The following is a 230,686-nucleotide window of genomic DNA, read 5'->3' as shown; positions in this document are numbered from 1 at the left end:
TGGCCCGACCGGGCGGAGGAGATGTCGTACGAGGCGGCGCAGCTCGCCGCGGCGGCGCGGGACCGGTTGCTGCGGCAGGGCCGGTCGTTCATTGCGGAGACGGTGTTCTCGCATCCGTCGAAGCTGGAGTTGATCGACCGCGCGCACGAGGTGGGGTTCACGGTGGTGCTGCACGTGATGCTGGTGCCCGAGGCGATGTCGGTGCTGCGTGTACAGCACCGGGTGGCCTCCGGTGGGCATGCGGTGCCCGAGGACAAGATCCGGGCGCGCTATCGGCGGTTGTGGCCGCTGGTGACCGAAGCGATCGGCCGCGCCGATCAGGCGTCGGTGTACGACACGGCGTCCGGGACCCCGGTGGTGGTGGCGCGGTTCGCCGGCGGGGTGCCGGTGGGTGCGGTGCGCTGGCCGGGATGGGCGCCGGCGGCGCTCACCGGGCTCGGCTGAGAGATCCGGGCCCGGTGAGCGGATGCGTCGAGGTCAGTTCCGGCGGTCCCCGTTGCGTCCGGCGACCTGCACCGCGACTCGTCCCCACCGGCGCAGCGCCGCGTCGCTCTCGGTCAGCCGCGCCGAGAGCACCGCGACGATCGTCTCCACCGCCCGGGCACTCACCATCTCGTGGTGATCGCAGTCGAGCCGGTACTGGTGGATCTCGCCGGCGATCACGTTGTGCCAGGCCGCCACCGCCGGGACCGGGGTCTCCGAGCGGGCCGCGGTGAAGAACAACGCGTCCCCGTCGAAGGTGTCCGGTTCGTGCCGCCGCGCGGCGCGGGCGGTGTCGGTCGACCCGGCGTGCAGCCGTTCGAGGTGGGCGGCGGTCAGGCCGGTGCCGCCCCCGAACGCCTCGTCGAGCACCGCGGCGGCGTGTTCGAAGCTCGGCTCACCGTCGTCGACGGGAAGCCCGAGATCGCGCAGCATGTCGCGGGTGCCGACGGCCGGGGACGCCCCGACCATCAGGTGGCTGTCGAGCAGGGCGAGGGTGTCGACGATCTCCCCGTCGCGGCGCAGTTCGACGGCGACGGCGTGCGCGACCACCCCGCCGAGCGACCAGCCCAGCAGGTGATATGGGCCGTGCGGCTGCACCCGGCGGATCTCCCGCACGTAGTGGCGGGCCAGCGCGGTGATGGTGTCGTGCCGCGGACCACCGGACAGGGCCGGCAACTGCAGACCGTAGACCGGCCGGTCGTCGTCGAGGCGGTGCGCGAGGGCGCTGTACGGCCAGGCCAGCCCCGCGGCGGGATGGATGCAGAACAGCGCGGTGCCGGTGCCGGGGCGCAGCGGCACGAGCACCCGGAACGCCTCGTCGATGCCGTTGCTCTCCTCGGACTCGCCGCTGCTCAGGTGTGCAGCGAGTTCTGCCGGGGTCGGATGGGTGAAGATCGACGCGATCGGCACCCGCCGCCCGAGTCGTTCCCCGAGCGCCGGTAGCAACCGGGTCGCCAGCAGCGAGGTGCCGCCGAGGTCGAAGAAGTCGTCGTCGACACCGACCCGGTCGAGGCCGAGATGCTCGGCGAACAGGTCGGTGACGAGCTTTTCGAGGTCGGTGCGCGGCGCCCGGTAGTCCCCGACCGGGGCGGTGAAATCCGGGGCGGGCAGCGCGGCGCGGTCGAGTTTGCCGGCCGGGGTGAGCGGGATGTCGTCGAGCACGGTGATCACCGCCGGCACCATGTGCGGCGGAAGATGCTGCGCGACGAACGTTTTCACCTCGGCGGCGGTGATGTCGGTATCGGGGGCGAGGCGGAGGTAGGACACCGGCACGGTCTGCCCGGACGGGGCGGTGTGGCCGAGGGTGTGGGCGAAGACCACCTGCGGGTGCGCGGTCAGCGTGGCGTCGATCTCGCCGAGTTCGACGCGGAAGCCGCGGATCTTGACCTGGAAGTCGGTGCGGCCGACGTAATCGAGGCGATGATCGGTGGTCCACCGCACCAGATCCCCCGTGCGGTACATCCGCTCCCCCGTGCCGGTGGGATCGGGCACGAATCGGGCGGCGGTCAGCGCGGGCCGGTCGTGGTAGCCGCGGGCCAGACCCGGCCCGGCGACATATAGTTCCCCGGCCACCCCGGCCGGGACGGGTTGCAGCCGCCCGTCGAGGACCAGGGCGTGGAAACCGCGGCTGGGGGTGCCGATGGTGACGGGTTCGCCGACGGTGAGCGGCTCGCCGAGGGAGGTCATGATCGTCGCCTCGGTGGGACCGTAGGCGTCGATCACCCGCCGCGACGGCGCCCAGCGTGCCACCAGCTCCGGTGGGAGTGCTTCGCCGGCGACGAGCAGGGTGTGCAGTTCGGGGACGGTGTGCGGGTCGAGCGAGGACAGCGCGGTGGGGGTGATGAAGGCGTGGCTGACCCGCTGTGCGCGCAGCACCGCGGCGAGCTCGTCGCCGCCGTAGACGTGCGGTGGCACGATCACCAGCGTCGCCGCGGCGCACAGCGCCATCATCTGCTCGAAGATCGACGCGTCGAAGCTCGGCGACGCCAGATGCGACACCCGGGCCGCGGCGGTGACCTGCAGACGGTCGCGTTCCTCCCGGGCGAGGGAGGCCAGGCCGCGGTGGGTGACCGCCACGCCCTTGGGGCGGCCGGTGGAGCCGGAAGTGTAGATCAGGTAGGCCGGTTGATCCGGGCGCAGCACCGTCGGCCGGTCCGCGTCGTCGATCGGTGTGACCGGCCCGGCGGTGAGGTCGAGGTCGTCGAGGACGAGCCAGTCCACCTCGTCGGGCAGCGCGTCGCGGTGCGCGGCGACGGTGATGCCGATGCGCGCGGCACTGTCGTCGAGCATGAAGGTGATGCGGTCGGCCGGATAGGTGGGGTCGACCGGCACGAATGCCGCGCCGCTGCGCACCGTCGCCCACACCGCGGTGACCGATTCGAGCGAGCGCGGGATCGCCAGGGCGATCACCTGTTCGGGTCCGGCGCCGCGGTCGAGCAGGCGCCGCGCGAGCCGGTGCGCGCGGGCGTCGAGTTCGCGGTAGGTGACCTGCCGGTCGTCGTCGACGACCGCGACCGCGTCCGGGGCGGTGGCAACGGCGGTGTCGAGCAGGTGCGGCCACAGCACCGCCGGTTCGGCCTGCGGTCCGATGGCGGGCACCAGCGCGGTGTGCTCTGCGGCGGTGAGCAGGTCGAGATCGCCGACGGGACGGTGCGGGTCGGCGGCGATCGCGTGCAGCAGCCGGGTGAACCGGTCGGCGAAGCCACGCACCGTCTCGGCGTCGAACAGGTCGGTGGCGTAGACGAAGGCGGCGTCGAGGCCACCTTCGGCGTTCTCCCCGATGAGCAGTTCGAGGTCGAAGTTGCACACCGTCGGGTCGAGGGCGACGCCCTGCACGCTCAGGTGCGGCAGTTCCACCGCGGGCAGTTCGGCGGTGTGGAATTCGATGGAGACCTGGAACAGCGGTGAGTGTGCGGTCGAGCGGGTCGGGGCGAGCGCGTCGACGACCCGGTCGAAGGGCAGGTCGGCGTGCGCGAAGGCATCGAGGTCGCTGTCGGTGACGGCGGTGAGCAGCTCGGTGAACGACGCGTGCGCGGGCACCGCGGTGCGCAGCACGACGGTGTTGACGAACATGCCCACCAGATCGTCGAGGGCGCGGTGTCCGCGACCGGCGACCGGCGAGCCGACGGCGATGTCGTCGCTGCCCGACAGGCGGGCGAGCAGCACCGCGAACGCCGCGTGCACGGTCATGAACACGGTGCTGTGCCGGACGGCGGCGAGCTGCTGCAGCCGGGCGAGCAGATCGGCGTCGACGGTGAAGCGGGTGATGTCGCCGCGGAAGGACTGCTGCGGCGGCCGGGGCCGGTCGGTGGGCAGCGGCAGCACCTCCGGCAGCCCCGCGAGGCGCTGCTGCCAGTAGGTGGTCTGGTCGGCGGCGAGGGTGCCGGGGTCGTCCGGGTCGCCGAGCCGGTCGAGTTGCCACAGGGTGTAGTCGGCGTACTGCACCGGCAGCGGTCCGAACGCCGGGGTCTCGCCGCGGCTGCGGGCGGCGTAGGCGATCATCAGGTCGCGGGCCAGCGGGCCGGTGGAGCCGCCGTCGGCGGCGATGTGGTGTACGACCAGCACGGCGAGATGGTCGTCGCGGCCGAAGGAGAACACCCGTGCCCGCACCGGGATGTCGACGGTGACGTCGAATCCGGCGCCGAGGAAGTCGGCGATGGCGGTGTGCACGGTGTCCTCCCCGGCGGGCACCACGTCCAGCGGCAGCGGGGCGTCGGCGGCGGCGAGGATCCGCTGGTGCGGCCCGGCCGCCGACGCCGGGTAGATGGTGCGCAGGCTCTCGTGCCGGGCCAGCACGTCGTGCAGGGCGGCGCCGAGCGCGGCCGGGGACAGATGCCCGGACAACCGGATCGCCAGGGGGATGTTGTAGGCGGCGGAGGTCGGATCGAACTGGTTGATGAACCACAGTCGTTGCTGCGCCGGGGAGAGGGGGATGTGCTCGGGGCGCGGTCCGGCGATCGGGCCGGAAATGGTGTCGGCGGTGGGTTCCTCGACCTCGGTGGTGGGCCGGTGGTCGAGGTGTGCGGCGAGCGCGGCGACGGTGGGGGCTTCGAACAGGGCGCGCACCGGCACGGGTCGGCCGAGCCGGTCGCCGAGGCGGGCGACGGCGCGGGTGGCGAGCAGTGAGTTACCGCCGAGGTCGAAGAAGTTGTCGTCGACGCCGAGTCGGTCGAGGCCGAGCACGTCGGCGAGTTCGTCGGCGACGAGCGACTCGAGCGGGTCGGTGGGTGCCGGACGGTCGCCGGTGCCGGCGGTCAGGTTCGGTGCGGGCAGGGCGGCGCGGTCGAGTTTACCGACGGGGGTCAGCGGGATCTCGTCGAGCACGCTGATGACGGTGGGCACCATGTGCGCCGGGAGATGCTCGGAGACATGGTATTTCACTGCGGCGTGGTCGATGTCGGCGCCGGGTGCGGGGTGCAGGTGGGCGACGAGGACCGTCTCTCCGCTCGGGGCGCGGTGCGCGACGGTGGCGGCGAATCCGACGGCCGGGTGGGCGGCGAGCACGGCGTCGATCTCGCCGAGTTCGACGCGGAAGCCGCGGATCTTGATCTGGAAGTCGCTGCGGCCGACGTATTCGATGCGCAGATCCCGCCGGTCGAGGTCACCGACCCAGCGCACCAGGTCCCCGGTGCGGTACATGCGTTCGCCGGGGGCGCCGTAGGGGTCGGCGACGAACCGGGCGGCGGTCAGCGCGGGCCGGGCGTGATAGCCGCGGGCCAGGCCCCAGCCGGCCAGATACAGCTCACCGACGGCACCGAACGGCACGGGTCGCAGCGCGGTGTCGAGGACGACGGCGTGCACCCCGCGCAGCGGACCGCCGAGGGTCAGTGGGTCGTCGACGCCCAGGGGGTCGCTGATCGCGGCCATGATGGTGGTCTCGGTGGGCCCGTAGGCGTCGACGAGACGCCGCCCGGGCGCCCAGGTGGCCTGCAGGTCCGCCGGCCACGCCTCCCCACCGACCGCGAGATCGGTGAGGTCGGTCGGATCCGCTGGGTCGAGGGAGGCGAGCGCGGCGGGGGTGATGAACCCGTGGGTGACCCGCTGCTCGCGCAGCAGCGCGCCGAGTTCGGCGCCGCCGACGATGTGCGGGGGCACGATCACCAGTTCGGCGCCGGACCCGAACGCCAGGAGGTATTCGAAGATCGACGCGTCGAAGCTCGGCGACGAGACGTGCATGACCCGCGCGCCGGGTCCGGCACCGAAGCGGCTGCGCTGGTCGCGGGCGAAGTTGTCCAGGCTGCGGTGGGTGGTGATCACACCTTTGGGGCGGCCGGTCGAGCCGGAGGTGTAGATCAGGTAGGCGGGATGATCGAGCCGCAGCGCGACGGGGCGGTCGGTGTCGTCGATCGTGGTGGTGTCCTCGCCCGCGGCGTCGCGGTCGAGGTCGTCGAGCAGCAGCCACGGCACCGTGTCCGGGAGCCGGTCGCGGTGTGCGGTGGTGGTCACACCGACGGTGGCGCCGCAGTCGTCGAGCATGAATGCGACGCGTTCGGCCGGATAGCGCGGGTCGACGGGCACGAACGCCGCCCCGGTCTTGGTGATCGCCCACATCGCGGTCACCGACTCGACGGAGCGGGCGATGCCGAGGGCGACGAAGGTCTCCGGTCCGGCGCCGCGGCGCAGCAGCACCCGCGCCAGCCGGGTGGAGCGTTCGTCGAGTTCGCGGTAGGTGAGCACCCGCTCCCCCTCGCGCAGGGCCGGCCGGTCCGGGTGTGCGGCGGCGGTCGCGGCGAGCAGTTGCGGCAGAGCGACGTCGCTGCCCCCGGCCGGGCCGTGCACCGGCAGCAGCGCGTCCTGCTCGGTGGCGGTGAGTGCCGGCAGCGCGGTGATCGGGGCGGCCGGGTCGCCGGTGAGTGCGTCGAGCACAGCGGTGATGCGCGCGGCGATCGCGGCGACGGCGTCGCGGTCGAAGACCTCCGGCAGGTATTTCATGCGCAGGTGCACCGCGGTGTCGGTGTGCACGACCACCGACAGCGGGTAGTGCGCGGCGTCGCGGCCGGTGATGTCGGCGACCCGCATGCCGCCGAGGTCGGTGTCGCGGTCGAGACCGGCGCGTTCGACCGGGTACGACTCGAAGACGGTGAGGGTGTCGAATCGCACGGCGGCCCCGAGGTGCCGGTCGAGGGTGCCCAGGTCGAGATGGTGGTGATCGAGCAGGGCGACCTGTTCGGCCTGCACCCGGTCGACGAGCGCACCGACGGTGTCGTCGGGCCGCACGGTGATGCGCACCGGGACGGTGTTGATGAACAACCCGACCATCGCCTCGATGCCGGGGATCTGCGGTGGCCGCCCGGAGACGGTCGCCCCGAACACCACATCGGTGCGGCCGGTGAGGGCGCCGAGCACCACACCCCAGGCGGTCTGCACGAGGGTGTTGACGGTGACGCCGCGGGCGGTGGCGGTGTCGTTCAGCCGCACCGACAGAGCGGTGTCCAGGTCGAGGTCGAGGTCCTCGGAGATCCCGGCGGTGGTGCCGGGGCGGTGCTGCGGGGCGAGCAGGGTCGGTTCGTCCACCCCCGCGAGGGCGCGGCGGTAGGCGTCGAGGGAGGCTTCCGGGTCGCGGTCTGCGAGCCAGGTGAGGTAGCTGCCGTAGTGCGGCGCCGGGGGCAGTGCCCGCTGGTCCGCGTCGGTGGCGTAGAGCATCAGCAGTTCCCGGATCAGCACCGGGGTGGACCAGCCGTCGAGCAACAGGTGGTGGTTCGTCAACGCCAGCAGGTGCCGGCCCGGGCCGGTGTGCACGACGGTCGCGCGCAGCAGCGGCGTGGTCTCGGTGTCGAAGCGGGTGCGTCGATCGAGGGCGAGCAGTTGCGCGGCGGCGTCGTCCGGGTCGGGGTCGTCGCTGGTGTCGGCGACGGTGAACGGCACCTCCACGTGGGTGGGGATGACCTGGACGTGTCCGTCGCCGGCGGCGGGGAACGCCGCGCGCAGCGCCGGATGCCGGTCGAGCAGCAGTTGCAGCGAGCGGCGCATCCGGCTCGCGTCGACCTCGCCGCGCAGGTCGAGGACGAGCTGCACGATGTAGGCGTCGGGGCGGTCCCCGGCGAGCAGGGCGTGGAAGAGCAGCCCGGTCTGCAGCGGCGCGGTCGGCCACACCGTGTCCAGGGGCCCGTAGCGTTGCTCGAGGCGTTCGATGACGTCCTGGTGCAGTCGCACCAGCGGCAGATCCGAGGGGGTCAGGCCACCGGCGTGCGGGCTGCGGGTGTGCCGGGTCAGTGCGGTGGCGGCGGTGGCGAAGTGGTGCGCGAGGGCGGTGACGTCGGTGTCGTCGAGCAGCCCGGCCGGGTACGACCAGTGCACCTCGAGTACCGGCCCGGTAGGGGTGTCGGTGGTGACGGCGTTGATGTCGAGCACCGCGGCGGCGGGCATGTCCGGGCTCTGTGCCCCGCCGTGGGGGAAGCCGTCGATGGGCAGCCAGGGGGTGTCGGTGTCGGTGACCCCGGCGGTGGGGCGGCCGAGATAGTTGAAGCTGACCTGCGGCGTCGGTGCGTTCGCGAGTTCGGTGGCGGTGTCGGGGTCGAGATAGCGCAGCAGCCCGAAGCCGGTGCCGTGGTCGGGGACGGCGGCGAGGTGTTCCTTGACGGTCTTGACGGCGCGACCGGCGGCCGGGCCGGCGGCGAGCGCGTCGTCGAGGTCGATGCCGGTCAGGTCCAGGCGCAGCGGGTGGATGGTGGTGAACCAGCCGACGGTGCCGGACAGGTCGGCGCCGGCGGCGGCATTGCTGTCGCGGCCGTGCCCTTCGAGGTTGAGCAGCAGCTGGGCCGGGTGGTGGCCGCGGTCGCGGCGCCACGCCGCCACCGCGAGGGCGAGTGCGGTGAGCAGGCCGTGGTCGACGGCGCCGTGGAAGGCGTTGGGCACGGCGGTGAGCAGCGCCTCGGTGACGGAGGTGGGCAGTTCGGTGGCGACGGTGATGACGGTGGCGTTGGTGTCGCGGACCGGATCGAAGGGGCGGTGCCCGAGCGGCGGGTTCGGTCCGTCGAGCATGGCGCGCCAGAAGTCGAGTTCGGTGCGGCGGGTGGGGGCGGCGTCACGCAGGGCGTGGGCCCAGCGGCGCACGCTGGTGCCGGTGTGGAGGGGCAGCAGCGCACCACTCGTGGCGCCGTCGGCCGCGGCGGCCGCCCACGCGGCGGCCAGGTCGGGGACGAGGATGCGCCAGGACACCCCGTCGACGGCGAGATGGTGGATGACGATGAGCAGTCGGCCGGCGCCGCTGGTGGCGTCGAACCACACCAGCTGCACCACCCGCCCGCTGTGCGGGTCGAGGCGGTCGGCGGCGGCGTCGAGTTCGGCGGCGGCCAGGGCGAAGAAGTCGTCGCTGTCCGCGGCGCTGGTCACCGGCACCCGGTGGATGACGGTGTCGACGTCGACGCTGCCCGGGGCGGGCACGTGCAGGACGTGTCCGCCGGGGACGTCCGGCACCGCGTGCAGGTGCACGCGCAGCATGTCGTGCCGGTCGAGGACCGCGGTAACGATCGCCCGCAGCGTCGCCGCGTCCAGGCCGGTGGGCAGGCGCAGCAGCAGCGCCTGCGAGTAGCGGCCGATGCTGCCGCCGCGGTCGAGCATCCAGTGCGCGATCGGCGGTAGCGGCATGTCCCCGACCCCACCGCCGGGTAGTTCCGCGAGGGTTTCGGTGGGGGTGGCGGTGCCGACGACGGCGGCGAGCGCGGCGGGGGTCTTGTGTTCGAACACTTCGCGCGGAGTCAGGTCCAGGCCGGCGGCCTTCGCGCGGGAGACCAGCTGGATGGACATGATCGAATCGCCGCCCAGGGCGAAGAACGAATCGTCCACCCCCACCGTCGGCAGACCGAGGACCTGCGCGAACAGTTCCACCAGCACCGTTTCGTGGCCGCGCGCGGGGGCGCGGGAGACGGTGGTGCGGGCGGCGAAGTCGGGGGCGGGCAGTGCGCGCCGGTCGAGTTTGCCGGTTGCGGTGACCGGCAGCGTGTCGAGCACCATCAGGGTGGACGGCAGCATGTACGCGGCGAGTTCCCCGGCGGCATGCTCGAGCACCACGTCGACGTCGAGGTCGTGGCCGGGTTCGGGTACCGCGTAGCCGACGAGCCGGTCGGTACCGGAGGTCGGGTCGGTGTGGACGACGACCACGGCGCGGCCGACACCGGGGGCGCGCAGCAGCGCCGCTTCGATCTCGCCGAGCTCGATGCGGAAACCGCGCAGCTGCACCTGGAAGTCGGCGCGGCCGAGATATTCGATCTCGCCGTCGCGGGTGCGGCGCGCCAGGTCCCCGGTGCGGTAGATCCGGTCGCCGGGGGCGCCGTGCGGGTCGGCGACGAACCGGGTGGCGGTCGGATCGGGGCGGTGCAGGTAGCCGCGGGAGAGCTGGGCGCCGGAGACGTACAGTTCGCCGATCACCCCGGTGGGCACCGGATGCAGCCGGTTGTCGAGGATGTGCAGGCGCAGCGACGGCAACGGTGGGCCGATCAGGCTTGCCGCGGCGGTGGCGGCGAGTTCGCGGGTGATGGTGCGGGCGGTGACGTGCACGGTGGTCTCGGTGATGCCGTACATGTTCACCAGCGTCGGGGCGGTGTCGTCGTGGCGCCGGTACCAGCGGTCGAGCTGCCCGAAGTCGAGGGCTTCCCCACCGAAGATCACCCGGCGCAGCGCCGGCAGGTCGGTGCCGGCGGCGCGGTCGGCGTCGATGAGCTGGTAGAAGGCCGTCGGGGTCTGGTTGAGCACGGTGACCCGTTCGCGGCGCAGCAGTGCCAGGAATTCCTGCGGGTTGCGGGCGGTGTGGTAGTCGACGACGACGAGCCGGCCACCGTGGGCGAGGGCGCCCCACAGTTCCCACACCGAGAAGTCGAAGGCGTAGGAGTGGAACAGTGTCCACACATCGGAGGCGTCGAAACCGAACATCTCGGTGGTGTCGGTGAGCAGGGTGACGACGGTGCGGTGCGGGACCATCACGCCCTTGGGGCGGCCGGTGGAGCCGGAGGTGTAGATGACGTACGCCGCCGCCTCCGGGTGCACGCGTGGCAATCCGTCACCGCCGCTGGGCATCTCGTCGAGGCGGGTGCGCACGGCCGGGTCGTGCAGGTCCACGATCGGCGGGGTGTGCGGGGGCAGAGCGGTGGCGTGGTCGGCGGTGGTGAGCAGGCACACCGGGGCCGCGTCGTCGAACATGTACGCGAGCCGGTCCGGGGGGAACGCCACGTCGATGGGCAGATAGGCGGCGCCGCTGTGCAATACGGCGAGCAGCGCGACGATCAGGTCGGTGCCGCGCGGCAGGGCGACGGCGACGAGCCGGTCGGGTCCGGCGCCGTGCTCGACGAGCAGCCGGGCCAGGCGCTGCACCCGGTCGGTGAGCTCGTCGTAGCGCAGCGTCCCGTCGGGGGCGGTGACCGCGATCGCCGCCGGGTCGAGTCCGGCGCCGCGGGCGTACAGATCGAGCAGCGACGCCGAGGCGGAGCCGAGCACGCTCGCCGTGGCCGGGCGCAGCGGCGCCGGGGCGGTGGGACGTTCGTCGTCGGTGAGCAGGTCGACGTCGCCGATGGGGCGGTGCGGGTCGGCGGTGACCGCGTCGAGCAGCCGCACCAGCCGCTGCGCGAAGGAAGCGACGGTGTCGGGATCGAACAGGTCGGTGGCGTAGGTGAACGCCGCGGGCATTCCGTCGCTCTCCCCTGTTCCGGTCGGGTCTGGATCCTGCAGGGTCAGTTGCAGGTCGAACTTGGCGACGGGCAGCTCCGGGTCGAGGGCGTCGACCTCGAGTTCGGGCAGCACCAGGTGGGCCCGTTCGGTGTTGCCGTATTCGAGCACCACCTGGAACAGCGGGGACCGGTCGGTCTCGCGGGCCGGGGCGAGCACGTCGACGAGGGTCTCGAAGGGCAGCTCGGTGTGCCCGAAGGCCGCGAGGTCGATCTCGCGGGTGCGGTGCAGGTGGTCGGTGAACGACAGCGCCCCGTCGACGGGGGTGCGCAACACCACGGTGTTGACGAACATGCCGACCAGGTCGTCGAGGGCGCGGTGGCCGCGACCGGCGACCGGGGAGCCGATGACGATGTCGGATGTGCCGGTCAGGCGGGCCAGCAGCGCCGCGAACGCTGCGTGCACGGCCATGAACACGGTGGTGTCGTGCTCGGCGGCCAGCGCCTCGAGGCGCCGCTGCACGTCGGCGGGCACGGTGAAGCGGTGCAGGGCGCCGTGGAAGCTGCGCTGGGTGGGGCGCGGCCGGTCGGTGGGCAGCGGCAGCAGTTCGGGGGCGTCGGCGAGGGTGTCGCGCCAGAACCGCAGCTGCGCGGCGGCGAGGGAGGTCGGGTCGTCCGGGTCGCCGAGCAGCCGGCGCTGCCACAGGGCGTAGTCGGCGTACTGCACCGGCAGCGGCGCCCGATCCGGGTCCGTCCCGCCGGTGCGGGCGGTGTAGGCGAGCATCAGGTCGCGGGCCAGCGGCGCCATCGACGAGCCGTCCGCGGCGATGTGGTGCACCACCACCGCCAGGACATGGGCGTGCTCGTTCAGGCGCCACAGCCGTAGCCGCACCGGCACCGCCGCGGCCACGTCGAAACCGGCACCGATGAAGTCGGCGAGGTCGGTGGGCAGGTCGTCGCCGGTGACCGGCCGCGCCGTGAGCGCCGGCAGCACCCGGTCGGTGTCGACGACGACCTGGCGCGGGCCCGGGCCTTGACCCCGGTTCTTGGACACGCTGAATCCAGCATCTGCTGGGGAAGCGAGATGATCTTCAGTCATGTCACGAAAGAACTACTCGGAGGAGTTCCGGCGCCAGGCGGTCGAGTTGTACGAGTCCACGCCGGGCGCGACGATCCGAGGTATCGCCGCTGACCTCGGGGTCGTGCGCGGCACCTTGACAGGCTGGATCGACCAGTACGGGACCGGCACCAAAACCCACGTCGACGGCACCCGGGTGCATACTCCGGCACGGCCTCATAGCCTGAGCTCCGGCACGGGTAGCGAATCGGAGACCGTCGAGCAGAAACTCGCCCGTCTCGAAGCCGAGAATGCCGCCCTACGAGCGGAAGCAACCAAGCTCACCACCGAACGCGAGATCCTTCGTAAGGCGGCCAAGTATTTCGCCGGGGAGACGAACTGGTGACCCGCTTCCAGTTCGTCGCCGACCACTCCGACACCTATCAGGTGAAGCGGTTGTGCGAGCTCGTCGAGCTCGAGCGTTCGTCCTACTACGCCTGGAAGTCCGCCGAGCCGGACAGGACCGCTCGCGCCGCGGCCGACGCGCAGCTGGCCGAACGAATCCGGGCGATCCATACCGAGGACAACACCTACGGAGCACCCAGGATCACCGCAGAACTCAACGATGGCGTCACCGTGAACGAGAGGGTCAACCACAAGCGGGTGGCCCGGGTGATGCGTCAGAACAGCATTGTCGGCTACCGCCGTCGACGACGGGTCACGACCACCGTCCCAGAACCTGCGGACCAGAAGGTGCCCGACCTGCTCGAGCGGGACTTCACCGCCCCTGCACCGAACTGTATCTACGTCGGCGACATTACATATTTACCGATCGAGGGCGGTGCCAACCTGTATCTGGCGACGGTGATCGATTGCTACTCCCGCAAACTCGCCGGCTGGGCGATCGCCGACCATATGCGCACCGACCTCGTCGCCGACGCTCTCCTTGCTGCTCATGGAGATCGTAATGGATTGTCCGGGTCTATCTTTCACTCCGATCACGGCGCGCAATACACCTCGAAGGATTTCGCTTCCCTCTGCGCCGACCTCGGCGTCACCCAGTCGATGGGTAAAGTCGGCACGAGCGCCGACAACAGTCTCGCCGAATCCTTCAACGCCGCCCTCAAACGAGAAGTCCTCCAGAACGCGAACGTCTGGTCGGACGAAGCCACGTGCCGGCGTCAGGTGTTCCGTTGGGTCACCCGCTACAACACCCGACGACGACATTCCTGGTGCGGACACCGGTCCCCGAACACCTACGAGACCCTCTACATCGCTACGCTGGCATCCGCGGCGTAATCCACCACCCGTGTCCATTTGCTGGGGGTAAGGCCCCCCTGTTCGTCGCCGGGATACCAGGTGCGCAGGCTCTCGTGCCGGTCGAGCACGTCGCGCACCGCTCCGGTCAGTGCCGCGACGTCGAGGCGGCCGGACAGGCGGATGGCGAGCGGAATGTTGTAGGCAGCGGAGGTGGTGTCGAACTGGTTGACGAACCACATGCGTTGCTGGGCCGGGGACAGCGGCAACCGTTCGGGCCGGTCGGCGGCGACCAGCGGCACCCGTCCGTGCCCACCGTGATCGTCGAGGATCCGCGCGGCGAGCGCCCGCACCGTGGGCGCCTCGAACAGGGCGCGGACCCCGGCGTCGGTGCCGAGCGCGGCGTTGAGGCGGGCGACGACGCGGGTGGCGATCAGCGAGTTGCCGCCGAGATCGAAGAAGTTGTCGTCGACGGAGACCTGCGGGTGCCCGAGGACCTCGGCGACGATCTCGGCGACGGTTGCCTCGAGGTCGGTGCTCGGGGGACGGTAGTCGCCGCCGAGCCGTGTCAGGTCCGGCACCGGCAGGGCGCGGCGGTCGAGTTTGCCGACCGGGGTCAGCGGCAGCTCGTCGAGCACCACCACCGCGGCGGGCACCATGTGACCGGGCAGCCGCGCCGCGGCCCAGGCGCGCAATGCCCGCGGATCGATCTGCGTGGCGGTGGTGTCGGTGGTGTCGGGCAGTATGTAGGACACGAGCACGGTGTCGCCGCTGGGTGCGGGGTGCCCGATGGTGTGGGCGAAGGCGATCGCGTCGTGGGCGGTGAGCGCGGCGTCGATCTCGCCGAGTTCGATGCGGAAGCCGCGCACCTTGACCTGGAAGTCGGAGCGGCCCAGATATTCGACGGTGCCGTCGTGCCGCCAGCGCACCACATCCCCGGTGCGGTACATGCGTTCGCCGGGGGTGCCGTAGGGGTCGGCGACGAACCGGGCGGCCGTGAGGTCGGGGCGGCGATGGTAGCCGCGGGCCACGCCCGGCCCGGCGATGTACAGCTCGCCGGCCACCCCGACGGGGACGGGCCGCAGCCGGTCGTCGAGGACGGTCTGGTGGAAGCCGACGGCGGGGCCGCCGATGGTGACGGTGTGACCGGGCCGCAGCTGCGGGCTGACGCTGGTCTCGATGGTGGCCTCGGACGGGCCGTAGCCGTTGAACATGCGCCGTCCCGGCGCCCAGCGCGCCACCAGTTCCGGTGGGCAGGCCTCGCCGGCGACGACGAGGACCTCGAGGTCGTCGAGTCCGGTGGGGTCGAGGGACGCGAGCGCGGTGGGGGTGATGAAGGCGTGGGTGACCTTCTCCTCGCGCAGCAGCCGGGCGAGTTCGTCGCCGCCGTAGATGTCCGGCGGCACGATCACCAGGGTGGCGCCGGCGCAGAACGCCTTGGTGAACTCGAAGATCGACGCGTCGAAGCTCGGCGACGCCAGGTGCGAGACGCGAGCCTGGTGGGTGATGGTGAAGTGGCTGCGCACCTCGGCGTTGAGGTTGGTCATGCCGCGGTGGGTGACCACCACGCCCTTGGGGCGGCCGGTGGAGCCGGAGGTGTAGATCAGGTAGGCCGGGTGGTCGAAGTGCAGCGCGGCGGTGCGGTCGGCGTCGGTGATGGGTGCGTCGCTCGTCGCGGCGATCCGGGCGGCGACGGCGTCGTCGTCGAGCACCAGCCACGGCACCTGCACCGGCAGCGCGTCGCGGTGCGCGGCGGTGGTGATGCCGAGGGCGGCAGCGCTGTCGGTGAGCATGTAGCTCACCCGCTCCGGTGGGTAGGCGGGGTCGACGGGCACGAACGCCGCGCCGGTCTTGGTGACCGCCCACACCACCGCGACCGATTCGAGCGAGCGGGTCAGCGCGAGCGCGACGACGGTTTCCGGGCCGATCCGGTGCTCGTCGACGAGCAGCCGCGCCACGCGGGTGGACCAGGCGTCGAGTTCGGCGTAGGTGATCTGCCGGTCGGCGAAGCGCAGGGCGACCGCGTCGGGCAGGATCGCGGCGATCGAGGTGAGCAGTTCCGGCCACAGTTGCGGTGAGACCGGTGGCAGTCCCCGCGCCGGGGTCAGGTCGGCCAGTTCCCGGTCGGTGACGATGTCGATGTTGCCGACCGCGATGTCGGGGGTGTCGGTGATCGCCTCGACGATGCGCACGAACCGGTCGGCGAACGAGGCGACGGTGGCGGGGTCGAACAGGTCGGTGGCGTAGGTGAACGACGCGCGGATGCCGGCGGGGCCGTCGGCGTCGGTGGTCTCGGCGATGGACAGCTGCAGGTCGAACAGCGCCAGCATCGGGTCGAGGTCGATCACCCGCACCGACAGGTCGGGCAGTTCGATCTCGGGGCGTTCGGTGTCCTGGAATTCGAGCAGCACCTGGAACAGCGGGGTGTAGGCGGTCGAGCGGGGCGGGTCGAGGACCTCGACGAGCCGCTCGAACGGCACCTCGGTGTGCCCGAAGGCGGTCAGGTCGCCGGTGCGGATGCGGTCGAGCAGCGCGGTGAACGGCTCGTCGTCGTCGACCCGGGCGCGCAGCACCACGGTGTTGACGAACATGCCGACCAGGTCGTCGAGGGCGCGGTGGCCGCGCCCGGCGACGGGGGTGCCGACGACGATGTCGTCGCTGCCGGACAGGCGGGCGAGCAGCACCGTCAGTGCGGCGTGCACCAGCATGAACACCGACGCGTCGTGGGCGCGGGCGATGTCGAGCAGCCGGCGGTGCGCGGCGGCGTCGAGGGTGAACGGGATGCGGGCGCCGCGCCGCGACGGCTGCACCGGGCGGGGCCGATCCAAGGGCAGTTCGAGCAGTTCGGGGGCGCCGGTGAGGGTTGCGCGCCAGAAGCGGAGCTGTTCGGCGGCCAGGGAGGTCGGGTCGGTGTCGTCGCCGAGCACCCGGTGCTGCCAGAGGGTGTAGTCGACGTACTGCACCGGCAGTGGGGTCCACGGCGGGGTCTGCCCGGCGTGGCGGGCGCTGTAGGCGGCGATGACGTCGCGGGCCAGCGGCCCCATGGAGAAACCGTCGGCGGCGATGTGGTGGGCGACGAGCACGAGCACGTGCTCGTCCTCGGCCAGGGCGAGCACCCGGATGCGGGTGGGGATCTCGGTGGCCACATCGAATCCGGCCGCGAGGATCGGGGTGAGCTCGCTGTCGAGGTCGGTGCCGTCGTCGACGGTGAGCATCACCAGATCGGGGACGGCGGCGCCGGTGGGCACCACGACCTGCACGGGCCCGTCGTCGGTGAGCGGATAGCGGGTGCGCAGCGATTCGTGCCGGGCGACGACGTCGCCGATGGCGTGCTGCAGCGCCGCCTGATCGAGCCTGCCGCTCAAGCGCAGCGCGACGGCGATGTTGTAGGCCGGGGAGGTGGTGTCGAACTGGTTGATGAACCACATCCGCTGCTGCGCCGGGGACAGCGGGACCGGGTCGGGGCGCGGCCCGGCCACCGGGGCGCCGCGCCCGGCGCCGGTGCGGTCGGGCTGGTCGAGATGCGCGGCGAGATCGGCGACGACCGGATGATCGAAGATCTCCCGGATGCCGAGCTCACCGCCGGTGTCCGCGGCGAGCCGGGCGGCGGCGCGCATCGCGAGCAGGGAGGTGCCGCCGAGGTCGAGGAAATGGTCGTCGGCGCCGACCCGGTCGACGCCGAGCAGGTCGGCGAAGACGGTGGCGACGAGCTGTTCGGTGGGGGTGCGCGGCGCCCGGTAGCCACCGGCGGCGGTCGGTGCCGGCGGAGCGGGCAGCGCGTTGCGGTCGAGTTTGCCGTTGGGGCCGACCGGCAGCGCGTCGAGGACGACGAGGGCGGCGGGCACCATGTAATCCGGCAGGTGCGCGGCGAGATCGGCGGTGACCGCGGCGGTGTCGATGCTGCGCCCCGGGGTGGGCACGAGATAGCCGGTGAGCCGGTCGTCGGCGCCGTGGTGGACGAGCACCACCGCCTGCCCGATCTCCTCGCGGGCGCGCAACACCTGCTCGATCTCCCCGAGCTCGATGCGCAGACCGCGGATCTTGACCTGGAAGTCGGTGCGCCCCAAGTACATCAGGGCACCGTCGGCGCGGCGGGTGGCCAGATCCCCGGTGCGGTACATCCGCTCCCCCGGCGCCCCGAACGGGTCGGCGACGAACCGGTCGGCGCTCAGGCCCGGGCGGTCGAGATAGCCGCGGGCGAGTTGGAGCCCGGCCAGATACAACTCGCCGGCGGCGCCGGCGGGCACCGGATGCAGCCGCGCGTCGAGCACGTAGGCGCGGGTGTTCCACACCGGGCGCCCGATCGGCACCGACCCGGCACCGGTGTCGGTGGTGGTCCAGGCGGTGACGTCCACCGCGGCCTCGGTGGGCCCGTACAGATTGTGCAGGGCGGTGTGCGGCAGCGCCTCCCGCAGCGCGGCGGCGGTCTCGGCGGGCAGCGCCTCCCCCGACGCGAACACGTGCCGCAGCGCGAGCGGCTCCCGGCCGCGGCCGTGCAGGGCGTCGACGAACACCGCGAGCATCGACGGCACGAAATGCGCCACGGTGACCCGCTCCTCGGCGAACAGCCGCAGCAGGTAACCGGGATCGCGGTGCCCGCCGGGGGCGGCGACGGCCAGCCGCGCCCCGACCTGCAGCGGCCAGAAGAACTCCCACACCGACACGTCGAAGGTGGCGGGGGTCTTCTGCACCACCGTGTCGTCGGCGGTCAGCGGATAGGTGTGCTGCATCCAGCGCAACCGGTTGGCGATCGCGGCGTGCGGCACCGCCACCCCCTTGGGGCGGCCGGTGGAGCCGGAGGTGAAGATCACGTAGGCCAGATGCGCGCCGGTCGGCTCCGGTCGATCCGCCGAGGTGAGGGCCGCCGGGGATTCGTCGGCGAGGTCGAGGCGGTCGATGCGCAGCACCTCGGCGCCGGTGTCGGGCAGGGCGTCGGCGACATCGCTGGTGGTGAGCACCGCGCGCGGGGCGGCGGTGTCGAGGACGTAGCGCAGCCGCTCGGCGGGATGCTCCGGATCCAGCGGCAGGTAGGCGGCACCGCTCTTGACGATCGCGTACATGCCGACGAGCAGATCCAGCGACCGCGGCGCGGCGAGGGCGATCACCCGGTCCGGTCCGGCGCCGGCGCGCAGCAACCGCCGCGCGAGTCGGTTGGTGACCGCGTCGAATTCGGCGTAGCCGAGGGTGTGGCCGTCGACGGTGACGGCCGGGGCGTGCGGGGTCGCGGCGACCTGCGCGGCGAACAGTTCCCCGAGGGTGGTGGCGGGTCCGGTGTCGGCGGTGGTTGCGTTCCACGTGTCGAGGACGGTGCGGCGTTCGTCGGCGGTGAGCAGCTCCACGTCGCCGACCGGCACCGCCGGATCCGCGGTGACCGTCTCGAGCAGCCCCACGAGGCGCTGCCCGATCGCGGCGGCGGTGGCGGGATCGAACAGGTCGGTGGCGTAGGACAGCGCGCCGCGCAGTGCGTGGGTGCGGCCGTCGCCGTCGGCGACCGCGCCGAGCTGCAGATGCAGGTCGAATTTGGTGGTGTGCGTGTCGATTTCGGCGATGTCGACGTACAGGCCGGGCAGGGACAGGTGCGCGCCGGTGGTGTCGGAGAAGGCGAGCATCACCTGGAACAGCGGCGAGTAGGCCGCCGAGCGTGCGGGCACCACGGCGTCGACGAGCCGGTCGAACGGCAGGTCGGTGTGCGCGAAGGCCGCCAGGTCGGTGTCGCGCACCGCGGCGAGGAAGTCTGCGAAGGACAGGTCGGCGGGTACGGCGGTGCGCAGCGCGACGGTGTTGACGAACATGCCGACCAGGTCGTCGAGGTGGCGGTGGCTGCGCCCGGCGACGGGGGTGCCGACGACGATGTCGTCGCCGCCGGACAGGCGGGCCAGCAGCACCGCCAGGGCGGCGTGCACGACCATGAACTCGGTGGCGGTGTGGGCGTGGGCGAGCTGCCGGATCCGCCCGTACAGGTCCGGGGCGATCTCGACGTCGACGCTCGCGCCGCGGAAGGACTGCTGCGGTGGGCGCGGCCGGTCGGTGGGCAGCGCCAGCAGGTCGGGGGCGCCGGTGAGGATCTCGCGCCAGTACTCGAGTTGCCGGGCGGCGCGGGAGGTCGGGTCGTCGACGTCGCCGAGCAGATCCGCGAACCACAGGGTGTAGTCGGCGTACTGCAGCGGCAGCGGCGCCCAGTCCGGGGCGGTGCCCGCGGCGCGGGCGGCGTAGGCGGTGACCAGATCCCTGGACAGCGGTGCCAGCGACGCGCCGTCGGCGGCGATGTGGTGCACCACCACGGCGAGCACGTGCTCGTCGCCGGCGACGCGGAACAGCCGCATCCGCAGCGGCAGGTCGACGGTGACGTCGAAACCGGCCGCGACCACCGCCGCGACGTCCGCGTCGAGATCGTCCGTGACCGTGGGGGTCAGATCCAGGGCGAGCGCGTCGACGGGCAGCACCTGCTGGATCGGCCCGGCCGGGGTGGCCGGGTAGACGGTGCGCAGCGCCTCGTGCCGGTCGAGCACATCGCGGGTCGCCGCGACCAGCGCCGCGTGGTCGAGGGCGCCGCGCAGCCGCAGCGCGATCGGGATGTTGTAGGCGGCCGAGGACGGGTCGAGCTGGTCGACGAACCACAGGCGTTGCTGGGCGGCGGAGACCGGGATGCGGTCCGGGCGCGGCAGCACCGGCGCCGGGGCGGGCCGGTCGACGTCGTCACCGGCGGGCAGGTTCGCCGCCAGCGCCCGCACGGTGGGGGCCTCGAACAGCGACCGCACCCCCAGATCGGTGCCGAAGGCGTCGTTGATGCGGGAGATCACCCGGGTGGCGACCAGCGAGTTGCCGCCGAGCTCGAAGAAGCTGTCGTCGGCGCCGACCTCGGCGACGCCGAGCTGGTCGGCGAAGATCGCGGCCAGCGCGGTCTCGGTGGGCGACATCGCCGCCGCCCCACCGGCGCCGGCGAAGACCGGTTCGGGCAGTGCCGTGCGGTCGAGTTTGCCGACGGCGGTCAGCGGGATCTCGTCGAGCACCATGATCGCGGCGGGCACCATGTGGGCGGGCAGCCGCGCCGCGAGCGCCGCGGCCAGCTGCTCCGGGTCGAGGGTGCAGCCGGCGTCGGGCAGCACATAGGACACGAGCATCTGTTCCCCGGAGGGCGCGGCGCGGCCCAGGGTGACGGCGAAGGCGACGTCGGGGCGGTCGCTGAGGGCGGCGTCGATCTCGCCGAGTTCGATGCGGAACCCGCGGATCTTGACCTGGAAGTCGGAGCGGCCGAGATATTCGACGGTCACCGAGCGGGCGGGACGGTGCGGGTCGCGGATGCGCCAGCGGGTGACGTCACCGGTGCGGTACATGCGCGAGCCGGGAGGGCCGAAGGGGTCGGCGACGAAACGGGTGGCGGTCAGGCCCGGCCGGTCGTGATAGCCGCGGGTGACGCCCGGCCCGGCGATGTACAGCTCCCCGGCGATCCCGACCGGCACCGGGTGCAACCGGCCGTCGAGGATCAGCTCGTCGATACCGCACACCGGGTGGCCGATGGTGACGGTCTCCCCCGGCACCAGCATGTCGGTGATATTGCAGACGATGGTGGTCTCGGTGGGCCCGTACGCGTTGTACATCCGGCGGCCGGGTGCCCAGCGCGCCACCAGTTCCGGTGGGCACGCCTCGCCCGCGACGGTGACCGCCTCGCATTCGACGCCGGTCGGGTCCACCGACGCCAGCGCGGCCGGGGTGGAGAACAGGTGGGTGACCTGTTCGCGGCGCAGCAGCGCCGCCAGTTCGTCGCCGCCGTAGATGTGGGCGGGCACCACCACGAGGGTCGCGCCGATAGCGAAGGCGGTCATGTACTCGAAGATCGACGCGTCGAAGCTCGGCGAGGAGAAGTGCGAGACCCGGGCCGCCGGGGGTGGGGCCAGGCGGGTGTGCAGGGTCGCCGACAGGTTCGCCAGGCCGCGGTGCGGCACCACCACACCCTTGGGGCGGCCGGTGGAGCCGGAGGTGTAGATCAGGTAGGCGGGATGGTCGAACAGCAGGGTGGCCGGCCGGTCGTCGTCGGTGATCGGCTCATCGCTCGCCTGCGCGATCCGCGCGTCGAGATCCGGATCGAGGACGAGCCAGGGCACCGTGTCGGGCAGCTCGTCGCGGTGCGCGGCGGTGGTCAGGCCCAGGATCGCCCCGGAGTCGGTGAGCATGTACTCGATGCGTTCGGCCGGATACTTCGGGTCGACGGGCACGAAGGCGGCCCCGGACTTGGCGATCGCCCAGATCACCGCCACCGATTCGAGGGAGCGGGTGATGCCGACCGCGACGAAGGTCTCCGGTCCGGCGCCGGCGTCGATGAGGACGCGGGCGAGCCGGTTGGACCAGGCGTCGAGTTCGCCGTAGGTCATGCGCCGGTCCTCGCACACCACCGCCTCGGTGTCCGGCACCACCGCGGCGACCGCGCACAGGATCTCCGGCAGGGTCTGCGCGGAGCGGGCCGGGTCGCCGTGCGCCGGGACCAGACCGGCGACCTCGTCGCTGCCGACGAACGGCAGATCCCCGATGGGCAGGTGCGGGTCGGTGAGCACCGCGGTCAGGGCGCGGCCGAGTCGCCGGCCGGTGGTGGTGGCGGTGTGCGCGTCCACCCGGTCGGGCCGGTAGCCGGTGCGGACCTGCAGGGCGGTGCCGGTGGTGTCGATCGTCACGCGTAGCACCGCGTCCGCGGGGGCGGAGGTCGGGTCGTCGAGGGTGAGCACCACCGGGCAGGCGGGGGCGAGGCCGGCGAGCACGGCCGGGTCGACCTCGGCGTGGGCGGCGAGATCGGCGCCGAGGGTGCGCACGCGCCGCACCAGTTCGGCGAAGGGCTCGGCCGGGTCCAGCTCGACGCGCAGCGGCAGCACCCGCCCGTCGCGGGCCACGCCGACGAGGACGTCGTCGTGACCGGTGAGCCGGGCGATGAGCGCCGCCGTGGCGGCGTGCAGCACGGCGGCGACGGTGGTGTCCGGGGCGTCGCCCTCGGTGGTGGCGAAACGCGCGGCGAGCGCCGCGGCCGTGACCGCCAGGCGGTCCTCGACGTCGGCGGGGGTGTCGTCGGCGGGGGCGGTGACGGGGCGGGGCAGTTCGAGGCGTTCGGCGGCGTCGGCGAGCTGCTGCCGCCAGAAACCGGCGTCGGCGGCGGCGCGGCGGCGCTGCTCGCCCAGGGTCACGCTGGCCGGATGGATCACGGCGACCGCGCGGTCGGGGGCGCTGCGCAGGAAATCGTCGAGCAGTTCGACGAACCGGTCGTGGTGGGCACGGAGTTCGTCCTCGTCGTAGCGGTGCGGGTTGCCGCGGAAGTCGAGGAAGGTCCGGGCCGGGTCGCCGCTCTGATAGATGTTGACCAGCAGGTCCTCGACGGGACCGGAGGTCATGATGTGGAACTCGCCGCGGATGTCGCCGAGCACGATCTCCTGCCGGAACAGCATGACGTTGACCATCGGCCCGGCATAGCGGTACGGGTCGCCGGCGGCGCCGGTCTCGCGGCGGATGTCCTCGAGGCTGAATCGCTGGTGGCGCAGCGCCCCGGTGAGTTCGAGCTGCACCCGCCGCACCAGGTCGGTGCGGGTGTCGTCCGGTTCGAGAAAGATGTGCAGCGGCGCGGTGTTGACGAGCATGCCGCCGGAGCGGCGGGCCATGGCGGTGGTGCGGGCGAAGACCGGCAGGTTGATCATCACGTCGTCGCGGCCGGTCATCCGCGCCAGATAGCACGCGAACGCCGCGATGACCGCCGCCGTCGACGACAGTCCCGGTTCGTCGTCGACCGCGGTCAGCGCGTCGACGAGGTCGTCGGGGAGGGTGTGGCTCGACAGCAGCGACACCGCCGCGGTGGGGGCGTCGCGTTGCGCCAGAGTCGAGCCGTCCTCGAGTCCGGCGACCCGCTCGATCCAGTAGTCGCGGTCGGTGCGGTAGCGCTCGGAGGTGCGGTACTCGCGGTCCCAGTCGTACAGGGCGCGCAGGTCGGCGGCTTTCGACGGTTCCGGCTCGCGGCCGTCGATCTCCGCGGTGTAGAGGGCGGCGATGCGGTTGACCATGGTCATCGCCGCGAATCCGTCGAGGGCGACGTGGTGGATGCGGGCGTACCAGAGGAACCGGTCGTCGGCGACCTGCAGGATCGTCATGTTCACCAGCAGGTCGTTCGCCAGGTCCACCGGGGTGGCGTAGTCGGCGGTCATCCACTCGTGCGCCGCGGCCATCGGGTCGGGTTCGCCGCGGAAGTCGAGCAGCGGGATCCCGTTGCGGTCCTCGACGGTGGGGTCGACGTACTGGACGGGTTCACCGTCGACGTCGACGACCCGCAGATAGGCGGACCGGAACTCGGCACCGGCGCGATATCCGCAGCGACGCAGCAGATCCAGGTCCGGGGCGCCGCGCAGATCCACATACTGCGCGATGCACACGGGTACCTCGGGTGCGAGCTGCTGCGCGAACCAGATGGCCCGTTGCGCGGACGACAGTGGGAAAGCGCCGGCCGGTATCTGCGGACGACGGTGTCGCAGCGACATGTCCCCTCCGAAAGCGATGTTGTTGGCCGTGATCGGCGTGTGTCCCCCGACATCGCGTGCAGGGGCCGACCCCGGTGCCGCTGGGCGTGCGGCGCCGCGATCGGACCCCCGTTCGATCGTGTGATCCCGTGTGACCGGGACCACACAACAAGCTAGACCACCTGTGCGACCGGTACGACCGGATTGCGGCGACGACCGCCCCACCACCCGTCGATGCGCCCCGGAGGCCGTGCCCGTGCCGCGACAGGACCGGTACGGAACCGCGAGTGACCTCGGAAATCGTTCCCGTGCAGGGGATCAGTCGCGTTTCGATAACGTTTTCCCGACGGCCGGGAGGAATGCCCTGTTCGTGACCGGAGTGACGAATGAGGTCGGCGTCCAAGCAGGATCGGGCTCGCCGGAAACGCCCCGAAACCGGACAGCTCTCCTTATTCTCGAAGCGGCCGTCACCTTCGTGCCCCCGTGCCGCGACCCGTGCGTGATCGGATCGCGACCGGATCGTCTCGTCCCGCCCGCTCGACCCGATTCGAAGGAGCCCGAGATGTTGCGTCGCCGATCCGCCCCGCTCGTCACCGCCCTGCTCGCCGCGGCCCTGCTCGCGGCCCCCGCCCAGGCCGCCGCCGACACCGCCCCGCCGGGGGTGCCGCTCGATCAGCTGCGCGCGGAGGTCGCCGACTCCCCCGAGACCCTCGCCGCGCTCGAGCGGCTCGTCGCCGACTCCGGCTCGGCGGATCCGTTCGCGCCGCCACCGAAGAACATCCCGCAGCCGTTCTCGTCACCCGCACCGACCGTCGGTCCGGGCTGCGGCGGCGGTTTCGTGCCGTTCGCGATGACCACCGCGTGGGTGCATCCCGGCCCGCACGGTCAGGTGCCGTTCGGGTCGATCGAGGTGATCGTCGAACCCACCGCCGGTGCGCCGGTGACCGCCTCGGACCTGAAATTCGTGTGGATCAACATGGAGAACATCCGGGCCGGGGTCGCCACCCTCGACAACAACGGCGGCGGATTGCAGTCCACAGTGATCGACAGCGGTCCCGGCGCGGTGCTCGGCGCCCTGTTCGGCTCGCTGCAGTACGCCAACGGTGCGTTCTGCCAGGTGATCTACACCATGGGTGGCTTCTTCGCCTGAGCTCGCGCTCCCCGATCGGGGCGGTCAACGCAGTCGTTCGGCGTCGCGGGCCAGATCGAGCAGCTCCGCGCACAGGGCGGTCAGCTCGTCGGCCGCGGCGCCCTCGGCGACCGCGGTGGCGACGTCCTCGGCGGCGCAGCGCGCCCGGAACGCGCGGTCGGCGAGTGCCTCGACCTCGCCGGCGGTGAGCACCACCGAATCCTCGGGCAGTCCGGCGCGGCGGGCGCTGCTGCGCTGCTCGTAGGCGCGTTGCCGACACGACTGGCGGCAGTAGCGGCGTCGCCGCCCGGTGCCGATCTCCGGTACCGGGCGCCCGCACCACAGGCACGTGCTCGCTCGGGTGTCACGTCCGGTCACGAGCGTCACTGTACTGCCCACCTGCACCCCCGGCGGGGCGGCGGGAACCCCGGACGCACGGGCCGGTGCGGGCACCGTGCGCGGCGGTGCGGCGGGTCGGTAGACTGGTCCCTCGGCTCCTCGGTGGGCCGCGGGAACGGAATCGGCTCCGCAGACGTTGAGCACAGTGGACGTCGAGCCCGGTGTCGATGCCGCACGGCATCGACACCCGGGCGGAGCACACAAGGAAGGACACCACCATGGCAGATCGTGTACTGCGAGGCAGCCGACTCGGGGCGGTGAGCTACGAAACCGACCGCGACCACGATCTGGCGCCGCGGCGAATCGCGCGCTACCGCTGCGACAACGGCGAGGAATACGACGTGCCGTTCGCGGACGACGCGGAGATCCCCGGCACCTGGATCTGCAAGAACGGCCTCGAGGGCACCCTGGTCGAGGGCGCCGCACCGGAGCCGAAGAAGGTCAAGCCGCCGCGCACCCACTGGGACATGCTGCTCGAGCGTCGCTCCGTCGAGGAACTCGAGGACCTGCTCAAGGAGCGCCTGGACCTGCTCAAGGCCAAGCGCCGCGGCGCCTGACACCCGCGCCGCCGAACACGTACGTGTGCCGCCCCGGACGATCGTCCGGGGCGGCACACGTCGTTACGGACCCCGCAAGCGCAGCCCGACGGGACGGTGGTTCCGCGAATTCGATTGCGGCCCCGCCACGAATCGATCAATCGTCGATATCGGCCGGACGGTGCGTGCAATCATGATCGCACGCCGATCGATCATGATCGGCACGCCCGATCCACGACCTTCGCGCCGGTGCTCCGGCGGGTCGCTTGCAAGGGGGTGAATGTCCGTGACCGACCGTCACCACACTGCGGCGGACGCGCCGTCGACACAGGCCGCCGCCGATTTGGCCGACCTGCGTGCCGAACTCGACGACATCGACCGGACCCTGCTCGACGGGATCCGCGCCCGCCTCGAGGTGTGCGGACGCGTCGCCGAACTCAAGCAACGCCACGGCCTCGACGTGCTGCAACCCGGCCGCATGGAGGTCGTGCACCGCCGCGCCCAGGACTACGCGCACCGGCACGGCCTGTCCGGCGACTTCGTGCGCTCGCTGTACACCCTGCTCATCGACGAGGCATGCCGGGTCGAGGACCGCATCGTCTCCGGCGGCGCCCCCGCGGACCGGGTCGGCTCCGGTCGCCGCGGCGACGGCACGAACTGAGGCCCGTCGTGTCCGCGCCCCGACCGATCCGCACGGTGTTGATCGACAACTACGACTCGTTCACCTACAACCTCTACGACCTGATCACCCGCGTCAACGGCATCCCGCCGCGGGTGCTCACCAACGATCGCAGCTTGGACGAGCTCGTCGCCGAACCGTTCGACAACATCGTCATCTCCCCCGGCCCGGGCCGACCCGACCGGGCCAGGGACTTCGGGATCAGCGCCCGCGCCCTCACCGACGCCGAAGTGCCGCTGCTCGGGGTGTGCCTGGGCCATCAAGGGCTGTGCCAGCTGTTCGGCAGCGCCGTGATCACCGCCCCCGAACCGGTGCACGGCCGCACCAGCCCGATCCTGCACGACGGCACCGGCCTGTTCGCCGGGCTGCCGTCGCCCTTCGAGGCGGTGCGCTACCACTCGCTGATCGCCGACCCCGTCCCCGACGAGCTCGTCGCCACCGCCCACACCCCGGACGGGTTGCTCATGGCCGTCGCGCACCGGCACCGGCCGCTGTGGGGGGTGCAGTTCCATCCCGAATCGATCGGCACCGCCCACGGCGCGCAACTGCTCGCCAACTTCCGCGACGCCACCCCGCCGCGCAGCCCGATCACCGTCACCGCCCCCGTCGATCCGGAACCGGTACCCGAACCGGCCCCGCGCTATCTGCTGGCCAGCCGCCGGTTGCCGCTGCACCCCGACCCGTCCGCGGTGTACGAGGCGCTCTTCGCCGCCGGCCCGCACGGCTTCTGGCTCGACGGCAGCGCCGCGCTGGATCCGCAGTCGCGGTTCACCGTCCTCGGCAACGGCGCCGGACCGCGCGCCGACTACCTGACCTACCGGGTCGGGGAGGGCATCGTGCGCGAACACCGCGCCGACGGCACCGTCGAGGAACACCGCCGACCCGTCTTCGACCATCTCACCGCTCGGCTCGCCGAGCGCCGCGTCGCCGCCCGCGACGACCTGCCGTTCGGGTTCGCGCTCGGCTATGTCGGCTATCTCGGCTACGAACTCAAGGCCGACGCCGGCGCGCAACTCGTGCACACCTCCCCCTACGCCGACGCCGCGCTGGTCTTCGCCGACCGGGCGGTGATCGTCGACCACGACGACCGTTGCTGCTATCTGCTCGCCCTGACCGAGGACACCGACGATCCCGAGACCCTCGCCTGGTTCGACGCGACCGCCGCGATCCTGTCGGCGCTGCCCGAACCGGTGACCGACGAGCAGATCCCGGTGCCGCTGATCGGCGCGGACGGTGGCCCGCAACTGCGGCTGCGGCACTCCCCGCAGCGCTATCTCGATCTGATCGCCCAGTGCCAGAACGAGATCCGCAGCGGCGAGACCTACGAGGTGTGTCTGACGAACACCGTCACCGTCGACGGCGGCATCGACCCGCTGAGCACCTACCGGGTGTTGCGCCGCATCAGTCCCACCCCCTACAGTGCGCTGCTCGACTTCCCCGAGGTCGCGGTGCTCAGCGCGTCCCCGGAACGGTTCTTGCGGATCGACGCCGACGGCACCGTCGAATCGAAACCGATCAAGGGCACCCGCCCGCGCGGCCGCACCCCCGGTGAGGACGCGGCGCTGCGGGACGGACTGCAGGCCAGCGAGAAGGACCGCTCCGAGAACCTGATGATCGTCGATCTGGTGCGCAATGACCTGTCGCGGGTGTGCGTGCCCGGCTCGGTGCACGTGCCGGCGCTGTTCGCGGTGGAAACCTATGCGGCGGTGCATCAGCTGGTGTCCACGGTGCGCGGCAGGCTGCGCCCGGACGTCTCGGCGGTGGACTGTGTGCGTGCTGCCTTCCCCGGCGGATCGATGACCGGTGCCCCGAAGCTGCGCACCATGGAGATCATCGACAAGCTCGAGGACGGCCCGCGCGGGGTGTACTCCGGGGCGATCGGGTATCTGTCGCCGACCGGCGCCGCCGACCTGTCGGTGGTCATCCGCACCCTCGTCGCCACCGCCCACGAGGTCACCTTCGGGATCGGCGGGGCGATCGTGGCGCTGTCCGATCCGGACGACGAACTCGACGAGACCCTCGTCAAGTCCGTGGTGATGCGCCGCTGCCTCGCCGCCGCCCGCGACACCACCCCGACCGACGGGGCCGGTGCCGTCGGCTCCGCGGCCGATCTCGTCGACGGGCCGCCGGTGCTGCCGGGGCGGGCCGGGCCGTGACCACGCCCGGCCGGGTGATCGTCGCCGGCGGATGCGGCGCCGTCGGCGCCCTGCTCACCGGCGCGCTGCGCGAGGCCGGCCGTCAGGTGCTCGTCGTCGACCCGGCCGCCGACCCGGCTGCACCCGGGATGCTGCGCGCCGATCTGACCGCCCCCGACACCCGCCTCGCCGCGGCACTCGACGGCGCCGACATCGTGGTCCTCGCCGTCCCCGACGTCGTCGCCGGTGCCGCCCTGCCGGTGCTCGCGCGGCTGCTGCCCCCGCACACCCTGCTGGTAGAGACCCTGTCGGTGAAGACCCCGATCGCCGCGGCGCTGCACACCTACCGGCCCGGCGCCCCCACGCTCGGCATCAACCCGATGTTCGCCCCCGACCTCGGATTGCCCGGCCGACCCGTGCTGACGGTGCGCCACCACGACGCACCGGTCGTGACCGAGTTCGTCGCGGCGCTGCGCGACTGGGGTGCCACCGTGGTCGAGACCACCGCCGACGAACACGACCGGATCACCGCCGCCGTGCAGGTGCTCACCCACGCCGCGATCCTCGCGTTCGGTATCGCCCTCGACCGGCTCGACGTGCCGGATGCCGCCGCGCGGGTTGCCGCGCCCCCGCACACCGTGCTGCGCGCGCTGCTCGCCCGCGTCTCCGGTGGCACCGCCGAGGTCTACCACGACATCCAGCTCACCAACCCGTACGCCGCCACCGCCCGCCGCGCCCTCGCCGGCGCGGTCGCCGATCTCGACGCCGCCACCGACGCCCTGCCCGACTTCGCGGCGCTGCTCGACCGAGCCCGCGCCGCGCTCGGCGACGGGCAACCCGCCGCCGCGCAGCTGTGCGGGCAGCTGTTCGCGGCACTGCCCCGCGATCCGGGCGCGGTCGGCGGTCCGAGCGAGGAAAGGAGCCGGACATGAACGAATCCGACATCCCCGGCCCGCAGCTGCGCGCGCCGGAACTCCCGCAGTACGACCCGTCCGATCCGGCGGAGAGCGCGGTGATCGCCGGGCTGACCCGCTCGTGGCCGCGCCGCGCCGCCGTCAAGAAACCCGAGGTCGACCTCGACGCGCTGTTCGAGGCGGACCGCGCCGACTATCCCGAGCAGATGCTGCCCTTCGCCGAGCATCCGCGTTATCTCGCGCTCGACGAACAACAACAGGCGCGGCTGCGGGCCTGGGCGTGGATCGCCTACAACAAGAGCGTCGTCGACATCGAACAGCACGTCGTCAACCCCGGCTTCGCGTTGATCACCGAGGACGCCTTCGGTATCGGCCCGTCCGACACGGTGGTCACCGGGGTGCTCCAGGCGATGGTCGACGAGCAGTACCACACCCTCATGCACCAGCAGGCCAACGTGCTCACCCGCCGCCGCCGCGGCTGGGCGCTGAAGGAGGCGGTGCTGCCGCCGTGCCCGACCGTGCGCGAGCATCGCGCCGCGGTCGCGCACGCCGAGACCCCGCGGGACGCGGCGCTGGTGCAGCTGGCGTTCACCACCGTCGCAGAGACTTCGATCAGCGCCTATCTGGCGTTGCTCACCACCGACCCGGAGCTGCAACCGGTCAACCGCGCGACGGTGGCGGTGCACCGCCGCGACGAGCTGTGCCACGCCTCCCTCGCGGGTGAACTGCTCACCGCGGTGCTCACCGAACTCGACGACACCGATCGGGTGCGGCTGCTCGACGCGCTCGGCACCGCGGTCGCGGCGTTCACCGGCTCCGACACCTCCACCTGGGCGGCGATCATCGCGCACGAGAACATCCCCGGCGGCGACGAGCTGGTCGCCGACACCATCGCCGTGACCGAGGGCCGGCCGGTGGTGCAGGACTGCAGCGCCATCCGCCGGCTGTGCGCGGGACTGGAGCTCGGGGAGGAACTCGACGCCCGATGGCCGTGGCCGCGCAGCGCCTAGCGCCTCGGCCGCACAGCGCCTGGTATCCCGGCCGCGCGGGCCGAGTCAGCGGCCCAGCAGTGCCCGCAACCGCGCGAGACGGCTGCGCAGCCCCCACACGGTGACCCGCACGAGGGCCTCCTGCACGATGTTGCCGTTCATCTTCGACTCGCCGATTTCCCGTTCGGTGAACGTGATGGGCACCTCGGCGACGGTGAATCCGGCCTGCAGGGTGCGCCACGCCAGATCGACCTGGAAGCAGTAGCCGTGCGAGGCGATCGCGTCGAGGTCGAGCTTCTCGAGCACCTCACGGCGGTAGGCGCGGTAGCCGCCGGTGATGTCCTGGATCGACACCCCCAGCGCGAGACGCGAGTAGATGTTGCCGCCGCGGGAGAGCACCTCGCGGTGCCACGGCCAGTTCACCACCGTGCCGCCGGGCACGTACCGGGAACCGAGCACCAGATCAGCGCCGGCGTCGACCTTCTCCAGCAGCAGGTGCAACTGCTCGGGGGCGTGGCTGCCGTCGGCGTCCATCTCCACGAGCACCGTGTAGTCGTGCTCGAGCCCCCACCGGAAACCGGCGATGTAGGCGGCACCGAGACCGTTCTTCTCGGTGCGGTGCAGCACCGCGATGCGCTCGTCGGCGGCGGCGAGGTCGTCGGCGAGGTCACCGGTGCCGTCGGGACTGCCGTCGTCGACGACGAGGACATGGGTGTGCGGCAGCGCAGCGTGCAGCCGCGTGATGATCCGACCGAGGTTCTCCCGCTCGTTGTAGGTCGGAATGATCACCAGGGTGCGGGCGCTGGGTGCGCTGTCGTTCCCGGCCGGCGTCGCCGCTGCCATCAGAGGTCCTCCTTGTCGAACCGGCCACCGGCCGGTGCTCCTGCTGCGCCGGTGCTGGTGCGAGCTGCCGCACCGGCCTTCTCCCGCCGTCCTCGCACCAGGACGAAACCGGCGGCGGCCACGGCCGCGGCGCAGAGCACAAGCTCCGGCGCCACTCCGAGCCGACTAGCCAGCGTAACGTCTGCGCGCACGGGCACCTGCGCCACCAGGGCATCGGGCACGAACAACGGTGTGCTCTGCTGCACCCGACCGGCCGGATCGACGATCGCGCTGACCCCGCTGGTCGCCGCGACGATCACGGCCCGGCCGTGCTCGACGGCCCGCACCCGCGACATCGCCAGCTGCTGATAGGTCATCTCGGTGTCGCCGAAGGTGGCGTTGTTCGTCGGCACCGCCAGCAGCTGCGCGCCGGCGTCGATCGAGTCGCGGAACGCCCGGTCGAAGGCCACCTCGTAGCAGGTCGCCACCCCGATGTCGATGCCGCCGGCGGTGATCATGCCGTCGCCGTCGCCGGGCACGAAATGGCCGGCGCGGTCGGCGTACTCGGAGAACAACCGGAAGAACGACCGCCACGGCAGGTACTCGCCGAACGGCTGGATGATCTTCTTGTCGTGCCGCTCCCCCGGACCGGTCTGCGCGTCCCACACGATCACCGAATTGGTGGTGGTCCGGTCGTCGTTGACGAGCACCGCCCCGACGAGGATCGGCGCGTCGATCGCGGCGGACGCGGCGGAGATGTCGCGTGCGGCATCGGCGTTGCGCAGCGGGTCGATATCGGAGGCGTTCTCCGGCCAGATCACCACATCCGGGGCCGGAGCCCGTCCGGCGGCGACGTCCTCGGCGAGGACGAGGGTGCGGGCGACATGATTGTCGAGCACCGCCTTGCGTTGGGCGTTGAAGTCCAGACCCAGGCGCGGCACACTGCCCTGGATCGCCGCGACCGTCACCGTCGACGAATCGTCGGTGGCGGTGCGCACCAGCGGCCACGCCGCCGCGGCGAGCAGCGGACCGAGCAGCGTCACCGCGACCGGCACCGTCCAGGCCCGCACGGGGCGGGGACGGCGGGAGGCGGTCAGGGCGAGGGCGGCGAGCCCGGCGCCGGTCGCGGCCACGGCGAACGACACCAGCGGGGCGCCGCCGACGACGGCGAGGGAGACGAACCCACCGTCGGGTTGGCCGAACGCCAGCCGACCCCACGGGAACCCGCCGAACGGGACGCTCGAGCGCAACCATTCGGTCAGGCTCCACGCCGCCGCGATCCACAACGGCGCGACCGGCAACGACCGCAGGTGCACCACCAGCGCCCCGAACAGGCCGACGAAGACCGCCTCGGCGGCGGCGAGCGCCAACCACGGCAACGGCCCGACATAGACGCCGATCCAGGGCAGCAGCGGCACCAGGAATCCGAGTCCGGCGAGATAGCCGTAGCCGAACCCGGCGCGTCGCCGCAGCGGTACTGCAGTCGATACACCGACCAGGAGCGCGATCCCGACGGGGGCGAGGAACCACAGCGGACGCGGCGGGAACGACGCGAACAGCACCACTCCCGCGACGACGGCCAGCAACGCGCGCAGCGCGACGACACGCACCGCCCGCACGGTGACCGTCGCGAGGGGCCGGCCGGTCACCGCGCGTACACGACCCGGCCGCGGTGCACACTGCGCACCAGCACCGGATCGGCGGTGCCCGGGGTGAGATCCGGCAGCGGCGCCACCCGCGACCGCGGATCCGTCGACCATCGCTGCACCGAATCCTTCGGGGCGCTGACCACCAGCTCCCCGACCTCCCAGATCGCATACGACGCCGGCGCACCCGGATCGAGGGTGCCGGCCAGACCGTCACGCACCCCACCAGCACGCCACGCCCCGCGGGTCGCGGCGGCGAACGCCGCCCGAGGCGAGATCCCGCTGCCCTCGGTGCGGTGGTGCACCGCCGCCCGCAGCATCGGCCACGGCCGCGGCGCCGTCACCGGCGCATCCGAGCCGAACGCCAACGCCAGCCCGGTCGCTGCCAGCGGCGCGAACGCGTTCAACGCCGCGGCGCGGTCGGCGCCGAGCCGCTGCGCGTACATCCCGTCCGCCCCGCCCCACAGGGCGTCGAAGCTCGGCTGCATGCTCGCGATCACCCCGTACCGCGACAACACCTCCGCCTGCGCGACCGTCAACGACTCGACGTGCTCGAGCCGATGCCCGCGCGCGGCGAGCGCCGGTCCCCCGACCTCCGCGGCGACCGCCTCGAAGGCCGCGACCGCGGCGGTGGTCGCCGCGTCACCGATGACGTGGAAACCGGCCTGAATGCCCGCCGAGGTGCACGCGCGCACGTGCGCGGTCAGCTCGTCCTCGGTCAGATAGCGGGTGCCGCAGCAGTCCGGCAGGTCGTCGTAGGGGCGGGCCAGCGCGGCGGTGTGCGAACCGATCGACCCGTCGACGAACAGATCCCCGCCCAGGGCATCGGCGCCGGTTTTCGCGAGCAGCTCCGCGGCTTCTTCGCCGGCGCGCACCGCCTGCCCCCAGTAGCCGCGCACCTGCACCGGATGGTCGGTGCCGAGCAGTTCGGTGAAGTCGTCGAGCCCGGAGATGTCGGGGCCGGCGCATTCGTGCACCGCGACGTAACCGTGCGCGGCGAAATCGTCGAGGGCCGCCAGTCGGGCGCGGGCACGCTGCGCGGCGGTCAGCCCGCGGCGGGCGGCGCCGCGCACCGCATGGTGCGCCGCGGCGGTCAGCGGCTGCTGCGGATCGAAACCGGCCAGCTCGTCGAGGGGTTCGGCGACGGCCCGCAACGCGCTCGACGCCGCCGCCGAATGCGCATCGATCCGGCCGAGATAGACGAGCCGGGCCGGGGCGGCGGCATCGAGGTCGGCGGTGGTCGGCGGGGTCGGGTCGGGCCAGCGGGTCTCGTCCCAGCCGTGCCCCCAGATCACCGCGTCGTCGTGCGCGTCGGCGTGCGCGCGGACCCGGCGCAGCGCGTCGTCGCGGTCGACGGCGTCGGTCAGGTCCAGCCCGGTCAGGGCCAGGCCGTGGCTGGTGGTGTGCACGTGGGTGTCGACGAAACCGGGAGCGACGAACGCGCCGTGCAGGTCGACGATCTCGGCGTCCGGGTGCAGGGCGCGGCCGGGCCGGTCCTGCCCGACCCACACGACCGTGCCGTCGGTGACGGCCATCGCGGTGGCATCGGGGGCGCTGGCGCTGTAGATGCGGCCGCCGACGAGAAGCTGGGTGTGCGGTGCAGGGCTCACGAGTGCCCAGTCTGCCCGTTACCGCTCCTCGTGGCGGCGCGGGGTCTCCACGATCTCCCCTTCGAGCACGGTGCCACGGTCGTCGACCTGCTCGGTCACCGGCGGACCACCGGTCAGGTGCGGGGCACCGCCGACGACACTGTGATCGACGACCTGCCCGTCGACCACCACCAGCCGCTGCGCGGAGAACCCGGCGGCGCGGGCCCGCCGCGCGACCAGCGTGCGCACCGCCGGACGCAGCGCGGCGCGGGACGGCAGCAACAGCAGCACCCCGAGCACGGTGCTGACGATGCCGGGAATCAGCACCAGGGCCGCGCCGGCGCCGATGAGCGCGCCGTCGGTGAGCACCCGCTCCGGGGAATTCGCGTGCGGTGCCCGGCCGCCGCGCAGCTCACCGAGGTTGCGCAGCGCGCGGCGACCCAGGGCGGCGAGCACGAGATAACCGGCGGCGCTGACACCGAGGAAGATCAACACGGTGGCCAGGGCTCCGAGGGTGGAGCCGAGCCAGGCCAGCACCGCGATCTCCGCCACGACGTAGAGCACGAACAACAACGGGTACACGGCGGGACTTCCTTCCGTCGGCGGTTTCTGTCCGGTCAACGAACGGGCCACCGGTTTTGCTCCCGCACCCGACCCGCGGATGCGGCGCGTGATCGAATGGCCGCCATGACTGCAGGTGACTGGGCGTTGCTGATGACCGCCGCGACCGCCGCCGGCTGGGTGGACGCGGTGGTCGGCGGCGGCGGGCTGATCCTGCTGCCCGCCCTGTTCCTCGTCGCCCCGCAATTGACGCCGCAGGCGGCGCTGGCGACGAACAAGCTCACCGCGATCTGCGGGACCGGCGCGGCGGTGCTGACCTTCGCGCGGCGCATCCCGCTGCGCTGGTCGCTGCTCGGCCCCGCCGCCCTGGTCGCCGCGCTGGCCGCGGCGGCGGGGGCGGCGGCGGTCTCGCTCATCGACCGGGAGGTGTTCATCCCGATCGTGATGGTCGTGCTCGTCGCGGTAGCGGTGTTCGTCACCGCCCGCCCGAAACTCGGCACCGGCAGCACCCGCCGCCCGTCCACGCTGCGGCTGGCCACCGTCGTGGTCACGGCCGCGGCGGTGATCGGCTTCTACGACGGGATCCTCGGGCCCGGCACCGGCACCTTCTTCATCATCGTGTTCGCGGCGATGCTCGGCAGCGAGTTCGTCACCTCGGCGGCGATGGCGAAGGTGCTCAACTTCGGCTCGAATCTCGGGGCGCTGGTCCTGTTCGCCGTCGGCGGGCACGTGTGGTGGGCGCTCGGGGCGGCGCTGGCGGTGTGCAATGTCGCCGGCTCGGTGCTCGGCTCCCGGATGGCGCTCGCCCGCGGCGCCGGGTTCGTGCGGGTGGTGTTGCTGGTCGTGGTGGTGGCCATGGTGATCCGGCTCGGCATCGAGCAGTTCGGCTGAACCACCCCGCGGGGCTCGGTGCGGCAACCCCGGCCCCGCACATCCCGGCGTTACGGTGGGCGGGTGAATGCGGTGGACGACGATTTCCTGGCCCTGCCGTTGCACGCGGCCGCCGACGCGGGCCTGTCGGTCGCGCGGGCGGCGGGCGCGAGTCACGCCGATGTGCGGGTGCATCGGATCCGGACCGGGACGAGCATCCTGCGCGACGGCGCGCTGCAGGCGGCGGTGGACGACAGCGACTGCGGGGTGGCGGTGCGGGTGCTGCTCGACGGCACCTGGGGATTCGCGTCGCATCCGGTGCCCGGCCCGGACGGCGCCGCCGACGCCGCGGCCCGCGCCGTCGCGGTCGCCCGCACCCTGCGCGCGTTGAACCGGGATCCGGTGCAGTGGGCCGACGAAGCGGTCCACCGGGACGCGGTGTGGGTCTCGCCGTACGAGATCGACCCGTTCACCGTCCCCGCCGCCGAGCGCATCGCGGTGCTCGAGGACCGTTCGCGGCGATTGCAGGACGCCGTCGGTGTCGACCACGTCGCCGCGAATCTGACCCTGGTCAAGGAGCAGACCTTCTACGCCGATCTCGCCGGGTCGACGATCACCCAGCAGCGGGTGCGGATCCACTCCGACCTCGACGCGACCCGCGTCGACCGTGCGGCCGGCACCTTCGAGTCGATGCGCACCCTGGCCCCGCCGACCGGTCGCGGCTGGGAATTCGTGGCCTCGGACCGGTGGTGGGACTGGAGCCGTGAGCTCGCCGAGCTGCCCGCCCAGCTCGCGGAGAAGGCGCAGGCCCCGTCGGTGATCCCGGGCCGCACCGATCTGGTGATCGACCCGACGAATCTGTGGCTGACGATCCACGAATCGGTCGGGCACGCCACCGAATACGACCGGGCCATCGGCTACGAGGCCGCCTACGCCGGCACCTCGTTCGCCACCCCCGACCTGCTCGGCAGCCTGCGCTACGGCAGCGACGTCATGCACGTCACCGCCGACCGCACCGAACCGCACGGCATGGCCACCGTCGGCTACGACGACGACGGAGTCGCCGCCCAGTCCTGGGATCTCGTGAAGGACGGGGTGTTCGTCGGCTACCAACTCGACCGGGCGTTCGCCCCGAGGCTCGGGGTGGCCCGCTCGAACGGCTGCGCCTACGCCGATTCGGCGCATCACGTGCCGATCCAGCGGATGGCGAACGTGTCGCTGCAACCCGATCCGAGCGTCGATCGCAGCACCGCCGATCTGATCGCCGGGGTCGACGACGGGCTGTACATCGTTGGTGATCGCAGCTGGTCGATCGACATGCAGCGGCACAACTTCCAGTTCACCGGGCAGCGGTTCTACCGGATCCGCGGCGGCCGGCTCGCCGGGCAGGTCCGCGATGTGGCCTATCAGGCGTCGACCACCGAGTTCTGGGGTGCCCTCGAGGCGGTCGGCGGCGCGTCGACCTGGCAGCTCGGCGGCGCGATGAACTGCGGCAAGGCGCAACCCGGGCAGGTCGCGTCCGTCTCGCACGGTTGCCCGTCGGTGCTGGTGCGCGGCGTGAACGTGCTCAACACGGTGCAGGAAGGTGGCCGATGATCCCCGGAGACCGACTCGTCGAAACCGCCCTGGCGACCTCCCCTGCCGACGAGACCATCGTGATGGTCACCGACAGTGCAGAGGCGTCGCTGCGGTGGGCCGGCAGTTCGATGACCACCAACGGCTCCGCCCGTGCCCGCGGCGCCACGATCCTCGCGATCCGCCGCACCCCTGACGGCGCACACTGCGGGGTGGTCAGCGCCCCGATCGTCGACGCCGACGACATCGGCGCGGTGGTTGCCGCGGCGTGGGCGGCCGCGCAGCAGGCCCCGGCGGCACCGGATGCGATGCCGTTGATCGACGGCGACGACACCGACCCGCAGTGGGGCGACGAGGCCGTCGGCACCGACGTCGAGGTCTTCGCCCCGCTCCTCGACGGGCTCGCCGCCGGCTTCGACGACACCGACGCCCTCTACGGATTCGCCCACCACCAATCCACGACGATGTGGCTGGGCACCTCCACCGGGGTGCGGCGCCGCTGGGTGCAACGCGACGGCTCGCTCGAGATCAACGGCAAACGCGGCGGCCTGACCGGGGCGAGCGCCTGGGTCGGCGCCGGCACCGTCGACTTCACCGACATCGCAATGGATCCGCTGCGTGCCGAACTGGCGCGGCGGCTGGACTGGGCCGGTACCCGCGTCGACCTGCCCGCCGGACGGTACGAGACGCTGCTGCCACCCTCGGTGGTCGCGGACCTGATGATCCCGCTGCTGTGGTCCCTCGACGGGCGCGGCGCCGAGGAAGGCCGGTCGGTGTGGGCTGGGCCCGGCGGAACCCGCCTCGGCGAGCAGATCGCCGCGCTGCCGGTGACGTTGACGTCCGATCCGGCCGCCCCGGGGCTCGGTTATGCGCCGTTCGTGGTCGCCACCGCCTCCACCGACAGCGTCTCGGTGTTCGACACCGGGATGAGCGCCTCGCGGGTCGACTGGCTCCGCGACGGCGCCCTGCACGCGCTGGCGTATCCGCGGGCCGCAGCCGCCGAATTCGGGGCCACCCCCACGGCGCCGGGTGAGAATCTGCTGCTCACCGGTGGCAGCACCGCCGATGTGGACGACATGATCGCCCGCACCGAACGCGGTCTGCTGCTGACCACCGTGTGGTACCTGCGGGAGGTCGATCCGGCGGTGCTGTTGCTGACCGGCCTGACCCGCGACGGGGTGTATCTCGTCGAGGACGGGCAGGTGCGGGCGGCGGTGAACAACTTCCGGTTCAACGAATCCCCGGTCGATCTGCTCGGCCGCGCCACCGAGATCGGCGCCACCGAACGCACCCTGCCGCGGGAGTGGAAAGACTGGTTCACCCGCACCGCGATGCCGCCGGTGCGCATCCCCGACTTCCACATGTCCTCGGTCAGCGCCGCCCACTGACCTCCGGTCCGGTCGGTGACGTCCACCGACCGGACCGGTAGGCGCTCAGAGCAGGTCGGTGAGTTCCTTGCCGATCTCCTCGGGGGTGACCGTCGGCTCGAAGCGGCGCACCACCGCACCCTGCGGGTCGACGAGGAACTTGGTGAAGTTCCACTTCACCTCGTCGGTGCCGATCGCCTCGGGGCGGGTCTTGCTCACGTGCTCGAACAGGAAACCGTGCTGCGGCCCGAAATCACCGGGAGCCTCGGCGCGCAGGTGCCGGTAGAGCGCGGCCCCGCAGGTGAGGCCGAGATCACCACGGACCCTACGGGATCGGACGACCCGGGCGGGGCTGCCGGTGCGGGGTCAGTCCAGGTCACGGACGTGCCGGGCGGGGCTGCCCAGATGCAGCGTGTGCGGGGCACAGTCCTTCGTCACCAGCGAGTTCGCGCCGATCACCACACCGGCGCCGATGCTCACGCCCGGCATGACCACCGCACCGGAGCCGATCCACGCGCCGTCGCCGATGGTCACCGGCTCCCCCGTCAGCGTCGACGCGCGCTGTTCCGCGGTGCCCATGCGGTGGCTGCTGGTGAGCACCCGCACGTGGTCGCCGAGGAACACCCGCTGCCCGAGGGTGATGTCGGCGACCGTGTCGAAATAGCAACCGTGGTTGACGAACGAGCCCGCGCCGAGGGTGAGCCGGCCGAGGCCCTGCACCACCACGCCGGTGTGGATCAGGCTCGGCGGTGCGGCGTCGACACCGGCGCGGCGCAACCACTTCCAGCGACTCGAACCGGAGATCAGCGGGTTGCTCGCGAGCGCCACCGCGATCGCCTGGGACCGGTAGGTGTGAGAGCGCGCCACGACGTCTACCGGCCTGCCGTGTCGTCGGCGGGATCGAGCGCACACGCCAACCCGACGGTGCCGGTGCGGCCACGGCGCACCACGCTCGCGCCGACGATGATCCGGCCGAGCAGTCCGTACTTGCGGGCGATCACCGACCGGGCGTGCGCCGAGCCGTCGGCGTCGAGCACCTCCCCCGTGCCGGGCACCGCCGCCGACTTCGGGTTGCCGCGCGCGTCGCAGATCGCCAGGGACACCCGCGGATCGCGGCGCAACCGCCGCACCTTGTAGGCGTCGGCGACCGTCCACACCAGCAGCCGGTTCCCGTCGGGCGCCGCCCACACCGGGGTGTCCACCGCGCTGCCGTCCTTGCGGTAGGTGGTCAGCAGCACGAACTTGGCGGCGGCGAGGTCCGCGAAGGTGGGGGTCGTCGACTCGGGCATGGCCACCACCCTACAAACCGCCCGGTCTCACGGCACCGCTCGTCCCGCCGGCGCCGCGTTCTACGCTGGCGGTCATGGCCGATACCGCTGTCGACGTGCACCTGCCCGCCGGGCATCTGACCTCCGCGCAGGTGCAGCTGCTCGCCGAACTCGCCCACACCCACGGCGGCGGCGAACTGCATCTGACCGCCCACGCCCAGCTGCAGGTGCGGGGTGACCACGCCGCGATCAGCGCGGCGCTCACCGCCGCCGGTCTCACCGTCGACGTGCCCACCCGCGCACGGCTTCTCGTCTCCCCGCTCAGCGGCCGCATCGGCGGACACCACGACCTGCGCGAACTCACCGCCGCGGTGCTTGCGCGCCTCGACGAGCGGCCGGTGCCGGCCGGCACCGTCCTCGGGCTCGACGACGGCACCGGCGACATCGTCGCCCTCGCCCCCACCGTCGCGGTCCTCGCCCGCCCCGACGGCCGCTTCGCGGTGATCCGCGACGGCGCCGACACCGGGGTGCGCGTCGACCCGCAGGACGCCGCCGAGGCGCTGCTCACCCCACCGACCGACCCCACCGGGGATCCGGAACCAGTGCCCGAGCGGCCGCGGCCACCGATCGGCTGGCTCGACCAGCCCGACGGGGCCGTCACCCTCGCCGGCGGGCTGCCCGGCGGGATCCTCCCCGCGCGCCTGGCGGAATTCCTCGCCGCCGTCGAACGTCCGGTGATCGTCACCCCGTGGCGGTCGGTGCTGCTGTGCGATCTCGACGAGTGGACCGCCGAACAGGTGGTGCGGGTGCTCGCCCCGATGGGGTTGATCTTCGACGCCGACTCCCCGCATCTGCGCTGAGCCGCCGCTGACCTGCACGAACGGGTGGACTTCGCGAACCGGACCGTCGCCCCCGATCCGGCCCGCCGACGGTTCGGCCGCGCCTATCGTGGACGGATGAGCGGTCCGACAGCGGAATCCGACAGCTATGACGTGATCGTCCTCGGTGCGGGCCCGGCCGGGGAGAACGCCGCCCAGTACGCCATCGCCGGCAGCGACCGCACCGCCGTGCTCGTCGAGCACGAACTCGTCGGCGGCGAGTGTTCCTACTGGGCATGCATGCCCAGTAAAGCTCTGCTGCGCCCCACCCAGGTGCTCGCCACCGCCCGCAACATGCCCGGCGTCGCCGACAAGATCAGCGCCCACGGCGTCGAGGTGCCGGCAGTGCTGGCCCGCCGCGACAGCTTCACCCACAACCGCGACGACAGTTCCCAGGTGGACTGGGCGAAGGGCGCGGGCATCGACGTCGTGCGCGGCCACGGCCGCCTCGACGGCGAACGCACCGTCACCGTCGCCGGCAGCGACGGGGAGCGTCGCCTGCAGGCCCGGCACGCCGTGGTCCTGGCCACCGGCACCGTCCCGTCGATCCCGGACCTGCCCGGGCTGCGCGACGCGTTGCCGTGGACCTCCCGCGATGCGACGAACCTGCTCGAGATCCCCCGCCGCGTGCTCGTCGTCGGCGGCGGTGTCGTCGCCTGCGAAACCGCCACCTGGCTGCGGCAACTCGGCGTCGAGGAACTCACCCTCGCGGTGCGCGGCGACCGCCTGTTGCCGCGCGTGGAGCCGTTCGCCGCCGAACGCGTCGCCACCCGCATGGCCCACAAGGGCCTGGATGTGCGCTACGGCACCGAGATCCGCTCGGTGCAGCGCCCCGATGTGAAGGACACCGGCGTCGGCTGCATCCACGGTGGTCCCGCCACCGTCGAACTGTCCGACGGCAGCGCCCTCGAGGTCGACGAGATCGTCGTCGCCGCCGGCCGCCACCCCGCCGTGGACGGACTCGGCCTCGACAGCGTCGGCCTGACCGACGGGAAGGTGACCGTCGCCGACGATCTCACCGTCGACGGGGTGAACGGGCAATGGCTGTACGCGGTCGGGGATATCGCCGGTCGCGCCGCACTGACCCACATGGGCAAATACCAGGCGCGGGTGTGCGGGGACGTCATCGCCGCCCGCGCCGAGAACCGTCCCACCGACGGGTCACGGTTCCGGGCGAGCGCCGACCACGGCCAGGTCCCGCAGGTGATCTTCACCGTCCCGGAGATCGCCGCGGTCGGCCGCACCGCCGAGCAGGCCCGCGCCGACGGACTCGACGTCGAGATCCTCGAGGCCGACATCGACGTCGCCGGTGCATCGCTGGCCCGCGACGACTACGCCGGGCACGCGGCGCTGGTCGTCGACCGGGCCACCGACACCCTCGTCGGCGCGACCTTCGTCGGCCAGGAGGTCGCCGAACTCGTCCACGCCGCCACCGTCGCCCTGGTGGGGAAGGTGCCGCTGGATGCGCTGTGGCATGCGGTGCCGTCCTATCCCACGATCAGCGAGATCTGGTTGCGGCTGCTCGAATCCCGCCGCAGCTGATCGTCTCTCGCGCGTGCAGTTGTCGTCGCGACACGCCGAACAGCGACGACGAGAACTGCACGCCGGCGGTCAGCGCGGCAGCCGCCGCCAGATCGCGCGCGGCAACAGCCGCATCCCGAAGAACACCGGCCGAAGCACCGCCGGCACCCACACCTCCCCGCGCCCGCGGTGCAGCGCCCGCACCGTCGCGTCGGCGACCTGCGGTGGGGTGCTCGACAACGGTGCCGGGCTCATACCCTCCGTCATCCGGCCGATCACGAAACCGGGGCGCACCAGCAGCAGCGAGATTCCGCTGCCGTGCAAGGCATCCGTCAGGCCGGACGCGAAACCGTCGAGGCCGGCCTTCGCGGAGCCGTAGACGTAGTTGGCGCGGCGCACCCGCCACCCGGCCACGGAGGAGAACACCACCAGCCGACCCGAGCCTTGGCCGCGCAGCCGCTGCGCCAGGTCGGTGAGCAACGCGACCTGCGCGAGATAGTCGGTGTGCACGATCGACACCGCATGCGCGGCATCGGTTTCCGCGCGGGCCTGGTCGCCGAGGATGCCGAAGGCCAGCACCGCCACATCGATCGGCCCGAAGGCGGCGATCCGGTCGAGCACCGCGGTGTGGGTGTCGAGAGCATCGGCGTCGAACTCGACCGGATGCACCGCCGTGGCACCCGCTGCCCGCACGGCGGCGCACTCGTCGGCCAGGTCGTCGGCGCGACGCGCGGCCAGGATCACGGTGCGGCCCGCCGCGAGTCGGGTGGCGACCTCGACGCCGATCTCGCTGCGTCCCCCGAAGATGACGACGGTTCCCTGCGCGGTGTGGTTCATGCGGCCCAGTGTCCCGGGTCGATCTCCGGGATGCAGTGTCGGGGTTCTACTGTCTGCGGGATGGACAGTGACCGCACCCCGAGTATCGACGTCTTCCTCGCCGATCTGAAGACCCGCCGCGACCTCGCGACCGGGCACGCCGCCGAGGAGGGTTTCCCGGAGTTGGCCACCGTCCTGCTCACCGTCGCCGAACTCGACCGGCTGCTGGGCATCGTCGAGGACTACGACACCGAGATCCTCACCTACGAGGTTCTCACCGGCGCGCAGACGAAGTTCGCCCGCAAGATCCGCGCCCGCAACGAGGCGCTGCGGCAGGCCGCCGCCGACCATCCCGGTCCGCTCGCCGACACGCTGCTCGCCCTGCTCGACGAGCGGTGAACCCGGCCGGGTCTCAGCCCGGCAGCACCGTCAATCCGTGCGGGCGCAGGTTCATCGACTCGCAGCCGTCCTCGGTGACGACGACGATGTCCTCGATCCGCGCACCCCACTCGCCGCGGAAGTAGATGCCCGGTTCGATGCTGAACGCCATGCCGGGCTGCAGGGTGTCGTCGTTGCCGGAGACGATGTACGGCTCCTCGTGCACCGACAGGCCGATTCCGTGCCCGGTGCGGTGCACGAACGCCTCCCCGTAGCCGGCGGCGGCAAGCAGGTTGCGGGCGGCGGCGTCGACGTCCTCGGCGCGCACGCCGGGCCGCACCGCATCCACTGCGGTCTGTTGTGCCTTCTCGAGCACCGCAATCTTCGTCGCGATCTCCGGGTCCGGTTCGCCGATGCTGTAGGTGCGGGTCGAATCCGAGTAGTAGCCAGGTTCGACGGGACCACCGATGTCGACGACGACGATGTCGCCGGATTCGATGACCCGCTCGGACACCTCGTGGTGCGGGTCGGCGCCGTGCGGGCCGGAACCGACGATGACGAACGCCGCCGCGGTGTGTCCCTCTTCGAGGATCGCGGCGGTGATGTCCGCGGCCACCTCGGCTTCGGTGCGTCCCGCGCGCAACCATTCACCCATGCGGGCGTGCACCCGGTCGATGGCGGCACCAGCGCGGCGCAACGCCTCGACCTCGTCGGTGTCCTTGACCATCCGCAGCTGCCGGATCACCGACGTCGCAAGCGCCGGGGCGTTGCCGAACCGGGCGGTCAGCGGCACCAGGTGCAGCGCCGGCATCGCCTCGGCCACCGCGAACGCCCCCGCCGTCGCGACGAGTTCGCGCACGAGCGCGTAGGGATCCTGACCGTCCACCCAGTCCCGCACCGGCAGACCGAGCTCACCGATCGCGGAGTCGTTCAGCGACGCCAACTCCAGCCGCGGCACCACCACGGTGGCGCCGGAGCCGTCGGTGGGGATCACCAGGCAGGTCAGGCGCTCGAACGACTCGGCGCGCGAACCGGTGAGATACCGCAGGTCCGGTCCGGGGGTGATGAGCAGCGCGTCGAAGCCGGCGGCGGCACCGAGTTCGGCGGCGCGGGCCAGGCGGGCCGCGTAACGGTCGGCGGGGAATCGGGGGGCGGCAGTGGTCATGTCTTCGAGCCTAGTGGCCGCGGCCGGATGGCAGGATGTGGTCCGTGACCGCACCGGAGAACCCCACGCCCGCACCGGACCCCACGCTGATGTTGCTCGACGGCGCGAGCCTGTGGTTCCGCGCCTTCCACGCCATCCCGGAGAAGGTCACCGCCCCCGACGGCAGCCCGGTCAACGCGGTGCGCGGCTTCGTGGACATGGTGGCCTCGCTGATCCGCACCCACCGCCCCACCCGGCTGGTGGTGTGCCTGGATCTGGACTGGCGGCCGGCCTTCCGTGTCGCGGCGATCCCCAGTTACAAGGCGCACCGGGTCGCCACCGGGTCGGACGGCACCGTCGAGGAGGTCCCACCCGCGCTGCTGCCGCAGGTGCCGGTGATCCTCGACGTGCTCGCCGCCGCCGGCATCGCCACCGGCGGGGCGGCCGGTTTCGAGGCCGACGACGTGCTCGGCACCCTCGCCGCCCGCGAGACCATCGACCGGGTGATCGTGGTCAGCGGCGACCGCGACCTGCTGCAGGTCGTCGCCGACAGTCCGGTGCCGGTGCGGGTGCTCTACGCCGGGCGCGGATTGGCCAAGGCCGAGTTGTTCGATCCGGCGTTGGTCGCCGAACGCTACGGGGTGCCCGGCGAGCGGGCCGGCGCCACCTACGCCGAACTCGCGGTGCTGCGCGGCGACCCGTCGGACGGACTGCCCGGCGTCAAGGGGGTCGGGGAGAAGACCGCCGCGTCGTTGCTGCAGCAGTACGGCTCCCTCGACGCGGTGCGCGCGGCCGCGGTCGACGAGTCGTCGTCGATGGCGAAGGGCATGCGGGTCAAACTCGCCGCTGCGGCGGACTATCTGGATGCGGCGCTGCCGGTGGTGCGGGTCGCCACCGACGCGGACGTGGACCTGTCCCGCTCGGACGTGTTGCCGGCGGCACCGGCCGCTCCGGAGCAGCTCACCGCGCTGGCACAGCGGTGGGGTCTGGAACGGCCGGTGTCCGCGCTGGTCGCGGCCCTGGCCGACCGATGACCGCTTCCGGTCAGTTGGGGCGGCCGACCTCGTAGGTGCCGTTGTCGTCGGTGACGGTGACGGTCACCTCCCGGAACTGGCCGTCCACGGTGACCGCGCAGGTGAAGCTGTGGCCGGCCTCGACCTTCTGATCGCTCGGGCACTGCACGTCGCCGACCTGCCCGGCCCCGTAGGACTCGGTGAGCACCTTCGCGATGCCCGCCTGGGTGGATTCGGTGTCGAGGACCTTCCCACCGAACATCGTCGTGGCGAGGATCCCGACGATGGCGAGCACCACGACGAGCCCGGCGCCGCCGAGGATCCACGGCAGCTTCGACTTGCCGTTCTGCTGAGGCGCGCCGCCGGGCTGCTGCCAGGTGTTCGCGGGCGCTCCCCAGGGCTGCGCCCCGGCGGGCTGCTGCCCACCCCACCCGGGGACGGGCTGCGTCGGTTGCTGACCGGGCGCGCCCCACGGCTGCTGTGCGCCCGCTTGCTGACCCCAGCCCGGTGCCTGTCCTGGTGCCTGCTGACCGGGTGCCGGCTGCCCCCAGCCGGGGGCGGTCGGCTGCGGGGCCGGACCCCAGCCCTGTTGCGGCGCACCGGTCGGCGCACCCCACGGATTCTGATGCCCGGCACCGGGCTGCGCGGGAGTCTGCTGCCCGGCGGGCGGCGCCCACCCGGGCTGCGGAGCGTTCCCGCCCGCACCGGTGTCGGGTTGCCACGGCGACTGCCCGGCGGTCGACTGTCCCCAGCCGGTGCCGCTGCCCTGCCCCCACTGCTGCTGGCCGGCGGGCGGCGCCCACGGTGATCCGGGCTGCTCACCGCCCCCGGAGGTCGGGTTGGGTGCCCATGGATCCGTCGATTCCGGCGGCTTCTGCCCCGGCGAGTCCTGCGGTTCGTTCGGCCCGGTCATCGTCGTCTCCACTCACCCTTCCCGTTGTGTGCCCATACGGTAGCGTCCACCCGCCGCGGGCATCCACGCCTACCGGGCGTCCCGGACACCCCGCAGGGGCCGGGTCATTCGGCGGTGGGATCGACGGCGACGACCCCGCGACGCACCGCCCCGACCGCCTTGCCGGCGGTGCGGGCGAGTTCCGGATCGTCCGCGCAGGTGCGGATCTGGTCGAGCAGATCGATCAGCTGCCGGCACCACCGCACGAAATCTCCGGGTGAAAGTTCCTTGCCGGCGGCCTCCGCAGCGACGAGCGCCTCGGTCAGCGACGCGGTCGACGCCCAGGTGTAGGCGGCGGTGACGAAACCCAGATCCGGTTCGCGGGTCGGGGGCAGCCGGTGCCGGATCTCGTCGGCCCGCAAGCCGTCGCAGATCCGGGTGGTTTCGGCCAGCGCGTGCCGGATCGAGCCGGTCGGCCCGACGACGGTGACCGGTTCGTCGGTGCGCGACTCGTAGATCACCGCCGAGGCGACCGCCGCGAGTTCGGCGGCGGACAGTCCCGCCCAGGCACGGCGACGCACGCATTCGGCGACCAGCAGATCCGATTCGGTGTAGATGCGGGCGAGCCGCTCCCCCGCCTCGGTGGTCGCCGGATCGTCACCCTCGGTGAGATAGCCGCGTTCGGTGAGCAGCGCGACGATCCGCTCGAAGGTTCGCGCCAGCGAATCCGTCGCCGCGGCGGCCTTGCGGCGCTGCTGCTGGGTTTCGCGCAGCAACCGGTGGTAGCGCTCCCCGGCACGCGCCAGCGAGTCCAGATCGGGGTGCTTGCGGGCCGGATGGTGCTTGAGTTCGCGGCGCAACGCGTCGATCTCGCGGGTGTCGCCCTTGGACGTGCTGCGCTTGGGACGGCGCGGCGGCACGAGGCCCTTCGACCGCAACGCCGACGCGATGTCGCGGCGCCCGCGGCCGGTGCGGTGATCGACGTGCCGCGGCAGCCGCAGCGTGCCCAGCACCGTCGCCGGGGTCGGGAAGTCCCCGGCGGAGAGGCGACCGGACCAGGCGTCGGCGGTGACGACCTGCGGCCGCGGATCGCCGGCGTCGGTGTCCGGCAGCACCACCACGGCCAGGCCGGTGTGTTTACCGGCGGGCACGGCGATGATGTCACCGCGCCGCAGGGTCACCAGCGACGCCACCGCCGCGGCCCGGCGATCCTGCTTGCCGCGCCGCTCGTGGGCGCGTTCGGCGTCGGTCAGCTCGGCGCGCAACCGCAGATAGTCGAGGATCTCGCTGCCCTCACCGCCGAGCTGGTCGCGCAGCTGTGCGAGGGTGGCCTCGTTGCGGTCGATGCCGCGTTTGAGACCGACCACCGACTTGTCGGCCTGGAACTGGGCGAAGGACATCTCGAGCAGCGCCCGCGACCGCTCCACCCCGACGGCGTCGATGAGGTTGACCGCCATGTTGTAGGACGGGCGGAACGAGCTGCGCAGCGGGAAGGTGCGGGTGGAGGCGAGCCCGGCGACCGAGGCCGGTTCGATGCCCGGCTGCCACAGCACCACCGCGTGGCCCTCGACGTCGATGCCGCGCCGCCCGGCCCGGCCGGTCAGCTGCGTGTACTCGCCGGGGGTCAGTTCGGCGTGGGTGTCGCCGTTGAACTTGACGAGCTTTTCGAGCACCACGGTGCGGGCTGGCATGTTGATGCCCAGCGCGAGGGTCTCGGTGGCGAACACCGCCCGCACCAGCCCCCGCACGAAGAGTTCTTCGACGGTGTGCCGGAAAGCCGGCAACATCCCGGCGTGGTGGGCGGCGATGCCGCGTTCGAGGGCGGTGCGCCACGACGCGTAGCCGAGGACCTCGAGGTCGCCGCGCGGCAGATCCCGGGTGTGCTCGTCGACGATCCGGCGGATCTCGGCGGCTTCGGTCTCGTCGGTCAGGTGCAGACCCGAGCGCAGGCACTGCTGCACCGCGGCGTCGCAACCGGCGCGGCTGAACACGAAGGTAATCGCCGGCAACAGACCGTCGCGGTCGAGACGGACGATGACCTCCGGGCGCGGCGGCGGCCGGAAGCGGGGGCCACGTTCACCCCAGCGGTCCATCCCGGACAGACTCTGCCGTTGCCGCACCGCCGACGCCAGCTCCGGGTTGACGACGATGTCGCGGCGCCGCCGGGTCGGGGCGGTGTCGGTGTCGGCGCGGCGGTCGAACAGGTCGTAGATACGGGAGCCGAGCATCATGTGCTGGTGCAGCGGGATGGGCCGCACCTCGTCGACGACGACGGTGGTGTCGCCGCGCACCGTGGTCATCCAGTCGCCGAACTCCTCGGCGTTCGACACGGTCGCCGACAGCGACGCCAGCCGCACGTCCTCGGGCAGGTGCAAGATCACCTCCTCCCACACCGCGCCGCGGAACCGGTCGGCGAGGAAGTGCACCTCGTCCATCACCACGTGGGTGAGCCCGATCAGGGCGGTGGACGACGCATAGATCATGTTGCGCAGCACCTCGGTGGTCATCACCACCACCGGCGCATCGGAGTTGATGGACTGGTCGCCGGTGAGCAGACCCACCGAGTCCCGGCCGTGCCGGGCACACAGATCGGCGTACTTCTGGTTGCTCAGCGCCTTGATCGGGGTGGTGTAGAAGCACTTGGAACCGCCCTGCAGCGCCAGATACACCGCGAACTCGCCGACGACGGTCTTGCCGGCGCCGGTGGGGGCGCACACCAGCACCGAATGCCCACCCTCGAGGGCGCGGCACGCCTCGATCTGGAACGGATCGAGCGGGAACCCGAGGCCGGTGGCGAACTCCGCGAGCTGCGGGGTGGGGACGAGCGGCGCGGTGCCGGTCTCGTCGTTACCGGCAGGGCCGGGAGTGGGGTCGCCGGTCACAGGGTGTCGGAGTAGTCGGTGCGGGCCGGATCGGTCCGTACGGTGTCGGTGGGCGCCGTCGGCGCTGCCGGCTCCACCGGGCTCGGGGCCGGGATCGTCGAACCCTCGTCGTCGTCGAGATCGGCCCAGCCCTCGGCGCGGGCCTTGCGGGCGCGGCGCCGGTCGGTCAGCCGGGCGATCTGGATGGCGAACTCCACGAGCAGCGTGAGCGCCAACGCCAGGGCGAGCATGGAGAACGGATCCTGGCCGGGGGTGGCGATGGCGGCGAAGACGAACACCGCCATGATCAGCCCGCGCCGCCACGCCTTGAGCTTGGCATAGGGCAGCACCCCGACGCCGTTGAGCGCGACGATCACCAGCGGGATCTCGAAGGACACCCCGAAGATCACCAGCAGGTTGATGAGGAACCCGAAGTATTCGGCGCCCGAAAGGGCGGTGACCTGCACGTCGTTGCCGACGGACAGCAGGAACGACAACGCGTGGGAGATCACCAGATAGGCCAGTACCGCGCCGGTGACGAACAGCGCCGCCCCGCAGGTGACGAAGCCGATCGCGTAGCGGCGTTCCTTGCGGTACAGGCCGGGGGTGACGAACGCCCACAGTTGGTACAGCCAGATCGGGCACGCCATGACGATGCCGGCGGTCGCGGCGACCTTCAGGCGCAGCATGAACTGCTCGAACGGTCCGGTAGCGAGCAGTCGGCACGAGCCGTCGTTGCTCAGGTCGGCGCGGGCCGAGGCGGGTAGGTCGCAGTAGGGGCCGCGCAGGATCTCCCCGAGGCTGTCGAGGCCGAACAGGCTGCGGCTGTACCAGACGAAGCCGAGGATGGTGGTGAGCACGATCGCAGCGAGAGCGATCAGCAGACGCGTGCGCAATTCGTAGAGGTGCTCGACCAGCGACATGGTGCCGTCGGGATTGGTCTTGCGCCGGCTTCGGCGCGGATCGAACGGGATGCGCACGGTGCGGTTCTCAGCTCCTGTCGAGACCACCGGCGTGCGGGCGTGCCGGGGTCAGCGGAACGCCGGGACACCCGTGGTGGGCGCCCCGGCAGGATGAACGTCGGTCAGGCAGACCGCGGTTCGGTGTGCGTGTTCGGCGCGGCGGGATCGGCTGTCGGCTGCGCGGCCGGCAACGGATTCGGCGCCGGCTGCGGCGTGGACGCCCGGGCGTCGTCGTTCTGCATCTCCTTGACCTCGCTCTTGAAGATCCGGAGCGAACGACCGAGACCGCGCGCGGCGTCGGGCAGCTTCTTCGAACCGAAGAGAATCACGACCACCAGCGCCACGATGGCCCAGTGCCAGGGGCTCATTGCACCCATTTACAACAACCTCCACTGATCGGCTCCGATCGATGCTACCGGACCTCGAGCACACACCGAGGCTTCGCGCCGGTGTATCCACCCACAATTTGCGGAGGGTTCACGTCGATGTTGCACAACGCGACCGTCACGGTGTCGGACCCGCACCGCGGGTCGCGTTCTCCCCGTCGAGCTCGGCATAGGCCGCCAGCGCCGCCTCGGCCCGCGCCCGCACCGCGGCCCGCAACTCCGGTGGGTCGAGCACCTGCACCCCGGCGCCGAGACCGACGAGCAGCCGCGCCATCCACCCCGGCGACGCGTACCGCATCGACGCCTCGCACCTGCCGTCGGGAAGCACCTGCACGTCGGTGAGCGGGTAGTAGTCGAGCAGCCAGGTATACGACGGGGCGATGCGCAGCCGCGCGGCGGGCAGCGACGGGTCGCCCTCGAACAGTTCGAGGTGCTCGTCGTCGGTGATCGCCCGGTGCGGCGGTCGCGTCGGCTCGTCGAGCACGGTGGCGGCGTCGATGCGGTCGAAGCGGAACAGCCGCACTCCTTCGGCGCTGCGGCACCACGCCTGCAGGTAGGCGTGTTCGTCGATGATGACGATGCGGATCGGGTCGACGTCGCGTTCGGAGATGGTGTCGCGGGAAGCCGAATAGTAGGTCAGGTGCACGGCGCGCCCGTCGCGCACCGCGGCCCGCACCTGTCCGGCGGCGTCGGAGTCCCCGGCTGCCTCCGGATCAGGCTCGGCAGTCGCCGCGGTGGCGGTGTCGGTGGTGGCGGTGTCGGCGGGCAGCGCGGCGGTCCCGGCGGCCGCCTCGATCTTCGCGATCGCCGACTGCGCCGCGGACGGGTCGACGACGCCGGGCATCTCCTGCAGTGACCGCAGCGCCACGAGCAGCGCGGTGGCCTCGGTGGAGGTCAGCCGCAGGGGTCGTTCGATGCCGGCGGTGAAGGTCACCACGATGCTGTCCTCGGAGAACGACAGGTCGATCAGATCACCGGGTCCGTAGCCGGGCAGGCCGCACACCCACAGCTGTTTCAGATCGTCCATCACCTGCTTGGGGGTGACCCCGAGATCGCGGGCGGCCTCGGCCGCGCTGATCCCCGGGTGCGCCAGGAAGTAGGGCACGAGATTGAGCAGTCGTCCCAGTCGCGCCGACAGTCGTGTGCTCATCGCTCCTCCTCCCCCGCATCCGTGACCGCCTGTTCGAGGATGCGGTGCACCTCGGCCCGCAACTCCGGTGGGTCGAGCACCAACGCGTCCGCGCCCTGCCCGGCGACGATCCGGGCGATCCATTCCCACGAGCGCACCGGCACCTCGAGTTCCACCCCGTCGCGGTCGCCGATCCGCCGGGCCGCGCCGGTCCGTCCGAGCCGGCGTAGCTCCCACGCGCGTCCGTCCGCCACCCACAGGCGTGCCGATCCGCTGACCTCCGCCGGGGAGGTCGCGGCGAGCACCCGCCCCCGCAGATCCACGCCCTCCGGGATCTGCACCGCCCCCTCTGGGCCGATCGCGGTGATCTCGTCGCCGATGCGCGAGAGCCGGAAGGTGCGCACGGCGTCGCGATCGCGGTCGTGGCCGACGAGATACCAGCGGCCGTGCACGGTGACCACACCCCACGGTTCGACGGTGCGCGTCGACCACGGCTCGGTGGGGGAACTGCGGTGGGTGAACCGCACCGCGCGGCGCGCGTCGATCGCGGCGAGCAACGCCGTCAACGCGGGTTCGGAACCGCGGGCGCGCGGCGGCAGCGGCGCGACGACCTCCCCGCCGTCCGAGTCGACACGGATCCCGGCGGCGCGCAGCTTGAGCACCGCGCCCTGCGCGGCGGCGGTCAGCTCCGGCGATTCCCACAGCGCGGCGGCGACGGCCACGGCGGCGGTCTCCTCGCGGGTGAGGTCGATCTCGGGCAGTTCGTAGGCGTCGCGGTTGATGCGGTAGCCCTCCACCGTCGACGACCGGGACGGCCGGCCCGTCTCGAGGGGCACCCCGAGATCGCGCAGTTCGTTCTTGTCCCGTTCGAACATGCGGCTGAACGCCTCGTCGCTCGCGCATTCGGAGTAGCCGGCCACCGAGGCCCGGATCTTCTCCGCGGTCACGAACTGTCGGGTGGACAGCAGCGCGATGACCAGGTTCACCAGCCGTTCGACTTTCGAGATCGCCACGCGCCAACCCTAGTGCCCGCGCGCCGCCGGCACCGCATCACCGTCCATCGGAGCGGACCGGACGGTCCGCTCCGATGGACGGCGGTACTCACATGGAGGCGATGAGCCGTTCGACGCGTTCGTCCACGGACCGGAACGGGTCCTTGCACAACACGGTGCGCTGCGCCTGGTCGTTGAGCTTCAGATGCACCCAGTCGACGGTGAAATCGCGGCCCGCGGCCTGCGCGGCGGCGATGAAATCACCGCGCAGCTTCGCGCGGGTGGTCTGCGGCGGGGTGTTCACCGCGGCGTCGACGGACTCGTCGTCGGTCACCCGCGCCGCCAGTCCCTTGCGTTGCAGCAGGTCGAACACACCGCGTCCGCGTTTGATGTCGTGATAGGCCAGGTCGAGCTGGGCGATTTTCGGGTCGGACAGCTCCATGTTGTAGCGGTCCTGGTAGCGCTGGAACAGCTTGCGCTTGATCACCCAGTCGATCTCGGTGTCGACCTTCGCGAAGTCCTGCGATTCGACGGCGTCGAGGACGCGGCCCCACAGGTCCACCACCTGCGCGACGTGCGGGTCGGGTTCGCGCTGGTGCAGATATTCCACCGCCCGCGCGTGGTATTCGCGCTGGATGTCCAGGGCGCTGGCCTGCCGGCCGCCGGCCAGGCGCACCGGGCGCCGGCCCGTCAGGTCGTGGGAGACCTCGCGGATGGCGCGGATCGGGTTGTCGAGCGCGAAGTCCCGGAACGGCACCCCGGCCTCGATCATCTCGAGCACCAGCGCCGCCGACCCCACCTTGAGCATGGTGGTGGTCTCGGACATGTTCGAGTCCCCGACGATCACGTGCAGGCGCCGGTACTTCTCGGCGTCGGCGTGCGGCTCGTCGCGGGTGTTGATGATCGGCCGCGACCGGGTGGTCGCCGACGAGACGCCCTCCCAGATGTGCTCGGCGCGTTGCGACAGGCAGAAGGTGGCGGCTTTGGGGGTCTGCAGCACCTTCCCGGCGCCGCAGATCAGCTGGCGGGTCACCAGGAAGGGCAGCAGCACATCGGAGATGCGGGAGAACTCGCCGACGCGGGCGACGAGATAGTTCTCGTGGCAGCCGTAGGAGTTGCCCGCCGAGTCGGTGTTGTTCTTGAACAGGAAGATGTCGCCGCCGATGCCTTCCTCGGCCAGACGCTGCTCGGCGTCGATGAGCAGTTCCTCGAGGACCCGCTCACCGGCATGGTCGTGCTCGACGAGCTGGAGCAGGTCGTCGCACTCGGCGGTGGCGTACTCGGGGTGCGAGCCGACATCGAGATACAGTCGCGCCCCGTTCCGCAGGAAGACGTTCGAACTGCGCCCCCAGGACACCACCCGGCGGAACAGATAGCGGGCCACCTCGTCGGGGCTCAACCGACGATGCCCGTGGAAGGTACACGTGACGCCGAACTCCGTCTCGATACCCATGATTCGTCGCTGCACACTTCGACAGTACCGCGCGAACCCGACCCCCATGGGTCGCAACGACATCTACGGTCGAGGTGTGATCGTTCCCGAGCGTTACCGCACCGCCGACCGGGCCCTGTTCGAGCGCTCCGGGGCGCTGCGCGCGTCCCCCGCCGACCCGCTGCTGCGCGATCTCGGACGCGCCGCCAACCACAGTGTGCTGTGGGTGGCGTGCGCCGCGGTGTGCGCCACCGCCGGCGGTCACGCCCGCCGCGGGGCGGTGCGGGGTCTGCTGTCGGTGGCCGGGGCCAGCGCCTTGACCAACGGGCTACTCAAACCGCTGTTGCCGCGCCGCCGGCCCCCGGCGCGCACCGACCCGAAGTTTCGGCGCCGCACGGTGCCGATCCCCCGCTCGTCGTCGTTCCCGTCCGGGCACGCCGCGTCGGCGGCGGCGTTCGCGACCGGGGTGGCGCTCGAATCCCCTGCGGCTGGGGCGGTTCTGGCGCCGCTGGCCGCGGCGGTGGCCTATTCGCGGGTGCACACCGGCGTGCACTGGCCCGGCGACGTCGTCGTCGGCGCCGCGGTCGGGGCGACGGTGGCGTGGTCGACGCGCCGCTGGTGGGCGGTGCGCAGCCGCGAACCGGCGACCGTGCAGGTTGCGGCGGCCGCGCCCGCCCTGCCCGGCGGCGACGGAATGCTGCTGGTGGTCAACCGCGATGCCGGGACCGCCGAGGAGATCGCCGCGCGGGTCACCGCCGCGCTGCCGAGGGTGCGTCGCGTCGATCTGGATCCCGACGGTGATCCGGCGGAGCAGTCGGAACGTCTGCTGACCGAATATCGGCCGCAGGCGGTGGGGGTGTGCGGCGGGGACGGCACCGTCGCGGCGGTGCTCGACGTCGCCGTCGCCGCGCGGCTGCCGGTGGCGGTCTTCCCCGGCGGCACCCTCAACCATTTCGCGCTCGATCTCGGCGTGGTGGACCTGGACGAGACGGTGCGGGCGGTCACCGCCGGGCAGGCGGTGGCCGTCGGGCTCGGGCAGGTCACGGTGACCGGGCCGGACGGGCGCACGGTGCGGCGGTTCGTCAACACCGCCAGCCTCGGTGGCTATCCGGATGCGGTGCGGTTGCGGCAGCACTGGGAACCGCGGATCGGCAAGTGGCCGGCGGCGGGGTTGGCGATGCTCGCGGTGCTGCGCACGGCGAGCCCGATGCCGGTCCGCATCGACGGGGCGGGGCGGGCGGTGTGGTTGCTGTTCGTCGGCAACGGCCGCTACACCCCGGCAGATCAGGTGCCGATGTCCCGGGCGCATCTGGATCCGGGCACCCTCGACGTGCGGTATCTACCCGCGGAGAGTCGGTTCTCGCGGCTGCGTCTGCTCCTCGCTGCGGCGACCGGCACCCTCGGCGCGTCACCGATGTATCGGCAGCGGCACATCCCGGGCCTGGCGGTGGAGGTCATCGGGGACCCGGTGGCGTTGGCCACCGACGGGGAGGTCCTCGCCGACGGCACCGGTTTCGACTTCGAGGTGGTGCCGTCGGCGTTGACGGTCTATCGGCTCGCGGTGGATCAGCCCGCGTCGGGACCGGACTCGGTCTCCGAGCCGGTCGCGGTGTCGGACCCCGATTCGGGGGCCGGATCGGCGGGCGTCTCCGACGGCGCCGCCTGAGCGGACCCGGTGCTGGGCAGCAGCGCGTCGAGCGCCGCCCCCGAGATACGCCGGAAGGCGCGGCGAGGCCGCTGCTTCTCGAGCACCGCGACCTCGAGTTCCCCGCGGCCGAGCACCCGCGGCGCCGCGTCGGCGGTGGCGGGCTGCTGCAGCGCGGTCACCGCCACGGCGACCGCCTCGTCGAGCGGCAGACCCGGCTTGTACGACGAGCGCAGCGCGGTGATGATCGGTTCGGTGTTGCCGCCCATCACCACGAACTGCGGTTCGTCGACGATCGAGCCGTCGTAGGTGATGCGGTACAGCTGCGGGCCGTCGTCGGTGTCGGCGCGCCCGACCTCGGCGACGCAGATCTCCACCTCGTACGGCTTGGGCTGCTCGGTGAAGATGGTGCCGAGGGTCTGCGCGTAGGCGTTCGCCAGTGCCCGCCCGGTCACGTCCCGCCGGTCGTAGGAGTAGCCGCGCATGTCGGCGTGCATGATCCCGGCGCGCCGCAGATTCTCGAACTCGTTGTACTTGCCGACGGCCGCGAAACCGACCCGGTCGTACAGTTCGCTGATCTTGTGCAGCGCCTTCGACGGATTCTCCGCCACCAGCAGCACACCGCCGGCGTAGGTCAACGCGATCACCGACCGGCCGCGGGCGATGCCCTTACGGGCCAGCTCCGAGCGATCGCGCATGATCTGCTCGGCGGACGCATAGTACGGAAGTGTCACCGGGCATCTCCTGCGGTGCGGTCGGCCACGATGGTGCGGGCCAGCTCGGACAGGGTTTCCTCCGCGACGGCCACGGCCCCGGCCGCGGTGATCACCACCGCCGTCGGGTAGATCCCGCGGGTGGTGTCGGGACCACCGGTGGCGGTGTCATCGTCGGCCGCGTCGTACAGCGCCTCGACGGCGCTGCGCAGCGCGCTCTGCTCGTCGGCATCGGCGCGGTAGAGCTTCTTGAGCGACGAGCGGGCGAACAACGATCCGGAGCCGACCGCGTGGTAGCCGGCGCGTTCCTCGTAGCGGCCCCCGACCACGTCGTAGGACACGATCCGCCCGGCGCGGTGCGCATCGGACGCGTCGAGGTCGAAACCGACCAGCAACGGCACCACGGCCAAGCCCTGCATGGCCGCACCGAGATTGCCGCGCACCATCGACGAGAGCCGATTGGCCTTGCCGTCGAAGGTCAGCGGCACACCTTCGATCTTCTCGTAGTGCTCGAGTTCGACCGCGAACAGTCGCACGAGCTCGATCGCCAGACCCGCGGTGCCGGCGATGCCGGCCGCCGAATAGTTGTCGGTGATGAACACCTTGTCGACATCGCGGGAGGCGATCAGGTTACCCATGGTCGCGCGCCGGTCGCCGGCGATGAGCACACCCCCGTCGAAGGTCAGCGCCACGATGGTGGTGCCGTGCGGGGCGAGGTCCACGTGGTCACCTCGTTCGAATCGGAACCGGTTCTCCGGCAGCATCTCCGGGGCGTGCATCCGCAGGTGGTCGGAGAACGACGACAAGGGCGACGCGAGGTGCAGCTTCGGCTGCACCTCGCGGTAGGGAAGAGAGGATCGTTCGGCTGTCACTGGCCACCTTTCTGCACATATGCCCGCACGAAGTCCTCTGCGTTCTCCTCGAGCACGTCGTCGATCTCGTCGAGAAGATCGTCGGTGTCCGAGGCGAGCTTCTCGCGACGCTCCTGACCGGCACCGCCGTCACCGACGACCTCGTCGTCGTCTCCGCCGCCACCGCGTGTGGTCTGCTCCTGTGCCATAGCCGCCGACCTCCTCCTGTACTCGGCGCGGAACCGTCACCGGTCGACGATCGGTGTGGTCACCGCTGCTTCGAACTCCTACCCTACCCAGCGAACCGGTCCACCGGTGGCGACACGCGTACTCGCGGCCTGTGATCCGGCCACCGCCCTCCGCCGGGAGGGGCGGTCAGTGAGTGAGCTGATCGACCAGTTCCGCCGCCGACTGCGCAGTCTCGAGCAGCTCCCCGACATGCGCGCGGCTGCCACGCAGCGGCTCGAGCGTCGGGATGCGCACCAGCGATTCGCGACCGAGATCGAAGATCACCGAATCCCAGCTCGCCGCCGCGATATCGGCACCGAAACGGCGCAGGCACTCACCGCGGAAGTAGGCGCGGGTGTCCGAAGGCGGGGTGTGCACCGCATCGAGGACCTGCTGCTCGGACACCAGCCGCTGCATCGACCCGCGGGCCACGAGGCGGTTGTACAGGCCCTTGTCCAGGCGCACATCCGAGTACTGCAGGTCGACCATGTGCAGGCGCGGCGCCGACCAGGACAGTCCCTCGCGGTTGCGGAAGCCCTCGAGCAGCCGCAGCTTCGCGGGCCAGTCCAGCAGGTCGGCGCATTCCATCGGGTCGCGTTCGAGCAGATCGAGCACCATCGCCCACTTGTCGAGGATGTCGAGGATCCGCTTGTCCTCGGTGCCGTCGTGGAACTTCGCGACCCGCTCGTGGTAGATCCGCTGCAGCGCCAGACCTGTCAGCTCCCGGCCGTCGGCGAGCGCGACGGTCTTGCGCAGCGACGGGTCGTGGCTGATGTGGTGCACCGCGGTGACCGGGCGGGCGAGCTGCAGATCCGACAGGTCGATGCCGGCCTCGATCAGGTCGAGCACCAGCGCGGTGGTGCCGACCTTGAGGTAGGTGGACATCTCCGCCAGATTCGCATCGCCGATGATCACGTGCAGGCGCCGGTACTTGTCGGCGTCGGCGTGCGGCTCGTCGCGGGTGTTGATGATGCCGCGCTTGAGGGTGGTCTCGAGACCGACCTCGACCTCGATGTAGTCGGCGCGCTGCGAGAGCTGGAAACCGGGCTCGTCACCGGACTGGCCGATCCCGACCCGGCCGGAGCCGGTGATGACCTGCCGGGAGACGAAGAACGGGGTCAGGCCCGCGACGACCGCGGAGAACGGGGTCTCGCGGTCCATCAGGTAGTTCTCGTGGGTGCCGTAGGAGGCGCCCTTGCCGTCGACATTGTTCTTGTACAGCTGCAGTCGCGGCGCGCCGGGCACACTCGACGCGTGCCGGGCGGCGGCCTCCATCACCCGTTCCCCGGCCTTGTCCCAGATCACCGCGTCGAGGGGGTCGGCGACCTCCGGGGCGGAGTATTCGGGGTGGGCGTGGTCGACGTACAGGCGCGCCCCGTTGGTGAGGATCATGTTCGCGGCACCGACCTCGTCGGCGTCGATGACCGGGGCCGGGCCGTTGAACCGCCCCAGATCGAAGCCCCGCGCGTCGCGCAGGGGCGATTCGACCTCGTAGTCCCAGCGGGTGCGGCGGGCGCGCGGCACCCCCTCGGCGGCCGCGTAGGCCAGCACCGCCTGCGTGGAGGTCAGGATCGGGTTCGCCGATGGCTCGTTGGGTGAGGAAATCCCGTACTCGACCTCGATACCGATGATCCGCTGCATGCCCTCGAGCCTAGGCGATCCGGACGCTCACGGTCGTGACCAGCCCCGCCACCGGTCAGCGGTGCGGCTGCGGGGTGCAGTCCAGATAGCCGTGCGCCCCGATCGCCTGCAGCGCCACCCGCACCGGCAGCGGCGCCCAGCTCGCCTGCGGATCGGTCCCGAGCCGCGGGTCGCGCACCGGGATCGCTCTGCCCCGGGTGTGCACCACCGCCTCGTCGGCGGCGCACACGTTGCGCACCCAATCGGTGTCGGCGCCGTAGGTCAACGCGATCCGCAGATCGTCACCGACGGTGAACAGCAGCACCGGGGTGCGGAACACCCGGCCCGAGCGGCGCCCGCGATGCTCGACCACCGCGGTGCCCGGCAGCAGCTGCGCGAACGGGGTGGTGACCCGGTTGGTGACGATCTTGTTGAACCGGGCCAGGGTGCGCGGCAGCGGCACGGTCGGTCCTCCCCCTGGATAGGCCGCGACGGCCGGACCTTCCGGAGGAGGGAAGGCCCGGCCGTCGCGGATCGATTGTCGCGGGTCGATTCCTACAGGTACTGGCCGGTGTTCGACTCGGTGTCGATCGCGCGGCTCGCGCTGGCGTTCTTGCCGGTGACCAGGGTGCGGATGTACACGATCCGCTCGCCCTTCTTCCCCGAGATCCGGGCCCAGTCGTCCGGATTCGTGGTGTTGGGCAGGTCCTCGTTCTCGGCGAACTCGTCGACGATCGAATCGAGCAGGTGCTGCACCCGCAGACCGGGCGCCCCGGTCTCGAGCACCGACTTGATCGCATACTTCTTCGCCCGGTCGACGATGTTCTGGATCATCGCGCCGGAGTTGAAGTCCTTGAAGTACAGGACCTCCTTGTCGCCGTTGGCGTAGGTGACCTCGAGGAAACGGTTGTCCTCGGACTCGGCGTACATCCGCTCGACGACCCGCTCGATCATCGCCCGCACGCACGCGACCCGATCGCCGCCGAACTCGGCGAGATCGTCGGCGTGCACCGGCAGGCTCTCGGTCAGGTACTTCGAGAAGATGTCCTGCGCGGCCTCCGCGTCCGGACGCTCGATCTTGATCTTCACGTCGAGGCGGCCGGGCCGCAGGATCGCCGGGTCGATCATGTCCTCACGGTTCGACGCGCCGATGACGATGACGTTCTCGAGCCCTTCGACACCGTCGATCTCGGCGAGCAGCTGCGGCACCACCGTGGTCTCCACATCGGAGGACACACCGGAACCGCGGGTGCGGAAGATCGAATCCATCTCGTCGAAGAACACGATCACCGGGGTGCCCTCGGACGCCTTCTCCCGGGCCCGCTGGAAGATCAACCGGATGTGCCGTTCGGTCTCACCGACGAACTTGTTCAGCAGCTCCGGGCCCTTGATGTTCAGGAAGAACGACTTCGCTTCCTTCGAATCGTCCCCGCGGGCCTCGGCGATCTTCTTCGCCAGCGAGTTCGCGACCGCCTTCGCGATCAGGGTCTTACCGCAACCGGGCGGGCCGTACAGCAGCACACCCTTCGGCGGGCGCAGCGAGTACTCGCGGAACAGGTCCTTGTGCAGGAAGGGCAGCTCCACCGCGTCGCGGATCTGCTCGATCTGCCGGCCCAGACCGCCGATGTCGCTGTAGCCGACGTCCGGGACCTCCTCGAGCACGAGATCCTCGACCTCGGCCTTGGGGATCCGTTCGAAGGCGTAGCCGGCCTTGCTGTCGACCAGCAACGAATCACCGGGGCGCAGCGTGAACGAGTTCTCGTCGTCGACGAGCAGATCGGTCTTGTCGTCGGCGGCGGCCGCGGCGAGCGGGGCGGCCAGCCACACGATGCGTTCCTCGTCGGCGTGCCCGACCACCAGCGCGCGGGTGCCGTCGTCGAGCACCTCCCGCAGGGTGGTGATCTCGCCGACGCGTTCGAAACCACCGACCTCCACGACGGTCAACGCCTCGTTCAGCCGCACCGTCTGACCGGGCCGGAAGGTGTCGAGTTCGAGATTCGGGGACACCGCGACCCGCATCTTCCGGCCCGAGGTGAACACGTCGACGGTCTGATCGTCGAACGTCTCGAGCAGCACCCCGTAGCCGCTCGGCGGCTGGGCCAGCCGGTCGACCTCCTCGCGCAGCGTGATCAGTTGCTGGCGCGCATCCTTGAGGGTCTCGAGCAGTTTGCCGTTGCGGACCGTGAGGGACTCGAGCCGGGCTTCGAGGTCGCGTACCTGATCGGACGGTTCGCCGAGCCGACGACGCAAGGTCGCCACCTCTGCGCGCAACTCTTCGATTTCGCGTGCCGCCGCAACCGCATCCGGCTTCTCTGACGAGCTCATAGCGACTCCCTCCACTGTCGGTCATTCCACGCTACCGGGACATCGCCCCACATGGGGGAGGACACGAAACAGTCGTGTTCCGAACATGTGTCGCGCGTGGGGCGCGCCATGGCGCCGCACCTCCGGCACGCTGTTAGGCTCCCCTAAATATCGTGCGTCGACCGTTTCTCTCGAAAGGTACTCCTCCGTGACCCCACGTCCAGTTCGCACACTCTGCGCCGCCACCGCGATCGCCGCCCTCACCGCCCTGACCGGCTGCAGCTCCGACGACGCCGGCGACGACACCGCTGCCACGACCAGCGCAACGACGACCACCAGCACCACCGTGATCGCCGCGGTCACCGTCGAGCAACTGCAGGAACAGATCGACGTGTTCTTCGACCCGGCCGCCACCACCGAGGACCGTGCCGCGGTCGTGGAGCACGGCGCCGCGCGCACCGCCGTGCTCGATCAGTTCACCGGTGTGCTCGCCGGCTACCCGCTCACCGGCACCGTCGGCGAGATCACCACGGTCGACGCCGACACCGTCACCGCGACCACCGAGGTCGCCGGCCCGCACGGCGGCGCCCCGATGCCGCTGACCTTCGAGCAGATCGACGGCACCTGGGTCATCGCCGACGAGAGCGCCTGCTCGATCCTGGCCGCGGGCACGCTCAGCTGCGAATAACCCCTGCGGGTCGGCGTCGGCTCAGCCCTTGCTGGGCCGGCGCTGCGGCTTCGGGGTCTCCACCCCGTCCTGCAGGCGCCGGGCACTGACCAGGAACGCCGTGTGCCCCTGCATCCGATGCTCCGGCCGCACCGCCAGCCCCACCACGTGCCAGCCGCGCACCATCGACTCCCACGAACGCGGCTCGGTCCAGCAGGTCTGCTCCCGCATCGCCTCGACCACCCGCGACAGCTGCGTCGTCGTCGCCACATAGACGATGAGTACCCCGCCGGGCACCAGCGCCTTCTTCACCGTCTCGAGCACATCCCAGGGGGCGAGCATGTCCAGCACCACCCGGTCGACGCGGCCGTACTTCTCGACGTCGTAGTCCGCCAGATCGCCGAGCACCGTCGTCCAGTTCGCCGGGCGCTGCCCGAAGAAGGTGTCGACATTGCGCTCGGCGTATTCGAGATGGTCCTCGCGCACCTCGTAGGAGATCACCCGGCCGCTCTCGCCGACGGCGCGCAGCAGCGAACACGTCAGCGCGCCGGAACCGGCGCCGGCCTCGAGCACCGTCGCGCCGGGAAAGATGTCGCCCTCCTGCACGATCTGCGCGGCGTCCTTCGGGTAGATCACCTGCGCACCGCGCGGCATCGACATCACATAGTCGACGAGCAGCGGACGCAACGCCAGATAGGGGGTGCCGTTGGTGGAGGTGACCACCACACCCTCGTCGGTGCCGATCAGATCGTCGTGCAGGATCCCGCCGCGATGGGTGTGGAACTCCTTGCCCGGTTCGAGCACCACGGTGTACTTGCGGCCCTTGGCGTCGGTCAACTGCACCCGGTCCCCCACCTGAAAGGGTCCGCTGCGCCCGAGTCCGCCTACTGCCATCGCCGTGTCCACCTTCGTTCCAGCCCCGCACCCGGGATCGGGCACGCGGGTCCGGCACCGTGTCGGACCCGCGTCCTAGCCTGCCAGGTGTGACCACAGCTGCGCCCACACCCCCCACCGACACGACGCGGCCGGTCGCCCTGTCCCCCTCCCGGGCCGCCGACTTCACCCGCTGCCCGCTGCTCTACCGCTTCAAGGCCGTCGACCGGCTCACCGCACCCCCGACCCGCGCCCAGGCACGCGGCACCGTCGTGCACGCCGCCCTCGAAGCGTTGTTCGGCCTCGACGGACCGGCCCGCACCGCCACCGCCGCGCAGACCCTGCTGCCCGACGCCCTGGCCCGGGTCCTCGCCGCCACCCCCGATCTGGGCGTGGACACCGACGACGCGGGGTTCCTCGCCGAGGCCGCCGCGCTGCTGGACACCTACTTCACCGTCGAGGACCCCACCGCGGTCACCGCCGACGGCTGCGAACTGCGGGTGGAGACCACCCTCGACGGCGACGTCCCGCTGCGCGGCATCATCGACCGCCTCGATGTCGACGCCACCGGTGCGGTGCATGTCGTCGACTACAAGACCGGCCGCGCCCCGTCCCCGCGCGGCGAGCGGGCGGCGCTGTTCCAGCTGAAGTTCTACGCGCTGATCGTGTGGCGGCAACGCGGCATCGTCCCGGCCTCGCTGCGACTGCTGTATCTCGGCGACGGTCAGGTGCTGCACTACCGGCCCGACACCGAGGAACTGCGCCGCTTCGAACGGATCGTGCGGGCGATGTGGGCGACGATCCGGCAGTTGCGCGCCAGCGGCGACTTCCGCCCCAATCCCGGTCCCGGCTGCCGGTGGTGCGATCATCGGGCATTGTGCCCGGCGTTCGGCGGTACCCCACCGCCGTATCCCGCCGACGGCGTTGCGACGCAATCGACACCGGGCGCGCCCCACCGCATCGAGCAGCAGGAGAATCCCGAGTGAGCGACGCCGCCTACTACGTGCCGGTCCCCCGGCCGACCACCCCCACCGGCCCGGTCGACGACGTCGAGATCGCGGTGTTCCGCCCCACCGAACACACCGTCAGCACCTGGGGACCGCACCTGCAGCACGGCGCCCCACCCTCGGCGCTGCTCGCCCGCGCCATCGACCGGCACCGGCCCCGCCCCGACACCCGCCTGAGCCGGCTCACCGTCGAACTGCTCGGCCCCGTCCCCCTCACCGACCTCGAGGTGCGCACCCACATCGAACGACCCGGTCGCCGCATCGAACTGGTCGTCGCCGAATTGTGGGCCACCGCCCCCGACGGCACCGACCGCCCGGTGGCGCGCGGCACCGGCTGGCGCCTCGAAACCATCGACCTGCCGCAGGTCGCGCGGACCTCCGAAACCCCGCTGCCCGCCCCCGACCACTTCGAAGCCACCGCCCCGCACGTCTTCTGGAAGGGCGGCTACATCGACACCGTCGAATGGCGCATCATCGTCCCCTTCGGCGCTCCCGGCCTGTCGTCGGCGTGGGTGCGCAGCGAGATCGCCCTCGTGGAAGGCGAAACCCCCAGCGGGCTCGACCGGTTGATGAGCGTCGCCGACGTCGCCAACGGTGTCGGATCCAAACTCGACCCCCGCGAGTACACCTTCCTCAACACCGAACTGACCGTGCACCTGTTCCGCGCCCCCGAGTTCCGCGAACAGGACTGGGTGGGGATCGCCGCGGAGATGTCCGTCGGACCCGACGGGGTCGGCATGACCGCCGGTCTGCTCTACGACGAGACCGGCGCGCTCGGCCGCATCGCCCAGAACGTGCAGGTGCGGTCCCGCTGATCAGCGGGACCGCACCGGAAGATGTCGGGATCGGTGCGCATCTATTCGGGGGCGCGCATCGCCCGGCACGAGCGGATGTTCGACGCGAGGATCGCGCGGGCACCGATCTCGGCGAGCCGGTCCATCACCGCGTTGTGGCCCTTGCGCGGCACCATCGCCCGCACCGCCACCGAATTCTCGTTCGCCAACGGCGAGATCGTCGGCGACTCGAGACCGGGCGTGACCTGCACGGCCTGCTCGAGCAGGTGCTTCGGGCAGTCGTAATCGATCATCACGTACTGCTGCGCGAAGACCACACCCTCGAGACGGGCGATCAGCTGGTTGCGGGCCCGATCCGAGCGATCCGAATCCTCCCGCTCGATCAGCACACCCTCCGAATCGCACAACGACTCGCCGAAGGCAACGAGATCGTGCTGCCGCAACGTCCGGCCCGAGCCGACCACATCGGCGATCGCGTCGGCGACCCCGAGCTGGATGGAGATCTCCACCGCACCGTCGAGCCGGATCACCTCGGCCTCGATGCCGCGGGCGGCGAGATCACGACGCACCAGATTCGCGTACGAGGTGGCGATGCGCAGACCCTGCAGATCCTCGACCGACCAGTCGCGGCCCTTCGGCGCGGCGTACCGGAAACGCGAGGACCCGAAGCCCAGCGACAACCGCTCGGTGACCGGAGCCCCCGAATCCATCGCCAGGTCGCGGCCGGTGATCCCCAGATCCAGCTCGCCGGAACCGACGTAGATCGCGATGTCCTTCGGCCGCAGGAAGAAGAACTCGACGTCGTTGACCGGGTCGATGACCGTCAGATCCCGCGAGTCGGTGCGCCGACGGTAGCCGGCCTCCTGCAGGATCTCGGCGGCGGACTCGGACAGCGAACCTTTGTTGGGGACTGCGACGCGCAGCATGACGGATTGGGTCCTTTCGAACGACGAGCAGAAGCGAGGAAGGGATCTACAGGGGGCACGGACGGCGGCACCGGCACAGCGGGCCACCGGCCGTCACAGATGCTTGTAGACGTCCTCGAGCTTCAGACCCCGCCCCACCATCAGCACCTGCACCCAGTACAGCAGCTGCGAAATCTCCTCGGACAGTTCCTCGTCGGACTGGTACTCGGCGGCGATCCACACCTCACCGGCCTCTTCGAGTACCTTCTTGCCCTGGAAATGCACGCCGGCGTCCAGGGCGGCGACGGTGCCGGAGCCCTCGGGGCGGGTCGCGGCGCGTTCGGACAGCTCGGCGAACAGGGAATCGAAGGTCTTCACAGGGGTCGATTGTTTCATGCCCCGCCACCGGCCCCACAGCCAGGACACCAACCCTCGCTCAGAACTCGAGTTCCCGCCCGCTGACGAACCGCCGCTCCACCCCGCTGATCGGATCGGTGAACTCCAGCGACCGCGCCAGCAACCGCAGCGGATCGGTGAAATCGTCCGCGTCGCGCCGCCGGAACCACGGATAGAAGTTGTCCCCCACGATCGGCACCCCCAACGACGCCAGATGCAGCCGCAGCTGGTGGGTGCGACCGGTGCGCGGGAACAACCGGTAACGGGCCAGCTCCCCACGCCGCTCGACCAACTCGATGCGCGTCTCCGAATTCGGTTCGTCGGCGAACTGCTCGGCCGTCGGCTCCCCGTGCCGCTTGACGATCCGCGTGCGCACCACCTGCGGGAACGACAGGTCGGACCGATAACCGGCGACCGCCTCGTACACCTTGCGCACCCGCTGACGCTCGAACAGCTCCTGATAGGGCCGCCGCCATGCCGGATCCGTCGTGCACAGCAACACCCCGGCGGTCATCCGGTCGAGCCGGTGCACCGGCACCAGATGCGGCAACTCCAGCTCGCGCCGCAACCGCACCACCACCGACTCGCGGATGTGCGCTCCGCGCGGGATCGTCGCCAGGAAATGCGGCTTGTCCACCACCACGAGACCGTCCTCCCGATGCAACACGCGCACCGGGAACGGCACCGGCACCTCCGGCGGCGGATCGCGGTAGAAGTACACGAACCGCGTCGGCTGATACGGCGTGCACGCATCGACGCGGCGGCCGTGCTCGTCGACCAACTCCCCCGCCCCCATGTGCGCCGCCCAGTCCTCCTCGGGGTGGCCGGCCTGCAGGAACTCGACGATCGTGGCCGCGTCGACATCGGCGGGCATCCGGATGCGGTCGGGGCCGAGCCCGTCGCGCACCGGCAGCGGTGCAGCACGCACCGGTCTACGCCTCCACGAGGTCCGGGACGCAGCCCTCGCACACCAGAGTCAACTCCCGGCCGTGGAGATCCGGATGATTCCGGTACCGCGAGGTCGGCGTCCCGCACAGGGTGCAGCGGCCGATCACCGGCGCCTCGGCGCTGAACTCGACGTTCATCCGCCCGTCGAAGACGTACAGCGAACCCTCCCACAGGCCCTCGTCTCCGAAGGTCTCGCCGTAGCGGACGATGCCACCGTCGAGCTGGTAGACCTCTTCGAACCCGCGATTGCGCATCAACGCCGACAGCACCTCACAGCGCACCCCACCGGTGCAGTAGGTGACCACCGGGCGGTTCTTGAGATGGTCGTAGCGTCCGCTGTCGAGCTCGGCGACGAAATCGCGGGTCGTGGCGACATCCGGCACGATCGCATCCCGGAACCGGCCGATCTGCGCCTCGAAGCGGTTGCGGCCGTCGAAGAACACCACCTCGTCGCCGCGCTCGGCGACCAGCTCGTGCACGCCGTGCGGCGACAGATGGGTGCCGCCGTCGACGATGCCGTTCTCGTCGACCTTCACCTCGTCGGGCACCCCGAACGTCACGATCTCCGGACGTACCTTCACCGACAGCCGCGGAAAGTCGTCGCCGGTGCCGTCGGACCACTTGATATCGGTGTCCTTGAAGGCCGCATAACCGCGCAAGCCACGCACGTACTTCTTCACGTCGGCGATGTCACCGCCGACGGTGCCGTTGATGCCGTGCTCCGAGATGAGAATCCGCCCGGTCAACCCCAACGACGACGCGAGGGTGTGCTGCCACAACCGGATCGCCTCCGGGTCGGGCAACGGGGTGAACTTGTAGAACAGCACGATCTTCGGGACCGCCACCTCAGGGCACCCCCGCACCGTGCAGCTCGTGCAGATCCTCGGCGCTCAACCCCTCGAGCGTGGACCGGAACACCCGCCGCTCCGAGCCGGGCACATCCACCAGTGACGGCACCACCAGCACCATGCACCCGGCCGCATCCGCCGCGGCCGCCCCGGTCGGGGAATCCTCCACCGCCAGACACTGCGCCGGATCCAGACCGAGCAACTCCGCAGCCCGACGGTAGGGCGCCGGATCGGGTTTGCCGGCCGGCACCTCGTCGCCACACACCGAATGATCGAAATGCTCACGGCCCAGGGTCGCGAGGGCCACCTCACACAACGCCCGCTCGGTGTTGGTCACCAGCACCGACCCCAGTCCCGCCTCGCGGACGGTGCGCAGCGCGGCCTGCGCGCCGGGCCGCCACGTGAGCCCGTCGGCGAACAACCGGCCCATGTAGTCGGTCAGCCACGCCGCCGCAGCCGCCGCCTCGTCCGGGGACGGTTCCAGACCCAACCCGGCGAAGGTGCGCAGCACCGCCAGATCCATCGGCCCCCCGATCGTGGAGATGCGGGTCTCGTCGCTCATCGGCCCACCGAGATGCAACGACAACTCGTGCATCCCGATGTCCCACAAGCGTTCCGATTCGAGCAGGGTGCCGTCCATGTCCCACAGCACCGCCCGCAGCGCACCGGTCTGCACCGCGAGCGGCGCCTCCACCCGATCAGACATTGAAATACTTCGCCTCCGGGTGGTGCAGCACGAACGCATCGGTGGACTGCTCGGGATGCAACTGCAGCTCCTCCGACAGCTCCACCCCGATCCGCTCGGGTTCGAGCAGCTCGACCAGTTTGATGCGGTCCTCGAGATTCGGGCACGCGCCGTAACCGAACGCGAACCGGGCACCGCGGTAGGCAAGCTTGAAGTACTCCGCGACCTCCTCCGGATCCTCGTCCGCGGCCGTGCCGCCCTCGGCAAACGCCAGCTCCTGCCGCACCCGTCGATGCCAGTACTCGGCCAGCGCCTCGGTCAGCTGCACACCGATGCCGTGCACCTCGAGATAGTCGCGGTACGAATTCGACGCGAACAACTCGTTCGCGAAGTCCGCGATCGGCTGCCCCATCGTCACCAACTGGAACGGCCACACATCCACCTGGCCCGACGCGAGCGCATCCTCCCGCGACCGCACGAAATCGGCGATGCACAGGAACCGCGAACGCTGCTGCCGCGGGAAGGTGAACCGGTAACGCTCGGGAGCATCCGGGCGCGGCTCGGTCAGCACCACCACGTCGTCACCCTCGGACACCGCCGGGAAGTAGCCGTACACCACCGCCGCGTGCTGCAGGATGCCCTCGGTCGCCAACCGGTCCAGCCAGTATCGCAACCGCGGCCGGCCCTCGGTCTCCACGAGCTCCTCGTAGCTCGGGCCGTCGCCACCGCGCTGCCCGCGCAGGCCCCACTGCCCCAGGAACAGCGCACGCTCGTCGACCAGCGCCGCATAGTCGGCCAGCGGGATGCCCTTGATCACCCGGGTGCCCCAGAACGGCGGCGTCGGCACCGGCAGATCCTTCGCGACGTCACTGCGCTCGGGGATCTCCGCCGGCGTTTCCGCGGCCTTGCGCTTCTCCGCGATTCGCTTGCTGCGCTCGTGCCGCTCCTTGCGCTCGGCGGCCTTGCGGGCGGCCTCGATCGCCTCCGGACTGTCCGGCGCCGGACCCTCACCGCGCTTCTCGGCCATGACCCGGTCCATCAGCGACAGACCCTCGAACGCATCGCGCGCGTAGGACACCTTGCCCTCGTAGACCTCCGCCAGATCGTTCTCGACGTAACTGCGGGTCAGCGCCGCACCACCGAGCAACACCGGGAACTGCTCCGCGACCCCGCGGGAGTTGAGCTCCTCGAGGTTCTCCTTCATCACCACCGTCGACTTCACCAGCAGACCCGACATGCCGATCACATCGGCGCGCTTGTCCACCGCCGCGTCGAGGATCGTCGCGATCGGCTGCTTGATGCCGAGGTTGACCACCTCGTAGCCGTTGTTCGACAGGATGATGTCCACGAGGTTCTTGCCGATGTCGTGCACATCGCCCTTGACCGTCGCCAGCACGATCCGGCCCTTGCCCTCGTCGCCCGTCGACTCCATGTGCGGCTCGAGGAACGCCACCGCGGTCTTCATCACTTCGGCGGACTGCAGCACGAACGGCAACTGCATCTGACCCGACCCGAACAGCTCACCGACAGTCTTCATGCCCGACAGCAGCGTGTCGTTGATGATCGCCAGCGGCGGGGTGGTCCTCATCGCCTCGGTCAGATCGTCCTCGAGACCGTTGCGCTCGCCGTCGACGATGCGCCGCTCGAGCCGCTCGAACAGCGGCAACGCCGCCAGCTCCTGCGCCCGCGACTCGCGTGCCGACGCCGCCGACACCCCCTCGAACAGCTCCATCAGCTTCTGCAGCGGGTCGTAACCTTCGCTGCGCCGGTTGTACACCAGATCCAGCGCGACCTGCCGCTGTTCCTCCGGGATCCGCGCCATCGGCAGAATCTTCGACGCATGCACGATCGCCGTATCCAGACCCGCCGCGGTGCACTCGTTCAGGAACACCGAGTTCAACACCTGCCGCGCCGCCGGATTCAGACCGAACGACACATTCGAGATGCCCAGCGTGAAGTGCACCTCCGGATGCGCCTCGTGGAGGCGGCGGATCGCCTCGATCGTCTCGATCGCATCGCGCCGCACCTCCTCCTGACCCGTCGAGATCGGGAAGGTCAACGCATCGACGATGATGTCCTGCGGCGACAACCCCCACCGACCGGTCAGATCCGCGATCAACCGCTCGGCGATGCGCACCTTGTGCTCGGCGGTGCGGGCCTGGCCCTCCTCGTCGATCGTCAACGCGACCACCGCCGCGCCGTGCTCGACGACGTGCTCCATGATCCGCTCGAACCGCGAACCCGGACCGTCGCCGTCCTCGTAGTTCACCGAGTTCACCGCACACCGACCACCGAGATGCTCGAGGCCCGCCTTGATCACGTCCGGCTCCGTCGAGTCGATCATGATCGGCAACGTCGACGACGTCGCGAACCGCGACGCCAGCTCCGCCATGTCCGCCGCCCCGTCACGCCCGACATAGTCGACGTTCAGATCAAGCATGTGCGCACCGTCGCGGATCTGATCCTTCGCGATGTCCAGGCACTTCTGCCAATCCGCGGCGAGCATCGCCTCCCGGAACGCCTTCGACCCGTTCGTGTTGGTCCGCTCACCGATCATCAGGATCGACGCGTCCTGCTCGAACGGCACCGAGGTATACAGCGACGACACACCCGGCTCCGGCTGCGCGGCGCGCGGCGCCGGCTGCACCCCCCGCACCGCCGCCGCAACCTGCCGGATGTGCTCGGGGGTGGTGCCGCAGCAGCCACCGACGAAGGTCAACCCGTACTCGGAGACGAATCCGGCCAGAGCCTCGGCGAGCTCCTCCGGCTGCAGCGGGTACTCGGCGCCGTTCGCGCCCAGCACCGGCAGACCCGCATTCGGCATCACCGACACCGGGATCGTCGCGTGCTGCGACAGATACCGCAGGTGCTCGCTCATCTCCGCCGGACCGGTCGCGCAGTTCAACCCGATCAGGTCGATGCCGAGCGGCTCGAGGGCGGTCAGCGCGGCACCGATCTCGGAACCGAGCAGCATCGTGCCGGTGGTCTCCACTGTCACGTGGGTAACGATCGGGATCCGGCGACCGGCCTGCTCCATCGCCCGCTTGCTACCGATGATCGCGGCCTTCGCCTGCAACAGGTCCTGACAGGTCTCCACCAGGATCGCGTCGGCACCACCGTCGAGCATGCCCAGCGCCGCCTCACCGTAGGCGTCGCGCAGCGCAGCGAACGGCGCGTGGCCGAGGGTGGGCAGCTTCGTACCCGGACCCATCGACCCGATCACCATCCGGGCCATGCCGTCGGCGCCGGGACCCATCTCGTCGGCGACCTCGCGGGCGAGGCGGGTACCGAGCTCGGACAGCTCACGGATGCGGTCGGCGATGTCGTAGTCGGCGAGGTTGGGCAGGTTGCAGCCGAAGGTGTTCGTCGAGACGACATCGGCGCCGGCCTCGAAGTACGCCCGGTGGATCCCCCGGATCACATCGGGACGAGATTCGTTGAGGATCTCGTTGCACCCCTCCAAACCGCGGAAGTCGTCGAGCGACAGATCCGCGGCCTGCAACATGGTGCCCATCGCCCCGTCTCCGATGACAACGCGCTGGCTCAGCGCATCGAGCAGGACAGAATGAAGTGGGGTGGACATGCCCTTCAGACTAGTGGGCGCCCGGATCGGGCCGGGTCGTAGGCTGGACGAGTGAGTACACCCGAGTTTCCCGAGACCCCGGACCAGGACGTCCCCGTCCTGCGCGATCCGGTGCTCGTCGCCGCCTTCGAAGGGTGGAACGACGCCGGCGACGCCGCCAGCGGCGCCGTCGAACACCTCGAGTTGATCTGGGACGCCGAGCCGTTCGCGGAGCTGGACTCCGAGGAGTACTACGACTACCAGGTCAACCGGCCGCAGGTGCGGCTCGTCGACGGGGTCACCCGCGAGATCGACTGGCCCACCACCCGGCTGTCGCTGTGCTCCCCGCCCGGCAGCGACCGCGACATCGTCCTCCTGCACGGCATCGAGCCGAGCATGCGCTGGCGCAGCTTCTGCGACGCCATCATCGAACTCGTCGACGAGTTCGAGGTCCACACCGTCGTCCTGCTCGGCGCACTGCTCGCCGACACCCCGCACACCCGCCCGGTCCCGGTGACCGGCACCGCCTACAGCTCCGAGGCCGCCGAACGCTTCAAGCTGCAGACCTCCCGCTACGAAGGACCCACCGGGATCACCGGCGTGCTGCAGGACGCCTTCGTCCGCGCGGGCATCCCCGCGGTGTCGTTCTGGGCGGCGATCCCCCACTATGTGTCCAACCCGCCGAACCCCAAGGCCACCGTGGCGCTGCTGCGCCGCGTCGAGGACGTCCTCGACCTCGAGGTGCCCCTTGGCGAACTCCCCCTCCTCGCCGAGGAGTGGGAACAGACCGTCACCGACATGATCGAGGACGACGAGGAGATCGCCGAGTACGTGCGCACCCTCGAGGAGCGCGGCGACGCCGAGGCCGAGGAGGACATCTCCGAGGTCATCGCCAAGATCGACGGCGACGCCCTCGCCGCCGAGTTCGAACGCTATCTGCGGCGACGGGGCCCCGGCGGCTTCAACAAGTGAGGGATCTGCGCGAACCGCTGCAGCGCACGGCGCTGTACGCGGGCGGCTTCCTCGGTCCCTTCGGCGGCAGTGTCGTCGTGTCGATGCTGCCGGAGATCGGCGCCGACACCGGTGTGTCCACCGGCACAGCCGCGACGACGGTCACCGCCTATCTCGGTGTGTTCGCCGCCGCGATGCTGTTCTCCGGCACGCTCGGCGCACGGTGGGGACGCGTCCGCACCGTGCGCACCGCCTATCTCGTCTACGCGGCGGTCTCGATCGCCGCGGCGCTGGCGCCGACCTTCTCGGTGCTCATCGGCACCCGCATGCTGCAGGGCGCGGCCAACGCGTTCACCACTCCGCTGCTGCTCGCGGCGCTGGCCGTTATCACCCCGAAGGACAGGCTCGGCCGCGCTCTCGGATTGTTCGGGGCGATGCAGGCCGCCGGCCAAACCGTCGCCCCACTGATCGGCGGTCTCGCCGCCGAGGTGAGCTGGAGATGGGCGTTCGTCGTGCTTGCCGGCGCCGCGCTGCTCCTGGCGCTCGCCGGCCTGCCCGAATCGGTGCGCGACGACCCGTCCGGTACCACTCGGGTCCGACTGCGCGACGCGCTGACCCCGCGCGTCCTGCGTATCGGGCTGGTCGCATTGCTCGGTTGGGGTGCGCTCGGCGGACTCGGATTCCTCCTCGCCTTCCGGGTCGAGGACGACTTCGGGTTGTCCCCGTCCGAACGCGGCGTGGTACTCACCGTGTTCGGACTCGCCGGCATCCTCAGTTCCCGGCCGGTCGGGATGCTCATCGACCGCGTCGGTGCCCGCGCGATCGTGCTCATCGGCGCGGTGAGCGGCGCAGCGCTGGTCGTGGTCGTCGGTACCGTCCCGTGGCTCGTCGTGCTCGGCGTCGCGTGGTTCCTGGCAGGTATCGCTTCGCAGTTCATCCTCGTCGGGGTCAACGCCGCGGTGCTCGGTGGGCCGGGCGGCAACCGCGGTGGCGCGGTGTCCGTCGTGCAGGCCTTCCGCTTCGGCGGTGCGGCCTTCTCCCCTCTCCTGCTGACGCCGGTGTACGGCGCCGACCCGGTCCTCGCGTTCCTGCTGCCTGCCGCGCTGCTCGGTGTGCTCGTTCCCCTGGCCATGACTCGACGCCCTGAGGCATCGAGCCGCTGACACCGACGTTCTCCCGGCAGGTTTGGTGGTTGGTAGCTGGTGCCGCGCTGTGTGGTGAGTAGGTCCTGAAGGAGGATGGATTCTGATTTTCTATGATTTCCGTATTGTTCAGAATGTCTCCAAGAGCTCTCGAACCGGTCCCGCAGTCGCCTCAGACCGAGCGTCTCTCCCGTCCTCGCCCACCCGGCGTCCGGCCGGTCCACCACTGGAACGCCACCGAGAAGCTCGACGCATCGGCGTAGCCCAGACGGTGCGCCACCCTCTCCACCGGCAGGCCCGCATCCAGCAGCTCCCCCGCCATCGTCCCCCAGCGTCTCGGCCACGATCGCCCGGTACGAGGCCCCCTCCTCCCCCAGCTGCCGCCGGAGGGTGCGCACACTCGACCCCAGCTCCGCGGCCACCTGGTCCTGCGTGGGGCCCTCCGCGGCCCGGCGCAGCAGCACTTCCCGCACGCGGGCGCCGAGCTCGCCGTGGTTCTGTCTGCGCTGCAGCAGTTCCGCGCACTCCCGCAGCAGTACGGCGGCGGCCTCCGGGCTCGCGGTCGGCATGGGCCGGTCCAACGCCCGCGCGTCCACTACCACCGCATGCGTCGACGTCGCGCTCCAGCAGGAAGCCCCGCAATCGAAGAAACGGGTGCCCACCTCGATGCCGTCGCGCACCGTCGCACAGCTCATCAGGGCGTAACCGAAGATCCCGTGCACCGCCGCCCGGATCGATGCGCGCTTCGGCACCACGGTGTTCCGGTGGCCTCTGGACGTCACCGACCGAGGATCCTTCGACGAATTCCTCAGCCTGGCCCACATGGAGTTCGGCGGGATCGACGCGCTCGTCAACAACGCCGGCATCATGCCCACCGGCGCGTTCCTCGAGGAGACCGACACGGTCACCGACCGTCAGATCGACGTCAACGTCCGCGGTGTGATCCTCGGTTCGAAGCCGGCCGCGGCGCGGTTCACCGAACAGGGCTACGGACACATCGTCAATCTCGGCTCGGTCGTGGGCATCGAAGGCGCCCCCGGCCTCACGGTGTACTCCGCGACCGAGCACGCCATGGTCGGCCCGGACGAGGTCGCCGCCGCGATCGTGCAGGTGATCGCGACGGCTCGTCCCGGCCTGCGGTACGTGCCCCGCACGGCGGGCGCGATCCTCGGAGCGCGGAAGGCGGTGCCGGAAGCGACCCGTCACCGCATCACCGCGGCATTCGGTCTGCAGTCGCTGGCACTGAACACCGACGAGACCGCGCGGGCGGCCTACCGTCGGCGCACCGAGGCTCCGAACCAGGCAGCGGCCGGCGAGGACTCGGTGGCGACGGATCCCTCCGGCAGCGCACGCTGATCCGACGCGCGCTGCCGACCGGGGCTCAGTCTCCGGTCGGCAGCGCGCTCAGCGAGCGCACCGTGGCGTCGACGGCGCGAGCCGCCTCGGCGCCCTTCTTGACGAAGTGCCGCGTGAAGTACTCGACGTGCTCGTCGTGCTCGTGGAAGTTGTGCGGGGTGAGCACGACGGAGAAGACCGGCACATCGGTGTCGAGCTGGACGCGCATCAGGCCGTCGATCACCGCGGTGGCGACGAAGTCGTGCCGGTAGATGCCGCCGTCGACGACCAGCCCGGCCGCGACGATCGCGTCGTAGCGCCCGGTCTTCGCCAGTCGCTTGGCGTGCAGCGGGATCTCGAAGGCGCCGGGGACCTCGAAGAAGTCCAGGGTGTCCTGCGAGACGCCGAGGCGGGTGATCTCCTCGGTGAAGCCTGTACGTGCCTGGTCGACGATGGTGCGGTGCCAGGTCGCCTGAACGAACGCGATGCGCCCGGTGATGTCGGTCATGGTCACGAAACTAGCGCATGCCGCGTCATAGTTTGCGGTGCGGGAGAGGGGCTGTTCCGCCCTGTGGGATTTCGATTATTTCCCTTTTCCGTCATGCACAGAGTGACTACGGTGGTGGATGTGACACAGTCGGCTCCCGCCCCCGAGAACACCATCGGTCCCCGCCCCGAGCGGTACATCGACATCTACCGTCGCGCCACCGCCCGACTCGAGGCGTGCCTGCCGCTCGGCTGGTCGCTGTCGAGCGACCGCCCCCGCTCCCCCGAGGCACCCACCCGGATGCTCGTCTCCGCCCCCGACGGCGACACCGTGTCCTTCTCCGTGGTCGCCTCCCGAGGTGTGCTCTCCGGCGACGTCGCGCGCATCGCCGCCGACCTGTCCGACTCCGACCGCGGCTTCGTGTGCGCCCACTATCTGTCCGATCCGGTGCGCCGCCAGCTCGACCGGCACGGCATCTCCTACGCCGACGCGACCGGCAACCTCTCGCTCGTCGCCGACCGCCCGGCGGTGTGGGTCCGCGACCGCGGCGCCGACGCCGACCCGTGGCGCGGCCCGGGCCGCCCGTCCGGGGTGCTCACCGGCGAACCGTCCGACCGCGTGGTGCGCGCACTCGCCGATCACGTCGGGGAGATCTCCGTCCCGGAACTGATCAAGCTGTCCGGCGCGTCCACCGGCGCGACCTACCGCGTCGTCGAGGTGCTCGTCGAACGTGAGCTCGTGCGCCGGGTCCCGCGCGGCCCGATCGTCGAGGTGCGCTGGGAACCGATGCTGCGGGCCTGGGCCGCCGAGCGGAAGGTGTGCGCGGTCCGCCGGTTCACCGCCCCCGAGGGCGTCACCGCGACCCGCGCGCGACTGGCCGAACGCATCGACATCCCCTACGCGCTCACCGGCGTCGGCGCCACCGACTACGCGGCCCCGACGCTGCTCGAGGTCTACGCCGACGACCCCGACGACTTCGCCGACAGTCTCGGCCTGCGCCCGGTCGAGCACGGCGGCGACGTCGTGGTGGCGATCCCCTGGTCGCCGGTGGTCTTCGAACGGATGGACCGTCGCAGCGGACTGCGCCATGCCGCCGTCTCACACGTCTACGCCGACCTGCTGACCGGCCCGTTCCGCAACGACGATGCCGCCGAACACGTCCGCTCCCGGCTCACCGCGGACGAGCACTGGCGACGCCCGGTCCGCTGACCGCTGCATCCGGCCGATCCCCCTCCCCGGATCCACGGCCGAGCCTTTCGATCTTTGTGTACGGTGCGAACCATGACGGGTCGCCGCGACGACAGGAGTACTGATCAGATGACCGCGCCGCGCACCGTGGAGGACCTACCGTCGGCACTCGACGGCGCCGCCCTGTCCGATCGTCTCGCGGGCCGCCGGCCCGCGGTCTTCCTCGACTACGACGGTGTGCTCACCCCGATCGTCGCCCGTCCCGAGGACGCGGTGTGGTCGGATGCCATGCGCCGCACCGTCCGTGAACTCGCCGACCGCGTGTCGGTGTGCATCGTCACCGGCCGCGACCGCGACGTCGTCCAGCAGCTCATGGGGGTCGACGATCTCGTCGTCGCCGGCAGCCACGGTTTCGACATCTGGAGCCCCACCCACGGGCAGATCGCCCACGACGTCCTCACCGACTTCACCGATCTGATCACCGAGACCACCGAGACCCTGCGCACCCGCCTGGACGGTCTCGACGGTGTCGGCATCGAACCGAAGCGCGCGTCGGTTGCCGTGCACTACCGGCAGGCCTCCCCCGAGGTGCACGACCGGGTGGGTGCGATCGTCGAGACGCTGTTGCAGGAGAACCCCGACCGGCTCGCCGTGGTGCCGGGAAAGATGGTCTACGAACTCAAACCGGCCGTGAACTGGAACAAGGGCAAGGCGGTCCTGCACCTGATCGAGGTCCTCGATCTCGCCTCCGACGACGTCGTGCCGCTCTATCTCGGCGACGACATCACCGACGAGGACGCCTTCCGGGCGTTGCGGGGTCGCGGCATCGGGATCCTCGTCGGCAGCCCCGACGACCCGGAGATGGCCGGACGCCGCACCGACGCCGAGTTCGTCCTCGCGTCGGTCGACGACGTCGAACGTTTCCTGTCGGCCCTGGGTAGATGACAGCGCCGCCGGGTGACAGCACCGCCGGACAGTTCGTGTCGAGTACGACCCGCCAGGAGGTTCGCGTGTACGACCCGGAGTTCACCCTCGACTACGACGGTTTCGATCCAGACGACGAACCCCTGCGCGAAGCCCTGACCTCGACGGGCAACGGCTACTTCTGTTCACGCGGCACCGCCGAGTGGGAAGACATGGGCGAGGTCCATTATCCGGGGACCTACGCGCATCGTTGCTACAACCGCGAGACCACCATCATGGGTGGCAGCCCGGTCCTGAACGAGGATCTGGTCAACCTCCCGAACTGGCTCGTGCTGAAGCTGCGCATCGACGGCGGCGAGGCGATCCGCCTGGCACAGGTGGAGATCCTCGACTACCGGCACGTCTACGACATCCGCACCGCCACCGTGGTCCGCGAACTGCGGTTCCGGGATCGGCACGGCCGCGAGACGTCGCTGCGCAGCAGGCGGTTCGTGAGCATGGAGCATCCGAACCAGGGCGCGCTCGAATGGTCGCTGACCCCGGAGAACTGGTCGGGGCGGGTCGAGATCGTCACCGCCCTCGACGGCCGGGTCTCCAACCGCGCCGTGGCCCGCTACCGCGATCTCGAGGCACGGCACCTCGATCCGGTCTCGCCGCGCACCTACGGCCCCGAGACGATCGCGCTGAAGGTGCAGATCCGCCAGTCCGACACCTACATCGCCCAGGCCGCCCGCACCCGGGTGTTCCGGGAGGGCTCGTGCGGGGCGATGCTCGTCGACCGCGATCTGTACCAGATGGAGGACTACATCCAGCAGGTCCTCTCCTTCGACATCGCCGAGGGCTCGACGGTGCGCATCGAGAAGATGGTGGCGATGTTCACCTCCCGCGACGACGCGATCACCGAGCCCCTCGCCTCCGCGGGCCGGCACGTGTTGCGCTATCCGGATTTCGCCGAGGCGTACGACGAGCACGTCGCGGCCTGGGACGAGTTGTGGGACATCTGCGACATCCGGCTGCCGCGGGAGCCGCGCGCGCAGTTGCTGCTGCGCCTGCACGTCTCGCACGTGTTGCAGGTCTGCTCACGGCACACCGCGCGTCTCGACGCGGGAGTGCCGGCGCGCGGACTCAACGGCGAGGCTTATCGCGGGCACGTGTTCTGGGACGAGATGTTCGTCTATCCCTTCCTGAACATGCGGGTCCCCGAGATCACCAAGGGACTGATCCTCTACCGCTACCGCCGGTTGGGGGAGGCGCAGGCCGCGGCGAGCGAGGCCGGTTACCGCGGCGCGATGTTCCCCTGGCAGAGCGGCAGCGACGGCACGGAGGAGACCCAGACGGTGCATCTCAATCCGATGTCGGGGCAATGGGATCCGGACTTGAGCCGGAACCAGCGTCACGTCAGCGCCGCGATCTTCTACAACGTGTGGCACTACTACCAGGCCACCGACGACGTCGACTTCCTGGCCGACTACGGCGCCGAGATGATGCTCGAGATCGCGCGGTTCTGGGCGTCGATCGCGCACTACAACCCGGAGCGGGACCGCTACGAGATCCATGGGGTGATGGGACCGGACGAGTTCCACGAACGGTATCCGGGGTCCACCGAGGGCGGTCTGCGCAACAACGCGTACACGAACGTGATGGTCGCGTGGATCTCCGCGCGCGCCCTGGACGTCTTCGAGGTGCTGTCGAAGAGCCGACGGACGGCCCTGCGGGCCCGGTTGCGCGTCACCGACGAGGAACTGCGGACCTGGTCGGAGATGAGCCGGAGAATGTTCGTGCCCTACCACGACGGGGTGATCAGCCAGTTCGAAGGCTACGAGGATCTCGAGGAACTCGACTGGGAGCACTACCGCACGGAGTACGGCAACATCGGTCGGATGGACCGCATCCTGCGTGCGGAGGGCCGCGACCCGGATGCCTACAAGGTCGCCAAGCAGGCCGACACGGTGATGCTGTTCTTCCTGTTCGACGATGCCGAGTTGCGCCAGGTGTTCGAGCAGCTCGGTTATCCCTACGATCGCGACCTCGTGCGCCACACCGTCGACTACTACGACCAGCGCACCTCGCACGGCTCGACGCTCAGTCACGTGACGTTCGCCGGTGTGCTCGCCACCTTCGACCCGCAGTCGTCGTGGCTGCGGTTCAAGCTCGCGCTCGAGAGCGATGTCAGCGACCTGCAGGGCGGCACCACCAAGGAAGGCATCCACATGGGGGTCATGGGCGGCACCCTCGATCTGGTGCAGCGCTACTACGTCGGTGCCCGCGCGTACGGCGACGTGCTCGTCTTCCGGCCCAAGCTCGTCTCGCACCTCGACGGGGTGTCGTTCTCCATGCGGTACCGCGGCACTCCCCTGCGGGTGCGGATCGACGGCGACAAGCTGTCGGTGCGCGCCGAGACCGAGGGCTTCCGGGTGCCGGTGCAGGTCGCGGTGGACGGCGAACTCGTCGAGCTCGGCGCCGGCGAGTCGCACGAGTTCCGGCTCGCCGCCGTCCCCGCCTGACCGCGAGGAGGACATCGTGCCCGAGACGCAGTCGCGGTTCCGTGCGGTGATCTTCGACGTCGACGGGGTGCTCGTCGATTCACCGCACGAGACGGCGTGGCGGGAAGCGCTGGCGGAGTTGATGACCGGCGACTGGCGCGACCTGCAACCCGAGACCTCCTGGACCGACGACGCGTTCACCGCGGCGGTGTACCGGCAGGTGCTGTCGGGTCGGCCGCGGATGGACGGCGCCCGCGCCGCGCTCGAATACTTCGCGGTGCCCGACTCCGAGCGCCGCGCGGCGGACTACGCCGAGCGCAAGCAGGCCCGGTTGCTGCGGTTGATCGACGAGCGCCGGTTCCGCGCCTACGAGGACGGGGTGCGCTTCGTCGCGGCCGTGCAGGCGGCGGGGATCGCGGTGGCCGCGGCGTCCTCGTCGAAGAATGCCGGGCTGTTCCTGCGGGCGGTCCCCGCCCACGACCGTCCTGGCGAGACGCTGCTCGACCGGTTCGACGCGGATCTGTCCGGCCGCCCGGTCGCCCACGGCAAACCCGACCCGGAACTGTTCCTCACCGCCGCCGACGAACTCGGGGTGCCCGCCCAGGCGTGCGTGGTCGTCGAGGACGCGATCAGCGGGATCCGGGCGGCGAAGGCCGGCGGCATGTGGGCGCTCGGTGTCGCCCGTTTCGACGACGCCGCCGACCTCGAGGACGCGGGCGCCGATCTGGTGGTGACCTCCCTCGACGAGGTCGACGTCGACGCCTTCACCGCCGGGCGACTGGCCCGCCGCGGATCGGTTTGACGCTCAGTCTATTCCGACGCCCTGCCAGTGCCAGTCGGTGATCACCGGCATGTCCTCGCCGTGGGTGCGCACGTAGCGGGTGTGTTCGGCGAGGATGTTCTCGAGTTCCTCGCGGGCGTGCCCGGCGATCGGCCGGATCCGCTCGACGCGGTCGAGGACGTCGAGCGCGAGGTGGTAGCGGTCGATGCGGTTGAGCACGCACATGTCGAACGGTGTGGTGGTCGTGCCCTCCTCGATGTAGCCGTGGACGTGGAAGTTCTCGTGGTTGGTGCGCCGGTAGACGAGACGGTGGATCAGCCACGGATAGCCGTGGTAGGCGAAGACCACCGGCTTGTCGGTGGTGAACAGCGCGTCGAAGTGCGCGCCCGGCAGCCCGTGCGGGTGCGCCCGGTCGTCCTGCAGCCGCATGAGGTCGACGACGTTGACCACCCGGATCCGCAGGTCGGGGAAGCGGCGGTGCAGGATGTCGACGGCTGCGAGGGTTTCCATCGTGGGGATGTCGCCGGCGCAGGCGAGCACCACATCCGGTTCGACGTCGCGGTCGGTCGAGGCCCACTGCCAGATCCCGATGCCCTTGCGGCAGTGGGTCATCGCGTCGTCGATGTCGAGGAACTGTACGGCCGGTTGCTTCCCGGCGACGATCACGTTGATGTACTGGCGGGTGCGCAAGCAATGATCGGCCACCGAAAGCAGGGTGTTGGCGTCCGGCGGCAGGTAGACGCGCACGACCTCGGGTTTCTTGTTGACGACGTGGTCGATGAATCCGGGATCCTGGTGCGAGAAGCCGTTGTGGTCCTGCCGCCACACGTGGGAGGTGAGCAGGTAGTTCAGCGACGGGATGGGGCGGCGCCAGCGGATCCGGTTCGTGGTGAGCAGCCATTTGGCGTGCTGGTTCACCATCGAGTCGACCAGGTGCGCGAAAGCCTCGTAGCTGGAGAACAATCCGTGCCGACCGGTGAGCAGATACCCCTCGAGCCAGCCCTGGCAGGTGTGTTCGGACAGGATCTCCATGACGCGGCCGTCGGGGGCGACCCGGTCGTCACCCGGCTCGATGCGCGCGTTCCAGGTGCGGTCGGTGGCGTCGAGGACCGCGTCGAGGCGGTTGGAGTTGTTCTCGTCGGGCGCGAACATCCGGAAGTTCGTGGCGTTGCGCCGCATGACGTCGCGCAGGAAGGTGCCGAGGATGCGGGTGGCCTCGCCGGTGGCGGTGGCCGGTTCGGGAACGTCGACGGCGTAGTTGCGGAAGTCGGGCAGGATCAGATCCCGCAGCACCGCTCCCCCGTTGGCGTGCGGGTTGGCGCTCATCCGCCGGGTGCCACGGGGCGAGAGGTCGCGCAGGGCCGCGACGGGAACGCCGTCGTCGTCGAACAACTCCTTCGGCCGGTAGCTGCGCAGCCACTCCTCGAGGAGGCGGCGGTGCTCGTCGTTCCTGCGCGGATCACCGATCGGCACTTGGTGGGCGCGCCACGTGCCCTCGACCGGGGCGTCGTCGACCTCCACCGGGCCGGTCCAGCCCTTGGGGGACCGGAGCACGATCATCGGCCACGCCGGGCGGGTCGCGTTTCCCGAGCTGCGGGCGGTCTGCTGGATCTCGGAGATGCGGTCGAGCGCCGCGTCGAGGGCGGCGGCGAAGCGCCGATGCATGTCGGCGGGATGGTCGCCGGCGACGACGATCGGTTCGTGCCCGTAGCCGCGCAGCAGCGAGATCAGTTCGTCCTCGCCGATGCGCGCGAGCACCGTCGGGTTGGCGATCTTGAAGCCGTTGAGGTGCAGGATCGGCAGTACCGCGCCGTCGCGGCGCGGGTCGACGAACTTCGTCGAATGCCAGCTCGCGGCCAGCGGCCCCGTTTCGGCTTCGCCGTCGCCGACGACCGCGGCGACGATCAGATCGGGATTGTCGAAGGCGGCGCCGTAGGCGTGCGAGAGGGAGTAGCCGAGTTCACCGCCCTCGTGGATCGATCCGGGGGTCTCGGGGGCGACGTGGCTGGGAATGCCGCCGGGGAACGAGAACTGGCGGAACAGGCGCCGCATGCCGTCCTCGTCGCGGGAGATATCCGGGTAGACCTCGCTGTAGGTGCCTTCGAGCCACGCCGCGGCCACCGGTCCGGGTCCGCCGTGACCGGGACCCATGACGTACATCATGTCCAGGTCGCGGGTGGTGATGGCGCGGTTGAGGTGCGCGTAGACGAAGTTCAATCCCGGTGTGGTGCCCCAGTGTCCGAGCAGCCGCGGTTTGATGTGTTCGGGCCGCAGCGGTTCGCGCAGCAGCGGATTGTCCATGAGGTAGATCTGGCCGACGGACAGATAGTTCGCGGCCCGCCACCACGCGTCGAGGGTGTCGAAGTCGGTGTCGGTGGTGGGGAGCTGCATCGTTCTCCTCGTCGTCGCTGATATCCGGCGCCGGCCAGGGCTTTCCCGCGAATGCGCATGCGGGGCCCGGCCTGCCGCGTACCCTCGCTCGGAACGGTACCCAATCGGGGAGGTACCCACTCCCGGTACCGACCGGAACGATCCGACACCGGAAGTCGAATGCGAATGCCCTGGGCCAGGACCGCACAGGAACGCACAGTCGATTACGAAGCACCGCAGCGGCGGGTGATCCATCCCGTTCGCAGGCCGCGCGGTGGGGGTGATCGGGCGCTCGTGGCGTTCGCACACCTGGTCGCGGCGGTGGCCGGTGGCCGCGGCTACTGGTTCGACGCCCGGGTGTGGTTGCTGACGGGACGGACCACCGGGTGGAACGAGATCCGGCAGGAGATCCGCACACTCGACGTGGCGTGAGCTACGAGGGGGTGGCCGTCGCCTCGTTCCTCCATCGCACCATCTCGCCGATCCAGCCCGGTGCGTACGGGGACGTCTGTCGCTCCGGGGATATTTGCGCGTAGGCCACCACCTCGAAATTCACTCAGCAAAGAGTTGCCCGCACCAAATTACTCCATTACTTATCACACAAAATTGGATGTCGCCGCGAGAACACTCCAGGGAAAATCGGCAATTCAGAAATTTCGCATCTTCGGACAGCTCATACTGGTCATGTCACCAACCGGGCCCGCCACAAGGCCGCCGGTGGAGCCATGCCGATGGCGCTTCACCCAACGTTGTGAAACCACTGCAACGAACGCGGGAGGATCCGATGAACGCACCCTCCGACCAGTCCAGCGGAGAAGGAAAGAGTTTCTGGAAGTCCGCAGAGGGCATAGGGGCGTTGGCTGCACTGATTACCGCATTGGGGGCCGTTCTCGGCGTAATCGTTAGCACTCAGGGCCAAGAACCTCCTCCCCCGCCCCCCAACGACACCTCAAGTCCATCATCCGAGCCCGCCACAGCGACGATTGCGCTCGTTTACGAAGATCAGGACTACGGGTGCACCGCGGATATTACGGTCCATATCGCGAATCAAGTGATTATCCCGACCGGGGCACGCCATACTATCCGGAATGTTCCTATTGGATTGCAGCCCTACTCCATGACTGGACTACTGCAGTGCAATTCGCTCGGAGTGCGCTGCAATCTGAGGGAATCAGGGGCGATCGATGTAGCCGAAGGTAGCCAATACGCGTTCGTGTGGGAAATAAACACTGACGCGCAAACGTGCAGTGCAACCCTCGATGAGGAATAGTCGTATCCTTCCCAGCGGCCTGCGATAGCTCACGTGCTCTTCCGTTGCACCATCTCGCCGATCCAGGCCGGCGCGTACGGTGACGTGCAGCCCGGTGACGTCGGATAGTCCTTCAGCACCTCGAGGCGTTCCCCGATGTCGAGCGCGCGGGCCCGGTGGTCGCGGTGTTCGATGCCGATCTGCGCCAGGCACGTGTTCATCGCCCATTGCAATCGTTCGGGGGCGTCGCGCATCTGGGCGTCGATGATGTCGAGCAGGCCGGACAGGTCGAGGCCGTCGGCGTTCTTGACGACACGCTCGGCGGTGAGTGCCCAGCCTGCGCTCGCGACGATCGGATCTGGATCGGTCATCCATCGCCCGCGCAGCTCCTCCGCGTGCGGGTTCTTCTTCACGACGTAGTTCACGAACCAGTCGTGCACCTTCGGGGTGCCGGTCTCACGGACCATCGTGTCGAGTTCGTCGGCGGTGAACGCCTTCGGGCGGCAGATCAGCAGCGCGAGCAGCCGGGCGGCGGTGTCGCCGGTGGCCCAGAGTTGCTGCGCGAGCTCGTGCTGCGTCTTCACCTGCTTGGCGACGGCGCGCAGGGCGCTGAGGTTCACGCCGTGGTCGTCGCCGTGTTTCTCGTTCACCGCGCGGATCTTCGGGTCGTCGAGTGCAGCGAGTTCGGTGAGCAACTCGTCGATGGTCGGAGCGTCCGTTTTCGTCTGTGCCACCGCGATCTCCTGTCCGTATGTCGGTCGCGCCTCAGCCTACGAGCATCGGGCAACGGCCTGGGCTGGTTCCATCGTCGATTCGGGTGGGTTCGGCGTCGCTGAGTGGGATCGGATCCACCCGGATCCGTTCACAGGCCGAGTTGGGTGACCGCGTTGCCGACGAGACCGGCGTGGTGGCGGCTGTACAGCGCGACCATCCGTTCGTCCGCGTGCCCGGTCTGCGTCATGATCGTCTGTGTGGTCGCGCCGCCGCGCACCGCCTGGGTGACGAACCCGGCCCGCAGGCTGTGCCCGCCCAGGGTGGCGACGAGGTCGTCGCTGAATCCGGCGCGGCGGGCGCGGCGCTGGATCATCGAGTGCACGGACTGCCCCGACAGCGCGGTCGTCCCCACCGCGCCGCTGTGGTGCACCGGCCGGAACAGGGGCCGGTCGCCGTCCTGCGTGCGCCCGGCCGCCAGACCGCGGCAGCAGTGCTCGGCCGGGTCGGCCGCGGCGGTACCGAGCAGGTCGACGACGGCCTCGCGTCCGGACTCGTCCCACGCGTCGAGCACCTCCCGCCAGCGTCGATAGGCACACACCGGACAGGTGTGCGGATCGGACCCGTACGGCAGGGTGACCGTGCGGCCGCGCGCACTGCGGTCGGTCTTGGACCGGCGGACCGTCACGTAGAGCCCGTCGGCGCGGTGCGGGACGACGTCGGAGACGACGAGCCCGGTGAGCTCCGAGCGGCGCAGCGCCCCGGCCAATCCCATGAGCAGCAGCGCCGCGTCGCGACGTTCGGCGACGCGTTCGGCCCACCCGCCGTCGGCCGCCTCGGCACGCATCGCGGTGAGGATGGTGCGGATGTCGTCGGTGAGCAGCGGGGTGCGGCGCGCCGGCGGGGTGGCCCGATCGCGTCGGATGCCGCGCAGCAGATCCCGAACCGATTCGTGCCCACCGGGTTTCGGTAGGCCCGCCAGGGCGTGCATCTTGTTGATGGTCGACACCCACCGCGACAGCGTCGACGGCGCGTACGCCCAGCGTCCATCGGGGCGCACTTCGGCGGCCTTCTCGGTGAGGAACCAGCTCAGTTGCTCGGCGGTGGCCGGCATCGGACTGTGCCCGGTGCGTTCGCACCAGCGGGTGAAGATCGTCCAGTCACCGATCTGGGCGACGCGGGTGTTCTCCGAAGTCGCCTTCTCCCGCAGTCGCCGCATCGCGGTGGCGACCGTGTCCGGTACCGCGGGCACTTCGGGACGGGGCAGATCCGGGCTGGTCACGGCGTGTTGATCCTTTGGACACGCAGGTCGCGGGCGAGATGGTCGCGCTGTTCGATCACCAGACGCCGCAGCGCGGCCGGAACGTCGGTGTGGGCCTCGAGCCAGGTGTCGACGGGTTCGAGGCTGTCGGCCGCGGGAAACAATCCGACGACGATGCGGCGGGCGATCTCGATGCTGCGGCTCGTCCACGTCTCACAGAGCACCGCGAAGTAATCGGTGTCGTAGGCGGAGATCAGGTCGCGGCGCTCCCCGGCGCGGAACCCGGCGATGGTCGCGTCGAGGTGGTCGTTCGTGAGGGTGTGGTCGGCGAGGATCGTCGCCCACGCGTGCGCCTTGACCTCGGCGCGCGGGCGAGAGGCGAGCGCGCGCAGGTGCGCGGTGCGTCCCGAGGCGGTGTCGTCGTTGCGCAGTTCCTCGTCGAGGTCGGCCTCGTCGGCGTCGCCGGTCGTGGTCAGCGCTGCCCACCAGCTCCATCGCAGGTCGGGGTCGAGGCGCAGGCCGTCCGGCGGTGCGAGGCTGCCGCACAGGATCGCTCGCAGGTCGGCGGCGTGCCGGTCGTCCACGCTCGCCGCGACACCGAGCGCGCGGGCGAATGCCAGCTGGGCGTCGCTGCCGGGTGCGACACCGTGCACTCCGTCCCAGACCGCGTCGAGCCAGCGACGCCGCGCATCGGTGCGCGCCGAGTCCGGCACATAGTGTTCGACGGCCTGGGCCGCGTTGGCAAGCACCGCGGTGAGCAGCGCGATGTCCGCCTCGTACGGGGCGAACCCGGCGGCCATCGACAGATAGCGGTCGACGGCGAGTTCCCCGTCGCGGGTCGCGTTCCACAGCGCCGACCACAGCAGGCCGCGCGCGAGCGGTTCGCGGACGCGGTCCAGGGAGGACTCGACCGTGTCGAGCGACCGCGTGTCGAGGCGAACCTTGGCGTAGGTGAGGTCGTCGTCGTTGAGCAGCACCAGCGCCGCCTCGGGCAGGTCGACGGGGGTGCGTTCGTCGGCGAGGTCGACCTCGACGCGGTGGGTGCGGACGAGGTCGCCGGAGTCGTCGGAGTCGTAGCAGCCGACGGCGAGGCGATGCGGGCGCGGATCGCCCTGCACGATCTCGTACCCGGTCCCGGACTCCTCGAGATGCAGGGTTGATACGCCGGTGGTCTGCAGCCACGCCTGCGCCCACGACGTCAGGTCGCGGCCGGAGGTGCTCGACAGTTCGACGAGCAGATCGTCGAGGGCGGTGTTGCCGAAGGCGTGCTTGCGGAAGTACCGGCGGGCACCTTCGAAGAAGGCGTCGCGGCCGACATAGGCCACGAGCTGCTTGAGCACGCTCGCGCCCTTGGCGTAGGTGATGCCGTCGAAGTTCAGCTTCGCGGCCTCGAGGTCGACGATGTCGGCGACGATCGGATGCGTCGTGGGCAGCTGGTCCTGCAGATACGCCCAGGCCTTGCGGCGGTTCGCGAAGGCCACCCACGCGTCGGTGAACTTGGTGGCCTCGGCGCTGGTGAAGGCGCCCATGAAATCGGCGAACGACTCCTTCAGCCACAGGTCGTCCCACCACTTCATGGTCACCAGATCGCCGAACCACATGTGGGCCATCTCGTGGAGGATCGTGTTCGCGCGACCCTGATGCTGGGCGGCGGTGGCGGCACCGCGGAAAACGTACGCCTCGGTAAAGGTGACGCAGCCGGGGTTCTCCATCGCACCGAGGTTGTATTCGGGCACGAACACCTGGTCGTACTTGCCGAACGGATACGGATAGTCGAAGTGCTCGGCGTAGAAGTCCATGCCCTGCCGGGTGACCTCGACGATCTCGTCGGCGTCGAGATGCTCGGCGAGTGACGCGCGGCACAGCACTCCCAGCGGCACCGTCAGCTCGTCGCGGCTCCACGACGCGTCGACCCGGTGGTACGGGCCGGCGACGATCGCGGTGATGTAGGTGGAGATCGGCTGGGTCGGCGCGAACGTCACGGTCTGGGTGTCGTCGCGCTGCACCGTGCGCTCGGCGGCCTCGTTCGAGAGCACCTGCCAGCGGCGCGGGGCGGTGACCACGAAGGTGAACGGCGCCTTGAGATCCGGCTGTTCGAAGCACGCGAACACGCGACGGGCGTCGGCCGGTTCGTACTGGGTGTAGAGATAGGTTTCGCCGTCGACGGGGTCGACGAAGCGGTGCAGCCCCTCCCCCGACCGGCTGTACCGGCCGGTCGCGACGACGGTGACGACGTTGATCTCCTTCAGACCACCGATGGTGATCCGCGCGCCGTCGTAGACGACGGGCACGAGCTCACCGTTGATCGTCACCGACTCGACGGAGTCGCCGATGAAATCGAGCCAGGCCTCGTCGGTGGAGGCGGTGAATTCGAGCGTTGTGACCGTGGGGAATCCGGTGCGTCGGGCGTCGACGGCACCCCGCAGGTCGAGTTCGACGCGGTAGGAGTGCACGTCGAGTGCGCGGGCGCGCGCGGCGGTTTCGGCACGGGTCAGATTCGCGGAGCTCACGAGTCCCGATCCTGCCATCACGCGCCCGGACCCGACGGGATTAGCGGGTGTCAGGCACCGATCGCTTCGGCTGCCGGCGTGGCGGGGCGCCCGATGAGGCGTTCGAGATCTCCGCTGTCGGTGTCGAGCGCGCCGACGGCGATGCCCGCGTCGGAGTCGGCGAGCACGGCGGCGAACTGTGCGGGCACACCGGCGTTCTCGAGGATCGTCGCGTACTCCTCCTTCGGCAGATCCTTGTAGGTCACGGGTACGCCGACGATGTCGGAGAGGACCTCCGCCAGTTCGGTGTAGGTCAGTCGCTGACCGCCGAGTTCGTAGACGGCACCGGCGTGTCCCTCGGTCGTGAGGACCGCGGCGGACGCTTCGGCGAAGTCCTTGCGGGCGGCCCCGGCGACGCGGCCTGTGCCGGCCGAACCGAACAGCGCCCCGGTGGCAGCGGCAGCGGCGACCGAGCTGTCGTAGTTCTCCCAGTACCAGCCGTTGCGCAGCAGGGCGTGGTCGATGCCGGAGGCGGCGAGCAGTTCCTCGGTGGCCTTGTGTTCGCCGGCGAGGATCAGCGGGCTCGTCGCCGCGTTCAGGATCGAGGTGTAGGCGATGAACGCGACGCCGGTGGCCTGGGCGGCGTCGATGATGTTGGTGTGCTGGGGCAGTCGCTGCCCCACTTCGCTGCCGGAGACGAGAAGCAGCTTGTCGACACCGGCCAGCGCGTCGCGCAGGGACGCCGCATCGGCGTAGTCCGCAACACGGACCTGCACCCCGTCGGCCGCCAGGTCTGCGGCCTTCGCGGCGTCGCGCACGACGGCGACGATGTCGCCGGCGGCGATACCGCGGGTGCGGAGCGCGGTGATGGTCAGGCGGCCGAGGTGGCCGGTAGCTCCGGTGACAGCGATGGTCATGGGACTCCTCGAAGTGGTCGAGCGGGATCGGGAACGCCACCATTCCATCACTTACTTTTCGTAAGTGCAACCACTGGAGTCGGTACCCATCGTTCGCATAGCCGCCGTATACTCGGCATTCATGAGCACCGATCGCCTCCCCGAAGCCGACGTCTTCGCGCGCGAGTGCCCGTCGCGTCCGGTGCTGCAGAACATCACCGGGCGTTGGGGTGTGCTGGTGCTGGCGGCCCTCGTCGACGACACGCGCCGGTTCTCGGAACTGCGTCGCCGGGTCGACGGCGTGAGCGAACGCATGCTGTCGCAGACCCTGCAGACCCTCGAACGCGACGGCCTGATCCACCGCGCCGTCCTGGGGACGATCCCTCCGCATGTCGAGTACTCGCTCACCGACCTCGGACGCCGCATCACCGCGCCCCTGCTGACGCTCATCGACGTCGTGGAGGAGTCGATGCCCGAGATCGTCGCCGCGCAGGACGAGTACGACCGCACCCACTGATCCGGCGGCGCGAACCACACCCACCGGCATGGATGCGGCTGACAGAATGAAGCGGCCGGTCGCTCCGGCCGATGTCGCTCGCCGGAAGGACATCCACAATGGCGCACATCAATCTCGGTAAGCAGCACCCGGCCGCCTACAAGAACGTTCTGGCGTTGAACAAGGAGGTCGAGGAGGCCGTCTCGCAGGCCGGTCTCGATGCGAAGCTCGCCGAACTGGTGAAGATCCGCACGTCGCAGCTCAACGGATGCGCGTTCTGCCTGCGTATGCATACGCGCGACGCCCTGGAGAAGGGCGAGACCACCGATCGTCTCGCGGTCGTCGCGGCCTGGTGGGAGTCGCAGTACTTCACCGACCAGGAGCGCGCCGCGCTCGCGCTGGCGGAAGAAGTCACACGCCCCATGGAACCCGGTCGTCACGAGTGGGACAACGGTGCACTCAGTGACGAGCAGGTTTCCGCGGTCACGTGGCTTGCGATCGTCATGAACGCGTGGAACCGCATCGCCGTTCGGAGCCACTACCCCGTCGCCCCGTGACCCGCACCGGCCTCACGGCCCCTCTGGTCAGAAGTTGGTGAGGTTCGGGAAGAACAGCACCTGCCCGACGGTGATCCTGTTCGGATCAGCGATGTGATTGGCAGCCGCAATCATCGCGAACATTTCCGCGTTCCCGTAGTGGTCCTCCGCCAGAGCCCGCAGGGTATCGCCGGGGACGACGGTGTGCCGGTAGTTGAGCCCCGGACGAATCAGCACGCGGCCGACCTCGACGTGGTCGGGGTCGGTGATGTGGTTCGGGAACGAGATCACCGGATACAGCTGCGCCTCGCCGTACCAGCGGCGTGCAAGCTCCCAGAGGGTCTCTCCCGCGACCACGGTGTGGCGCCCCACGTCCCCGAGTTCGGGAATCAGCAGTGAGCGGCCGACCTGGATGACATTCGGGTCGGCGATGTGGTTGGCCGCCGCGAGCACCGGGAACAGGGTCCCGTCGCCGTAGAAGTGTTGCGCCAATCCCGACAGTGTCTCGTCCGGTGCAACGGTGTGCCGTTCGGTGATGTACGGGATGAGCAGTTCCTGTCCGACGGTGATCTCGTCCGGATCGGTGATGCCGTTCGGAACGGCGATGACGGGGAACAGCGTCGCGTCACCGTAGAACCTCTGCGCCAACTTCGAGAGCGTGTCGCCTGCGACGACTTCGTATTTCGTAACCATGACCGTACCTCGGTGGTGTCGAGCGTCCGCGATCCGAATCGAATCGACGAAGATCATGGTGGTCACTAACGGCAGCAGGCACACGCGTAGCGCGCTACCCGAATCTCGTATGAAAGTTCCGTCGACTACGTCGGTGGCAGCAGTTCGAAGACCGGATGGTGACCGGCCTCTGCGACGAACCGTTCCACCGGATCGTTCCTGCGTGCCTCGAAATACCGCCGGGTGGCGGACGCCAGCTCGATGTACCGCTGCAGGACGGGCCCGGCCTCCTCCGCTGATAGCTCACGGATCGAGTAGCGGCGCGTGTCGCGGCGCCTGCTGAGCTCGACCTCGCGGGCAGCACGCGCGTTGTGCACCCACCCCACCGATCCGTACGGGGCCACGAGCCAGCGTTTTCCGTGCAGATCGACGATCAGCACGGGGTTGCGGCGGATCTTCCCGGTGCGCCTGCCGCGTGTGGTCAGTAGATAGGAGTGCGGCACCAATCCCGCACGAGTAAGCGTGCTCATCGCGACGTTCTCGATGTGTCGCCACCGGCTCGGTCGGTAGGTGCGCTCGGGACGGAAGGAGCTGTCGGTCATCATCTGCCCTCATGCCCGTCGCGTACGGCACTCGGACCGTGTTCGACAAAGTTGGGGCACCGACGTCCGACGTACCCCGGGCTCCCTGAGCCGGGGCAGTGTGGCCGACATGTCCACATGTGTCCGGTCGGTCGGGCGACCCGTCAGTGCCGGCTGGTGGATTCGTCGGTGACGAGGCGGTACAGCACGTACACCGCGAACCACGCAATGAGCACCGACGCGATCACGAGGGCGATCTCGTAGAAGAGGACCATATGCTCGATGCTACGACCCGCCGCGGTTACCTGCCTATTATCACCGGAACTGTCCGCCGCGCCAGGTCGGCAGGTCGCGCGTTCCGAGAGCCACTTCGAGGGCCGCCTGTCCGGACAGTCGTGTCGAGTCCAGTACCGGCAACGGCGAGTCGTCCAGGGAGACCAGAAGTGGGATCTCGGTGCACACCAGCGCGACCGCGTCGCACCCGGAGTCCGCGAGTCTGCCGATGAGGTCCACGAAGGACGTCCGGGTCTCGTCCCGGAAGATGCCGTGCACCAGTTCGTCGAAGATCGCCGCGTGTACCAGGTCCTGATCGTCGTCGGTCGGGATGATGGCCTCGATTCCGCGTGCCGCCAGTTCGCGGGGATACAGAGTGCCCTGCATGGTGAACCGCGTTCCCAGGATGCCGACGCGTCGGTGCCCGGCACGCTGCGCTGCGTCGGCCACGATGTCGATCAGGTGCAGCCCGGGAATCGTGAGTGGATCACCGGGTGCTTCGAGCGCGAGATGAGCGGTGTTGTCCGGGCACACGAAGAAGTCGCAGCCGGCCCGGGCCAGACGATCGACGCTGGTTGCAAGCACGGCGCGCACCGCTTCGTAATCCCCGCGCTCCCACGCGGGCATGCAGTGCTCGAAGGAGATGCAGTCCATGGTGACATCCGGATGCGCCGGATGTCCGAGACGGTTGCTGTGCTGACAGACCTCGCGCCAACACAGCGAGGCACCTTCCCAGCTGTGGCCCAGGATTCCGACGTGTTTCATCCTTGTACCCCCTCTGTCCTGCGCCTGTGGTCGCTCTCCGTGTGACGAGCGGGAGGGCGACCACGGCGGTGATAGATCAGGATCCGAATGACGATCCGGTCTCGATCAGCTGCGTGATGACGGCGACGAGAACATCCGCAAGGAACATTGCTGCAGAGCCCATTCGATTACCTCTTCTCTTCGGTGTGCGGATACACGCTCAAGCGAGCGCAGACTGCCCAGCGCTGCAATGTGTTTCATTACATCCGCCGGCTGGAGCAGACATTCGACAACTCCCGCCCCACACAGTCGGTGACCGGCGCCACAGTCGAGGGGCCCCTTCCTCAGCGGGCTTCCCGGTCCCCGATCCGGGGGGTGCACAGTTTTCGACCGTCGCCCGTAGCTGATCGTCATAAGTGGGGATTATGACGATCCGTACGCACACTCGATCACGGATGAGATCAAGTTGTTTCTACTGCGATATTCGTTACGAAAAGCCACATCGTGTGGGTTTTACCCAGTTCACAGCGTTTCATATCATTTCGTTTCATTCCAGCCCCATTGCTTAATTACGTAACTAAATGCGGTACGATACCTGCGACCCGGGATTTCGACGCGCCACGACGAGGACCTCCATGACCGACGCACACTCCCCCACTCCCGAAGCGACCACCGACGCGGACGACTCGAGCAAACCCCGGGTGGGACGCCCTCGGAAGTACGCCACGGCAGCCGACCGTGTGCGCGCCTATCGCGAACGCGAACGCGCCAAGAAAGAAGCCGCCGGCACGGCCCCGGCGGTCGTCGAGAGCCCGGACGATGCGGTCTCCGCGCTCACGGCCGCCACCACTGCCCTACGCGCCCTCGCAACCAACAGCGTCGAGCAGTACTCGGCGATCGCCGAACGGATCACCACCGCGGTCGACAAGCTCACCGACGCCGAGGCCCTCGAGGCGCAGATGACGCGGTCCGCCGCCGAACTCGCGAAGGTCAAAGCCGACGCCGACGCGAAGATCGTCCGTCTACGCGAACAACTCGCCCAGGCACTCGAGGACCGCGACAACGCCGACGCGGCAGTGGCCGCCGTCGACGCCGAACTCGCCGACGCTCGTACCGCACACACCGAACAGGTGCGCCGACTCGACGAGGCGCATCACGCCGAGCTGACGCGCCTCAAGGACGAGCACGCCGCAACACTGCAGCGGTGGAAGGACGAGTTCGAGGCCGCGACCGCCGAGCACACAGGGGTAGTCGGCGACCTGCGTGCGACGATCGTTCAGCAGGACGAATCCCTCACCGCGCAGCGACGCGAACTCGACGAGGCAGCAGCCCAGCGTGAGCGCGCGACCGTCGAGGTCACCGACCTGCGAGCCGAGATCGCGCGCCTGCAGGCCGCACTCGACCGGGAGGTCTCTACCCGCGAGCGCCTCGACACCGAGCTCACCACCGAGCGCGACCGCACCTCCGAGCTACGGAGCCGACTCGAGGAATCGCGCATCACCGCCGCGACGGCCCAGGCGGCCGAGACCGCGGCACGAGCACGCGGCGACGAACTGCGGGCCGAACTGTCGGCACTGCGCGGCGAGATCACCGCCTTGCGCGACGAGACGAAGACGCTTCAGACTGAAAATCTGACGCTGAGAACCGAATCGACCTCTCTCCGCGCCGAACTGGATGCAGTGGGGGCCGCCGTGACGAGCTGAGCCGATCGCCCGATCATCGAGAGGTTCGATGCCGATCTCCGCCGGCGGGGGCGAGCGTCAACCGAGCTGTTCGAACAACGACACGATGATGCCGTCCGGTCCCCGCACGTACGCCATCCGCACGCTGTTCTCGTATTCACCGATACCCCCGACGAGCCCGTAACCCTGCTCGGCTACAGCGTCGACGGCAACTTGGAGGTCGCCGACCTCGAACGACACATTGCGGATCCCGAGCTCGTTCGGCATCGCCGTCGGCGAACCGGGGAGGTGGTCGGGCGCGATGAAGCGCGAAAGCTCGAGCCGGGTCCCTCCGTCCGTGGGTCGGAGCATCACGATCTCGCAGTGCGTGCCGGGGAGTCCGCAGACGGTCGCAGGAAAGTCGCCCTGCACAGAGCCGGTGCCTTCGACCTCGAAGCCGAGGCCGACGAAGAACGCCGTCGCAACGTCGAGGTCGGAGACGGTGAGGCCGACATGGTCGAAACGTCGTACGTGTGCCATGGGATCCATCCTTCGATGTTGTCTCGTCCGTTTACTGCTGGGACGGAGCCGGTGCTCGGATCTCGGCATTCCGCGGACTCGGTGGGACATCGGATCGTTCCCCACCACCGCATCGATGAGCTACGACGCGCCCCTCTGATCCGAGCAGCCCTGACAAGCATCAGCAGGCACAGCCCGATACCCCATCCGATCTCCGACAGCATCACACCCGCACCACCGCCCCGTCATATCACACACCTGCTCATCCACATTCAGAGCAGTAGAGCCCGAATTGTTTCTGTGAGAAGTCCAATTCTTCCACTGCGACAGGGCATTTCGTTGTTACGACGCGCTGGTTATCTCCGCCGGTTCGGTGCATCCAGGCTTACCGGTAGCTACGGTCAAGGCCACGAACTCGGGGTGGATGTCTTCGTCGAAGGTCAAGGCACTCCGCTCGGAGCGACAGACCGGCCGACCCCGCGGCCACCGCTTCGGACTTCGGCGCACCCACCCGCACGGGTGCCGCGTCGCAGACCGGCTCGATCGACTGCGTTCGGTTCCCGAGCAGACTGAACAGTCATGTCAAGGTCCTTACCTCTGACTGTGGAAGGCGTCCGGGTAGAGTCGCTCCGCGATGGTTTCGACCGCCTCGACGTTGCCGATGGTACCGGGATAGAAGTCGCTCTGTGGGACGCCGATGAGCAGACCGTCCCGAACCGCTGTGACGTTCGGGAATGTGGCGCGCAAGTACTCGAGCACCTGCTGTTCCTGCTTGTCGCTGGTGGTGCCGAACACAATGGCGTCGGGGTTGCGGCTGATGATCTCTTCAGGGTTGATCTCTGCCGAGAAGAAGTCCGCGAACTCCGGGGCGTCCGGGTCGAAGACGTTCTCGCCGCCGGCGGTGCGGATGATGTCGTACTCGATGCCCGCACCGATCGCACCGAGAACGTTCCCCTCGACCCAGACCTGGGCCACGGTCACAGGCTCTTCTCCTCTGATCGACTCTTCGACGGCCTCGAGGCGGTTCTGCGCGCCCTCGGCGAGCGCATCGGCCGCGTCGGCAACTCCGAGGATCTGCCCGAGGTTGGCGATGTCGATGAACAGGTCGGTGACTTGTGCGCTGGAGCGACGGTCCGCGCATCCGCCGGTGGCAACGTAGGCCTGGGCGCCGTTCTCGGCGAGTTGTTCGATGCTGGCGTAGCCCTGCTCGGCGGTGAACTCGTACTCGGTGGGCGAGACCACCAGATCCGGTGAGACCGCGAGGAGGTCCTCACGAGCCGGTGGCGTGTCCGTGCTGAGCACGGGGATGTCGGCAGCACGACCGGCGACGTCGTCAGGGAGTTCTGAGGTGCTGACCTGGGCCTGGCCGACGAGCGTGTCCTGGGCTCCGAGGCGCAGCAGCAGATCGGTCTGGGACGGCATCATGCCGACGACCCGAGTGGGCGGTTGCTCGAAGGTGAGCTCGCGCCCGCAGTTGCTGAACGTCACCGTCTCGCGCGTGCCTTCGGAAATGCCACTGCCGGTGGATGTCACGCTCGTGCCGCAGGCAGTGAGCAGAAGTGATGCGAGGACGAGAAGACCGACACCAGCGGTCAGGCCTTTACTCGCTGGTCTCGGGTTGCTGGAAAGAGAGTTCATCGGATGGGGATTTCCTTTCTCAGGGTGATACCGGCTTCGTCGGCGGTGCGTACGCGCTCGTCGAAGACGAAGTGCCGTTGTCCGGTACGCGGGTGGACGACCGAGGTGGACTCGACATGGAAGACCGAACGGATGAGGTCGACGTCGAGCACTTCGTCGGGGGCTCCGTAGGCGATGAGCCCTCCGTCTGCGAGCACACCGATCGCGTCGCAGTTGCGAGCCGCGAGGCTGAGGTCGTGGAGGGCGACAAGTACTGTGCGCTCGGTCGTGCGCACAAGGTCGAGCAGCTCGAGCTGATGGGCAATATCGAGGTGATTCGTCGGCTCGTCGAGAATGAGCACCGGCGTGTCCTGTGTGAGCGCCCGGGCAAACAGCACGCGCTGCCGCTCACCGCCGGACAGCTCCGAGAACGCTCGAGATGCGAGGTGACCGGCGCCGACCTGGGCAAGCGCGCCCAGCGCGAGCGCGATGTCCGAGTCCGAGTCACGTCCGAAGCCCGCCCCGTGCGGGATGCGTCCGAGGAGTACAAGATCGAGGACGGGGATCTCGAATTCTTCGCTGTGCTCCTGCGTCATCACCGCCACCCTCTGCGCGAGCTGGCGGCGGGTGAGGGCGGCCAGCGAGGCATTGTCGTAGCGCACCGTCCCTGCTGATGGGATGTCGATTCCGGAGAGGGCGCGCAGCAGAGTCGATTTCCCGCTGCCGTTCGGCCCGAGCAGGCCCAGAACCGTGCCGGAAGGGACCTCGAAGCTGATGTCGCGGAGGATGTCCCGGTCTCCTCGGCGCGCGCCCAGTTGGTCGACGGTGACTCTCATCGGCTCATACCCAGCCGGTCGGCGCGGTCGCGGCGCAACAACCACAGGAAGAACGGGGCGCCGACCAGTGCGGTGAGTACTCCGAGAGGGACCTCCGCAGGTGCGGCCAGCGTGCGTGCCAGCAGGTCGCAGGTCGTGAGGAACACCGCTCCCCCCAGGACTGCGACCGGCAGCATCTTGCGGTGATCGGAGCCGACGATGATGCGGGCCACGTGCGGCACGACCAGGCCCACGAACCCGATGCCGCCGGAGACTGCCACCACCGCGCCGGTCAGAAGCGCGGCGGCGATGAGGACCGTGGCGCGCAACCCGTTGACGTTGATGCCGAGTGAGGTGGCCGCGTCGTCGCCGACGAGCAACGCGTTGAGCGCACGCGCACGGGTCGCGGCGAAGATCGCAACCGCGATCAACGCGATCACCGGGAGGAGTAACTGTGGCATCGTCGCCGCCGAGACGGAGCCGAGCAGAAAGAACATGATGCTGTACACGTTCTGTGCATCGGTTGAGATCGTCAGGTAGCTGGTGACTGCGCTGAACAACGATCCGAGAGCAACCCCTGCCAAGATCAGCCGTTGTGGAGCGATTCGACCGCCCTTGCACGCCAGGAGGTACACCGCACCCGTCGCGATCCCCGCCCCGATGAACGCTGATGCCCCGATACCGAGCGAACCGATCCCGATGCCGAGCACGATGTACGACACGGCCCCGACGCCGGCACCCGCCGAGACTCCGAGGATGTACGGCTCGGCGAGCGCATTGTGCGCCACGGCCTGGATGAGCGCTCCCGCCAGCGCGAGCGACGCACCGGTCAATGCCGCGAGAACGGCACGCGGAAGCCGGAACTGCCACACTGCGTTGTCCTGCATCGTCGTCAGCGAGCCGTCCGTCATCCACGGCATACCCGGCACCAGATGTCCGACAAGGATCTTCACCGCGTCCATCGCAGGTACCGCGATCGTCCCCACGCTCACGGACAACACGAGCATCACCACTAGGAGCACCGACAACGACGGCACCAGGATCCGCACCGCCAGCGCGCCCCTTCGGCGGGGGACGTGCGCGGCAGCGGCTGTGTCATGACCGGCCGCAGCTGAGAGGGAAACGGGCGGCTGCGGCGTTGCCGCCGCCGTCGAAATATCCGGTGTCATGCGTGTCGTCCTTCGGAAGAGCGGGTGCGTCGGGTGGTGTGTGCAGCGAAGCTGAGAAGCACCGAACCCATCGAGTGCAGACTGTCGAGATGATTGGAGCCGTGACCGGCGTGCGGTGCTTCCCACACGAGTGCTTCTGCTCCCGCTTCTCGGAGAACTGAGGCCAACGCATAGCTGTCATCGGGATTCACGCGCGAGTCCTCGGCGAGCACGATCCCGAGGAATCGCGGCAGCCTGTGCTCCGGGTCGATCATCTTCGCGCGGTGCAGCGGTGATATCGCACGAAGTTCCTGCGTGCCTTCGGGACTGCTCGTATCACCGAACTCGTCGAGCCAGATTCGGCCGAGCGGGTGCTTCTCGAGGGAGAGCAGATCCAAAGGTGCTGCCGTGGTGGCGAAGCCCGTGCATATTCCGCGATGGTCGAGAGCGCAACTCGCCACCACGGTTCCGCCGTGAGAAGCACCGGCGAGCACGAGCAATTCGGGGTTCGTCAAGTCTGCGCCGGCCAGACCACGAGCAGCGTCGGCAAGGTCATCGATCCCTCGCCGCTTCCCGGCGCCGTAACCGGCCCGACGCCACTGCTCACCGTGCTCCCCACCGCCACGGATGTGTGCTGTCGCGTATCTGCCCCCGGACTCCACCCACGCGGGAATCGTCGGTTCGAAGACGGGAAGATCAGGGACTCCGAAGCCGCCGTAACACGTCAAAATGGTCGGGGCCGGGCCGGTGAACCCTTTCGGAGAGGTGACGACGACCGTCAAAGTCTCCCCATCATCTGCCGCGAACTCGTGCCGCACAGTCTCGAAGTCTCCGGCGACCGTCGCCGCGCCACCGCCGCGGGTGCGCTCGTCGACGGTTACCACGTGCGGAGGCACTGCCGGTGCTTCGATTACGACATACGTTCTGCCGCCGTCGGCGCCCAGATCCGTGATCGATGCGACCGACCCGCCGCTATTCACGGGCCATTCGTCGATCACGGTTCCGTGTGCGAGTCGCAGTAGCACGCTGGCGCCGGCGCGAACCGCGCTCGCATGAACCGTGTCCCCGGTGACGGTGACGGCGGTCAGCCGCACCGCAGGGTCCATCCATCGCCATCGTTCCACCCCCGAATGCGCGTCGAGCACGTGCAATGCATTGCCCCCATACACGAGGACGTCGCCGTCGTTGATTCCGAATACGCCCGTGATCGATGGGAAGGAACCGAGACGCGCACTGTTGTCGAGGCGGATCAATCGGGTCGGGCTCGCTGGTCGACTCTCGGCGAGAAGCATATGGATGCCGGCAGAGAAGAGTCTGCATCGTGCATCACCGGCGACCGGTTCGACGGTGACTTCGTCGTGGACGACATCGACCTGCACGAGCCGTTGAGGGGAACGAGCAACCACTGCCAGCGACCGGGCGTCCGGAGTCCATTGCATCGGTTCGTAGCGGCAATGGATGTCGTTGTAGTGGCGGAGATTTCCGGAGGTGGTATCGAGCACGGCGAGAACCCCGTCTTCGTCTGCCCGCTCCGCGAGCTGAAGGGCGATGCGGCGGCCGTCAGGCGCCGGCGACATCGCCAGGATGTGCGCGTCCGGTTCGAAGATCGGTTGCTCCGATCCGGCGACGTAGATTCCGCGTGTGCGTCTGCCGGGCAAGCGGCTGAGTACGAACCCCGTGTCGGGTGTGCCGGGGCGGCCGTACTGTTCCCAACGTGCGAGCGCGGCATCGAGGGCATCGTTGATCGGGAAAGAGGATGAGTTCACGGCTCAGCGGCCCACCCCGTCATGAGTGCCTCCCGGCCAGAACAGCAGGCCCCCCTCGTCCACCGGGGTGGGAACAATGACGGTCTCGAACGATCGGTCGGCGATCAGGTGGAGTTCGCCGTCCCCGCCGCGTGTGACGGCAACAGTGTCACCGGAGGGGGCGAGGGCGACGGCCCTTCGTTGCGCCGGTGCCTCCCCGACCGGATCCCAGGGCAGACGTCCCGGTGTCGGTGGGGCGCTCATGTCGGGGAGTGACAGCTGCCGGTGAATGCGCAGCTGCGGTCTCTGCCGTTCGAAGATCGTGAGTTGGTCGCCGTCCGGGTGGATGGTTGCGACTGCAGCGCGGTTGCGTGTCAGAGCGAAGCGGAACGCAAGTCCCGGGGGTAGAGAGGCGTGAACGGTTCGGCCGGTGGTGAGATCGATTTCGACGAGGTGGTTCGTCCACTCCGTCCATGCAGTCGGGTTCGTCGGGCCCCCGCGCACAACACCGAGGGCTTTTCCTGCCTCGGAGTCCAGGCGCAGGTAGAACGCGCGACCGGGTACCGGCCACGGTACGGTCCCCAGTGGTACAGGAACGCCCGCTTCCACCGCGAAGCGCTCGAGACCTCGGCTCGTCGCGGTGGCGAAGATTCCGGTCCGCGCATCTGCGACATCGCCATGCCCGTCGTCCGCGACCTCGGTCATCGCTCCGCGCAGGACGGGAACGTGGGGACCGACCCTGAGCGCTGCCGCGAGCGGAAGCGCCTCGATCGCCCCCGGCGAGCGATGCCGGAGGACGATGAACGGTTCACCGGTCGCTCGATCGCGGACGAGGCCCGCGCCGGGTTCGCCGATGCGTGAGCGGAACCGCCTGGATGTATTCGTATCCAGGTCGACGACTGTCACGACGTCACTCCACGGCTCCGAGTTGGCACCGAGGCCTGTAGTTGCCACTACGTATCGTCCGCTCGGGTCACTTGCGATGTGTTCCACAGGCGTGGCGACCGGAACTGTCGCTGCGACGCCCTGTCGCACCACAATGAGCTCGCCGCGCAGATCATCCGCGAAGGCATGCCCTCCCAATGTTCCTCTCAGGGAGAGCACCCCTGCGTGCTCCGCTGCGTGTCCGTGACCGTGGAGCGTCGCTGTCGTATCGCTGATGCCGTACACGCGATCGGCGCGGTAATCGACGAGCACGAGCTGCGAAGGTCTCATGCGCCCGCATACTATTGCTTCTGACAATCGTTTTCAATTAAGCTCCGGTCGTTCGCCTCGCGGACACGGCCACCCCATCCGGTGCGGCCGACAAAACACACGAAGGAGAAGTCCCATGGACAAGCAGATCCTCGCCGAGATCGAAGAGACCGAGCAGCTGGCCCACCTGTCGGCCACGCACTCGAACGCACTCGTCGAGAACCCGTTCGACTGACCTTCGCAGCACACACTGCACACGCCCGGTCGAGCAGCCAACGGGGCTGCTCGACCGGGCTCGTTCGAAAGGCTGCCGATGTCCTCCCACTGTTCCGTTGTTGCGCTCGCTGGCGCTGCAGGCCATCTGATCGCCTCCGGCGACCACACAGTCACGCTCCGCACCACCGCGGGCACGCTCCTGCAGGTCCAGAACCCGCCGACCGATCTTCTTTCCGCGCTACACGATCCGGCGTCAGCGACCAAGACTGCCTGCACCTACGTGCAGCGCCTGAACGAGGAAGTCGCCGAACGCAGCACCGCCGACATGCAGGCACGCTGGCCCGAAGCGCGACGTGCAGTCATCCTTACCGGAACGGGACCGATCGCCGACGACACCGCCGACGCGCTCCGCACGTGGGGAGCCACACCGAGACGTTTCGCCACCACACAAGAACTCCTGAGGGATCCGGTTCTCCGCGACGAAACCTGCGTCGACAATCCGAAACTGGTGATCTCTTACGCGGACTCGCCGAACGAACGCAAGCATTGGGGGCTGCTGGAAGCACGACGTCGCCCGTCCGTCGCCTGGCTCCGCGCGTACCGGGAAGGCGAGGTGTGTTTCGTGGACCCACTGACACTCGCTGCGGGCGACGCAACGGCCGACCATGTGGTACGGCGACGTATCGCCGCCAGTCTCACACCTACTGCGATGACCGAGTGGATCCACAACGCACCCGGTGCCACCACGGTGCCCGACACCTATGCCCGCGCCATGACGGTGAGCAAAGTCCTCACGGTCGCGTTTGCATGGGCGCAGCAGGCGACGACGCTGACGCACCACCGCCACACGCTCTGGAAACTCGTCCCCGCCACAGCCAGGACGAGCGAACATCCGATCCTCGGATACGAACTGCCGTACGCCGCCAACCGACCGCAGGCCACTGCATGACCCCGACCCCACTCCCCCGGGTACACACCATGACGATGCCGGACGGCATCCGACTCGGTGGCCTGTTGTGGGAGGTCGACGACGCCGCCGGGATCGTCCTGCTCCGCACCCCGTACGACGCCCGGCGTCACATCGAGACCGGTCGATCCTGGGCAGGCCGCGGATACCACTGCCTGATCCAGGACGTACGCGGACGGCATCTTTCGTTCGGCGAATGGGATCCGTATCAGCATGAGAGCATCGACGGCGCCGAGGTCATCGCGCAGCTCCGCACGCACTTCCCGGGTCTACCGCTCATCGCATTCGGGGCCTCGTACGCTGCACATGCAGCACTCGAAGGCGCGTACGGCGCGATGCGGCACGAGCAGTCAGCCCCCGACGGGATCATCGTGCTGGTGCCGGCGCTGGGGCTCGCGGAGACGGCGTGGAATCCTGACGGTGCCCCTCAGATCGAGCATCGCATCGCGTGGTGGCACGAACACGGCATCGGCCGGCAATCACGGGAGCCGTTGTCTCCTGCCGCGCTCGCCAACCGAGTTCGCCAAGCCGAACAAGTCGGTGTGATCTCAGCTGCCCGCGAATGGTCCTGGCCGACAGCTGTGTTCGAACGCTGGGAACGTCTCTGGAAGGCGCGGCACACGAATGTGCGCTCCCGCTACGTAGAGCTGACCGCACCATTGCTCGTCGTTACCGGAGCACACGACTTCTTCGACGCCGATGCCCGCCGCCTGGCCGCTTCCTGGCCGAGCGACAGCCATCTCGTGACCGGCCCGTGGGGGCATCGTCTCGCCGCAGACCTCACCGATCCCCACGCGCGCGAACAATTCGACAACAGCGGAGGCATCGGGGGCATCATCGACGGCTGGCTCCGCGCCTACACACCCTTCGCTGCGCGGATCGGCCGACTCGAGCCCGCTCGTTACGTTTCTGCTTTCGATCCGAACAGCGGCAGCTGGCAGCAGAGCCGAACGGCAGCGTGAGCAGAAAGGACCGCACCATGAACCCCCGAGGCAACGGCAAGAATTCACTCAGCAGCGACCTCACCGTCCACGAGTTCCCTACACTGCCGGTCGAGTCGCTGGTGGACGCCGAATGCGGTGTCATCCGTTCGGTGCGCGCCGTTCCGCACCCCCTCGGAGCCCCGACCGCCTACATGGGGCTGACCGCGTCGGTGTCGGATGCTCGCCAACTCGGGGAATGGCCCGCAGACCGCGTCTCGCTCGGTACCTCGTTCGACGACCCGGACGCTGCGCGGATCGCCGCGATCGCTGAAGGTGTCGAACGATACTGCGGCAACTGGCTTCCCGCCGAGCTCCCCAGCGAGCAGTTCAGGATCGCTACATACGCAGATCTGCTGTCCGACGACAACGCACCGCTTCCACTCGGCGACCTCCCCGCATTTGCGTCGTGGCAGTACCGCCGACCGGGATTTCCCTACGCACCGTTGACGGAAACCACTCCCACGCTCTGGACCCGGTGTCAACGCACGGACGATGAACACGCTTGGATCCCGGCGTCATTGATCTACCTGAACTGGCGACAGTCGAGATTTCGGCACCTGCCGCGAACGCATCACCTGAACTATGCAGGGATTGCAACCGGTCAAGGTGCCGACGATGCCCGGGACCGCGGTGTTCTCGAAGTGATCGAACGGGACGCGCTGGAAGTCTGGTGGCACCTCGACGGGCCGACGTACGGCATCGACCCGGACAGTGTTCCCGGGCTGCGTGACGATCTCGCCGGGGGCAACTTCGAGGTGTCCCTGGTGGCCATGCCTTCCGAGTTCGCTCCCGCTGTCGCTGCTCTCCTCCACGACCGAACACGAGGGATCTACGCCGCCGGGTTCTCTGCTGCACTCGATCCGGCCCGGGCCGCGCGTAAGGCCGTCCTCGAAGCCGTGCACACCTGGGTCTACACCCAGGGTTGCACTACAGCCGACGGCTGGGTGTTCCGTGCAGTCGAACAGGGGCTGATGGCTCGCGGGCTCTACCTGGACTTCCGGAGCGACGCGCGCTACCTCGACGATGCCGGGGAGCAGTTCGAGCATGTCGTCGACCTCGGCGCTCACGTGCAGGTCTGGCTCGATCCGAGGGTCCGCCGCCACGCTCGACGCTTCACAGCCCCCGCACTCGGGATTCGGGCCATCGACGAAATGCCGACGGCCACGATGGCGGATATCTACGAACGGCTCGCCTCGCACGGGCATCAGATCTTCACGCGAGACGTGACCACCGCTGACATCCGGCGTACACCTCTACGCGTCGTTCGTACCTTCATCACCGGTCTCGTCCCGAACGCCCCGGCCGCATTCGCCTACTTCGGCATTCCCAGATTCCGAGCAGCCGCGCAGAATCGCGGCTGGCGCTCGACCTGGGAAGACAACGTCAACGACTTCTCACTCCTACCCCCTCCGCACATGTAGGCCCGCGATGACCACCTCGAATCGACCAGCGCACCCATCCGCACCGAACGAACCCGGTAGCAGCATCGGCCTCCCGCCGACGCTGGCGATGTCATTGACGGCACACACCCCCGGAGCCCCCCTCCCCCCAGGACCGCGGATGAACCCGTGGCGCCGATTCGGTACTCCATGTGTTCCCACAGAAGGACGAATCGAAGAGCTGCTCTGCGCCTTGTGGTACCCGGGCGACTGGCACCTCCGCGACGACGGCAGCGTCACAAGTATCGCGCGCCGGCCCATCCCGTCAGCCGGCGCGACATACGCGGTGCATACTCACGTGATTGTCGGCGGGGATGGAACCGACGGCCTCGATCCAGGCCACTATGCGTACGACCACGACAAAGGACAGCTTCTTCGCAGAGACAACGCCAGGGAAACCGCGGCGGGCTGGGAACTACCGCGCAGCCCTTCCCCAGGCTCGCGGTTGGTGTTCAGTGTGCAGCCAGGCCGTAGCTTCGGCCGATACCGGCACCGCGCGTGGCCGCTGTGGATCGCCGATGCCGCATACGCGCTGGAGGCGGTGCGCTTTCTTCTCGACACGGACTTCCCCACCGTCTTCGGTCCAGGGCCGGAGATCCGTGCACAACTCGGCGTGCCACCTGCTACCGAGACGTCCGCCTGGCTCTCTCGGGGCCTCGTACCCGAGATTCCGCTCGTCTCCATCGAACTGCCCAGCAACTGGGACATCGCCTCACAGCGGAGACATGCGCTTGCGCGGCGACGCTCACCGAAACTTGCCGACTTCGTACGAAATCCGGTCCGCGACACCAACGCCGCACACCTCGCCGAACTCGCAGGCCAGGCCTGGATTGCCCATGCCGACCGCATCGAGACATGGAAGATCATCCCGAGTGCCTCAGCCGAGACCATCTACGACGCTCTCTGGCATGCCCATCGCGCCGCCGCCCGGCTGTGCTACGACGCCGCGCTGTCCCAGAAAGTGAGATGCCGGCCTGTCTCCGGAATCCCTGCTGCGGCAGAGAGCTGGACGATGCACGCAGTGGCAATGCTCGACGGCGTCGAGAATAAGGAGGAGAAGGCCGAATGATGATCGTCCGCGAGCTGTGGCGTGAAGCGAGGCACTTCCCCGGATTGCTCGCCGGGAGCGTGCTGCTTGCTCTGCTGGTGTTCGCCAGTTATGTCGGCCAAGCGGTCGCGATCGCGTGGGCACTGACCGCGACGCTCCAGGGCACCGGCCCTACGGTGATCATCGCGCTGGCATCTGTCACAGGGCTCGCAGTTGCGCGAGTGCTGCTGATGGTGGCGCAAGATTCGGTCTCGGCGCGTCTCGGAGGCCTGGTTCGTCGAGAATTGCGGCATCGAGCAATCCGGTCGGCGTTGACCGCAGAACGGTTGCACGATGCGGGAACCCGCGACGGCTCCATTCGCGTCGCGCTCAGCGACGGCATCGATGGGACGGACACGTACGTCTCGAAGTACATCCCTGCCGTTGCTCTGATCCTCATAGCATGCCCGTGCATCGTCGTTGCTCTCGCGGTACTGAACCCCTGGGCGGGTTTATGGGTCGCGGTCGCCGTGGTCATGGCTCTGGCAGGACCGCTTGCGTGGAAGACGATGATGTCGCGCCGGGGCCTCGAGCATTGGGACTCCTATGAAGCACTGAGCGCGGACCTGCTCGAGTCGCTTCGAGGCATGGCGACATTGCGTGCACTCGGCGACGTGCCCAGCACCCGGCAGCGGATGCACGAGCGATCGGAGGCGCTGCGCACGGCAACCGAACGGGTGATGCGAGTGTCCCTGGCAGAGACCGGCGTAACGGATTTCGCGATCCAGGCAGGTACCGTCGCCGCGGTCATGACGGCGATCGTCCACGCCGCGACCGGGCAACCCCCGGCGTTCGAGGTCTACGTGATTCTTCTGCTGTCCTCGGAAGCGTTCCGCCCGATCCGTGACCTGTCCCGCTACTGGCACGCCGGGTTCCTGGGGCTGACCGCGGTGCCCGGCCTGCACCGCTTGGGCGCGTTCGATTCGCCCGACAACGGTTCGGGTACGTGTGTCGTCGAACACGGAAGGTCCGGCAGGAACATACAGTGCCTGCAAGCTCGAGGACTGCGATACCGCTACCCAGGCTCCGACACCACGGTGTTGGAGAGTTTGGATATGACGGCACATCGGGGCGCACTCACGGCGATCATCGGTCCGTCCGGGGCCGGCAAATCGACGTTGTTCGACGTGCTCCTCGGCTTCCTGACACCCGAGTCGGGCACAGTCGAACTCGACGGCAAGTCCCTGCGCGCCGGAGACATCGCCGTCGTGTCGCAACGCCCCGTCCTGTTCACCGGAACGATCCGCGACAATCTCACCGTCACAGGCGAAACGACGGACGCCGACCTTGTGGACGCGTGCCGGGCAGCGGGCATCCTCGACGAGATTCTGGCCTTACCGTACGGTTTCGACAGCCGCGTCGCCGAAGCCGGCCTGAGCCTGTCCGGCGGTCAGCGGCAGCGTCTCGCGCTCGCACGCGCCCTGCTGACACGGCGTCCGGTGCTCCTCGTCGACGAGCCCACCAGTGCGCTCGATCCCGCACGCGCCGCTGAGGTAATGGAAACGCTCCGACATGCTGCGGCAGATCGGATCGTCGTGATGATCACGCACCGGCCCGAAAGCCTGTCCGGTGTCAACGAGCAGTTCCGGCTCGAGCACGGCCGGCTGGAAAGGAAACTCGTTTGAGCATCCGCAGCTCCCTCCATGCGTTCCGCGCGCTACTTCCCGCACTGCGCCCCGAATACCGCGGCATGCTCGCCAGCTATCTCACCGGCACAGCCAGCGCCCTCGTCCTTGCTGCGCTGGGCGTTCTCACCACCTGGGGTATCGGACATACGGTCGTCGAACGCACCGTCCCCGGCGCGACGTGGTGGGTTGCTGTAACCGCTCTGGTGCTGGTCCGCGCTGTTCTGACCTGGCAGGAGATGAACGTCTCGCATGCCGTTGCCTACCGGGTGCTGGCTCGGCTGCGCATGGCGCTGTTCGACTCGTACGCACGCAGCGTGCCCGGACGCCGTCGTGAACACTCGGGCCGCGCGGCCGCGGTCGCGATGGACGACATCGAAAAGCTCGAGTTCTTCTACGCACACACACTCGCCCAAATCGCCACATCACTCACGGTGTTCATCTCTTCATTCGCCACGGCGTTCATCTTCCTGCCGTCCGCCGCGTGGATCATGCTGGCCGGAGCTGTACTCATCGCGGTCACCGCACTGGTCGCGCGACACCGGATCCAGCAGCTGGGTGATGCGGAGCAGCGACTGCGCGCGGACCTTTCGACGCAGATCGTCGATGCACTCGGATCGCTCCGAGAAGTCCTCTCCTACGAACTGGAAAGCAAGGTTGTCGCTGACACCCTTAACACGACGGAGCGGGCTACCGACGTCACCCGGCACCAGGGAAAGCTGACACAATTCGTTACCGGACTCCGCGAAGCGCTCGTCACCACAACCATCATCGGTGTCGTCCTTGTCGGTGCTTATGCCACCGGAGCGCTGGGCGGCGCCGCGACCGGAAACTTGCAGCTTGCGCTGCTCCCCTCGATGGTCGCTCTCACCCTCGCCGGTGTCTCGGCGGTCTCTGACGCTGCGACCACGCTCACGCAGCTCCATCCCCTCACGGCCAGCGCCGGACGCGTCCACGACGTCCTCCGGCGCGAGCCGGTTGTTTCCGAGCCGCCCTGCCCGCGAGCGATACCCGACGGGCCGCTCGGACTGCGAATCCAGAACCTGTCGTTTACCTACGATGACCGTGCCATGGCGGTATGTGGCTGGTCTGCCGAAGTGCAACCGGGAGAACACGTCGGTCTCGCCGGGGCTTCGGGAGCGGGCAAAAGCACGATCATCGCGCTGGCCGCACGGCTCTGGGAACCCCTGTCAGGAACAATCGAGCTGTTCGACGATCACGGCGAGCGCGTGCCGCTCCAGGACGTTGACGATTTTGCGCTCCGGCAGAGCGTCGCGCTGGTGGATCAGGAGACCACACTGTTCCACGGCACCGTGCGAGACAACCTGCTCCGCGGGGCAGGCCCGGTTTCGGATGACGAACTTCTCCGGATACTCGAACGCGTCGGAGCGGACGGGTGGGCCGGTCTCGACAGCGAGATCGGGCAGGGAGGGATCACTCTCTCCGGTGGGCAGCAGGCGCGCCTTGTCCTTGCCCGAGCGCTTGTTCGTCGGCCGCGGATCCTTCTCGTCGACGAAGTCACTGCCAGCCTCGATCCCGAGACCGAACACGCGATCTCCGGTGTTCTTGCCGACTACCCGGGCACCGTTGTAATTGCCTCGCACCGGGACGAAACCCTTCAGCGCATGGACCGGGTAGTCCCGATCCAACCTGCAAGTGAAGCTATCGCGTCACCGGCACGATAGGTAACGATCAGCTCGTGGTTCGGCCGCGCGGCGATGCGCGCCGCGCAGTCGACTCTATGGTCGACCCGGTTCAGCCCCTGATCGCCGGACGGCGGGGTCCCAGATTCCCGTCTCATCACCGCACAGTGCATCGTCATCGAAGTTCCCATTGCGGTTGCCGCAGGATCTGGTCCGGGCGGGGTCAATTCGCCACCAAGCGCAGATAGGGCAATCTGTCGTCAGCGACGATGACGGCGAGCTCGGGAGAACCCACCCGGATCAGCCGTCCGTCACGGACGACCCCGAGCACGATGACGGGCAGCTCCCGCGGCGAAAGGCCGAGCTCGTGCGGCTCCACACCGCGTTCGGAGACGGCGAACCCATCCTCGGGAGTCAACAGGTCCTCGATCATCTCCATCACCGTGGAGTGGCAGGGGCCAGGCCCAGCAACCGGCCCGCCCGTCTCAGCGGAGACCACGACCGTATCGGCACCAGACTGGCGCAGCACATGGCCCCGGCCAAGTGCAACACATCCGACTTGGTGGCCGAGCTCTGGACGGTCACCAGACCCTGCCGCGATGAGGAAAAAGCTCGCAGCGGCGTGATGACCAGGATGTTGACCAGCCGGGCCTGCGGGGTGAGCGGAGTGATGTCGCCGTACCCGGTGGTCGACAGCGACACGGTGGCGTAGTAGACGCAATCCAACAGCGGCAACGGGGTTGTCCTGTACGTCGCGGTAGCCGTCCCGATCCAGATACACCACGATCACCGCCGCGGTCAGCGCGGCCAGGGCGTAACCGATGCGGCGCACGATCGCCCGGCCCGGGCTGGTCTGTTCCTCCGGGACCCGCAACACCCCGACCAGAGCGAAGTCGGGACGGTCGGTGAGGGTATCCGAGCGTCGCAGCGACACCCGCAATCTACTGGGCATCGACGGTCGGATCTGTCGATCGGACGGTGAAAAGCGCTACCCACGGCATGGTCATCAGCGTCTACGTAACCCTGATACTTCCTGCCACCTACATGCCAGGCCGTCGCGGTCGCGGCCGGTGGAGAGGGTGTCGAATGTGGTGGGGTGCCACAGCCTGGTGAGTAGTTCGGTTTCGGCGCCGGTGATCAGGTCCAGTAGCCACCGGATGCGGGTGTCGAGGTCGTCGAGTCCGATCGGATCTCCGGTGGTGTCGTCGACCGCCGCATGGGGGCGGGTGGTGCGAGCATGGCATCGGCGGTGGCATCAGCCGACCGCGGACCGTCGAGCAGAACCGCACTCACCTGGTGCAGCTCAGTGCGGGCACGATCGGCCTCGGCTCGGGTATGGGCGTAGTCGATGGTGCCGACCGCGGCGGCGATCGGCACCATCCACGCCACAAACACGATCGCCAGGACCACCGTGAGGTTCGCGGCGCGGTCGTAGCCGCGCATCAGGGGGTTGGGATTGCACGGCGACGCGCGCCACCACCGGGTCACGAGAACGCGTACAGCATCCATCGTCGCTCCTGCACCGATCCGCCGGCGTGGCGGTCGTGAATCTGGATGTATCGACGATCCCACGTTTTCTCCCGGATCACATCCACCGAGCAACCTCGGACGATGACCCCGAGCAGTGCGTATCGCCGGTCTGTCCGATCGGGATGGCATCGACCTTGCCGCTACCGAACGCGGCGAAACGCCCCGCCGGAGCGTGGGAGCGTGTCACTGTCCCGATGGCGGACCGGGTCCGGCTGGGGTCCGGGATGCGAGAATGAGTACGGGATGGGACGCGAGAACAAAGGGAGTCCGGTCATCGGCCACCGCGAACATCTGGGCCACGACCACACGCACACTGACGGATGCGGGCATATCGCTGTCCCACACGGCGATCACGTCGACTACATCCACGACGGGCATCGGCACGCCGCGCACGACGATCACTACGACGACCACTGACCGCGCCGAGCCCTACTCGATGCTCGCTGCGTGCGAACGGGTCGACGAAGCGCTGATGCCATGACCGGCCTGCTGCCGCGAACGGGAGAGTTCACCGGACGGAACGTGCGCTGGCGATGGCTGGCGGCGGGGGCGGTGTGCGGGGCGGTGGCCATGGTCGTGGCATCAGCACTGCCTATCCCGACCTTGCTCCGACGTTGCAACGCTGGGGCCTCGAACACAGTGTCGCCAACGCCGCGGCCCTGATCGGCACCACCTTGGTCATCGCCTATCTGTCCCTGGTGCTGGGCGAGCTGGTCCCCAAACGCATCGCCCTGCAACGCGCCACCGGCACGGCTGTGGCCACCGCCCCCGCGCTGGATCGCTTCGCCACCCTCATGCGCCCGATGATCTGGCTGTTGTCGGTCTCCACCGACACCTTGGTGCGCCTGCTCGGCGCCGATCCGTCCCGTAAGAACGAAGAGATCACCCACGATGAACTCCGCGACATGCTGGTGGGCCACGATGCTCTTCCCACCGACGAACGCAGTGTGCTCACCGAAGTCTTCGACGCCGGAGCACGGTGCCTGACCGAGGTGATGCGGCCCCGCACCGACGTGGACTTCCTCGACGCCGACACCTCGATCCCGGCAGCTCGCACCATCGCCCTGAACACGGCGCACAGTCGTTTCCCCGTTGCGGCCGGCACCGTCGATCATGTGGTCGGATTCGTGCACCTGCGCGATCTGCTCCTCGCCGACCCCGAGACCGGACCCGACCGGGTCAGTGACCTGTGCCGTCCGATCCTGGCCCTGCCCGGTTCCAAACCGGCCCTGGCTGCGCTGACGGTCATGCGACGCGACAACGCCCAGATCGCCGTGGTGATCGACGAATACGGCGGCACCGCCGGCATCGTGACGATCGAGGACATCGTCGAAGAGATCGTCGGCGAGATCGGCGACGAATTCGACCCTGCCGGCGACCCGCCTGTGTCCGAGTCGCCCCGCCAACGGCAATCCTTGCACGACCAGATCGACGGCTGGCTCCATGTCGAGGACTTCAACCGGGCTACCGGCATTTCCTTGCCCGAGGGACCCTACGACACCGTTGCCGGCTTCGTCCTGCACCGCCTGCAGCACCTCCCGCGCGTCGGTGAAAGCCTCTCCATCGACGGACATCGTCTGACAGTGAGCGAACTCGACGGCCGTCGCATCGCGTGCCTGAGACTGACCCGACACCAATGAACGCCATGGCTACGAGCCGGACCCCGGCGCACCCGGACGTTCGTGCACAATGCCCCGCCAGGGCACCTGAACCATCGAAGTGGCCGCCGGTCGCCTCGGCCTCACTCGGACTGCGTGCGGAACGTCGAGGACAATCCGTGCTGTTCTGGTCCGCTGATCAGGTCGGGTCGATGCGATCGAGTGGATGACCGAGAGGTTCCGGCGGCAGTTGTCGCCACGGTGTCGAGCACGAGGCGTGTCATCACGGTGTCTTCCTTCCTCACCGGGTGAGCATCCCGGTGTTCGCCTTCCCGCGAACCTCGTCGGGGTACTTCTTCGGCATGCGGCTTACCTTCCCAAGAATGAAGGTCTGCATCAAACCCGGGATGGTTCATTCGAGCGGTGCCTGCGCGAGATGCCGGCCGTGGACATCTCGGTCAAAGACATCACCGAAGCTGCGGGAATCAAGCGACCGAACTTCTACTTCTATTTCGAATCCAAGGACGAGGTCCTCGGCGAACTGGTCGGCAGAGCATGGGACGACTGGGCCGACCGCATCGGCGGCTACCACCGCCGCGCCGACGAGTCCCACGCCGACAATTTCGACCGGCTCTTCGGCACGTCCTATCGCGCCTGGGTCGAGCGCGACCGCGTGATGGTCGCCGGTTTGCAGGCAGTCAACTACGACGACAAGCTCGACGCTCGGTGGATGTCGCTGGTCACCGATCTCGACGGTCAACTGGCAGCGCAGATGAGCAGGGACTCCGACGCCGGGGCGATCACTTCGCTCTCGGACGACCATGACGGTCTTGTCACGACGCTGACCGACATGATCGCTATGGCGTTCTCGAGGACCGATCGAACCCGCCGTCGCATCGAGTCGACTGATACGGCGGCGTGCTATCGCCTTCGTGGCGTGATGCGACCGGTCCACGCCCCTCTCTACTACCGCGAGGCAGTTCGCTTTTCCGCTACCTCTTCACCTTCGTTTCGTCGCGCGCTCAGAACAGCCCGACTGCTCGGATGATCAGACCGACGGCCACCACCAGGACCACGATCACCACGATCGCGATGGCGATGAGGGCCCCGGCACTGCGGCGCTGCGGCGGTTCGTGTTGCGGACCGCCCACAGCAGTCTCGGCGGGCGGAGTATCTCCGGGCGCCACCCCGCCTCCGGGTTCGAGGCCAGGAGTGTTCGCGGGATCAGGGTTCTGCGGGTCGAACTTGGACGCGTCGGGATTCTCGTCAGCCATACTCTCCTGTACCCGATTATCGGCGAGCAACGCGTCGACTTTTCTTCTTCGCAGCGCCGCGCCTGCGAGTGCGCGGGGTACAACGACTGGGACAACGGTTCGATGATCCCGGAATCGACGTGGCCGCCGATGCGCCCGGATAAGCTGACAACGGCCGAACGATATACCGCTGCAGGCTCCAGGAGCCGGTAACGCCGCTGTTCCCAAGCCTTTTTCCTCGGGAGGAATCATGACCGACCCACAGCAGGATCCGAACAAGGACGAAGGCCAGGAAGGCCCGGCGGACGGCGGTGCAGTCGGCGTCCCGGGCGTTCACGATGGCGGCGCCGACGGAGGTGCCGACGGGGGCGCCGACAGCGGTGGCGACGGCGGGGCCGATGGTGGAGCCGACGGCGGGGCTGATGGAGGTGCCGATGGCGGAGCCGACGGAGGCAGTTGAGGGTGAGGACTCCTCATATCGCATCCAGGACTCCGGCGTCGAAGCGGACGCCGGAGTCCTGGAAACACGCCTGATCGACATCGGTCGGGAGAAGTTCGCGTCCGAAATCTGGGGGCGTGCACCACTGCTGACGCGTCGCGCCGGCACATTCACCGACCTGTTCTCCGTCGAGGCAGTCGATGAACTCATCTCGCGCCGAGGACTTCGCACGCCCTTTCTTCGCGTCGCCAAGGACGGGACGACACTGCCGGACTCGTCGTTCACCTCCCCCGGCGGTGTCGGAGCGACCATCTCCGACCAACTCGACGACACGATGCTTTGGCGCAACCTCGCCGACGGTGCCACCCTCGTCCTGCAGGCACTGCACCGCACGTGGGAACCGATCTCGCAGTTCGGCACCGCTCTGAGCGATGAACTCGGACATCCCGTCCAGGTCAACGCGTACATCACTCCACCTCGGAACCAGGGGTTCCGCCACCACTACGACGTCCACGACGTCTTCGTCGTGCAGATCGAGGGAACCAAGAGGTGGGTGATCCACGAGCCCGTCCACCCGGCGCCGCTGCGCAATCAGCCCTGGACCGATCACCGCGCCGCTGTCGCCCGAGCCGCGGCGGAGCCGGCGTGCATCGACACGGTGCTCGAACCCGGCGACTGCCTCTATCTGCCGCGCGGTTGGATCCATGCCGCCGAGGCGCGAGGCGAGATCTCCATCCACCTCACCGTCGGCGTCCACACGTGGACGCGTCATGCACTCGCCGAGCATCTGACCCGGGCAGCACTCGCTGCGCTCGGCGACGATCCTGAGATGCGCGGTGCACTACCCATGGGCATCGACGATCCGGATGACGAGATCACTGCTGTCCGTGAGCATCTCATCGCCGCACTGGCCGAGGCGGAGGTCACCTCCCTGTTCCACCGTGCCCGGCGGGAGCAGGCGCGTCCGGCACCGCTGGGGCCGCTCGCCCAATTCGCCGCCGTCCACGATCTCGGCCCCGACACCACGGTGAAACTCCGCAGCGCGCTGTATGCGCGTCTGGAAGGTTCACACCTGGTCACGCGCGTCGGTCGTGTCGCCGTGGCGGACGATGAACTGCCGTCTGTCACGCGCCTGCTCGACGGCGGATCCCACCCGACGAAAACCCTCGGGACCGACCTGGTCGAACGGCTGTTGCGCGCAGGGATCCTCGTCCCCGCGGAACAGTGACGGTGCACTGTGGCCTCAGCCGAACGCTTCTTCTGCGCAGACAGTGCCCGACAGCGGGGTGATCCGATGGCCGGCACGGCCCCGCGCGGATTCGTCTGGATCCTCGTCGAATATCGGGGCAGATGGCCGGTGAACGGGTTCGAGGGGCTCGATCTCGACGCCGCGGCCAAGACGGCCGTGTTCTCCGCCGCGCAGGCGGCCCGCGCACGCATACTGCTGGTCAAGCGCCCGGGCCGTCGTCGCCGCGGAGGACACGACCAGTGGGCGGTGCTCCGCCGCGAGACCTCGGGCACGGTGCGTCAGCAATGGGGAACGTGGGATCGCGAGGAGGATCTGACACAGATCGTCACCGCCCTCGAGACTCCCGGCGACCTCGGCGGTCTCTCCGTCCTCTTGGTCTGCTCTCACGGTCACCACGATCCGTGCTGCGCCGTGCGTGGACGGCCGGTCGCGCGCGCTCTGGCCGAGCGCTGGCCCGATCAGGTCTGGGAATGCTCGCACGTAGGCGGAGACCGGTTCGCAGCCAACGTCGTCGTCGTACCCGACGGTGTCTACTACGGCAGTCTCGACGCCGAATCGTCCGTCCTCACGATCGAGGAACACTTCTTCGACCGGATCCACCACCACCATCTACGCGGCTACACCGATATGTCTCCGCCTCAGCAGGCCGCGCTCGCCGCCACGCTCCGACGCTTCGGTCCAGCCGGGCGCAGCGATTACGTGATCGCCGAGAGTGTGCGCGAGGGTGATCGCTGGCGGGTCCGGCTCGCCGGTCGTGCACCGCACCCGGAGCGTGTCGACGTCGAACTGCAGGCCCATCGCACTCCCCCGTGCCGATTGACCTGCCGTGGAGCGCCGACGGCTTCGGTCATGGTCTACGAACCCACCTCGGTCCGCGCGGTGTGAGCGGACGGCCGCGCAATCGGCCGCAGGTCGTCACCCCAGCTCTTCCTCCGCCTTCGCTAGAGCCGCGAACTCCTCGTCCGGGGAGTTCGCGACGAGGTGGTGGCGGCTGTAGAGACCGAAGTAGGCCATGAATGCAGCGAACGCGGCGAACGTCCACAGAGCCGCAACAGGATCGACGAGGAAGGTGGCCACCACAGCGGCCGCAGCGATCACCAGCGCGAACGATGTCGTGACGATTCCACCGGGTGTGCGGTACGGACGCCGCATCTCGGGTTCGCGCACGCGCAGCACGATGTGGCTGACCATCATGAGTACATAACTCACGGCGGCACCGAAGACCGCCATGTTGAGAAGCATCGCGCCCTCACCGGTCAGCGACAGGACGAAGCCGATCACACCGGGCACGATCAATGCGAGCATCGGCGCCTTGCGCGAATTCGTCACCGACAGGCTCGTCGGCAGGTAGCCGGCGCGGGACAGCGCGAAAGTCTGCCGCGAGTACGCGTACATGATGGAGAAGAAGCTGGCGATCAACCCGGCGAGCCCGATGTAGTTGACGACCTTCGCCGCTGTCCCGTCACCCAGCGCCTCGACGAGCGGGTTGCCCGAGGTCGACAACCCCTCGGCGCCCAACGCACCGGTCGCCAGGAACAGCACGGTCGCTCCGGTCAGCAAGAGCACCAGCATGCTGGAGATGATGCCGCGCGGCACGTTCTTCTCCGGCTCACGCGCTTCCTCCGCAGCGAGAGGAACGCCCTCGATCGCCAGGAAGAACCAGATCGCGAACGGGACCGCGGCCCAGATACCGAAGTAGCCGAACGGCAGGAAACCCGAGGCGCCGACAGCATCGGTCGGCGCGATGTCCGTGAGATTCGCGGACTCGAACAGTCCCCACGCAGAGATCGCGAAGATCACGAGTCCGACGAGAGCGATGGCGGTGATGACGAACATCGACTTGAGCGCTTCGCCCGCACCGGTGAGGTGGATGCCTATGAAGATCGCGTAGACAGCAAGGTAGATCCACCATCCGTCGGTGATCCCGAAGATGTTCAAGGATTCGACGTAGCTGCCGATGAACGTCGCGATGGCTGCAGGTGCGATCGCGTACTCGATGAAAATTGCCGTGCCGGTGGCGAATCCGCCCCAGGGACCGAGCGCGCGACGCGCGAAGGTGTATCCACCGCCGGCAGCTGGGAGCGCCGACGACAACTCGGCCATCCCGAGCACCATCGCGAAGTACATGCCCGCGATGACCACGCCGGCGATGAGCAGGCCGCCGAACCCACCTTCGGCGAGTCCGTTGTTCCATCCGGCGTAGTCACCGGAGATGACGTAACTGACACCGAGTCCCGCAAGGAGCACCCACCCTGCGGTTCCTCTACGAAGTGAACGTTTTTCGAGGTATTCGCTCTTCTCAGCGTGGAAGTCGGCGCCGTCATGGTGCTTACGGGTCCTCGAACTCTTCGATGGTTCTACGACTGACATTCCGTCTCCCTGAGGCGATCGGTTCGTACGGCGGCGTCACGCTGCCGAGGTGGTGGAACGTCGCGCGAGCCGCTGCCGGTGTTCATGAGCTCCCCCTGGGGCTCGTGGAGGATCGCGCAACGAGATGTAGTGCAGCCGTGTAACTCGGATGATCCAGCATCCTCTCGGGCGAACAGGGTGTCTGTTCGTTTCTCGAGCGTCGGAGAAGACTGTTGTAACTCTGTTGCGAGCCTGTAATGGAACGCGCGGTTACGGAGCCTACGGACGGTCTTCTACCAACCGACGACACGTGGAGGATTCGAAGTGACTGCGCTGCTGCTGGCGGTGTCGATCGTGGTTGTGGTTGCGTTCGGATGGGGGGCCTCGGTGGTGTACCGGGCTCATCGAAGTGTCGTGCGCCGATCCGAGGGCCCGCTCTCGGCCACGGGGCGTACCCGGTTGAAAACCGGCCGAAATGTTGCGGTCGTCGGGCTGGTCGTCGGAGCTCCGAGTCTGGCGATCATGCTCCTGCCGACCATGGACAAGGTGGTCGTGGTAGTAGTTGTTGCGCTCTTGCTGCCCGGCTTGTTCCATCTGACTCGCGAGACCCTCGCCTACCCGGTGAACGAGCGCTGAGACTGCAAAGACGTACGTCGGTTTCCGGTGTCCACACCCGTGATGGTGACAACCGAGGCTCACCATCACCCTTCGGATTCGACGACCGAGTGCGATTTCGCGTCCGAGAATGCGGTTGCTCGGTCCGATGCTGCTCCCTAGGGTGACCCGCATGGCGTCGGTCAGGCAGGTACAGGTCACCTTCGATCCCGTCGAACCCGAGCGACTCGCGTATTTCTGGTGCGAGGTTCTCGGCTACGAGGTGCCCACGCCACCCGACGGGTTCGCGCCATGGACCGACTACGACGCAAGCCTGCCCGCAGAGTCGCAGGGCCGCGCGTTCGTGTGCGCCGATCCGACCGGCGCCGGTCCGCGGTTGCACTTCCAGCGGGTATCCGAGGAGAAGGTTGTGGAGAATCGGGTGCATCTCGATGTGCGCGTCGGCACAGACTTGGAGGGTGACGAGCGACTGTCTGCTCTGCAAGCGGAGTCCGACCGACTGGTGGCGCTCGGCGCTGCGCAGGTGAAGGTTCTGCACGCCGATGGCGTCGACGAGTCCTGCATCGTCATGCAGGACATCGAAGGCAACGAGTTCTGTCTGGACTGAAGAACGCGTGGCAAACCGGTGCTTGTCGCGATCTAGGAACGGCGCTACACACCTACCAACCGCGTGCCACCGGCGATCGGAAGCCGCAGACGAACCTCGGTTCCCTGCGGCTCGTTCGGAGAGAACTCGATGTCGCCGCCGTGACGCTCGACGATGTGCTCCGACACGATCAAGCCGAGCCCGGAGCCGTCCTGCTTCGCAGAGAACGCCCCTGAGACGAGTTGATTTCGCGGGGCTCGTTCCATGCCTCGGCCCTCGTCGGCCACCCGGATGCATGCCCAGTCCCCATCGCGGCAGGTCGTGACCCTCAATTCCTTCGTCTCCGTTGTGGGCAGGACAATCTCGTCGATCGCGTTGAAGCACAGATTGATGATGACCTGACCGATCAACACGCTCTCCCCCTGCACAGGCAAGCTCTCGACGGTCCGATCGACCACCACCCGCACGCCCCGTTCAGCCGCGCGCAACCGAACGAAATACAGGCTCTCCTCCATCACGTCGTTGAGATCGATGGCCGACGACGTCGATTCGATGCGCCGCACATACCGTTTGACCGACGCCACGATCTCCGCAGCACGGCTCAACTGCTTCTCCGCCATGTCCAGACCGTAGGAGAGTTGATCGCGGTCGAGAGTGCCACCGGCAACGCGCCTTTGGAGACCACGCAGGTAGTTCGACGACGCCGCCAGCGGTTGCCCGAGTTCATGGGCCAGGATCATCGCCATGTCACCCATCGCGTTGTAGCGGCTCAGATACTGCAGGTTCGCTACCTGGTATTCGTGGCGCTGCTCCAACTCGACGCGGTCGGTCACGTCCCGGATCACGAGCACCCGCGAGACCATGCCGTCGTGCACCACGTCCTCGAGCTCACCGGCGAGCCAGGTGACGCGGCCGTCCGGCCTCTCGATCTTCTGCCGGATCTTCACCGATCCGGTGCCCGACGCCAGCTTCGACACCACCTGCTCGGAATCCAGCGACGGATCGCATCGACCCAGGTCCTCGAGGTGGGCCCCCATCAACCGTTCGGTGGTCGAGCCGAACAACCGCGCCGCGAGTGGTGAGATGTCGTCGATGCAGTTGCCGTCGTCGAGCACCAGGATGCCGGCCGAGGTGTGCGTCATGATCCGCTGCAACGACTGCGACACCCAGCTGAGTTCCTGCTGGATCTCCACCTCCTCGGAAATGTTGCGGAACTCGACCATCACCACCGGACCGTCCTGGAACTGCACCAGGGACGCGTTGGCGTCGGTGAGGAAGTCCACTCCGTCCTTGGTTCGATATTTCCACTGCCGCCGACTCGATCCATGTACGACCGCGGACTGCAGCCACGCCACTCCCAGTGCCCGGCGATACTGACGTTCCTGACTGCTCATGTGGTGCGCTTTGAGCGGTCGCAACTCCTCGAGCGTGAAACCGAACATCCGGCACGCAGCGGGATTGGCCCACAGGATGTTCTTCGACGCAGCCTCGTGGATCAGGATGCCGGTCTGCGTTCGCTCCGCCATCGCCTGGAAGTCACGTCGGGTAGGGAACATCGATCAACACCTCCGGGAGCAGGACGGTCCATCGTCCGACGCGCAACGTCGTCACCGCCATTGGGAATTACTTTATGGCCTCGGGAGAAAGTCCCGATACCGCCGTCACCGGCTCGTCCATAGCGTGTTCATCAGCGCGAACACGTACCGAAACGGAGACGGCATGACCATCCCCAGCACGACCGAACGGATCGAGGCAGCGCCGGCGGGTCCGGCGCGGGATCGCGCGTTCGAGCACGCGCTCGAAGTGCTCCGCGACCGGCGCGACGAGTTCGACCAGCAACGCTTCGTACCCCCCGACTACATCGCATTGCTCAAACGGGCCGGACTGTACCGGGCATCCACGCCGGCACAGTTCGGTGGCGAACCGATGGCGCCGTCGTCCTTCATGCACCTCGTCGAACGGATCTCTGCGATCGATCCGGCCACGGGCTGGGTCGCCAGCTTCGGATCGTCGCTGGTGTACTTCTCCGCTCTCCCGGTCGCGACGCAGGCGAAGATTTACGCCGACGGCCCCGACATCGCCTACGCCGGCGGCTTGTTCCCCATGCAGGAAGCCGAGAAGGTCGACGGTGGCTATCTGTGCAGCGGGCTGTGGCAGTTCGCGAGCGGCTGCCGAGGCGCCGACATCCTCGGGATCGGTCTCGCCGGCGGCCCGGACACCAACGGCATGCCTCTCACCGCGCTGGTGAATCCAGCGGACGTCGAGATCGTCGAGAACTGGGACGTGGCGGGCATGGCAGCCACCGGCTCCCACTCGATACGCGCTGACCAACTCTTCGTGCCCGAGGAGATGACCTTCGTCCGCGGCGGCGCACCGAAAGTCGACGAACCGATCACCCGCTACCCGATGCTTGCCTACGCCGCGCAGGTGCTCGCGGTGGTCACGCTCGGAGCAGCGCGCGGTGCCCTCGACTACGTGCAGGAGGTCGGTGCAGCGCGCTCCAGCATCACCGGCGGTGCCGCCAAGGGCAACCGTCCCGCCTACAAGATCGGTCTGGCCAGGGCCGAGGCCGATCTGCGGTCGGCACGTGCATTCTTCTACGAGGTCACCGACGAAGTGTGGAGTCTTGCGCTTGCGGGCGATCCGATCTCCGACGAACACAGGGCGATGCTCCGCTTGGCAGCGACACATGCCGCGCATGTCGGTCGCACCGTGGTGCTGTCGGCCTTCGATCTCGCCGGCACCGGCGCGATCTACGACAGTCATCCTCTCCAGCGATATCTGCAGGATGCGCTCGTTCCTGCCCAGCACGCCATGTTGCAGACCAACACGTTCGAGGCCGCCGGTTCGATTCTGCTCGGTCTCGACTCCGGTATCCCCAGCTTCCCCTGATCGCCTCTCCGACCGTGCGAGCCCGCAAGGCTCACATGACCGAAAGGACACCTGTCGTGCCCGAACCATTGCGCACCTTGTTCTGCATCGGCAACAACCAGAACTTCTTCGATCTCCCCAAGGCGGAGATCGGCCCGGTCTGGGTCGGCATCTCCACTATGCTCTCCGATCTCAAGCGCATGGACGGCGTCGACATCATCGGCACCTTCGACGACGACGCCCACATGGTCGGACCGTCCGATGGGTGGCCGTGGACGTGTTACGTCCTCGCGGACGTCAAAGACCAGGAGACAGTGAAGAACGCGTGCAACCTGTTACGCACCACCATGATCGGTGAGTTTGCATTGTGGAGGTATTTCAAGATCGAAGCTCGTATGGGTCGTGAGTTGACCATTCGGGACGACGTGGACGTGTAGACGTGACCGACATGTCGGACCGACTTTCCGCGCTCGAAGTCAAGGACGCCGCCCGGTCATGCCTGATGCGCTACATGGACCTGTGCGACGTCCCTGGTTCCCTGGAGCATCCCGAACAGATCGGCTCGCTGTTCACCGGCGATGCGACTTGGGAAGGCATCGGATCGGAGTACACAGACAAGTTCGGGATCGCTCACGGGCGCGAGGACATCGTCGCTCTGGTCTCTCGATATCTTCCACCAGCCGAACATTTCGTTCGCAACACGCATCTGCTCGGCAGCGAACGGATCCGGGCCGAGCGCGACACTGCTCACGGTCGATGGATCATGCAACAACTGTCGCTGTACACGGACGGCACGGCCGAACTGCTGTGTGCCCGACTCGAGATCGATTTCGAGATCACCCGCTCGGCGGACATCACGGCCCGCATACACCGATTCCGCACCCAGCGCATGTTCGCGGCACCCCTGCCCATCGACGCGATGAGTCATCTGCACTGATGCGGATACCCGCACGTGACGAGTTCGAAGGAAGCAAACACATGACGACGATCGAACATTCGATCCAGAACAATTACGGGGATCTCGTCGGCACCGATCGGGTCGCCGGACGGCTCTACACGGACCCGGAGATCTTCCGTGTCGAGATGGAGAAGATCTTCTACCGCACGTGGGTGTGGGTCGCGCACGAGAGCGAGATCCCCGAGCCCGGTTCGTTCAAGACCACTCAGGTCGGGGATCAGCCGGTGATCGTCACTCGTGACCGCAAGGGAAACTTCAACACTCTCCTGAACCGCTGCCGGCACCGCGGCGCGACCGTCTGCGACCAGCGCAGCGGCAAGGCCAACGGCTTCACGTGCCCGTACCACAACTGGTCCTACGCTCTCGACGGTCGATTGCGCGGTATCCCCTATCCGGACGGCTACGAGGGAGTCATCGACAAGAAGGACTTCCCCCTCCAGACGCTGCGCACCGAGAGCTACCTGGGCATGGTCTGGGCGACCTTCAACCAGGACGCCGAACCCCTCGAGGATTTCCTCGGTGACGCCAAGCTCTGGATGAAGCGTTTCTTCAAGCAGAGCAACGGACTGCCGACCAAGGTGCTCGGCGTCCACAAGTTCCGCTTCAAAGGCAACTGGAAGATCCAACTGGAGAACACCACGGACGGCTACCACTTCCCGATGGTGCACAAGTCATGGATGGCCTCCGTCGACGCGGAAACCGCCGACATGATGTCGTTCATGGACGATCCGGCCGCCGAGACACATTCGCTCGGCAACGGACACAGCGTCGCGATCATGGCCGCTGCCCACGTCGACCTCGATATCGACGACGGCACCGAGGAAATCCAGCCACGCTTCCAGCATCTCGTCGACGAACTCACCGAGGCCGGGGAGAGTCCGGAGCGGATCCGTCGCTACATGCGCTCGATGCACGGCTGCGGGTTCAACCTCAACACTTTTCCGAATGTGGCGATGTCCTCGTCGTTCTTCCGGGTCTTGATTCCCATCTCCGTCGACGAGACCGAGATCTGGCACATGGCCATCGGCATGGACGGCGGCCCTGAATCCGTCAACCGGGAGCGTCTGCGTATTCACGAGCACTTCCAGGGCCCGTTCGGCTTCGGCAGCCCCGACGATGCGGAGGGTTGGACCCGGGTCCAGATCGGCGCCGGTGGCAATCCCGACATGCCCATCCTCGTCAACCGCGGCGAGGGGCGCGAATACCTCACCGAAGAAGGTTGGCCCACTTCACATGTCACCGACGAGACAGGAATGCGCGAGGCCTACGCAATGTGGAAGAAGCTGATGAGCGATGACTGACCTGAGCCTGACCGATCCCCGCGTGTTGCGTGCCATAGAACTGGTGTGGAAGGAGGCCGAAGCCCTCGACGCGAAGGACTACAAGTCCTGGGAACAGATGTACACCGATGATGGCATCTACGTGATCCCCATCGACCCGGACACGGATGACTTCGCGTCCTCGCTCAACATGGTCTACGACGATGCACGGATGCGCCGACTGCGCGTCCAACGCATGCTCCAGGGTTACTCGCCGTCCGCGGTCGCCGCAGCACGCACCGTCCGCGTGATCTCCCGCTTCACCGTGCAGGAGCGCACCGATACCTCGGTCACCCTCCGCTCGGCGCAGATCGTCAATGCCTTCAAACGCAACGAGTTCTTGACCCTCGGCGCGGATCTGACGCACACGATCGTGTTCGACGACGAGGGCGACGACAGGATCGCGCTCAAGGTGATCCGTCTGATCGACAGTGAGGACGCGGTCAGTGCGTCCGGCTATCTGCTCTGAGAGGCCGCCATGAATCCTCATGCCCCGGGTATCGCGGTCGTCACCGGAGCCGCCGGCGGAATGGGCACCGCCATCGCCCGTAAACTGCATACCGACGGCCGGCGGGTGCTCCTCGCCGACCTCGACACCGCCGCGGTCGACGCCCTCGCGGCGGAACTGTCCCCCGACGGGTCCACAGCCCGCGGCATCGAGTTGGACGTCGGCCGCAAGGCGGCCTTCGAGGAAGGCCTCGCAGTCTGTGAAGACCTGTGGGGCACGCCCACCATCGTCGTCAACAACGCCGCGGTCACCCGCGCGGCCGACCTGATGACACTCGGTGAAGACGAGTTCACGGATGTGCTCACCACGAACGTCAACAGCGTCTTCTTCGGCTGTCAGGTGTTCGGAGCGGCGATGGCCGACAAGGGATTCGGTCGCATCGTCAACATGGCTTCGCTCGCGGGCCAGAACGGCGGCACCGCCACCGGCGGGCACTACGCGGCGTCGAAGGGTGCGATCCTGACCGCCACCAAGATCTTCGCGCGGGAACTCGCCGCGCGAGGCGTGACGGTCAACGCGATCTCCCCGGGCCCACACGATCTGCCGGTCGTCCGCAAGACGGTTCCGGCCGACAAACTCGACGGCATCGTTGCCGGTATTCCGGTCGGGCGACTCGGCAGTGCATCGTTCGTCGCTGACACCGTCGCGCTGTTGATCTCCGACGACGCTTTCTTCGTCACCGGTGCCTGCTGGGACATCAACGGCGGCCTGTATCTGCGCTGAGCGTTCCATCCCTATCGGCCCGCACCCGTCGCTACACGAGGAGAACCTGACATGACACTCATCGACGTCATCGTCTCCGACATCACCCAGGAAACACCGACCGTCAAGTCGATCACGCTCGTGAAGGCGGACGGGTCACCGCTGGGTCCGTACCTGCCTGGCGCACACATCGACGTCGAGGGCCCGACAGCGATCACACGTCAGTACTCGCTGTGCAGCACCCCGGACGCACCGGACTCGTTCGTCTTCGCCGTCAAGAAGGAGGCGAACTCACGCGGTGGATCCGCTGCCCTGCACGAACTCTCTGTCGGCGACACCCTCCGCATCAGCACACCTCGGAACCTGATCGCCATCGCCGAAGAGGCACAGCACCACGTGCTCGTCGCCGCCGGCATCGGCATCACTCCGATGCTGAGTATGGCCCGCTACATGGACGTTCACGGCATCAGCTTCGAACTGCACTACTTCGCCCGCACCGAATCCGAAGCGGCATTCCTGCCGCTGCTGAACGACCGCTGCCCGGACAAGCTACATCAGCATCTCGGAGTGACGCGCGAGGCCCAGGAGCATGTCCTGAAGGACGAATTGGCCGAATTGCCTCCACACACTCACATCTATACGTGCGGACCGGCCGGGTTCATGGACAAGGTCTTTGCCGTCGCGCGTGAGCACGTCTCCCCCGACGCCATCCACCTCGAGAACTTCCACGCCTCGGAGCAACCCGACGCGTCGGCGAACGCCGCATTCGAAGTTGAGCTGGACGGAGAGACCTATCGGATTCCGGCCGATAAGAGCATCGTCGAGGTCCTCCAGGACAACGGTTGCGACGTCGACACCTCCTGCCAGGAAGGCATCTGCGGAACGTGCATCATGCAGGTCCTGGAGGGTTCGCCCGAACACCGCGACAACGTGCTCACCCGTGCCGAGAGAGAATCCGGGGAAGTCATGGCAGTGTGCGTGTCGCGCACGAGAGGGCAGCGACTCGTCCTCGACTACTACTGATCGACCGTGGTCAGGCTTCGTTCGGGACCTCTACGCCGTAGCGGAGGAGGTCCCGAACGAAGGTGCCGATGCTGTCGGAGTCGGTCTTGCTCTTGATCCGAGCCCGATGGACATCGACGGTCTTCACGCTCATCCCCAGCTTGCGGGCGATATTCTGGCTCGGCAGGCCTTCGACGACCAAGGCCAGGATCTGCCGCTCACGCGGCGTCAGCCCCTGGAGTTTCTCCCGCAGCGCTACGCGTGCAGCATGCTCCGTGAAACGCGTCCGAGCGCGCTCGACGCCGGACTGGACCGCGTCGAGCAGCCGTTGCGGATCGTACGGCTTCTCCAGGAAATCCATGGCGCCCTTCTGCAGCGTCGAGACGGACATCCTGATGTCGCCGTGCGCCGAAACGAAGATGATCACCACATGCGGCGCGAACTCGTTGATCCGCTCCTGCAACCTCGTGCCGCTCATGCCCGGCATGCGCACATCGAGCACGATGCAAGCGGGATGCGTGCCGTCGTAGACATCGAGGAAGACATCGGCACTGTGGCAGATGACCGGTCGGATGCCGATGCTCTCCAGAATCCAGTCGACGGAATCGCACAACGCTGGATCGTCGTCGACGACGTACACGGTGGCCTCGGACGCCGGCGCATCGTTGCCGGTCACATGCTCGGCCATGTCAGCTGTCCGCATCCCACGCTGCTTCGGCAGTCCAGTACGGAGCCCCGACTGCGCTTGTCTTCGGCTCCCAGTCGGTGGTGCGGCGGAGCAGGGGTTCTTCACGACGGACCGATACGTCGGCCGCTTCCGGTCCATCCGCCTCCACGGTCCAATGCACCCAGTTGACCTCGCGTCCGTACTCGTCGTGGACGAACAAGTCGACGTGATGCCATCCGTAGTTGAAGGTGTCCTCGTAGCAGGTGAGGAACATCCGATGGTGATTGACCGGGCGCGGTTTCAGCATCAAGAATTCTCCAGTCGTCATCAGGGGCATGGTCTTCGAATCACTCGTCCAGCGGGGGACTTTCGCGGAGAATTGCTTCGAGTCTCTCCCCGACCTCGAACAGGTCATCCTCCCTACCCGGCAGGCCGACGAGCTGTATTCCGAGCGGCAGTCCCGCAGTGGTGCGCGCGCCGGGCACAATCACCACGGGTAGGCCCAGCAACTGCCACGGGCGGCTGAGGATCGGCGAACCGGTCGCCGACAATCCCTTCGGTGCAGGTCCGGTCGCGGCAGGACCGACGATGAGGGATGATCCGTCGAGTATCTCGCCCAACAACTCCCGCGAGCGATCCCGTCGGATCAACGCAGCCGTGTGGTCGGAGACCGAGATTGTCTGTCCCTGCTGCAGCAGATCTCGGATCTGCGGGCTCAGACCGTCCCGCTGCCGTTCGAACTCACGAGCTCGGGTGCGTGCGGCCTCGAAGGCCATGATCGTCGCGTGTCCTCGGCGAGAGTCTGCACGTGGTCGTCCCAGTCGAGCATTTCCGAATGCAGGCCCAGTCCGGCCAGAACAGACGGAAGACGGCCCAGCAGAGCGATCATCGGAGGGTCGAGATATCCGAGATAGCTTCCGCCCCAGACGAACGCACATTCCGGAAGACCGGACTGAACAGCGGCGGCTGAGCCGAGGAACGCATCGTGGACGTAACGCAGATCGGCGACGGTGCGGGTGAGCAGCCCCAGGGAATCGAGGGAGTCGCTCAGGCCGACAATTCCTGCCATCTCGGTACTGCCGTGGGCGAGAACCAGTCCGGCCGTGCCGCAATAGGACGCCGGTCGGGTCAGGGAACCCGCGGTCTGGGTACCGAGCGCCAACGGCACGGTGCCAGCACCGACCGCGGCGGCGGACCCGCTCGACGATCCTCCGGGCGTGTGCTCGGGTGCATGAGGATTGCGTGTGGGACCCGGACGGAAGTAACCGAACTCGGTCGTGACGGTCTTACCTTGGACGACGGCGCCGAGCGAACGCAATCGTTCCACGCAGGGCGCGTCCGCGACAGCTGCCGCGGCGGATGTGACCGGCGATCCCGCACGGGTCGGCATGCCGGCGACGTCGATCAGGTCCTTCACACCGACGGAAATCCCTCGCAAAGGCAGGTCTCGGCGGTCGGCATCGATCGTCGCGACGTCCTCGGCAGTAGTGCTCGACAATTGCACCCACGCCTGCAGTACGGATTCCTGAGCGTCGATTGCCGTTCTGGCTCGGGACACGAGTTCCGTCGCCGTCGTCGAACCGGTCCGGACCGACCTCACCTGATCTTCGATGGACACGTCAACCACGGGCGCGTTCACATCATCCTCCTGCAGTCGCTGACCTCCCCATTCTGCCCAGGAATAGGACGTACCGACAGTAAAGGTTTCCCTCCTACCCGAGTGACGCAAGGCGACATAGGTTTTCCACACCGTTGGGCTTCCGATCACCAACGGAGCACTCGCCGCTCACTCCAGCCCCATTCCCAGCCCACAAGAAAGGCGGCCTCTCATGGCTTCGACCGTGGCGCCGGACAAGATCATCGATCCTTCCGATCCGAAGGCATCGAAGAAGATCGACTTCGGCAGAATGAACCGCAAGGCCTGGTTGATCACTGCGCTCCTCGTTCTTTTTCAGATCGTCGCGTTCGCCGACAAGGCCATACTCGGACTCGTTGCGTCAGAGGCGATCCCGGACCTGGGAATCTCGGCCGTCGAGTTCGGTTTCATCGGCAGTGCGTTCTTCTTCCTCTACGCCGTGGTCTCGGTCGTTACCGGATTTCTCGCAGCGCGGTTCTCGGTGCGGTGGATCATCCTGACGATGGGCGTCGTGTGGGCCGTGATGCAGTTCCCCATGCTGCTCGGTGGCGGCGCCGCGATCCTTCTGGTCACCCGCATCGTTCTCGGCGGCGCCGAGGGCCCGGCCACCGCGATGTCACTGACCTCCGCCCACTCCTGGTTCGAACCCCGACGTCGCGCGCTTCCCTCCAATCTTGTCGCTGCGGGCTCGACCCTCGGTCCGGTCCTCGCCGCACCTGCCCTGGCCTGGGTCATCGGTGCTTGGGGATGGCGCTGGGCGTTCGGTGTCCTCGGTATCGTCGGTCTGGTCTGGGTGATCGCCTGGTTGATCCTGGCCGGCGACGGGCCCTACGCGGGCCACGGGAAGGAGGATTCCGCCGGCAAGGATGCCCCCGAGGCGGATGCCGAGTCCGCTCACGAAATCGCCACGGATGATGTCGACAAACAACCGGCCGTCTCGCTCTGGCGGGCATTCGCGAGCTTGACTTTCCTCGCGGCGGTCATCGGCGGAGGTTCGAACTTCTGGGTGCAGGGGTTCGTGACCACCTGGCTGCCCCAGTACCTGGGGACCGTGGTCGGACTTTCGTTGCCCCAGGTCGGGACGGTCACCACGATTCCCTGGATCCTGGGAGCGCTCGTGCTTCTCTTCCTCGGATTCCTCGGTCACCGACTGATGCAGCGGGGATACAACGCGCATCGGTCCATCGCGATCCCCTTCGGTATCGCAGCACTCGTTGCCGGTGTGTGCTTCATCCTGGTCCAGGCGGCCTCCGGTGTCGCCGCCGTCGCGTTGCTCTGCATCGCCGCAGGTTGCAGCCTCGCCTACCCGATGACCGCCTCTGCGCTGGCATTCGCGGTCGGCGCACGGCAGCGTCCGATCATGATGGCCACGCTGGGCGGTGTCGCGTCGATCGGCGCAATCATCTCCCCCACCCTCGTCGGATGGCTGATGACGCGCGCGGGGTACGTCTCGCCGCCCTCGGGCACGTCCCTCACCCCCGAGATGGCGAACAACATGGCCGTAGGCGTACATCAAGCCTTCACGATCACCGGTGTCGTCCTGCTCGTCGGCGGCATGCTGTGCATCCTCTTCCTCCGCCCCGAAGCCCTTGGACGCACCCTCCAGGCGCGTCACCGCAAAGGCTGAACCGAGCCGGATCGATCGTCGTTCCGACCAAGGAGTGCTTATGTCCCTCGACACCGTCAGTATCGACAAGGGCCTGTTCCGCGAGGTGATGGGCCACTATCCCACGGGCGTTGCAGTGATCACCGGACGCGCCGCCGACGGCGAACTGCTCGCCCTCGTCGTCGGAACCTTCAGTTCGGTGTCCCTCGATCCTCCCCTGATCTCGTTCATGCCGATGAAGACGTCCCGGACGTTCGACAAACTCCGGCGGTGCGAGTCGATATGCATCAATGTCATCGGGGGCGAGCAGGAGGATCTCGTCGCCACGATCGCCCGGCGCTGGGAGAACAAGTTCGACGGCATCGAGTGGTTCACCTCTCCGTCCGGCAACCCGGTTCTCGATCAATCGGTCGCCTGGATCGACGCACGCGTGACGAACACGGTCGATGCCGGCGACCATTGGATCGTCCTCTGCACCGTGAGCGATCTGGCGGTCACCAACCCCGTGGCGCCTCTGATCTACTTCCAGGGCGGTTACGGCAGCTTCGTGAGTACGTCGCTGATGGCTCGGCTGCAGCACGAAATCACCGATTCGATCAGCGCGGCGGAATCCCTCCGCCCAGAGGTCGAAGCGCTCGCTCACTCGATCGGTTGCGAGGTCACGCTCTACACGACGATCGGCCGGGACGAGATGGCCCGAGTGCTGTCGGCCTTCGGCCCCGGCGTGGAACAAACGAACGGACTCGCACGACGTATCCCGATCGTGCCGCCGATCGGCGACAGTATCGTCTTCGACCTGTCCGAGGAGGAACAGGAACGATGGCTGTCCAGGGCCATCGGAATCGACGAGGACACCAAGCGGGTCTACCGCCGGCGACTCGGTTTCGTACGCGCCCACGGATACGCGCTTTCCCTTCTTCCTCGAGAAGGCCTCACCGCCTACGAGACGATGCGCGAAGCGACACGACGCTACGAATCGAGCCTGCTCACACCCGTGGAGGAACGTGACATCCGGACCGTGATCCCCGGGTCGGACGTCGACTATCGCGTCCGAGAACTCGATCCCGACGGCCTCTACGATGTCGGGTCCCTCGTCTTCCCCGTACGTGATCCGGAAGGCCTCTGCACCTCGACCTTGCGTCTGGCTCAACTCCCGCTTCGGAGCACCGGCGCGACGGTCGCTGCATGGGTTTCGCATGCCAGAAGCGTCGTCGCAGCACTCGAGGGCGATAGACACCCCCACGGTTCGTAGGCAGTCGAATGCACCTCTTGTGCCTACATCGCTCTCGAGGGAACCGCTGTGGACCGCCCGACGGACGGACTGTGCGTGATCGGACAAACGATCACAGAGAAGCGGTGTGGTCCTCGATGATTCGCTCGGCAATTCGAGCGACGGCGACGTTGAGATCCTGCGACAGTGTCCGCAGCATCACGAACGCGCGGGCGGTGTCGACGTCGCAGCGCTGGATCAGAACACCTTTGGCCTGGCCGATGGCGTCTCGGGTGGCCAACGCCGAGCGCAGATGCAGCTCCGCGCGTGCAGCCGTGAGCTCGGACGCCGCCTGCGCCGCCAATGCGATGCCCAGCGCAACCGCTGCACCGTCGAAAGTCTGCGGCTTCGATGCGAACAGGTTCAGCGAACCGGCGATATCGGTTCGGGTGTGAGTTGGAAGGACAACACACTGCCGACCCCGACCAGCAGGGCTTCCTCGGTGAACTGCGGCCACCGTCTCTCGGACCGCAGGTCGCTGCTGTAGACCACGCTCGTGACCCCGGCAGCGTCGATGCAGGGACCACCGGCGTCGCGTTGGATCCGACCGAGTTCCCGGGACGATGACGACGCCACTCCGTGCGCCTCGAATGTGTCCTTGCCGATGAGCACGATGTCGGCGCACTCGACCCCGGCGATCGTCACCGCGACGGCCGTGGTCACCGCACGCAGTGCTTCACCGAGATCGTGCCGTCCGCTCGGCGGTCTTCGTAGATCTCCAAGGGCCTTGATCAAGATTTCGATCGATTCGGCCATGAAATGCAGCCTCTTCCGCCTGTTTCACGATGTCGCGTGTCAAGGCGAGAAAGTGTCGGGCAAGATGCCCGTACCGCCCACGCTACTCGTGATTGCCGACGTGGGGTGAGGAACACCTGCTGGGCGTCCTGCGGAGATCTCAGGACTAGGGGGTGCCGACCAGGTCCGGAGATCAGAGGGTGTGGCCGAGGATGTGGGTGAGAGCGATGAGGGCGGCGAACCAGATGAGAGTTCCGCCGAGTGTGGCGAAGTCTGTGTACATGAGTGGTGTCGAGCGTACGCCGGTTGAAGCAACAACCGGCGTATCGTTCGTCACAGCCTGTCGCGCACGCAATCGGCTTCCGCACGCGCTTACCTCCCGCGGGGAATAGACGGGGATCTGGTCGCGTTGTGCTGGGCGGATCGGGTGCATATTCGTGTCCCCCGGGCTCAACCCTTTGCCTTCACGGAAGTTCCGTTCGACTGGAGCCGTGTTGCGCCTTTCGCCGAGAGGCGACCGAACGCACCCGATCCCTTCACATTTCGTAATGCGAGTCGGCGCGCTCCGCCACGCGAGCCTTCGCCACCGGATGCGCTTCCCGCACGGATGTGGCCGACCCGCCCCGGCGACCGAATACCACCGGGTTCGGCCACCGCTCCACCGGGTACCTCCGGAAGACACCGACAGGTTCGAAAGAACAGCAAGTGCAGGAGGACATGTGCCCACCAACTTGACCGCCACCGACCTTCGAGAACTCCTCGATTCGACGCTCGATGACCCCGCACTCGTTCTGGAGGAGGGACGCTTCCGCGTGGTCGGAGGTCAGGAGCTCACGGATGAGAACCGAGCGTTCCTCGTGGTCACCAGGGAAGACCTCCGCAAGCAGCTACCGCAGGATCGGGACCACGACGAGAGCGACCTGGAGCTACAGGCGGGCGTGCTCGGCTCGACCGTCGCGAACCTCGGCGGGTGATCGCCTTGTATCGGCTGCCGGCCGGAACAGTAGGTGACACACTCGGAGAATGAGCGAAGAACCCACATCCGCGCCGGTCTGGAACTACCTGATGGACATGGATGGTGTTCTCGTGCACGAGGATCACCTGATCCCCGGTGCCGACGCGTTCCTGACCGAGCTCCGCGACACCGGTACGCCGTTCATGGTGCTCACCAACAATTCCATCCGCACACCCCGAGACCTGCGGGCGCGCCTGCTGCGCTCCGGCCTCGACGTGCCCGAGAGATCGATCTGGACCTCCGCGCTGGCGACGGCGACGTTCCTCGCCAATCAACGTCCCGGTGGCAGCGCTTACGTGGTGGGTGAATCCGGATTGACCACCGCGCTGCACGACATCGGCTACGTCCTCACGGACAGCGACCCGGACTACGTCGTCCTCGGTGAGACACGCACGTATTCCTTCGAGGCGATCACCACCGCGATCCGACTGGTCGAACGCGGCGCCCGGTTCATCGCGACCAATCCGGACCCGACCGGCCCGTCACGAGAGGGTTCGCTTCCTGCCACCGGGGCAGTCGCAGCGCTCATCACCCGCGCGACCGGCCGTGAGCCGTATTTCGTGGGCAAGCCGAACGCCCTGATGATGCGGTCGGCCCTGCGTGCGATCGGTGCGCACTCCGCACACACGCTGATGATCGGTGATCGCATGGACACCGACATCGTCTGCGGCCTCGAGGCCGGTCTGCAGACACTGCTGGTCCTGACCGGCATTTCGACCCGCGAGTCCGTCGAGCGGTTCCCCTACCGCCCGACCCGCGTCATCAATTCCGTTGCGGATCTCGTTGGGTCAACGGCAAATCCGTTCTGAAGAGTATCGGGGGTCCGAACTTTCGGCCGGATCCGATGAGGGTGGGCTTCTCATGCACCGAGAGCGAAGGCGACCAGGAATCCCAGCGAAGTGCAGATACCGACCCACCATCCGCCTTCTCGATAGGCTTCCGGCATCAACGAGTCGGCGATCACCGCAATGGTGGCGCCTCCGGCGAATGCCTGGATCAGCGGAATTCCCGCTTCCGGCAGAGAATCGGCGAACGCAGTGACCACCACAACCACCGCCACCAGCAGAACGGCCGTCACGCCCCAGATGAGCAGAGCAGAGCGATGCGACAGAGCCGACCGCATCGACGCCGCACCCGCCACCGCCTCGGGGATGTTGCCAACCGCCACGGCCACCAGCAACACGATTCCACCGCTGCCGGCTGCGAGAGTGGTCCCCAACGCAGCATTCTCCGGAACGCCGTCGAGGAGGGCCCCGAGCATCAGCGCCCAACCCAGGGCTGCAGGGCCGAGCATGTTCTCGATCACGCGATCGGCAACGACATAGACGACGGTTCCCAGCATCAAGGCCCCGCCGGCCGCCCACAACCCCTGGTCGGCGAAGGCCGGGGCGAACAGTTCTGTGGAGACCGCCGCCACCATGGCACCGGCGCCGAAGGCCATCAACCCCGCGAGCACCGGGCGGGGCAGGTTGTAGAGCAGGCCGATCGCAGCTCCGAGGAACAAGGGCACGGCGGTCCCCAGTCCGTACCACAGGGCCGTCAACATCGAACCGAACCCCCGCGTCGGCACCGTCCTCTACTCGTTACGCTCATGTGTACCTCTTCCGTCCCGGCGACCGGGTACCCAGGGACGTCACCGCCGACCGACTCGGCAGGGTCACCTATAACGCGATGATCGACGATTCCGTCGGCAAGGACACGGTGCCCAGGCATAATTTGCTCGAATCAGCGAGTATCGGCCCACCCCATCGATGAAGCATCGAGTCCGAGCGAAGCATCGTGAACGGCCGAATCGACCGGTGGAGGATTCGTGCGCATGGGCCGTGCACCGATTATTCCGCGCGCCGCTCATCATGTCGGCGCACACTGGCGTGCTCTGTCCGAGATCAGGGGCACCGGTGAGCGGTTCGTCCCGGCCCTGACCGAACCCCTGCCGCCTGCTGCGCGGCGTTGGATCAACCATGCGGTGGCCGAGGGCACGCCGATGGCCGCAGCCGCACGACTCGAGATGTCCGGGCAGATCCGGCTCGGATCCTGGCGACCGTTCACCGCTGTCCAACTCCTCGCCCCGACGTCGGGATTCGTGTGGGCTGCGACCACTCGGATCGGCCCGGTATCAGTGTCGGGGTACGACCGCTTCACCGACGGTTGTGGCGAGATGCGTTGGCGGATAGGGGGAATCATTCCGGTGATGTCCGCGGACGGCCCTGATGTCAGCGACAGCGCGGCCGGCCGCCTGGCCGGGGAGAGCATCTTCGTGCCGACGTCGTTTCCCCTCGCACGGTGGCGCGGCGACGAATTCGTCGCCGCGGCGACCTGGACGGTGGCCGGCCGCAAGGAAACCGTGCGTCTGGATGTCGCCGAGGACGGGGCGTTGTGCGGGGTGCGGATGCTGCGGTGGGGCAACCCCGACAATCACGAGTTCGGCCGTTATCCGTTCATCGTCGCGGTCGAGGCCGAACACCGGTTCGGTGGCATGACCATCGCCTCACGGATCCGCGCGAGCTGGGACACGGGCACCGGCACGGACGGCGAGTTCTTCCGCGCCGAGATCACCTCTGCCGACTTCTTCTGACGGTCCACGAGGCCTGCCGCGGAAACCGACGTCGTCACTGTCTGCCGGGTGTCTGTGTGCGGTCCCGCCGGTCGGCCGTCCACACCGATTGCAGCATGTGCCAGTCGGCGGGATGCGCGGCGATACCGGCGGCGAACCGGTCGGCCAGTAACTGGGTCGTGGCTTCTACGCCGCCTGCGGTGTCGATCGGGGCGTCGATGTGGAACCCCCACCCGCCCGGAGTGAACCAGCAGTGCACCGGCAGCAGCGGCGCACCCGTATCGATCGCGAGCTTGGCCGGGCCGGCAGGCATGCAGGCCGGTTCGCCGAAGAAGGTTACCGGCACGCCCGCTCCGGTCAGGTCACGCTCACCGAGGAGTCCGACGAACCGTCCCTCCCGGATCCGGGCGGTCAGCTGTTCGAACGGTGGAACTGTGCCACCGGTGAGCGGGATGATCTCGAAACCCAGGCCTTCCCGGAACCGGACGAAGCGGCGGAACAACGATTCCGGTTGCAGTCGCTCGGCGACGACGGTCGGTGTGCCGATCCGCTGTACGATCCACACTCCCGCCAGGTCCCAGTTCCCGCTGTGCGGAAGCGCCAGCACTGCGCCGCGCCCACGCGCGACGGCCTCGTGGATGTGTTCGAGACCGGTGGCCGCGGAGTCGATGGTCTCGGCCAGCCGTAGGGGATCCATCGACGGCAACCGGAACGCTTCGCACCAATACCGCGCGTACGAACGTAGACTCGCGCGCACGAGTTCGTCGGGCACCTCAGAGGGAGAGGTGGACAACACCCGAGCGAGGTTGCGTCGTAATTGGATCGGCCCGCCGTTTCGGGCCGCTCGATCCGCAGCCATCTCGAACAGGCGCCTCGCCGGCTTTTCCGGTAGCGCGCATACCGTCCACCAACCGGCGGCGTATGCGAGATCCCAGGCCCGATCCTTCATGCGCATCGAGTACCCCGAACGCGGAGGTCGACAACGATGACGACGCCGGCGACAGGGCTCAACAGCAGCATGAAGCCCACCATGAGCACGACCGCGACAGCTTCGAGGCGGTCGCGCCCCGTCCGACTTGCCAACAAAAATCCGGCTGCCTGCAGATTCGCTCTGCCGACAGCCGGATTCGGTGTGCCGTATCCAGTTCGCCTATCCGATGGGCGGGGCGGCCGGTGCCTCGCGCGACAGGATCGGAAGCCGCGACGCGAACGGCAGAAGCACCACGACGACCAGCGCGACCATCAACACGCCGAGCGCCATGCCCGACAGCACGTCGTGGACGTAGTGCACCCCCACCGTCACCCGGGAGAAGGCGAGCACCGCCGCGAGCGGAGCGACCAGCCAGATCAGACGCGGAGCCGCGAGGACACACGCCGTGGCGAACGACGCCGCGATGACGGAGTGGTTCGACGGCCAGGACCAGTCACCCACCTCGGGGCATTCCAGCACCGTCTCGATCCCGAGTGCGCGACACGGTCGCGGCTCCGTCACCACGAGCTTGACGAGTTCACTCGACAGGTAGGCACCCACGACACCGATACCGCCGACGGCGAGGGTGCCGAAGCTGCGTCGATCGTTCCGCCACAGCCACGCCGCGAGCACACCGGTGAAGGCGACCAGGACGAGCAGCCCCTTGTCCGCGACGAGACCTGCGAGCGGTCCGAGGAAGGACCCCTCGACGGTCTGAGCGACGGACAGATACAGGCGGTCGCGCATCGGTACCGTCGCCGCCGCGAGAAGAGTCAGCACGAGCGCCACCCCTACTGCAGGGATGAACATCGAGCGGACCAACCGCGGGGATACAGGAGGTGAACTCTCGGTGACGACCATGACCTAATACGCTATCGCGCCACCTTGCCCGGCGGCAGACCGGCTGGTCGGGCGGGGTGACCGGGAGCTTCGAGCCTGCGACGCGTCCCGTTCCGAGACGACTGCAGGCCGGCGGATGAAGCGGCTTCTGCCTCCCGCCCGGGCGATAGGCTCGCACGCGTGTGGCGAACCTGGATCCTCTCCGCAGCGATGGTGGCCGTCGCGGCGGTCGTTCTGCTCACTGGCGCGTTCGACGTGACCTCGGTGGTGACGGCAGTACTGCTCCTCGTCTTTGCGTGGGTCACCTCTCCCCTGTTCTTCCCCCATCACGTCGACGACGCGACCGCCCGTCGCGACGCCGCAACCCGCGGCGTTCCGGTGGTGTACTGGCGTCCGGGGTGTACGTTCTGCATCCGGTTGCGCGCCACCCTGCGCACTCGCGCGCGTCGCGCGATCTGGGTGAACATCTGGCGGGATCCCGCTGCGGCCGCTCGGGTCCGGGAAGTCAACGGCGGGAACGAGACGGTGCCGACGGTGTTCGTCGGCGACGTGTCGCATACCAATCCCGACCCACGTTGGTTTCGCGATCAACTGGTCTGACGAGCCGACCCCCGACATGAACGAGGTCCCGGATCCGTGTGGATCCGGGACCTCGTTGACGCAGAGCGGTCAGCGGCGCACGCCTCGGCCGGTGACGGCCTTGACGAGGAACAGCAGGATGACCGCGCCGAGGAGGCAGGTCAGGAAGCTGAAGATCAGTCCGCCGCCTTCGACATCCACGCCGAAGACCTTCAGCAGGAAACCACCGATCAAGCCGCCGATGACGCCGACGACGATGTTGAGGAGAATGCCCTGCTGGGCGTCGGTGCCCATGATCTTGCTGCCGATCCAACCGGCGAGACCACCGATGATGATCCAACCGAGGATTCCGAGTCCGAGCATGTGCAGTCCTTTCATGAACACTGGCTAGTTCGACACAACTCAGATACCCAGTCGTCCCACCAGTCACACCTCTCACTTCTGACAACTTCAGAGTGGCACGAATGCGACGCCCGGAAGGTCGGATTCGACGGTTCCGACCGTGGCACGTGCCGTCTGCCCGACGGGGACGGCTCGCGCTGGCACACTCGTGCGCATGACCCAGCCTCCCGTCACGATCACCGTCACCGGGCACGCCGAGCGCACCGTCGCACCCAACCGGTGCACAGTGGTGTTGCGGGTGCACGCCGACGGCTCCTCGCGCAAGCAGGCCGCCGAACCGGTGACCGCGGCCGTCGCCACCATCACCGATCTCGTCACCGAACTTCGCAAGCGCACCCCGAGCCCGGTGAAGCGGTGGACCTTCGATCGGGTACGCCACAGCCGGCGGCGCCCGTTCAACCGCGAGGGCAAGAACCGGCCGTGGGTGTACAACTCGTCGGCGTCGATCACCGTCACCTTCCACGAGTTCGACGCTGTGGGTGCGTTCGTCGAACGGGTCGCCGAACTCGAGGTGGTCACCGTCGCCGATCTCCAGTGGTGGATCACCCGCAAGGCCCGGAAGAAGCGACTCGCGCAGGTCCGCGACCTCGCCGTCCGCAACGCCCTCGACAAGGCGAAGGCATACACGACGTCATTGGGTCTCGACACCGTTCGTGCGGTGGCCATCGCCGATCCGGGCATGCTCGGCTCCCAGCCCTCACCCGTGCACGCAGGCGGCGCTCCGATGATGCGCACCGCGATGCTGCGCTCGGATGCGATGAACGCACCCGAGTCCGCCGAACCCGAGCTCGTCTTCGAACCCGACCGCGTCACCCTCACCGCCGACGTCGAGGCGCGGTTCGAAGCTTCCCCCTAGCGCCGATGAAACTTCGGTGTTCCGGACCCCGCTCAGCGAGGTCGAGAACACCGAAACTCGAGCACCCTCCGCTCGATTCCTTGCGCGCCTTGTACAGACGGTGGCACGATGCCAGCACGCCGCCGATCCGCGCGGCCACAATCGAATAAGGCCCGCCAGGAGTTGCAGCTCCCGACGGGCCGGATGTCCGACTGAACAGGAGTCGAACGTGGGTCAGAATACCCTGGCCGGCGGGGTGCGTCGTGGACCGCGCCTTGCCGCCAACTTCACCGTCCTCAGCAACGCCGTCATCACCGACGAGCGGCTGTCCTTCCGCGCGCGGGGTGTGCTCGTCTGGTTGCTGTCCAAGCCCGACGACTGGCGCACCCGCGCCGACTCGATCGCGGCACAGTCACCGAAGGAAGGTCGCGACGCGATCCGATCCGCTCTGCGCGAGCTCGCCGACCTCGGCTACCTGGTACGCGAGAAGATCCAGAACGAGCTCGGCCAATGGATCACCATCCAGACCATCTACGAACGTCCCGCCACCGACCCGGCGCCTGAGAATCCGACCCGCGGCAGCGCGGACATCGCAGACCCAGGCGCTCTTTCAAGTACCGATACACCAAGGACGGAAACCAACCGCACACCGCGCGTCGCGAAGACACCGCTCGGTCCGGCGGTGGTCGAGCTTACGGCAGCCTGCAGGAAGGCCGGGCTCACCGCGACCTTCGTCTACCTCAAACCCGATGCGGCAGCGGCGATCGAAGCACTCGTCGCCACACACGGCGTGCCGGCTCTGGTTGCGGCAGCGAAATCCGTGCACAGACCGGGCAATCCGATGCGACTGGCGCACGGATGGTTGCCGTTGTGGCGGTCGCTGCCGACGCCCCGTGTCCTCCACCCGAAGTGCGACGACTGCGACGAGTACGGGTGGCTTCCCGATGACGAGCAGGGGCGTGCCGTGCGGTGCGGGTGTCGCGCGCCGACTGCGGCCTGAGATCCGATGCAAAGGCGCTCGGCCGAATTCCGTCGACCGATCGGATGGATCGGTTGTCTCATGAGGGGTAGGTAACGTTCTGCGGTAGACAGTCTCGCCGAGCTATCGACGGCGAGGGATGGTGATGGTGTCGGGAACCCGTATCGAAGTGCCCGTCGACGACGGCGTGCTGTCGGGACTCGATTTCGGTGGCCGGGGGCCGGAAGTGCTGTTGGTCCACGGCAGCGGACACAACGCCGTCACTCGTGATCGCCTGGTGTTCATTCGTGCTCAGCAGAATGGCGTAAATTCCATTGCCCCAGCACTTGTCGAGGAGTACTACTGGACGCTGGCGAATTTCGAGATCCTCGAGGAGAAACACGGCGATGGCCACCACGATCGAACGGCCGGACGGCACGAGCATTCACGGTCCGGGCAAGCTGTCTGCGGAGCGTTTGCAGCACGAGCTGGCGTTGCGTCGACGTGCGCAGCGGATACCGGCAAGGCGACGTCACGACGGAAAAGGCGGGCGTCGGCAGCAGCGACGTGCCGCCGCCGGAGCGTGGTAACTCTGCCCAGCATCGTCGAGGCCGCGGCGTGATCGGTCAGCGGCGCGCCGGCGAGGCGAGAGGAGAATCCCGACGACCTCCGGCGACGGCACTCCCCCACTGGCCGATACAACCGGACGAGTAGGGGGCATCAGCACGATCGCCGACAGTGCGGCGATGGCCACCGAGAGGATGCCGCCGCGGGGAAATCCGACCAGAACGTTGAGCCGGGACTTCGCGAGATCCCGCACCGTCCACTTCTCTTCCACCGCTCCGGAGGAGAAGAAGAACACCTCGTACGGAGTCCTCGCCGCACCGAACAACGCGATCGCGTAATACCGATATGCCGCCAGTTTTTCGCTGTCCACCAGGGATGGAGTGAACACCTGGTTCGCGAGCTGCCCCCAGTCCGGGCCGAGAAGGAACACCGCCACTGCGAACATGACCGGCACAGTCCGACCACCCCGGTGACGTTCTCCATCACCGAGAACTTCACCCGCCAGATCACCAGCCACACCGCCAGGGCGGCTACCGGAATCCACATCTTCGGGTTCACACTGCTCGCCAACTGCAACGCCAGCGCGATACCACCGACCTCGGCGGTCCACGTCGACAGGTTGATCAGAAACGACGCGCTCAGATTCGCCACTGCCATGCGCGGCCCGAGACGTTCGCGAATGATCTCGAAAGTGGCTCGGCCGCTGACCGCAGCGACGCGGCCGGACATCTGCGGAAGACACAGATTCCCAGCACGCTTACCGGCACCACCCAGGACAACCCGAAACGCGCGCCCACCACGGCATTGGTGACCAGATCACCAATGTCGAGAAATCCCCCGATCGCGGTGAGGATTCTGAGAGCGACGGCGAAGAGACTTTTCATCTAACCGTGTTCGCCGCCTGCAGGACCTCGGCGCGCAGGGTTCCCTGGCCGGGGGTGTCCACCTCTCGATCCGCGGTTGCCGAGACGGCCTGGTCGACCTCTTCGAGCATGTCCGACAGGGCGGTGTCCGTGGCGGCGGTGGTGTTGTGACCGTCGGCGAAACCTGCAGGCTCAGCTGAGCCGAGACCGCCGCCGAACCGATCTGCTGCGCTGCCCGACCGAAATCGCCTTCCACCCCGCCGCGCATCGAAGCGCACCCTGATGCGAAGACACCCAGGAGCAGCGCTGCAGCGACCACAGAAAGCAGCACACCCCTGCTCCGGCGTCCACCCGTCTCATGCGAGACGCGCCGTGAAGACCACGCTTTCCTCAGCAACCTCACGATAGAGGCCGGTTTCCGTCGCCGGTCGGTTTCGACAGCCGACACTCGCCGCGCTGTCGACCGGCGCCTATCGTTGTTCCCATGGATCCGCCCGTGACGCGGTACATCCAGCGCGACGGCGCCGCACTGGCGTATCAGATCGTGGGTGAGGGGCCACATCCGATCGCGTGGTTCTTCGAAGACATGATGCATCCGGATCTGATGTGGACCGATCCGCACTTCCACTACAACTTCGAACGTTGTGCCCGCTTCGCGCGTTCGCTGTTCTTCCAGCGACGCGGATTCGGACTGTCCGATCCCGTCGAGCACGTCCCCACGCTCGAGGAGCAGGCCGACGACGTCGTCGCGGTGCTCGACGACGCCGAGGTCGATCGCGCCACGCTCGTCGGCGCGGCCAGCACCTGCGGGCCCCTTGCCCTGGTAGCCGCTCGGCACCCCGACCGCGTTTCCGGGCTGGTCCTCGCCGAACCCTGGTCCGATACCCTGCTGTCCGACGGTGATCCGCCACCGGGATGGACTGCTGACGAGCGAGACCGGTTCGTCGAGTCGTATCGGGATGCGTACGCATGCTGGGGTCAAGGGAAGCTCACGTCCCTGGCGCACCCGACCCTCGATGTCTCACACAATCGACGGATCATGGCGCTGCTCGAACGCTGCTCCGCCACACCGAGAACTGCCCAGAAACATCTCGAGTGGGCTCTCCGCGCGAACTACTCCTTGATTCTGCCGGCAATCCAATGCCCGACGAAGGTGTTGCATCAGCCGGACACTCTGTTCGCTCGAGAGGCCGGCCGCAGGATGGCCGCGCAGATTCCGAACGGCCGCTTCTACGAGCTGCCACCGATCGCCCTCGGCGCAACCCTGGGTGAAGTGCTGATTCCTGTTCTCGACCACGTGGAGGAACTCGTCAGCGGCACGGACCATCCGGTCGAGGCCGATCGGTTCCTGGGCGCGGTTCTGTTCACCGATGTCGTCCGCTCCACCGACCTGCTCGCGGAGGTCGGTGACAACCGGTTCGCGAGGTTGCTGGGCGCGCACGACCGACTCGTGCGTGCGGAGGTCGAGGCCGGCGGAGGCACGCTGGTGGGCATCGCGGGCGATGGGACCCTCAGTGTCTTCGACGGTCCAGTGGCCGCACTGCAGTGCGCGCACCGGATCATCCGATCGACATCGACTCTCGGATTTTCTGTGCGCTCCGGCGTGCATGTCGGGTCGGTGACCCGCGCCGGTCCCGGGTTGACCGGAATGACGGTCCATATCGGAGCGCGGATCGCTGCCTCCTCCGGGCCTGGCGAGGTGCGATGCTCACAGGCGGTGCGCGAGCTTGCGGTCGGCGGAGATTTCGATTTCACCGACCTGGGCAGGCATCGGCTCAAAGGTGTGCCCGGTCAGGTCCAGGTGTTCAGGGCGACGGTCGGGGCCCGTCTTGCACAGCCTGCGCTGCCACCACGCCCGACCGTCTCGGACCGGGCAGTATTGACCATGGCGCGCCGGGCTCCCGGCATGCTTCGTGAGCTCGCCCGCCTCGCAGACCGTCGCAACAAGGCAGTGAGGCGTCCACGATGATCGTCGCCGACTAGGCTCGGCTCCGTGAGCGTGCGTGCAGGAATCATCGTGACCGGGACCGAAGTGCTGACGGGGAGGATCTCCGACCTGAACGGACCATGGTTGTCCGACCAACTCCTGAAACTCGGCGTCGACGTCGCCCACATCACGATCTGCGGTGACCGGCCCGCCGACCTGACCGCACAGTTACGGTTCCTCACCGAGCAGGGCGTCGATCTCATCGTCACCAGCGGGGGTCTCGGTCCCACCGCCGACGACCTCACCGTCCCCACCGTCGCCGAGTACTGCGATCGCGAACTGCTGCTCGACCCCGAACTCGAAGAACACATCGCAGGTGTCATCCGCCGGTTCCGCCCGGACACCCCCGATCTCGACACCGGACCGACGCGTATCGGGATCCGGAAGCAGGCGCACGTGCCCGCCGGTGCCACCGCCCTGCCGCCCACCGGTACAGCGCCGGGCGTGGTCATCCCCGCGGTCGCCGGCGAACGGCCGGTACCGACCATCGTCATCCTGCCCGGCCCGCCCGGTGAGCTGCAGGCGATGTGGCCGAGCGCGGTCGCCTCCCCCGCGGTCGCCGACGTGTTGGCGCGAGCCGACGACCTGCAGCAGCACACCGTGCGCGCCTACGGATTGCACGAGGCACAACTCGCCGAGACGCTGCGCCGGGCCGAATCAGAGATCGCCGGCCTCGAACGCCTCGAGATCACCACCTGCCTCCGACACGGCGAACTCGACATGGTGACGCGAGTCGCCTCCGGTGACGCGGACATCTACCATCGCCTTCTCGACGTCCTCACCGAACACCATGGACGCCAGATCTTCTCGACCGACGGTTCCACCATCGACGACCAGCTGATCGCCGCCCTCGACGGCCGCACGATCGCGACTGCGGAGTCATGCACCGGCGGACTCGTCGCCGCGCGGCTCACCGACCGTCCCGGGTCGTCGGCCTATGTCATGGGTGGCGTCGTCTCGTACTCCAACGACGCGAAGTCCGATCTGACCGACGTACCAGCCGAGATGATCGCGGAACACGGGGCGGTGAGCGAGCAGGTTGCCGCAGCCATGGCCGAGGGTGCCCGACGGCGCCTGAAGGTCGACGTCGCGGTCTCCACCACCGGGGTCGCCGGCCCCGACGGGGGAACCGAGGCCAAGCCGGTGGGCACGGTGTGCTTCGGCGTCGCGATCGAGGGACGGCCGACGTACACGGTCACCCGCCGCTTCCCCGGAGACCGCGAACGGGTCCGGACTCTCACCACCACGGCGGCACTGCATCTGGTTGTCGGACAGCTCGGCCGGGATTGAGCCTGCACGCGCGCCCCTCGGCGGCCGTCAGTTCTCCCCCACCGCCTTCAGCTGTGCCCGAAGAGAATCCACTTCGGCTCGGAGGTCGTTGATCTCGTCGATGTAGGGACGGATCCGGGCGCGGACCGCTTCGTCGGTGTACTGCGGGATCAAGCTCCGTGAGCAGTTCCAGTCGAAGGCCTCGACATCGATGACGATGCTTCGCTCACATCGCGCCGAGATTCTCCGACCGTCACCGAGATCGCGCAGCCGGTCGAGAAGCTGCGGGTCGTCGTCCGCATCGACCACCCGCGCAGTACCGAAGACCTTCAACCGCCTCTTCAGCGGAAAGTCGGCGAGGAACAGCGCGACCCTCCCGTTGTCCGCGATGTTCCCGACCGAGACGAATTGTTGATTGCCTCGGTGATCCGCAAACCCGATCGTCTGCCCACCGAGGTGGTGCAGGAACCCGACGGGTCCGCTGCGGTACTGGACATAGGGCCATCCGCTCGGGGTCACCGTCGCCATGTGGAACTGGAAGCTCTCGCGTACGAGAGCGAGTTCCCGGTCGCCCAACGGCTGAGGCCCTCGGTCGGGTTCGTCGAGGTCGGCACCATAGGCAACGATGCTGCCCGCAGCTTCCTGGCGAGCGACCGCCTCCGGGCCGAACGCCAGATGGTGATACCTCGATCCCATACCGATCTCCTCGCCGATGTCCGTTATGCCGACAACAAAACAGTGCATCACAATCGACCGTGACCAGAATGAGGGGGTGTCGACCCTGCAGTTCGCCGAACAGCGGCCGCCTGGTTTACGATACGGCACGTGTCGTATCTGAATGAGCCGCCTGCGCAACGCGGACGTCCACGCGACGCCGAACTCGAGCGTCGGATCACCACCACCGTTCTCGAACTACTGGCCGAACAAGGCTACGAGGGCCTGACGTTCGAAGCAGTCGCTCGACGTTGCCAGGCGTCGAAGGCAACGCTGTATCGACGATGGCCGTCCAAGCGCGACATGGTGCTCGCAGCAGTGAAGGACGCCCCTGCGCATCCCTCGGCAGTCCCACTCCGGCGCGGCGACACACTCCGCGACGATCTGCTGATGCTTGCGCAACGCCTCAGCCTCACCATGTCCGCAACCGACAGCAACGCCGCCTTCATGCTGCTCCACGCGGGACTCGAAGACCCGGAGTTGTGCGACGCCATCGAGGAGACCGTCGGCCCGACAGGCGCACGTCTCCCCCAGGCGGTCCTCGACGATGCCGTTGCACGAGGCGAACTCCCTTCGGACGCTCAATCATTCGCATACGAGGAGGTCGTGGGAACCGTCCTGCTCCTGCGACGAGCGAACGGTCTCACCGTCGACGACACCTACCTCGAAGCCCTCGTCGACACCGTCATCATTCCCGCGCTCACCGCGTCCGCCGGCCGAACGGACCTGCCCGCCGGGATCTTCTCCGGCCACCCCGAAACCTCCACCACGACTACGACTACGGAGACCCCATGACCCGCTGCACCATCGAGGACTTCACCTACCGCACGATCACCGGGGACGGCGGCGTGAAGCTCAACGTCGCCATCGGCGGGCAAGGTCCGGCCGTCGTCCTGCTGCACGGTTTCCCGCAGACCCACTACATGTGGCGCCACGTCGCCCACACACTCGCTGACGACCACACCGTGATCGTCCCCGACCTGCGCGGCTACGGCGCCAGCGACCAACCCCCGGCCGACAATCCCGAGTCGTATTCCAAGCGCACCATGGCGAACGACATCGTCGCGGTCGCCCGCGAGATCGGTTTCGACCACTTCGGGCTCGTCGGTCACGACCGCGGTGCGCTCGTCGCCGTCCGTGCGGGACTCGACCACCCCGACGCCGTCGACTACCTCGGCATCCTCGACGTCCTTCCCACGATGGACACCTGGGCCGTACTTCAGGGCGTGAACGCCAAGGTTGCCTGGCATCTCTACCTCATGGCCCAGCCCGCAGGGATGCCCGAGAAGATGATCGCCGCTGTCGCCCCGGAATTCTTCGGCTCGTTCCTCGATGCGTGGGACCCCACCGGAACCACCTTCACGCCCGAGGAGCGCGATCACTACGTCACCAGCTCGATCAACTCTGTCGACTCGATCGTGGCCGACTACCGCGCCACCGCCGGCATCGATCTCGACATGGACCTCGCCGACCGCGAACGCGGGGCTCGGCTCACCATGCCCGTCGCGGTCATCTCCCAGGACTGGGGCTCGCAACTGGGCTTCGACGCCTCGGCCCTCTGGCAGGCGTGGGCACCCGATCTCACCTACCAGGGCACCACCAGCGGCCACTTCATGGCCGAAGAGAACCCCGACGAGATCGCCGGCTTCATCACCGAGCTGGCCGCCCGCATCCCGGCCGACCAGCCCTGACGGACATGCCACCGGAGTCACCGGTCGGGGGTGACCACGATCACCGAGAAGCACGCATCCTTAACATGACGAACAAACGGGACATCGATATCATCGACCTCAGTTATTGTCTGTCGGGGGCACACGAGGAGAATCGCGCATGTCCCGGATCGATCGCAGACGCACACGCACCGTCGGCGTGCTCGCCGCAGGTCTGCTCACCGCAGGTCTGAGCGTCGCGGGTCCGGTCGGTTCCGCGTCCGCTGACCCGGTCCGCAATTGCCCCGAACGGTACGTGCTCGCCGTCGACGGAACCCGCGGCTTCGAGACCCTCGATTCGATCGATCCGGAATCCCCCTTGGCGAAGATCTCCGCTCGGTTCGAGGCTCCCGGCACCGTGGTCGAGCACATCCGCTACCCCGCAGTGGTCGTGCCGCTGCCCGGGACCGGCTCGCACGACGATTTCGACGGCATCGACGACGACGGCACCATCGCCTACGACAGGTCGAAGCAGATCGGGCATCAGCGACTCCGCCAGACCATCACCGTCCGACACAGCACCTGCCCCGACTCGGACCTGTTGGTGCTCGGCTACTCGCAGGGCGCCTCGATCGCGGGCGATGTTCTCGCCGAGATCGCAGCCGACGGGTCCGTTCCCCCCGAACGGATCTCGGGCGTCCTCTATTCCGACCCCCGCGACGACCGCGGCGTCGAGACCCTGTTCCCGGGTCCCGTCGCTCCCGGTGTGACGCTCGGCGGCGGCCGGAACGACTTCGGTGAGATCCACGTCGAACGAGTCTGCATCGAAGGCGACGCGATCTGCGACGGTCGCACACCCGAGGACGGCAAGGACTGGCTCCGCGAGAACGTGACGGGGTACTTCCAGCTGCACACGAAGTACCCCGACTACCAGCCCTGACCGAGTCGGGCCGGAGAGTTCGCCGACCGCGCGGTGTGCATCAGTTCCAGAGTGACGAACTCGGGGGAGGTTGTGTGCGTGTTCTTCGCCGGAACCGCACACAACCTCCCCCGAGTTTCGACGGCCGCTACTCCTCCTCGACGCCACCAATGGCCCAACGCAAAAGGGAACCCATCCTCAGGTAAGGATGGGTTCCCTCGTCGGCGAGTCCCTAGCAGACTGTCGTTACTGCAGTCTGCGCAGGACTGTTATGCCTGTGCAGCGGCAGGTTCCTCGACGTGCTCCACGGGGCCGGCTTCCGTGACGGGATAGACGGGGTATTCCACACCCGACAGGTACTGGACCGTTCGCACCACCTGGCACGAGTAACCGAACTCGTTGTCGTACCAGACGTAGAGGATGGCGGTGTCGCCATCCACGATCGCTGCATTGGCGTCGATGATGCACGCCGCGCGCGAGCCGATGAAGTCGCTCGACACTGCGTCGGTGGCCGAGGTGTAGTCGAGGTTGCGGCGCAGCGCACCGGTGAGCGACTCCTGGTGCAGGTGCTCGAGCACCTCTTCCTTGGTGGTCTCACGAGTCAGCTGAAGGTGAAGGATCGCGACGGACACATCCGGCGTAGGAACGCGGATCGAGTTGCCGGTGATCTTCGCCTTCAGATCGGGAAGCGCCTTCGCGACCGCCGAAGCGGCGCCGGTCTCGGTGAGCACCAGGTTGAACGGCGCGGAACGTCCGCGACGGTCGGCCTTGTGGTAGTTGTCCAGCAGGTTCTGGTCGTTTGTGAACGAGTGCACCGTCTCGACGTGACCACGCACCACACCGAATTTGTCGTCCATGGTCTTCAGCGGCGGAACGATGGCATTGGTGGTGCAGGACGCGCACGACACGATCGTCTCGTCCGGGTCGAGGTCGCGGTGGTTGACACCGTGCACGATGTTCGGGAGATCACCCTTACCCGGTGCGGTGAGCACCACCTTGGCGATACCGGGGCGGAGATGCTTCGACAGACCGTCGCGGTCGCGCCAGATTCCGGTGTTGTCGATCAGGATGGCCTTGTCGATGCCGTACTCGGTGTAGTCGACGCTTTCCGGATCGTTGCTGTAGATGAACTTGATGACATTGCCGTTGGCGACCAAGGCGTTGTTCTCGGTGTCGACCTTGATCGTGCCGTTGAACTGTCCGTGGACGGAGTCGCGACGCAGCAGAGAGGCACGCTTGGCCAGGTCGTCGTCACCTCCCTTACGGACCACCACAGCACGCAGGTTCAGCCCATTGCCCGAGCCTGCCTTCTCGATGAGCAGACGGGCGACGAGCCGGCCGATTCGCCCGAACCCGTACAGGACCACGTCCTGCGGTTTCGCGGGGCTTGTCTGCGCGCCGCCGACCAGATCCGCGAGGCTCTCAGCGACGAAATCCGGGATGGATCGTCCGGCACCCTGGGCCTGATAATCCGTCACCAGCAGGCCGAGGTCGATCTTCGACGGCTGCAGGTCGAGGTCGGTCAATGCCTGGAGGAACGGGAAGGTTGCCTCGACCGACAGCTCGTCGCCGCGGATCTGACGCGCGAAACGGTGCGTCCGCAGAATACCGATCACCGACTTGTTCACGAGGGAGCGGCTGTGAAGCAAGATCGTGACCGAATGCCGGCGGTGCAGACCGCCGATGATCGGGATCATTGCTTCCGCAATAGCCTCTTGCGAGTTCCACTGTGCCAATTCCGGGGTGCTCACTGCGCTCCTCTGCCTTTCCGGCTCGTCTGACACGTCGCAGGCTGTTGGGTGCAGCCCAGACGAGACGCACGTCACTCGCCGGTCGGTGTCCGGATCGGTGGAACCGTACGCGACCGACGCCGATTACGGCGTGCGTACCGCCAAGCATATGAAAGAGCTCTCACGGTTCGACGCCCGGTAGGCGAATCGTGCCCGCGCGTGCGTGAAGCTGATCGTCCCTCCCCGGATAGGAAGGCGTCGTCGACCCTGGAGCTGTAGATGAACCGGCGAGCTGCGTGTGTCGCCAGTCACAACAATTGTGGCGGCATGCCGGATGGTATCAAGAGTCCATCGGCGGGTATTGCGTCATCAATATTCCGGCGCGCAAATGAATCCGGGTCACATCCTATTTCGAAACCTTCGAACCGCCAACAGATCTACTTGTCATTTCACACAACCGGGGCAGAGCCCAGGACTTACTCCGAGCTGCGAAAATCCGCGGCTTGCGCGTTCCGATGCCAAGACCGTGCTGCACGTGGCAAACCCGTGAGAAATGACGAGGCCGAGGAATACTTGCTTAGCCTCGATCTTTCGCGCGGATCACGTGTCGGACTGAGCAGCTTCGGATTCGGTGGGGAGACCGTGGATGCGGTGTGCATCCACGGTCGACTGCCCGACACGGTCGGGTGACGCCGAGGTCCACGGCCCCGGAAACAGTTCCTTCGTCTCGATGGAGCAGGTACGCGCACAGCAGATGGAAACCGAAGCCTCGCGTGAACGTCGGGGCGGCCTGTTCCTTCTCGGAATGCGCGGTGACCTTCGGTGGCATCGATGTCGAGGACCAGCGGATGCGCTTCGTCGATGGCGTGCTCGGGAGCCGACGCACCGGCGGCGGTCCAGGCGTGGCGACGGGCTGTGGCGCGGGCCCGGTCGATCGCGGCGAGCGCGGTGTCGGCGTCGACGGCCAACACGCTGATCAGGCGGGAGACGGTGGGGTCGGAGGCCACCGCACCGAAGATCTCCGGGTGAGTCCGCAGTTGGCTGATGTCGGCGAGGCAGTCCCCACCGATCGCGAATGCCGTCGCGAGATCGAGCACGATCTTGCCGGGATCGTGTCGGGTCAGCGGTTTTCGATACGGTGCGAGCTCGGCCCGAGGTTAGGACGATCTGCTCCCCGATGAGCGTCGGTCCGCAAGCGCGGCACCCCGGCTGTCGTGTCGGTCATGACGGACGCAGATCCGGCCCGTAGCCCTCCACAGTGCGTCGCGCCGCGTCGGCAACCACATCGGTGAAGGAACCCCCGTGCTCGAGAATGCGACGCTGCCTGATCGCCCCATTACCTCGATCCAGGGTTCCCGACAGAGTGTCGTGCACGGAGCGGTAGACGTCGAGTTCCTCCAGGATCGGCCGGACCTGAGCGAGCAGTCGCCAGATCAGGTCGACTGCCGGAACCAACTGCCCAGAGCCGAGATCGACACCGCGCCCGGCCAGACCGTCCCGGGCCGCTCTCCAGCACGCCGCGCGCAGCAGCTCCTGATCGACCGAGGGCGTCGGCTCGCCGCGTTCGATCGATGCCGTCGCCTGGGCGACCAATGCATACACCAAGGTGGCCAGCGTGACGGTCTCCTCGACGGTCGCGGGCACGTCCGCGATGCGGATCTCGAGGGTCGGATGATGCGCGGAGATCCGCACATCCCAATAGACCATTCGGGGGTCCAGGATCGTGCCGGTGGTGAGCAGCGATTCGACCGCCGCGTCGTATTCCGCGGCCGAGGCGCACTGCGGGGGCAGTCCCGCGCTCGGCCAGCGCCCCCACCGCAGGTATCGCCAGCTGGCATATCCGGTGTCCCGGCCGTCGGTGATCGGCGAGTTGGCGGTCAGCGCCAGCAGGGCGGGAAGCCATGGGCGCAGATGGTTGATGAGCTGGGCCGCACGGTCACGATCGTCGACACCGATATGCACGTGGCATCCGCAGATCACGCCGTCGGTGACGCCACGATAGTGCTGTGCCATGCGTTGGTAGCGAGGCGTGGCGGTGACCGATCCGCTCGGAGGTTCGAAGATCGGTGTGCCGACCGCTACGAGCCGGCATCCTGCGCGCGCTGCGGCGTCGGCGGCCGTCGCGCGGGAGCGGCGCAGCTCTTCGCGTAGGTCCTGCGGGTGTGTACATACCGTGGTGGCGGTCTCGACCTGACACGGGGAGAGCTCGACCTCGAGCTCGATGCCGAGTGTGCGTCCGGCCGCGAGCACGTCGAGACTGCGCGGGAGGGGACGACCGGTACGGGGATCGACCAGGACGAATTCCTCTTCGACGCCGATCGTGGCCGCCGCCCCGCCGCGCACAGGAGAGGTGTTGGTCGGTCCTGTGGCGGCCATGGCGATCTCCCCACTCGAGATCTTTCACTCTACGAAGGAAGAGCGGCCGGCGTGGGTGTACTGCAGTCGGGGATCTGTCTTACCGGACGGTGCGTGCGCGTTGCCGGTTGGCGGCGTGGCGGAGCTGCAGGATCCGCAGGCCCCCGGCGAGGCCGACGATCACCGCTCCGGCGATCGCAGCGAACAGCAGTGCCACGCCCAACGGCAGCGAGAAGTCCCACGCGAACAGTTCGAGGGTGACGCTGTCCAGGTTCTGCAGGATGAACACCAACAGCAACAGCAGGATCAACACACCGACGATCAGCGCGGTCCACAACGCCCCGGTGCGGGTGCCTCTGATGCCTTTGCCCCGGGCGACGTCGGGGTGCAGCCTGCTGGGAGCGTCCGGATCCGGTGTCGCCCCGGATGGGGGTACCGGAGTATCGCTACGTCGCGCGGGCGGCGAGTAGTCGGGGTTCGGATCACCGGGGCCCCTCGAGCTGGTCGTCATGCCCGATCGAGTACCCCGACCCTGTTCCGGTTATCCCACCGGCAGAATCTTTGCGGTCAGTTCACGTCCCGGCTCCGCACCAGAATCCCTGTGGTGACCACCGCGACGACGATGTAGGCGGTGACGGTCATGAGCGCCCTCGGTCCCGAAATCACGTCCACTACTCCGGGTGTGCCGTCCCCTCCCCCGGTCACCGCTCCGACGAGCGATCCGGCGGCCCCCGGCAGGAAGGCCGTCATATCCTCGACGAGCTGCAGCGCGGAGCCGACGCCTCGCAGCAGATTCTCGACGACAAGCATCCATACCAGACCCAGGCCGACCGACAGCGCCGCACTGCGGGCGTAGGTGCCGAGCGCGAAGCCGATCGTTCCCCACATCATGAACACGAGGTACGCCGTACCCGCGGAGCGAAGAAATGTGCCGGCGGACGGCATCGTGAGCGGTTGTGTTTCGATCGCGGCGAGTGAGACGGACACGATCGTGCACAGCACAGCGGTGACGACCACCATCTCGGCAACGATCACCGCAAGAGCGAGCAGGGCGCCGATTGTCGGGCGCAGACGGCCGTGAGTGAACACGGTCTTCCACGTTCCCCAGCTGTACCCGTTCCCGGCGATGAGAGCACCCAGGACGAGTACGAGCGCGCCACCGAACAATGGTGTGCCCTGGACCAGGACGTCGGGGATCGATTCGGGCAGGACGCTGCACAGCAACGCCTCGCTCGGCTCCCCTTCCGTGGAGGACCCGGCCGTCCCGGTCGTGTAGGAGACGTACGGGAATACGTAGCCGAAAACCATCGCGAGCAGGAACCACGTGCCGACCGTCGTCCACATCGCCGGCCACGAACGCAACCGGTACAACTCGGCACGCAAGCTCCGAGCAACGGTGTTGTGCCGTGCGGCAAGTGAGGTGGAATCGGAGTGCGAGCGGAGTGTCGAGGCGGACATGTCACGCCCCTTCGTGGGTGTGGAACGAGTGGTCATTTCGAGGAACACGTCCTCGAGGATGCGTTCGGCCGGTCCGACCGACAACACATCCACGCCGTCGGCGACGAGCGCGCGGACGACGTCGGGCCGCGATCGGGCGGCAGATCCAGCAGCACCGAGTCGCCTTCGATTTCGAACCCGTTCTCTCCGGCGAGATCCGATGCGATCGAGACCACCCGATGCCCGGGCGTGCCACGAACTTTCAGCACCGCGTCGCCGAGCAGGGTGGAGACGGTCGTTTCGCGCACCGGGCGCCCGGTGACGAGATCGGCAGGATCGGTATTCGCTCCGCACAAAATGACGCAGGGCCTCGGGTGACACCCTCTCACCGAATGTCCCACCACGGGCGCCGCTTCTGTAGGAACGCCGTCATCCCCTCCGCGGCTTCCTCGGAACCGAACATCCGCGCCGAACGTGCTGCCAGGTCGTCTCCGTAACGATCGAAGTCCTCGAGAATCCGCTGCGTGACGAGGCGTTTCGATTCGGCCAGACCCTGCGGTGAGCATGCACGGATCTCCGCGAGCAATTCCACCAGGACAGCTCCGGTATCGGCCACCGACAGGGTGACGAGACCCTCGGAGGACGCCTCCTCGGGACCGAACCGTTCGCCGGTCAGGAAGTACCGTGCCGCTGCGCGCGGCGACAATCGCGGGAGCACGGTCAAAGAGATGATCGACGCGGCCAGACCGAGCCGTGCCTCGGTAAGTGCGAACGTCGACGCCGGCCCGGCGACCACGATGTCGCAGGCACCGATCAGACCCATGCCGCCGGCGCGGACGTGCCCGTCGATGCGGGCCAAGACCGGCTTGGGGAGCTCCAGGATCTGCCGGAGCAAGGCCGTCATGTCGCGGGTGCGTGCGGAAGCCGTCTCCTGCGCGGATCCGGAAGAGCCGCTCAGATCTGCTCCAGCGCAGAATGTTCCACCGGTGTGGGTCAGGACGATCGCGCGGACGTCGGGATCGGCGGCCGCGTCGGCGAGTCCGCGGCTCAGTTGGGTCAGCAACGGGACCGACAGAGCATTGCGGTTGTGCGGTGAGTCGAGAGTCAGTGTCGCAGTGCCGTGGTCGACGGCGTAGCGCACCACCATCGGATCGGGTTCGGTCATGACAACTCCTCGAGGTGGTGGCCCCCTTCGCTGTCGGGGCTCTCGACCGATGCGGACTCGCCGTGGGGCATGACGACAGCGAGGACGGCACCGACGGCGACCTGATCGCCGACCTCGACGGCGAGCGTCGTGACGGTGCCGCCGGTGGGTGCGGTGACGGTGTGCTCCATCTTCATCGCTTCGAGCCACACGAGCGGCCTGCCCGCTTCCACTACATCGCCGACGACAGCGCCGAGCCTGATCACCGATCCCGGCATTGGCGCGAGTAGTGATCCGGCAGCGATCCGGGCGGTGGGGTCCACGAAGCGCGGCGCCGCGGTCAAGCGCACCGGTCCGAGCGACGAGTCGACGTACACCGCGTCGCCGTACCGCGCCACAGCGAAATGCCGGCGGACACCATCGACGTCCAGAACCACGCGATCCGGGGCGAACCCGACGACACCGAGGTCGTCACGGCCGTCGACGTGGACACCGTCGCGGGTGACTCGGTAACGCACCACGTGGTCATTGTGGACGCCCGTGAATCGTGTGGCCTGCGGCTGCGAGGGCAGATTCCGCCATCCCGAGGGCAGTCCCGCATTCACCGTGGCAGCGGTGCGATTGGTGGCCGACTCCGCCAGAGCAGCGGCGATCGCGGACACCGCTTCCGCGTGCGCTGAGGCGAGCGGTGCCGACAGTTCCGTGAGTCCGTGGGTGTCGAAGAAGGCGGTGTCGGTCTCCCCCGCACGGAAGGCGGGATGTTTCAGCACCGCGACGAGGAGGTCGCGGTTGGTGACAATGCCGTGGATCTCGGTGCGCGTCAACGTCGATGCCAGCAGCCGCACCGCGCGGTCACGGGTCGGTGCGTACGAGATGATCTTGGCGAGCATCGCGTCGTAGTGGACCCCGACCTCCGATCCCGCGAGGACACCGGAATCGACGCGCACACCGGTGTGCCGGAGCACGTCGAACTCGCGTGCCTCCTGCGGCAGCGCGAAACGGTGCACGGTGCCGGACTGCGGTTGCCAGTCCCGGGCCGGGTCTTCGGCGTAGAGCCTGGCCTCCACGGAATGGCCGTGTACCGGGGGTGGTTCGGGGTCGAGGAGGTCACCGTCGGCGATGCGGAACTGGAGATCGACGAGATCGAGCCCGGTCGTGCATTCGGTGACGGGATGCTCGACCTGCAGGCGCGTGTTCATCTCCAGGAAGTGGAACCGCCCCGAGCGGTCCGCGAGAAACTCGACGGTGCCGGCGCCCTCGTACCCGATGGCCTGAGCGGCGCGCCGGGCGGCGTCGAACAGGCGTGGGCGCATCCCCTCGATCGCGTCGACGAGCGGCGAGGGGGCTTCCTCGATCACCTTCTGGTGGCGACGTTGGATCGAGCATTCGCGTTCGCCCACCGCCCACACCGTGCCGTGGCGGTCCGCGAGGATCTGGACCTCGATGTGCCGCCCGTTCTCGAGATACCGCTCGCAGAACACCGTCGGGTCGCCGAACGCCGACGCGGCCTCCCGGCGGGCCGCGTCGAGTTGCCCAGGCAGGTCGGCCAATGTCCGCACCACCCGCATTCCGCGCCCACCGCCGCCTGCGGAGGCCTTGACGAGCACCGGGAGGTCGGCGTCGGTGATGTCGGCAGGGTCGAGTTCTGCAAGAACAGGGACACCGGTGTCGGCCATGATCTTCTTGGCCTCGACCTTCGAGCCCATCCGTTCGATCGACTCCGGGCGCGGTCCGATCCAGATCAACCCCGCCTCGAGCACTTCGCGCGCGAATCGTGCGTTCTCGGAAAGGAATCCGTAACCCGGATGGACCGCGTCGGCGCCCGTCGCCAACGCTGCCGCGACGATCTTCTTCCCGTCGAGGTAGGTCTCGGAAGGGGTGACTCCCGCAAGTCGCACGGCGGCATCGGCGTCGCCGACATGCGGACTGTTCGCGTCGGCATCGGAGAACACCGCGATCCCCCCGAGTCCGGCCCGACGGCACGACGCGAACACGCGGCGGGCGATCTCCCCGCGATTCGCCACGAGCACCGTGGTGATGGTCGATTCGGTCACGGGAACCTCACATCCGGAAGACGCCGAAGGATTCGGCACCTGTGATCGGGGCAGTGGCAACAGCCGACAAGCACAGTCCCAGCACAGTGCGGGTATCGCGGGGGTCGATGATGCCGTCGTCGTAGAGACGACCGGACAGGAACATCGGCAGCGATTCGGCTTCGATCTGGTTCTCGACGGCCGCGCGCATCGCCTCGTCGGCGGCCTCGTCGAAGTCCTGGCCGCGTGCCTGCGCGGCAGCGCGTCCGACGAGAGAGATGACCCCGGCCAGTTGGGCACCGCCCATGACCGCAGACTTGGCGCTGGGCCACGCGAACAGGAACCGCGGATCGAAGGCACGTCCGCACATGCCGTAGTGACCGGCGCCGTAGGACGCGCCGATGAGGATGGAGATGTGCGGCACCGCGGAGTTGGCGACCGCGTTGATCATCATCGCCCCGTGCTTGATCATGCCGCGTTCCTCGTATTCCCGACCGACCATGTACCCGGTGGTGTTGTGCAGGAACAACAGCGGCGTATCGGCACGGTTCGCGAGTTGGATGAACTGGGCTGCCTTCTGCGATTCCTCGTTGAACAGCACGCCGCGCGCGTTGGCGAGAATCCCGACCGGATAGCCGTGCACCTGTGCCCAGCCGGTCACGAGCGACGACCCGTAGAGCGGTTTGAACTCGTCGAAGTCGGAATCGTCGACGACGCGGGCGATGACCTCACGCGGATCGAAGGGTTGCCGAAGATCCTCGGGGACGATCCCGAGCAGCTCCTCGGCGTCGTACCGCGGTTCGCGTACGTCCGTCCGGGGTGCAGGGCCGGCCTTGCGGTAGTTGAGGCGCCGCACAATGCTGCGACCGATGCGCACCGCGTCCTGTTCGTCGACCGCGAAGTGGTCGGCCAGACCCGAGATACGCGCGTGCATCTCGGCGCCGCCGAGCGACTCGTCGTCGGATTCCTCACCGGTGGCCATCTTCACCAGCGGCGGGCCGGCGAGAAACACCTTCGACCGCTTCTCGATCATCACGACGTGGTCGGACATGCCGGGGATGTATGCGCCGCCGGCGGTCGAATTGCCGAAGACCACCGCGATCGTGGGGATACCCGCCGCCGACAACCGGGTCAGATCGCGGAAGAGCCGGCCACCGGGAATGAACACTTCTTTCTGCGTGGGCAGATCCGCGCCGCCGGATTCGACGAGGGAGATCAGCGGCATCCGGTTCTGCAGGGCGATGTCGTCGGCACGCAACGTCTTGCGGAGCGTCCACGGGTTACTGGTTCCCCCGCGCACGGTGGGGTCGGTGGCCACGATGACACATTCGACGCCTTCGACCACACCGATGCCCGTGACGACGCTGCCGCCGACGGGAAACTCGGTGCCCCAGGCCGCGAGCGGTGAGAGCTCGAGGAACGGCGAATCGGGGTCGAGGAGCAGTTCGATCCTCTCCCGCGCAAGCAACTTGCCTCGGTCGTGGTGTCGCCGGACGTACTTTTCTCCCCCGCCGGCGAGGGCCTTGCCGTGTTCTGTGTCGAGTTCGGCCAGGCGAGCACGCATTGTATCGGCGGCTGCGCCGTATTCGGTGGAGCCGGCATCCAGGGTCGAGATCAAGGTGCTCACGTGTGCTTCTCCAGCAGGACGGTGGGGATGTCGAGGTATCGGGCGCGCAACCATTCACCGAGGCCCTTGGCCTGGGGGTCGAAGCGGGCACGGGAGGCGACGCCACGACCGAGGATCCCCCCTATTACGAAGTTCACGGCCCGCAGGTTCGGGAGCAGATGACGTGTGACAGGCAAGGGTTCGATCTCGGGGAGCAGGTCCTTCAGCGTGTCGACGGTGAGAGTGTTTGCAAGCCATTGCCATTCGTCGTCGGATCGGACCCACAACCCGATGTTGGCGTCACCGCCCTTGTCGCCGCTGCGGGCACCGGCGATCGTGCCGAGCGGAACGCGACGAGTCTGTCCGGGCGACAGCGGCGCGGGCACACTCGGGTCCGGCAACGGTTCGAGGGTCCGGGTGGCCGCCGCGGCCGGGATGTCGACGCGGGTGCCGTCGGGCAACACTGCAATGTGCGGCACGCCGGTCGCCTCGACGTACTCGGCCGTGTAGACACCGTAGGCGGTGCCCGGGCCGGGCGGAGCGGTGACGAAGAACCCGGGAGAGCTTGCAAGGGCGAACTCGACCGCCGTGGAGGTGAATGCGCGTCCGACGACGTCGGGATCGGGATCGCGCGCAGTGCAGCGCAGCAGAGCGCTCGCGGTTTCCTCCGTGTCGGCATCGGCATGGTCGGTGCGAGCGAGAGTCCATTCGAGTTCGGCAGGCCGCCTCGGCAGATTCGATTCCATCTGAGATCGCACCAACTGGACCTTCGCGTCGATGTCCAGTCCGGTGAGGACGAAGACGACCTCGTTGTAGAACCCGGCGAGCGCGTTGAGGCACACCTTCAGGGTCGGTGGGGGCGGCTCGCCCTTCACGCCGGTGATGCGGACACGATCGGGTGCTTCCCGGCTCAGCGTGGCGGTGTCGATGCGCGCGGTGACATCGGGGTTCGCGTAGCGTCCGCCCGTCACCTCGTACAGCAGTTGTGCGGTGACCGTGCCGATGGTGACGGCTCCTCCCGTACCCGGGTGCTTGGTGATCGTCGCCGCGCCGTCCGCCTCGATCTCGGCAATGGGAAATCCGGGGCGGACGAGGTCGTCGAGTTCGACGAAGAATGCATAGTTTCCGCCGGTCGCCTGGGTACCACATTCGATGACGTGCCCGGCGACAACAGCACCCGCGAGTGCGTCGAAGTCATCGGGTGCCCAACCGAAGTGGGCGGCGGCGGGACCGACGATCACCGAAGCGTCGGTGACGCGTCCGGTCACGACGATGTCGGCTCCGGCATCGAGGCACCGCACGATGCCCCACGCACCGAGATATGCGTTCGCGGTGAGCGGGCGCGGGTCGGCGACGAAACCGAACTCGTCGATGCGAGTGAGGAGATCGTCGCCTTCGACGTGGGCGATGCGTGGTGACAGACCGAGCCGATCCGCAACCGTGTGCAGCGCCGCAGCCAGACCCGCGGGGTTGAGACCACCGGCGTTCGCGACGATCCGCACCCCCTTGTCGAGAGCGAGCCCCATGCAGTCCTCGGCCTGCCGCAGGAACGTCTTGGCGTAGCCGAGTTCCGGATTCTTCAGACGGTCGCGACCGAGGATGAGCATCGTCAGTTCGGCGAGGTAGTCACCGGTCACATAGTCCAGTTCGCCGCCTTCGAGCATCTCGCGCATCGCCGACAGACGGTCGCCGTAGAAACCGGAGCAATTGGCGATTCGCACGACGCGGCTCACGCGATCCGCTCCTGAACCGTGCGTCCTGGCCGCTGAGGAACGAGCGGACAGAGATCGTCGAGAAGCTCACGCGACTCCACCATGTGGTCAGCGTCACATGTCGCTGCTCTTGGAGCAAGCACTCATGACTGTTTCGCGCGGCCCCTGGTCGTACCCCTCACGGCCGATAACGGACTCACCGCTGTGTGCGGCGACGACGCCTCCCATCCGGCACGTCGGATTGCCCGGACGGTTCTGCAGCTCCCCGAGTGCTCCCGAACTCGACGACATCTGCGTCCGCACCCCGACCGGTCAGTGCCTGCACCACCATCTCGAGGTCGTGCAGCGTCACCTCATCGGCCGACGAACGGCCTTCTTCATCTCGAACGGAACGGGCCATGACAACTCCTGACAGAAGAACCACCGACCGCACCGTCGACCGTCACAACATGAACAAAACCATCGCCACACGAGGTCAAGCCCCGATAGGTGGTGTAGGACGGTGATCCTTTTTCCTGTCCTGACTATGCAGCAGGAATCGCGGCGGCAGGCTCTGTAACCACCTCCCCGCAGGACTCCGGCTCCGCACCAACAGCACGACAACGAGCCAGCACCTCGAGCCCGAGATACCGCCGGCCCTCCGCCCATTCATCGGTCTGCTCAGCCAGAACAGCACCGACCAGCCTGACGACGGCGTCACGGTTGGGGAAGATCCCCACCGCATCGGTCCGACGCCGGATTTCTCGATTGAGACGCTCGGCCGGATTGTTCGACCACACCTGAGTCCACACATCCTTGGGAAACGCACTGAACGACAACAGATCCGGTCGAGCATTACCCAGATGCTCCGCCACCGCCGGGAGCCGGTCCTCGGTGTACTCGACGAGACGATCGAACTGAGCATCGACCGCATCGGCGGTCGGCTGGTCGTAGACCGAATGCAACATCGCCTTGACCGCCGGCCACATGCTCTTCGGACACACACTCATCAGGTTCGCCGCGTAATGGGTCCGGCACCGCTGCCACGCCGCACCGGGCAGGTTCGCCGCGATCGCATCGACCAGACCACGGTGCGCATCGGAGGTGACCAACCGGACCCCGCTCAGACCTCGAGCGACCAGGTCGGCGAAGAAGGTGTTCCATGCAGGCCCGGTCTCGCTGGTGGCCACATGCAAGCCCAGCACTTCGCGGTGCCCGTCGGCGTTGACTCCGGTGGCGACCATCGCGACTGCGTTCACGACCTGCTTGTTCTCGCGGACTTTCATCGTCAATGCGTCGGCGGCGACGAACGTGAACGGGCCCGCGTGATCGAGGCGGCGTTGCCGGAAGGCGGCGACCTGCTCGTCGAGGTCCTCGGCCATGCGTGAGACCTGGGATTTCGACAGTGCGTTGATGCCGAGGGTTTTGACCAGCTTGTCCATCCGGCGGGTGGAGACCCCGGCCAGGTAGCAGTCGGCGACCACGGTGATCAATGCCGCTTCGGCGCGTTTACGGCGTTCGAGGAGCCATTCGGGAAAATACGTTCCGGATCGGAGTTTGGGGACCGCGACGTCGATGGTGCCGACGCGGGTGTCGAGCGGGCGGTGCCGGTAGCCGTTGCGCTGGTTGACTCGTTCGGTGGACTGTTGGCCCCATTCGGCGCCGCAGACCGCGTCGGCTTCGGCGGAGAGCAGGGCGTTGATGATGGTTTGCAGCAGTTCGCGCATCAGATCGGGCGACGCGTCGGTCAGGGCTTGGTGCAATACGCCTGCAGGGTCGACAATGTGGGGTGCGGTCATCGTGATGACTCCGTTCGAGGATTCTGTGGAAGGTTGACTCGAAGGATCACGCGGTGACCGTTTCACGTCCAGCAGCAACACACTGCCGGTTGTGGTCCCGGTCATCGGGTTACACCACTCTATGGGGCACTACTCCACACGAACCGGCGCCGGCAAGGCACCGGGCCCGACATCATCGGCAGGCCTGCGACACCGGTGAGTCTAATCCTGCTCGGACGTACTTTCGCCGCGATCGGTTGCGTGCACGTAACTGGCCCGGACGACGAACGTCGAAATCGTCACGACTCCTCGTTCACGATCCCTGCGTACCCCGCGGCAGATACCGTGGATGCATACTTCACCGAGGTCAGGAGTTGCCGTGCCGAAGCTGGAGATCAAGCAGAAGGCCGAACTTTCCCGCAAGCAGGCATCCGAGCGGTTGATCGCACTCGGCCGCGCCTTGGCGACGGGATCCGAAGTGGAACTGGACTCGGGCGGTGACACCATTTCGCTCGTCGTCGCCGACCGACTCGAATGGGAACTCGAAATCGAGGTGGACGGCGACCAGGTCGAGATCGAGGTCGAATTCAGTTGGCGCGACGCACCATCCGACAGCCCAAAAGCCGATGCGGACGAGGAGGAGGACGAGGAACCGGACGAGGAAGCGGACACCGCCGAAGGTTCGGATGAGGACCCGGGTGAAGACGAGGACGAAGGCGAGCCGCAGCAAACCGAGCCGCGACGAAGAGCCCCGGTCAAGAAGACGGCGCGGCGTGGCCGGCCACGTAAACGCGTCGCCGACTGATCGATGCACAGCCCCTGCGCCGTTCCTCCTCTCTCGTCACCGTAGGGACGATGCAGCGCAGAGTCACCATTGACAGCTACTTCATCTCATTTGATACTTCAGAATCATGCTGCGCATCAGGTAGGTGATGGATGTGGCGGTCGAGGGAGGGAAACTTCTCGCGCGTGCCCTGGAGTCCGCCGAAGTATCGGACGCCTTTGCGCCACGCAGAAGTCGCCTGGATGCATTCCGGACCGCCGTCCTTATGCCGCATCGCGGAACCATCGCAGAGTCCAGGTTGCACCGATGAAGGCCGTCAGTTGCCATCGCGCGACGCTGTCGGTCGTCGACATCCCTACCCCCGGACCCAACCGAGGACAATTGCTCCTCGACGTTGTGCGTTGCGGCATCTGTGGATCGGATCTGCACGCAAGAGACCACATCGACGAGCTGACAGAGGCGATGTCTGCACTCGGTGTCAAACATGCTGCCGGCAGCGACATGCCGTTCGTCTTCGGGCATGAGTTCTGCGGTGAGGTGGCCGAGCGTGGCCGCGGCGTAAGTGGACGGTTCAAACCGGGCTCCAGGGTCGTATCGTTCCCGCTGCTGCGGGACCGCAACGGTGTGCACATGACAGGTCTGTCCCCGGCAGCGCCGGGAGCCTACGCAGAACAGGTATTGGCAGAGGCTGCACTTAGTTTCGTGGTACCCAATGGTCTGAGTTCCGACATCGCGGCACTGACCGAACCCATGGCTGTCGCGCTCCACGCCGTACGGCGCAGCGACATCTCGCGTCGTGATACCGCCATCGTGGTCGGTTGCGGTCCGGTAGGTCTAGCGATCGTGTGCCACCTGAAGGCGCAAGGGGTGGAAACGATCGTCGCTAGCGACCCGTCTCCGGGCCGCCGAGAACTCGCCCGACGATGCGGCGCGACCCTCGTCGTCGACCCCACGCAAAATTCGCCGTATGCGGCAGCACCTGGAGTGACGTCAGGTACCGAACTCTACGAGCTGGGTACGACTTCCATGGAGAAGTTACGGCGTCTACCCGGATGGGTGCCGCTCTACCGCATCGCTGAGAAGCTCGGCACGACCACACCGAAGCGTCCGGTCATTTTCGAATGCGTCGGCACCCCGGGCATGCTCGACTCGGTCCTGACATCGGCACCGTTCCATTCCCGTGTCGTAGTGGCCGGGGTGTGCATGGGCACCGACCGGTTCCGGCCGATGTTGGCCACCGGCAAAGAGATCGATCTGCGATTCGTCTTCGCCTACACGCCTCTGGAGTTCCGCGATACCTTGCATCTGCTCGCCGAGGGCAAAGTCGACGCAACAGCGATGGTCACCGGGACTGTCGGCTTACACGATGTGCCCTCCACATTCGAGGCCCTGCGCACTCCCCAGGACCAAGCCAAAGTACTGATCGACCCGTCCCTGGGTCGGCCCCGGCACCGTCCGTCTACCAGATGTACAGCGGGTACTCGGGAGCGCCGTTCAGGCGGTTGACGACAAGGCCGACGAGTACGAGCACCGCGGCAGCGGATCCTGCAAGGAGAATGAACTCCCAGCCGGGGACTGTTGTCGCGGTGGTCCCGATGACCGCAGTCGCCGCGGCCGGGGAATGCGGCACACGAGCGAGCATCATCGCAGCCAGAGCCAGGGCGCCGGCGAGCGCGCCGAGCCACAACGATTGGCCCAGCAGTCCGACCGAAGCGCCGACTGCGGCAGAGATGATTTGGCCGCCGACCACGTTGCGAGGTTGGGACAACGGAAGTTTCGGCGCCCCCACGACCAGGGCCATGCTGGCCGCCATCGAGGGGATGAGGAACGGACTTCCTGTCACCTCGGTCAGTGCGGCGAGCCCCAGAAGCCCGAGGGCCGCAGCAATCAGTGCGAGTGCGACCGTGCGCAGGGCCGGTCGTGGCGACGCGGAGGACCTCCACCAGGGACGACGAGCCGCGTCGAGGACGGGAGGGGACGACATGGACGGCGACGAATCGGCGACTGGGACCTGCTGGGAGAACATCCGAACTCCTAACTAATGGTTAATGCAACTCCGACAACTCCGCGACACGCTCGGCTCCGTCTATTGCGACACGCTCGACGGTGATCCGGCCCAGGCAGCGGCCCACCTGCGCACGGTGCTCGATCGCACACGCATCACTCCCGGCATCGTTGTCGGTGACGATCGCCTCCACGTCCGCTGGACCACGGACTCCCACGACCCGTTCGAGGAATTGGTCGCCGAAATCGCCGTATCCGCAATCACAGCGGTAACCGGTCACGCGGCAACCTTGCTGTGCAAGTGCGAGGCACCACGGTGCGTGCTGTACTTCACCCGACTCAACGCACGTCAGCACTGGTGCAGTGACGTGTGCGGCAATCGCGCACGTGTCGCTCGCGCCGCGAGGACGCGCCGGAAATCGCATCCCGCAGAAGGCTCACAACCGAAAAGTGAGGCTCACAACCCTGGTCGACCCTCCGGGTTGTGAGCCTCACTTCTGCATTGTGAGCCTCCCGTCGAACGCCATCTGCGGTCAGCGGGCGTAGCGGTCGGCGAGCTCGGCTCCGATCCGCGCCAGTTCCTCCTGCACCGAGACCAGCTCGAGGACCTCGACATCGTCGACTCCGTGAAGGTCCCCTGAGATACACCTCGCGACGGACGGGCGCACACCGACCCCGGCGACCGGCGACCTGCACCCGCCTCGCTACGCTCCAGCCCATGAGTGAGCCGACTTCGACCTACGCCAACGTGACGCTCGACCCGCGTGCCAACGTCTACTTCGACGGCAAGTGCGTCAGCCACAACTTCCATCTGGCGGATGGAACCCGCAAGTCGGCCGGCGTGATCCTTCCCGCGACCCTGAACTTCGGCACCGTTGCACCGGAGGTCATGGAGTTGCACAGCGGCGCGTGCCGCGTCCGATTGGCCGGCGGCGAGGACTGGACCTCCTACGGTGCAGGCGACTCCTTCTCGGTGCCCGGCGACTCGTCGTTCGACATCGAGGTCACCGAGGCCGTCAGCTACGTCTGCCACTACGGCTGACCACACCCTCAGCATGCGAGAACGCTCCCACCGAGTCCTGCTCGGTGGGAGCGTTCTTCCGTTCGTGGCGACCGGCCACTACATACGAACCCGGCTCAGCCGGTGACCTCTGCGCGGTCGGCCGAAGTGCCGGCCTGCGCCTTCCGCTGCGACGATGCGTGACCGACGAACATCGCCGACGCCACGATCCCGATGATCAGAACCGACGCGGGCAGCAGCATCGACTGGCTCAGCGCGGTGCTGAACTTCTCGGCGATCTGCTCCGGGAGAGCGGCTCCCATCGTGGCTCCGCCGCCTTCACCGGCTTGCACCTCACCGAGTCCTTGCGCGGCCATCAAGGACGAGATCAAGGCACCGATCGCGGCGCTGCCCAGCACCGAACCGACCTGGCGGGTGGTGTTGTAGATGCCGGCACCGGCGCCCGCCTGATGGATGGGCAGGTTGTGCGTGGCGGTGGAGGCCAGCGGTGCCCAGATGCACGAGTTGGACATGCCGGCGATACCGGCGATGAGCAGGAACAGCACGATGGGGCTGTCCGGCGTCATGAGCACCGCGAAGCCGAAGATCGTCGCGGAGAAGAGCGTGAAGCCGACGGTGGGCAGCACCCGGGGCGGCATCCGGTCGGAGAACTTACCGATGAGCGGTGCCGTCAGACCGGTGACGATCGCCATCGGGGCGAAGATCAGTGCGGCTTTCGTGGGCGAGAATCCGCGGACCGTCTCGAGATAGAAGTAGGCCGGAACCATCAGGGCGGTCATGGCTGCGCCCATCGACGAGATCGCGATGTTCGACATCGAGAAGTTCCGGTCGCGGAACAGGGCCAACGGCACGAGGGGTTCGCCCTTGTTGCGCGCCTGGTTGAAGACGAACAGCACCATCACCGCGATACCCGCGAGGATCATCGTCCAGGTCCATACGTCCCAGTCGCGGCTGGAACCTTCCTGGATTCCGAAGACCAGCAGGAACAATCCGACGCCGCTGAGGATCACGCCGACGACGTCGAACTTGTGCGGTTGGGTCTCGAGACTGGGCACCAGCCATGCCGCCAACACGAAGGCGATGATGCCGACCGGGACGTTGATGTAGAAGATCCAGTTCCAGCCCTGCCAGTCGACCAGTACACCGCCGACGAGGGGCCCGAGCAGCGAGGCCAGTCCGGCGACCGCGCCCCACAGACCCATGGCGGCGCCACGCTTGTCGGGCGCGAAGGTGCGGGTGATGATCGCCATCGTCTGCGGCGTCATCAGCGCCGCGCCGAGGCCCTGGACGGCGCGGGCGGCGATGAGCATCTCGATGGTGCCGGAAGGTCGCACACCACAGCGACGCCGCGGTGAACACCACCAGGCCCGCGAGATAGACGTGCTTGGGTCCGAGCCGGTCGCCGAGACGACCGGTGAACAGCAGGGGCACCGCATAGGTGAGCAGATAGGCGCTGGTCACCCAGACGACCTGATTGATGTCGGCCTGCAGGTCGGCCATGATCGCCGGGTTGGCCACCGCGACGATGGTCAGATCCAGCAGGATCATGAAGAACCCGACCACCAGGGCCGACAGGCCCCACCACGGATTACGTTCGGTTTGCATCGATTTCGTTCCTGTTCGTACCGGTCGAGCACGACCGGCGATCTATTGGGTCGAGGTGTTCCGGTTCGGTCGTTGCACTACGACCGACCGGGACCGCTACTTTCCGCACTGCTCCTCCGCAGTTCGGCGAGAGTCTCGTCCGTCAGCGCCGCACCCCAGTCGCGGCCGAGATCACGGGGCGGGTCCGGAAGTCGTCGATCGGCGGCATCGACGCTCTGCCACACCAGGGAGCCGTCGCGGATCTCCTCGATCAGTGCACGAAGCCACTTCGATTCGTGGGCGGTCCTGTCCCGGAGGAAGTCGACGGCCACCCAGTAGCGACGCGGCACGCCGTTGTCCGCGGCCCACGTGCGGATCGCGGCCTCGGTGATGCTGTAGGTGGTGCGCTCGGGCCGATTACCTGCGCGTTCGGTGCCCTCCTGCCGGATCAGTCCGCTTTCGGCGAGACGGGAAACGGTGTGGTACAGCGAGCTCGGCCGAAGCTTGATCAGGTTGTCCTCGCGGCGCCTGAGCAGAAGCTGGGTCGCTCGACATCGGCACGCTCGAGCGACCCCGGAATCGGCGCGTCCGGGTGGCAGAATGCCTGGGGGTGGAGGCCGATTCGCCGACGCACACCTGATGGGCACGTCCGAAGGAAGGACTTTCGAGTAGTCCGCTACGCATGATTCCGCAGCACCGAGGGTGATGCTTCATTCGATGCCGCTTCCGGAGCAGGAGAGGATCCGTCATGGCCGACCTGGACTCCCCATCGACCCGCGAGGTCTGCGGAACGCCGGACAGGGCAGCGCGCACCGGCCCCGACAGGTGTCGGGAGCATTCCGGTCGTCGTTCACGTCGCGCATGATCCCGCGTCGCCGTCCCAGATCCTCAACTACGCCCAGTTCCCCGGCGGACCGGCAGCGACCGACGGTGTCGTCATCGCCCACTCGTGCTTCGGGACCACCGGCACAGCGCGACCTCCCTTCCATCCCGGTCGCACCGCGACATACGAGATCGGTCGCTGGTTGAGCCTACGCCCCATCTGGAGCGACGACGGCGATGCGATGCTCATGTTCACCGCCGGGCAGTCGCTCCGCATGCGGGCGTACCTGGAAGGACCGCGTGCGCCGTTCCTGCTCGGGGCGATGGACCCGGCCCAGACGGACCCACTCGCGCTCGGTCCGTCCGGCAACGGCGGGACACGAGCCGATACCTCGGCACTTGTATCACTCGACGGCGAGGTGGACGAGCTGCGACGTCAGATCGCCTCGCTCCGGTCGCTTCTCGATCAGATCGGCGCAATCCTGGACCGCGTCGGCTGATCACCCACCACGGACCCGTCAGGACGCACTGTGAGCGAACCGTCGTCGATCATCGGTACCTGGTTCCATTCCTACGAGGAGGACACCGACACCGCGAGGGTCTACCGCCCTCGCGGGTTTCCGTTTCCTAGCTCACGAGGTCCTCACGTTCGAATCGGGGCAACCATGAACCTGAGATGAGCGGTTCCGGCCGATGCGACGCACCGGCCGGAACCCGTCGTTCGAATACGGTCACGATCTGTGTGTAGCCACACATCGACGCTGCCGAACCCCATGTTGTCCGCGCGACCGTCCCCGGTTGTATCCACCAGGAACCGCGGGGATGCCGATCGGTGCGCCACGATCCGGCGTTGTACCCGAAAATGTTGACGGCGAGCTGCGGCACCCATACGAGGTGCCCGCGAGTGAAGCCGCAGACAGTGAACGTGTTGCCCTTCATCAGGCACGGGACGCCACCTGCGGCCGCGCAGTTCTCGAGGTCGGAAACACCGAAGATCGTGTGCGGTCAGTGGTTGAGATGTTGCAGCCGTTCGTGTTCCGACAGTCCACCCCACACTCCGTGCGGTTCGCCGCTGAGTATCGCGTGGGTGCGGCACTCGGCCAGCACCGGGCAGTTCGCGCAGATGCGCTTCGCGACGACCTCGCGCCGCCTGCGGATGTTCGGTGGTTCGCCCTCCGGGGCGAAGAAGAAGTACTCGTCGGAGGTCCGGCAGTTGGCATGCTGTTGCCATCCGAGTCGCGGCCGGACACGCTCGGTCAGCATGGTCATCCGACCATCACCACCTCCAGTGTGCGGGGGCCGTGCACGCCCTCGACGCGTTCGAGTTCGATGTCCGACGTCGCGGACGGTCCGCTGATCATCGTGATCGGCCGCTCCGGGACGAGCCGGGCCAGCGCTTCGGGCACTCCCACCTCGACGTCGCCCATCGCCACCACACACACGTGCAGGTCGGGGACCAGTGTCAGCGCGCGTCGCCCCTGGTCGGGGTTGCCGTCGAGGAAGATCGTGCCCGTCTCGGCGCAGGTGACCGCAGAGCCGGTGACGACCCCGTCGAGATCACCGAGGTCGGCTGCAGGTCGGTCGGTGGAGTCGACCACCACCTCGCCACCGAACTCCGCCATCCACGAGCGTTCCAGGCCCTCCGGGATCCCGACGCGGCGCACCCCGCGATCCGTGAGAATCTTCGCCAGCACGACGGGTAGATCCTCCGGCGTGCTCTGGTGCACGTGGGCCTTGTAGTCGACCAGTCGGTCGACCAACAGCTCACGGCGTTCGGCGTCCGGCAGGGTGCGTCCGAGACGGTAGTCGCGCGGTACCTCGACCGGTGCCGGCGGTGCCAGGGTCTGCGCCGAACGGATCCGGCCGAGAATCGCGTCGCGACTGCTCATCGCTGCTGTCCTTCCTCGCGTGCCTTCGCGAGCGCGGCACGTCCTTCGTCGGATGCCCACCATTGCCGGAAGGTCTGTTTCGGCGGGGCCGGCATGTCGCGGGCGTCTGTCCAGCCGGCCAGTGGACCGGGAAGATGGGTGATCTTTCCCTTCTTGCCGGCGAGGACGCGGCCGAGCCCGGCGGCCTTCTGCGCGGCCGTCCAGCGTCGTGAGGTCGACATGGCCAGCGAGGCGGCCTTCATCGCCGCGGCCTCGGGTCCGAAGCGGGCGTGTTCGACCTTCTGGTGGCGCAGTTCCACCAGCAACGAGGGGATGTCGATCTTGACGGGGCAGGCGTCGTAGCAGGCACCGCACAGGCTCGATGCGAACGGCAGGCTGGCGTTGGGGTCGTCGGGTTCGTCCATCCCGGCCAATTGCGGGCTGAGGACGGCGCCGATCGGGCCCGGATAGGTCGAGCCGTAGGCGTGGCCTCCGGTGCGCTCGTAGACCGGGCACACGTTCAGGCAGGCCGAGCAACGGATGCAGTGCAGTGCTTCACGTCCGATCTCGTCGGCGAGCGCGGCGGTGCGGCCGTTGTCGAGCAGCACGAGGTGGAATTCCTGCGGTCCGTCGCCGGGGGTGACACCGGTCCACATCGAGGTGTAGGGGTTCATGCGCTCCCCGGTCGACGAGCGCGGCAGCAGCTGCAGGAACACCTCGAGGTCGCGGAAGGTGGGCAGCAGCTTCTCGATACCCATGACGGTGATGAGCGTCTGCGGCAGCGTCAGGCACATGCGGCCGTTGCCCTCGGATTCGACGACGGCGAGGGTGCCGGTCTCGGCGATGCCGAAGTTCGCGCCCGACACCGCAACCGGCACCGTCATGAACTTGTGTCGCAAGAATTTTCGTGCCGCGGCTGCGAGATGGCGGGGGTTGTCGTCGAGGTCGGGGTCGACGTCCGGCATCTCACGCAGGAAGATCTCGCGGATCTCGGCGCGGTTGCGGTGGATGGCGGGCACGAGGATGTGCGAGGGCTTGTCGTGGCCGAGCTGGACGATGAGCTCGGCGAGGTCGGTCTCGTAGGCCGCGATCCCTTGTTCCTCGAGGTGCTCGTTGAGTCCGATCTCCTGGGTGGCCATCGATTTGACCTTGATGACCTCGTCGGATCCCGTCTTCCGGATCAGGTCGGTGACGATGGCGTTGGCCTCGGCGGCGTCGGCCGCCCAGTGCACCACGCCGCCGCGCGCGGTCACCGCCTCCTCGAGCTGGGTGAGCAACTCCGGGAGGCGGTTGAGCACGTCGGTCTTGATGGCGGCGCCGGCGTCGCGCAGTTGCTCCCAGTCGGGCAGTTCCCCGGTGACGTCCAGTCGCTTGGCACGGATCGTGTGGGTGGCCTTGCCGATGTTGCGGCGCAACTGCGGGTTCGCGAGTTCCTGGTGCGCTGCGTCGGGAAACTTCCTGATGCCGCGCAGATTTCCGGATCCACGCGGCGGGACGACGGGCATACCGAGTGCGGTCACGCGGGCACTCCCTTGGGGGCGACGGCCGGTTCCACGGAGGCGAGGATCTCGGCGAGGTGGATGGTGCGGGTACCGGTGCGCAGTCGTGTGAGACCGCCACCGATGTGCATCAGGCACGACGAGTCGCCGGCGCTGCAGTATTCGGCACCGGTGGCGGCGACATTGTTCAGCTTGTCGGCGAGCATCGCGGTGGAGGTCTCGGCGTTCTTGATCGCGAAGGTGCCGCCGAATCCGCAGCACGAGTCGGCCTCGGGCAGTTCGACGAGGTCGATCTCGCGCACGGCCCGCAACAGCTGGAGCGGCTTCTCCCCCACTCGCAGCATCCGCAGCGAGTGGCAGGTGGGGTGATAGGTCACCCGGTGGGGGAAGTAGGCGCCGACGTCGGTGACGCCGAGGACGTCGACGAGGAATTCGGACAACTCGTACGTCTTGGCCTTGACGGTGTCGACCCGCCCGCACAACGACGCGGAACCGTAACGGGAGGCGACGATTTCGTGCTGGTGGCGAACGGATCCGACGCATGATCCGGAAGGGGCGACGACGGCGTCGATACTGGTGTCGTCGAAGGCGTCGACGTAGTTCTCGACGAGCGGCAGCGCGTCGGGTTGGTAACCGGTGTTGACGTGCATCTGGCCGCAGCAGGTCTGGCGTTCGGGGAAGACGACGTCGTGCCCGAGCCGGGTGAGGAGCAGGGCGGTGGCCGAAACGGCCTTCGGGAACATCGTGTCGCCGAGGCACGTCGCGAACAGGGCGATTCGCATGGAGATCTCCGCATCGGGGGTGTGGTCTGACCACATTGAACCACACGTTCCGGAGATACGCCGCACATTTTCGGATATCGACCGCACATTCCGTCAGGGGGTCGACTGTGACGCGGACCATGGTGTACCTTCACGTGGTCTGACCACATCGGTCGAAATCACATCCGCCGCCGACAGCGGCGCAACCACAGGAGTTTCGTGTGGCAACCCGTATATCGGCGGTGACATTCACTCCCGCCACTGACGCCATCGCAGGCAGCCTCACCGCATCGGCTCTCGTGGGCCTTGCGCCGCTGCTGACCTTCTTCGTCCTGCTCGCCGGCTTCAAACTCAAGGCCTGGTATTCCGGACTCGGTGCCCTCGTCGTCGCGCTCGTCGTCGCGATCATCGGTTTCGACATGCCCGCGCCGCTGGCCGGCCTGTCCGCCCTGCAGGGCATCACCTTCGGGCTCTTCCCGGTGATGTGGATCGTGATCACCGCGATCTGGTTCTACGAACTCACCGTCGTCAGTGGCCGGTTCGAGGATCTACGGCGCATCTTCAACTCGATCGGTCACGGCGACATGCGGATCCAGGCGATGCTCATCGCTTTCTGTTTCGGCGGCATGCTCGAAGCACTCGCCGGATTCGGCGCACCCGTCGCGATCACCGGCGCCATGCTCGTCACCCTCGGTATGCCCGCCCTGCGGGCCGCGGTCACGGTCCTGATCGCCAACACCGCACCGGTCGCCTTCGGCGCCATGGCCATCCCGATCACCACCGCCGGCGCCCTGACCGACATCCCCGCCACCGAGATCGCTGCCGTCGTCGGCCGTCAGACACCCGTCCTGGCGCTCTTCGTGCCGCTGTTGCTGCTCTTCCTCGTCGACGGTCGTCGCGGTGTCCGGCAGGCCTGGCCGATCGCACTGGTCACCGGCACGACCTTCGCACTCGCCCAGTTCTGGTGCTCGAGCCACTTCTCGTACGAACTCACCGATGTCGTCGCCTCGCTCGCCGGCCTCACCGCAGCCGTGCTCATGCTCCAGGTCTGGAAGCCGCGGACCCCCGAGGACCAACTATCACGCACCCGCACCCGCACCGATGCCGTCGCGGTCCAGGCCGGCAAGGAGGGACCCGGAGGCGCTCACGCTCCGCAGCGTCCCGTCGCCGACGAATCGCTGACCGCTTCGCGCGTCGTCATGGCCCTGTTCCCGTATCTACTGGTCATCACGGTGTTCGGTATCGCGAAGCTGTGGACCGTCGGTGTCGATCTGCCGGAGCGTCTCGCCGCCACCGACGTCAAGATCGAGTGGCCCGGCCTGTACGGCAATCTGATCACGGGCAACGGCGACGCATCGAGCAGCGCGGTCTACACGTTCTCGTGGCTGTCGTCGCCGGGAACACTGCTGCTGCTCAGCGGCGCGATCGTCACCCTCGTCTACGCACGGTGGGACAGCGGTGGCATGTTCCCGCTGACCGTCCGCCGGGCCGCGGCCACCTTCGGCACCACCGTCGTGAGGATGAAGCTCGCCATCGCCACGGTGGCCACCGTCCTGGGTCTGAGCTACGTGATGAATCAGTCCGGCCAAACCGTCGCGATCGGCACGTGGCTCGCCGGAACCGGCGCGATCTTCGCCCTGTTCTCCCCGATCCTCGGTTGGCTCGGCACCGCCGTCACAGGCTCGGACACCTCCGCCAACGCCCTGTTCGCCCGCCTGCAGCAGGCCGCCGGGCAGACCGCCGGCATCGACCCGACTCTGCTGGTCGCGGCGAACACCTCCGGTGGTGTGGTCGGCAAGCTGATCAGCCCGCAGAATCTCACCATCGCTGCCACCGCAGTCGATCGGCCGGGCAGCGAATCGGTGTTGCTGCGCAAGGTGATCGGCTACAGCGTCGCGATGCTCGTCATCCTCTGTGTGCTGGTCTACCTGCAGTCCACCCCGGTGTTGTCCTGGATGCTTCCCTGATCCGGAATCGACTAGGCTCTGAAGTCATGTCGTCGTCCGAGGGTCGTGCGTGGGAGCAGGTGCTCAACCACTTGGAGCAGATGCTGGTCACGGGAGAACTCGGCCCGGGCCAGCGTCTGCCCCCGGAGCGCACGCTCGCCGCACAACTCGGCGTCGGCCGGTCCTCTGTTCGTGAGGCGCTGCGGGTGATGGAAGCCCTCGGTCTGCTCAGCACCCACACCGGATCCGGGCCGAACGCCGGCGCGATGATCGTCTCGCGACCCACCGGCGGGATGTCGATGCTCATGCGCCTGCAGGTCGCCGCGCAGAACTTCCCGGTCTCCGACATCGTCCGCACGCGCCTGGTGCTCGAGACGGAAGTGATGCAGACTCTGGCCGACCGGACCCCGGCACCGGAACTCATCCAGGCCGAGGAACTCTTGGACGCGATGGACGATCCGGAGTTGGCCGCACCCGAGTTCCTGGTTCTCGATGCCCAGTTCCACGTCGCGATGGCCGACGCGGCGGGCAACCTCGTCGTCGCGGCGATGATGGCCGGTCTGCGCGACTCCATCGAGAGCTACGTCCTCGCGGGCGCACCAAGTACCGACTGGCCCATGACCTGCGTGCGGCTGCGTCACGAGCACCGTGGTCTCGTCGACGCGGTCCGCGCCGGCGATGCCACGCTCGCCCGCAAGCGCATCGTCGAGCACATCCGCGGTTACTACACTCAGAGTTTCGGCGCCGACGCGTTCTGACGTCCGACTCGGGCGATGTCCACCGAAGGGTCTGTGACCGGTTCGGGGACGCGTGTGGATCGTCGGCGATCGACCAGCACCGCGAATACCACGATGAGCAGCAGCGACCACCCCCAGGTAGGGCGCATGTACTCGGCATACCGTCCCGCCTCCACCCATCTGCCCGAGTACCATTCGTCGGCACTGAGGAAGCCGTACACCGCCAGCCAGGCCGGCCAGTTCCGCATCACGGACTGTGGGAGGACCACGCTCATGAGCAACGGGAACAGGAGCATCGAGTAGTACATCTGCCCGAGCGAACCGAGCAGGAACGACGCGGTCATCAGCACGCCGGCACCGGTGACGACGAAGAACACCTCGTCGTGCCGGTGGTAGCGGTGGAGCAGATACATCGTGGCCGCGGCGAGGAACGCGAAACCGATGCGCAGCGCGAGGATCAGTGGTTCGGGCAGACCGTAGTAGGTGCCATTGCCGGTGATCGAACTGTTGAAGTAGTCGCGGGACTGCAACAGATACGGAACGGTGCGTTCGACGAACTGCCACGGATCCGCAGCCCACGGCCACGCCAATGCGGTGAGCCCGACCGGCACCAATGCGGCGGTCAGGAGAACCTTGCTCTGGCGGCGCAGCACGGGAAGCAACAGCAACGGCGCGAGAATCGGTTTGATCGCGAAGGTCACCCCGATCGCCGCACCCGCCCAGAGGTCCCGCCGCGCCAGCAACAGCGTCAGGAACGCCACCTGGCCGAGCAGGATCACCCCGTTGATGTTGGTGAACACCAGGGTGTTGATCACCGATTCGGACGCGAAGGCGACCGTCACCGCGATCGGGAACACCGTCGATCGCGCCGTGTACCCGAACATCCGCACGACGAGATACACGGCGACGAGGACGGCCGCCGCGTTGACCCCGATGAACGCCCATCGCGAGAGTTCGTGTTCGAGGACCGCGAACGGTGCGATCAGCAGCGAACCCGACGGCGGGTAGAGGTAGTGCGGGTCGACGTGTTCGTACGTCGCTGTGTAGACCGGTTCACGGTTCCAGAAGGCGACGGCTGCGCGGTAGACGCCAGTGAAGTCGTCCGTGCGCGCACCGTCCACGGCGCGGATCACCGTGCGATGGACGACGAGCATCACGGCGACCGGCCAGAAGACACACTTCAGCAGAGCCTGCGGTGACCGCACGGTCGGCTGGACCCACCACGGCCCACCGTCCCGACTGCGATCCGAGCTCTCGCTCATCGCTGATAAACGTCGGGAATCCCGTCGCCGTCCTCGTCGACCCGCTCGGCTGCCGTGATCCTGCGGTAGGCACGGTTACGGGCGACGAGAACAGTCGAGGCCAGAGCGGCGCTGAGCAACGATCCGCACAGCACGGCCACCTTCACGTGATCGGCTGCGACGGTGCCTGCACCGTAAGCGAGGTCGCCGATGAGCAGGGACACCGTGAAGCCGATACCGCCGAGCAGGGACACACCCAGCACGTCCACCCAACTCAGCTCGTCGTCGAGATGTGCTCGGGTGAAGCGCGCCACCAGGTAGCTGACCCCGAAGATTCCGACGACCTTGCCGACGACCAGACCGGCGATCACCCCGGCGGAGATGGGATCGGTGAGGGCGTTCGCCAGGCCGGTGAATCCGCCGACGGTGACGCCGGCGGCGAAGAAGGCGAAGACCGGCACGGCAATTCCGGCGGACAGCGGCCGGATCCGGTGTTCGACGTGCTCGGCGACCGGAATCGTGCGGTCCCCCACCTGCCGGGCGACGGGAACCGCGAAGCCGAGCAGTACACCGGCGATGGTCGCGTGCACACCGGATTCGTGGACCAGCCACCAGGTCACTGCCGCCAACGACGCCAGGAGCCACCAGGCACCGAAGCCGCGTCGGAGCGCGATGCCGAACAGCGCCAACGGGATCAGCGCCCCGCCCAGGTAGAGCAGGTTCACCTCGTCGGTGTAGAAGACCGCGATCCCGGTCACGGCGAGCAGGTCGTCGACCACGGCGAGGGTGAGCAGGAACGTTCGCAGCGCCGACGGGAGATGACTACCGATGACGGCGAGAATCGCTACGGCGAACGCGATGTCGGTGGCCGTCGGGACCGCCCATCCGTTCAACGCGTCGGCGCCACCACGAAGATTGATGAAAGCGAACATCACGGCCGGGACGATCATGCCTCCCAGGGCGGCGGTCACCGGCATGGCGGCACGCCGCAGGTCCCGCAGACTGCCTTCGACGAATTCCCGTTTGAGCTCGACGCCGACGACGAAGAAGAACACGGCGAGCAGTCCGTCGGCCGCCCAGGTGCCCAGGGACAGGTCCAGGTGCCATGACGCCGGACCGATACGGGTCTCCCGCAGGGCGTGGTAGGAATCCGACCATCCGGTGTTCGCCCAGATCAATGCGATGACGGCGCCGATGAGCAGCAGGACACCGCCGACGGTCTCCTTGCGGAGGATCTCCGTCACACGGCGTGTGTCCTGCCATGTTCCGCGAGAGAGGAAAGGGACTCCCGAGAAGATGTTCGGCATCACAGGTCCTCGGAATTCTCGACGGCACGCGGTACGCGAACGTGGACCTGCTGTGTCGGATGCGCCCGATCCGCATGGGCGGCAGTATGTTCCGAGCCTCGGAGTGGAATCGGATACCGAAAACTAGGGCATCCCTGCGATTTCGGTGTCGGACGCCGACACGCAGCAGGGAGGCCGATGCGACCTCCGGCGCTGCGGTGGGCATGCCTCGCGAGAGTGCCGCTCACTGCGCCGGCTGCAGAGCTCGGGCGCGACGGGTGGCGACGGGACAGACGGGTACGGACACGGGTCCTCCGGTTCGACGACGTAATTCCTTCTGCCGACCAGACTTCCCGGCGCACCGAGATCGACCATACCGCATCGGGTCAGTTCGACGCGGTGCCCGTCACGTTCTCCTCGGGAGCGACCCGAACGGCGACCGTGGGTTCGTTCGTACCCGCATCCGGCGAGACGACGGTGGGATCGACGACGAGCACAGGCACATGAGAGTGCCCGATGAGGTATTCGGCGACGCTACCGAGCATCCGGGAGGACATGCCTCGTCCGCGGCGCCCCACGACGAGAACGTCGGCGTGATGTTCCTCGGCGAACCAACCCAGGCATCGACCGGCCGGGCCGGCGAGGACGGCATATCCCACCGAAATATCACCCATCGATTCGACGGCCTCCTCGAGTCGTCGTCGCACCGTGGCGAGAAGTTCGGAGTCGGGATCGCCGGCGTCGTCGTAGGAGATCACGACGACGAGTTCGAGCACTCCCCCGGACGGGCCGAACAGTCGTCGCGCCGCATCCAGCGCATGCTTGGCCTCGGTGGATCCGTCGTAGCCGACCATCACGCGGAGTCCTTCCTCATCGACCTCTCCGGCGTGCTGCCGGGCCACCGTCGTCACTTCGACGGACCGGGGAACACGCTCGATGCGCTCGAAGGCGATAGGGACGAACAACGGCCCGAGGATGACGGCGATGATCGTCCAGCGAGGGTCGTGGCCTCGCCGTGCCATCCACAGACCGGTCACGAGCCCGGACAGCACCCACACGACGAGGAAGGCGACGAAGACGGCCCAGTTCATGGCATACCCACAGGTGCGTGCGCCGAGAAGAGGTGTACCGCTGCGTTCATGTCCCCTCCGGGGTCGTCGAAGAAACCTGTTCCGCCGACCAGACTTCCCGGCACACCAGGGGAGACGATACCCGACCCGGCCGCGTGATCTCACCTGTTGTTCCGACAGGTCTGCGCGGAGGACGTCGCCGCGAGGTCGCCCCGTCAGCGTCGAGTCGGACCCCCGGCGGTATCCGCCCGATCACTGTCCTGCAACTGCCGGATGGCGTCGACCAGCGGCGCCAGGACGGGTTCGGTTGCGGCCTCGTCGAGCGCCTCCCGCAGGGCGGCGTTGTGGGTGGGCCGGGCCTCTTCGAGCAGGCGCCGGCCGGCGTCGGTGACGTCGGTGTAGATGCCGCGGCGATCGGTGGGACACAGATAGCGCGCGAGCAACCCGCGGTCCTCGAGCCGGGTGACCAGCCGCGTCGTCGCGCTCTGACTGAGGACCACAGCGTCGGCGACCTGGCGCATCTGCAGGTGCCCGCCCTCCCCGTCGTGCTGACGGTTGAGCACGTCCAGCAGCGAATATTCGCGCACGCTCAACTCGTGGCCGGACTGCAGAGCGCTCTCGATCCGGTTCTCGATTCGCCCGTGCAGGAGCGACAGCGCCGACCAACTGTTGGCCAACGCGGTCATCGACGGGTCCGTGGCGGTCATGGTCGGCTCCTGGGTCGGCTCGTACGAACAGGTGACGCGGACGGCATGCCGACGTCGCCACATCGCTCACTATACCCGCGCTTGCAGTTAGCCGGCGTCTGCAATTATTGTCTACGCCAGTAAAGCGCGTCTGCGTCTCTTCTCGATCGAAGGATCGTTCTCATGCCACTCGCCCTGCTGGCCCTGGCCATCGGTGCCTTCGGAATCGGCACCACCGAGTTCGTGATCATGGGGTTGCTCCCCCAGGTCGGATCGGATCTCGGAGTGTCGATCCCCACCGCCGGATATCTCGTCACCGGCTACGCCCTCGGCGTCATGATCGGCGCCCCGATCATGACGGCGCTCGGCACCAGGATCTCCCGTAAGAACATGTTGATGCTGCTCATGGGCCTGTTCGTCCTGGGCAATGCCGTCTCCGCTCTGGCTCCCACCATCGCCGTCATGCTGATCGGCCGCGTCGTCGCCTCCCTCGCTCATGGAGCGTTCTTCGGCATCGGCTCGGTGGTCGCCGCGGAGCTGGTGGCACCGCAGAAGAAAGCCGCTGCCATCTCCCTGATGTTCACCGGACTGACGGTTGCCAATGTCGTCGGCGTCCCACTGGGTACCTTCGTCGGCCACACCGCGGGCTGGCGGGCGACGTTCCTGGTCGTCGCCGCGCTCGGCGTCGTCGGTCTCGTGGGCGTCGCGAAGCTCGTCCCCGACGTACCCCGACCCGAGGGCGTCCGGCTGCGTCACGAGATCGCGGCGTTCAAGAACGTCCAGGTCGTGCTGGCCATGACCATGACGGTCCTCGGCTTCGGGGGCGTGTTCGCCGCGATCACCTACATCGCACCGATCCTGACCGATGTCGGCGGTTTCGCCGAGTCCTCCGTCCCCTGGCTGATGGCCGTGTTCGGAACCGGCATGGTGGTCGGCAACCTCGTCGGGGGACATTTCGCCGACCGCAATCTCATGCCGATGCTCTACACCGCCCTGGCCGGCCTGGCCGTGGTGCTCGGTCTGTTCACCTTCCTGGCCTCCGACAAAACCGTGTCCGTCGCGGCGGTCTTCCTGATCGGCGCTCTCGGTTTCGCGACCGTCCCGCCCCTGCAGAAGCACGTGCTCGACCATGCGCACGGCGCCCCGACCCTGGCGTCCGCCGCCAACATCGGTGCCTTCAATCTCGGCAACGCTCTGGCCGCCTGGCTCGGCGGCATGGTGATATCCGCCGGATTCGGGTACACGGCACCCAACGCCGTCGGGGCCGTTCTGGCCGCGTCCGCACTGATCCCGGCGGTCCTGTCCCACCGACTACAGCGAAAGGACGATCACGCCAACGCAACTCGCCCATCCGCAGAACCCGACCTCCACAGCACCTCCCGTACTGCCGTCGACGCCGTCCGACTCTGATCCCGAACTACGCGAACACCCCCGAAGGAGCACCATCTCGTGACATCGTCCACGATCCCCACCGTCACCCTGAACAACGGCGTCGAGATCCCTCAGCTCGGCTTCGGCGTCTTCCAGATCCCCGAGGACGAGACCACTGCGGCCGTCAGTTCCGCACTCGAGACCGGCTACCGCCACATCGACACCGCCGCGATCTACGGCAACGAGGCCGGCGTCGGCCGCGCGCTGGCGGACTCCGGACTGTCCCGCGACGAGCTGTTCATCACGACGAAGGTGTGGAACTCCGATCAGGGCTACGACGCCACCCTCCGTGCCTTCGACACGAGCCTCGCCGCGCTCGGCCTCGATCGTCTCGACCTCTACCTGATCCACTGGCCGACCCCGGCCCGCGACCTCTATGCCGACACCTGGCGTGCCCTCGAACGCCTCGTCGAGGAAGGACGCCTCCGCGCCGCGGGCGTGTCGAACTTCCAACCCGCCCACCTGCAGCGCCTGCTGGACGGCAGCTCGCTCGTCCCGACGATCAACCAGATCGAATTGCACCCCGGTCTGCAGCAGAGCGAAGTGCGTGCCTTCCACGCCGAACACGGCATCGCCACCGAGGCATGGAGCCCGCTCGCCCAGGGCGCCGTGCTGAACGACGAGGAGATCACGTCGATCGCCGAACGCACCGGCAAGTCGCCGGCCCAGGTGGTGCTGCGCTGGCATCTGCAGCTCGGCAACGTCGTCATCCCGAAGTCGGTCACGCCGTCCCGGATCCGGGAGAACTTCGAGGTCTTCGACTTCGAGCTGACCGACGAGGACATGTCGACCATCGCCGGTGCCGATCGCGATCTGCGCACCGGACCTCATCCGGACGAGTTCAACTGACAGACCTCGCGGCTCCGGGCGGATCCACCGCCCGGAGCCGGTAAGGCGCTCGAAGAGCTGCGTTCAGGTGTACTCGACGGTCATCCTGTCGATGCTCCCGTCGAACGGGAACGGTGCCCGGTCGAAGTAGTCGAGCGAAACCGGTGAACCCAGGCAGGTGCCGATGTCCAGGCAGTCGTTGGCCGTGAACAGCAACGGCGCACTGACCGGCACGACGGTCTCCCCCACCGACTGCCCGTCGACTGACATCCGGACGTTCAACGGACCACCGGGGCGCGCTTCGGCGTACTTGGTGACCACCTCGACGAGGTGGTGCCCGGGTGCGATGCGGGTCGCCGAACGCATCTTCGTCCGCATCAGGATGAACAAGTTGTACTCGTAGCAGAGATAGCCGTCGTCGGCGAAGCACGTCAGACCACCACCGTTAGCGCCCAACGAGTACAGGACGCCGTGCGCCCGCTCCGGGAAGGTCACCTCGATGCAGACCCGGTTGTTCTTGTTTCCCAGTGCGGGAGCGCAGAATTCGGGCATACGCGTGACGTCGCCGGTGAAATCCCAGCTCGTGTACGGCGTGGTGATGCGTTGCTCGGGATGGATCGCCGCGACCCAGAGACCCCCACCGATGGGAAGAGCGTTGTTCTTGGCCGCTTCGATCGCGAAGATCTCCCGCATCTGGGCCAACTTCTCGGGGTACTGCTCTGCGAGGTCGCGGTTCTGCGTCCAGTCCTCGTCGAGGTTGTAGAGCTCCCAGGTGTCGTCGTCCGGGCTCCAATCGCGGATCCCGCCGGGCAGCCCCGGCAGCCACGGTGCGCGGGGACCGAAGGCCGACGCCATCCATCCGTCGTGATAGATCGCTCGACTGCCCATGACCTCGAAGTACTGGGTGAGTTTGCCCGTCGGCGCGTCACGGTCCACGAACGTCCGGGCGAAACCGGCGCCGTCGATCGGATCCTGCGGAATCCCGTTGACGGTCCGCGGCCGTGTGATGCCCAGCAGCTCGTAGAAGGTCGGCACCAGGTCGTTGCAATGCAGGAACTGGGTGCGTGGGGTGCGATCCGGCGTGATGCGCGCAGGCCAGCGCACCACCATGGGATTGCGGGTTCCCCCGAGATGGGAGGCGAGAAGCTTCATGCCCTTGTAGGGTGTGCTCCCCGCCCACGCCCACCCGGCGTGGTACATGTTGTCCGTTTTCGGGGAGCCGAGAACATCGAGTCCGCCGAGTTCGTCGAGGGCCGCGATGTGCTGGGCCGTGGTCGTGGGGATCCCGTTCTGCGCGAGCAGTTCGCTGATGGTGCCGTTCTGGCCCTCACCGGACGACCCGTTGTCGCCCCAGATGTAGAAGACCAGGGTGTTGTCGCGATAGCCCAGCCGGTCGAGTTCGTCGAACAGCCGCCCCACCTGGACGTCGCAGTGTTCGGCGTATCCGGCCGCAACCTCCATGAGGCGTCGTTGGAAGGGCTTCTCGTCGTCGGGTATGTCGTCCCAGGCCGTCATGGTGGGATGCCGCTCGGTGAGTTCGGCCTCCGGTGGGATCCAGCCCTTCTCCTTGGCCCGCTCGAACACCCGCTCGCGATAAGCGTCCCATCCGTCGTCGAACTTGCCCGCATACCGGTCGGCCCACGGCTTCATGATGTGGTGCGGCCCGTGCAGACAACCGCTGGCCCAGTACATGAAGAACGGCCGGGACGGATCGAGCGCCTTGTGGCGGCGCAACCAGCCGATCGCGTCGTCGGCAAGGTCCTCACTGAGGTGGTAGCCCTCCACGGGAGTCTTCGGAGGCAAGACGACGGTGGTGTTGCGGACGAGATTCGGCTCGTACTGCGACGCCTCGCCGGCGAGGAAACCGTAGAAGTAGTCGAAACCGACTCCGGTGGGCCAGTTGTCGAAGGGACCCGCTGCGGTGGTCTCCTCCGCAGGAGTGTTGTGCCACTTGCCGAAAGCCGCTGTGGTGTAACCGTAGTGGCGCAGCACCTCGGCCCCGGTGGCGCTCGATTTCGGGATGTGCCCGGAATAGCCGTCCCAGTCGTTGGCCAGTTCGGCGATCTGCCCGTTTCCGACGCGGTGATGATTGCGTCCGGTCAACAACGATGCGCGGGTGGGCGAACACATCGCCGTGGTGTGGAAGCGGTTGTAGCTGATGCCTTCGTCGAGCAAGCGGTCGAGCGTGGGGGTGCTCACCTCGCCGCCGAATGCGCTCGGCAAACCGGGGCCCGCGTCGTCGATGAGGACGACCAGGATGTTCGGGGCGTCGTCGGGAAGGCGACGGTGCTGTGCGCGTGGGCTGTAGACCGATTCCTGCATGGTCCGTCCTGCGATGCTTCCCGACGGCACCGGTGGGAACGGCAGAGTTTCTCCGCCCGGGATCGGATCCGGACGCAGATCCTGGCTCATGGTGGATGCCTCCTCTCACCCCATCCGTTCCCAGTACACCACCGGTATCGGGCCGCACACACCCCTGATCAGGGTGAAACCTGCCCTGTTACGGGCGAATAATGCAGCGGAATCCGATATGGCACGTCGCGGTCTCCTCGGTGTCACCCTGACGGGCCGCGGGTCGGTACCGCAGGCAGTAGTTCGGGGCGCACAGATGCGATCCGCCCTTGATGACACGGCGCGGATACGCTTCGCGCGGATCGTCTTCGGCCATGTCGACGCGGGGATTCGTCGGGACGCAACACGACGACGCCGGCGCGACGTTCTTGCCGCTCGAAGCATGGTTCGCGGTGAAGTAGTCGGCGGTCCACTCCCACACGTTGCCCGCCGTGTCGTGGAGACCGTACCCGTTCGGCCGGAAGTGTCCGACCGGTGAGGTTCCGGCAAATCCGTCCGTTTCGAGGTTCTGCCACGGGAATTCGCCCTGCCAGACGTTCCCGCCGGGGCGGCCCTTCGGTTCGTGCTCGTCGCCCCACGTGAAAGCCTTGCGGTCGAGTCCGCCGCGGGCGGCGAACTCCCATTCCGCCTCGGTCGGCAGTTCCTTGCCGGCCCACTCGGCGTAGGCGCGGGCATCGAACCACGACACGTGGGTGACGGGATGGCGTTCCCGCCCGCCGACGGTGCTCCCCGTCCCTTCGGGATGACGCCAGTTCGCGCCCGGGACGAACGACCACCACCTCGTGTAGTCATCGAGCGGTACCGGCCCCGGAGGCGGCGTGAACACGAGCGAGCCGGGCACGAGCAGGGACGGATCGGCGCCGGGATAATCGGCGGGGTCGGGCGCGACCTCCGCGGTGGTGACGTATCCGGTGTCCTTCACGAAGCGCCGGAACTCGGCGACGGTCACCGGGTGCGTGTCCATCCAGAACCCGTCGACCGTCACCCGGTGGACCGGTCGCTCCTCCGGATAGAAATCCTCCGACCCCATCCAGAACATGCCTCCGGCGATGAAAGTCATGTTCTGTGTCGCAGCACGCGTCATGACGTCAGCCTCGCACGGCCCGGGTCGCGGCGCGAGGGACGCACCGACCCGACGAGACCGCGCATTCACCGGTCCCGTCCCTGCCCCGTACCGCAGACTCGGGACATGCCCTCCACGACGACGGAACTGTCCCCGATGCTGGCAACTCTCGGTCCGCCTCCGACCGGGAACTGGGCGTTCGAGATGAAATGGGACGGCCAGCGCACCCTCGCCACGGTGGCCGACGGGCAGTGCCGGCTGACCAGCCGCACCGGCAACGAGATCACCCGGAGCTTCCCCGAACTCCCCCACCCGCTCACCACTGCGACAGGCGGCCGGGACTGCATCGTCGACGGCGAGATCGTCACCCTCGATTCCGAGGGTCGGCCGTCCTTCGCCCGGTTGCAGCGCCGCATGCACGTCCACCGCCCCACCGAGGAGTTACGCGCCGAACTACCGGTGCTGATCTACCTGTTCGACGTCCTCGCTCTCGACGGAGAGTCCACGACGGAGTTGTCCTATCTGGAACGCCGGGCCGTCCTCGAGGATCTGATCGTTCCCGGACCGCGGGTTCAGCTGTCGCCGTTCTGGACCGATGTCGACGCACCGACCATGCTCACGGTCGCGCGCGAACACGGCCTCGAAGGGATCGTCGCCAAGGACCCGGACGCACCGTATCTACCCGGGACCCGCAGCGACGGCTGGATCAAGACGCCGCTGCGTCGGAACACCGAGGTGGTCGTCGTCGGGTGGCTCCCCGGATCCGGCAAGGCTGCCGGCGGCATCGGTTCACTGCTGCTCGGCGCGCACGACGACGAGGAACGGTTGGTGTTCATCGGCCGGGTCGGGACGGGATTCACCGCCGCGACCCGACGTGAGTTGCGATCGCAGCTGCGTCCCTTGGAACGACCGACGACCCCACTGGCGGTTGCGCCGCCGGCACGGGAGACCCACGGCGCCCACTGGGTGGAGCCCATCCTCGTCGGAGAGGTCGAGTACCGGGAGTACGCGGGCGGAAGCCTCCGGCATCCGAGTTGGCGAGGACTACGCACCGACAAGACCGTGCCGGAGGTCGATCTCCCGGGCCGACACTGACCGTCCGGTTACCGTGAGGCACATGGATGTCCGTCGCAGTGTCGCCGATGCCCGAGTGGCCCGCCTCGCCACCGCCGACGGGTCCGGCGAGCCGCATCTCGTCCCGATCGTGTTCGCCCTCGACGGCGACGTGATCCACACCTGCGTCGACGACAAGCCGAAATCCACCCGGCGCCTCCGTCGACTCGCCGACATCGCCGAGAACCCGCGGGTGTGCGTGCTCGTCGACCACTACAGCGACGACTGGTCGCAGCTGTGGTGGGTCCGCATCGACGGCATCGCCACGGTCCACGACGCCGATACGCCCGAAGGAACTGCGGGCATCGACGCTCTCGTCCGCAAATACTCGCAGTACCAGGCGAAACGACCACCCGGACCGGTGATCACCATCGACAGGCTGCGCTGGCGGTCCTGGTCGGCGTGAGCAACTACCGGTCCAGCGTGAGCATCGCCTCGGCGATCTCGTCGACCGCCGCAACGGGGACCGCGGTGCCGGCATCGTCCAGGACGAGCAACCGCGCTCCCGGGATCTCGCGTGCGATGGCTTCTCCGTTGCCGACGGGGAAGAACGGATCCCGGCGACCGTGCACGACGAGGGCCGGGATGCCGACCTCGGGCAAGCGTTCTCGCCAGCGGGGCGTGCAATCGAGCCTGGAGAAGACCATTCCGAGCTGATTCGCGGACTGGACCGACGGCTCGTCGTTCGGTGTGCGGTCCCAGATGCGCTCGGCGACCACGCGCGCGGCGACCGGATCGTCGCCGAGGACTGCTGCGCGGGCAGCGGCGAATTCTGCCACGGCCGTGCGATCGGCCCACTCGGGCAACGGAAGTGCGAACATGCGCTTCATCGTCGCTGCGTCGTGATCGGGAAGGTCGCGGTCGCACGGGCCCGGGGCGACCGGACGCGTCCCGACCAGAGTCAGGGCCCGGAACGTGGCGGGATGGTCGAGCGCAGCGACCTGGGCGACCATGCCGCCGACACCGATGCCCGCTAGATGCGCCGGCCTGCCATCGAGCGCGTCGACGAGGGCTGCCGCATCGTCGGCGAGGTCGCGCAGGGTGTAGCCGGGCACGTCCGGGTCCTTCGTCGTCGACTCCCCGCAATCCCGCAGGTCGTACCGCACGACACGACGCCCACCCGCCGCGAGCCGCTCGCACAGTTCGTCGGGCCACGAGAGCATCGTCGTCGCGCCGACGAGCAGGACGAGTGGTGCGTCCGCGTCGCCGAAGGACTCGATGCCCAGATCGACCCCGTTGGTGCTGGCGGTGGTCATGACTCGCTCGAGCTTCCGGTGTGCAAGGTCGAGTCCTCGTAGCGGGTGCCGTCGAGCCGCGGTCGATGTCCCATGGTCTCGTCTCCTTCTCGATCGGGTTCGGTCTTGTCCGAATTTGCGTGAACGAAGTCCACGACAGTGGCCACGAGTGGTGGCGTTGAAAGGACAGACTGGAGCAACTCCTCGATCTCATCGGTCCGGCCGTCGAGATCTACAGAACCGACCGGCCATATGGCATCGCGTATCGACCTCGAGTCGACTCGAGGTGCTGTCCGCACACCGACACTCCTGGAGGAACCGTGATCGCTCTCGGACCACAACTCATCGGCCCCACCGAGAAGACTCTCAACGCTCTGCTCCACGACACCACCTACGCACCGGACACTGCGGAGGTCGTCGATTCCCTGATCGCTCGGAGCCTGATCCGCGACGACCGGCTCAGCGAATCCGGACGAGAAACCGTGGCAAGGATCGAACATCGCACCGAGGAGCTGACGTCCGGTATCTGGGAGGCCGTCTATCCGGCCGACCGTGTCGCCGCCGAACGTGCGCTGAACACTGTGCTCGACCGTGCCCGAGCGGTCCTTGTGAGTTGGTAGTTGTCAGCGCATCAGTCCTGTCGCGAGGCACCTTCTCGACGAGTTTGCAGGACGGCCCGTCGACGTCGAGAGCCACGATCGAGATCGTCCTGGGTGTGCTGTTGTCGGTCGTCGGTGTCCGGCAATGGTTCACCTCCTCCGCTCGAGCGTCGGGCCCTTCGAGGGTGCCTTCCACCTTGGCACGCCCGCACTACCCGGAGGGCACATACCAGGGCGCGGCAGCGGTCAGTTCACATGGGCGCGCAGCACATCCACCACCCGCCGGACCGCCGGTGCCGGGTTGTCGCGGCGCCACGCGAGCGCGATCGGCAGCACCGGACTGTTCCGCAGCGGGACGTACCGCACGCCGGTCACGGTGATGTCGGTGGTCGACGCGACGACGACCGCTACCCCCACCCCGGCTCCGACGAGGGCCAGCAGGCTGTAGGGATCCGGCGCCTCCCGGGCGATCACCGGGGTGAATCCGGCGGAGTGACACACCGTGAAGGTCATCTCCCGCACGCTCGACCCGTGGGCGGCGGGATACACGACGAACCGCTCGCCGGTCAGATCGGCGGCATCGAGTTCCTCCCGCGCCGCCAGCCGATGGTCGGCCGGCAGCGCGACCATGAGCGATTCCTGCCGCACCGTCTCGGTGGCGACGTCCCGGGGCACCGGGAGGCCGACGATCCCCATGTCGAGCAGTCCTTGCGAGACGAGATCGAGCACTTCCCCCGTGTAGGTCTGCGGACGCAGATCCAGCTCGATGCCGGGACAACGCTCCTCGAGCAGCCGGGTCAGCTGCGAGATCACCGTGTATCCGCTCGCGCCGCCGAACCCGACGCTCACCACCCCGGTGACACCCGAGGCCGTCGACCGCACGACGGTCCGGGCGATCTCGATCTGCGCGGCGATCACGCGTGCGGGTCCGAGCAGCGATTCACCGGCCGCGGTGAGTTGCACCGAGCGGGTGGTGCGGGCGAACAGCTCGGCGCCGAGTTCGCGTTCGAGCGCGCGGATCGTCTGACTGAGCGGCGACTGGGCGATGTGCAGTCGCTCCGCTGCGCGTCCGAAGTGCAACTCCTCGGCCACCGCCAGGAAGGCCTGCAGTTGCCGAAGTTCCATGCCGGCCTCAATTTTGTCGGTTGATCTACACAATCGTGCTCGATTAGGTCTTGGACTTTACACGGTTGCGCCGGTGATAGTGATCCACGACTCATTCATCCGCGGACCGAGTCCGCTCGACGCCTTCGGAAGTGCAGCGTGAATACTTCGTCAGAGCACACCGCGCCCCCGCCGCCACGCCCGATGCACGACACCCGGGCAGCACGACGCGCCGGTGTGACCGCCTTCGTCGGCACCACCATCGAATGGTTCGACTTCTACATCTACGGCACCGCGTCCGCCCTCGTGCTCGGGGCGCTGTTCTTCCCCGACGCCTCCCCCGCCGTCGGCACGCTCGCCGCCTTCGCGACCTTCGCGGTCGGTTTCATCGCCCGCCCTCTCGGCGGGATCATCTTCGGCCACTTCGGTGACCGCTTCGGCCGCAAGAACGCGGTCATCATCACCCTCGCGCTCATGGGCGCCGGCACCGTCGGCGTGGGCCTGTTGCCGACCTACGACCAGATCGGGATCTGGGCTCCGGTCCTCCTCGTCCTCCTTCGGGTGCTGCAGGGCATCGCGATGGGCGGCGAATGGGGTGGCGCCGTCCTCATCGCCACCGAATTCGCTCCACCCGGCAAGAAGGTCCTCTACGGGGCATTTGCACAACAGGGTTCACCGGTGGGCAATCTCCTTGCCACCCTTGCCTTTCTCGGATTGACCGCGATGTCCGACGCCACCTTCGAAGGGTGGGGCTGGCGTATCCCGTTCCTGGCGTCCGCCGCGCTGGTGATCGTCGCCCTCTACATACGCGTGCGGATCCAGGAGACACCCGAGATGCGCGTGGCCGCCGTCGCCCAGGAACGCACGAAACTGCCGCTCGTCGAGGTTCTGCGCTCCCACCCGGCGTCGCTGCTCCTCGGTGTCGGTGCCGTGGTGGCGGGTGTCGCGATCACCTACGTCAAGACGACCTTCGCCCTCGCCTGGGCCACCACCGATCTCGGGTTCACCCGATCGGACTTCCTGCTCGTGATCACCCTCGCGCTGGTCGCGCAGGTGCTCGTCCAACCCTTCGGCGCGGTTCTCGCCACCAGGATCGACGCGCGACGGGCCGTGCTGTGGATGCTCGGACCCGAGCTCGTCGTCCTGCCGCTGATGTTCGTACTGATCCGCACCGGCTCGCTCACTTGGGCGATCATCGGCATGGTGCTCGCCACCGCGCCGCATGCGATGTACTACTCGGCGCTGGCCGGCATCCTGGCGCAGGTCTTCCCCACGCACGTGCGCTACACCGGCATCTCGTTGTCGTACCAGATCTCGACGGCGATCTTCGCCGGCACCGCACCGATGGCGAGCCAGTTCCTTCTCGAGCGCACCGACTCGATCCGGCCGGTCGTCGGCCTCGGGATCGGGTACGTGCTGCTCTCCCTGGTCTGCATGACCGCCTTGCTCAAACGCTCACCGACCACCACCGAGCCCGACGAACCACGCGTTGCACCCGCACGGACGACGGCCGACGCCTCCTGACACGAACGGACGACCATGAACTACGCCCATACCGACCCGGCCCTGCATGCGGTACTCGACCGCTGGATCTCCGACGCCGACCGGCCGCTGACCGAGCGTCTCCTCGAGCGTCTGGGTGCCGACGCCGCCGACCGTCTCGACGCGCTCGCGGCCACAGCGAACGCCCATCCGCCGGTGCTGCACCAGTACGACCCCGACGGCGAACGGATCGACCGCATCGAATACCACCCCGCCTATCTCGAACTGTGCCGCGCCGCCTACAGCGAATACGGTCTCTCGGCACTGTCGCACCGCCCGATCCACGGTTGGACGGACACGCCCCCGCATCTCGTCAAGTACCTCGCGTCATATCTGTTCGTGCAGGCCGAGTTCGGCCTCGCCTGCCCGGTGTCGATGACCGATGCCGCCGCGCGCACCCTGCGGATGTTCGGCGACCCCGAGGTGTTCGGCCCGTGGATCGACGGCCTGACCTCCACCGATCCGGCCACCGCTCTGACGGGGGCGATGTTCATGACCGAGACCCAGGCGGGCACCGATATCGCGAAAACCGAGACCCGCGCCGAATTCGACGGCAACGCATGGCGCTTGACCGGACGCAAGTGGTTCGCCTCCAACCCGGACGCCGATGTCGTGATCACCCTCGCCCGGTTCCCCGGCGGCGACGAGAACTCGACCCGCGGCGTCGGAATGTTCATGCTGCCCAAGCAACTTCCCGACGGGAGTCGGAACTCGTACACGATCGACCGTCTCAAGGACAAGCTCGGCACGCGATCGATGCCCAGCGGCGAGGTCACCCTGCACGGGGCGTACGCGCTGCAGGTCGGCGACCTCGACCGTGGATTCCGGCAGATGACGGAGATGCTGAACACCTCCCGCCTGTCGAACGCGATGCGCTCGAGCGCCCTGATCCGGCGCGCCGTGCGCGACGCCGTCGCTCACACAAGGGATCGGGTGGTCTTCGGGAAGTCCCTGTTCGACCAGCCGCTCATGCGCGCCACCCTGCTGCCGCTGCTGCTCGACGCCGAGGCCGCTCTCGCGCTCGTCGCCTACAGCGGTGCGACCCTCGATCGCGCCGACCACGGTGACGCGCAGGCCCGCAGTGTCGTCCGGATCCTCACGCCCGTCGCCAAGCACTACATCTGCAAGCGCGCCCGCACCGTCACCGGTGAGGCGATGGAGATCCGGGGTGGCAGCGGCTACATCGAGGACCGGGTGTTCGCTCGCCTCGTCCGCGACTCGCTTCTCGGATCGATCTGGGAGGGTTCGAGCAACGTCATCGCGCTCGACGTACTGCGGTCCATGCGCAAGAGCGGCGCGCACCGGGTCCTCGCCGACGCGCAGCGCACCCTGCTCGACGCGGCGCATCCGGAATGCGCCCCGGCGGTCGCGGCACTGCGGGAACGCTGGAATGCACTCGAGGCGCGCGGCGAGGACCTGCTCGCCGGCGACGACACGCACGCGCAGACCCGCTGCGCGATCTACACCGACGATCTCGCACGGACGGTGATGGCGACCCTGCTCGTGGACTTGGCGTCGCACCGCATCGAGCGCGGTCTCGGCCACCGGTCGCTGCTCGTCGCCCACGCCTACCTGGACGGCCTGGCCGGTGAGCCGAATGCCGTCGCTCTCGACCACCTCGCCGCGATCACCGACGGCACCGACGTCGACCCGTCCGTCGCGGCCGCCGCGGCCGCCGCGGCCGCCGCCGATGCGGCACCGACTGCACTGACAGGAGCCCGCTCATGAGCACGAATCCCACCGGCCCCGCCCCGCTCGCCGGCGTCAAGGTCCTCGACCTGTCGAAAATCCTCGCCGGACCGTACGCGACCATGTCGTTCTCCGACCTCGGCGCCGATGTCACCAAGGTCGAGCACCCCCAGGGCGGCGACCCCACCCGGGTGTGGGGGCCGCCCTTCGTCGGCGACGACGCCACCTATTACCTCGCGGTCAACCGCGGCAAGAAGTCGGTGACCATCGACCTCAAGTCCGAGGAAGGGCAGCGGATCGTGCACCGGATGCTCGCCGACGCCGACGTCGTGGTCGAGAACTTCAAGCCGGGCAGCGGTCTGCAGAAGATCTTCGACTACCGCGCCCTGTCCGAGCAGTATCCGCACCTGATCGTGCTGCACATCTCGGCCTTCGGTGACGAGGGCCCGCTGGCCGACCAGCCCGGTTACGACATGGTCGCCCAGGCCGCAGGCGGTCTGATGTCGCTGACCGGGGAACCGAACGGCGCGCCGATGAAGGCCGGCTACGCGATGGGCGATCTCGGTGCGGCCCTGTTCGGGGTCATCGGGGTGCTCGCCGCGCTGGTCGAACGCGCTCGCACCGGTCGCGGCCAGTACGTCACCACGTCGTTGCTCGAATGCCAGCTGGCGATGCACGTCAACTGGGCCACGAACTACTTCGCCACCCGGGAGCGCCCGCACGCCCTGGGCTCCGCGCACCCCAATCTCGCTCCCTACCAGGCGTATCCGGCGAACGACGGTTATTTCGTCATCGCGGTCGGGAACGACGGATTGTGGGAGAAGCTGTGCACGGCACTGGAAAGACCGGAACTTGCGACCGATGTGCGGTTCCTCCGCAATCGTGATCGCATCGAGCATCGCAGCGAACTCGACGAGGTCCTCACCGCGGCGTTCGCGACCGGGACGGTGCAGCACTGGTGCCGCATCCTGGAAGACCACGGCGTGCCGGTCTCCCCCATCCGGCATCTCGACGAGATCTACAGCGACCCGCACACCGCCGCGATCGGCATGGTCGGCACCGTCGACCATGCGTCCGGGCCTCTCGAACAGATCGCGTTCCCGGTCAATTTCGGAGGGGTACGACCGCCGCTGCGGTCGGCGCCGCCGCTGCACGGGGAACACACCGACGAGATCCTCGCGGGATATCAGGAGGTCTCCGTTCCGTCCTAGCGACGAACGTCTCGAATATCGCTGACCTACGGCCGTTTCCGATCGATCGGGAACGGCCGTAGGCCTGTTGGCCAGGGACGGCGATGGCGGCATCCCACTGCGGTGTTGCCGGGGTCACGCAGTGCGGCAGCACTTTTGAGGTCGACGCGTCCGGATTTCTCCGCGATACGCGGGGGTAACGTCCGCGAAACAAGAGCCGCGCATGATCGGCATCGATTGCACGACCGCCGACTCGCACGAAAGAACGACATATGCAGCTGACTCCCGCCGACACCGAGAAACTCCTTCTGGCCGTCGCCGGCATGGTGGCGCGCGACCGGCGGGACCGCGGCGTCCGACTGAACTATCCCGAAGCCGTTGCCCTGTTGTCCACCTGGGTGATCGAACGGGCACGCGAAGGCGCCGATGTCGCCGACCTCATGGTGAAGGGCCGCGAGGTCCTCGCCCGCGACGAGGTCATGGGCGGTGTCGCCGAGATGTTGACCGACGTGCAGGTCGAGGCCACTTTCCCGGACGGACGCAAGCTCGTCACGATCCACCACCCGATTTCCTGAAAGGAGCCCGACATGGCATCCGGACCGACTTCGGGACCCGGAGCGATTCGCGTCGCCGAGGGCTCCCTCACCCTCAACGCGGATCGCTCCGACGACGAGCGCATCACCCTTGTCTTCCTCAACACCGGTGACCGTCCCATCCAGATCGGATCGCACATCCACCTGCCGGACGCGAACGCGGCCCTCGAGTTCGACCGCGAACGCGCGCAGGGCTTCCGCCTGGACATCCCGTCGGGGACCTCGCAGCGATTCGAACCCGGCAGCAGCCGCGAACTGGACGCCGTCGCCCTGCGCGGGCGACGCGTCGTACCCGGCATCCAGGTGCGGAAGCAGGAGGACTGAGAACGTGGAGATCACACGCGCCGAGTACGCGGCACTGTACGGACCGACGGTGGGCGACCAGGTACGTCTGGGTGACACCGACCTGTGGATCCAGATCGAGGAGGACCGCACCTTCGGTGGTGAGGAAGCCGTCTTCGGTGGCGGCAAGTCCATCCGCGAATCGATGGCCCAAGGTGTGACGACCTGGGCCGAGGGTGCTCCCGACACCGTCATCACGAACGTGATCGTGCTGGACTGGTGGGGCATCGTGCGCGCCGACGTGGGCATCCGCGACGGTCGCATCGTCGCCCTCGGCCGCGCCGGGAACCCGGACATCGCCGACGGCGTGCACCCGAAGCTTCAGATCGGCCCGTCCACCGACGTCATCTCCGGTGAAGGTCGCATCCTTACCGCGGGCGCCTTCGACTCGCACGTGCACCTGCTGTCGCCGTCGCAGATCGTCGAGGCGCTCGCCACCGGCATCACCACCATCGCCGGCGGCGGAACCGGCCCGTCCGAGGGATCGAAGGCCACCACCGTCACGCCGGGTCCGTGGCATCTGATGCAGATGCACCGCGCGCTCGACGTGCTGCCGGTGAACGTGCTGTTGCTCGGCAAGGGCAACACCGTCTCCGCTGATGGGCTGCGCGAGCAGGCCCTCTCCGGTGCCGCCGGGTACAAGGTGCACGAGGACTGGGGCTCCACTCCCGCCGCGATCGATGCGGCGTTGCGCGCGGCCGACGAGCACGGACTGCAGGTCGCGCTGCACTCGGACTCGCTCAACGAGGCGGGCTTCGTGGAGAGCACGCTCGCCGCGATCGGTGGCCGCTCGATCCACGCCTTCCACGTCGAAGGCGCCGGAGGTGGGCACGCCCCGGACATCCTGAGCATCGCCGGATTGCCGCACATCATCCCGGGCTCGACCAACCCGACGTTGCCGCACACCATCAACACCGTCGACGAGCACCTCGACATGCTGATGGTCTGCCATCACCTCAACCCCGCCGTCCCGGAGGACCTCGCGTTCGCCGAGTCCCGGATCCGGGCCACCACCATCGCGGCCGAGGACATCCTGCACGACATGGGCGCGCTGTCGATCACCTCGTCCGACGCCCAGGCGATGGGTCGCATCGGTGAGGTCGTCACCCGCACCTGGCAGGTCGCGCACGTGATGAAGAATCGGCGCGGGGCGCTCGACGGCGGCATGCCCGCCGACAACGAACGGGCCCGCCGCTACATCGCGAAGTACACGATCAACCCTGCGATCGCGCATGGTGTCGACCACGAACTCGGTTCGATCGAGGTCGACAAGATGGCCGATCTGGTGCTGTGGGATCCGAAGTTCTTCGGTATCCGGCCGTCGCTGGTCATCAAGGGCGGATCGATCGCCTGGGCCGCACTCGGCGACCCCAACGCATCCATCCCGACACCGCAGCCGGTGCTGCAGCGACCAGCGTTCGGCGATGCGCTCGCCCCGCACACATCGGTGTCGTTCGTCTCCCCCGCCGCCCTCGACGACGGTCTGGAAGAACGACTCGGGTTGCGCCGCAGACTGTTACCACTGCGGCCGACCCGGCACATCGGCAAGGCCGACATGAAGCAGAACGACGTGTTGCCGCGCATCGAGATCCGTCCCGACACCTTCGACATCGACATCGACGGCGAGCGGGTCGTTCCGGCGCCGGCCACCGAACTGCCGCTCGCGCAGCTGTATTCGATGTTCTGATGTTGCCCGACACTCTGTCCCCCACCACAGTGCTGCTCCTCCTCGCAGACGGGCGCGCGCCGGTCGGCGGGAACGTCAACTCGGGCGGGCTCGAACCGGCGCTCCAGGGTGGGATGTCGCCGACCGAGGTGCGTCGCTTCCTCGTCGCGCGGTTGCGCACCTCGGCGGCAGTCGAGGCCGGCGTCGCCGTGGTCACCCGGCACGCCGTGGACTCCGATGCCGGAACCGCCCCGACGCTCCGGATCGACGAGATCGAGGACCACTGGGCGGCGCGCACTCCGGGCCCGGCCCAGCGCGACGCGTCCCGGTTGCTGGCCCGCGGTTACCTGCGACTGGCCCGGAACCTGTGGCCCTCCACCGTTCTCGACGACCTCGACGCCCGGACCCCGCGACCGTCGCGGGGACTGGTCGTCGGGGCCATCGCGGCGCTCGCGCGCATCCCGGCGATCGACACCGCCCGACTGGTGTTGTACGAGGAGGCGCAGGCGATCGTCGCGGCCTTCCTCAAACTGCACCCCACCGACCCGGCCACCGGTTCGCGATGGGCGCTCGAGGCCTGCGCTCATCTCGAACCGCTCATCGCCGAGCTGTCCGCTCTCACCGATCCGGCGGACATCCCGGCCACCGGTGGTCCCCAGACCGAATTGTGGGCCGAAGCCCACGCATCCGCTCCAGAAAGGCTGTTCCGTGCCTGAACACATCACCACCCGTTCGCTCCGTCTCGGCGTCGCCGGTCCCGTCGGCACGGGCAAGAGCTCGCTGATCGCGACCATCTGCCGCACCCTCGCGTCCGAGCTGCAGCTCGGCGTGATCACCAACGACATCTACACCGACGAGGACGCCCGTTTCCTCCGCTCGGCGGGCGTGCTCGACCCCGAGCGCATCCGCGCGGTGGAGACCGGTGCGTGCCCGCACACCGCGATCCGCGACGACGTGACCATGAACCTGCTGGCCGTCGAGGATCTCGAACGTGACTTCGCGCCGCTCGACGTCGTCCTGGTGGAGAGCGGCGGCGACAACCTCACCGCGACCTTCTCCCCCGCGCTCGTCGACGCGCAGATCTTCGTGCTCGATGTCGCCGGTGGTGGCGACGTCGCCCGCAAGGGCGGTCCGGGCATCAGCCGCGCCGACCTGCTCGTGGTGAACAAGACCGATCTGTCCCCCTATGTGGGTGTCGACGTGCCGCAGATGGTCGCCGACGCCGAGAAGGCCCGTGAGGGCGGACCGGTGCTGGCTCTGTCCCGGACCGACGCCGCATCCGTGCAGGCACTCGGTGACTGGGTGCGCGCGATGCTGGCAGCCCACCGCGCCGGGTCGCACACCCCTGTCGATCCCGGTCCGATGGCTCCGCACTTCCACGCCGACGAGGACGGCGACCACGATCACGGCCATGGGCACGGTCACGGTCACAGCCACGATCACGCCGTCGCACACACGCACGACTGATCATGTCCCGCACCATGATCCGAATCGACCGCGCGCCGGGCCGGGCACGCCTGGCCCTGCGGGCGGGCATGCTCGTCCCCCGCACGGTCGAGGTCGGTCCGGACCATGCGCGTGTCGCTCTCGTCGCCGCCGGCGCGTTGTTGCTCGGTGGTGACTCGGTGACCGTCGACGTCCACGTCGACGCCGGGTGCACGCTCGAACTGCAGGACATCGGTGGCACCGTCGCCTACGACGCCGACAACCGGCTGTCCCGGTGGGACGTGCGGATCACCGTCGCCGAGGGCGGCACCCTTGTCTGGGACACCTACCCGTTCGTGATCGCCACCGGTGCCCGCGTGTACCGCGACACCCGGATCGAACTCGCCTCCGACGCCGCCGCGAGCATGCGGGAGACCCTCGTCCTCGGACGCCACGGAGAAACCGGAGGTGCGATCCGCAGCCGTACCTCGGTCACTCTCGATCGTCGTCCCCTCTTCGTCGAGGAGTTGTACGCCCACGGAGCGTTCCCCGAACCCGGGATCCTCGGTTCCGCGCGGGTGCACGACGTCATCGCGACCTACGGACGACGCATCGAGGGCGACGGTGTCGTCCAGCTCGAAGGGCCCGGCAGCCTGCTGCGGTTCCTCGGCGCCGACGCCCACTCCTCGCCGCTCGAGTCGACCTGGCGCTCCTGGCGCTCCACACACGTTCACCCGTCCACCCTCGAAGGGAGTCTCACCCATGCACGTCCCTGACCATTTCCTCCCCATGAGCGCCACCGCGCCCGCCGCGGCGATCGCCACCGGTGCGGTCGTCCTCGCCGCCACCGCCGGGCGGCCGCGCATCACGATCCGGGACACCCTTCTCGCCGGAACGACCGCAGGGATGATCTTCGGCGCTCAGATGGTCAACTACCCCATTGCCGGCGGCATCAGCGGCCATCTCATCGGCGGCGCTCTCGCGACCGCGCTCCTCGGGCCCCGGCTCGCGCTTCTCGCGATGACCGCGGTCGTCGGTGTGCAGGCATTGCTGTTCGGGGACGGCGGGATCAACGCCCTCGGGGTGAACGTGCTGCTGATGGCGGTGCTGCCCGTCCTCGTCACCGCCGGTGTCCGCACGGGCGCCGAGCGACTCGGCCTCGGGAAGCTCACGCGGACCACCGCGATTGTCAGCGCCGGTCTGTCCGTGCCGGTGAGCGCCGCGGTTCTCGGAGTCGCGTACTCGGCGACCACCGGAACCGGCGCCGCAGCAGCATTGATCGGCGATCTGATCGCGGTCCACCTGGCCATCGGTCTCGGTGAAGCCCTCATCACGGCTGCCGTGCTGAGCGCCGTGATGGCGTTCGCGCCCGGCGTCGCCGCGTGGGACGCACGGTCCTCCGTCACTCCTGTTGTCGTTCGACGGGGTCTCGCCGCGATCGGCGGCCTGGGCGTGGTCAGCGCCTGTGCGCTGGCTCTGGTTGCGTCCGGCAGCCCGGACGGTCTCGAGCACATCGTCGGTGCCTATTCGCTGCCGGTCGGTGACGCCGCCTTCGCCGGCCTTCCCGGGCTCGCCGACTACGGCACGCTCAGCGGCACCGAATTCCTCGCGGCACTGGCCGGTCTCGCCACCACCGCGGTGATCGGCGCCGCCCTCGCCACGATGGGCCGCCGCACGCCGGTCCGTCAGAGCGCGTAACGGTCCTCTCGGAACCCTTCGAGCGGTGCGGTCGCTGATGCGGCCGCACCGTTCGGCGTTCCACGACCGCCACGTCCGTTGATCGTCTGCAGCGCCGTGACCTGGCGTTTCCACCGCCGATCAGGAATCTCGGAAACTTTCCGATTCGGTGGGAACCTTTCCGCCTCCCGGTCCCTCTTACCTGTGTCAGTCACCGAGACACCGAAAGAGGCACCGACCATGGCTACCAACTCCTTCCCCGGCAGCAGCTCCTCGAACGCCGACCGTGCCGCATCGCAGTCCACCGCAAGCGACCGCGCGGACTCGTCGTACGGCTCGCAGTCCTCCTACGACGGCAACTCCTCCTACGGTTCGTCCTCGGCCGACCAGTCGGGATCGACGAGCTACGAGTCCTACGAGCGTTACGAGCGGTACGACAGCTCCGGCTCCTCGAGCTCGGACTCGTCCTACGGCTCGGCGAGCAATTCGGGTGCGTCGAGCTCCGCCGGATCGGCCTCCTCGGCTTCCGATCGCGCCGCCGCGGAGAACGCCGAGTCCACCTCGACCGTGACCTCCGGATCCGCCTCCACCGAGCCGGTCGTGCTCGACGAGTACACCCTTGGTGACGGCACCCGCGTTGCCGACGTCGACATGGACGGCGACGGTCAGGTCGATCTGTCGCTGGTGGACTACGACGGCGACGGCCGGACCGACGCGCAGATCAGCGACTCCGACGGCGATGGCAACGCCGACCTGATCGAGTTCGACCGCGACGGCGACGGCTACATCGACGCCGCCGCCGGTGATCTCGACGGTGACGGCCGGCTCGATCTGGCCGTCTTCGACGAGGACGGTGACGGCGAGGTCGATGTGGTGGTGGACCTGCACTCCGGAGCGGTGGACTACGACGGCGACGGCATCGCCGACGACTACGTCGACGTCTCGGCCTTCGACAACGGTTCCGAGTCGACCGACGCCGGTTCCGATCTGGTCTGAGGCCCACTCCGACCGGTCCGAGACGAAGGGCAAGCAGGTGATGTCACCGCAGATGCGTGAGCGGATCGACGAACTGATCGCGGCGGCGGACGTCGCGGCGGACGGGCCCGAGCGCGCCGCCGCGACCGCACGACTCGCCGATCTGGGAGTCGAACGTCTGGCCGTCGCGCCCGGGACACGGTTCGATCCGAGCCGTCACCGTGCAGTGGCGGTGACGCCGGCAGCGGCACCGGCGGAGGAGAACCTGGTCGTCGCGATGATCCGGCCCGGCTGGTGTCACGAGGGGCAGATCCTGCGCTATGTCGAGGTGCGGGTGCAGGTTCCGCCGGCGCAGTGCCCCACTCCGGGGGCGTCGTGACACCCGCCACCGGGCGACGACCGTTCGCCGCTATAGAGTCCGCGACGGTCATCGCACCGTCCATGCAGGTTTTGTGGGTTCGCATTCGAGAGGCACGATCGAGATGAGCTGGGTTCTGGCGGTCGATTTCGGCACGTCCAACACGTCGGCGGCACACCGGATCGGCCCGGACCGGGTCGAATCACTGCCGCTGACCCACACCTCCAACCTCATGCCGTCCTCGGTGTACGTCGACCACACCGGGGCGATCACCACCGGCGACGTGGCCATCAACCAGGCCACCGTGGATCCGGCCGGCTTCGTCGCCTACCCCAAGACCCACGTGGCCGTCGGGTCGGTGATGGTCCGCGGCCAGGACGTCCCCGTCGCCCACACCATCGCCTCGGTCCTGCGCACCGTCTACAACCAGGCGCTCCCCCGGCACAACAACCACCCTCCGGCGGAGGTCGTGCTCACCCACCCCGAGGCCTGGTCCCAGCGCGAACTCGACGTGCTGCGGCACGCCGCGTCCCTGGCCGGTCTCGGCGGCAGCGTCTCGCTGATCTCCGAACCCCGCGCCGCCGCGTTCTACTATTCACGTCAGCACGATGCGAAGATCGTCAAGGGCTCGACGATCGCGGTGTTCGACTTCGGCGGCGGCACCCTCGACATCGCCGTACTCACCGCGACGAGCGAATGGACCTTCGAGGTCGTCCGGGCCGGCGGCGACAACACCCTCGGCGGCAAGAACCTCGACGCCACCGTCGCCCGCTGGGTCGACGAACGCCTGCGCGACGACGATCCGGATCTCGCGGCGTGGTTGCGCACCCCGGACGGGCTCGATGCCCGACGCACCCTCGACGATCAGATCCGCCGCGCCAAGGAACTGCTCTCCGAACATCCCTCGGCGACGATCCGGGTCACCGGCAACGGCGCGGATCTGACCTTCACCATCACCCGCGACGAGTTCGAGCAGCTCATCGAACCGCAGATCACCCGTGGCGTGCAGCTCGCCGCCCAGGTGCTGCGCGATGCCGGGGTGGACCGGTCGAGTCTGCAGGCGCTGTATCTGACCGGCGGCTCCTCACGGATCCCGTACGTGCATCGGCGGCTGTCCGAACTCGGACCCATCGCCACCCTCGACGACCCGAAGACCGTCGTGGCCAAGGGCGCGGCCGGGTTCGTCGCCGGCGGACGCACCACCGAACCCGCCGCGGACCTCGACACCGAGGTGCTGCGACCGGATGCTCCCAGCCCCGCAGCACCGCGAGCCGGTGTTCCGCGCCCGGGTACCCCGGCGGCACAACCGAACCCGGCACCGGCGCGCGACGTGGAGCGGTCACGACCGTCTCGGCCCCTGCTCATCGCCGGAGGCGCCGTGCTGGCGGTGCTCGTCGCCGCCGGGGCGGTCTTCGGCCTGACCCGTGGGGACGCGGACGACGGAGCGTCGGCCGGCGCCGCGGCCGCCCCCGCTGTGGCCGAGGACAGGTCGGACACCGGCGCACCGCCTCCGGCGACGTCGGATTCGGTCTATCGCAGCGAAAGCACCGACGAGGTGGTGGAACTGCTGCCGACCAAGTTGCTCACCGGGTCGAGTTCGTGCGAGAAGTCCGGCTTCTCCTCGGAAGGTGCCATGCAGGTCCGGTGCCAGATCAGCCCCAATTCCAACCTCGGGAAGGCGCTGGGCATGGAGCCCACCGACTACGAATCCGTGTCGGCGTACCGGGACGATCAGTACGCACGCTCGAACTTCATCCGGCTCCGCGACGCCAAGAACGACAACACCAGGATCGTCTCGGCGGACGGCACGCGCATCGCCGACTACGACCACCCGCCGGGCGGCAACTCGTACTTCACCGTCATCGACAAGTCCACCGGCCTCGTCGCGCAGTTCTCGACGACGACGGAGCGCGGCGAAGCACTGCTCGCCGAACTCGGTTGGAACGCCTGACCTGCCTTTCTCCCATACCTTCCTCTTCAGGAGTCCTCTTCTCATGCACATCCCTCGAACAGGCCGTCTCGCCCTGGCCCTGGCGGCCGTCACCGTCGTCACCGTGGCCGGTTGCGCGTCCGACAGCGACGCCACCGTCGTCGACGAGACCACCACGACCGAACAGACCTCTGCCGGTGTCGATCTCGACTCGCTCGATACCGGCGACTACAACACCCAGCCGCGCGATTTCGTCGCGCTGGGCATGGCGGCCGAGGACTTCGGTCCTGCGGTGGAAGGCCAGCGACTCGCCGAGTTCGTCATCCACCCGCACACAATCGACCCGGCCCTCACCGTCGGCGGATCGACCAACGGGGTGTTCCTCGGCGGCACGGGCAACATCTTCTCCGGCAGCGAGAACGAGATCCTGAAAGAATTCTCGATCATCAATGCCTTCACCAGCTTCCGGAGCACCGACGACGACAGCCGCGAGTTCGGTGTCAGTGTCTGGCGATTCCCCACCCCCGAGGACGCCGCCGGCGCCGCGCAGGCCCTGTACGAGTACAAGCTCGCACCCGCGGACGGTCCGTTCGCCACCGGTCCGGAAACCCCGATATCGCTGCCGGCACTGCCCGACACACTGGCCACCACCTACTCCTGGCCGGAACTGGCCACCACCTCCCTGAGCACGCTCACCACACGCGGCATGTTCGTCGTCTACACCTACAGCGGCGACGACAGCGATGGGATCGAGTGGATCACCGATACCGCGACGCGCGGCGTGCAGCAGCAGATCGAACTGCTCGACCGGTTCCCGGCCACCCCCACCGACGAGATCGCCTCGCTGCCCATCGATCTGGACAAGGTGATGGCTCGGGCCGTGGGATTCGTCGACAGCGAGTACTCGCGTAACTCCGACATGGCGGTCTACGGACCCGACGGCTGGTTGCACTACGACTCCGCTCCGGCCGACACCGAGGTGGTGTTCGAACAGACCGGCACCGACCGTGTCGCGAAGGTCAACAGCGTCGTCTATCGCACCGCCGGCCCGGACGAGGCCGAGGTCCTGAAGGACGCGTTCGCTGCACACACGGCGGAGACCTATCCGGACCTCGTCGAGGATCCCTCGCTGACGCAAAGCCTCCCGAACACCACCTGTTGGTCGGGCGACGTCGCCGAGGGCCGAGCCGCCGCGTGCCTGATGACCTACGGCCGCTACATGGCCGAACTGTCCGGCTTCCGCTCGATCGGCAACGAGAACCCCGATTCCGACACCCTGCGCACCGTGCCGCAGCGCGTCGCGACGCAGTACGTCAAGTTCGTCCGCGCCGAGGAGATGGGCCTGGGCGAGAACTGACCTCCCTCGCGGTCCGGTGACCGTCGGTGCGCGCCACCGATGACGGTCACCGGACCGCTGCGCGACGCGGCCGGGTAGGTTACTCCGCGTACAGATGGGGGTGCCATGAACGAGACCGAGTTGATCGAGCGGTGCCGGTCCGGCGACCGGGCCGCGTTCGCCGCACTGGTGGAACCGTCGCGCACCCAGGTGTGGGCGGTATGTGTGCAGATCACCGGTAACCGCCACGACGCCGAGGACGCCCTGCAGGACGCCCTGATCGCCGCCTGGCAGAACCTCGACAAGTTCCGGGGCACCTCCCGGTTCGGCTCCTGGCTCTATCGCATCGCGAGCAACGCCGCGCTGGCGATCGTACGCAAGCGCCGCGAGATCCCCGACGACGAGATCGACCTCGGTCGGGCCTCCACGGTGCCGGGACCGGCCGATCGCGTCGTCGACACCGACGCGGTGCGTCACGCCCTCGCTCAACTCCCGGAACAGTTCCGGGTCGCGGTGGTGCTCCGCGAATACGCCCAGATGAGTTACGCCGAGATCGCCGAGCATCAGAACGTGCCGGTCGCGACGGTCAAGACCCGCATCAACCGGGGGCGAGCACAACTCGTCGAACTGCTCGATCCCACCCGCCTCGATCCCGCCGGTCTCGATCCCTGACCGGTAGATTGGGACGAGGCAGGAACATTCCGGGGCCCACACGACTCCAACCTGACGACGACGGACAACGGGGGAAGAAGGAAGAGCCCATGACAAGCGATGAGACCGATCCGCTGCCCTCACTGGGGGAGCTGCTCGGTATCGATGTGCTCGCCGACCTACCGGAACTGCCCGATCAGGTCTGGGAGCGCGCGCTCGACATCGCCACCGACCCCGGCACTGCCGCGGTCGATATCTCGTTGGTCCCGGACGACGACGAGATCGTTCCGGAGACGGTCACCGTCGACTCTGTCGACCTCGATCCTGCCCTCGACCCCGATGCCGACCTCGACAGCGCTGGTGGAATCGACCCCGGCCTTGTCGACGACGACAACGGCGAGGCTTCATCCGACGACGAGGCAGCCTCGTTCGGCTTCACCGACAACGTCGACGAGCCCGATCTCGGCGCGTAACCCGCCGACCGGGTCAGTGTCCGCGGACGATCACCGTATAGGCGTGCGTAAGCGCTGTCAGCGCCGTGTCCTCCGCCGCCGACCGCGTCGACACGCTCTGCGCCTGCACCGCGACAAGCTTCTGTTGCGCCATCGCTCGGATCTGCTCGGGTGACGCCGTCGGCTCCAGCCCCAACGCCTCGGCGATCGTGCCGCCGCGCAGCACCTGGACCAGTTCGTCGACCGCCGGGGCGCTCGGGTCGGCCTGCAGCAGAGATCGCAACGCCCGCAACAACTCCACCGGCACCAGCGCCGGGTCAGTGCGCAGCGCCGAGACGATCTGCCGGATGGCGTCGCGCGCCGGATGCGAATAGACGAGGGCGTCGAGTTCGGCGAGGATCCGGCCGGCGCGGTGCAGCACCGCGAAGCGACGCAACGACTGTTCGAGCACCGCTCGCAGCGGATGGACGCCGGACACCCCGGACAACCACTGGTTGACCTGGTGCGCCCCACCCGTTGCCTGCGCGCGGGCGTGCACGAGCCCGTACTCCCCGATCAGCTCCAGCAGTCGCCACACCTGGTCGCGTGGCACCGGCAGCGCGGCCGGATCGGCGTCGAGCAGATCGAACAGCTCCAACGGGGCCAGTGGGTCGAGCGCCGCGAGCGCGCGGGCGTCGGCGTCGGTGAACGCACCGGTGTGGGAGGTCTGCGCGAGCAACCCGGCGACCGGCACCACCGTGCCGACCTGTCCCGCCAACCGCCGCGCGAGCACGTTCGCATGTTCGGCGGCGTGTCCGAGCGGATCGCGGTTGCCGAGCACCCCGCGGCCGAAACCGTCTGCGCGCGAGAGCACTCCGAGTGTGTTCAGCGGAGTGAAGCCGAGGCGCTGCAGGAATTCGACCTCGTCGGTGCGCGGCATCGAGTCGAACAGGAACACCGCCGCGTCGGCGTCGACGGACGCCAAGCGGGTCTGCTCGAACCCGTCGATCAATGCGCGCTCGGTGGCGGCGGCATTGGTGACGGTCAGCGTCGCCAGGCCGGGGGTGTCGACGAGGGTGATCGTGCTCAGCGCATGGGAGGGCAGGTAGCGGTGCACGTACGCGACCTGCTCCGGCGGGACGCCGAGGTCGACGGTGGTGCCGAGTGCCAGCGGCACGGGTCGGCGGGTGCCATCGGTGGACACCACGTCGGCGCGGGAGGGCGCACCGTTCTCGTAGACGGTGACGACATTGGTGGCCTCGAGCGCCGCGGTCTCGGCGACCGGCGCGCCGATCAGCGCGTTCACCAGGGTGGATTTGCCGGCCTTGAGCCGCCCGACGACGACGATGCGCGGCGGTGACCACAGGATCGCGCCGATACGGTTGGCGTGTGCGACGAGATCACCGCCGAGCGCGGCAAGTTGGTGCAGGGCCGCGTCGATGCGCTGGTGCACCGGATCGGGTGCCCCGGTCTGCGGTGGGATGTGCGGGGCGCTCATGTGGCACCTCCCCTCAGAGCCGTATCGATCGGGGTGATGCGGGCGCGGGTGATGCGCAGGTTCTTCTCCAGTCGTTCGATGTTCGCGGTGCGGGTCGCGGCGTCCGCCTGCGCGGCGCGCTTGGCCTCGTCGATACGCTTCTGCAACTCGGTGATCCGGTCCTGGAGGTGTTTGCGGCGACGCAGCACGATCTCCGGGCGGGTGGTGGCCATCGCGGCCTCGAGCATGCGGGTGGTGACGGTCCGCACGGTCGCGAGGGTCTCGCGCAGCCAGGTCAGCAGGTTCGTCTTGCCGGTGCGCATCGCCTTGAACCCGAGATTGATCGCCACCCAGGCGACGCCGGCGATGGCACCGGCCCCGATCACCGCGCCGAGCATGGTGGTGCCGATCATGCCCATCGTCAGCACGCTCGGATCCAGCAGCCCTTGGCGTTTCGAGCCCACCTCCCCGGTCACCAATGGATCGGTCTGCAGCGCCTCGAGGGTGATCTCGCGGATGTGCTCCCACTGCTGCGGGTCGTCGAACAGGTCGGTGACGATCTTCTCGAGGTCGTCGAGGAACACCTGCGCGGTGGTGGCCATCGCGTCGAGCAGGTCGGCCTGGATCTGGGCGGTGAACACCTGCGGGGAGCGCCGCAGCACCTGCATCGACGACTTGTTGATGCGCGTCGTCCAGTCCTCGCGCACGCGGGCGAGCTCCTCGTCGAGACGGGTGATCGCCCGTTGCCGCGCGAGAGTGAGGTCGCGCTGCAGGTGCTGTTCCCATTGCTGCGCCTCGTCCTTGAGGCCCTCGAGCCGTTCCATCTCGGCGGTCAGGTCCGGGATCGCGGATTCGCCGTCGCGGACGACGGAGAGTTCGTCGCTGATTCCGGTTTCGATGCGGCGCAACCCGTCGAGGGCGACGCGCAGCGCGTCGGCTTCGGGACGGTGCCGTGCGGCGGCGACCCGCTCGTCGAGCATCCCCCACAGTCCGGGGAGCCCGGAGCAGGCGAGGCTGCGCTCGCGCACCGGGGAGCGTGGTAGGGCGGTCGCGGCCAGGGCACGCACGCTCGAGACGGCGACGACGGGGATGTCGCGGCCGACGTGTTCCGCGACGGCGCGGCGGTTCTCCGCGACGATCTGTTCCCAGCGGGTGAGGTTCTTGTCGGTCTTGGTGACCACCACCAGCACGTTCTCCACCCCGGTGGCGCTCTCGCGCAGGAACCGCATCTCCGGTTCGGTCAGAGGGGTCGACGCGTCGCACACCAGCACGAGCACGGCGGCCCGATCGGCGGAGTGAGCGGCCATCGCGGCGTGCCGGGGGTCGAGGCCGCCGATGCCGGGAGTGTCGACGACCGACGCGTTCGTGAGCTTGTCCGAGGCGATCGGCACGACCGCCGCGACCGGCAGCGCCTCGACGGTCGGGTCCTGGACGTAGCGGCCGCCGGTGGTGATCCACTCCCCCAGCTCGGCGTGGTCGATGCGCCGGCGCCCGTCGGGGAACACCAATTCGGCGGTGCCCTCCGGGAAATCGTCGGTGGCGGTGACGAAACGGGTTGCGACGGCGGTCGAGTGCTCGACGTCGTCGAGAGCGGCGCCGTCGCGGCCGATGAGAGCGCTGACCAGCAGACTCTTGCCGCGCTTGATCTCCCCCACCACCACGATCGACGCCGGCCGGCCGGTGTCGGCGAGTTTGCGTTCGGCGCGGTCGGCGACCTCGTCGTGCTTGTAGGCGCGCAGCACCTTGCACGCGCCGGCGATCAGGTCGGCCACAGACGGATCAGGAGACACGCGACGACACTACATACCGGCCGGTACGGGGGCGTGCTCCACTCCGGCGTTCGGACTCGTGGCCGCGCCCACGATGATTTCCGGCTCCTGCCCCGGTCAACATTCGTGAACGGATCCGTCCGACTCCGGGAGACGTCATGACCCAGCAGACCACCCGCGCCCTTCCTCCGATCGTCGACGAGCAGACATGGCGGTCGGCGCTCGACGACCTACGGCGACGGGAGAAGGCCGCCACTCGCGAACTCGACGCCATCGCAGCGCAGCGCCGCCGGCTGCCGATGATCGAACTACCCGACTACACGCTGATCGGCGCCGACGGTCCGATCCGGCTCGTCGATGTGTTCCAGGGCCGCTCGCAGCTCATCACCTATCACCACATGTGGTCCGACGGTGCCGAATGGCAGTGCGGTGGATGCACGAGTCTCACGACGCAGTGGACCCGACTCGGCATCCTCGACAACTACGACGCCCGCATGGTCATCGTCACCAACGGGCCGATCGACGAAGCCCTCGCCTACAAGGCGAAGGTGGGCAACACGATGGAGTGGTACTCGTCGTCGGAGAGTTCGTTCGGCGCCGACGTCGACGCACCTCCCGGTGGAGGGTTCGCGGTCAACGTGTTCCTGCGCGACGGCGACAAGGTCTACCGCACCTGGCACACCACGGGCCGGGGCACCGAACAGCTCAGCTACACCTTCGCGCTGATCGACCTTCTTCCGTGGGGCCGTCAGGAGGAATGGCAGGACTCGCCCGAGGGCTGGCCGCAGTCGCCGACCTATTCGGGGTGGCTCGACTCCCCCGACGTGGCGCGGCTCTACGGTCCCGGCACCGGCGCGCAGTGAGGGCCGGGTGACATGGCGGACTCGACACCCTCGCGCAGCGGGCATCTGGCCATCAACGGCCTGAGTCTGTACTTCGAGGTGCACGGCGAACTCGGCGGGTCCGCTCCGCTGCCCTTGCTGCTGATTCCCGGCGCGTTCATGAGCACCGAATCGATGCCGTCCTGGGTGACCGCCTTCGCCGAACGGCGCCCGGTGATCGTCTTCGATCAGCAGGGGCACGGTCGCACCCGGGACACCGATCGTCCGATGTCGTACGAGCAGTTCGGCGACGATGCGGCGGAGTTGCTGCGGGCTCTGAACGTCGAGCGTGCGGACGTGATGGGTTATTCGCAGGGCGGCGGGGTGGCGTTGCAGGTGGCGCTCCGCCATCCGGACCTCGTCGGAAAGCTCGTCACGTTGTCGGCCACCTACCGGCAGGACGGTTGGTACGCGTCGGTGCTCGAGGGCGTCGGACATCTCGATGCCGAGGTGTTCGCCGGTTCCTCGGTCGAGAAGTCGTTCACGGAGCACACGCCCGATCCCGCGGCGTTCGCCGCCTACGTCGACAAGATGAAGGTCCTCAACATCGAGGACCAGCAGATCACGGACGAACAGATGCGGTCGATCACTGCGAACACGATGGTGATCGTCGGCGACGCGGACGGCGTGAAACCGGAACATGCGGTAACGATGTTCCGGTTGCTCGGCGGTGGCGACGAGGAAGCAGCGACGACGGGGATGCTGCAGAAGATCCCCCGGGCACGCCTGATGATCCTGCCCGCGATGTCACACCTGGGAATCTCCGGAGAGGCGGACGTGCTGGCGCCGATGGTGACGGCGTTCCTCGACGACGTCCCGCCGGTGACGCCGGAGCTCTTCTGATCTGGCCTGCAGCCCTCAGTCGGCGAGGTAGCGCAGCATCACGGCGGTGGTGAACTGTCGGGTCTCGACCAGGCGCAGATCCACGCGCTTCTCCAGGGGCGGGAACATCGGTGTGCCACCACCGAGCAGGACGGGTGAGACGAACACCTGGTACTCGTCGATGAGACCGTGTGGGATCAGCGACGCGGCGAGGTTCGCCCCACCGACCTCCATGACGCCGTCTCCCTCGGCCTTGAGCCTGCGCACCTCCTCCACCGCGTCGTCGCTGACGAGGCGACTGTTCCAGTGGACCTCGGTGAGGGTGCGGGAGAAGACGACCTTGGGCGTGGTCGTCCACAACTCGGCGAAGTCGCGTTCGATGGGCGAGGCGTCCTCGGGCAGGTGCGGCCAGTACTCGGCCATCAGCTCGTACATCCGCCGGCCGTGCAACGAGAGCTCGAGCCGGCGGAACCGGTCGTTGTGGAACTGGTGCAGTTCGTCGTCGGGGTCGGTCCAGTCGATATTGCCGTCGCGGTCGTTGATGTAACCGTCGAGGGACACGCCGAAGTCGTAGATCAGTGTTCTCATGCTCCGATAGACCGCCGGCGCACCCCGAACTCATCGGCCCGGTGCGACCGTGTCGGGCTTAAGGCTGGAGCAGCACGTCCAGACCACGCTCGAACTCGTCGATGCGGCGACCGAGGGCATGGTGACCGCCGTTGACCAGCTCGGACACACGGACGATCCCTGCGGTGTCCGCGATCTCGTTGAGGTTGCGCGACGTCCAGTACCAGGCGGCGGTGGTGAAGGCGTTCTCCGGCGCGGCGAGCAGCTCGGGGTGCGCGACGAAGTCGACGCCGATGTGCTCGCTGACCTTCTCATAGTTGTGGCGGCCCGTGATCTGGATCGCGCCGCGACCCTTGTAGCGCTCACCGTCGCCGGGATGGGTGTTTCCGAGATCGGCGCGACCCTCGTATGCGCGACCGGACGCGTACTCCTCGAAGGTGCGGAAGGAGTCCGATTCGACGGCCAGCTGGGCGATGAACGCCGCCTGACGGACCGGGTTGTCGATGCCGCTGCGCGCCATCGCATCGTTCAGCGGCGCGATGAACTGCTCGACCTTCTCCGCCGGGATGCCCGGCACGATGCGGGTCAGTTCCTCGGGTGTGACGGCGGGGAGCGGCGCAGGAGTCGTCTCGGCGACGAGTTCGACCACCTCGGTCGCCTCTGCGGAGTCGGCCTCCTCGTCGTCCGTCACGGTCCAGCCGTCGGCGGCCAGGGCGTCGAAGTCGAGCGCCCGGAGCAGGTCGCGGGGCTCCTGGAAACGGGTCTGGGTGGGGGCGGTGGGTGCGGTGTCGGCATGGGCGGCGGAGGTACCGACGCCGAGCGCGGCGGTGAGGACGGCCGCCGCGGCGACCGCGGCACGGAAACGGCGCAATGATGAAACGGACAAGGGTCGTGCTCCAAGATTCGCCGAAGCTGGTTCGGCCTTAGAACGGGGCCGCGGGCATCACCGGCGGGATCGTTACCACCGCACGGAGGGCCAACACGCGACCATCAGGTCACAACCAGGTAACGTCGCAGGTCGAGAGGTTTTCAAGCGATCGTGGCCGACGCCATCTGAACCCGAGAAAGTCATGCGCGCCATACTCGAAAGTCGATCATTGCGGCGCCCGCATTCGGCCGGCCCAGCGAGAACCCGTCGCCACAGCACCCGGCCGATCCCGTCCCTCGTCCACCGAGGATCGCTGCGATCTCATCGAATTAGTTGTGCAGCAATACCTTCGAGGACACGACGGCACGCGCCGAAGGTTTGTCCCACAGATGATCGAATCGAGGCCGCGATGGGTCGCCCCCTCGAGAACAGACCGGTTCGGTTCGACCCAGGAGAAGTACACCCCCGAGCTGGGTCGTAATCATTTCGTGTCCGACGACACACCTCGATAACGCGCAGCTGCACGCCCGCCGAGACCGTCCGCGTTCACAATGCTACGGACGCGAGCAGGAAGTACCGACCGGTATGTTCGCGCAGGTCGAAGGCCCCGACCATTCGGTCGGGTCTTCCATGATCAGCGCGTCGAAACGGGGTCGACGCGGCGTGTTGCAGTAGCGAGCCCCGGTTCACCGCGCGAACTACGCGGAGGAGTACCGACCGCCCTGTATGCCGCGCCGAAAACCCTCAGCGGTCGCGGTAGTACGCCCGGATCGCGCGGCTCATCACCTTGATCTCCCGGGTCCGCTCGTGCCGCAATCGGGCATCGGACCGCGCCGCGATCCATTCGTTCTCACGCCGCAGTTTGCGATGACTCTCCACTCGCCGGGCATCGAGGTCGCCGCGGTCGACGGCGGCACGAACCGCGCATCCCGGTTCGGTCTCATGCGCACAGTCCGCGAAGCGGCAGTACCGCACAAGCTCGTCGATCTCGGGAAAGGCGGAAGCGATGCCGGCACCGGCGTCCCACATCCCGACGCCCCGTAACCCCGGAGTGTCGATGAGGGTCACGCCCCCACCCAGAGGGAACATCTCCCGATCGGTCGTGGTGTGCCGGCCCTTGCCGTCCGCCTGCCGAACCGGTGCCGTCGCCTGGATGTCGCGACCGCACAGCGCGTTGACCAGTGTCGACTTCCCGGCGCCGGACGCTCCGACGAACACGACGGTGCCGTGGAGCAGCGTGCGCAGTTCGCTCAATCCGGATCGGTCCGGTGCGCAGACCTCGACCACGCTCGCTCCGGGTGTGAGCACGGCGACCTGCTCGAATACCGCTTCGGTCGCGAGGTCGACCTTCGTCAGGGCGACCACCGGTTGCGCGCCGCTGTCCCAGGCCAGCGCCAGCAGACGTTCCATGCGACCGACATCGAGGGTGTCGGCCGCGACCGTGACCACGACGGTGTCGACGTTGGTGGCGAGAACCTGCTCCTCCGAACGACCCGACGCGTCAGCACGACGGATCGCGCCGGTACGCCGCAGCACCGCACAGACGGTGCCGATCGTGTCGCCTTCGGTGGGCGGTTCGCGCACGATCACCCAGTCGCCGGTACAGACATGGTGGCCTGCCGTCCGCACCCGCAGCGGACCGGCGGAGGTCACGGCGTCACCGTGACCGCGACCGACCCGCACGATCCGGCCGGGAGTTCCCTGGATGTCGTTGTCCGCGAACCGTTCCGCGATCTGTTCGGACCAGCCGTACTCGACCAGCGGATCGGTTCCGGGTGAGACATCGGGGTGCACGGTGACTCCTGGATCATGACGAGGCGCGGGTGGTCCGCTCCGACAGATCCGATGGTGAACTTCGCACCCCGGCAATGCAATCGAATTTCCGCGTGCACCCTCAACCGCGGTGGGCCGACAGCAACCAGGCCGGGAGCATCGAGCGGCCCTTGTCGTCCCGCTGCCACGCGGCAGCATCCTCGTCGCCGAGAAACGCGTGGATGAATGCCGGCCGCACGTCGTCGACGGTCCAGAACTCGGCGACCGCGTCGCGCAACTCGTCGTCCGTCACCGGATTCGGTCCCTGACCCTCTTCCGGAAAGGCGTCCTTCGAGAAGGCGAGGACGAAGAAGGACGCGCTCGGAGCAGCGGCACGGGTGACGGCGCTCAGGTAGGCGCGGCGCCGGTCCACGGGCAGCGAATGGAACAGGGTGCTGTCGACGATCGTCGCGAACCGGCCGTCGAACCCCGTGAACGACGTGATATCGGCGACCTGGAAGGTCGCGGTAGTCAGGCCCCGCTCCGTCGCCGCGGCCCGAGCGGCTTCGATGGCGGTCGGCGACAGGTCGAGACCGACCACCGTGTACCCCTGTGCCGCGAGATGGAGGGAGGTCTCGGCATGTCCGCAGCCCGCGTCGAGCACGTCGCTGCGGAATCCGCCCTCGTCGATCAATCGGGCGATCTCGGGCTGGGGTTCGCCGATGTTCCACGGTACGGGGCCCGAAAACCCTTCGGCGACGCCCCGGTAGATGTCGTCCCACGGTGCAACCTGGCCGTCCTCGGTCATGGATCCGACGGTACGCCCGCCGCCGGATCCACCGCATCGATTCCGAACTCGACACCGGTAACCGGTTCACTCGACCGGGTTCGTGAGGAAGGATCGACAAGCGCCACCGCTCGAGAGGGGAACTCACTCGTGACCGAAACTGCCGCATCTGCACCCGCCGGCCCCGGCCGGGAACGCCAGGGGGTCGTGTACCGCAACGGAGCGCTGGGCCGGAGTCCGGCCGTTCCGACGTCCTTCGGCGACCTCGAACGCGCCGCGCGGCGTGCGAGTTCGAAGCGGGCCTGGGCATATGTCGCGGGCGGCGCCGGCGAGGGACGCACGATGCGCAACAATCGGCGCGCGTTCGACCGATGGGCGATCGTCCCGCGCATGGCCCACGGTGTCACCGAACGCGACCTGCGTACGACCGTGGCGGGCACGTCGCTCTCCTCGCCGCTGTTGCTGGCCCCGATCGGGGCGGGAGCGTTGATGGCTGCCGACAGCGACCTGGCGATCGCGCGGGCGGCCGCCGCGACCGGCGTGCCGTACATCTTCTCCAATCAGGGCTGCAATTCCATGGAGGACTGTGCTGGCGCGATGGGCTCCGCGTCCCGCTGGTTCCAGCTGTACTGGAGTTCCGACGAGGATCTCGTCGACAGCCTGCTGCGACGCGCCGAAGCAGTCGGCGCCGAGGCCGTCGTCGTCACCCTCGACACGACGATGCTGGGATGGCGTCCGCAGGACCTGAATCTCGGGTCGCTGCCGTTCGCACGCGGCGAGGGCATCGCCCAGTACACCTCGGATCCCCGCTTCCTCGACATCGTCCGGCAGCGGATCGACGCCGCCCGCGACACGCTGACGGAGCGACCCGATGTCACGCTCGGCGCGATCCGCACACTGCTGTCGATGACCCGCAACCATCCGGGTCGATTCCTCGACAATCTCCGCTCCCCCGTGCCGCGCGCCGCCGCGGAGACCTTCCTCGACATCTACTCCAATCCGGGACTGAGCTGGGAGCATCTGGCGACGTTGCGGGACCGGACGCGACTTCCCATCGTACTCAAGGGAATTCTGCATCCGGACGACGCGCGTCGCGCCGTCGACCTCGACGTCGACGCCCTCGTCGTGTCGAACCACGGTGGACGTCAGGTCGACGGATCGATCGCCTCACTCGATGCTCTGCTCGACATCCGTGCCGCGATCGGCCGGGAGCCGACCGTGTTGCTGGACAGCGGGATCCGAAGCGGTGCCGATGTCTTCGTCGCGCTCGCGCTCGGCGCGGACGCCGTACTCCTCGGCCGGCCCTACATGTACGGACTGGCGATCGCGGGTCGGCAGGGCGTCGAGGAGGTGGTCCGCAACGTGATCGCCGAGTTCGACCTCACCATGGCATTGACCGGTGCCCGTTCGGTCGCCGATATCGACGAACGGTTCGTCCGGCCGAATCCCTCCTTCTGAAACAGGGTCAGGCCTTGCGCGCACGCCCCTTGCGGTACGGGGTCTCGTCGATGCGCGTGGTGATCTCGGCGACCATCCTGTCGTACGACTCGTTCTTGCGGGCGATGCCGATGAGCCGCTTGGTGGTGCGCGCGGCGGCGCCCAGGTTCATCGGGCGGCCCTCGATGCCGTACATCAGGCGCGCCCACTCCGGTAGCAGCGACAACATGTCGTCCTGCACGACGACGAAGGTGAACACCTTCACCGGATTGCCCCACAGGTTCGGCTTCCGGAGCGCGTGCGTCACCTCGGCGGCGGCGAGCGACAGCGACAACCAGTGGCGCTGCTCGTCGACGTACGCCTCGAGGTCGGCGCGGGTGGCGGGAAGACGGGCCGGGTCTGCGCCGACGAGCTCTGCGGCGATGTGCTGTTCGACGACGAACTTGTCCTGTTCGGCGGGGGTCAGGTCGAGGCCGAAAGCCTCCGCACCACGCAGCAGCGCGAACGCGAGAGCGTTGTGAGTCCAGTCGATCCACACGGGCTCGTCTGCGCGCAACGTCGTGCCGGTGTGCGGGTCGTCCCAGACGGCGTGCGCGTGCATGCGGCGCACCGAGGCTGCGGCGGCGTCGGCGTGGGCCTTGTCGCCGAACATGACAGTGTCGAGATAGCGGCCGGTGCGCTCGTCCCGCCCCTTCGGATCGACGTACGCGGCCGACGCGTGCTCGAACAGTCGCATCATGCCGGGGTTGAGTGCCTGCAGCAGCAGACCCGCCATGCCGGCGACGCGAGAGGACGGATCGGCGTACACCTTCCACGAGACGGAGCCGGGGCCGAAGTAACCGTCGTCTTCACGCGGCGCGTTCCGGGCAGGGTGGGGGGTGGTTGCGGTCACGGGGGCTCCTTCAGCACCGGGGGAAGTGCATATCGGGAGAATGTTATTTCTGTATGCGAAGTTTCGCGCGCCACGCAGGCCCTTCACCGCACATTCACCCCGGAAAATCACCTCAGGTCTGCAGGTACGCCAACGCCGACCGGGCGGCGTGATACCCGCACATGCCGTGCGCCCCGGCACCCGGCGGAGTCGCCGCCGAGCACAGGTACACGCCCGGAACGCCGGTCGCGTACGGGTCCAGTGCCGGGCGGGGCCGGAGCACGAGCTGCACCGCGCTGTTGGCTCCGGTGACGATGTCGCCGCCCACGTAGTTCGCGTTGTGGACGGACATCTCGGTCGTCGTCCGCACGTGCACGGCACGGATCGTGTCGCGGAAGCCCGGGGCGAACCGTTCGATCTGGGCGGTGATCAGCTCGGTCGCGTCGCCGGTGTACCCGTGCGGGACGTGCGCGTAGGTGTAGAGCGGGTTCAGATTCCCGGCGGAGCGCGACGGATCGGCGAGGAACTGCTGGCCGACCAGGACGTAGGGCCGATCGGGCATGACCCCCCGGTTCACCTGGCGTTCGGCTGCCGCCGTCTCGGCGTACGAACCGCAGACGTGGACGGTGCCGGCGCGGCGGGACGGTTCGTGCTGCCAGGGCACGGTGCCCTCGACGGCGTACTCGACCTTGAACGCGCCGGGCCCGTGCTTGTACCGATGGTAGGCGCGGGCGGTGCGGCGGGGCAGCCTGTCGCCGACGATCCGTACGGCGTCGGCGGGTGAGGTGTCAAGGAGCACCAGATCGGGGTTGCCGAGTTCGTCGAGGGACTCCACGCGCACCCCGGTTTCGACGGTGCCGCCGTTCTTCTCGATCAGTGACGCCATCGCTGCGGCGATGGCGCGCGATCCGCCCTGCGCGACCGGCCACCCGTAGGCGTGCGCGGCCGTCCCCAGCGCGACGCCGATGGCCGAGGACATCGGCGAGCCGAAGGGCCGCAGGGCGTGGGCCGCCACCCCACCGAACAGGGCGCGCGCCTCGGGTGTGGACCAGGCGCGCGCGAGCACGTCGGCGGGCATCGCGGCGAACATCCCGAATCCGGCGAGCAGCACCGGATGGACGGGTACGTGCAGCATCGGGCGCAGGAAATCCTCGGTGATGCCGCCGAATCGTTCGGTCAGCGCGCCGAAGATCCGGCGCCACCTGGCCCCGTCGGTCCCGAGTTCCGTGGCGGTGTCGTCCACGGATCGGTAGGCCGCGCCACCACGTCCGCCATCGAGCGGGTGGGCGTACTGCACCTCGGGCCACGACCAGATCAGACCGTGTTCCGCGAGGTCGTACTGCCGGCTGAAGGGTGTGTCCACGGCCAGCGGGTGGAAGCCGCTGCATTCGTCGTGGAGCAGGCCCGGCAGGGTCAGTTCGCTGCTGCGGGTGCCGCCACCGATCGTCTCGGCTGCCTCGAGCACTCGTACCCGTACGCCCTCGGAGGAGAGGACGACGGCGGCAGCGAGCCCGTTGGGCCCGCTGCCGACTATCACCGCGTCGGTCATGCTCCAACCTTGACACGATCGGGCCGGACCTGCGGGTGGAGGTAGGCCGTCCCGGCCGGTTCGTAGCCGGCCATCCGCCAGGTGACGGTGTGCGGGATCGGGCCGTCGGGCAGCCACGGCTGCGCCGACACCGCGTCCTCGATGTGATAGTGACCGCGCTCGACGACACCGAGCGCCGCGTCGATCACCTTGTATTCCAGCGTCTTCCGATGGATCGGCTGGGATTCGATCCACACGATGACGCATTCTCCCGGTTCGAACCGGCACCGCTCCTGCACCGCGCTGATGGTCTGCTCGTTGTGGAGGTGACCGTCGCCGAACTGCCAGCCCACCAGGGTGGTGCAGGTGAACTCGCCTTCGCGGATGCGGTAGTTCTCGAGCTTGTCGAGGTGCCGCATCATCAGCGACATCAGGCCGCGACCCTGGCTGTGCATGGTGCGCCATGCGACCGCCTTCTGCATGAAGATCTCGGCGACCTCCTTGCCGAACGCCCCACTCAGCTGGTCGATCTGATTGTCGTTGAACTTGGTGAGGTTCTCGTTGAGCTTGTTCTCCGCCTCGTCGCCGCGGAAGGCCCACAGGGCCGACGCCCAGTTGCCGGCGTACTGCCGCATCGACGGCAGGAAGGAGACGAGGTCGGGGCGCAGGTTGCCGAGGATCGGGAACAGCAGGAAGGCGACGAGGATCGGCGCGAGGATCCAGACGGAACTCACGTCGCCCACCCCGTAGCCGGCGCCGGCGGGGAATCCGCCGAAGAGCCAGACGGCGGCGAACATGTAGAAGACGTTCCACTCGAGCGGGACCGCCAGCGGGAAGGTCGAGGTGATGAAGATGTGGAACATGACCATGCCGATGATGGCGAGCCAGGTGATCGTCGTGTTCGTGGAGAACAGCAGCACCAGCGGGACGACGAGTTCGACGACGGTGCCGCAGACATGGGCGAGGAACCAGCTGACCTTCGACGGACGCAGATCCTGCGGGAAGTTGCGGTAGAGCGAGCGCTTGAACCGCTTCGAGGTAATCCAGGGGGTGTTGCTGAGCATCGGCGGGATCACGTTGGTGAAGTGGTGACCGAACTTGGAGACACCTGCACCGAACCACACGGTGACCAGCGCGATCTTGGCGGCCAGGATCATGTCGACGTGGTTGCTGAAGATGCCGAAGAAGAACATGACGGCGACGTACTGTTCCGAGCGCGCGGCCAGGAAGACCACGCGGTCGCGCAGGCCCATGACGACGATGAGGCCGACGTAGGTCAGCAGCGCCCACTGCGGAAGCAACCCGACTTCGCTTCCAGGGAGGGCAGCGGTTGTCACGCCGGGTCCGAGCAACAGGAACAGCAGGGTGGCCAGGAGTGCGAAGTAGATCGCGACGTCGACGACGGTGCGATGGTCACCGCGGGTGAACGGCACCACCTTCGGCCAGGGTGGGAGCCGCAGGGTGCCGCGGCGGGTCCAGTAGCGCCAGCCACCGGTGAACGGCTTGAACTTGAACGCCAGCGGTCCGGAGGACGACGCGTAGCCGGTGATCTCGAACAGGATGGTCCACACCATCAGCTTCTGGTAGACGATGGGCTCACCCCACCAGCCGGCGAGGTCGGCGAAACCCAGTCCGGGAGTGGTGAGTCCGACGACGGCCACCCCGCCGAGAACGTAGAAGATCAGCTTGTACACGTAGAGCATGTGCATCTGTTTGGGGCTGCCGAAACCGTATTCGGCCCAGTGGGTCGCCAGCACCCGCATGCGCTCCATGAAGGGCATGTCGTCGTAGGTGGCCGGGTCGACCGGTGGCATGTCTGCCGTCTTGAATCCCATTGTGACTCCTGAAGGTGGGCAGGGCTCATCACCGCGAGGGGCGCTCGCGTCGAGGTAGGACGAGGGAGGGGGTCAGGCGTGTTGCAATGTGCGCCTGAGCGAGGGTTTGTCGATCTTGCCGACGGGGTTCTTCGGTAGCGCGTCGAGGATGTCGATCCGCTCGGGCACCTTCGCGCGCATCAGGTGCCGTCGGCAGTGTTCGAGGAGGTCCTCGGTGGTCGTCGTCGCATCCGGGTACAGCACCACGTAGGCGACGGGAACCTCGCCGAGGACCGGGTCGGGACGCCCGACGACCGCGGCTTCGAGGACGTCGTCGACCGAGGTCAGGACGGTTTCGATCTCCTTGGGATAGATGTTCTCGCCTCCGCGGATGATCATGTCCTTGACGCGGTCGACGATGCGCAGATAACCGTCCTCGTCCAGGATGCCGATGTCCCCGGTGTGCAACCAGCCGTCGCGGACGGTCTCGGCGGTCGCGTCGGGGCGATCGAGGTAGCCGCGCATGACGGTCGGTCCCGCGATGACCACCTCCCCTGTCTCACCGGGTGCCAGCAGTTGACCGTCCGGGGACATGATCCCGATCCGCTGTCCGGGCAGTGCCGGTCCGACCGTTCCGAGTTTGCGCACGCCGTCGACGGGATTGCAGGCGGACGCGCAGGTCGCCTCGGTGAGTCCGTATCCCTCGACCATGACGAACCCGAAGCGGTCATGGCACCGCTGCAGCAGTTCCTTCGACACCGGCGCCGCGCCACACACCACGAACCGCAGCGACGAGGTGTCGGGACGCACGGTGTCGGGCAGCGCCGCGAGCATCGCGTAGATTGCGGGTACAGCGGAAAAGTATGTGGGACGGAGCTTTTCCACGTGGCCGAAGAACCGGGTCGCGGAGAACGATCCGATGACACTGAGCTGTCCGTGCGAGCGCCAGACCGCCAGTGCACTCACCATGATCGCGTTGACGTGAAACAGCGGCAGGACGAGCATGCAGTGGTCGTCGGCGGTGAGACGGAAATGCTGCGCCATCGTCGACGACATGGCCTCGGCGTTGTCGTGATCGAGCATCACACCCTTCGGCCGGCCGGTGGAACCGCTCGTGTAGATGACCAGGCTCAATTCGTCGCCGCGCAGGGCCACAGGATCGGGGCCGTCGCCCTCGTCGGCGAGATCGTCCACCGCGATGCTGGGTCGGCCGCCGTCCGGTGCGCCGACCGAGTGGTTGACCACCAGGACAGCGCCGGAGTCCGAGATCTGATAGGCCGCTTCCGATTCCGTGAACGCCGGATTGACGGGTGTCGCAGCAGCACCGAGACGCCACGCCGCGAGCATCGCGACGAGCAGTTCGACCCGGTTCGGCAGCATGATCGCGACGATGTCGCCCGCGCCGACGCCGTGCCGCGCGAACTGTGCTGCGACAGCGCGGGTTCGGTCGTCGAGCTGAGCGTAGGTGAGTTCGAGCCTGTCGTCCCGGACCGCCGTACGAGAGCGATCCTCGGCGGGGACGTTCCAGGGAAGAAAGGGAAAGCGGGAGAAGGGCATCTACAGCTCCTCGGTCGGACGAGCACGTATCGGTTGTGATGCACGACACTATGCGGTCGGCATGATCCAGGACACGTCCCCGCGAGACCAACTTCGACGCTTCTCTTGTCGATTCTGCACAAAAATCGGGTCAGCGGCCGGACGAACGCTTTTCCTTGGGCATCAGCACGGGTCGTCCGAGCACGTGACAGACGTGCAGAGCCAGCTCGAGATCCAGTCGATTGTCGGAGATCGGCCGTCCCCGTTCGTCCTCCGCCTTCTGCAGCCGGTACTTCACGGTGTTGCGGTGGAGGACGAGTTCCTCGGAGGTCTGCACATAGCTTCCGCCGGTTCGCAGGAACACCCGCGTCGTGTCCCGCAACCGCTCCGCGGCCGGGCTGTCGATCGCGAGCCGACCCAGCGTATCGGCGACGAAACGCCTGGTCGTCGCGAGATCGCGTGCCAGCACCGCTGTCGCGGACATGCCGTCCTCGCCGTAGTACACCGCTCGGCTGTGGGGAACGGTCGCGGTGCTCGCGACGATCCGCACCGCCTCGGCCTGCTCGTGACTCCGCCGGAACCCCGCGACCCCAGCGCCCGGCTTCCCGAATGCCACGCGCAACCCGGGGACGGCCTGCACAGCCGTCCGAAGGCGCGGCAGGTCGACGACCGTGCCACCGGCCCTTGTCGTCCACAACCAGGCCGTGCGCCGATCCACCGGCACGAACAGGGGCGCACCTCCCCCACCGGCCGCGACGGTGAGAGTCTCCGCTGCTGCCGCGAGCGCGGGTGTCTGGTCTGCGCCCTGGGCCGGGCCTCCGATCCACACGATCGCACCGAGGTGGGTTCCGTCGAGCCGGTAACCCGTCTTCGTCGCGAAGTCCTCGGTATCGAACGCGCCGCCGCTCAACACCTGCTCCACCAGCGCCGACGTCACGTTCTCGGACTGCTGGACCAGCACCCGCTGCTCTTCTTCGTGCGCGTCGAGCACGACGCGCGTCATCCAGTCCACGTACTTGTGCATCCACCCGGCGAAATGATGGAGCAACTCGAGTTTCAGGTCGGGTGCACAATCGAGCTGCTGGATCTCCGCGAACACCTGGTTGAACAGGTCGTCGGAGCCGATGTGGTACGCCCGCCGCAGCGCCGCCGCAGGAACGCCGTGTCGCGCGAGCCGCACCGCATACTCCGTGGCCGCGGTGATCGGCTGGATGCGATCGAGCGGGATGTCGTTGCTGATCATGTGCAGGATGGTGTCGACATTGCCCTCCACACTCGCCCGCAGCATGTCCGTCAGTTCGGACTCGCCGAGATCCTCGACGACCGACTCGATCGCCGCGTCCATGCTCGCGACGAGCTCGCCGGACCGCCGTTGCAGCCGCTCACCGACCACCACGACGAGTTCCTGCACCTCGGCGGCACGCGCGTCCTTCGACGGAGTCCCGCGTCGGGCGTCATCGCTCATTGCACTCGTCTACCAGAAAACTCTCGTGCACAGTGTGCGATCACCACACCACCGGCGAGGTCCTTCCCGAGCGTCAGCCCGCGGTTTCGTCCTGACATGCCGCATTGCCATACACGATGAACGCAGGTCACCGCATGCGGAACGGATCCGGTGGACGAAATCGTCGATTTCCCCCTCGTTGCGTCAGGCGAGGAGCGCGGCGTCGAGTACTCGGCGCGCCGCTGCGGGATCGTCGACGTGGATCGCGAACCGGCTCACGAGCGCCGGACGGCGGCGGTGCTCGAAGAAGGCCGGCAACAGGGTCTCGACGGGTTCCGCGAGGACGAGGTCGAGATTGGTGCCGTCGGGACCGGGCAGGAACAGCACCTCGCCGTCCACGCCCGTCTCCGTCGGCTGGAAGCGATGGCGCGGGATGCATTGCTGCAGGTTGTCGGCATCGATACGGGCCACGACCTGGTGTCCGGAGCGCAGGACCAGGCCGTCCCGCGTCAGAAGATGCGGATTGACGACACGATCGGCGAGCCACCCCACGAGAGGAAGAAGCGAGTACACCGAGACGATCAGCAACGTCCAGCGCAGCCATTCCCAGGGCACGAGTATGTGGACCACCGCGATCTCGATGACCGACGCCACGAGCCACGCGATCGGCACGCTCATCGTGCCGCGGGTGTAACCGATCGTCGTCACCTCAGGTCCGGCGCCGACCCGATGCCCTCGTATCAGGAACCACAGGGCGCGGTAGCTTCTCAGCTCCGCGCGCATCAGGGTCGCGGGCACGCGGCCGACGAGCTCGTCGAGCACCCCCGCCCACGGTGTTCCGGATCGGCGCAGAACTCGGACGCGCAGTGCGCCGACGATCAGCACCAGGATCCCGAGAGGTAACTCGAATCCGAGCCAGACCTTCAGTGCTGTCGCCGGTGTGAAGACGCCCAGCGCAGCGAGGACGGCGTTCGTACAGGCCACCACCACGGTGAGGACGAGGGCGGCCCGGTGGACGAGCCGGACGGTGCGCCCGGTCATGCCCGCGCTCCGTCCTGCTGCGGTCCCGACTGTGCGGCGACGCGCCGGACGAACCCGATCGCGACGGCCTGCTGGGCCGGGTCCGGAAGGAACTCGGCGAGCACCTCGGTGTTCGATTCGAGGGCAGTTGCCGCCTCGGCCGCCCACGAACCGAGCACCTCCGCCATGATCGGGATGTCGTCGAGCAGCGCGGTCATGCCGTCGATGACGGCGGTGATCTCGTCGGCTGCCGCGGTGGGATCCTGTCCGGCGAGCGCACCGAAGCGTCGGTAGACGGCGACCATCGCGTGCCGTTGTTCGGGGTCGTCGAGCAGGGTTCGCATGGCGTCGAGATACTCCGGCGATGCCTGCCCGGTGAGTGCGAGCATCTCCCAGCTGTCGCGTTCGCGGACGAACAGAGTCCGGGTGTGCGGGTCATCCTCGCCGTCGATGAGCTCGTCGAACGCGTCGACGATCGGCGCGGGCAAGGGCGAGAGCCGATCGCCGGCGCGGTGACGCTCGAGAATCGCGGCGAGTGCATCGCGCTTGACCTGCAGGGTCCGGATCTGGGCATCCGCCGCCTCGAGGAGCGATTCGAGGTCTGCGGTGAGATCGGATTCGGCATCGCGGTCGTCGCCATCGGTGAAGTGGCCACCGAGGACGGTCGCCACCGAACCGAGCGGGACACCCGACTGGGCGAGCCAGCGGATGCGCAGTAGGCGCACCAGGTCGGCGAGTTCGTAGTCCCGGTATCCGTTGGGTGTCCGTGAGGGTTCGGGCATGAGCCCGAGCCGGTGATAGTGCCGGACGGCGCGAACGGTGGTTCCTGCGGCCTGGGCCAAGTCACTGATCCTCATGGCTTCAGCATCGACCCTGACGCTACGTCAGGGTCAAGTCGTGGATGCGCCACACGTCGGGTGGGAACAACTCGAGGAGGACGGCGGTTGAGTGCAGTAAGGTAGTTGACAAATCAACTACATGACCGAGAGGGGTTACCGTGCCCGCCGTAACCGTCGACAACGTTCTCGCTCTTCCCCGCGTCGAAGAGCCCGTACCCGACGCGCTCTCGCGTCCCGTCCTGTCGGTGACCACCGCTCCGCGCGGCTTCGAAGGCGAAGGCTTCCCCGTCCGCCGTGCATTCGCGGGCATCGAAACGAAGTACCTCGACCCGTTCATCCACATGGATCAGATGGGCGAAGTGAACTACGCACCCGGCGAACCGAAAGGCACGCCCTGGCATCCGCACCGCGGCTTCGAGACCGTCACCTACATGATCGACGGCATCATGCAGCACCGCGACTCCCACGGAGGCGGCGGCACCATCGGTGGCGGCGACACCCAGTGGATGACCGCGGGCAGCGGCATCCTGCACATCGAAGCACCACCGGAACACCTGGTGGTCAGCGGCGGACTGTTCCACGGCGTGCAGCTGTGGGTGAATCTGCCCAAAGCCGAGAAGTTCGTCGCCCCGCGGTACCAGGACATCGGCGGCGGCGAGGTCGTCCTGCTGTCCTCGGCCGACGGCGGCGCGCTCATCCGGGTGATCGCCGGAGAGCTCGACGGGCACCGCGGCCCCGGTTCGACGCACACGCCGATCACCCTGCTGCACGCGACCGTGGCGCCGGGAGCGAGCGTCACCCTGCCGTGGAACCCCGAATTCAACGCCCTGGCATACGTGCTCGCCGGCGATGGCGCGGTCGGACCGGAACACCGTCCGATCCGCACCGGACAGACGGCCGTCTTCGGCAGGGGTGAGAGCCTGACGATCTCTGCTGCCGCGACGCAGGATTCGCGCACCGACGCCCTCGAGGTGTTCGTGCTCGGCGGCAAGCCGATTCGTGAACGCGTTGTCATGGCCGGTCCGTTCGTCATGAACACCCGCGCCGAGATCATCGAGGCGATGGAGGACTTCCAGGCCGGGCGATTCGGTTCCATTCCCGCCGTGCACACCGCGGACGAGAAGGCCTAGAAGGATAGTTGCGATTCGGTGTTCTCGACCGCGCTGAGCGAGGTCGGAAACACCAAATCGTCGGCTGCACCGCTTCTACGCCAGTGCCAGCGCTACGAGCGCGACCAGCGACGGCACGCACTGGCACAGCGACCCCACCACCCCGGCACCTCGTGGACGGCTCATGGCCATCCGGTCCGAGGCGAACAGGGCGATGCCCGCCAGGAACATGAACGAGCACGTGTAGACGACGAGGGTGCGGCCCGGCGTCTCGTGCCCGGTCCACCACAGGATCACGCCGGCAAGCGTTCCGGATCCGAGGAAGAGGTTGTAGAAGCCGACGTTGAACGCCCACATCCGCACGGGCTGGACGTCCTCGGTCGGGATGCGGAACACGTCCCGGTGGATGCTCGGACGGCGGAAGAGGATCGTCTCCCACACGAAGACCATCAGGTGCACCGCAGCAGCGACCAGGGCCGCGAGTTGCGCAACGACGATCATGGCGAGACCTCCTCGGCGAATCGGATTCCGTAACGGGTGGCGATCTGCCCGAACCTGCTCATCAGTGCATCCTCGGGCAGGTGCTCCTCCCCCAGCGCGTCGAGGTCGGTGAAGAAACCGCTCATCCCGGTTCCGGAGCAGACGAGGAGAAAGACCGCATCGTCGGTGAGGACCGAGAAGGTGTTCATCGTGCCCGCCGCGATGGTGAGCGTGTCACCGGCGGCGAGTTCGCAGCCCTCGCCGTCGAGCAGGACGAGGATCCGGCCGCGCAGCAGGTGGTAGGTCTTGGGCCAAGGCTCGGAGTGCAGGGGCGGTGGGCTGCCGCAGGGGGCCTCGACCAGCATGAGCTCGTAGGCGTCGCCGGTGTGTTCACCGGACGACAGGACGGTGACGACGGCGTCCGGCATCGACAATCGCCTGCCCGTACCGGCCCGTTCGAGATGAATCGTGGACACATCTGCGACGCTAGGGGCCCGGAAGCAGCCGAACCATCCCCTGAATCGGGGATGCTCCCGTCTCCCGGATCCGGCGCATACTGGGCTCATGCTCGAAGTGCGGGCGGAGCGGCTACGCCGCGAGATCCTGGAGTTCGCGGGCACCGGCGCCGGCGTCACCGCACTGCACCAACGTGCCATCGAACTGGTCGATCGCACCGTACGCAGCGAGCTGACGTGCTGGGCGCTGTTCGATCCCCTGACCCTGGCGTTCGGTTCGATGACCAGTGGGCGCAACCGCATTCCCGGTGAGTACGAGCCACTGCTCGCCGAATCGGAATGCAGTGGACACGATCCCGCCACGTTCGCAGACATCGCCCGCAGTGGGCGAACGGTGGTGCGGGCCTCGGATCTACCGTCGACCGAACTCGCCCACAGCCTCCGGCACGCTGCGGTGTGGCGCCCACTCGGACTCGACCGTGAGGTGCGGGTCGTCTTCACGGTGGACGGGTTGTGTTGGGGATCGGCCGGTTTCGTCCGATCGGGACCGGACTTCACGGATCGGGAGCTGGAGTTCCTGACGATGGTCGCGCCGGCGGTGGCGGTCGCGACCCGGGCGGCCGCCGTCCACACCCTGCGTGCACGCCCCGGAGCCGATCCGGGACCGGCCGTGATCGTGACGGATCCAGCGGGTGAGCCGGTCGCATCGACGGTCGCGGCGCGGGCATGGGAGGAACGGCTCGCCGGTCCCGTGCGATTGGCACTGCTGTTGCGGGCGGCAACATTCGGGGCTCGGGCGAGTTCGACCGGGGTGTTCCGGGCACGTATCCGCAACGACGGCGGAGGCTGGATCGTCGTCCGTGCGGCGCCGTTGAGCGCCGACGGCGACGAGGCCCGCACGGCGGTCACGATCGAACCCGCGGCCGACAGTGAACTCACAGACATGCTGTTCGCCGCGTACGCGCTGACCGCCCGCGAGTGCGAAGTGTGCACCGACGTGCTGAACGGACTGTCGACGGCCGAGATCGCTCGGCACCGGGGCATCACGCCGAACACGGTGCACGACCATCTCAAATCCGTCTATGCGAAGACAGGGGCGGGTAGTCGCGCGGAACTCGTCGCTCGGTTGGCCGGCCGGCAGATGCCCCGACCGTCCCTGTCGCCCCCATACACGCCGACGATCAGGTCCGCGCACTGAGCGATCACGCTCACTACACATTGAGCGGGGTTGCTCGTTGTATGCCACAGTGCCACTCGGTGCATGCAGCTGCCACGCCCGAAATCCCTCTGTTCCAGAGCAGGTGACGTCGGCCCGTTGTTTTTTGCACCTTGTTGCACATAGTCTGGCGTGAGAGGGACCGCCCTAGACGAAGAAGGAACACACCATGACGCTGCCACCGATCCTGTCCGGCCCGCTGAGCCTGCCCCTGGTCGCTTCCCCGATGTTCATCGCGTCGGGACCGGAACTGGTGTCCGCCCAGTGCCAGGCCGGAGTCGTCGGATCGTTCCCGGCACTCAACGCCCGTCCCCAGTCGATGCTTGTCGACTGGCTGCAGCAGATCACCGAGAGCAACGCCGACTACGCGGTGCGCCACCCCGAGGAGTACGTCGCGCCGTTCGCCGTCAACCAGATCGTGCACCGCTCCAACGAGCGACTCGAGCAGGACCTCGAGGTGATCGTCGAGCATCGGGTCCCCATTGTGATCACCTCGCTCGGTGCCCGAGAGGAGGTCAACGAGGCTGTTCACTCCTACGGCGGCATCGTCCTCCACGACGTGATCTCGAACGAGTTCGCGCACAAGGCGATCGACAAGGGCGCGGACGGCATCGTCGCCGTCGCCGCAGGCGCCGGCGGCCACGCCGGGACGCAGTCACCGTTCGCATTGCTCCAGGAGATCCGCCGGTGGTTCGACGGCCCCCTGCTGCTGTCCGGCTCCATCGCCCACGGCCGCTCGATCCTCGCTGCCCAGGCCGCCGGTGCCGACCTCGCCTACGCCGGCACAGCCTTCCTCGCCACCGAGGAGGCCCGCAGCGCCGACGACTACAAGAACATGATCGTCGACAGCACCGCCAAGGACATCGTCTACAGCAAGCTGTTCACCGGCGTGCACGGCAACTACCTGCGGGGAAGCATCGTCGCCGCCGGACTCGACCCCGACGACCTCCCCGAGTCCGATCCGTCCGCCATGAACTTCGGGTCCGGTGGCAACACCGGCGCCAAGGCCTGGCGCGACATCTGGGGCGCCGGCCAGGGCCTCGGCGCGATCGAGTCCGTCGTCCCCGCCCGCGAGCTCGTCCAACGACTCCGCGACGAGTACGAGCTGGCGTGGACGTCCCTCGAACGACGCCGAGTCGCCATGATCGACGCCGGATAGCGTGACCTAGGCTGACGCGGTGTCTCTCAGGTTCGCCATCCTCACCGCACTGGTCGAGCGCGACAGCACCGGACTGGAACTGACGCGGCGCTTCGACCGGTCGATCGGGTACTTCTGGCCCGCGACCCACCAGCAGATCTACCGAGAACTGGACCGGATGCGGGCGGGCGACCTGATCCGTGAAGTCCCGACGGACGG

200 protein-coding genes and 7 pseudogenes (2 of these 207 running past the window's edge) are annotated in these 230,686 nt (G+C 68.2%); 103 read left to right on the top strand and 104 right to left on the bottom strand.

The genetic code is table 11. From position 1 onward, the window contains the following. On the top strand, positions 1-444 hold the 3' portion of the coding sequence (locus tag RBB84_RS08345) for a zeta toxin family protein (RefSeq protein ID WP_006552790.1). 126 nt of this gene lie to the left of the window's left edge; only the last 444 of its 570 coding nucleotides appear in the window; the start codon falls outside the window, past its left edge; it ends in the stop codon at positions 442-444. A 33-nt stretch (positions 445-477) separates the two neighbouring features. On the opposite strand, the gene RBB84_RS08340 is transcribed toward RBB84_RS08345, so the two are convergent. Then, on the bottom strand, positions 478-12,132 hold the full coding sequence (locus tag RBB84_RS08340; protein ID WP_350247374.1) for an amino acid adenylation domain-containing protein: 11,655 nt from the start codon (positions 12,130-12,132) through the stop codon (positions 478-480). Positions 12,133-12,175: 43 nt separating this feature from the next. On the opposite strand from RBB84_RS08340, the gene RBB84_RS08335 reads away from it, so the two are divergent. Then, a protein-coding gene (locus RBB84_RS08335; protein WP_153008518.1) for an IS3 family transposase occupies positions 12,176-13,434 on the top strand; the annotation gives its coding sequence in 2 pieces (ribosomal slippage) (positions 12,176-12,521 and positions 12,521-13,434; 1,260 coding nt in all). Here the strand turns inward: RBB84_RS08335 and RBB84_RS08330 are convergent. Continuing rightward, a complete protein-coding gene (locus RBB84_RS08330; protein ID WP_350247372.1) occupies positions 13,404-23,894 on the bottom strand; it encodes an amino acid adenylation domain-containing protein in 10,491 nt (3,496 codons plus the stop codon). The two genes, RBB84_RS08335 and RBB84_RS08330, sit on opposite strands and share 31 nt — an antisense overlap. 541 nt (positions 23,895-24,435) lie before the next feature. Between RBB84_RS08330 and RBB84_RS08325 the strand changes: the two genes are divergently transcribed. After that, positions 24,436-25,023, top strand: a complete 588-nt coding sequence (locus RBB84_RS08325) for a hypothetical protein (RefSeq protein WP_033098325.1) — start codon at positions 24,436-24,438, stop codon at positions 25,021-25,023. Positions 25,024-25,047: 24 nt separating this feature from the next. On the opposite strand, the gene RBB84_RS08320 is transcribed toward RBB84_RS08325, so the two are convergent. Beyond that, a complete protein-coding gene (locus tag RBB84_RS08320) occupies positions 25,048-25,389 on the bottom strand; it encodes a hypothetical protein (protein ID WP_006554803.1) in 342 nt (113 codons plus the stop codon). Positions 25,390-25,619: 230 nt separating this feature from the next. Here RBB84_RS08320 and RBB84_RS08315 point away from each other — a divergent pair, with 230 nt between their 5' ends. The 5 genes from RBB84_RS08315 (at position 25,620) to RBB84_RS08295 (ending at position 30,675) form a co-directional block, all read left to right on the top strand. Next, positions 25,620-25,958, top strand: a complete 339-nt coding sequence (locus RBB84_RS08315) for an RNA polymerase-binding protein RbpA (protein WP_006554802.1) — start codon at positions 25,620-25,622, stop codon at positions 25,956-25,958. Between the two features lie 259 nt (positions 25,959-26,217). After that, entirely contained in the window at positions 26,218-26,598 is a 381-nt protein-coding gene (locus RBB84_RS08310; protein ID WP_019289573.1) for a chorismate mutase, read from the top strand. An 8-nt stretch (positions 26,599-26,606) separates the two neighbouring features. Continuing rightward, positions 26,607-28,772: an aminodeoxychorismate synthase component I gene (pabB, locus tag RBB84_RS08305; RefSeq protein WP_064255685.1), complete on the top strand. Its 2,166-nt coding sequence runs from the start codon at positions 26,607-26,609 to the stop codon at positions 28,770-28,772. Next, on the top strand, positions 28,769-29,683 hold the full coding sequence (locus RBB84_RS08300; protein WP_064255684.1) for a prephenate dehydrogenase: 915 nt from the start codon (positions 28,769-28,771) through the stop codon (positions 29,681-29,683). Before pabB ends, RBB84_RS08300 begins: the two co-directional genes overlap by 4 nt. After that, positions 29,680-30,675: a diiron oxygenase gene (locus RBB84_RS08295; protein ID WP_064255683.1), complete on the top strand. Its 996-nt coding sequence runs from the start codon at positions 29,680-29,682 to the stop codon at positions 30,673-30,675. The genes RBB84_RS08300 and RBB84_RS08295 overlap by 4 nt, the downstream gene beginning before the upstream one ends. Before the next feature lie 45 nt (positions 30,676-30,720). On the opposite strand, the gene RBB84_RS08290 is transcribed toward RBB84_RS08295, so the two are convergent. The 4 genes from RBB84_RS08290 to RBB84_RS08275 are packed head-to-tail and all read right to left on the bottom strand — an operon-like array spanning position 30,721 to position 35,293. After that, the gene (locus RBB84_RS08290; RefSeq protein ID WP_064255682.1) at positions 30,721-31,497 is read right to left on the bottom strand and encodes a polyprenol monophosphomannose synthase; all 777 of its coding nucleotides are present in this window, start codon (positions 31,495-31,497) and stop codon (positions 30,721-30,723) included. Further along, complete coding sequence (lnt, locus tag RBB84_RS08285) at positions 31,497-33,125, bottom strand: apolipoprotein N-acyltransferase (RefSeq protein WP_064255708.1); 1,629 nt, start codon at positions 33,123-33,125, stop codon at positions 31,497-31,499. The genes RBB84_RS08290 and lnt overlap by 1 nt, the downstream gene beginning before the upstream one ends. Next, positions 33,122-34,732, bottom strand: coding sequence for an amidohydrolase family protein (locus tag RBB84_RS08280; protein WP_064255681.1), 1,611 nt, complete (start codon positions 34,730-34,732; stop codon positions 33,122-33,124). Before RBB84_RS08280 ends, lnt begins: the two co-directional genes overlap by 4 nt. An 18-nt stretch (positions 34,733-34,750) precedes the next feature. Further along, a complete protein-coding gene (locus tag RBB84_RS08275; RefSeq protein WP_064255680.1) occupies positions 34,751-35,293 on the bottom strand; it encodes an FxsA family protein in 543 nt (180 codons plus the stop codon). Positions 35,294-35,398: 105 nt separating this feature from the next. Here RBB84_RS08275 and RBB84_RS08270 point away from each other — a divergent pair, with 105 nt between their 5' ends. From RBB84_RS08270 to RBB84_RS08260, 3 genes are all read left to right on the top strand, one after another. Continuing rightward, positions 35,399-36,163 carry a TSUP family transporter gene (locus RBB84_RS08270; protein WP_024101054.1) on the top strand — a complete coding sequence of 255 codons (765 nt, stop codon included), beginning with the start codon at positions 35,399-35,401 and terminating at the stop codon, positions 36,161-36,163. Between the two features lie 63 nt (positions 36,164-36,226). Next, complete coding sequence (locus RBB84_RS08265; protein ID WP_064255679.1) at positions 36,227-37,738, top strand: TldD/PmbA family protein; 1,512 nt, start codon at positions 36,227-36,229, stop codon at positions 37,736-37,738. Beyond that, positions 37,735-39,105, top strand: a complete 1,371-nt coding sequence (locus RBB84_RS08260; RefSeq protein WP_006550016.1) for a metallopeptidase TldD-related protein — start codon at positions 37,735-37,737, stop codon at positions 39,103-39,105. The genes RBB84_RS08265 and RBB84_RS08260 overlap by 4 nt, the downstream gene beginning before the upstream one ends. 45 nt (positions 39,106-39,150) lie before the next feature. On the opposite strand, the pseudogene RBB84_RS08255 reads toward RBB84_RS08260, so the two are convergent. From RBB84_RS08255 to RBB84_RS08245, 3 genes and pseudogenes are all read right to left on the bottom strand, one after another. Then, a pseudogene (locus tag RBB84_RS08255) lies at positions 39,151-39,372 on the bottom strand (glutathione peroxidase); the annotation flags it as partial. A 78-nt stretch (positions 39,373-39,450) separates the two neighbouring features. Then, the gene (locus RBB84_RS08250) at positions 39,451-39,951 is read right to left on the bottom strand and encodes a DapH/DapD/GlmU-related protein (protein ID WP_019289564.1); all 501 of its coding nucleotides are present in this window, start codon (positions 39,949-39,951) and stop codon (positions 39,451-39,453) included. A 5-nt stretch (positions 39,952-39,956) separates the two neighbouring features. Continuing rightward, entirely contained in the window at positions 39,957-40,373 is a 417-nt protein-coding gene (locus tag RBB84_RS08245) for a PPOX class F420-dependent oxidoreductase (RefSeq protein ID WP_006550019.1), read from the bottom strand. A gap of 74 nt (positions 40,374-40,447) precedes the next feature. On the opposite strand from RBB84_RS08245, the gene RBB84_RS08240 reads away from it, so the two are divergent. Continuing rightward, entirely contained in the window at positions 40,448-41,212 is a 765-nt protein-coding gene (locus RBB84_RS08240; RefSeq protein WP_064255678.1) for a precorrin-3B synthase, read from the top strand. Positions 41,213-41,308: 96 nt separating this feature from the next. Beyond that, positions 41,309-42,772 carry an NAD(P)/FAD-dependent oxidoreductase gene (locus tag RBB84_RS08235; protein WP_064255707.1) on the top strand — a complete coding sequence of 488 codons (1,464 nt, stop codon included), beginning with the start codon at positions 41,309-41,311 and terminating at the stop codon, positions 42,770-42,772. 69 nt (positions 42,773-42,841) lie between these two features. On the opposite strand, the gene RBB84_RS08230 is transcribed toward RBB84_RS08235, so the two are convergent. Beyond that, the gene (locus RBB84_RS08230) at positions 42,842-43,588 is read right to left on the bottom strand and encodes an SDR family NAD(P)-dependent oxidoreductase (RefSeq protein WP_064255677.1); all 747 of its coding nucleotides are present in this window, start codon (positions 43,586-43,588) and stop codon (positions 42,842-42,844) included. A 60-nt stretch (positions 43,589-43,648) separates the two neighbouring features. On the opposite strand from RBB84_RS08230, the gene RBB84_RS08225 reads away from it, so the two are divergent. Further along, on the top strand, positions 43,649-43,966 hold the full coding sequence (locus tag RBB84_RS08225) for a hypothetical protein (RefSeq protein ID WP_064255676.1): 318 nt from the start codon (positions 43,649-43,651) through the stop codon (positions 43,964-43,966). 13 nt (positions 43,967-43,979) lie between these two features. Here the strand turns inward: RBB84_RS08225 and RBB84_RS08220 are convergent, their stop codons facing one another. Beyond that, entirely contained in the window at positions 43,980-45,110 is a 1,131-nt protein-coding gene (locus RBB84_RS08220) for a Xaa-Pro peptidase family protein (protein ID WP_064255675.1), read from the bottom strand. A gap of 35 nt (positions 45,111-45,145) precedes the next feature. Here RBB84_RS08220 and RBB84_RS08215 point away from each other — a divergent pair, with 35 nt between their 5' ends. Continuing rightward, positions 45,146-46,123, top strand: a complete 978-nt coding sequence (locus RBB84_RS08215) for a 5'-3' exonuclease (RefSeq protein ID WP_064255674.1) — start codon at positions 45,146-45,148, stop codon at positions 46,121-46,123. 10 nt (positions 46,124-46,133) lie between these two features. On the opposite strand, the gene RBB84_RS08210 is transcribed toward RBB84_RS08215, so the two are convergent. The 7 genes from RBB84_RS08210 to pafA all read right to left on the bottom strand — a co-directional run bounded on the left by RBB84_RS08210 (position 46,134) and on the right by pafA (position 54,792). After that, a complete protein-coding gene (locus RBB84_RS08210; RefSeq protein ID WP_064255706.1) occupies positions 46,134-47,015 on the bottom strand; it encodes a DUF4333 domain-containing protein in 882 nt (293 codons plus the stop codon). 104 nt (positions 47,016-47,119) lie between these two features. Then, positions 47,120-49,876 carry a DEAD/DEAH box helicase gene (locus RBB84_RS08205; RefSeq protein WP_064255673.1) on the bottom strand — a complete coding sequence of 919 codons (2,757 nt, stop codon included), beginning with the start codon at positions 49,874-49,876 and terminating at the stop codon, positions 47,120-47,122. Next, entirely contained in the window at positions 49,873-50,835 is a 963-nt protein-coding gene (gene tatC / locus RBB84_RS08200) for a twin-arginine translocase subunit TatC (RefSeq protein ID WP_019289529.1), read from the bottom strand. Before tatC ends, RBB84_RS08205 begins: the two co-directional genes overlap by 4 nt. Before the next feature lie 104 nt (positions 50,836-50,939). After that, positions 50,940-51,194 carry a Sec-independent protein translocase subunit TatA gene (gene tatA / locus RBB84_RS08195; protein ID WP_033098352.1) on the bottom strand — a complete coding sequence of 85 codons (255 nt, stop codon included), beginning with the start codon at positions 51,192-51,194 and terminating at the stop codon, positions 50,940-50,942. Positions 51,195-51,321: 127 nt separating this feature from the next. After that, positions 51,322-52,353, bottom strand: coding sequence for a YafY family protein (locus RBB84_RS08190; RefSeq protein ID WP_064255672.1), 1,032 nt, complete (start codon positions 52,351-52,353; stop codon positions 51,322-51,324). Then, a complete protein-coding gene (locus RBB84_RS08185) occupies positions 52,350-53,345 on the bottom strand; it encodes a YafY family protein (RefSeq protein WP_006552178.1) in 996 nt (331 codons plus the stop codon). Before RBB84_RS08185 ends, RBB84_RS08190 begins: the two co-directional genes overlap by 4 nt. 88 nt (positions 53,346-53,433) lie before the next feature. Further along, positions 53,434-54,792, bottom strand: a complete 1,359-nt coding sequence (gene pafA, locus RBB84_RS08180; RefSeq protein ID WP_006552177.1) for a Pup--protein ligase — start codon at positions 54,790-54,792, stop codon at positions 53,434-53,436. 31 nt (positions 54,793-54,823) lie between these two features. Between pafA and RBB84_RS08175 the strand changes: the two genes are divergently transcribed. Further along, entirely contained in the window at positions 54,824-56,422 is a 1,599-nt protein-coding gene (locus RBB84_RS08175) for a bifunctional phosphatase PAP2/diacylglycerol kinase family protein (protein ID WP_064255671.1), read from the top strand. Here RBB84_RS08175 and prcA read toward each other — a convergent pair. The 6 genes from prcA to arc all read right to left on the bottom strand — a co-directional run bounded on the left by prcA (position 56,323) and on the right by arc (position 62,138). Further along, positions 56,323-57,135 (bottom strand): proteasome subunit alpha, encoded by an 813-nt coding sequence (gene prcA, locus RBB84_RS08170; RefSeq protein ID WP_006552175.1) that lies wholly within the window; start codon positions 57,133-57,135, stop codon positions 56,323-56,325. The genes RBB84_RS08175 and prcA overlap by 100 nt on opposite strands. Next, positions 57,132-57,893: a proteasome subunit beta gene (prcB, locus tag RBB84_RS08165; protein WP_228045135.1), complete on the bottom strand. Its 762-nt coding sequence runs from the start codon at positions 57,891-57,893 to the stop codon at positions 57,132-57,134. The genes prcA and prcB overlap by 4 nt, the downstream gene beginning before the upstream one ends. Positions 57,894-57,982: 89 nt before the next feature. Further along, on the bottom strand, positions 57,983-58,174 hold the full coding sequence (locus RBB84_RS08160) for a ubiquitin-like protein Pup (RefSeq protein ID WP_006552173.1): 192 nt from the start codon (positions 58,172-58,174) through the stop codon (positions 57,983-57,985). A 166-nt stretch (positions 58,175-58,340) separates the two neighbouring features. Beyond that, complete coding sequence (gene dop, locus RBB84_RS08155) at positions 58,341-59,834, bottom strand: depupylase/deamidase Dop (protein ID WP_006552172.1); 1,494 nt, start codon at positions 59,832-59,834, stop codon at positions 58,341-58,343. A 55-nt stretch (positions 59,835-59,889) separates the two neighbouring features. Then, positions 59,890-60,276 (bottom strand): nitroreductase family deazaflavin-dependent oxidoreductase, encoded by a 387-nt coding sequence (locus tag RBB84_RS08150; protein ID WP_064255670.1) that lies wholly within the window; start codon positions 60,274-60,276, stop codon positions 59,890-59,892. Positions 60,277-60,368: 92 nt separating this feature from the next. Beyond that, entirely contained in the window at positions 60,369-62,138 is a 1,770-nt protein-coding gene (gene arc / locus RBB84_RS08145; RefSeq protein WP_024101038.1) for a proteasome ATPase, read from the bottom strand. 187 nt (positions 62,139-62,325) lie between these two features. Between arc and RBB84_RS08140 the strand changes: the two genes are divergently transcribed. Next, positions 62,326-62,805 carry a hypothetical protein gene (locus tag RBB84_RS08140; RefSeq protein WP_064255669.1) on the top strand — a complete coding sequence of 160 codons (480 nt, stop codon included), beginning with the start codon at positions 62,326-62,328 and terminating at the stop codon, positions 62,803-62,805. Positions 62,806-62,826: 21 nt separating this feature from the next. Here RBB84_RS08140 and RBB84_RS08135 read toward each other — a convergent pair whose 3' ends face one another. Further along, positions 62,827-63,678: a tRNA (adenine-N1)-methyltransferase gene (locus tag RBB84_RS08135; RefSeq protein WP_019289521.1), complete on the bottom strand. Its 852-nt coding sequence runs from the start codon at positions 63,676-63,678 to the stop codon at positions 62,827-62,829. Between the two features lie 89 nt (positions 63,679-63,767). On the opposite strand from RBB84_RS08135, the gene RBB84_RS08130 reads away from it, so the two are divergent. After that, a complete protein-coding gene (locus tag RBB84_RS08130) occupies positions 63,768-64,643 on the top strand; it encodes a RecB family exonuclease (RefSeq protein ID WP_064255668.1) in 876 nt (291 codons plus the stop codon). After that, positions 64,640-65,479, top strand: a complete 840-nt coding sequence (locus tag RBB84_RS08125; protein WP_033098345.1) for a thioesterase family protein — start codon at positions 64,640-64,642, stop codon at positions 65,477-65,479. Before RBB84_RS08130 ends, RBB84_RS08125 begins: the two co-directional genes overlap by 4 nt. A gap of 41 nt (positions 65,480-65,520) precedes the next feature. Here the strand turns inward: RBB84_RS08125 and hisG are convergent, their stop codons facing one another. The 6 genes from hisG to metH all read right to left on the bottom strand — a co-directional run bounded on the left by hisG (position 65,521) and on the right by metH (position 72,823). Further along, entirely contained in the window at positions 65,521-66,384 is an 864-nt protein-coding gene (gene hisG, locus RBB84_RS08120) for an ATP phosphoribosyltransferase (protein WP_006552165.1), read from the bottom strand. A 93-nt stretch (positions 66,385-66,477) separates the two neighbouring features. Next, positions 66,478-66,759, bottom strand: a complete 282-nt coding sequence (locus RBB84_RS08115; RefSeq protein WP_170318512.1) for a phosphoribosyl-ATP diphosphatase — start codon at positions 66,757-66,759, stop codon at positions 66,478-66,480. A gap of 40 nt (positions 66,760-66,799) precedes the next feature. Next, complete coding sequence (locus RBB84_RS08110; protein WP_019289518.1) at positions 66,800-67,687, bottom strand: pseudouridine synthase; 888 nt, start codon at positions 67,685-67,687, stop codon at positions 66,800-66,802. A gap of 4 nt (positions 67,688-67,691) precedes the next feature. Continuing rightward, positions 67,692-68,552, bottom strand: a complete 861-nt coding sequence (locus RBB84_RS08105; RefSeq protein ID WP_019289517.1) for a rhodanese-related sulfurtransferase — start codon at positions 68,550-68,552, stop codon at positions 67,692-67,694. A gap of 1 nt (position 68,553) precedes the next feature. Then, on the bottom strand, positions 68,554-69,261 hold the full coding sequence (locus tag RBB84_RS08100) for an HAD family phosphatase (protein WP_041803364.1): 708 nt from the start codon (positions 69,259-69,261) through the stop codon (positions 68,554-68,556). Beyond that, on the bottom strand, positions 69,254-72,823 hold the full coding sequence (metH, locus tag RBB84_RS08095; protein ID WP_064255667.1) for a methionine synthase: 3,570 nt from the start codon (positions 72,821-72,823) through the stop codon (positions 69,254-69,256). The genes RBB84_RS08100 and metH overlap by 8 nt, the downstream gene beginning before the upstream one ends. Positions 72,824-72,874: 51 nt before the next feature. Between metH and RBB84_RS08090 the strand changes: the two genes are divergently transcribed. After that, the gene (locus RBB84_RS08090; RefSeq protein WP_006552160.1) at positions 72,875-73,774 is read left to right on the top strand and encodes a PAC2 family protein; all 900 of its coding nucleotides are present in this window, start codon (positions 72,875-72,877) and stop codon (positions 73,772-73,774) included. After that, entirely contained in the window at positions 73,771-74,916 is a 1,146-nt protein-coding gene (locus RBB84_RS08085; RefSeq protein ID WP_006552159.1) for an MFS transporter, read from the top strand. The genes RBB84_RS08090 and RBB84_RS08085 overlap by 4 nt, the downstream gene beginning before the upstream one ends. A 151-nt stretch (positions 74,917-75,067) precedes the next feature. Here RBB84_RS08085 and RBB84_RS08080 read toward each other — a convergent pair whose 3' ends face one another. Beyond that, positions 75,068-75,217, bottom strand: a complete 150-nt coding sequence (locus RBB84_RS08080; protein ID WP_350247358.1) for a helix-turn-helix domain-containing protein — start codon at positions 75,215-75,217, stop codon at positions 75,068-75,070. Positions 75,218-75,327: 110 nt separating this feature from the next. Here RBB84_RS08080 and RBB84_RS08075 point away from each other — a divergent pair, with 110 nt between their 5' ends. Both RBB84_RS08075 and RBB84_RS08070 read left to right on the top strand, forming a co-directional pair. Next, entirely contained in the window at positions 75,328-75,600 is a 273-nt protein-coding gene (locus RBB84_RS08075; RefSeq protein ID WP_350247357.1) for a hypothetical protein, read from the top strand. Positions 75,601-75,651: 51 nt separating this feature from the next. Next, positions 75,652-76,251, top strand: a complete 600-nt coding sequence (locus RBB84_RS08070; protein WP_064255666.1) for an SDR family NAD(P)-dependent oxidoreductase — start codon at positions 75,652-75,654, stop codon at positions 76,249-76,251. Between the two features lie 25 nt (positions 76,252-76,276). Here the strand turns inward: RBB84_RS08070 and RBB84_RS08065 are convergent, their stop codons facing one another. Beyond that, positions 76,277-76,738, bottom strand: coding sequence for a 6,7-dimethyl-8-ribityllumazine synthase (locus RBB84_RS08065; RefSeq protein ID WP_064255665.1), 462 nt, complete (start codon positions 76,736-76,738; stop codon positions 76,277-76,279). Positions 76,739-76,858: 120 nt separating this feature from the next. On the opposite strand from RBB84_RS08065, the gene RBB84_RS08060 reads away from it, so the two are divergent. The 4 genes from RBB84_RS08060 (at position 76,859) to RBB84_RS08045 (ending at position 82,114) form a co-directional block, all read left to right on the top strand. Then, positions 76,859-77,926, top strand: a complete 1,068-nt coding sequence (locus RBB84_RS08060) for a helix-turn-helix domain-containing protein (protein ID WP_024101029.1) — start codon at positions 76,859-76,861, stop codon at positions 77,924-77,926. A gap of 108 nt (positions 77,927-78,034) precedes the next feature. Further along, positions 78,035-78,850 carry a trehalose-phosphatase gene (gene otsB, locus RBB84_RS08055; protein WP_024101028.1) on the top strand — a complete coding sequence of 272 codons (816 nt, stop codon included), beginning with the start codon at positions 78,035-78,037 and terminating at the stop codon, positions 78,848-78,850. Positions 78,851-78,915: 65 nt separating this feature from the next. Beyond that, positions 78,916-81,333 carry a glycoside hydrolase family 65 protein gene (locus RBB84_RS08050; protein ID WP_197481793.1) on the top strand — a complete coding sequence of 806 codons (2,418 nt, stop codon included), beginning with the start codon at positions 78,916-78,918 and terminating at the stop codon, positions 81,331-81,333. A 16-nt stretch (positions 81,334-81,349) separates the two neighbouring features. Then, complete coding sequence (locus RBB84_RS08045; RefSeq protein ID WP_064255663.1) at positions 81,350-82,114, top strand: HAD-IA family hydrolase; 765 nt, start codon at positions 81,350-81,352, stop codon at positions 82,112-82,114. Between the two features lie 3 nt (positions 82,115-82,117). Here the strand turns inward: RBB84_RS08045 and RBB84_RS08040 are convergent, their stop codons facing one another. After that, positions 82,118-84,484, bottom strand: coding sequence for a phosphoketolase family protein (locus RBB84_RS08040; RefSeq protein WP_064255662.1), 2,367 nt, complete (start codon positions 84,482-84,484; stop codon positions 82,118-82,120). Positions 84,485-84,757: 273 nt separating this feature from the next. Between RBB84_RS08040 and RBB84_RS08035 the strand changes: the two genes are divergently transcribed. Continuing rightward, positions 84,758-84,895 (top strand): hypothetical protein, encoded by a 138-nt coding sequence (locus RBB84_RS08035; RefSeq protein WP_156666051.1) that lies wholly within the window; start codon positions 84,758-84,760, stop codon positions 84,893-84,895. An 867-nt stretch (positions 84,896-85,762) separates the two neighbouring features. Here RBB84_RS08035 and RBB84_RS08030 read toward each other — a convergent pair. From RBB84_RS08030 to RBB84_RS08015, 4 genes are all read right to left on the bottom strand, one after another. After that, on the bottom strand, positions 85,763-86,446 hold the full coding sequence (locus RBB84_RS08030) for a DNA alkylation repair protein (protein ID WP_064255660.1): 684 nt from the start codon (positions 86,444-86,446) through the stop codon (positions 85,763-85,765). Between the two features lie 128 nt (positions 86,447-86,574). Next, entirely contained in the window at positions 86,575-87,705 is a 1,131-nt protein-coding gene (locus RBB84_RS08025) for a tyrosine-type recombinase/integrase (RefSeq protein ID WP_064255659.1), read from the bottom strand. Continuing rightward, a complete protein-coding gene (gene pepN, locus RBB84_RS08020; RefSeq protein WP_064255705.1) occupies positions 87,702-90,194 on the bottom strand; it encodes an aminopeptidase N in 2,493 nt (830 codons plus the stop codon). Before pepN ends, RBB84_RS08025 begins: the two co-directional genes overlap by 4 nt. Positions 90,195-90,244: 50 nt before the next feature. Continuing rightward, positions 90,245-91,090, bottom strand: a complete 846-nt coding sequence (locus RBB84_RS08015) for an SDR family oxidoreductase (protein WP_064255658.1) — start codon at positions 91,088-91,090, stop codon at positions 90,245-90,247. Positions 91,091-91,211: 121 nt separating this feature from the next. Between RBB84_RS08015 and RBB84_RS08010 the strand changes: the two genes are divergently transcribed. Then, positions 91,212-91,586: a helix-turn-helix domain-containing protein gene (locus RBB84_RS08010; protein ID WP_006552145.1), complete on the top strand. Its 375-nt coding sequence runs from the start codon at positions 91,212-91,214 to the stop codon at positions 91,584-91,586. A gap of 98 nt (positions 91,587-91,684) precedes the next feature. Continuing rightward, positions 91,685-92,122 carry a carboxymuconolactone decarboxylase family protein gene (locus RBB84_RS08005; protein ID WP_064255657.1) on the top strand — a complete coding sequence of 146 codons (438 nt, stop codon included), beginning with the start codon at positions 91,685-91,687 and terminating at the stop codon, positions 92,120-92,122. 27 nt (positions 92,123-92,149) lie between these two features. Here the strand turns inward: RBB84_RS08005 and RBB84_RS08000 are convergent, their stop codons facing one another. The 3 genes from RBB84_RS08000 to RBB84_RS07990 all read right to left on the bottom strand — a co-directional run bounded on the left by RBB84_RS08000 (position 92,150) and on the right by RBB84_RS07990 (position 94,392). Then, positions 92,150-92,794 (bottom strand): LysM peptidoglycan-binding domain-containing protein, encoded by a 645-nt coding sequence (locus RBB84_RS08000; RefSeq protein WP_064255704.1) that lies wholly within the window; start codon positions 92,792-92,794, stop codon positions 92,150-92,152. Positions 92,795-92,919: 125 nt separating this feature from the next. Beyond that, positions 92,920-93,378 (bottom strand): nitroreductase family deazaflavin-dependent oxidoreductase, encoded by a 459-nt coding sequence (locus RBB84_RS07995; protein ID WP_041803359.1) that lies wholly within the window; start codon positions 93,376-93,378, stop codon positions 92,920-92,922. A gap of 291 nt (positions 93,379-93,669) precedes the next feature. Then, positions 93,670-94,392, bottom strand: coding sequence for an amino acid racemase (locus RBB84_RS07990; RefSeq protein ID WP_064255656.1), 723 nt, complete (start codon positions 94,390-94,392; stop codon positions 93,670-93,672). Between the two features lie 614 nt (positions 94,393-95,006). Here RBB84_RS07990 and RBB84_RS07985 point away from each other — a divergent pair. Beyond that, positions 95,007-96,074 carry a hypothetical protein gene (locus tag RBB84_RS07985; protein ID WP_064255655.1) on the top strand — a complete coding sequence of 356 codons (1,068 nt, stop codon included), beginning with the start codon at positions 95,007-95,009 and terminating at the stop codon, positions 96,072-96,074. Positions 96,075-96,131: 57 nt separating this feature from the next. On the opposite strand, the gene RBB84_RS07980 is transcribed toward RBB84_RS07985, so the two are convergent. From RBB84_RS07980 to RBB84_RS07955, 6 genes are all read right to left on the bottom strand, one after another. Next, the gene (locus tag RBB84_RS07980; RefSeq protein ID WP_064255654.1) at positions 96,132-96,572 is read right to left on the bottom strand and encodes a VOC family protein; all 441 of its coding nucleotides are present in this window, start codon (positions 96,570-96,572) and stop codon (positions 96,132-96,134) included. A gap of 570 nt (positions 96,573-97,142) precedes the next feature. Next, a complete protein-coding gene (locus tag RBB84_RS07975; RefSeq protein ID WP_254582866.1) occupies positions 97,143-98,039 on the bottom strand; it encodes an ABC transporter substrate-binding protein in 897 nt (298 codons plus the stop codon). A gap of 146 nt (positions 98,040-98,185) precedes the next feature. Then, positions 98,186-99,004, bottom strand: coding sequence for an ABC transporter ATP-binding protein (locus RBB84_RS07970; RefSeq protein WP_064255652.1), 819 nt, complete (start codon positions 99,002-99,004; stop codon positions 98,186-98,188). Next, positions 99,001-100,152 carry an iron ABC transporter permease gene (locus RBB84_RS07965; protein ID WP_231780617.1) on the bottom strand — a complete coding sequence of 384 codons (1,152 nt, stop codon included), beginning with the start codon at positions 100,150-100,152 and terminating at the stop codon, positions 99,001-99,003. The genes RBB84_RS07970 and RBB84_RS07965 overlap by 4 nt, the downstream gene beginning before the upstream one ends. Continuing rightward, positions 100,149-101,897, bottom strand: a complete 1,749-nt coding sequence (locus RBB84_RS07960; RefSeq protein ID WP_064255651.1) for a prolyl oligopeptidase family serine peptidase — start codon at positions 101,895-101,897, stop codon at positions 100,149-100,151. Before RBB84_RS07960 ends, RBB84_RS07965 begins: the two co-directional genes overlap by 4 nt. 3 nt (positions 101,898-101,900) lie before the next feature. After that, complete coding sequence (locus RBB84_RS07955) at positions 101,901-102,782, bottom strand: hypothetical protein (protein WP_197481789.1); 882 nt, start codon at positions 102,780-102,782, stop codon at positions 101,901-101,903. A 424-nt stretch (positions 102,783-103,206) separates the two neighbouring features. On the opposite strand from RBB84_RS07955, the gene amiA reads away from it, so the two are divergent. The 7 genes from amiA (at position 103,207) to RBB84_RS07920 (ending at position 111,072) form a co-directional block, all read left to right on the top strand. Further along, positions 103,207-103,305, top strand: coding sequence for a streptamidine family RiPP (gene amiA, locus RBB84_RS07950; RefSeq protein WP_016691944.1), 99 nt, complete (start codon positions 103,207-103,209; stop codon positions 103,303-103,305). 78 nt (positions 103,306-103,383) lie between these two features. Next, on the top strand, positions 103,384-104,235 hold the full coding sequence (locus RBB84_RS07945) for a hypothetical protein (protein ID WP_064255649.1): 852 nt from the start codon (positions 103,384-103,386) through the stop codon (positions 104,233-104,235). Then, positions 104,232-105,215: a CocE/NonD family hydrolase gene (locus RBB84_RS07940; RefSeq protein WP_156666050.1), complete on the top strand. Its 984-nt coding sequence runs from the start codon at positions 104,232-104,234 to the stop codon at positions 105,213-105,215. The genes RBB84_RS07945 and RBB84_RS07940 overlap by 4 nt, the downstream gene beginning before the upstream one ends. A gap of 17 nt (positions 105,216-105,232) precedes the next feature. Continuing rightward, the gene (locus RBB84_RS07935; RefSeq protein WP_064255702.1) at positions 105,233-106,657 is read left to right on the top strand and encodes a YcaO-like family protein; all 1,425 of its coding nucleotides are present in this window, start codon (positions 105,233-105,235) and stop codon (positions 106,655-106,657) included. A gap of 139 nt (positions 106,658-106,796) precedes the next feature. Next, complete coding sequence (locus RBB84_RS07930; RefSeq protein ID WP_152640992.1) at positions 106,797-107,744, top strand: hypothetical protein; 948 nt, start codon at positions 106,797-106,799, stop codon at positions 107,742-107,744. Further along, positions 107,741-109,387: an ATP-binding cassette domain-containing protein gene (locus RBB84_RS07925; protein ID WP_064255647.1), complete on the top strand. Its 1,647-nt coding sequence runs from the start codon at positions 107,741-107,743 to the stop codon at positions 109,385-109,387. The genes RBB84_RS07930 and RBB84_RS07925 overlap by 4 nt, the downstream gene beginning before the upstream one ends. Further along, on the top strand, positions 109,384-111,072 hold the full coding sequence (locus tag RBB84_RS07920; protein ID WP_064255646.1) for an ABC transporter ATP-binding protein: 1,689 nt from the start codon (positions 109,384-109,386) through the stop codon (positions 111,070-111,072). The genes RBB84_RS07925 and RBB84_RS07920 overlap by 4 nt, the downstream gene beginning before the upstream one ends. 181 nt (positions 111,073-111,253) lie before the next feature. Here RBB84_RS07920 and RBB84_RS07915 read toward each other — a convergent pair. Both RBB84_RS07915 and RBB84_RS07910 read right to left on the bottom strand, forming a co-directional pair. Further along, a pseudogene (locus RBB84_RS07915) lies at positions 111,254-111,982 on the bottom strand (potassium channel family protein). 105 nt (positions 111,983-112,087) lie between these two features. After that, a pseudogene (locus RBB84_RS07910) lies at positions 112,088-112,267 on the bottom strand (hypothetical protein); the annotation flags it as partial. A gap of 536 nt (positions 112,268-112,803) precedes the next feature. Between RBB84_RS07910 and RBB84_RS07905 the strand changes: the two are divergent. The 3 genes from RBB84_RS07905 to RBB84_RS07895 all read left to right on the top strand — a co-directional run bounded on the left by RBB84_RS07905 (position 112,804) and on the right by RBB84_RS07895 (position 115,206). Continuing rightward, positions 112,804-112,977 carry a zinc transporter permease gene (locus RBB84_RS07905; RefSeq protein ID WP_082920969.1) on the top strand — a complete coding sequence of 58 codons (174 nt, stop codon included), beginning with the start codon at positions 112,804-112,806 and terminating at the stop codon, positions 112,975-112,977. A gap of 116 nt (positions 112,978-113,093) precedes the next feature. Continuing rightward, positions 113,094-114,200 carry a hemolysin family protein gene (locus RBB84_RS07900; protein WP_082920963.1) on the top strand — a complete coding sequence of 369 codons (1,107 nt, stop codon included), beginning with the start codon at positions 113,094-113,096 and terminating at the stop codon, positions 114,198-114,200. Between the two features lie 403 nt (positions 114,201-114,603). Next, positions 114,604-115,206: a TetR/AcrR family transcriptional regulator gene (locus RBB84_RS07895; protein WP_197481788.1), complete on the top strand. Its 603-nt coding sequence runs from the start codon at positions 114,604-114,606 to the stop codon at positions 115,204-115,206. Here RBB84_RS07895 and RBB84_RS07890 read toward each other — a convergent pair. Further along, the gene (locus RBB84_RS07890; RefSeq protein ID WP_059384447.1) at positions 115,181-115,432 is read right to left on the bottom strand and encodes a DUF6480 family protein; all 252 of its coding nucleotides are present in this window, start codon (positions 115,430-115,432) and stop codon (positions 115,181-115,183) included. The genes RBB84_RS07895 and RBB84_RS07890 overlap by 26 nt on opposite strands. Positions 115,433-115,661: 229 nt before the next feature. Here RBB84_RS07890 and RBB84_RS07885 point away from each other — a divergent pair, with 229 nt between their 5' ends. The 3 genes from RBB84_RS07885 (at position 115,662) to RBB84_RS07875 (ending at position 117,984) form a co-directional block, all read left to right on the top strand. Next, entirely contained in the window at positions 115,662-115,871 is a 210-nt protein-coding gene (locus tag RBB84_RS07885; protein WP_080968419.1) for a BatC protein, read from the top strand. After that, on the top strand, positions 115,846-117,078 hold the full coding sequence (locus RBB84_RS07880) for a cupin domain-containing protein (RefSeq protein ID WP_197481787.1): 1,233 nt from the start codon (positions 115,846-115,848) through the stop codon (positions 117,076-117,078). Before RBB84_RS07885 ends, RBB84_RS07880 begins: the two co-directional genes overlap by 26 nt. A 66-nt stretch (positions 117,079-117,144) precedes the next feature. Next, entirely contained in the window at positions 117,145-117,984 is an 840-nt protein-coding gene (locus RBB84_RS07875; RefSeq protein ID WP_064255642.1) for a sucrase ferredoxin, read from the top strand. Between the two features lie 30 nt (positions 117,985-118,014). Here RBB84_RS07875 and eat read toward each other — a convergent pair whose 3' ends face one another. Continuing rightward, the gene (gene eat, locus RBB84_RS07870) at positions 118,015-119,469 is read right to left on the bottom strand and encodes an ethanolamine permease (protein ID WP_064255641.1); all 1,455 of its coding nucleotides are present in this window, start codon (positions 119,467-119,469) and stop codon (positions 118,015-118,017) included. Between the two features lie 303 nt (positions 119,470-119,772). Here eat and RBB84_RS07865 point away from each other — a divergent pair, with 303 nt between their 5' ends. Continuing rightward, the gene (locus RBB84_RS07865) at positions 119,773-120,084 is read left to right on the top strand and encodes a hypothetical protein (RefSeq protein ID WP_064255640.1); all 312 of its coding nucleotides are present in this window, start codon (positions 119,773-119,775) and stop codon (positions 120,082-120,084) included. A 151-nt stretch (positions 120,085-120,235) separates the two neighbouring features. Beyond that, complete coding sequence (locus RBB84_RS07860) at positions 120,236-120,670, top strand: VOC family protein (RefSeq protein WP_064255700.1); 435 nt, start codon at positions 120,236-120,238, stop codon at positions 120,668-120,670. Between the two features lie 44 nt (positions 120,671-120,714). On the opposite strand, the gene RBB84_RS07855 is transcribed toward RBB84_RS07860, so the two are convergent. Beyond that, the gene (locus RBB84_RS07855) at positions 120,715-122,205 is read right to left on the bottom strand and encodes a PAS domain S-box protein (protein ID WP_024101000.1); all 1,491 of its coding nucleotides are present in this window, start codon (positions 122,203-122,205) and stop codon (positions 120,715-120,717) included. A gap of 163 nt (positions 122,206-122,368) precedes the next feature. Here RBB84_RS07855 and RBB84_RS07850 point away from each other — a divergent pair, with 163 nt between their 5' ends. Genes RBB84_RS07850 through RBB84_RS07820 form a run of 7 tightly spaced genes read left to right on the top strand, consistent with a single transcriptional unit; the run spans position 122,369 to position 128,030 of the window. Next, on the top strand, positions 122,369-123,541 hold the full coding sequence (locus tag RBB84_RS07850) for an acyl-CoA dehydrogenase family protein (RefSeq protein WP_064255699.1): 1,173 nt from the start codon (positions 122,369-122,371) through the stop codon (positions 123,539-123,541). 35 nt (positions 123,542-123,576) lie between these two features. Further along, entirely contained in the window at positions 123,577-123,957 is a 381-nt protein-coding gene (locus tag RBB84_RS07845) for a hypothetical protein (RefSeq protein WP_037216736.1), read from the top strand. A gap of 2 nt (positions 123,958-123,959) precedes the next feature. Next, complete coding sequence (locus RBB84_RS07840) at positions 123,960-124,457, top strand: nuclear transport factor 2 family protein (RefSeq protein WP_064255639.1); 498 nt, start codon at positions 123,960-123,962, stop codon at positions 124,455-124,457. A gap of 41 nt (positions 124,458-124,498) precedes the next feature. After that, a complete protein-coding gene (locus RBB84_RS07835) occupies positions 124,499-125,779 on the top strand; it encodes an aromatic ring-hydroxylating dioxygenase subunit alpha (RefSeq protein WP_064255698.1) in 1,281 nt (426 codons plus the stop codon). Then, a complete protein-coding gene (locus RBB84_RS07830) occupies positions 125,772-126,266 on the top strand; it encodes an aromatic-ring-hydroxylating dioxygenase subunit beta (protein WP_006552107.1) in 495 nt (164 codons plus the stop codon). The genes RBB84_RS07835 and RBB84_RS07830 overlap by 8 nt, the downstream gene beginning before the upstream one ends. A 9-nt stretch (positions 126,267-126,275) precedes the next feature. Then, on the top strand, positions 126,276-127,028 hold the full coding sequence (locus tag RBB84_RS07825; RefSeq protein ID WP_024100996.1) for an SDR family oxidoreductase: 753 nt from the start codon (positions 126,276-126,278) through the stop codon (positions 127,026-127,028). 51 nt (positions 127,029-127,079) lie between these two features. Then, positions 127,080-128,030, top strand: a complete 951-nt coding sequence (locus RBB84_RS07820; RefSeq protein WP_064255638.1) for a PDR/VanB family oxidoreductase — start codon at positions 127,080-127,082, stop codon at positions 128,028-128,030. Between the two features lie 10 nt (positions 128,031-128,040). Here the strand turns inward: RBB84_RS07820 and RBB84_RS07815 are convergent, their stop codons facing one another. From RBB84_RS07815 to RBB84_RS07805, 3 genes and pseudogenes are all read right to left on the bottom strand, one after another. Beyond that, positions 128,041-128,697, bottom strand: a complete 657-nt coding sequence (locus RBB84_RS07815) for a response regulator (protein ID WP_006552104.1) — start codon at positions 128,695-128,697, stop codon at positions 128,041-128,043. Position 128,698: 1 nt separating this feature from the next. Next, entirely contained in the window at positions 128,699-128,983 is a 285-nt protein-coding gene (locus RBB84_RS07810; protein ID WP_033098222.1) for a hypothetical protein, read from the bottom strand. 40 nt (positions 128,984-129,023) lie between these two features. Next, positions 129,024-130,315, bottom strand: a pseudogene (locus RBB84_RS07805) (amidase). Positions 130,316-130,505: 190 nt separating this feature from the next. Between RBB84_RS07805 and RBB84_RS07800 the strand changes: the two are divergent. Next, complete coding sequence (locus RBB84_RS07800) at positions 130,506-131,939, top strand: MFS transporter (protein ID WP_064255636.1); 1,434 nt, start codon at positions 130,506-130,508, stop codon at positions 131,937-131,939. 40 nt (positions 131,940-131,979) lie between these two features. Continuing rightward, positions 131,980-133,170, top strand: coding sequence for a flavin reductase family protein (locus RBB84_RS07795; protein WP_024100992.1), 1,191 nt, complete (start codon positions 131,980-131,982; stop codon positions 133,168-133,170). A gap of 91 nt (positions 133,171-133,261) precedes the next feature. Here RBB84_RS07795 and RBB84_RS07790 read toward each other — a convergent pair whose 3' ends face one another. Beyond that, positions 133,262-133,492: an ANTAR domain-containing protein gene (locus RBB84_RS07790; protein ID WP_231911945.1), complete on the bottom strand. Its 231-nt coding sequence runs from the start codon at positions 133,490-133,492 to the stop codon at positions 133,262-133,264. A 59-nt stretch (positions 133,493-133,551) separates the two neighbouring features. After that, on the bottom strand, positions 133,552-133,944 hold the full coding sequence (locus tag RBB84_RS07785) for a hypothetical protein (RefSeq protein ID WP_231911944.1): 393 nt from the start codon (positions 133,942-133,944) through the stop codon (positions 133,552-133,554). Between the two features lie 698 nt (positions 133,945-134,642). Here RBB84_RS07785 and RBB84_RS07780 point away from each other — a divergent pair. Continuing rightward, positions 134,643-134,897, top strand: coding sequence for a hypothetical protein (locus RBB84_RS07780; RefSeq protein ID WP_019289459.1), 255 nt, complete (start codon positions 134,643-134,645; stop codon positions 134,895-134,897). A gap of 49 nt (positions 134,898-134,946) precedes the next feature. After that, the gene (locus tag RBB84_RS07775; RefSeq protein WP_024100990.1) at positions 134,947-135,747 is read left to right on the top strand and encodes an HAD-IIA family hydrolase; all 801 of its coding nucleotides are present in this window, start codon (positions 134,947-134,949) and stop codon (positions 135,745-135,747) included. A 50-nt stretch (positions 135,748-135,797) separates the two neighbouring features. Here the strand turns inward: RBB84_RS07775 and RBB84_RS07770 are convergent, their stop codons facing one another. Further along, a complete protein-coding gene (locus RBB84_RS07770) occupies positions 135,798-136,484 on the bottom strand; it encodes a hypothetical protein (RefSeq protein WP_064255697.1) in 687 nt (228 codons plus the stop codon). Between the two features lie 270 nt (positions 136,485-136,754). On the opposite strand from RBB84_RS07770, the gene RBB84_RS07765 reads away from it, so the two are divergent. Then, entirely contained in the window at positions 136,755-137,513 is a 759-nt protein-coding gene (locus RBB84_RS07765; RefSeq protein ID WP_006552095.1) for a DUF6544 family protein, read from the top strand. A gap of 34 nt (positions 137,514-137,547) precedes the next feature. Here the strand turns inward: RBB84_RS07765 and RBB84_RS07760 are convergent, their stop codons facing one another. Continuing rightward, positions 137,548-138,447, bottom strand: a complete 900-nt coding sequence (locus tag RBB84_RS07760; protein WP_024100987.1) for a phosphatidylinositol mannoside acyltransferase — start codon at positions 138,445-138,447, stop codon at positions 137,548-137,550. A gap of 195 nt (positions 138,448-138,642) precedes the next feature. Beyond that, on the bottom strand, positions 138,643-139,323 hold the full coding sequence (locus RBB84_RS07755) for a phosphatase PAP2 family protein (protein WP_228045061.1): 681 nt from the start codon (positions 139,321-139,323) through the stop codon (positions 138,643-138,645). Positions 139,324-139,482: 159 nt separating this feature from the next. Between RBB84_RS07755 and RBB84_RS07750 the strand changes: the two genes are divergently transcribed. After that, the gene (locus RBB84_RS07750; RefSeq protein WP_006552091.1) at positions 139,483-139,902 is read left to right on the top strand and encodes a glutaredoxin domain-containing protein; all 420 of its coding nucleotides are present in this window, start codon (positions 139,483-139,485) and stop codon (positions 139,900-139,902) included. Between the two features lie 69 nt (positions 139,903-139,971). Here RBB84_RS07750 and RBB84_RS07745 read toward each other — a convergent pair whose 3' ends face one another. Continuing rightward, positions 139,972-140,244 (bottom strand): GlsB/YeaQ/YmgE family stress response membrane protein, encoded by a 273-nt coding sequence (locus RBB84_RS07745; RefSeq protein WP_019289453.1) that lies wholly within the window; start codon positions 140,242-140,244, stop codon positions 139,972-139,974. A gap of 193 nt (positions 140,245-140,437) precedes the next feature. On the opposite strand from RBB84_RS07745, the gene RBB84_RS07740 reads away from it, so the two are divergent. From RBB84_RS07740 to RBB84_RS07730, 3 genes are all read left to right on the top strand, one after another. Next, positions 140,438-141,139, top strand: a complete 702-nt coding sequence (locus tag RBB84_RS07740; protein WP_064255635.1) for an SIMPL domain-containing protein — start codon at positions 140,438-140,440, stop codon at positions 141,137-141,139. Positions 141,140-141,347: 208 nt separating this feature from the next. Then, positions 141,348-142,118, top strand: coding sequence for a helix-turn-helix domain-containing protein (locus RBB84_RS07735; protein ID WP_082920961.1), 771 nt, complete (start codon positions 141,348-141,350; stop codon positions 142,116-142,118). 124 nt (positions 142,119-142,242) lie between these two features. Next, entirely contained in the window at positions 142,243-142,698 is a 456-nt protein-coding gene (locus RBB84_RS07730; RefSeq protein ID WP_350247731.1) for a hypothetical protein, read from the top strand. A 93-nt stretch (positions 142,699-142,791) separates the two neighbouring features. Here the strand turns inward: RBB84_RS07730 and RBB84_RS07725 are convergent. After that, positions 142,792-143,527: pseudogene (locus tag RBB84_RS07725) on the bottom strand (divalent metal cation transporter); the annotation flags it as partial. Positions 143,528-143,990: 463 nt separating this feature from the next. Between RBB84_RS07725 and RBB84_RS07720 the strand changes: the two are divergent. Beyond that, positions 143,991-145,475 (top strand): adenylate/guanylate cyclase domain-containing protein, encoded by a 1,485-nt coding sequence (locus RBB84_RS07720; RefSeq protein ID WP_064255633.1) that lies wholly within the window; start codon positions 143,991-143,993, stop codon positions 145,473-145,475. A gap of 24 nt (positions 145,476-145,499) precedes the next feature. Beyond that, entirely contained in the window at positions 145,500-146,783 is a 1,284-nt protein-coding gene (locus RBB84_RS07715) for a competence/damage-inducible protein A (protein ID WP_064255632.1), read from the top strand. 27 nt (positions 146,784-146,810) lie between these two features. Here RBB84_RS07715 and RBB84_RS07710 read toward each other — a convergent pair whose 3' ends face one another. Continuing rightward, positions 146,811-147,458, bottom strand: coding sequence for a pyridoxamine 5'-phosphate oxidase family protein (locus RBB84_RS07710; RefSeq protein WP_231780628.1), 648 nt, complete (start codon positions 147,456-147,458; stop codon positions 146,811-146,813). Positions 147,459-147,587: 129 nt separating this feature from the next. On the opposite strand from RBB84_RS07710, the gene RBB84_RS07705 reads away from it, so the two are divergent. The 3 genes from RBB84_RS07705 to RBB84_RS07695 all read left to right on the top strand — a co-directional run bounded on the left by RBB84_RS07705 (position 147,588) and on the right by RBB84_RS07695 (position 150,065). Beyond that, positions 147,588-148,271, top strand: coding sequence for a TetR/AcrR family transcriptional regulator (locus RBB84_RS07705; RefSeq protein WP_064255630.1), 684 nt, complete (start codon positions 147,588-147,590; stop codon positions 148,269-148,271). Beyond that, complete coding sequence (locus tag RBB84_RS07700; RefSeq protein ID WP_064255629.1) at positions 148,268-149,167, top strand: alpha/beta hydrolase; 900 nt, start codon at positions 148,268-148,270, stop codon at positions 149,165-149,167. The genes RBB84_RS07705 and RBB84_RS07700 overlap by 4 nt, the downstream gene beginning before the upstream one ends. 139 nt (positions 149,168-149,306) lie before the next feature. After that, entirely contained in the window at positions 149,307-150,065 is a 759-nt protein-coding gene (locus RBB84_RS07695; protein WP_350247345.1) for a cutinase family protein, read from the top strand. Between the two features lie 248 nt (positions 150,066-150,313). Here RBB84_RS07695 and RBB84_RS07690 read toward each other — a convergent pair whose 3' ends face one another. From RBB84_RS07690 to RBB84_RS07650, 9 genes and pseudogenes are all read right to left on the bottom strand, one after another. Beyond that, a complete protein-coding gene (locus tag RBB84_RS07690; RefSeq protein WP_082920960.1) occupies positions 150,314-151,795 on the bottom strand; it encodes a glyceraldehyde-3-phosphate dehydrogenase in 1,482 nt (493 codons plus the stop codon). Positions 151,796-152,510: 715 nt separating this feature from the next. Then, positions 152,511-152,922: pseudogene (locus tag RBB84_RS07685) on the bottom strand (transposase); the annotation flags it as partial. A gap of 73 nt (positions 152,923-152,995) precedes the next feature. After that, positions 152,996-154,150, bottom strand: coding sequence for a glutamate--cysteine ligase (locus RBB84_RS07680; protein ID WP_064255625.1), 1,155 nt, complete (start codon positions 154,148-154,150; stop codon positions 152,996-152,998). Positions 154,151-154,229: 79 nt separating this feature from the next. After that, a complete protein-coding gene (locus tag RBB84_RS07675; RefSeq protein ID WP_082920959.1) occupies positions 154,230-154,640 on the bottom strand; it encodes a lipopolysaccharide assembly protein LapA domain-containing protein in 411 nt (136 codons plus the stop codon). A gap of 56 nt (positions 154,641-154,696) precedes the next feature. Beyond that, complete coding sequence (locus tag RBB84_RS07670) at positions 154,697-155,587, bottom strand: ABC transporter permease (RefSeq protein ID WP_350247344.1); 891 nt, start codon at positions 155,585-155,587, stop codon at positions 154,697-154,699. Between the two features lie 364 nt (positions 155,588-155,951). Beyond that, positions 155,952-156,731, bottom strand: coding sequence for an enoyl-CoA hydratase family protein (locus RBB84_RS07665; RefSeq protein WP_064255622.1), 780 nt, complete (start codon positions 156,729-156,731; stop codon positions 155,952-155,954). Further along, the gene (locus RBB84_RS07660) at positions 156,728-158,764 is read right to left on the bottom strand and encodes a biotin carboxylase N-terminal domain-containing protein (RefSeq protein ID WP_064255621.1); all 2,037 of its coding nucleotides are present in this window, start codon (positions 158,762-158,764) and stop codon (positions 156,728-156,730) included. The genes RBB84_RS07665 and RBB84_RS07660 overlap by 4 nt, the downstream gene beginning before the upstream one ends. 7 nt (positions 158,765-158,771) lie before the next feature. Beyond that, a complete protein-coding gene (locus tag RBB84_RS07655) occupies positions 158,772-160,370 on the bottom strand; it encodes a carboxyl transferase domain-containing protein (protein WP_064255620.1) in 1,599 nt (532 codons plus the stop codon). Further along, positions 160,367-162,022 carry an acyclic terpene utilization AtuA family protein gene (locus tag RBB84_RS07650; RefSeq protein WP_231911947.1) on the bottom strand — a complete coding sequence of 552 codons (1,656 nt, stop codon included), beginning with the start codon at positions 162,020-162,022 and terminating at the stop codon, positions 160,367-160,369. Before RBB84_RS07650 ends, RBB84_RS07655 begins: the two co-directional genes overlap by 4 nt. Positions 162,023-162,206: 184 nt before the next feature. Here RBB84_RS07650 and RBB84_RS07645 point away from each other — a divergent pair, with 184 nt between their 5' ends. Then, positions 162,207-162,473, top strand: coding sequence for a hypothetical protein (locus RBB84_RS07645; RefSeq protein WP_156666047.1), 267 nt, complete (start codon positions 162,207-162,209; stop codon positions 162,471-162,473). A 112-nt stretch (positions 162,474-162,585) separates the two neighbouring features. Here the strand turns inward: RBB84_RS07645 and RBB84_RS07640 are convergent, their stop codons facing one another. Continuing rightward, positions 162,586-163,839: an IS256 family transposase gene (locus RBB84_RS07640; RefSeq protein ID WP_350246341.1), complete on the bottom strand. Its 1,254-nt coding sequence runs from the start codon at positions 163,837-163,839 to the stop codon at positions 162,586-162,588. Positions 163,840-164,197: 358 nt separating this feature from the next. On the opposite strand from RBB84_RS07640, the gene RBB84_RS07635 reads away from it, so the two are divergent. Next, a complete protein-coding gene (locus RBB84_RS07635) occupies positions 164,198-164,623 on the top strand; it encodes an amphi-Trp domain-containing protein (RefSeq protein ID WP_064255618.1) in 426 nt (141 codons plus the stop codon). A gap of 285 nt (positions 164,624-164,908) precedes the next feature. Then, positions 164,909-166,108, top strand: a complete 1,200-nt coding sequence (locus RBB84_RS07630; protein ID WP_082920958.1) for a zinc-binding dehydrogenase — start codon at positions 164,909-164,911, stop codon at positions 166,106-166,108. Here RBB84_RS07630 and RBB84_RS07625 read toward each other — a convergent pair. Further along, on the bottom strand, positions 166,062-166,628 hold the full coding sequence (locus RBB84_RS07625) for an HPP family protein (protein WP_231911943.1): 567 nt from the start codon (positions 166,626-166,628) through the stop codon (positions 166,062-166,064). The genes RBB84_RS07630 and RBB84_RS07625 overlap by 47 nt on opposite strands. 22 nt (positions 166,629-166,650) lie before the next feature. Between RBB84_RS07625 and RBB84_RS07620 the strand changes: the two genes are divergently transcribed. Continuing rightward, positions 166,651-167,094 (top strand): CGNR zinc finger domain-containing protein, encoded by a 444-nt coding sequence (locus tag RBB84_RS07620; protein WP_082920957.1) that lies wholly within the window; start codon positions 166,651-166,653, stop codon positions 167,092-167,094. Positions 167,095-167,324: 230 nt separating this feature from the next. Further along, the gene (locus RBB84_RS07615) at positions 167,325-167,648 is read left to right on the top strand and encodes a pyrimidine/purine nucleoside phosphorylase (RefSeq protein ID WP_006552067.1); all 324 of its coding nucleotides are present in this window, start codon (positions 167,325-167,327) and stop codon (positions 167,646-167,648) included. Positions 167,649-167,743: 95 nt separating this feature from the next. Here the strand turns inward: RBB84_RS07615 and RBB84_RS07610 are convergent. Together RBB84_RS07610 and RBB84_RS07605 are read right to left on the bottom strand one after the other, a co-directional pair. Beyond that, positions 167,744-169,232 (bottom strand): annotated as a pseudogene (locus tag RBB84_RS07610) (DHA2 family efflux MFS transporter permease subunit). A 77-nt stretch (positions 169,233-169,309) separates the two neighbouring features. Further along, positions 169,310-169,813, bottom strand: coding sequence for a helix-turn-helix transcriptional regulator (locus RBB84_RS07605; protein WP_082920968.1), 504 nt, complete (start codon positions 169,811-169,813; stop codon positions 169,310-169,312). 423 nt (positions 169,814-170,236) lie between these two features. Here RBB84_RS07605 and RBB84_RS07600 point away from each other — a divergent pair, with 423 nt between their 5' ends. Continuing rightward, positions 170,237-170,533 (top strand): hypothetical protein, encoded by a 297-nt coding sequence (locus RBB84_RS07600; protein WP_197481786.1) that lies wholly within the window; start codon positions 170,237-170,239, stop codon positions 170,531-170,533. Positions 170,534-171,038: 505 nt separating this feature from the next. Here the strand turns inward: RBB84_RS07600 and RBB84_RS07595 are convergent. Genes RBB84_RS07595 through RBB84_RS07580 form a run of 4 tightly spaced genes read right to left on the bottom strand, consistent with a single transcriptional unit; the run spans position 171,039 to position 174,182 of the window. Next, entirely contained in the window at positions 171,039-171,302 is a 264-nt protein-coding gene (locus RBB84_RS07595; protein ID WP_006552065.1) for a WhiB family transcriptional regulator, read from the bottom strand. Then, on the bottom strand, positions 171,299-171,922 hold the full coding sequence (locus RBB84_RS07590; protein WP_006552064.1) for an LUD domain-containing protein: 624 nt from the start codon (positions 171,920-171,922) through the stop codon (positions 171,299-171,301). Before RBB84_RS07590 ends, RBB84_RS07595 begins: the two co-directional genes overlap by 4 nt. Next, a complete protein-coding gene (locus RBB84_RS07585; protein WP_006552063.1) occupies positions 171,919-173,421 on the bottom strand; it encodes a LutB/LldF family L-lactate oxidation iron-sulfur protein in 1,503 nt (500 codons plus the stop codon). The genes RBB84_RS07590 and RBB84_RS07585 overlap by 4 nt, the downstream gene beginning before the upstream one ends. Next, entirely contained in the window at positions 173,418-174,182 is a 765-nt protein-coding gene (locus RBB84_RS07580; protein WP_024100947.1) for a (Fe-S)-binding protein, read from the bottom strand. Before RBB84_RS07580 ends, RBB84_RS07585 begins: the two co-directional genes overlap by 4 nt. A 200-nt stretch (positions 174,183-174,382) precedes the next feature. Between RBB84_RS07580 and RBB84_RS07575 the strand changes: the two genes are divergently transcribed. Next, positions 174,383-176,128, top strand: a complete 1,746-nt coding sequence (locus tag RBB84_RS07575) for an L-lactate permease (RefSeq protein WP_024100946.1) — start codon at positions 174,383-174,385, stop codon at positions 176,126-176,128. Positions 176,129-176,154: 26 nt separating this feature from the next. Beyond that, on the top strand, positions 176,155-176,865 hold the full coding sequence (locus RBB84_RS07570; protein WP_006552060.1) for an FCD domain-containing protein: 711 nt from the start codon (positions 176,155-176,157) through the stop codon (positions 176,863-176,865). Here the strand turns inward: RBB84_RS07570 and RBB84_RS07565 are convergent. The 4 genes from RBB84_RS07565 to RBB84_RS07550 form a co-directional block, all read right to left on the bottom strand. After that, entirely contained in the window at positions 176,838-178,106 is a 1,269-nt protein-coding gene (locus tag RBB84_RS07565; protein ID WP_064255613.1) for a glycosyltransferase family 87 protein, read from the bottom strand. The two genes, RBB84_RS07570 and RBB84_RS07565, sit on opposite strands and share 28 nt — an antisense overlap. After that, complete coding sequence (gene nhaA / locus RBB84_RS07560) at positions 178,103-179,329, bottom strand: Na+/H+ antiporter NhaA (RefSeq protein WP_064255694.1); 1,227 nt, start codon at positions 179,327-179,329, stop codon at positions 178,103-178,105. The genes RBB84_RS07565 and nhaA overlap by 4 nt, the downstream gene beginning before the upstream one ends. 428 nt (positions 179,330-179,757) lie before the next feature. Further along, complete coding sequence (locus RBB84_RS07555; protein ID WP_064255612.1) at positions 179,758-180,462, bottom strand: universal stress protein; 705 nt, start codon at positions 180,460-180,462, stop codon at positions 179,758-179,760. A gap of 194 nt (positions 180,463-180,656) precedes the next feature. Further along, entirely contained in the window at positions 180,657-181,148 is a 492-nt protein-coding gene (locus RBB84_RS07550; protein ID WP_006552056.1) for a MarR family transcriptional regulator, read from the bottom strand. 162 nt (positions 181,149-181,310) lie between these two features. On the opposite strand from RBB84_RS07550, the gene RBB84_RS07545 reads away from it, so the two are divergent. Both RBB84_RS07545 and RBB84_RS07540 read left to right on the top strand, forming a co-directional pair. Next, positions 181,311-182,537, top strand: a complete 1,227-nt coding sequence (locus RBB84_RS07545; RefSeq protein ID WP_064255611.1) for an MFS transporter — start codon at positions 181,311-181,313, stop codon at positions 182,535-182,537. 39 nt (positions 182,538-182,576) lie between these two features. After that, on the top strand, positions 182,577-183,407 hold the full coding sequence (locus RBB84_RS07540; protein WP_064255610.1) for an aldo/keto reductase: 831 nt from the start codon (positions 182,577-182,579) through the stop codon (positions 183,405-183,407). Between the two features lie 63 nt (positions 183,408-183,470). Here the strand turns inward: RBB84_RS07540 and RBB84_RS07535 are convergent, their stop codons facing one another. Both RBB84_RS07535 and RBB84_RS07530 read right to left on the bottom strand, forming a co-directional pair. Beyond that, positions 183,471-185,798 carry an arylsulfatase gene (locus tag RBB84_RS07535; protein WP_064255609.1) on the bottom strand — a complete coding sequence of 776 codons (2,328 nt, stop codon included), beginning with the start codon at positions 185,796-185,798 and terminating at the stop codon, positions 183,471-183,473. 88 nt (positions 185,799-185,886) lie between these two features. Further along, on the bottom strand, positions 185,887-186,822 hold the full coding sequence (locus RBB84_RS07530) for a formylglycine-generating enzyme family protein (protein ID WP_064255608.1): 936 nt from the start codon (positions 186,820-186,822) through the stop codon (positions 185,887-185,889). A gap of 105 nt (positions 186,823-186,927) precedes the next feature. Here RBB84_RS07530 and ligD point away from each other — a divergent pair, with 105 nt between their 5' ends. Further along, complete coding sequence (ligD, locus tag RBB84_RS07525) at positions 186,928-187,896, top strand: non-homologous end-joining DNA ligase (RefSeq protein ID WP_064255607.1); 969 nt, start codon at positions 186,928-186,930, stop codon at positions 187,894-187,896. Positions 187,897-187,918: 22 nt separating this feature from the next. Further along, a complete protein-coding gene (locus RBB84_RS07520) occupies positions 187,919-188,320 on the top strand; it encodes a TIGR03668 family PPOX class F420-dependent oxidoreductase (RefSeq protein ID WP_064255606.1) in 402 nt (133 codons plus the stop codon). 4 nt (positions 188,321-188,324) lie between these two features. Here RBB84_RS07520 and RBB84_RS07515 read toward each other — a convergent pair whose 3' ends face one another. Next, entirely contained in the window at positions 188,325-189,170 is an 846-nt protein-coding gene (locus RBB84_RS07515; RefSeq protein WP_350247338.1) for an alpha/beta hydrolase, read from the bottom strand. Between the two features lie 299 nt (positions 189,171-189,469). Here RBB84_RS07515 and RBB84_RS07510 point away from each other — a divergent pair, with 299 nt between their 5' ends. Beyond that, positions 189,470-189,769, top strand: a complete 300-nt coding sequence (locus RBB84_RS07510; protein ID WP_064255604.1) for a hypothetical protein — start codon at positions 189,470-189,472, stop codon at positions 189,767-189,769. Between the two features lie 225 nt (positions 189,770-189,994). Here RBB84_RS07510 and RBB84_RS07505 read toward each other — a convergent pair whose 3' ends face one another. Beyond that, positions 189,995-190,873: a LysR substrate-binding domain-containing protein gene (locus tag RBB84_RS07505; protein ID WP_006552047.1), complete on the bottom strand. Its 879-nt coding sequence runs from the start codon at positions 190,871-190,873 to the stop codon at positions 189,995-189,997. Positions 190,874-191,056: 183 nt separating this feature from the next. Between RBB84_RS07505 and RBB84_RS07500 the strand changes: the two genes are divergently transcribed. The 16 genes from RBB84_RS07500 (at position 191,057) to RBB84_RS07425 (ending at position 206,699) form a co-directional block, all read left to right on the top strand. After that, entirely contained in the window at positions 191,057-192,376 is a 1,320-nt protein-coding gene (locus RBB84_RS07500; protein WP_082920956.1) for an MFS transporter, read from the top strand. 15 nt (positions 192,377-192,391) lie between these two features. Continuing rightward, complete coding sequence (locus RBB84_RS07495; protein WP_064255603.1) at positions 192,392-194,122, top strand: acyl-CoA dehydrogenase family protein; 1,731 nt, start codon at positions 192,392-192,394, stop codon at positions 194,120-194,122. Continuing rightward, complete coding sequence (locus tag RBB84_RS07490) at positions 194,119-195,294, top strand: CoA transferase (RefSeq protein ID WP_064255602.1); 1,176 nt, start codon at positions 194,119-194,121, stop codon at positions 195,292-195,294. The genes RBB84_RS07495 and RBB84_RS07490 overlap by 4 nt, the downstream gene beginning before the upstream one ends. A 251-nt stretch (positions 195,295-195,545) precedes the next feature. Then, complete coding sequence (locus tag RBB84_RS07485; protein ID WP_006552043.1) at positions 195,546-195,848, top strand: urease subunit gamma; 303 nt, start codon at positions 195,546-195,548, stop codon at positions 195,846-195,848. 12 nt (positions 195,849-195,860) lie between these two features. Next, positions 195,861-196,190: an urease subunit beta gene (gene ureB, locus RBB84_RS07480; RefSeq protein WP_024100932.1), complete on the top strand. Its 330-nt coding sequence runs from the start codon at positions 195,861-195,863 to the stop codon at positions 196,188-196,190. Between the two features lie 4 nt (positions 196,191-196,194). Further along, positions 196,195-197,895, top strand: a complete 1,701-nt coding sequence (locus RBB84_RS07475; protein ID WP_064255601.1) for an urease subunit alpha — start codon at positions 196,195-196,197, stop codon at positions 197,893-197,895. Further along, on the top strand, positions 197,895-198,590 hold the full coding sequence (locus tag RBB84_RS07470; RefSeq protein ID WP_041803344.1) for an urease accessory UreF family protein: 696 nt from the start codon (positions 197,895-197,897) through the stop codon (positions 198,588-198,590). The genes RBB84_RS07475 and RBB84_RS07470 overlap by 1 nt, the downstream gene beginning before the upstream one ends. After that, positions 198,583-199,341: an urease accessory protein UreG gene (gene ureG, locus RBB84_RS07465; protein WP_024100929.1), complete on the top strand. Its 759-nt coding sequence runs from the start codon at positions 198,583-198,585 to the stop codon at positions 199,339-199,341. The genes RBB84_RS07470 and ureG overlap by 8 nt, the downstream gene beginning before the upstream one ends. Before the next feature lie 2 nt (positions 199,342-199,343). Next, entirely contained in the window at positions 199,344-200,075 is a 732-nt protein-coding gene (locus tag RBB84_RS07460; RefSeq protein ID WP_064255600.1) for an urease accessory protein UreD, read from the top strand. A gap of 13 nt (positions 200,076-200,088) precedes the next feature. Then, a complete protein-coding gene (locus tag RBB84_RS07455; RefSeq protein ID WP_231911942.1) occupies positions 200,089-200,997 on the top strand; it encodes an energy-coupling factor ABC transporter permease in 909 nt (302 codons plus the stop codon). Between the two features lie 219 nt (positions 200,998-201,216). Next, positions 201,217-201,972 carry a VCBS repeat-containing protein gene (locus RBB84_RS07450; RefSeq protein ID WP_024100926.1) on the top strand — a complete coding sequence of 252 codons (756 nt, stop codon included), beginning with the start codon at positions 201,217-201,219 and terminating at the stop codon, positions 201,970-201,972. Positions 201,973-202,012: 40 nt separating this feature from the next. Further along, on the top strand, positions 202,013-202,330 hold the full coding sequence (grpE, locus tag RBB84_RS07445) for a nucleotide exchange factor GrpE (protein ID WP_024100925.1): 318 nt from the start codon (positions 202,013-202,015) through the stop codon (positions 202,328-202,330). 103 nt (positions 202,331-202,433) lie between these two features. Beyond that, positions 202,434-204,260, top strand: coding sequence for an Hsp70 family protein (locus RBB84_RS07440; protein ID WP_041803690.1), 1,827 nt, complete (start codon positions 202,434-202,436; stop codon positions 204,258-204,260). Positions 204,261-204,303: 43 nt separating this feature from the next. Continuing rightward, entirely contained in the window at positions 204,304-205,596 is a 1,293-nt protein-coding gene (locus RBB84_RS07435) for a hypothetical protein (RefSeq protein ID WP_064255599.1), read from the top strand. Positions 205,597-205,701: 105 nt separating this feature from the next. Continuing rightward, a complete protein-coding gene (locus tag RBB84_RS07430; protein WP_024100922.1) occupies positions 205,702-206,247 on the top strand; it encodes a sigma-70 family RNA polymerase sigma factor in 546 nt (181 codons plus the stop codon). Between the two features lie 89 nt (positions 206,248-206,336). Beyond that, positions 206,337-206,699 carry a hypothetical protein gene (locus RBB84_RS07425; protein ID WP_024100921.1) on the top strand — a complete coding sequence of 121 codons (363 nt, stop codon included), beginning with the start codon at positions 206,337-206,339 and terminating at the stop codon, positions 206,697-206,699. Between the two features lie 13 nt (positions 206,700-206,712). On the opposite strand, the gene RBB84_RS07420 is transcribed toward RBB84_RS07425, so the two are convergent. Together RBB84_RS07420 and RBB84_RS07415 are read right to left on the bottom strand one after the other, a co-directional pair. Continuing rightward, positions 206,713-208,155 (bottom strand): GTPase, encoded by a 1,443-nt coding sequence (locus RBB84_RS07420; protein ID WP_064255598.1) that lies wholly within the window; start codon positions 208,153-208,155, stop codon positions 206,713-206,715. Then, positions 208,152-209,924: a dynamin family protein gene (locus RBB84_RS07415; protein WP_231911941.1), complete on the bottom strand. Its 1,773-nt coding sequence runs from the start codon at positions 209,922-209,924 to the stop codon at positions 208,152-208,154. Before RBB84_RS07415 ends, RBB84_RS07420 begins: the two co-directional genes overlap by 4 nt. Before the next feature lie 137 nt (positions 209,925-210,061). Here RBB84_RS07415 and RBB84_RS07410 point away from each other — a divergent pair, with 137 nt between their 5' ends. Further along, positions 210,062-210,766, top strand: coding sequence for a DUF899 family protein (locus RBB84_RS07410; protein ID WP_024100918.1), 705 nt, complete (start codon positions 210,062-210,064; stop codon positions 210,764-210,766). 12 nt (positions 210,767-210,778) lie between these two features. Then, complete coding sequence (locus RBB84_RS07405; protein WP_024100917.1) at positions 210,779-211,627, top strand: alpha/beta hydrolase; 849 nt, start codon at positions 210,779-210,781, stop codon at positions 211,625-211,627. Positions 211,628-211,642: 15 nt separating this feature from the next. Here the strand turns inward: RBB84_RS07405 and RBB84_RS07400 are convergent, their stop codons facing one another. From RBB84_RS07400 to RBB84_RS07385, 4 genes are all read right to left on the bottom strand, one after another. Beyond that, positions 211,643-212,194 (bottom strand): dihydrofolate reductase family protein, encoded by a 552-nt coding sequence (locus tag RBB84_RS07400; RefSeq protein ID WP_006552034.1) that lies wholly within the window; start codon positions 212,192-212,194, stop codon positions 211,643-211,645. A 58-nt stretch (positions 212,195-212,252) separates the two neighbouring features. After that, positions 212,253-213,059, bottom strand: a complete 807-nt coding sequence (locus tag RBB84_RS07395) for a glycoside hydrolase family 19 protein (RefSeq protein WP_231911940.1) — start codon at positions 213,057-213,059, stop codon at positions 212,253-212,255. Between the two features lie 726 nt (positions 213,060-213,785). Further along, a complete protein-coding gene (gene rsgA / locus RBB84_RS07390) occupies positions 213,786-214,835 on the bottom strand; it encodes a ribosome small subunit-dependent GTPase A (protein ID WP_024100915.1) in 1,050 nt (349 codons plus the stop codon). Between the two features lie 100 nt (positions 214,836-214,935). Further along, the gene (locus RBB84_RS07385) at positions 214,936-215,601 is read right to left on the bottom strand and encodes a class I SAM-dependent methyltransferase (RefSeq protein WP_024100914.1); all 666 of its coding nucleotides are present in this window, start codon (positions 215,599-215,601) and stop codon (positions 214,936-214,938) included. Between the two features lie 129 nt (positions 215,602-215,730). Between RBB84_RS07385 and RBB84_RS07380 the strand changes: the two genes are divergently transcribed. Further along, entirely contained in the window at positions 215,731-217,038 is a 1,308-nt protein-coding gene (locus RBB84_RS07380) for an alpha-hydroxy-acid oxidizing protein (protein ID WP_064255597.1), read from the top strand. Between the two features lie 7 nt (positions 217,039-217,045). On the opposite strand, the gene RBB84_RS07375 is transcribed toward RBB84_RS07380, so the two are convergent. The 7 genes from RBB84_RS07375 to RBB84_RS07345 form a co-directional block, all read right to left on the bottom strand. Further along, positions 217,046-217,909, bottom strand: coding sequence for an oxygenase MpaB family protein (locus tag RBB84_RS07375; RefSeq protein ID WP_064255596.1), 864 nt, complete (start codon positions 217,907-217,909; stop codon positions 217,046-217,048). A gap of 112 nt (positions 217,910-218,021) precedes the next feature. Then, positions 218,022-219,437, bottom strand: a complete 1,416-nt coding sequence (locus RBB84_RS07370) for an NAD(P)/FAD-dependent oxidoreductase (RefSeq protein ID WP_024100911.1) — start codon at positions 219,435-219,437, stop codon at positions 218,022-218,024. Next, complete coding sequence (locus RBB84_RS07365) at positions 219,434-221,251, bottom strand: DUF3556 domain-containing protein (RefSeq protein WP_064255595.1); 1,818 nt, start codon at positions 221,249-221,251, stop codon at positions 219,434-219,436. Before RBB84_RS07365 ends, RBB84_RS07370 begins: the two co-directional genes overlap by 4 nt. Before the next feature lie 72 nt (positions 221,252-221,323). Next, complete coding sequence (locus RBB84_RS07360; RefSeq protein WP_024100909.1) at positions 221,324-222,787, bottom strand: AMP-binding protein; 1,464 nt, start codon at positions 222,785-222,787, stop codon at positions 221,324-221,326. 130 nt (positions 222,788-222,917) lie between these two features. Then, entirely contained in the window at positions 222,918-224,231 is a 1,314-nt protein-coding gene (locus RBB84_RS07355; protein WP_024100908.1) for a helix-turn-helix domain-containing protein, read from the bottom strand. Between the two features lie 183 nt (positions 224,232-224,414). After that, the gene (locus tag RBB84_RS07350) at positions 224,415-225,251 is read right to left on the bottom strand and encodes a hypothetical protein (protein WP_041803342.1); all 837 of its coding nucleotides are present in this window, start codon (positions 225,249-225,251) and stop codon (positions 224,415-224,417) included. Continuing rightward, positions 225,248-226,087, bottom strand: coding sequence for a MerR family DNA-binding transcriptional regulator (locus RBB84_RS07345; RefSeq protein ID WP_024100906.1), 840 nt, complete (start codon positions 226,085-226,087; stop codon positions 225,248-225,250). Before RBB84_RS07345 ends, RBB84_RS07350 begins: the two co-directional genes overlap by 4 nt. A gap of 140 nt (positions 226,088-226,227) precedes the next feature. Here RBB84_RS07345 and RBB84_RS07340 point away from each other — a divergent pair, with 140 nt between their 5' ends. Next, entirely contained in the window at positions 226,228-227,199 is a 972-nt protein-coding gene (locus RBB84_RS07340) for a pirin family protein (RefSeq protein ID WP_064255594.1), read from the top strand. Positions 227,200-227,274: 75 nt separating this feature from the next. On the opposite strand, the gene RBB84_RS07335 is transcribed toward RBB84_RS07340, so the two are convergent. Beyond that, positions 227,275-227,679, bottom strand: coding sequence for a DUF1304 domain-containing protein (locus RBB84_RS07335; protein ID WP_064255593.1), 405 nt, complete (start codon positions 227,677-227,679; stop codon positions 227,275-227,277). After that, positions 227,676-228,134, bottom strand: a complete 459-nt coding sequence (locus RBB84_RS07330) for a hypothetical protein (RefSeq protein WP_064255592.1) — start codon at positions 228,132-228,134, stop codon at positions 227,676-227,678. The genes RBB84_RS07335 and RBB84_RS07330 overlap by 4 nt, the downstream gene beginning before the upstream one ends. A gap of 88 nt (positions 228,135-228,222) precedes the next feature. On the opposite strand from RBB84_RS07330, the gene RBB84_RS07325 reads away from it, so the two are divergent. The 3 genes from RBB84_RS07325 to RBB84_RS07315 all read left to right on the top strand — a co-directional run. Next, positions 228,223-229,311 (top strand): helix-turn-helix transcriptional regulator, encoded by a 1,089-nt coding sequence (locus RBB84_RS07325; protein WP_064255591.1) that lies wholly within the window; start codon positions 228,223-228,225, stop codon positions 229,309-229,311. Positions 229,312-229,498: 187 nt separating this feature from the next. After that, complete coding sequence (locus RBB84_RS07320; protein ID WP_064255590.1) at positions 229,499-230,488, top strand: nitronate monooxygenase family protein; 990 nt, start codon at positions 229,499-229,501, stop codon at positions 230,486-230,488. A 19-nt stretch (positions 230,489-230,507) separates the two neighbouring features. Further along, positions 230,508-230,686: the 5' portion of a PadR family transcriptional regulator gene (locus RBB84_RS07315; RefSeq protein ID WP_006552020.1), read on the top strand. The gene runs 406 nt beyond the window's last position; the window shows 179 of its 585 coding nt (coding positions 1-179); its start codon is at positions 230,508-230,510; the stop codon falls past the right edge of the window.

Source organism: Rhodococcus sp. D-6, assembly GCF_040256695.1.
Classification (GTDB): domain Bacteria; phylum Actinomycetota; class Actinomycetes; order Mycobacteriales; family Mycobacteriaceae; genus Rhodococcus; species Rhodococcus pyridinivorans.
The sequence above is the reverse complement of the archived record's forward strand: the minus strand, read 5'-3'. Positions and strand labels throughout refer to the sequence as shown.

Excerpts from the sequence above, each read along its gene's own strand:
- RBB84_RS07565 (WP_064255613.1), bottom strand. The coding sequence starts at position 178,106 with ATGAGCGAGAGCTCGGATCGCAGTCGGGACGGTGGGCCGTGGTGGGTC.
- RBB84_RS07775 (WP_024100990.1), top strand. The coding sequence starts at position 134,947 with ATGAGCGAAGAACCCACATCCGCGCCGGTCTGGAACTACCTGATGGAC.
- RBB84_RS07850 (WP_064255699.1), top strand. The coding sequence starts at position 122,369 with ATGACCATCCCCAGCACGACCGAACGGATCGAGGCAGCGCCGGCGGGT.
- RBB84_RS07885 (WP_080968419.1), top strand. The coding sequence starts at position 115,662 with ATGACCGACCCACAGCAGGATCCGAACAAGGACGAAGGCCAGGAAGGC.
- RBB84_RS07345 (WP_024100906.1), bottom strand. The coding sequence starts at position 226,087 with ATGAGGATCAGTGACTTGGCCCAGGCCGCAGGAACCACCGTTCGCGCC.
- RBB84_RS07520 (WP_064255606.1), top strand. The coding sequence starts at position 187,919 with ATGGATGTCCGTCGCAGTGTCGCCGATGCCCGAGTGGCCCGCCTCGCC.
- RBB84_RS07420 (WP_064255598.1), bottom strand. The coding sequence starts at position 208,155 with ATGAGCGCCCCGCACATCCCACCGCAGACCGGGGCACCCGATCCGGTG.
- RBB84_RS08065 (WP_064255665.1), bottom strand. The coding sequence starts at position 76,738 with ATGACCGACATCACCGGGCGCATCGCGTTCGTTCAGGCGACCTGGCAC.
- RBB84_RS07545 (WP_064255611.1), top strand. The coding sequence starts at position 181,311 with ATGCCACTCGCCCTGCTGGCCCTGGCCATCGGTGCCTTCGGAATCGGC.
- RBB84_RS07640 (WP_350246341.1), bottom strand. The coding sequence starts at position 163,839 with ATGACCGCACCCCACATTGTCGACCCTGCAGGCGTATTGCACCAAGCC.
- RBB84_RS08005 (WP_064255657.1), top strand. The coding sequence starts at position 91,685 with ATGGCGCACATCAATCTCGGTAAGCAGCACCCGGCCGCCTACAAGAAC.
- RBB84_RS07320 (WP_064255590.1), top strand. The coding sequence starts at position 229,499 with ATGACGCTGCCACCGATCCTGTCCGGCCCGCTGAGCCTGCCCCTGGTC.
- RBB84_RS08290 (WP_064255682.1), bottom strand. The coding sequence starts at position 31,497 with ATGGCAGCGGCGACGCCGGCCGGGAACGACAGCGCACCCAGCGCCCGC.
- RBB84_RS07695 (WP_350247345.1), top strand. The coding sequence starts at position 149,307 with ATGTCCCGGATCGATCGCAGACGCACACGCACCGTCGGCGTGCTCGCC.
- RBB84_RS07765 (WP_006552095.1), top strand. The coding sequence starts at position 136,755 with ATGGGCCGTGCACCGATTATTCCGCGCGCCGCTCATCATGTCGGCGCA.
- RBB84_RS07570 (WP_006552060.1), top strand. The coding sequence starts at position 176,155 with ATGTCGTCGTCCGAGGGTCGTGCGTGGGAGCAGGTGCTCAACCACTTG.
- RBB84_RS07965 (WP_231780617.1), bottom strand. The coding sequence starts at position 100,152 with ATGACACCGGATATTTCGACGGCGGCGGCAACGCCGCAGCCGCCCGTT.
- RBB84_RS07400 (WP_006552034.1), bottom strand. The coding sequence starts at position 212,194 with ATGAGAACACTGATCTACGACTTCGGCGTGTCCCTCGACGGTTACATC.
- metH (WP_064255667.1), bottom strand. The coding sequence starts at position 72,823 with ATGTCCACCCCACTTCATTCTGTCCTGCTCGATGCGCTGAGCCAGCGC.
- RBB84_RS07985 (WP_064255655.1), top strand. The coding sequence starts at position 95,007 with ATGACCGACGCACACTCCCCCACTCCCGAAGCGACCACCGACGCGGAC.
- RBB84_RS07530 (WP_064255608.1), bottom strand. The coding sequence starts at position 186,822 with ATGACGCGTGCTGCGACACAGAACATGACTTTCATCGCCGGAGGCATG.
- RBB84_RS07625 (WP_231911943.1), bottom strand. The coding sequence starts at position 166,628 with ATGTTCTCCCAGCAGGTCCCAGTCGCCGATTCGTCGCCGTCCATGTCG.
- RBB84_RS07500 (WP_082920956.1), top strand. The coding sequence starts at position 191,057 with ATGCACGACACCCGGGCAGCACGACGCGCCGGTGTGACCGCCTTCGTC.
- RBB84_RS07455 (WP_231911942.1), top strand. The coding sequence starts at position 200,089 with ATGAGCGCCACCGCGCCCGCCGCGGCGATCGCCACCGGTGCGGTCGTC.
- RBB84_RS08215 (WP_064255674.1), top strand. The coding sequence starts at position 45,146 with ATGTGGTCCGTGACCGCACCGGAGAACCCCACGCCCGCACCGGACCCC.
- RBB84_RS08235 (WP_064255707.1), top strand. The coding sequence starts at position 41,309 with ATGAGCGGTCCGACAGCGGAATCCGACAGCTATGACGTGATCGTCCTC.
- RBB84_RS08330 (WP_350247372.1), bottom strand. The coding sequence starts at position 23,894 with ATGTCGCTGCGACACCGTCGTCCGCAGATACCGGCCGGCGCTTTCCCA.
- RBB84_RS07830 (WP_006552107.1), top strand. The coding sequence starts at position 125,772 with ATGACTGACCTGAGCCTGACCGATCCCCGCGTGTTGCGTGCCATAGAA.
- RBB84_RS08270 (WP_024101054.1), top strand. The coding sequence starts at position 35,399 with ATGACTGCAGGTGACTGGGCGTTGCTGATGACCGCCGCGACCGCCGCC.
- RBB84_RS07365 (WP_064255595.1), bottom strand. The coding sequence starts at position 221,251 with ATGGGATTCAAGACGGCAGACATGCCACCGGTCGACCCGGCCACCTAC.
- RBB84_RS07485 (WP_006552043.1), top strand. The coding sequence starts at position 195,546 with ATGCAGCTGACTCCCGCCGACACCGAGAAACTCCTTCTGGCCGTCGCC.
- RBB84_RS07670 (WP_350247344.1), bottom strand. The coding sequence starts at position 155,587 with ATGTCCGCCTCGACACTCCGCTCGCACTCCGATTCCACCTCACTTGCC.
- eat (WP_064255641.1), bottom strand. The coding sequence starts at position 119,469 with ATGTCAGTCGTAGAACCATCGAAGAGTTCGAGGACCCGTAAGCACCAT.
- RBB84_RS07990 (WP_064255656.1), bottom strand. The coding sequence starts at position 94,392 with ATGAAACACGTCGGAATCCTGGGCCACAGCTGGGAAGGTGCCTCGCTG.
- RBB84_RS07760 (WP_024100987.1), bottom strand. The coding sequence starts at position 138,447 with ATGCGCATGAAGGATCGGGCCTGGGATCTCGCATACGCCGCCGGTTGG.
- RBB84_RS07740 (WP_064255635.1), top strand. The coding sequence starts at position 140,438 with ATGACCCAGCCTCCCGTCACGATCACCGTCACCGGGCACGCCGAGCGC.
- RBB84_RS07730 (WP_350247731.1), top strand. The coding sequence starts at position 142,243 with ATGGTGTCGGGAACCCGTATCGAAGTGCCCGTCGACGACGGCGTGCTG.
- RBB84_RS07875 (WP_064255642.1), top strand. The coding sequence starts at position 117,145 with ATGGCCGGCACGGCCCCGCGCGGATTCGTCTGGATCCTCGTCGAATAT.
- RBB84_RS08190 (WP_064255672.1), bottom strand. The coding sequence starts at position 52,353 with ATGAGCACACGACTGTCGGCGCGACTGGGACGACTGCTCAATCTCGTG.
- RBB84_RS07515 (WP_350247338.1), bottom strand. The coding sequence starts at position 189,170 with ATGACCACCGCCAGCACCAACGGGGTCGATCTGGGCATCGAGTCCTTC.
- RBB84_RS07370 (WP_024100911.1), bottom strand. The coding sequence starts at position 219,437 with ATGACCGACGCGGTGATAGTCGGCAGCGGGCCCAACGGGCTCGCTGCC.
- RBB84_RS07755 (WP_228045061.1), bottom strand. The coding sequence starts at position 139,323 with ATGGTCGTCACCGAGAGTTCACCTCCTGTATCCCCGCGGTTGGTCCGC.
- ligD (WP_064255607.1), top strand. The coding sequence starts at position 186,928 with ATGCCCTCCACGACGACGGAACTGTCCCCGATGCTGGCAACTCTCGGT.
- RBB84_RS07935 (WP_064255702.1), top strand. The coding sequence starts at position 105,233 with ATGAACCCCCGAGGCAACGGCAAGAATTCACTCAGCAGCGACCTCACC.
- RBB84_RS07495 (WP_064255603.1), top strand. The coding sequence starts at position 192,392 with ATGAACTACGCCCATACCGACCCGGCCCTGCATGCGGTACTCGACCGC.
- arc (WP_024101038.1), bottom strand. The coding sequence starts at position 62,138 with ATGAGCTCGTCAGAGAAGCCGGATGCGGTTGCGGCGGCACGCGAAATC.
- RBB84_RS07700 (WP_064255629.1), top strand. The coding sequence starts at position 148,268 with ATGACCCGCTGCACCATCGAGGACTTCACCTACCGCACGATCACCGGG.
- RBB84_RS07825 (WP_024100996.1), top strand. The coding sequence starts at position 126,276 with ATGAATCCTCATGCCCCGGGTATCGCGGTCGTCACCGGAGCCGCCGGC.
- RBB84_RS07425 (WP_024100921.1), top strand. The coding sequence starts at position 206,337 with ATGACAAGCGATGAGACCGATCCGCTGCCCTCACTGGGGGAGCTGCTC.
- RBB84_RS07360 (WP_024100909.1), bottom strand. The coding sequence starts at position 222,787 with ATGCCCTTCTCCCGCTTTCCCTTTCTTCCCTGGAACGTCCCCGCCGAG.
- RBB84_RS07555 (WP_064255612.1), bottom strand. The coding sequence starts at position 180,462 with ATGAACTGGGCCGTCTTCGTCGCCTTCCTCGTCGTGTGGGTGCTGTCC.
- RBB84_RS07325 (WP_064255591.1), top strand. The coding sequence starts at position 228,223 with ATGCTCGAAGTGCGGGCGGAGCGGCTACGCCGCGAGATCCTGGAGTTC.
- RBB84_RS08220 (WP_064255675.1), bottom strand. The coding sequence starts at position 45,110 with ATGACCACTGCCGCCCCCCGATTCCCCGCCGACCGTTACGCGGCCCGC.
- RBB84_RS07385 (WP_024100914.1), bottom strand. The coding sequence starts at position 215,601 with ATGACCGAGGACGGCCAGGTTGCACCGTGGGACGACATCTACCGGGGC.
- RBB84_RS07645 (WP_156666047.1), top strand. The coding sequence starts at position 162,207 with ATGACTGTTTCGCGCGGCCCCTGGTCGTACCCCTCACGGCCGATAACG.
- amiA (WP_016691944.1), top strand. The coding sequence starts at position 103,207 with ATGGACAAGCAGATCCTCGCCGAGATCGAAGAGACCGAGCAGCTGGCC.
- RBB84_RS08040 (WP_064255662.1), bottom strand. The coding sequence starts at position 84,484 with ATGCAGCTCCCCACCACCGACACCGACTTCGACACCCTCGACGCGTGG.
- RBB84_RS07745 (WP_019289453.1), bottom strand. The coding sequence starts at position 140,244 with ATGCTCGGACTCGGAATCCTCGGTTGGATCATCATCGGTGGTCTCGCC.
- hisG (WP_006552165.1), bottom strand. The coding sequence starts at position 66,384 with ATGCTGCGCGTCGCAGTCCCCAACAAAGGTTCGCTGTCCGAGTCCGCC.
- RBB84_RS07620 (WP_082920957.1), top strand. The coding sequence starts at position 166,651 with ATGCAACTCCGACAACTCCGCGACACGCTCGGCTCCGTCTATTGCGAC.
- RBB84_RS08260 (WP_006550016.1), top strand. The coding sequence starts at position 37,735 with ATGATCCCCGGAGACCGACTCGTCGAAACCGCCCTGGCGACCTCCCCT.
- RBB84_RS08310 (WP_019289573.1), top strand. The coding sequence starts at position 26,218 with ATGTCCGTGACCGACCGTCACCACACTGCGGCGGACGCGCCGTCGACA.
- RBB84_RS07860 (WP_064255700.1), top strand. The coding sequence starts at position 120,236 with ATGGCGTCGGTCAGGCAGGTACAGGTCACCTTCGATCCCGTCGAACCC.
- RBB84_RS07460 (WP_064255600.1), top strand. The coding sequence starts at position 199,344 with ATGTCCCGCACCATGATCCGAATCGACCGCGCGCCGGGCCGGGCACGC.
- RBB84_RS07930 (WP_152640992.1), top strand. The coding sequence starts at position 106,797 with ATGAACCCGTGGCGCCGATTCGGTACTCCATGTGTTCCCACAGAAGGA.
- grpE (WP_024100925.1), top strand. The coding sequence starts at position 202,013 with ATGTCACCGCAGATGCGTGAGCGGATCGACGAACTGATCGCGGCGGCG.
- RBB84_RS07580 (WP_024100947.1), bottom strand. The coding sequence starts at position 174,182 with ATGCGAATCGCCCTGTTCGCGACGTGCCTCGGCGACACGATGTTCCCG.
- RBB84_RS07405 (WP_024100917.1), top strand. The coding sequence starts at position 210,779 with ATGGCGGACTCGACACCCTCGCGCAGCGGGCATCTGGCCATCAACGGC.
- RBB84_RS07350 (WP_041803342.1), bottom strand. The coding sequence starts at position 225,251 with ATGACCGGGCGCACCGTCCGGCTCGTCCACCGGGCCGCCCTCGTCCTC.
- RBB84_RS07680 (WP_064255625.1), bottom strand. The coding sequence starts at position 154,150 with ATGGCCGCCACAGGACCGACCAACACCTCTCCTGTGCGCGGCGGGGCG.
- RBB84_RS07505 (WP_006552047.1), bottom strand. The coding sequence starts at position 190,873 with ATGGAACTTCGGCAACTGCAGGCCTTCCTGGCGGTGGCCGAGGAGTTG.
- RBB84_RS08080 (WP_350247358.1), bottom strand. The coding sequence starts at position 75,217 with ATGGCGGGGGAGCTGCTGGATGCGGGCCTGCCGGTGGAGAGGGTGGCG.
- RBB84_RS07335 (WP_064255593.1), bottom strand. The coding sequence starts at position 227,679 with ATGATCGTCGTTGCGCAACTCGCGGCCCTGGTCGCTGCTGCGGTGCAC.
- RBB84_RS07590 (WP_006552064.1), bottom strand. The coding sequence starts at position 171,922 with ATGAGCAGTCGCGACGCGATTCTCGGCCGGATCCGTTCGGCGCAGACC.
- dop (WP_006552172.1), bottom strand. The coding sequence starts at position 59,834 with ATGCAGCGGATCATCGGTATCGAGGTCGAGTACGGGATTTCCTCACCC.
- RBB84_RS08100 (WP_041803364.1), bottom strand. The coding sequence starts at position 69,261 with ATGTCTGATCGGGTGGAGGCGCCGCTCGCGGTGCAGACCGGTGCGCTG.
- ureB (WP_024100932.1), top strand. The coding sequence starts at position 195,861 with ATGGCATCCGGACCGACTTCGGGACCCGGAGCGATTCGCGTCGCCGAG.
- RBB84_RS07970 (WP_064255652.1), bottom strand. The coding sequence starts at position 99,004 with ATGAGAGTCACCGTCGACCAACTGGGCGCGCGCCGAGGAGACCGGGAC.
- tatA (WP_033098352.1), bottom strand. The coding sequence starts at position 51,194 with ATGGGTGCAATGAGCCCCTGGCACTGGGCCATCGTGGCGCTGGTGGTC.
- RBB84_RS07820 (WP_064255638.1), top strand. The coding sequence starts at position 127,080 with ATGACACTCATCGACGTCATCGTCTCCGACATCACCCAGGAAACACCG.
- RBB84_RS07535 (WP_064255609.1), bottom strand. The coding sequence starts at position 185,798 with ATGAGCCAGGATCTGCGTCCGGATCCGATCCCGGGCGGAGAAACTCTG.
- RBB84_RS08010 (WP_006552145.1), top strand. The coding sequence starts at position 91,212 with ATGAGCACCGATCGCCTCCCCGAAGCCGACGTCTTCGCGCGCGAGTGC.
- RBB84_RS07905 (WP_082920969.1), top strand. The coding sequence starts at position 112,804 with ATGGGACGCGAGAACAAAGGGAGTCCGGTCATCGGCCACCGCGAACAT.
- RBB84_RS08230 (WP_064255677.1), bottom strand. The coding sequence starts at position 43,588 with ATGAACCACACCGCGCAGGGAACCGTCGTCATCTTCGGGGGACGCAGC.
- prcB (WP_228045135.1), bottom strand. The coding sequence starts at position 57,893 with ATGCACGCCCCGGAGATGCTGCCGGAGAACCGGTTCCGATTCGAACGA.
- RBB84_RS07795 (WP_024100992.1), top strand. The coding sequence starts at position 131,980 with ATGTCCCTCGACACCGTCAGTATCGACAAGGGCCTGTTCCGCGAGGTG.
- RBB84_RS07900 (WP_082920963.1), top strand. The coding sequence starts at position 113,094 with ATGGCTGGCGGCGGGGGCGGTGTGCGGGGCGGTGGCCATGGTCGTGGC.
- RBB84_RS07675 (WP_082920959.1), bottom strand. The coding sequence starts at position 154,640 with ATGACGACCAGCTCGAGGGGCCCCGGTGATCCGAACCCCGACTACTCG.
- RBB84_RS07450 (WP_024100926.1), top strand. The coding sequence starts at position 201,217 with ATGGCTACCAACTCCTTCCCCGGCAGCAGCTCCTCGAACGCCGACCGT.
- RBB84_RS07595 (WP_006552065.1), bottom strand. The coding sequence starts at position 171,302 with ATGACCATGCTGACCGAGCGTGTCCGGCCGCGACTCGGATGGCAACAG.
- RBB84_RS08160 (WP_006552173.1), bottom strand. The coding sequence starts at position 58,174 with ATGGCACAGGAGCAGACCACACGCGGTGGCGGCGGAGACGACGACGAG.
- RBB84_RS08225 (WP_064255676.1), top strand. The coding sequence starts at position 43,649 with ATGGACAGTGACCGCACCCCGAGTATCGACGTCTTCCTCGCCGATCTG.
- RBB84_RS07815 (WP_006552104.1), bottom strand. The coding sequence starts at position 128,697 with ATGGCCGAGCATGTGACCGGCAACGATGCGCCGGCGTCCGAGGCCACC.
- RBB84_RS08135 (WP_019289521.1), bottom strand. The coding sequence starts at position 63,678 with ATGGCAGTAGGCGGACTCGGGCGCAGCGGACCCTTTCAGGTGGGGGAC.
- RBB84_RS07785 (WP_231911944.1), bottom strand. The coding sequence starts at position 133,944 with ATGGCCGAATCGATCGAAATCTTGATCAAGGCCCTTGGAGATCTACGA.
- RBB84_RS07945 (WP_064255649.1), top strand. The coding sequence starts at position 103,384 with ATGTCCTCCCACTGTTCCGTTGTTGCGCTCGCTGGCGCTGCAGGCCAT.
- RBB84_RS07995 (WP_041803359.1), bottom strand. The coding sequence starts at position 93,378 with ATGATGACCGACAGCTCCTTCCGTCCCGAGCGCACCTACCGACCGAGC.
- RBB84_RS07980 (WP_064255654.1), bottom strand. The coding sequence starts at position 96,572 with ATGGCACACGTACGACGTTTCGACCATGTCGGCCTCACCGTCTCCGAC.
- RBB84_RS07490 (WP_064255602.1), top strand. The coding sequence starts at position 194,119 with ATGAGCACGAATCCCACCGGCCCCGCCCCGCTCGCCGGCGTCAAGGTC.
- RBB84_RS08000 (WP_064255704.1), bottom strand. The coding sequence starts at position 92,794 with ATGGTTACGAAATACGAAGTCGTCGCAGGCGACACGCTCTCGAAGTTG.
- RBB84_RS07470 (WP_041803344.1), top strand. The coding sequence starts at position 197,895 with ATGTTGCCCGACACTCTGTCCCCCACCACAGTGCTGCTCCTCCTCGCA.
- RBB84_RS07355 (WP_024100908.1), bottom strand. The coding sequence starts at position 224,231 with ATGAGCGATGACGCCCGACGCGGGACTCCGTCGAAGGACGCGCGTGCC.
- RBB84_RS07800 (WP_064255636.1), top strand. The coding sequence starts at position 130,506 with ATGGCTTCGACCGTGGCGCCGGACAAGATCATCGATCCTTCCGATCCG.
- RBB84_RS07550 (WP_006552056.1), bottom strand. The coding sequence starts at position 181,148 with ATGACCGCCACGGACCCGTCGATGACCGCGTTGGCCAACAGTTGGTCG.
- RBB84_RS08240 (WP_064255678.1), top strand. The coding sequence starts at position 40,448 with ATGGCCGATACCGCTGTCGACGTGCACCTGCCCGCCGGGCATCTGACC.
- RBB84_RS08175 (WP_064255671.1), top strand. The coding sequence starts at position 54,824 with ATGGGTCGCAACGACATCTACGGTCGAGGTGTGATCGTTCCCGAGCGT.
- RBB84_RS07410 (WP_024100918.1), top strand. The coding sequence starts at position 210,062 with ATGACCCAGCAGACCACCCGCGCCCTTCCTCCGATCGTCGACGAGCAG.
- RBB84_RS08325 (WP_033098325.1), top strand. The coding sequence starts at position 24,436 with ATGTTGCGTCGCCGATCCGCCCCGCTCGTCACCGCCCTGCTCGCCGCG.
- RBB84_RS07430 (WP_024100922.1), top strand. The coding sequence starts at position 205,702 with ATGAACGAGACCGAGTTGATCGAGCGGTGCCGGTCCGGCGACCGGGCC.
- RBB84_RS07890 (WP_059384447.1), bottom strand. The coding sequence starts at position 115,432 with ATGGCTGACGAGAATCCCGACGCGTCCAAGTTCGACCCGCAGAACCCT.
- RBB84_RS08295 (WP_064255683.1), top strand. The coding sequence starts at position 29,680 with ATGAACGAATCCGACATCCCCGGCCCGCAGCTGCGCGCGCCGGAACTC.
- RBB84_RS07710 (WP_231780628.1), bottom strand. The coding sequence starts at position 147,458 with ATGGGATCGAGGTATCACCATCTGGCGTTCGGCCCGGAGGCGGTCGCT.
- RBB84_RS07770 (WP_064255697.1), bottom strand. The coding sequence starts at position 136,484 with ATGTTGACGGCCCTGTGGTACGGACTGGGGACCGCCGTGCCCTTGTTC.
- RBB84_RS08015 (WP_064255658.1), bottom strand. The coding sequence starts at position 91,090 with ATGACCATCGCTGTCACCGGAGCTACCGGCCACCTCGGCCGCCTGACC.
- RBB84_RS08245 (WP_006550019.1), bottom strand. The coding sequence starts at position 40,373 with ATGCCCGAGTCGACGACCCCCACCTTCGCGGACCTCGCCGCCGCCAAG.
- RBB84_RS08115 (WP_170318512.1), bottom strand. The coding sequence starts at position 66,759 with ATGAAACAATCGACCCCTGTGAAGACCTTCGATTCCCTGTTCGCCGAG.
- RBB84_RS07940 (WP_156666050.1), top strand. The coding sequence starts at position 104,232 with ATGACCCCGACCCCACTCCCCCGGGTACACACCATGACGATGCCGGAC.
- RBB84_RS07630 (WP_082920958.1), top strand. The coding sequence starts at position 164,909 with ATGAAGGCCGTCAGTTGCCATCGCGCGACGCTGTCGGTCGTCGACATC.
- RBB84_RS07665 (WP_064255622.1), bottom strand. The coding sequence starts at position 156,731 with ATGACCGAACCCGATCCGATGGTGGTGCGCTACGCCGTCGACCACGGC.
- otsB (WP_024101028.1), top strand. The coding sequence starts at position 78,035 with ATGACCGCGCCGCGCACCGTGGAGGACCTACCGTCGGCACTCGACGGC.
- RBB84_RS08315 (WP_006554802.1), top strand. The coding sequence starts at position 25,620 with ATGGCAGATCGTGTACTGCGAGGCAGCCGACTCGGGGCGGTGAGCTAC.
- RBB84_RS07720 (WP_064255633.1), top strand. The coding sequence starts at position 143,991 with ATGGATCCGCCCGTGACGCGGTACATCCAGCGCGACGGCGCCGCACTG.
- RBB84_RS07845 (WP_037216736.1), top strand. The coding sequence starts at position 123,577 with ATGACCGAAAGGACACCTGTCGTGCCCGAACCATTGCGCACCTTGTTC.
- RBB84_RS07810 (WP_033098222.1), bottom strand. The coding sequence starts at position 128,983 with ATGCTGAAACCGCGCCCGGTCAATCACCATCGGATGTTCCTCACCTGC.
- RBB84_RS07440 (WP_041803690.1), top strand. The coding sequence starts at position 202,434 with ATGAGCTGGGTTCTGGCGGTCGATTTCGGCACGTCCAACACGTCGGCG.
- RBB84_RS07615 (WP_006552067.1), top strand. The coding sequence starts at position 167,325 with ATGAGTGAGCCGACTTCGACCTACGCCAACGTGACGCTCGACCCGCGT.
- RBB84_RS07880 (WP_197481787.1), top strand. The coding sequence starts at position 115,846 with ATGGCGGAGCCGACGGAGGCAGTTGAGGGTGAGGACTCCTCATATCGC.
- RBB84_RS07925 (WP_064255647.1), top strand. The coding sequence starts at position 107,741 with ATGATGATCGTCCGCGAGCTGTGGCGTGAAGCGAGGCACTTCCCCGGA.
- RBB84_RS07835 (WP_064255698.1), top strand. The coding sequence starts at position 124,499 with ATGACGACGATCGAACATTCGATCCAGAACAATTACGGGGATCTCGTC.
- RBB84_RS08210 (WP_064255706.1), bottom strand. The coding sequence starts at position 47,015 with ATGACCGGGCCGAACGAACCGCAGGACTCGCCGGGGCAGAAGCCGCCG.
- RBB84_RS07855 (WP_024101000.1), bottom strand. The coding sequence starts at position 122,205 with ATGTTCCCTACCCGACGTGACTTCCAGGCGATGGCGGAGCGAACGCAG.
- RBB84_RS07650 (WP_231911947.1), bottom strand. The coding sequence starts at position 162,022 with ATGCGCGAGATGCTCGAAGGCGGCGAACTGGACTATGTGACCGGTGAC.
- RBB84_RS07435 (WP_064255599.1), top strand. The coding sequence starts at position 204,304 with ATGCACATCCCTCGAACAGGCCGTCTCGCCCTGGCCCTGGCGGCCGTC.